We start from the raw sequence: 212452 nt of genomic DNA, 5'->3' as shown, positions 1-212452 counted from the left end.
CATCGATGAAGACCAGGCACTGTGGATCGAGACCGCTTTGCCAAGAGCGCCATCGCTGGCGCCTGCGGGCAATATCGGCACGCGCCTGCTCAAGGGCGAACAGAGTTTTTTTTGAAGCTCAGGCCTTCGCGGCGCAGGAACAGCCACACCGTATTGTGCGAGACCTTGACCCCGCGAGCATCCAACTCGTCCTTCAGCCGATGCAGCGTCAGTTCAGAGGTCTGATTAAGCCGCTCCATAATGAAGGCCCGATGCGGCTCAAGAACGCGCTTGCGATGTCCGCCCATCTTGCCCGGCGCCACCGAGCCAGTGGCACGGTAACGCTGCGACCACTTCACTACAGAGGAAACCGCAACGCCAAAGCGCGAGGCAACCGCACGGCAGGTCTCCCCGTCGCCAACCGCCGCTACTGCACGCTCACGAAGATCATTTGAAAGCGCTCGCGTCATCAGATGCTGGCCTCCAATCCAGCCAGCATCTTGAATCACAAACATCCGGCTTTGGGAATCCTACGATTCTCTCAAAATAGGAATCGCTCTAGCACTTTCCCTTGGAATTGCGGTAGAGCATCGTTTGCGGGAAAAGATGAGGGCTCTCGGCCGCTCACACGCGCTTGCAGAGGAAATAACGATCGGCGGGCTCTGAAGTCGGCGCCGGGAGGCGTTGCAGCAGCGGGTGATCGAGCGGCGTGCCACTGACCGCGAAGCCGCCGACGCGAAGCAGGCTCGCAATCAGATCGGGAAGCCAGGTAGCAGTCACTGCATCGCGATCGTCATAGCCGGTGCCGATGTCGGCATGAACAAGGGCGGCTTCGATGCCAATGAACTTGCGGGCCGTCTCGCGTATTTCGCCGAGCACGAGGTTTTCGGCTTCGGGAATTGAGCTGGCATGTGCACCGACTTCGCGGTCGAACACCACGATCCGGCGCCCGGGCAGGCGCTCGCGCAGATGGTGGAACGTCCGTCCGTTGCCGAGGCCGAGCTCGAGCACAAGCCCCTCCATCTTCGCCACCTCGACGCAGACTTGGTCGAGAATGTCGCGCTGTGCGGTCATCCTGCTGATGAAATTCTCAAGGCGACTCATATGCTTTGTGTGTCCTGAACCAGCTCAAGATCGGCAATGCCTCCGACACGAACTGTTCACGGGTGTATCCCGAAGGCGTAGTGCCAAACTCGATCACGTGTCGGAACATATAGAGGCGGACGATGAACACTGCAACAACCGTACAGGCAGCCGGCAAGGATCATACCGGGTGGAATAGGCGGCACGGCGCGCGGCAAAATAACGACCTCACTTGTAGGGATCTGCGGCGTCCCGCAAGCCGTCACCGAGGAAGTTAAACGCCATGATGACGAGAATGACGGGGAGCATCGGCAGGAGAAGCCATGGATAGAACGCGATCACGCTGACGCTGCGCGCCTCGGTGAGCAGGATTCCCCAGCTGGTTATCGGCGCCCTCAGGCCGAGCCCGAGGAAGCTCAGCGCCGTCTCGCCCAGGATCATGCCAGGAATCGAGAGCGTCGCCGTCGCGATCAGATGCGACATGAAGCCGGGAATGAGATGCCGCCTAATGATGCGGCTGCTTCCGGCGCCCATCAACTGCGCGGCGAGAACGTAATCTTCCTCGCGCAAGGCCAGAAGCTTTGAACGCACGGCCCGCGCCAGTCCGGTCCAGTCGAGCACTCCGAGGATGACGGTGATGCCGAAATAGATCAGGATTGGGCTCCAGGTTATCGGCATGATCGCCGCCAGGGCCAACCATAGCGGAATGCTGGGAATCGATTGCAGAACTTCGATTATTCGTTGAACGATCAGGTCGAAGATACCGCCGTGATAACCGGCCAGTCCGCCGATGACGATGCCCAGCAGGAAGCTGAAACTGATGCCGACGAGGCCGATTGTCAGTGAAATGCGTGCGCCATAGATCATGCGCGAGAGCACGTCGCGCCCCAGCCGGTCGGTGCCCGCCAGGAAAAGCTGACCGTTTTCGGCAGCGCAGACAAAATGCCTGTCACCTTCGATCAGGCCCCAGAACCGGTAACGATCGGCCTTGCAGAAGAAACGGAGCCGCTGAACATCGTCCTGGTTGTCGATGTAGTTCCGCTTGAGCGTGTCCATGTCCAGCGTCATCTGGCGGCCATAGACGAACGGCCCGACGAACTGGCCGTTGTGGAACAGGTGCACCTGCTGCGGCGGCGAATAGATGTAGTCCATGTTGCGCGTGTGCAGGTTGTAGGGCGCCAGGAACTCGCAGATTAATATCCCGAAATAAAGCACTACCAGGAATATGCCGGATACAAGGGCGAGCCGGTGCAAGCGGAATTTCCACCACATCAGCCGCAACTGCGACGCCTGAAAGACCTTCGACTGCTCCACCGTCATCGCCTCGACCGACTGCAGATCAAAGGGCGCGCTGGAAACATAGTGTTCTAGTGGAGCACTCGGTGCGGGGAGCGGCGAATCCGTTTTCATTTGGTGCTGCCGCCCTGCAAACGAATTCGTGGATCCAGCAGCGCCAGCGCCAGGTCGGAAATCAGGACGCCGATAACCGTCAGGAAGGCGAGGAACATCAGGAACGACCCCGCCAGATACATGTCCTGGCTTTGCAGCGCCTTGATCAGCATCGGCCCGGTCGTTTCCAAAGACAGCACGATCGCGGTGATTTCGGCGCCGGAGATGATGGCCGGCAGGATGGAGCCGATGTCGGAAATAAAGAAATTGAGCGCCATGCGCAGCGGATATTTGACCAGCGCCCTGAACGGATGAAGACCTTTGGCGCGCGCGGTCACCACATATTGCTTGTGTAGCTCATCGAGCAGATTGGCGCGCAGCCGCCGGATCATGCTTGCCGTGCCGCCGGTGCCGATGATCAAGACCGGGATCCAGAGATGGGAGAGTATCGACTTCGCCTTGGCCCAGCTCATCGGCTCGCTGAGATATTGCGGGTCCATGAGATGGCCGATGGACGTGCCGAACCAGATGTTGGCGAAATACATCAGGATCAGCGCCAGCATGAAGTTCGGAATGGCAAGGCCTAGGAGGCCAAAAAAGGTCAGGCCGTAATCGCCCCAACTGTATTGATGCGTCGCGGAGTACATGCCGATCGGAAAGGCGATGAGCCAAGTGAAGATGATCGTGACGAAGGAAACCAGCACAGTCAGCCACATTCGGTCCCCGACGACGTCGCGAACCGGCAACTCATACTCGAAGGAATAGCCGAAATCGCCGTGCAGCATCCCGCCGACCCAATAGAAGTAACGAATGATCGGCGGCTTGTCGAAACCATATTCCTTGCGCATCATCTCGATGCGATCGGAATCCACCCCTTCGCCCTGTGCCCGAAGCTCGGCGACATAGCTGTCGAAATAGTCGCCGGGGGGAAGTTCGATGATCGTGAACACCAGCGCTGATATCACCAGCAGCGTTGGAACCATCACAGTAATGCGCCAGACAATATATCGAAGCACGCTCAGGACTCTCCAAGCCAGAATGTATCCGGCATGTAGACACCGAAATAGGCGGTCGGATCGTAGCCGAAGAGCGCCTTGTCAGGCAGATTGCGCAGCCGTGAGGACACCAGAATCGGCTGATGCGTTCCGTTCACGGTCCCGATCGAAAACACCTGATCGGTGTAGATCGACAGCATCGAATTCCAGATTTCGGCGCGCTCTGTCGCTTCGGTCGATGCGTTCCAGCGCTTGAGCAAAACCATTAACTCGATCACTGCAGGAAGATCGGGCGCCTCGCCCATCTTGCCATGAGACAAGTAGTGAGCACCCCAGAGCGGCCATTGCAGCTGATCGTCGATTGTGGGGGCCAACTGACTCGGGTTCATGTCGGCGGTCGGCACGCCATTGTCGATGCCCGACCACATCGACATCATGATCTGGCCGCCAAGCGCGCGGCTGCGGAAGATGTCGCGCTGCGAAGTCCGGATGAACAGGGCGATGCCGATCTTTCGCCAGTGATCGGTGATGAGTTCGAGCGCGTCGGTTTCCAGCGTGCTTTCGCCGGCGGTTTCCACGATGATCTGGGCAGAGCGTCCATCGGGAAGTATCCGCAGGCCGTCATCGTCACGTGCCAGAAGCCCGACCTCGTCGAGCAGCGCGTTGGCCTGGTCGGGATCATGGGCAACCCAAGCTTTAGCGAATTCCGGCCGGTAGAGCGGGCTCTCGGACAAAACCGTATCGGCGCTTTCCTGCGCCAATCCGTAGAACACGGCCATATTGATCTCGCGCCTGTCCACGGCGAGCGAAAGTGCGCGGCGCACGCGCACGTCACGCAGAAGGCCACGCCACACCTGGTCGGCACAATTCAGATTCGGCAGCAGCGCCAGCCGAGAACCCTGTGTGCGTTTCCAGAGGTGCATCTTCACCGGATAGCGCTTCTCCGCGTCCTTCAGGAAGGAGTAATCGCTGAAGTCAATTCCCATGCATTGCAGGTCGCTCTCGCCCGCCCCGGTCTTCGCGGAGATGATCGCCGATGAGCTGACATTCATGATGATTCGGTCAACATAGGGCAGTTGCCGGCCGTTCTCGTCTGTCCGATGAAAGAAGGGGTTGCGCTCGAAGATGAATTGCTCGGCCGGCGGCCTGGTTCGGTTCTGCCAGGGGTCGAGCGTCGGCAGTTCCGGGTTCTCCGGGCGATATTGCCGCGACATACGGATATGCAGGAGCGTCCACTTCTGGGTCCGGTTCTCCTTCATCAGGCCGGCGAGCCGGAATGGATCCTGATATTTCTTGTGGAACTGCTTGAGATAGGCGGATGGCAGAACAAGCGATATCGGCGAAGCGGCAGCGAGCTTGGGCAGGAAGTCGGGATTGGGCGCATCCCAACTATAGCGCACCGTCAACGGATCGACGATCTCGAAGCGTGGCGGCTTGCCGTCCGCCATCAGGGTCGGGGCGAGCCCGCCTTGCGAAAGCTCATCGTTCAGCCAGACATCTTCCCAACAATAGCGAAAATCCTCCGGCGTCAGCAGGCTGCCGTCGGACCATTTGTGTCCTTCCCGTATCTTGAACGTGAAGATGCGATCATCCGCGACGTCGAAATTTTCGAGAATGTCGGCCTGCAAGCTAAGCTTTTCGTCGTAGCCGACCAGGCGAGAATATCCGTAAATCGTCATCATCCGGATATCTTTCTGGCTGCCGATGATCGTACGCAGCGTGCCGCCATATTGGCCCGGCTGCCGGCCCATCGTGGCGAGATTCAAGGCGCGCGGGCTCTTGGGCAGGCGCTCGGTGAGTGCCGGCAGCGCCCTGGCCGTCAGCTGCGGCCGAAGAAATTCCGGCTCCAGGTCGCCAGCGCGCGACGTGCCCGGCAGGAGTGCCGAAGCCATCACGCCAAGGACGGTGCGACGGCTGATCAATGGCGTAACTCGCTGACATCGGCCGAACGTCGGGCCAGCACGAGGTGGCCGCCGCCAAGATCGAGCGGCGCCAGGACATCCTCGTCGCCTTCTTCGCGGAATTGCGGTCCCCATGCGCTGGTGTCGGAAGCGCCGCCGAGCTTCAGCGTCTTGAAATCCATCGGCCGGTCGAGATCGGGGAAAGGTACCGCGGCGACCAGGGAGCGCGTGTAGGGGTGGATTGGTTTCCTGAGCAGAATTTCGCGCGGCGCAAGCTCGACGATACGCCCGCCGCACATCACCGCGATGCGGTCTGCCATGTAGTCCACCACCGCCAGATTGTGGGATATGAACAGGTAGGTCAGGCCCAGTTCTTTTTGCAGGTCCTTCAGAAGATTCAGGATCTGCGCCTGGACAGAGACATCGAGCGCCGAAACCGGCTCGTCGCAGATCAGGAGTTCAGGCCCCAGCGCCAATGCGCGCGCGATGCCGATGCGCTGACGCTGCCCGCCGGAGAAACTGTGCGGATAACGCTTGATGAAGCGCGGATCGAGCCCGATTGCCTGCATCAGGCTCTTGACCGTGGCGAGTCGGGACGCCGCATTGCCACGCTCATGGATCTCCAGCGGCTCGCTCAAGATGTTCTCCACCGTCATGCGAGGTGAAAGCGACGAAACCGGGTCCTGGAAGACCATCTGGATTTTCGCGCGCAATATGCGCAGGGCATCTCCCTCTGCGCCCAGGACGTCGGTCGGTCCATCGCGGCCGTTGAAGATCACAGAACCGCCGCTGGGGGTAATGGCCCGCATGAGGATCTTGCTGACGGTTGTTTTGCCACAGCCGCTTTCGCCGACCAGACCCAGACACTCACCCCGCCTGATGTCGAAGCTCACGCCGTCCACGGCGCGAACAGAGGATTGATGCCCCCCGCTGAACCATCCTGACTTGCGGATGGTGAAGGTCTTAGTCAGATCCCTTACCGACAGCAGGATGTCGTCTGGCCCCTTCGATGCCGGGGCAGTCTGCTTGCCGAGCAGGTTCCCGACATTCACCGGCACCTCGCGGAGCGCCTTTAGCCTTTCACCGGGCTTCAGGTCGAAATGCGGAACGGCTGCCATTAGGCCCTTCAGGTAAGGGTGGCCCGGCCGGCGGAATATCGCCTCGACAGGCCCCATTTCCATGATCTCGCCATGGTACATGACCACCACCTCGTCGGCGACATTGGCGACCACGCCGAGGTCGTGCGTGATCAGCAGCATCGCCATGTTCAGCTTGGTCTGAAGCCCGCGCAGCAATTGCAGGATTTGCGCCTGGATGGTGACGTCCAACGCCGTCGTCGGCTCGTCGGCGATCAACAAAGCAGGCCGGCAGATAAGCGCCATGGCGATCATGGCGCGTTGCCGCAATCCTCCCGAAAGTTCAAATGGATACATGTCGTAGGCGCGCTTGGGATTGGGGAAGCCGACAAGGCCGAGCATTTCCTCGGTCCGCGCCTTGCGCTCCGCCCGAGCCATAGGCGTATGAATCTGCAAGGATTCGCTGACCTGGTTGCCGATCGTGTGCAGCGGCGAGAGCGATGTCATTGGCTCCTGAAAGATTTTGCCGATGCGGCTGCCTCTCAACGCCCGGATTTCGGTTCCGTCACGCTGCATCTGCAGGATGTCTTGCGTCGTGCCAGGCTTTTCAGGATCAGAAAACAGGATACGGCCGCGAACGTGGGCCGTATTCGGCAAAATGCCCATCACTGCCTGGCTGAGAACCGATTTTCCGGAACCGGACTCGCCCACAAGCGCGGTAACCTTGCCGGGCAGGACGCGGAGATTTGCGCGTCTGACGGCATGCAACGGTCCCCCGATCATGGCAAAAGAGATGCCAAGATCCTCGATCCGCAGCAGATCAATGCCCGAATTCATCCTCACACCAGCCCCACTCTGGCAGTCTGCCGGGCGGCAGACCCAAAAAGCGAGACTAGCGTATTGCCAGCCTAGAGCAACTTGGATTCGAATCGAATTCCGCGACGGAACCGGCGACCGGGCTGCACACCAAGGCTTTCGGACCGGATCGTGTCGGTTACTGGAGTTTCCTCCGGTCGCTTGCCGACAACCGCGCGGCATCGCGATGAAGCAGCATGACCTGCTCGGCGTCCGATATCCGGTCGTGAATCGGCGCAGCGTCTTCATCGAGCGCGAGAGCACCCGACAAATCGGGTGAAAGCACCGTCAGCTTCTGCTTGATACCCGCCAGTTCCTCCGTGCCGAGCGTCAGCCAACTGTTGTCGCCGCAATAGCTGGCGAAGTCCTTGCTGGCGAGAACGCTGTGCGGATATTTCTTGGTCAGGGTCTGGAGACGCTGGACCTCGTTTACAGCCGAGCCGAAGACAGAGAATGTCAGCCGGTCGGTAAGTCCGACATTGCCGAACATCACATTGCCGACATGCAGGCCGATACCAAACTTTATGTCGCCCAACCCCTGCTCCTTTCTGCGCAGATTGAGCTCCATCATGCGCGCGCTGGCCTTGTGCGCTGCCGCAAGAGCAGCCTGGCAGGCGATCTCGGACTGCGAGCGATGCCTTTCGCAGGGGTAGACGGCGATGAAGCCATCCCCCAGGAAACTCATGATCTGCCCGCCTTTGCGATTGAAAGGTGCAGCGATGGCATCGAAAAACTGGTTCAGCGTATCGATGTAGATTTCGCGACCGGAGGTTTCGGCAAGCCTTGTCGACCCCCGCATATCGCCCATGACCAGTGCGGCCCGGATTGTGTCACCCTCGCCGCGCTTGATCTGGCCGTCCAGCACACGTCTGCCGGCGTCGCCGCCAAGATAAGTGGTCATCATGTTGTCGGCGAGCTTGGTGAGCACCGCCATCTTGGTGGCGATAGCGAGATAGTTCTGGATCCGCAATAGCGCCGAAATCATGCCGTCGCTGAAGCCAGACGCACTGTCGGTCGACCACGACCCCATCATGCCCTGGCTGGTATCGCCGTTGAAGGGATGCACGAATGCCATGTAATCGGTGACGCCCATACGCCTGAGGTCGTCGAAAACAGGAAACTCCGACCGCACCGACGGGTCAAGCCGGCGCCGCAGGTGGTCGAGCTTGTTGCTGAGCAGATGGTAGTATGGGCTGGTCAGGAATCTGTCGGAATGAACGCCGTTCTCACTGCGGAAGCCTTCCACTTCCAGGCCCTGGCCGCGAAGCCAGGTAAAACCAAGCGCGTCATAGAGCGGATGAAGCATCGAAAAGCTCAAATGCACCCGCTTCAGCGGCAGGCCGGCAGCAGCCAACCGTTCACAAAAGCCCTTTACCAATGTTTCCAGGTCGTTGCCCGCCAGCGCCGATTGGCTCAGCCAGTCGGCAACTTTATCCATGAGAATGGTGGAAACTTCTGCTTGCGCTGTGCTCATGCTATCTCAAACCCGTCGAAGACGAGCCATCTCCTTTGATCCGCCACACAAGTGAAGGCAGTGAAGCCGGCTTCGGCGACGAAAGCCGGCGAAGAATTTCCTAAATAACTCCTTGCAGGAAGGAAGCAGGCGTAAACAGCATCTATCACCTGGAACCCTATGTGGCGAGGCTTCCGGCGGAGTGCAATCTCGATCCTGACATCGGGCAAAGAATTCGCCGTCTCAGACATCGTCGGGCCTTCACCACCACTGTCGCTTGGACCAGCCCGAGGCGGCCAAAATCATTGCGTGTGTCGACGACCAGAGGAGCGTGATCAGCGATCGCCTGATAGTCGATCGCGTCGTGGTAGGTTGCCACGACGACAGCATCGGATCCTTCGGGGATCCTCTCCGGCTCCCGGTGTTTCGTCAGCGGTGTCGGAACGCAGATTATGATGGCATCGCAGACGGCTAGTTCGGCAAATCCGCAGTGGTGCGGAACCGCCCGGCCGGCACGGCTGTCGACGTCACTGCCTCAAGTAGGATTGGCCGTTGCTCAGGCATCGACCTTCCGGGCTTCGATGTCGAAGCCGGAAACCGGGAACCCGGCGCGTGCGATCGCAACCGACAGCGGCAACCCGACATAGCTCGGTCCGATCACGCCGACTTGCGCGACGCACCTCGAAATCCGGTTCAGAAGACGGTCATATGTTGATCGTTAGGCGTCCAAAAATCTGCTTTCCCGTCAATTCGGACAGGCTACCCGCTCCCATGGCGCGGCTCACCGGTGCCAAGAACCATGAGTGAGGGCATATTGCGGAAATCGATTTCCGCAAGCAGTCAGCAGACCGGCGCCTTCGCCTTCAGGCTTGCGGCAGCCATCGCGTAGCCGCCGGCGGCGCCATCGATGAAATGAACATGATCGCGCTGCAGCGGCGAGATGACGAGGCAGGTCATCAAGGCCGACTTCTGGCGGTGCAGGCCATAATTGCAGATGCCCGCCTCTTCCGCCTGCTTCAGCCGGTCTTGGATCCGATGCAGCACATCCGCGTCAACGTCGATGGTCATCTTCAAGCCGTCGTCGAACTTTCGGAAATCCGAATTGCTGGCCACCTCGCGTTTGTAGACCTTCGGATCGAAACGGCCAATCGTCCAGCCAAATCGATCGGTTACAGCCGTAAGCGTCATCAGGAACACGATCCACAGCTTCGACCGCCAACGCCATCCGGCCGTGGCCATCGCCCGCGCCTCGACATCCAGGCCGGCGGGCAGCAGACTGTAGCCCGGGCCGTCCACCGGCACCGGGTGGCCATCGCGCTCCTGCCTGCCGGCGAGGGCGATGATGTCGGAAGCCAGAAACTGAAACCCGCGCAAGTCGCGCGACGCCCCCGGTGTGGCTATGATCGAGACGATTTCGCCATGCCGTGCTTCGATCGGGTTCCAACGGCAGGAAAGGCCGGTCAGATCCGGCCGCGCGCCGACCGGCGCAGGATCGATGCGGTAGCGCCCCGCTTTCATCTCAGCTTCCGCCCAACTGCCGCCACCGCCGGCGAACATGGCATAGAAGGCCGCTTCGGAGGCCTGGAACCTCGCCACGCGAACGTCGAGGCCCTGCGCCCTTATGTCCCCTATCGGCACGATCGCGGCGCGCAAGGTCAGGCCCAGTTCGTCCGCCACCCATCTTTGGACGGCCGCCAGCGCGTTGCGGGCGATCTCCAGCGCCGAGCCGGGAAACGCCACGAGTGCGCCGTCGCCGCCGAAGACAAAGGGGAGATCTTGCCGACCCAGCGCATTGAGCAGCGCCGAAATGACGCTTGCGCCGGCCATATTGACGGTTTTATAGCGCCCCGCCTCGATCGCCTTGGTCGAGCCGACAATGTCGGCAGTGGCCAGCGCCCAGCCATCGGGGAGGGGCCGATAGTTATCGATATCGGCAACGCTTTCGAACTTTGCGAAGACCGGCAAAGAAGCGACAAAAGGGTCGGACGCGACAGCTGTTTCCATGGCCATCAGATAGCACATTCCACGACTTGAAGGTGAAGTCGATCACGCTTGGAAATTGACTTGCGCAGGCTTTCCGATGATAGGGTCGCGCGATGCGAATTGCCTTCTACGCGCCGCTGAAGTCACCCAATCATCCCGTTGTCTCCGGCGACCGCCAGATGGCACGGATGCTTGTCAAAGCGCTGGAGTACGGAGGGCATAGCGTCGAATTGGCATCTGAGTTGCGCTTCTATCTACGCCAGCCGGAGTCGAAAAGTTTCGAGGCACTCAAGATCGAGGCCGCAGAGGAAGCCGCGCGGCTGACCAAGCTTTGGGATCGTGACGGCAAGCCCGATCTCTGGTTCACCTACCATCCCTATTACAAGGCGCCCGACTTGATCGGGCCGGAGCTGGCGTCGGCCTTTGCTGTCCCCTATGTGACAGCGGAAGCCTCCTATTCCAGGCGACGCAATGCCGGCTTGTGGGCCGATAGCCAAGCATTGGTGGCGCGAGCCATCGAACAAGCGGCTCTGAACATCTGCTTCACCCAAAGGGATCGTCAGGGACTGGCGGATGCTATTCCCAAGGCCGCTTTCGGTATGCTTTCGCCCTTCATCGACATATCGGCATTCCGGGAAATCCCGGCACGGGGTTGTCCGACGCGCCTCGTTACCGTCGCCATGATGCGCCCGGGCGACAAACTGGGCAGCTATCGCATGCTGGCGCAAGCGCTCGGCTTGATCGGCCATATGCCCTGGACCATGTCGGTCGTCGGAGACGGGCCAGCTCGCGACGAGGTCGAAGCGCAATTCGCCGGCTTGCCCGCCGATCGTATCGAATGGATCGGCTCGATCGAGCCTGCCGCCGTGCCGGATGTCCTTTATACCGGGGGAATCTATGTCTGGCCGGGTTATGGCGAGGCCTACGGCGTTGCCTATCTTGAAGCACAGGCCGCCGGCCTTCCGGTGGTGGCCCAGGACATCGCCGGCGTGCCGGAGGTCGTGCGGGATGGCCAGACCGGGTTTCTCACCCCGCCGGGCGATGTCGCGGCGTTCGCTTCCGCCATTGAAAGGCTTCTGGCCCGGGACGACGAAAGAACCATCATGGCCGCGGAAGCCCGGCGTTTCGTTCTCGAAGAACGTTCCCTCGGTGGCGCAGCTGCGCGTCTGGCCGAACTTATTGCGAAGGTCCCGGTCTCATGACGTCCGATCCGATCTGGCAGCCCTTGGTGGAAGAGCTGACGCGCCTGCAACGGGCGGGCCGAAAGGCGGAGTTCTGGCTGCGCGACGACGACGCCGTGTATCCGACGCCTGCGCTTGATCGGCTGCTCGACCTCACCGGTGAATTCGCGGTTCCGGTCACTCTGGCCGTCATTCCGGCCCTGACCGACGCGAAGCTTGTCGCCCGGCTCGACGAGGCCCCGCATGCCACGGTCGCCATCCATGGCTGGGCGCACCGGACTCATGCGCCCGAGGACCAGAAAAAGCAGGAGCTCGGCGCGCATCGGCCACGCGAGGCGGTGCTCGATGATCTGGCTCGCGGACTGTCGCGAGTAACCGGCCTGCACGGCGCACGTGCCGTTCCGATGCTGGTGCCGCCCTGGAACAGGATCGACGCCGGCGTGGTATCCGACCTTGGATCGATAGGTTTTGCGGCCTTGTCAGTCTATGGGCCGCCGAAGCCGGCTTCATTGGCGGTCATCAACAGCAATGTCGACATCATGGATTGGCATGGCACGCGCGGCTGCCGCGATCATGGTGTATTGGTCCAGGCTATCATCGCACACTTGCAGCATGCATCCGACGGCGAGCCGATCGGCCTGCTCACCCACCATCTTGTACATGATGAATCGGCCTGGCTTTTCCTCGAACGATTGTTGACAGTCACCGCACAGGCTGAACCCTGTGCATGGCTTCCGATCAGGACATTGATCGGGCGCCACGCGGGTAAAGGAAAATAGCTCAGCGCTTTCTGTGCGATGAGACCGGGAACTTGAGCATCTGGCCATCCCGCGCGGCAAAAGCGCCGGCAAACCTGTCCTTGGCCAGCTTCTCCATCTCGTCCAGTTGCTCGTCGGTGCGTGTCGGATCGTGGTGAAACAGTGCAAGCGCCCGTGCACCGGCCGCCTCACAGAGCTTGACGCCCTGTTGCCATGTCGAGTGACCGTTACCGCGGCGGCGTTCCATTTCCTTCTCGGTGTAGGTGCAATCGTAAATGACGAGGTCGGCATCTTCGATCAGGTCGAGCACCGACTGATCGAGTTTGTCCGGCTCGTGCTCGGTGTCGGTGATCACCGCCACGACGCGGCCGCCCCATTCGATCCGGTAGCCTATGCAGCCTCCCGGATGGGTGAGACTGCCGGTCCGAACCACCACCCCTTCGCGCGGCCGAAGCACGTCTCCGGATACGAAATCGCGGCAGTCGAGATTTGCCTTGCAGACGTTCATTTTCACCGGAAACCACGGCGGCCGTATGAACTCATCGATAATCTGCCGGGTCGTCATGCGTCCTGCAAGATGCCCGGACCAAAGCGTAAGCTTGACGCTCGGGTCGAAGATAGGCGCAAAAGCCGGCAGCCCGATGATGTGATCGTAATGGCAATGGGTGAAAAGCAGGTCGAAATCGGTCACATCCGACGCCTGAAGCGCCCTGCCGGCAGGCCGCAGGCCAGAGCCTGCGTCGAACAGAAGCGTATGCTTGCCGCATCGCATCTCAATGCAGATTGTGTTGCCGCCATAGCGAGCGAATTCTGGCCCGGATACAGCAATGCTGCCGCGCACGCCCCAAAATCTGACCAGGAAAAAATCGTCGTCCATGCTACCTTTCGCCCATCATAGCTCTAGGCGCTTCGTGCGTCGATCAGATCCGCGGTCGTATGGCTTAGCCGATCGGCAAGAACCCGCAATATCTCGATGGTCATTTCCGGGAACTCCTTCATAAGCCTCAGGAAATGATCCTTGCGGATTCTCAAGGCCTCCAGATCACTTGCCGCGCTGACGGTGGCAGTGCGGGAGCTGTTGCACAATATGGCGATCTCGCCGACAATCGAATTTGGCAGCAGTTCGGCAACTTTCATCGGCCCGCTGTCGGAATCGACCAGAATATCCGCCCTGCCTGAAAGGATGACATAGGCAGCGTCTGCCTCGTCGCCCTGCCGGAAAAGAATCTGGCCGGCGCTGTAATTCACGCGATCGGATGTGAACGCGAGCAGCTTGAGCTTTGCCGGCTCAATGCCAGAGAACAAGGGAACGCGTTGCAGCATTCCAACTTCATCCTTGAGCAGCATTGTCGCAAACCTTCCTAAATTCGCGTCTGCCAGACTATGACAGAAGTTCCTTGAAGATACCGTTCTCTGCCAAAAGTGTCTCGTGTGTACCGTCTTCCACCAATTGACCCGAGTCAAAGACGATAACGCGATCGAACATCATCGCCATTGCCGGACTCGTCACGACCCACACAATTGCCGGCGAATGGCCGTCGCGTCTGGCTTCCTCGAGCACGTTTCGCAGCACCTTGTCCTGAATGCGCTGGTCGAGCGCCGACAGCGGCCGGTTGAGAATGAGAAAATCGGGACGCTTGAGCAGAGCCCGGGCAACATCGAGCTTCTGTCGCTGTCCGCCGGTCAGCCGCCTTCCACCGGCGCCGACGTTGAAGTCCAGGCCGACATCCAGAAGCTCGGCATAGAGCCCCAGCTCGTCAAGAATGTCATAGACGATGGAGCGTATGCGGTCCGGGGCGTCGGGATGGTTGTTTCCCACACGGCCGAATAGGACATTGTCCATGACGGTGGCCGCGGCAATGTATTTGGCAGGATCATACCGTTCGATCGCGTTGTGCAGTTCGGGCGGCAGGTTTTCATAGAACTGGTTGCGTGCGGCGACGATCTTGCTCATCAACTCGTCGGTCAGCAGGCCGAAGCGGTGCCGGGGCTCGATATAGGCAAAGCTCAAGGTGATGATCATGGCGCGGTCGGCCTCCGAAACCGCCTCGTAGGGGCGGTTCTTGAGCCGCTGCAGCAAGGTCTCGTAGGCGGGGATCTCCTCGGCGCTCATGAAGGCGAGCTGCTGGAAGAACTGGTGATCTGGCGGCAGGTCGGCAAACAGCTCGATGGCCTGTTCGGCGATCTCCATGCCCATCTCGTAGAGCGTGCTGTCGAGGCCGGCCTGCTTCAGCACGGAAGCAAAGTAGGGATTGGCCGCCAGAGCCTTGTCGGCCAGTTCGGGGCCGGCGGCGGCGCCGAAAAGCAAGTTCTGGCCGATCGTCGCTTCCGTGTTGTAAGCGCCCGGCTCGAAAGGAACCACCAGTTCGCGCAGCCCTTCCTGTTCCAGCCGGGTTCGCAGCGCTGCACGCAGTTCGACGATCCGCCCGGCGAGCTTCGTGTGACGCGTGAGGTCGGCCGAAGAGCGCAAGCCAAGATCCAGAATGTCGCGCGACAGAAGAACCGCGTCGAGCACCCGGCGCACCGCTTCAAAGAGGTCGTGCGGGCCGGTAGCACCGGCGGAAGCATAGTCGATCCAGTCGCTATGGACGTCGAAATCCGGATTGCCCGACCGGCGCGCCTCGTCCATGTTCCAGCGCTGCTGGTCTGCCGCGGCGCCGTCATAAGTCACCGATGTCAGCGGTGCATGCTTCAACCCGTAGAGCAGGTTATCGCGCAGGCTTGCTTGGAACAGGAAAACATCCGACGAGGCGTAGGACATGCGCCGGCCGGTCACGGCTTCGGGGAGTTCAAGCAGGTCATCGGCGCCCGAAGCGACCTTTCCACTCTCTGGCCAGTTCAGACGCGCGAAGGCTTCTGCTAGCGCCTCCGCTCCGCCTGTCGGGGTGCTGACCAGCGCCACCGTCTCAGCCGGCTTGACCTGCATGGAGACACGGTTGAGGAGCATTGCACCGCCATCGTCTGCCATGGAGAGACCGACCGCCGACAGCGGGTTTGTCATCGGACCGGGATCGTCGATCGTCAGTGCCGCGATTCCCGGCGCAATGATATCCTCGACGGTGAACTGTTCAACGACCTGCTGATATTTGACCTGGACATCCTGCCGATCCTGATCCCAGTCGATCAGTTCCTTCATCGGTCCGGGCAGGTCCTTGTAGGCTCCGATCACCGCCACGAGCTGGCCGACGTCCAGCCGGCCCCCGATGACCAGATACCCGCCGATCATGTAGAACAGAAAGGGCGTGAGCTGTGCGAGAAAATTGTTGAGGAACTTTACCATGAATTTCCATTGGTAAAGATCGAAGCGGATCTTGAAGATGAGCCCTAGCCTAGCAGCTATGTCGGCGCGCTCGTAGTTCGACGTATCGTGGACGTGAACCGCGCCGATGCCGTCAACGATTTCGCCAACCCGGCCAGAAAGCGCGCGCGCCGTCAACTGCCGTTGGCGCCCAAGCACGAGCAGCCGCCGCCGCATCCGCGGGATGAGTACGATCTGGATGATCACGATCACCACCGCTATCATTCCGAGCCAGACGTTCTGGACCATGATGAACAGCATGGCCGTCAGCGCCTGGCCGCCGAGCAGCACCGGCTGCAGGAAGGCATCGCCGATAAAGCCGCCCAGCGGCTCCACCTCATCCTTCACCATGGTCGCCACTTCGGCGGATTTCACCCGCTTGAAGTAAATCGGCGGAAACCGCAGCACACGATCGATCAGATCGAAGCGAATACGCCGCAGCATGCGTTCGCCGAGGCGGCCCTTGTAGGTGTTGATGTAGAGTTTGAACAGGCCGTTGATGACGACCAGCAAGAGGAACACAAGGCTCAGGGCAAGCAGCGTCTCCTTGCGGTCAAGCTGAAAACCGGAGAAGAACTGGACCTCGCCAATGAACGGCAGGTTATAGTGCAATCTCATGAAGGGCAGGGTCGTGCCGGGTTGCTCGAACCCCTTCCCCTGGATCGGGCCGTTGACGATCAGCTTCGGCAGGTCGAAGGACATGAAATATGGGATCATCGAAAGCAGGACGATCATCAATATCCAGATCTGCTGCTTCCGGGTGTGCGTCCAGATATAGCGGGCTAGGCTGGGTTCCATATGCGACTGTCAGTTTGGAGGATGCAGGCGGTGAAAGCACCTGCTGGCAAACGATGTATCGGCAATGTCTTCGCGGATGGACGCCGCTGGTCGGGACAGACGCAATCGGCCCCCTTCGCCACCGTGCAACGGCGAAACGGCTGGCGGCATCGTCTTATCCGCAAGTCGAACAGGCTCGCGTGAGGCAATATTGCGTTGTGTCGCCCGAAATCCCAACATAGAGGACGAATATGATGGATGTCACACAAGCACGCAATGCCGGCGGGCACGAACAAGCCTTGGATCTCGCCCGGGGAATTGCCGCCTATGTCGACCACCCTCTCGTCGCCGGGCTGGCGCGCGTCATCGCCAAGCATCCGACGGCCGACATCGCCAACGCCTTCAACCACAAGCAGGTCGCTTGCAAGATGTGGGCGCTCGACGAGCTGTTTGGAAGCTGCGGCGGCCGGTTCGGGCGTATATGGGTGCTGGGTGGATGGTACGGCGTATTGCCGGCAATGCTTTTCAACGACGCCCGTTTCGGCATTGCGGCGATCGACAGCATCGACATCGATCCGGAAGTCGGGCCGGTCGCCCGGACCCTCAACCGGGAAGCCGGCGACCGCTTCCGGGCGCTGACGGAAGATATGTACGCACTCGACTATGCCGCCGGGCGGCCCGACCTAGTGGTCAATACGAGCTGCGAACACATAGCCGAGCTGGGTGCCTGGCTTGCCCTGCTTCCGCGGGGCACGAATGTGCTGCTGCAATCGAACGATTACTTCAGCGAGCCGACGCACATCAACTGCGTGGCTTCGCTTGCAGCCTTCGAAGCAATGGCGGCGCTACGGGAGATCAGGTTCTCCGGCGAACTGCCGACAAAAAAATATACGCGCTTCATGCTGATTGGAACTGTTTGAAGCGCGTTTCGCGAATCCAACGAGATGCGACCTGCGTTAGGATTTCGAGGACCAGGTTCGTTGCCGCTCGCGCAGGATTTGCGCAGAGTGACGGGCGCCTTCCAGATCGAGACGATGCGCCGCTGGCGCCGGTCCCGCAAGCGCCTGTTCGATCGCTTGCGCCAGACACTCAGGCGTCAGGTCCTTTTCCATCCGCACCGTTGCAAGACCGAGCTCTTCGAGCATAAGGGCTCGAACCGTCTGTTCCGTTTCCCCGCCGGCTGCAAAGGGAACGAGCAGCGAGCGACAGCGCGCGCGCAGGACATCGCAGACAGTGTTGTAACCCGCCTGCGAGACCGACAGGCGGGCGCCGGTCAGCAAGCTGGCGAAATCCTCGCGAAACCGGAAGATGGACAGGCCCGGCGTCGCATCGCGTGTAATCGCGTCAAATTCGTCCTTCGGCAGGTTTGGGCCGGTGATCAGACACCATTTCCAGGCGTTGTCGGCATTCCGCGCTAATGCGATGGTGGATCGGACAAGGCTCTTTCCTGCGGCCCCGCCGCCAACCGACACCACAACGTCGAAACGCTCGGAGGCCGCGGGCGCTGGTGGCGCGGCAACGAGCCCCGTGTACGCAACCTCGGCCCTGATCGCTCCCGCCAGTGGAAATGTCTTGTCGATGGTTGCGAAAGCCGGATCGCCATGGACCATGACAAGGTCAAAATGCCTGTTAACGAGAGCGACCGTTTCCTCGTTTCGGCCCGGCTTGACGCGCTCCTGAAGGATATCACGGACTGACGTCACCAGCAGCGGTCTGGGCGACGCCGCGTCGATGGCCTCGATCAGCGGCAAGAGTTCGAAACGCATCTGCCGGCGCCCAAATGGAAACGCCTCGACAATGACGATATCAGGCCTGCAATCCCGGAATGCCTGCAGCAGCATCTCGGAACGCCGTTTCTTGAAATCATCGTCGATGGGCTTGCCCTGCAGGTCGACAAGACCGGAAAATCCTTCATCACCGGAGGTGACAGATGGCAGGGTTACAGATATTGCCCCCGATCCCGGAAACCCCGCGACCGGCGCTCCGCCAGTGACGATGGTTACGTCAAACCCGTCATCGACCAGAGCCGCCGCGACGCGGCTGGAGCGCGCGAGATGGCCGATGCCGAGCAGGTGCTGGACATAGAAGAACGCGCGCAGCCGCTTCATTCGGCGGCCCGCCACTCCCGTTCGAACAGCTCCTTGAGCTGTCCGATGCTTGCCATGTGATCGAAATTGCCGCGCACGCGCGCCTCTGCGGTGTCGCCGAGGCGGGCACGCAGCACGGGATCACGGATCAGCCGCTCCAGCGCCTGTGCCAGGGCAATTGGGTTTTCCGTCGGAACCAGCAGCCCGGTTTCATCCGGCGATAAAAGCTCCGGCACGCCGGAGATATCGGTCGACACGCAGGCAAGCCGCTGGCTGGCCGCCTCCACCAGAACATTCGGCAGACCATCGCGGTCACCATTTGCGGTGATCCTGCAGGCCAGGGCGAAGATATCGGCGCGGCGGTAGTGCTCAAGCACCTCTTCCTGCGCGAGCGCGCCTTTCCAAGAGATGCGACCATCCAGTCCGAGCTTTTGCGCCAACGCCTTGAGCCGTTCCAGTTCCTCGCCGCCGCCAATATGCTCGAAACGCCACGCTAAATCACCGGGCAAGAGGGCAAGGGCCTCCAGCAAGGTGTCGTAACCTTTCTTTGCAACGGCGCGCCCGACACTCAGAACGATAACCGGTTCGTCCGGCACCGAGCCGTCATGCTGTTTTCGTGCCTCGCCGAAAATGCCGAAGCGATCAAGGTCGAGCCCATGATAGCTCAAATGCACTGACGAGTTGCCGTCGGCGAGTTTTTTCAGACGGTCGAAGCCGGTTTTCGTGCAAGTTACCGTCCAGCGCGCCGAGGAAAGCTTGCTGGCCAGATCCCAATCCGCCGAAGTCCAGATGTCCTTGGCATGGGCCGAGCAGCTCCAGGGCAGACCAAGAAGCTGGCTGGCATAGCGCGTCACCGATGCCGGCGTGTGGGCGAAATGCGCATGCAGCCATACCGCGTCTTCGGGCCATTCGGCCGCTAGCACGAGCGCTTGCCCGAAACGGCGCGCGCGATTGCGCGTAAAGTCGCGCGGCATATCGACGGCCAGCGATCCCAGTGCACGCCAGAAGCCCGGCCGCAGCAAACAAGCAGAAAGCGAGCGAACCACGCGCAGCGGCTCTTCATGCAGATATTCCGGCAGATAATGGACGGGCGCTTTGATCTCGTCATGCACGGGGTGGCGTTTTGCGTCGGTCGGCCGCCTGAGCGCAACGAGTATCAGATCGAACCCCGCACGCTCCAGTCCGAGCAGTTCCTGCGCGATGAAGGTTTCCGACAGGCGCGGATAACCCTTCAGAACCACGACGATCTTGCGATGTTGCAACTCAGTTCATGCCTTCAATAACCGAAAGGTGAGGGCCAACCTGCCGGTCGAGCAATTCCGCGACGATTTCGGAAATATGAGGGAGCCCTTCCAGGGTCAGATGTGGATTACTCTGGGATGGACGAGGCCGATTCGGCAGCGCCACCAGTGCATCGGCAAATCGCTGCGAGTCCTTGGCTTCCTCCGGCAAAAGCATTTCGACGAGGCCCAGTTCGGCTGCGCGCCGCGCGCGGATCAGTTGTTCCTGGCGGGGTTCGATGCGCGGCACGATGAGCGCCGGCTTGTCGAAAGATAGTATCTCGCAATAAGTATTGTAACCGCCCATCGCCACTACCGCCTTGGCGCCGGCAATCAGGTCTTCCATGCGGTTGTCGAACTCGATAATCTTGATGTAGGGGATCGTGGCCCCCTTCTTCAGCAACTTGTTGCGCTTGCGAGCCGGCATGTAAGGCCCAAGCACGATCAGCGCCTTGTGCTGCAATTTCGGATCGTGCTGATAAGCATCGATGACGTCGTGAATCAATTCGGCGCCGTCGCCGCCGCCACCGGTGGTAACCAGGATATAGTCGCCCTCTGGCCGGTGGCCGGGCAACTGGTTCCGCTGCAGGCTCCGTTGCAGGAAACCGACGAATCTCATTTTTGCCCTGACAGCCGGCGGCACATCCAAGCCGGTCAATGGATCGTAGAAATCCGGCGGCCCATAGGCCCAGACCTTGTCGTAGAACAGGCCTATCTTGCGCATCACATCCCTGCGCGCCCACTCTGCTTCGAGCAGATGCGGTGCATCCATCACCTCGCGCAGGCCAAGCACCAGCGTGGTGCCCCGCGTCTTGAGGTAGGACAGCGTGTCCTCAATCTCACCGCGCAGGCCGAGCGGTTCCTTGTCGACGATGAAGATATCCGGCCGGAAGGTCTCGGCTGTGTGGCGAATGATCGACTGACGCATCCTTAGCGTCTCATGCAGATCGATGTCCTTTTCCAACGAGGTGTATTCGCCGTTGCGCAACTTGATGACGCTGGGGATCTTCACGAAGTCGACACGGGCGCGGTAGTCGAAGGCGCCGGCGATAGTCGCACCCGAAATGATAAGCACCTGAAGCCCACGGAAATCCTCGACCAGCGAATGCGCGATAGTCCGGCAGCGCTGCAAGTGGCCGAGCCCGAACGTGTCGTGGCTGTACATGAGAATTCGAGCGTTTTCTGCGTGCTGGGTCATTCTTGAACGTCTCTTAAATTCTCGCCTTGAGACCGTGAGTGGCCCGCCGGCTTCGAAACCATCCTGGGTTTGGCCGCAATTTTCAATTTATATTGCTTCTATGGAATGCCGTTCAGATATGCTTTCTGATCGCGAGTCCGGAACTAGATGGGTGGCGGATATCGCCGCGCGGGTGTGAGCAGAGACTTCCTGTTGTATTGTGGGATGGATCGAGGAGGAAAGCGATGTCAAAAAAATCGGCAGAAATCATCCCTTTTGATTCCGATCCGGACTGGTAAAGGTGAAATTCCCCTATCTTGCCCATATAGCCAATTGCTTGATCGCATACGAAAGGGCAAGGTCGCTGGCGTCGCACGGCGCATTGTTGTAGAATTCATTCGTGCGCCATTGCACTCGCCTCGGGACCAAAGGTGCCGCCCATTATTCTCTTGACGGGCGGTCTCATTGTGATTCACCGACCAGAAATTGAGCCATCTGTCGCCAAGCTAGCCGGAATTTCAGCAAGAATCGAGTGGATGCCAGCGCGGTCGCAACACACCACCAACTGCAGGGTGTGTGCGACACCGGTTGCTTGTCGATCGTTATGGCCCATGCCAATGCCTTATTGGAGCGGTGACGGCACTTCTTTAAACGGCTTGGGCAGGCCGTCGAACGTCGTGAGGTACAAAAATCGCCCGATTGGTCCCGATAGTTGGTGAACCCTCGAAAATTCTTTGCGGCGAATTCCCTTTAAAACCAAAAGCGTAATTTTTTTGACGGCTCTATTGTCGGTCCCTTTTGGAATTTTAGGATATTTTAGTGCAATTTCAATGAGTTATAGGCTACTTGATCATGCCTTGCGGATCGAGCCGCTTGTCGGCCAGCCATTCGACGACGCGTGGCAACAGCCGGCGATTCAGGCGCGAGCCGACGATGGTCAGTTCCTTGCGCACCACTTTCTGTTGGCTGAGGTTGGACGGGGCATTCGAAAAGCCGAGCAGGTCGATGCGGCCCGCCGGACTGGCCAAGCGGCAGGCCTCGTCAAGAAGTGCGGGAATGCCGGCGCCGTCGATGACCATTGTCGGGCCAAGACCGTCATTCTCCGTGCGCACCGCGGCCGGCACGGGATCGCGCACGGAGTGGATCACCCGGTCCGCACCGAAGCGTAGCGCCCGCTCGAGGCGAGCTTCATCGATGTCGGCCACGATGCAGCGGGCACCATGCATTTTGCCAACCTGCAGCACCGTGACGCCGACGGTTCCGGCACCCTGATCAGCAGGGTATCATCAGAGCCACAGCCGGTGCGGTCGAGGACGTTGGCGGCAATCGAAATCGGTTCGGCCAGCGCCGCCAGACTGAACGGCATGTCGGCCGGAATTGGAATGGCATTATGCGCCGGGACGGCGACGAAGTTACGGAAACCGCCGTCGCGATGGACGCCGATCACTTCGAGGTTGGCGCAGACATTGGAACGGCCGATCCGGCAGGGATAGCAGTGGCCGCACGACACCACGGGGTCGACCACCGCGCGGCCTCCTCCCACGGCAACGGCGGTCACATGGCGTCCGAGCGCGGTGACGGTGCCCGCGAACTCATGGCCGATGACGCGCGGATAGAACGGCGAACGGATTGGAGCCATGCAGGATGTGAATGTCGGAGCCACAGATGCCGGCACGGCTGACGTGAACGACCACTTCGCTGGCGCCGGGCTGTGGCATGGCGCCCGGCCGGATTTCTAGCGACTGCGGCGCGCTGACAAGAACCTCAGCATGAACACTCCAGCTAAGTATACTAGTCGACAATTGCCATGGCTAACAGATCGTCAAGTTGGTGCGCGACCAGAGGCCTCCTGATGAGGCGATCGAAGCGGAACGGGCCGGGGATAATTGGACAAGCGTTTCGGCGCTTCTCGCCTAGCGACGTCGTCGAGTCTCCGATGGGACATTCCAGACTTGTAAAACGTCCGCTAGGGCCATCCCGAAGTCGCGAAGCTGCCAGTCAGGTTCCGGCCCCATTTCCGCCGTTCTGGACCCTGCTCCCAACGTTCGTAAAACGAGGTCAGCTATGGTCGGCAGTTTGGGGTCGCGGGAGCATACGAAACGATACGGGAAGCTTTCAGATTCTGGCCCACGAAAAACTCAACAAAACGAAGGATTTAATATGCCCTCCGGGCCCACCATAACCATTGTTTATCAATAAGTTAGTGTGTTTTATTTACCTCGGTTAGCCAAATCAGGTTGGCGAACCTCCATCGATCTCGTTGACGGCGCGAAAGGAATCGAACTGCCCGCTATGCGCTCGTTCGCAATTGACGACAAAATTCAGTAGCGTTTGTTCAATCTTCGCAAATGGCAGCAATGCGCTTCAAGTCGGCCGTTCGACGCTGGGTGATCTCCCGAAAGCTGACATCGCCTCTGAAGTCAACTGCGGTCGCTCCTGCGCACGCCCCATAGCACGACCGGCCGCGGGCAATTCTCCATCCGTTCGGGCGGATGCAGTCCTTCGGCGCAATAGCGGGCTAACTCTCAGCAAATATATGCGCCGTGCTTCCGGGCTGACCGAGTCTCCAGATGCGGGCTATACACGCGCGCATCTCGTCGGCGGTGGCGCCGCCTCGAAATTCGGCAAGGCGTATGGCCTTGGCTTCCAGTTCCTGTTTCGCAAGCGTGTTGCCGGGGTCGCCCTTGGGCTCGTCGACGCGGGTATCGAGTCTGCGGCCGTCAATGGTCATGACGCTCACCTTGCCGACCCATTGCTTGGGATAAAGTCTGTCGATCTCGGCGTCGAACTCCATCCGCACCTTGGCGCGGAAACGGGCGACGCGCGTGTCGGCAAGTGCTTGGTGTTCGAACGCGTCGAGATCGGCGACGCCATGGACGGCGATGAGGCCCAACACTGTGCCCATGGAGAACTTCGCCTGGTGGACGGTTTGTGGAATGACCACCGCGCCCAGGACATCGATGGCTCCCTGATGGACATGGGTTACCACATCAGCGATGTCGTCCGGACCGAGCCCCTCGCGGCGCATGAGAAGCTGCAGCGCATCAGCGGCCGGATGGGTGTGCCGGCAGGCGGCGTGCCATTTGAAGGAGGTCTCCTCGGTTGCCCAACGGCTGCCGAGGCCGTCCGTCAGGCGGGCCGGATCGGCGTCGCTGGACATGCCTGAAGCCATGCCCTTTTTCCCTTCGAGGATCTGCGCGGCCCCCTTGAAGCCATCGCGTGCCAGATAGGCAGAAAACAGGCCGTTGGCGGCGGCTCGCGCCGTATGAAGCTGCTTGGAATCGGCGGCATCGCGCAAGAATTCCCAGAGCCCTGCCGCCTGGGTGCCGGCGGAGCCGAGAGCATGGTTGAGACCGGCTGCGTCCAGTCCGATCAATCTGCCGACCGCCGCGGCCGCGGCGACAGCGCCGGCGGTGCCGGTGGTGTGGAATATCTCGTAGTGCGAGCGTCCGAGGAATTCTCCTACGCGGATGCCCACTTCATAGCCGGCGATGCAGGCAGTCAGGACGTCGCGGCCGGTCTTCCCCTCAGCCTCGGCAACCGCCAGGACCGCCGGAAAGATCACGGCCGCCGGGTGAAAGACCGAGCCGTTGTGAACGTCGTCCTGTTCCACGATATGGGAGGCCGCCGCATTGACCATCGCCGCGAAATAGGGGCTTGTGCGCCGCCGCGTCGGGATGACGGTGCTTGGGCCGTCCGCCGGCCCCATGGCACGCGCAAAGCCGTCGATGATCTCGACCTGGTGCGCACCCTTGCCGGCCAGCGCCGAGCCGAGCCAGTCGATCATCAGTCCTTTCGCGAAATGAACGACGCGCGGCGGGATCTGTTCGAAGTCGAGTTCGGCGATGAACGAGCAGAGCCTGGCGGTCGGCCAATCGGCGGTGTCCGTGCTCATCTGTTGCTCCTCCTCTGGCATGCCCTTTAGACCAAAGCGGCCCGGCGCAGGACCTGCCTTGCACGTTCGATGACCGGCCGATCCACCATCTCGCCGTTCACCTGGCTGGCTTCGCCTGATGAGGCCGCGCCAATGATGTCGCGTGCCCATGTGATGTCATTTTCGCTCGGGCGAAAGCCATTGCGAATCGGCTCGATCTGCCTCGGATGGATGGCCATCTTGCCGCCAAAACCCATCTTCATGGCGTGGCGGGCGTCATCCTCCGTGATTTCAGGATTGCTCAGGTCGGTCGTTACGCCGTCGATCGGCGCGGCCCGGCCAGCGGCGCGCGAGCGCCAGACGATTTCGCTGCGAGCCGCAAGCAGGATCAGCCGATCATGCGCGCAACCGAGATCGAGCGAGAAGTCGACCGAGCCGAAGGCGACGGCAACGACGCCAGAGGTGGCCAATATGTCCGGCAAGTTGGCGAGACCGACGGCGCTCTCGACCAGCGCGATGACGGAAACGCTGCGTGCCATGTGCTTGGCCATATCGGCAACGTCCTCCGGACGTTCGGCCTTGGGCAGCATGATGGAGACGCCGTCGAGGCGCCGCACGGCGTCGATGTCCGCTTCGTGCCAGGGGGTTCCCGCGGCGTTGATGCGGACCACAACGGCGGATTTCAGCGTGGCCGCATTGGCGAGAATCGCATCGCGAGCGCGGTCCTTGTCGCAAGGGGCTACGGCATCCTCGAGGTCGAGAATGACCGCATCCGCGCCGCTGCTGTCGGCCTTGGCAAACCGTTCCGGCCGCGAGCCCGGCACGAAGAGCGGCACGACGGGCATGACGAAGTTCACCATTGCGCCATGGCCTTCACCGTCACATGGCCGTCGGCCGACCGTGCCTCGAGAGCCATGCCGTCCTGGCCTGGGGATGTTGCGCTCAGAAGCAGGCGCTGTGGGCCGCTCGCCGGATGGACGCCGCGGAATGAGAAGCGGCGCGGCGACGTGCCCACAATGGCGGTGGCGAAATTCATCAGCAGCGTCGCCTGCAGCGGGCCATGGATGACGAGACCGGGATAGTGCTCGACCCCCGTGGCGTAGGGCGCGTCGTAGTGGATGCGGTGCCCGTTGAACGTCAGCGCGGAATATCGAAAGAGCAGCACGGGATCGATGTCGATCGTGCGCTCGTGCGATGCGGCCAGGGGCGAATTGGCCGGCGGGGCAGGGGGCGCAGCAGCGGCTTCGGCGCCGCGATAGACGATGGTCTGGTCCTCCTCGATGACCGGACCGGAATCGTTGGCGATGTCGTGCCGGACCGCGACGAAGGTGAGCGGGCCGGTGCGGCCCTGTTTCTCCTCTATGGCGGTCAATGTCGAGTTGCGGCGGATGCGGTCGCCAGAGCGGATCGGCGCCATGAAACGCACATCGCTGGCAGCCCACATGCGGCGTGGAAGCGACACCGGCGGCAGGAAGCCGCCTTTGGCCGGGTGCCCGTCAGGTCCGAGTTCTCGCATTTCGGCAATGTCGGGTGTCAGGCACCAGTGCAGTCCGGGCGCGGCCGCGCCCTCGGCAGTCTGCGCCGCGTGGTCCCCAAGCGTGGCGCCAAAGCTGGCCAGCAGGCGCGGGGTCACAACATCCTCGACCTCGTGCGTGCGTCCAACCCATTCCTGCAGCGTGCTTGTGTCCAGGCTCATGAGGTCCTCGTCAGGGGGCGAATTCGGACCGGATCCGGTCCGTATCGGCTCCAAGCGCGGGGACGCTGGGAACCGTTGCAAATCCCTCCGGCCGCCCTGCCGGCATCGGTACTGCGATGCGCTTGCCGTCCGGCAGTGCCACCTCCGTCCGGCGGAGGGCCTTGTGGTGCGGCAGGTCGCGCATTGCACTCACCCGGCCCCAGGCGATCTGCGCCTCGTCGAGACGGTCTATGGCCTCGTCGCAGTCGATTGCCGCGAAGATCGGTTCGATCACGGCGTCGAGCGCCGTGCGGTTGGCAACCCGCCAGGTATTGGTGGCGAAGCGTTCGTCGGCGAACAGATCCTGCCTTTGCAGCACGAGCGTGCAGAAGCGCTTCCATTCATTGTTCTGCTGGATGGACACGACCACGCTGCCATCCCGACAGGCATAGGGTCGATAGGGGTAGATCGAAGCGTGCGCCAGGCCATATCTCTGGGTCTCACGGCCCGCATATTCGTAGTGCAGCAGCGGCACGGTCATCCAATCGGCCATGGCGTCGAACATGGCAATCTCGACAATGCGACCGCGCCCAGTCTTCTGGCGCGCCAACAAGGCTTCGAGTATCGCTGCATGGGCATTCATGCCGGTGGCGATGTCGGCGGCGGAAACCCCGACCTTGCTCGGCGTGTCCGGTGTGCCGGTAACGGCGCAGATGCCGCTTTCGGCCTGCACCAGCATGTCGTAGGCGCGCATGGCCGCGTAGGGCGTGTCCTGCCCGTAGCCGACGATGTTGATGGCTATCAGCCGAGGAAACTCTTTCGCAATTGTATCGGCCGAGAGGCCAAGCCTGTCGATGGCGCCCGGCACGAGATTCTGCACGAGGACGTCGGCGCGCGCGACCATCCGGCGCAGGAGAGCCAGGTCGTGCTCGGTCTTCAGGTCGAGCACCGCGCTCTCCTTGCCGCGGTTGAGCCAGACGAAGTAAGCCGACATGCCCTCCACTGCGGAATCGTAGTGACGCGCGGTTTCGCCTTCCGGGCGCTCGATCTTCACGACGCGCGCGCCGGCGTCGGCAAGGCGGACCGTGCAAAGCGGAGCGGCGACAGCCTGCTCGATCGAAACGACAAACAGGCCCTCCAGCGGGCGGGCGCTGTCAGACATTGCGCTGCACCCCGGAACGAGCGAGCACGCCGGGCTTCAGCCGCTCGTCCTTGCCGTAATCCTCGGCGGCGTGGAAGAACAGTCGCGGCGTGCCGTCGATGTCTTCGAACCTCTTGCGGTAGGCTTCCAGGTAGCCCTTGCGGCCGTCATCACCGACACGGCCCGGCATATAGGCGACGAAGGGCGGCAGCACGTCGAAGCCGGAATAGCGCAGCAGACCATTGTGGATCGGCCACAGCACCGTGAGGATGTCGCCGTCGATGCCATCGGGCGCGTAGGTGTCGGCCGACGTGCCCGTGGTGGCGGCCACCATGGCGAGCTTCCCCCTGAACATGCCGGTGTCGTATTTGCGGCCCGGCAGATAGGCGAAACCGCGCGCGAAGACACGGTCGGCCCAACCCTTGAGGATTGCGGGCATTCCGAACCACCAGACCGGGAACTGGAACAGCACGAAGTCCGCCCGCTTCAGTTTTTCGATCTCGGTATTGATGTCGGCCGAGAGTGCGCCGGTCTCGTAGGCGGCGGTCTGCTCGCGCGACAGGCTGAAGAAGTCCGGATCGTTGCGCTCGCCTGATATGTCGCCAGGCCCGGCGACAGGATTGAAGCCCATCGCATAGAGGTCGCTGACGACGACGTCGTGGCCTGCGCGGGTCAGGGTTTCCACGGCGAGATCCTTCATGGCGCCGTTGAAGGATTTTGCTTCCGGGTGGGCATAGACGATGAGGACGTTCACGGACGACTCCTAGTAGGAACGCGGCAGTCCAAGCACGTGCTCGGAAAGGTATGACAGGATGAGGTTGGTCGAGATCGGCGCGACCTGATAGAGCCGTGTCTCGCGGAACTTGCGCTCCACATCGTACTCTTCCGCGAAACCGAACCCGCCATGCGTCTGGATGCAGACATTGGCGGCCTCGTTCGAAGCGTCGGCCGCCAGCATCTTGGCCATGTTCGCTTCGGCGCCGGGGTTCTTGCCGGCCTCGTAGAGGTTCAGCGCCTCCCGCACCATCAGTTCGGCAGCCCGCATGTTGGCGTAGGCCCGGGCGATCGGAAACTGGATGCCCTGGTTCTGGCCGATCGCCCGGCCAAACACATGCCGCTCCTTTGCGTAGGTGCTTGCCTTTTCGATGAACCATTTCGCATCGCCAACGCATTCGGCGGCAATCAGGATACGCTCGGCGTTCATGCCCGAGAGGATGTAGCGGAATCCCTTTCCCTCTTCGCCGATCATGTTTTCGGCCGGCACGCGCAGATCGTCGAAGAAGACTTCGGTGGTGGCATGGTTCATCATGGTGCGGATCGGCCGGATGGTGAGGCCGTTGCCAACGGCTTCGCGCATGTCGACGATGAGGACGGAGAGGCCGTCGGTCTTCTTCATGCCGTCCTTCAGCGGTGTGGTCCGCGCCAGAAGCAGCATCAAATCCGAATGCTCGGCGCGGCTGGTCCAGATTTTCTGGCCCTTGACCACGAAATGATCGCCATCGAGGCGAGCAGTGGTCTTGAGCGCACCGGTGTCGGTGCCGCTGGTCGGTTCCGTGACGCCGAAGGCCTGCAGGCGCAATTCTCCTGTGGCGACCTTCGGCAGATATCGCTGCTTCTGGGCTTCCGAGCCGTGGCGAACAAGCGTGCCCATCGTGTACATCTGGGCATGGCAGGCGCCGCCATTGCAGCCGGCGCGCTGGATTTCCTCCAGTACGGCAGCGGCGGCCGAAAGCGGCAAGCCCGAGCCGTCATAGGCCTCCGGGATCAGGATCGAGAGCCAGCCGGCCTCCGTCAACGCTGCGACGAATTCACCGGGGTAGGTCATGTCCCTGTCGAGTGCGCGCCAGTATTCTCCGGGAAAGCGCGCGCACAGCCTGGCGACGGCATCCCGAATGTCCTGGTAGTGTTCCATGAGATTTATCCGGCTTTTCGTCTTGCTGCGGGCCCTCACTATCGCGCCTCCATGTCCTGTCGGCAATGCAGGGCGGACGTGAGCAGATATAACGGAATTCGAATGCTTATGGCGAAGGGCCGAGAAGCTGGCCGACCCAGACGGCCCGCCCGACAAGATCCTTGGCGATGTCCTCGATCGCTTGTCCGGCAAACCGCGCCAGCCGCGAGGCGGGCCGGTCCGCCGGGTAGGCAAGGATCAGCCGGCGCACGGGCACCGGATCGATCAACGGCGCGGCGGTGAGCAGCCCGGCGGTCACGTCGGCATGGATAGGAGCGAGCGGCAGGATCGTCCAGCCATGGCCGTTGCGCACTAGGTCCTTCAGCGCGGAGTATGAGTCCGCTTCGATGCCGACATCGAGCGTGATGCCGGCATCCGTGGCGCAGCGTTCGACGATGATGCGCAACCCGTGCTTGATGCTGGGCAGCAGCAGGCGCTTGCCCGCGAGCGAGGCGAACGATACGGCGCGCACGGTTGAAAAACCCGCGTCCGGCGGTCCGATCAGGAACAGGTTTTCCAGGAGCAGCGGGCGCGAGCGCAGCGAACGCGCCATGCGCGGGTCGTAGAGCACCGCAACGTCCACCTCGCCGCGGTGCATCCAGTCCAGCAGATAGCCGGTGTAGGCACTGACAAGCCTGAGCTTGGCCTTGGGATGGGCCTTGCCGAAGGCGGCCGCCAGCGGTAGCGAAATAATGTCGGCAACGGTGGGCGGCAGGCCGATGGCCACTTCGCCGGTTAGCGGCGCATCGGCGGGCGTGGCCGTGGCGCGAATCTCGTCAATCTCGGCCATCACGCGCATGGCGTGTGTCAGCACCTCCTTGCCTTGCTCGGACAGCACCATGCCGCGTCCGTGGCGCAGGAAAAGTGCAAAGCCCAATTCCTCCTCCAGCATGCGTACCTGCCGACTGAGTGCCGGCTGCGCGATGTGCAGCCGGTCGGCAGCCTTGCTGAGGCTGCCGAGTTCGGCGACGTGGATGAGCGTGCGTAGCTGCGATAACTCCATGAGCTATCGAATATCATTATATCTGATCACAATAAAGGGACGAAGATTAGATCGGACAGCCGAGGTAACCTGGTTCCAATCCAAATTCCCGGGGGTCCAAGGTGACGGCGAGCATAGAAGCAAAACATCCGCAAGCGGCAGCACTTGCAGCCGCTCCGGCGGCGTCTGAAAAGCAGTGGCCGGATCAGGTCTATGATGTGCTCAAGGCCGCCGGCATCAGCCAGATGTCCTACGTGCCCGACGCAGGCCACACCACATTGATTGAGCGCTTCAGCACGGATCCCGAGGTTGTCACCAATGTGCTGACGACGGAGGAGGAGGGCATCGCCATTGCCGCAGGCTCCTGGCTCGGCGGCAAGCGGAGCGTCGTGCTCATGCAATCCTCAGGCGTCGGCAATTGCATCAACATGCTGTCGCTTCCCGTGCAGGCGCGCTTTCCCCTGCTCGTCCTGGTGACGATGCGAGGCGAGTGGGCCGAGTTCAATCCGTGGCAGGTGCCGATGGGGCAGGCGACGGAGGCCTCGCTGAAGGCGATCGGCCTCAGGGTGCTGCGCGCCGAGACCGGTCCCGATCTCGTGGAGACGGTGGCGCAGGCAGCCTTGATGGCTTTCGACGCCGACCAGCAGATCGCCGTGCTGATCGGGCAGCGGCTGCTCGGCAAGAAGAAGTGGTGAGCGACATGAATTTGCCGACGATGGACCGCCGGGTTGCGGTGAAGAAGCTGCTCGACGCCCGCGATGGCGCCCTGGTCGTGACCGGTCTCGGCTCGCCGAGCTACGACGTGCATGCTGCCGGTGACCGCAACGACAACTATTATCTGTGGGGCGCCATGGGCGGTGCTGCGCTGATCGGCCTGGGGCTTGCCCAGGCCCAGCCCGACAAGCGGGTCATGGTGATCACCGGAGATGGCGAACAGCTCATGGCGTTCGGTTCGCTGGCGACGATCTCGGTGGCGCGGCCGAAAAATCTCGACCTGATCGTGCTCGACAATCAGCATTTCGGCGAGACCGGCATGCAGTCCAGCCATACCGGGAAGGGCATTGGTTTCGACAAGGTCGCGGCCGCTTGCGGTTTTTTGAAGACCGCCGAGCTGCGTACGCTGGAGGAGGTCGACACGCTGTGTGAAGAGCTTCGGCATCCGGCCGACGGTCCGCGCCTTTTCGTGCTGAAAATCACCGCCGAGAACCTGCCGCGCTCGCTGCCGCCGCGCGACGCGGTCGAGGTCAAGAACCGCTTTCGCGCCCATCTGGGCTTTGCCACCTGTTGAGGACCGATATGGCGCTGGTCAGTTTCCAGAACACGGTCGGCGGTCGGTTGCAATCGACAGCCGATACATTCGAGAGCCATGATCCGTTCACCGGCAGGCCCTGGGCGCTGATTCCGCGCGATGGACAGGCCGAGGTGGATGCCGCCGTAGCCTCCGCCAAGGCTGCTTTCCGGTCGAAGGAGTGGGCCGGGATCACGCCCACCGCGCGCGGCAAGCTGCTCGTGCGGCTGGCTGAGCTGATCGCGGAGAACGCGGATCGCATTGCCGCCATCGAGACGCGCGACAATGGCAAGCTGCTCACCGAAATGACGGCGCAGCTGCATTACATCCCGGAATGGTTCCGCTATTTCGGCGGTCTTGCCGACAAGATCGAAGGGTCGGTGCTGCCGATCGACAAGCCGGGCATGTTCGCCTTCACCCGCCACGAGCCGCTGGGCGTCATCGCGGCAATCGTGCCCTGGAACTCGCCGCTTTTGCTTCTGACATGGAAGCTCGCGCCGCTGCTGGCGGCAGGCAACACTGTCGTCATCAAACCGTCGGAACACGCCTCGGCCTCGACGCTGGAGTTCGTGAAACTGTTTGCGCGGGCAGGCTTCCCGCCCGGCGTGGTCAACACCGTTACCGGCATGCCGCTTGATGTCGGCGCGCCACTCGTCTCTCATCCCGACGTCGCCAAGATCGCCTTCACCGGTGGTGAGCCTGGCGGGATCGCGGTCTATCGGGCGGCTGCCGAGCAGCTAAAGGTCGTCACGCTGGAGCTCGGCGGCAAATCGGCCAACATCGTCTTCGACGACGCCGATATCGAGAGCGCGGTCAACGGCGCGATCTCAGGCATCTTCGCGGCCAGCGGCCAGACCTGCATCGCGGGTTCGCGGCTGCTGGTGCATCGCAAAATCCACGACCGGTTCGTGGAAGGCGTCATAACGCTGGCGGCCAGCGCTCGATTGGGCAATCCGGCGCTGCAAGAGACGCAGGTCGGGCCGATCACCACGCAAGCCCAGCGCGAGAAGGTGCTGTCCTATCTCGGCATCGCGCGCCGCGAGGGTGCGCTTTGCGTGCTGGGCGGCGGCAAGCCGGCCTCGGGTGAATTGGCCGAGGGCTGGTTCGTCGAGCCCACCATCTTCACCGGCGTGAACAACACCATGCGGATCGCGCGTGAGGAGGTGTTCGGGCCGATCCTGTCCGTCATCCCCTTTGACGACGAGGACGAGGCCTTCGCCATTGCCAATGACAGCCCCTATGGGCTGGCGGCGGGAATATGGACCAGCGACATGGGCAGGGCGCTGCGCGGCGCGGCCGCGATGGAAGCGGGGATGGTCTGGATCAATTCATACCGTGCCGTCTCCTACATGGCGCCCTTCGGCGGCTACAAGAGGAGCGGTATCGGGCGCGAAAGCGGGCAGGACGCCATCAATTCCTATCTGCAGACCAAGACGGTGTGGATAGACACCGCAGGCAAGACCGCCAATCCCTTCGTTATCCGCTAGGCTAGGCTTCGGTGGGAGAATCCCCTAGCCAAGCTCGGCCCATACTCCTTGAGACGGTGGCCGACTTACAAATGATCGAAGGATTGGACATGAGACAGGCAGGCAAGGTGGCTGTTGTCACAGGCGCGGCGCGCGGCATCGGACGCGCTTGCGCAGAACGCTTTTTGGCCGAAGGCGCGAAGCTCGTGCTCGGCGACATCAATGCCGTGGAGCTAGAAAAATGTGCCGCTGAAATCGGCACCACCGACAGCGTCCTGGCGGTCGTTACGGATGTCAGCAAGAAGGAACAGATCGATGGGCTGATTGCAGCGGCGGTGGCGAAGTTCGGCCGTGTCGACATCATGGTCAACAATGCCGGCATCGCTCCGGTCCAGGACTTTCTCGACATCACAGAGGCGGACTACGACAGGGTTCTCGCCGTCAATCTGAAGGGCGCGTTCATGGGCACCCAGGCCGCAGCCCGCCAGATGATCGCGCAAGGTGGAGGCGGCGTCATCATCAACATGTCGTCGATCAATTCGGGCCTCGCCAACCCGCGCGTCGCCACCTACGCGATCTCCAAGGGCGGCATGAACCAGGTCACCAGCACCGCGGCCGTCGCCTTCGCTCCCCATGGCATCCGTGTGGTCGGTGTCGGCCCGGGCACCATCGCCACGGACATGGTCATGGACGGGACATTCATCGATTCGGAAGAAATGAGACGGGCGGTTCTTTCGCGGACACCGCTCGGGCGCCTCGGAACGGCAGCCGAGATCGCCTCGGTCGTGGCGTTCCTGGCCAGCGACGACGCTTCCTACATCACCGGCGAGACGATCTACCCCGACGGGGGGCGCCGCGTGCTGAACTATACGGTCCCGATCAAGGAGTGAGAAGAATGGGGAGTGACGACATGGGTAATTTCGAAAAGCTGCATCACATCTGCATCGTCGTGCACGATATCGACAAGGCGCAGGCCTACTATGACTCCATAAGCATCGGGCCATGGGAGTCCTATCCGCCGCTGGCCGAATACGAAGAACTGCAGGTCCCAAGCCCCGAGGGTTTCAAGGCGATGCAATATCGGATTTGCAACTTGCCGAACGTTCAGCTGCAGCTGTGCCAGCCGAACGGCGATCCTTCACCGCAGCGAATTCATCTCGACAGCAAGGGTGAAGGTGTCTTCCATATCGGCTTCGAGGTTCGTGATGCGGACGCAGCCGAAACCAAGGCGAAAACCGACGGACTTGCCGTGCTGATGCGCGGGCGCCGGGAAAACCGCACCGGCTTCACCTACTACGACACAGCCGACAAGGCAGGCGTGATCCTGCTGACCCGGGCGACCAATCTGCCCGGCAAATGATCTTCGCGCGAAGGATTGGGGCTGGACAAGGAGACGGGGCGACTGATCAGCTGCCCCGCAATTCCTGAAGCCGGTCGACCAGGAATTTGCCGCTGGTGATGATATGCATTTCCAAAAGGCCGACGGCGCGCAGCGTATCCTTGGCTTCGCATAGGTCGATGAGCTGCCAGTGGTCGCGGTCGGACTGGGCCTGGATCTCGGTGAGCGTCACCATCATGCGCGTGTAGCGTTCCAGCTGCTGGTAGATGCGCCCGACCAGTTCGATCGTCGCCTTGCGGCCGGACGGCTGGTAGAGCGCGGCGTGGAAGTTCCAGTTGAGCTGGTTCGAGTATTCGCCGGTCTTGCCCTGCTCCTGGTGCTGCTTTGCGCGCTCGCGGGCCAGCGCGAGGTCTGCCTCCGTCATCCTTGGAATGGCCAGGGCCAGTAGCCATGTTTCAATCCGGGCTCGCAATTCGTAGAGCTCGAGGATCTCGTCCAGGGAAATGGAGGTGACGACGGCGCCCTTGTGGGAAACCAGCGTGACGAAGCCTTCCGAATGAAGCTGATGCAGCGCCTCTCGCACCGGAATTCGGCTGACACCGAACTCGGTGGCCAGATGTTCCTGCCGCAGTTGGAAATTGGCCTCGTATTCACCGATCAGTATCTTCTGCCTGATGGCATCGGCGACCTGGGTCGAGATGGTTTTCTTCTGTACGAGCATGAATCAGCCTGAGGCGGCCGCCTTGTTTGTTGACTGGCGCCGTTTTGATTGAAGAAGTGGACGCATAGCACCGTTGTCACTGCGATGCCATGTCGCCCGTTTCGCTTCAGTAGACATGTTCCTCGATAGGCTGATTGCCAGCGATCCGTTCGTAGCGGAAGGCCGACAGGTCGACAGAGCGGTACTCGCCATAGGCAATGAGATCACTGACGCCCGACCCGGTCGCCGCTGCATGCATCATGCCGTGGCCGCTGAAGCCGGTGGCCAGGACAAAGTTCGAGACCTCGGGATGCCGGCCGATGATGCCGCTGTGGTCGAAGGTGTTGTATTCGTAGAGCCCCGCCCAGGCGCGCAGCATCCGCAATTGCTCAAACCCGGGCACACGATGGGCGAGCGCCGGCCAGATCAACTCGTCGAACAAGTCGTAATCCACATCCAGGCCAAAATCGTCCGGCTCGTTCTCGCGCACCGGCGGAATACCGCACAGGAAGAGCTGACCTTCCGGCCGCAGCCAGAAGCCGCTCGTGTCGAAGACGAAGGGGCAGTTTTCGATCCTTGCCGGCGTTTCGAAGACGAAGACGCAGCGCTTGCTCGGGACAACCGGCAGCTCGGCGCCGGCCATCCTGGCAATGCCCGCGCTCCATGGTCCGGCCGCGTTGATCACCGTGCCGGCGGCAAGCCGGTCGCCATTGTCGAGCACCACTTCGCCGACCTTTTGGGGAGACGCCATGGTCAGTCCGGTCACCGTCGCGGCAAGATAGCTCACGCCCTGCGTGCGCGCTTTGCGGCGGAATGCCTGCATCAGGCCGGGGCCGTCGAACCAGCCTTCGCTGCCAAGGCCGAGCGAGCCAAGGGCGAGATCGTCCGTGTTGAGCCACGGGAAGCGTCGTGCCAGATCGACCTGCTCGATCAGTTCGGCGTCGACGCCCATGCCGCGCTGAACGCGGTTCTTGGCACGCTGCGCGTCTGCCCGCTCGGGTGTCGCCAGCACGAGGTAGCCGGGCTCATGCAGGCCGATGTCGGCCAACTCGTCGCCGATGGCAAGCCGCGTCTTTACCTGGCGCAGGAAGTCGATGCTGAACTTCGACATGGCGATATTCGGCGCCGTGCCGAACTGCTGGCGAATGGCGCTGGTCGACAAGGAAGACGAGGAGGCCGTGTAGTAGGGATCCCGTTCGATCACCGCGATACGGCCATCGAAATCTGGATTGGCCGACAGGAAATAGGCAATCGAGCTGCCGACAACGCCGCCGCCGACGATCACCACATCATAGTTTGTGCTCATTCCGACCGTGTTCCCTATCTCGAATGTCATCCGTGGCGACGAAGGATTGGATACTTTCCTGTATCGGCCCACCACCAGAATGAGACATAACCCGGTCTTCGACGCAGAAAAAGGGGTTTGACGCGAAAATAAGAATACATTATCCAATTTGCACCAGATATCACCTGCCCGGCAACGTCGCGGCAGCCATGCCGAGGATTTCCCGTGGGCCTCATCGCTCCCCGTCTCGACGTCATCAAGCCAAGCCCCAGCATGGCGGTCACCGCGCGGGCAATCGAAATGCGTTCGGCCGGCATCGACGTCATCAGCCTGAGCGCCGGCGAGCCGGATTTTCCAACGCCACCGCACATCGTCGAGGCGGCCTACGAGGCGATGCGCAGGGGGGAGACGCGCTATACGGCGGTCGACGGCACCGCCGCGCTGAAGAAGGCGGTGGCCGGAAAATTCAGGCGCGAGAACGGCCTCGATTACAAGCCTTCGCAAATCAGTGTCGCGGGCGGCGCCAAGCAGATCATCTACAACGCCCTGCTGGCAACGCTGGCCCCCGGCGACGAGGTGGTTGTCCCAGCGCCCTATTGGGTTTCCTACACCGACATCGTCCTGCTCGGCGAAGGCAAGCCCGTGGTCGTTCCCTGCACGGAGCCGCAGGGCTTCAAACTGACACCGCAAGCCCTGCGAGCCGCGATCACCGGGCGCACCAAATGGCTGCTGCTCAACACGCCTTCCAACCCGACAGGCGCCGTCTATAGCCGCGACGAACTTGCGGGGCTGGCGGGGGTGTTGCTCGATCACCCGCATGTGCACGTTCTGACCGACGACATCTACGAGCATATCCTGTTCGATGGACGAACCTTCCATACCATCGCCGGCGTCGAGCCGAGGCTGAAGAACCGTACGCTGACAGTGAACGGGGTGTCGAAGGCCTATGCCATGACCGGCTGGCGGATCGGCTATGCCGGCGGGCCGGAACCGCTGATCCGCGCCATGGCGACCGTGCAGAGCCAAAGCACGTCGAACCCGTCATCCATCTCGCAGGCCGCGACCATTGCCGCACTGGAAGGTCCTCAGGACTTTCTTCGCCCTCGGGCGCTCGAATTCCAGGCACGGCGCGACCGCGCTTTGGATCTGCTGCGCGCGATTCCCGGTCTCACCTGCCGGACGCCCGAGGGCGCCTTCTATCTCTATCCCAATTGCTCGGCCCTGATCGGTCGTCGCCGCCCGGACGGCACTCCTATCGGCAGCGACGATGACTTCTCGCTTTACCTGCTCGATCAGGCGCGGGTCGCGGTGGTGCAGGGCTCTGCCTACGGCCTGTCGCCGCATTTCCGCATTTCCATAGCCACGTCGATGGACCTGATCGAAAAAGCGATCGGGCGTATCGCCGAGGCTGTCGAAGCGCTGCGGTAGGGCCGGCGATGGATCTCGACTTCGTCCAGAAGCTGATCGAATTTGTCTCGCGTTCGCCCATTGCCGAGTTGGAGATCGAGCGCGATGGCGTTCGTATCCGCATGTCCAGGCAGGGGGTGCTGGCGCAATCCGCGTCGCAGCCTTCGCCGCAGTCGGGGTCAGCCGCCGGCCCTGCCGTCTTCACAAATCCGGCTTCGACAGCTCCGCCCATCGCGCGGCATTCGATCCGCGCGCCGCTGACCGGCGTGTTCTACCGTTCCGGCACCGAAGGCGAACCGCCGCTCGCTTCGGTTGGCGATGTGGTCGTGGAAGGGCAGAAGGTCGGTGTCCTCGAAGCCATGAAGACGTTCAACGTCGTGGAATCCGATCGCGCTGGGCGGATCGTCCAGATCGCGTTCGACGACCATGCCGCCGTGCGGTCCGGCGATGTGCTGTTCGTTCTCGAAGATTTGGGCTAGCGGCGATGTTCGACACCGTCCTTATCGCCAACCGCGGTGAAATCGCGCTGCGCATCCTGCGCGCCTGCCGTGATCTCGGATTGAAGACGGTGGCAGCGCACTCGGAAGCCGACGCGAGCCTTCGCCATGTCGCGCTGGCGGACAGGGCGATCTGCATCGGGCCGGCTGCCGCGACGGAGAGCTATCTCAATATCCCCGAGATCATCGCGGCCGCGCAACTCACCGGCGCGGGCGCGATCCATCCGGGCTATGGTTTCCTCTCGGAAAACGCCGCCTTCGCCGAGGCCGTCGAAAATGCCGGCCTCGCCTTCATCGGGCCGTCGGCCGCGGCGATCCGCACCATGGGCGACAAGGTCTCCGCCAAGCGCACGATGATCGCTGCCGGCGTTCCCTGCGTTGCAGGGTCGGAGGGGGCGCTGCCGCAGGACGAGCAGGCAGTGCGCGCCATTGCCGAGGCCATCGGCTATCCGGTCATCGTCAAGGCGGCGGGCGGCGGCGGCGGGCGCGGCATGCGCATCGTGCGCCAGCAGCACGCCCTGAGGGAGGCCGTTTCAATGGCGGTGAAAGAGGCGGACCGGGCCTTCGGGAACCCGCAAGTCTATCTGGAGAAATTCCTCGAGCACCCGCGCCATATCGAGATCCAGATTCTGGCGGACAAGCATGGCAAGGCGGTGTGGTTAGGCGAGCGGGATTGCTCCATGCAGCGCCGCCACCAGAAGATCATCGAGGAGGCGCCGGCGCCGGGGATCGCCCGCGAGGCGATTGCCGAAATCGGCGAGCTGTGTGCCCGCGCATGCCTGACCATCGGCTATACCGGCGCGGGCACGTTCGAGTTCCTCTACGAGGACGGGCGCTTCTCTTTCATCGAGATGAACACCCGCGTGCAGGTGGAGCATCCCGTCACCGAACTCGTCACCGGCGTCGATATCGTGCGCGAGCAGATCCGCATCGCCCGGGGCGAACCCCTGTCGTTCAGCCAGCAAGACATCCGCATCCAGGGCCACGCTGTCGAATGCCGCATCAACGCTGAAGATCCATATAGCTTTCGCCCGCATCCGGGCCGGGTCGAGCGCTGGACGCCGCCCGGCGGCCCGGGAATCCGCGTCGAATCGCATCTCTACTCCGGCTACACCGTGCCGCCGCACTACGATTCCCTGGTGGCGAAGCTGCTGGCGCATGGCGCGACGCGGGCCGAGGCGATCCGGCGCATGAGCGGCGCGCTGGGCGAGATGGAGGCTGTCGGCATCGCCACCAACTCGCCGCTCCACGCCCTCCTGATGGAGGAGCCCGGCTTCGCTGCCGGCGGCTTCGATATCCATCATCTTGAACGTCTCATTGAAGGCGGTCTGCTCCAGGGACGAGGCGGCGATGACGATTGAGGAGATCGAAAGGCTGGCCGCCTGGTGCGCAAGCGCCGGCATGGGCGAGATAGAACTGTCGGAGGCCGGCTTTTCGTTGCGCCTGCACATGCAATCCGTTGTTGCCTCGACACCCCCGGCCGAAGCCCCGAAGGCCGAAACGGTCTTCAAGGGCGTGCGCGCGCCCGGCGTCGGCGTGTTCCGTCTCGATTATCCAACGACCGGTCGGCCGGTTGCCGGACCTTGCCAGACGGTCCGCAAGGGCGAGACGGTCGGCGTCCTGCAGGTCGGCCCATGCCTGAAGGCAATCGTTGCGCCGGCGGACGGTGTGCTGGGTGTGGCACTGGCCGAGGACGGGGCAGTCGTCGGTTACGGCACGCCACTCTACGAAATGGTGTGAAGGCAAAGGCGATGGTTCGAACCACTGAGGAAAGCGCCATGGCGGCCAAAGGATTGCAGGTCGATATCAATTCCGACATGGGCGAGGGTTTTGGAGCCTACAGGCTCGGCGACGATGCGGCGATCCTCGACATCGTCAGTTCCGCCAATGTGGCCTGCGGCTTTCATGCCGGCGACCCCGAGATCATGGCGGCCACGTTCTCGATGGCGCGCGACAAGGGCGTTGCCGTTGGCGCGCATCCGAGCTTCGCCGATCTGTGGGGGTTCGGACGCCGCATCATTCCGCATTCCATGGATGAGATCGAAAGGCTGGTCGCCTACCAGATCGGCGCGGCGCAGGCGCTTTCCGCCTATGCCGGCCACCCGATCCGCTATGTGAAGGCGCATGGCGCGCTGGGCAATCTTACCCAGACCGATCGTGGCGTCGCCGAAGCGGTGACGCGCGCGGTCAAGGCCGTCGATCCCGGCCTGATCTGTCTGGCCATTGCGCTCGGCTTCCAGGACAGGATCGCGCGCGACGCGGGCCTAGCGGTCAGGTCCGAAATCTTTGCCGACCGCGCCTATACGGAGGAAGGCTTTCTTGTCTCGCGCAAGCTGGAAGGCGCTGTCATCCATGACGCCGAGAAGGCGGCGGAACGGGTCGTGCGGATGGTCAAGCAAGGCGCCATCGAGACGCTTTCCGGGCAGATGCTGCAGACGCCGATCGATTCGATCTGCGTCCACAGCGACACGCCGGCGGCCGTCGCCATCGCCGCCCGCGTCCGGCGACGGCTGGAGGCGAGCGGCGTCAGGGTCAGAGCGTTCGCGGCCTGAGCACGGTCGCGTCCGTTTCAGAACCAGACATCGCTGAGGCGATGTCCGCGCGGATAAGGGTCCGTCGGGTCGAGGCCATATTGGCCGATGCTGGTGATCCAGGCCTGTCCGGCGATGGTGACCACGACAGCGTCGCGATCGCCGAGGCGCGTATTGGCGATCACGCGGGAATCGAAATGGGTCCCGATGATCGACCTGTTGCGGAACAGTTCGCCTTTGGCGATCTGCCCCTTGGCCGACATCACCGCCAGCCGCCCGGTGGTGCCGGTGCCTGTCGGCGAGCGGTCGAGCCTGCCATGCAGACACACCGTGCCGTTGAGGCTTTCCACGCGCCCGTCGACGCGCTCGATCGGGCCTTCGAAAATCACGTTGGACACGTCTCGGATCTTCGGGTTCTCCGGATGCACGACCTCGAGCTGCTCGTTGACCGCCTTCTTGATGCGTTGGCCCATCAGCGACATCTGGTGGGCCTCGTCGGGTTTGACGGTGAAGCCGAGTGTGCGCGCATTGACATGGGCGAAAGTCATGCCGCCATAGGAGGTGTCGACGGTGATCGTGCCGAGCCCCTCGACTTCGACAGGTGTGTCGAGGTGGAACGCGAAGGCCGGTACATTGGTGAACTCCACCTGCTTCACCTTGCCGTTCTCGCAGAGACAGCGCACCTCGATCATGCCGGCCGGCGCTTCCATGCGCAGCAATGTCTCAGGCTCCTTCATCGGCACCATGCCCGTTTCCAGCGCCACTGTGGCGACGCAGATGGTGTTTGAGCCAGACATGGGCGGGTATTCCGTGCTTTCAATTATGACGTAGCCGAGATCCGCCGAGGGATCGCAAGGCGGCAGGATGATGTTGCCGTTGACGTAGGGCGCACCGCGCGGCTCGAACAAGAGCAGCCCACGAATGTCGTCCATATGCGCTTCGAGATACTCCTTCTTTTCGAACATGGTCTTGCCCGGAACGTCCTTGACGCCTCCGGTGATCACATTGCCGACTTCGCCCTCGGCATGGCAGCCGACGACCGTGAATGTTTTCGTCCAGCGCATTTTTCTCCTCCTGTGATTGGTCTTGGCCCTGGCGATACCGATTCAGACCGCGTCGAGCCCCCGTTCGAGAAAACGATCGAGTTGTTCCATTTCCTGGTGCGAGAGAACGATACCGTCGCGCTCCGAGGTCTCGCGGGCTAGGAACCGCCTTTGCGAGGGTAGGCGCGCACCTTGGCCCAAGATCGCCTCGAACAGCGCTTCAGCACGGCCCAGCGGATTGCCGGGCCGGCCGGCGGCGAAGGCTTTCGGCGAGAAAGCGATGACCAACTCTCCGTGCGACGGATAAAGCGTCGTGGTGCCAAGCAGCTCGAGCGCCCCGGGGCTGGTCAGGTCGCCGATCATGATCCCGGCGAGCAGTTCGATCATCGTCGCGATGGCGGAGCCTTTGTGCCCGCCGAAGGGAAGCATGGCGCCCGCCAGGGCAGCTTCGGGATCGGTCGTTGGCCTGCCGTCCGAATCCATGGCCCAGCCTTCCGGCAGCTTCTTGCCTGCCCGGCGGTGGAGCTCGATCTCGCCGCGCGCGGCAACCGAGGTCGCGAAGTCGAAAACGTAGGGAGGCTGCTCTTTACGCGGCCAGCCAAAGGCAAAAGGATTGGTGCCCAGCAACGGTCCGTTGCCACCGGTCGGAGCGACGGTGGCATAGCTCGGGCACATGGCCAGGCCGGCAAGGCCTGCCTGGGTCAAGGCTTCGACTTCCACCCAAAGGGCGGAAAAATGCACGGCATCGTTGATCGCTAGCGCGGCGATGCCGCAGGAGCGTGCCCGCTCGACCAGCACCGGCAGGCCCAGTTCGAAGGCCGGGTTGGCGAAGCCGTGCTTCGCATCCACTTTCACAATGGCGGGAGCGTCTTGCGGCAACAGTTCGGGCACCGCGTCTGGGTTTACCTTCCCTGCCTTGATCGTTCGCAGCGCGCCTTCGATCCGGTAGATACCATGCGATTTGCAGGCATCGCGCTCCGCCGCGACGATGACCCGTGTGATGGCGCTGGCCTGGATGGGGTTCAGTCCGGCCTTGCGGAAAATTGCATCGACGCGCTTATGCAAGGCATCGATGGTGAGGGCGGTATTGTTCATTTCTGGCCTTCGGGTTTGGCTGCGCGCAAACGCTGCCTTTAAAAATCCAGACCGCCGGCAAAGGCTCTTATATCCTGTGCAAGCAAAGCGGGCTGCTCGAGGGCTGCGAAATGACCACCGCGCGGCATCGCTGTCCACTGGCGGATGTCCTTGAAGACCCGCTCGACCCAACTCCTGGGCGGCATCGGCAGCTCTTTGGGGAACAAAGCCACTGCAAGCGGGACGTTGATCGCTGTGCCGGACGCGAATGCAAGCGGACGGGCGCGCGTTTCCCAATAGAGTCGCATCGACGAAGCGACGGTCCGGGTGAACCAGTAAAGCGAGATGTTGGCGAGCATGTCGTCGCGCGAAAATGCGGCGTTGGCCAGATCGCCATCGCAATCGCTCCAGTCGCGGAACTTCTCGATCATCCACGCTGCTAGTCCGACCGGCGAATCCGTCAGCCCATAGGCAAGCGTTTGCGGGCGCGTCGCTTGAATATGAGCATAGGCGCCATGAATATCCGCCCATTCGGCTTTCCGTTCCAGGAAGGCGCGTTCTTCCAAGCTTAGGTCGCCATCCGGGCCTGGATCGTGAGGAGGTGAGTATGAGCCGGGGATGAAGTTCAGATGCACCCCGGCGAGACTGTCTGGATGCGCGTGCGCCAGGCAGGTCGACACGCCGGCGCCCAGATCGCCACCTTGCGCGAGATATCGTTTGTAGCCGAGACGGCTCATCAACTCGGCCCAAAGGTCGGCGACGGTGAACAGGTTGAGACCAGGCCTGGTCGGTCGGCTTGAAAAGCCATAGCCGGGAATCGAGGGGACCACGACGTTGAAGGCGTCCTCCTGTCTTCCGCCATGCGAAAGCGGGTCGGTCAGAAGCGGGATCAACTCATGAAATTCGAAGACGCTGCCTGGCCAGCCATGGGTGAGTATGACCGTTCTGCCGGTTGCGACAGCGGCGCGCGCATGGATGAAATGGAGGGTTTCGCCGCCGATATCCGTCTGGTAGTGCGGATGGATGTTCCAGGCGGCTTCCTGCTTGCGCCAATCGAAGCCGGTGCGCCAGTGTTGTATTAGTCGGCGCAGTTGCTCGTGCTCCGTTCCCTGCCTCCAGCCTATTGCCTGCAACTGGTCCGGCTCGCGCCAGATCGAGATGCGCTTCTTCAAATCGTCGATTTCAGACTGGGCAATCTCGATGGTGAAGGGGCGAATTTTCATGGAGCCGTCTGCTCGCCGGCCATAAGGTTTCGGGCGGCGATAAAGTCGTGACTTTGCTGCCGGTTCGCGCGAAGCGCTTCCGTCGACGCTTCGATCGAGGCCGCTGAGAAACGCAGGCGCGCGCCGACCGGCGCTTGCGCCAGCCGCCAGAGGTCGGCGTCGATCACCGTGGCGATCTTCGGATAGCCGCCGCAGGTGTTGGCATCGGCAAGCTGGATGATCGGCTGGCCGGACGGCGGGACTTGAACAGTTCCCGGCACGATGCCGTGGGACAGCAATTCCAGCGGCGAGAGGAGGGAAAGCGTCGCCCCGGCAAGGCGATATCCCATACGGTTGGCGTCGTTGGTGATGCTCCATTCGCTGCCGGTGAAAGCCGCCTGGGCCTCCGGCCTGAAGGCGTCGAACTCGGCGGCCGGCAGAACCCGCAATTCGATTGCCGAGGCCAAGCCGTCCGCCGCGCCTCGCCGCTCCTCCAGCGCTGCGCCGATGCCGCCCGCGGGAAGGCGGCATTGCGCAGGGTTGAGCGCAAGCCGGTCACCACGCGACAGGCCGCGTCCAGCGAACCCGCCGAAACCGCCTTTCACATCCGTCGCGCGCGACCCCATGACGGACGGCAGATCGAGCCCGCCGGCAAAGGCGATGTAGGAACGAGCACCGATGCGCGGGGTCTCGAGGACTAGGGTCTCGCCGGTGCGGATCGTCATGGCCCACCAGGGTGGACAGGGCCGATCGCCGACGCTGATGGCGCAATCCGCGCCGGTGACGGCGACCGCGGTGTCGATATGCGCGCGCAGCCGGAACGGATGAAGCGCGACCTCGATCCCGGCGGCCGAGGGATCATTGCCTAGTATCAGATTGGCGATCGCCAGTGCCTGCTTGTCCATGGCGCCGCCATGGCTGACCCCCAGCGCCAGATGACCGGGTCGGCCGAGATCCTGGACCGTGTTCGGCAGGCCGGTGGTGAGGATCTCGATCATGCCTCGATCTCTGCGATTGCGAATCGGATCTTGTCTCCGGGCCTGAGCAGCACGGGCAATTCCGCTTCGGCGTTGAACAGCTTCACGTCGGTATGGCCGATTATGTGCCATCCGGACGGCGCGGTCATCGGCATGATACCCGCCTGCGCGCCACCAATGATGACGGCGCCCTCAGTGACTTTGAGGCGAGGCGTGCTGCGCCTTGCCCAGGCAAGCAGCGGGTCGAGACCGGACAGATAGGGAAAGCCCGGCATGGCGCCGATGGCGGCGACGGTGTAGGTGGCCGCCGCGTGGCGGCTGACGGTCTCGTCGACAGACATGCCGCAATGTGCGGCCCAGCCGGCGAGATCCTCGCCGCGCGCGCCGCCATAACTGACGGGAATGGTATGATGCGTGCCGGTCACCGCGTGGGCATCGGTGCAAGCCCAGAGCGACATCAGCTGACCCGTGACGCTGTGGGCGTCCGTAGCGAGTGGGTCAAACACCACCAGCAGGTTGTTCATGCCGGGAACGGCCTCGCGCACCCCCTCTAGGCGCAGCGCGGCATTCGCCACCGCCCAGACCAGTTCCTGGGTGGCATCGCTGAAAGCCCCCTGCACGCCATCGAGCAGCAGCGCGCCCGATCCCGCAAGACTGATGTGAGGCGTACCGACAACCATGGGCGGTCAGTCCTTCACCGGCACCGTATAGTTCAGGATCAGGCGACCGCCATCCGGATAGATGGTCTGGCCGACGATGTAGGAGGCATCGTCGCTGGCCAGGAAGGAAGCGACGCTGGCGATCTCCGATGGTTCGCCGCATCGGCCGCTTGGCGTGCGCGACAGGATGGTCTGGCGCTGCGCTTCGCTGGCCATGACCGAACTCTTGACCATGTCGGTCAGAATGGTGCCGGGACCGATAGCGTTGACGCGGATGTTGTGCGGGATCAATCCGACGGCCATCACCGCCGTCAATTGCTTGATGCCACCCTTGGACACGGCATAGGCAACGGAATTGGGGATGGCCAGAATGGCGTTGATCGACGACATGTTGATGATCGAGCCGCCGCGCCCCTGCGCGATCATGGCCCTTGCCGCGGCCTGCCCGAGCAGGAAGGGCGCCTTGAGATTGACGCGCTGAACCAGGTCGAAGGCCGCCTCGGGGAAGTCGACGAAATCGTCCAAATGGATGATGCCGGCATTGTTGACGAGGACGTCCACGCCGCCGAATTGCTCCGTGGCCTTGGCAACGACATCGGCTGCCATTTCCTGCGTGCATTCGGAGAGATCCGCCGATAGCCAGGCGGCGCGCTCGCCAAGACGTTCGGCATGCTCGCGCCCGCGATCGGCCTGCACGTCGACAAGCACGACCTTGGCGCCATCGGCATGAAAGCGCTCGGCGCAGGCAAGGCCCAGGCCCTGTGCCGCCCCGGTAACGATCACGACTTTTCCTGCGTGCTTCACAGTCAATTCCCTTTTCACAATCACGATATTCGTGGATATGTTATCCAATCTATCTTGAACTTCGACGCCATTGCAAGCCCGGATGGGTGGGGCTTTGGGGCCATGCTTGCCCAAGGAGCGCATTTATGAGCTGCTTTGGCTTTTTTCTGCCAACCATCGCAAGCCGGTTGACTCCACTGAATTAATTGTGATTGGATACTATATTCATAAAAGTGCCGACGACGGGGAGTGCAGACGATGGCGGATGGATCACAGGAAAGCGAACTGATCGACGCGTTCCGCGCTCTGGCTACGCCGTTGATCAGCGACAATCTCGCCCGTGTCCCGGGGGCTGTCGGGTTGCGGCCGTTTCACCGGGTGGGCGGCGTCATGGCTGGGCGGGCGCTGACGGTCAGGACTCGCCCCGGCGACAACCAGTTCATCCATCGTGCGCTCGATCTGTTGCAGCCCGGAGACGTCATCGTCGTCGATGGCGGTGGCTATGAGGGGCGTGCGCTGGTCGGCGAGATCATGACAAGTGTCGCGGCGTCGCGCGGCGCCGCAGGCATTGTCATCGACGGCGCCATTCGCGATGCCGGCGCCATCGGCCGCAGTCCGTTTCCATGCTTCGCGCGGTCGGCCATCCATCTCGGACCTTACAAGGATGGGCCGGGAGCCATCAATGTTCCCGTCTGCATAGGCGGCATGGTCGTCGGTCCAGGCGACATCGTCGTCGGCGACGAGGATGGCGTCGTGGCATTTCCAATCGAAGATGCCGCGGCTTTGCTGGCCGCCGTCAGGGCGCAAGAAGCGCGTGAGGCCGAGATCATGCAGAGCATCCGGGAGAACCGCTACCAGGGAGCCTATGCCCGAGCTGCCGGCGGCAGTCACTGATCGGCGGATCAGGAGCCTGCGGGTGACAAATCGCGTGGCCGGCTGGCGATCTTGCTCAACATAACCGCTCCGCAGCTAACCGAGGGGCGAAACAATGCATTTCGGGCACGCCGCCTGGATGCGCCAACAGGGGAAATGGAGAGAATTAATGGTTGTTTCCTTCAAGAGGCTTGCCAAGAGGCTTGCTTGTGCCACCGCCCTTGCCGGGCTGGCTATGACCACGATGGCCGCGGCTGCCGACATCAAGATCGGCATTGTGGCCCCCATGACTGGCCAACTGGCCAGTGAGGGGCAGGATATGGAGAACGCCGTGAAGATGGCGATCGATGCCGTCAACGCCAAAGGCGGCGTCAACGGCGACAAGATCATCACCACTACCGCCGACGACGCCTGCGATCCGCAACAGGCGGTGACCGCAGGCAGCAAGCTTGTCTCGGAAGGCGTGACCGCCATCGTCGGCGGCTACTGCTCGGGCGCCGTCTTGCCGACATTGAAGATCTATGGTGACGCCGGCATTCCATTCGTCATCATCGGAGCGAACTCGACCAAGCTGGTCGCCGCCAATCAGGGCAATGCCTTCCTAGCCAATTCAACCGGTGACATGCAGGCGACGACAGCCGTCGAGCTCTTCAAGAAGAACGGCTACAAGAAGATCGCGGTCGTGGACGAAGGCGATGCCTATTCGTCCGACCTGGCCAAGCTGACCGCCGAAGCCTTCAAGAGCGCAGGCGGCGAAATTGCCGCCAAGGAGACCACCACGGCCGGCGAGCAGGACTATTCGGCGGTCGTCACCAAGATCAAATCGAGCGGCGCCGACGCTGTCTTCTGGACCGCATATCATGCCGGTGGCGCCCTGCTCACCAAGCAGCTCCGGCAGGCCGGGTTCCAGGGCGGCATTGTGCTGGGCGACGGCAACAATTCACCGGAATATCTGGAGATCGCCGGGTCGGCCGGTGAGGGCGTGTACCTGTTGTCTCCCCCGACTGTCGACCTCTTGTCCGGCGCCGCCGACTTCAAGGCCAAGTACAAGGAAACCTATGGCCGCGACGCCGGCGCCTATGCGGCGCTCTCCCATGATGTGGGCGACCTGATCGTCGATGCCATCACGCGGGCCAAGTCGGCGGATCAGAAAGCGATCATCGAGGCGCTCAAGGCGAGCGACTTCAAGGGCCTTGCTGGTGAAATCAAGTTCACCGACAAGAACACGCTCCAGACCTCGAACTTCCGCCCGGTGATCGCCAAGGGCGGCAAGTGGGTAGCCGAATAAAGGCTAACCGGATTGACGCCGAGGCAGGCCTTGTGGCGGCCTCGGCGTCACCGCCGATTGTCTGGTGTGCCGACGCTGCGCCCAGACAAGACTTTTTCAATTCTGCCCTGGAGCATCAATGACGCTCGACCTGCTTATTCAGCAACTGGTGAACGGTCTTATCGTCGGCTCGTTCTATGCCCTGATCGCGCTTGGCTACAGCATGGTCTTCGGCGTCATCAAGCTCCTGAATTTCGCCCATGGCGACATCTACATGAACGGCGCCTTCGTCGGCCTCATCGTGTTCTCCTTCGTCGGCATATGGGTCGGCAATGGCTGGCTGGGCGTGGTCTGCGCCCTGCTGGTGTCGATGCTGGTCGTCGGCTTGCTCGGCGTCGTCATCGAACGTTTCGCCTATCGGCCGATGCGCAATGCGCCGCGCCTCTCCATCCTCATCACGGCGCTCGGTGCCTCGATGGTGTTGAACGGCACGGCACTCGCCCTGACAGGCGGGCGGCATTACGCCTTCAACACAGATCTCGGTTTTGCCGGTGTCGACATTTCCACCGTTCACATCACCTACACGCAGATGGTGCTGGTGGCCGCCTCCATCGCTCTTATGGCCGGGATGCAGGCCTTTGTCTCACGCACCATGTACGGCAAGGCGATGCGCGCCGTGTCCATCGACATGGGGGCGAGCCGCCTGATGGGCATCGATGTCGACCGGGTGATCGCGTTGACCTTCTTCATGGGTTCGGCGCTCGCTGCCGGCGGCGGGGTCATGGCCGGCGCCTATTATGGCAGTGTCCATTTCTTCATGGGCTTCATCATGGGGCTCAAGGCCTTCACCGCCGCGGTCATAGGTGGGATCGGCAGCGTGCCGGGCGCCATGCTCGGCGGATTGCTGCTCGGCCTGCTCGAGGCTTTCGGTTCGTCCTTGCCCTTCGTCGGCTCGGAGTGGCGTGACGTCTTCGTGTTCGGGACCCTGATCCTGTTCCTTGTGTTCAAGCCGACCGGCCTTCTTGGACGCTCTGTCGTGGAGCGGGTGTGATGACCGACGAAGTGAGAACCATGCCGACCGCCGGGCAACCGCAATTGATGCGCTGGTCCGTCGTGCTGCCCGGCCTGGCGGCGCTCACCTGCGCGCTGGTGTTGCCGCAATTCGCCAACGCCTATGTGACGGAGGTGGCAACCACGGCGCTGCTCTATGTCGTTCTGTGCCTCGGCCTCAACGTTGTCGTCGGCTATGCAGGCCTGCTCGATCTCGGCTACGCCGCCTTCTTCGCGGTCGGCGCCTACACATCAGGCATCCTGACCGCGGAATTCGGGTTCAATTTCTGGCTTACCATCCCGGTCGCCATGGTCGCCGCCTGCGTGGCCGGCATCATCATCGGGGCTCCGACATTGAGATTGCGCAGCGACTATCTGGCGATCGTGACGCTGGGCTTCGGCGAAATCGTGCGCATCATCGCCCGCAACCTCGACATCACCGGTGGCGCGAGCGGACTCATCGGCATCGAGCGCCCGGAGATATTCGGCTTCAGGCTGATGCAGGTGCAGCACTTCTACTATGCGTTCCTGGTGCTTGCGCTTCTCACCGCCTTCGTCTGTCTGAGCGTCGAGCGATCGCGAATGGGACGAGCCTGGTTCTACGTTCGCTACGATGAGGACGCCGCCGCTGGCATCGGCATCAACCGTGTCACGGCCAAGCTGCAAGCCTATATGATGGGCGCTGTGATCGCTTCCGTGGCCGGATGCCTCTACGCAGCCAAGATGACGGCCATCTCGCCGGAGAGTTTCACCTTCAACCAATCGCTGCTCATCCTTCTCGGCGTCGTCCTGGGCGGCATGGGCCGCATTCCCGGCGTCGTCCTTGGTGCTGTTCTCGTGGCCCTGCTTCCGGAGGTGCTGCGCGGCGCGGGAACTTATCGTCCCCTGGTGACCGCGGTTGCGCTGCTGGCAATCATGCTCTTCAGGCCGAACGGGCTGTGGCCGGACAAGCGAGTTTGACCATGGCGCTGCTGGAAGTCCGCGACCTGCGTCTCAGTTTCGGAGGACTGAAAGTCCTTCACGACATTTCGTTCTCGGTTGAGAAAGGCGCCATCAACAGTCTTATCGGGCCGAACGGGGCCGGCAAGACATCACTCTTCAATTGCCTGACCGGCTTCTACAAGCCGAAGGGCGGCTCGATCAGTCTGGGCGGCCGGCCAATCACCGGCTTGCCGCCGCATCGCATCACCGCGCTCGGCCTCGCCCGCACGTTCCAGAACATCCGGCTGTTCAAGGAAATGACCGTTCTGGAAAACGCCATGTCCGGCCAGCATTGCCGCAGCCGCCACGGCATCATGTCGGCGATCCTGCACTTGCCGGCACAGCGGCGCGAGGAGGAGACGATCCGCGCGGCTGGCATGCGCTGGCTCGATTTTGTCGGCATCGAGCAGCATGCGCATCGCCGTGCCGGTGGTCTTTCCTATGGCGATCAACGGCGGCTCGAACTCGCAAGAGCCCTGGCATCGGCGCCCGAGCTCATCCTGCTGGACGAGCCCGCCGCCGGCCTGAACGAGCGCGAGAAGCTGGACCTTGTTCACCTGATCCGCCGCATCCGTGACGAAACCGGTGTCACCGTCCTGCTGATCGAGCACGATATGGGCCTGGTCATGCAGGTGTCGGAGAAGATCGTGGTGTTCGACTATGGGCAGAAGATCGCCGACGGACCGCCGGAGGCCGTGCGAAAAGACCCCAGGGTCATCGAAGCCTATCTCGGTACGGAGGACTGATGGACGCCGAAATCGTTCTTTCCGCGGACCGCATCGTCGCACGCTATGACGGCATCGAAGCCCTTCATGGTGTCAGCCTTTCGGTCAAGCGCGGCCAGATCGTCGCCCTGCTTGGCGCGAATGGTGCGGGCAAGAGCACCACCCTGCGCACGCTGTCCGGCCTTGTTGCCGCATCCTCCGGATGTGTTCGCTTCCTGGGCGAGGACATAACCAAAGTCCCTGCCCATCGCCTGCCGCATCGCGGGCTCGTCCACGTCCCGGAGGGAAGGCGTATTTTCGGCGACATGACGATCAGGGAGAACCTCGACCTGGGCTCGTTCACGCTTGCCGACGACGTCGAGCGCCGGCGGCGGCTGGATCATGTTTTTGAGCTCTTCCCCATCCTGGCGCGCAGACAGAGTGGCGATGCAAGGAACCTCTCGGGAGGCGAGCAGCAGATGCTGGCGATCGGCAGAGCCCTCATGGCCGCGCCCAAGGTGCTGTTGCTCGATGAGCCTTCCATGGGTCTGGCGCCGCAACTGATCAAGGAGGTCATGAACATCGTGCAGCGCCTCAATCGTGAAGGCGTGACCATTCTGCTTGTGGAGCAGAATAGCAAAGTCGCCTTGAAATTCGCCGACTACGGCTACGTTCTCAAGGCCGGACGCGTTGTTCTTGAGGGACCAAGCAGCGATCTCGCGAGCAATGAAGCGGTTATCAGCGCCTATTTAGGTGGCGTCGCTGCTTAGCTGGCAAAACTGCCAACGCCCGGATTTTACAGAATGAGGCCGCCGCTCCAGTCCATGATTTGCCCGCCTTGCAGGAGTAGGATCAGCCACAACGAGTTGATTCTGTAGAAAACGTTGACCTTCCGGGCCTACCATCCAGTCTGTGTTCCGACCCCGGGGACATAGCTGACAAAACCTCGAGGGACGCACGGCAACCAGCGGATTGCCGCAACCGCGACGGCGATCCCATAATGGCTCAGGAGTGATTGTTCATCCGCTCGAACAAAGCTTCGCCCATCCGGCGCGTATCGGCCAAAATACCGACAAGCACCTCGTCCTTGTCCGCTTCGAATGCGCAGCGCCTCGGTGGCGAATTCGTCCGGACTGACCATCATACGGTTGGCTGTTCCTCCGCTGCGGGTGCTGCCAACGAGACCGGTATCGACAATTGGCGGAGCCATCTCCACCACCCTAATTCCGCTCGACCTCAATTGATGACGCAGACTGAGCGTAAAGGAATGGATCGCGGCCTGTGAGAGCAAGACAAGCGCCTTGCTGTCGAGTTCCAGGAACATCCGTCGTTGATTTGCGTTTGCTCTCCGAGGTTAGACGTTTTCAAACCGAAGGAGAACGGTGTCATGGACTGGAACCGCGTGGAAGGAAACTGGAAACAGGTGAAAGGCAAGGTCAAGGAGCAGTGGGGTAAACTCACGGATGATGACCTTGACCGCATCGCCGGCAAGCGCGATCAACTCGAAGGCAAGATCCAGGAGCGTTACGGCCTCGAAAAGGACCGTGTGCGGCGCGATATCGATGACTGGTACGGTCGGCAGGGCTGGTAGGCGTGTGAGCCCCGGCTGCGGCCAACTCCAAGACGCGGCCGCAACAGTTCGGCAGGTCCGGGCCATGCAGGCGCCGAGTCTTGTCAGTTGAATTTTGCAGCAAGGATTTCGCACTGTGTCAGAAGATATCTCTCGCAAGCAAGAGCAACGGGGGACAAGAAGGATTGTCATGTGGGCGATCGCAGTTATCGCTGTAATTTTCCTTGTTCTGCTTGCTACATTCGTGTTCGGCCCGTTGGTGTGATTTTCGTCGCGATGATTGAGCTGTTTCCTGCACGATCCAGGGATGATCGGGCGTTTGAGGGCGCTTGCAGCGGCCACCAGTGAGCGACGATGTGTTTGGCGAGGACATGCGGCTGGCGCTGTTTCCGCGGCCCGACGGCGCGACAAGCGGCGCGCTTATATTGACTGCCGTCGCGCGGCTAACAGTCTGCGGTAGCTGAAACCGTTTCACAGGAATTTCGCTGAACACAATTTCGCCGGGAACATATCAGCAAAGGATTGGTTTGGTGGCGGTACACAAACAGGAGATCCACCATGATTGTCAAACTTCTCTCCGCCGCTGCGCTCGCGCTCGCATTGGCCACATCGGCGATCGCGCAGTCGAACGGTTCAAGCTCCAACAGCGGTTCGGGCACGACGCCCGGAACCACGAATGATGCCAATGGTACCGCCGGCACCGGTTCCGGTACTTCGACAACCCCCGTTGACCCGAACGCAACAAATTCGACAACCACCCCGAACGGCATGAGCGACCGCTGCAAGGACGCCGCGGGCAATGATACCGACACAAACACCGCTTCCGGCACGACAACGTCGAATGTGCAGAACTGCAACAAATAGATTGGTGCCTCGGAGCGCTGCCGGACATTGCTCCTTTCCCTGGGGCTGCGATCGGGCCGCGTTTTGCGACTGCGATGGCATGCGCGGATGAGCCGACAACCCGTCAGGCTGATGCCATCCGCGCTGCCCTGGGTGGCAGGCGTATCCGCGGCAATCGTCATTATTCCGGTAGTTTGCGCCGTCAACTTGGTCCGCGGCGACAATCTCCGGGAAACCACCATTGCACAGGCCATCGGTGGCGACCCTGACCGGGCCGTCCCGGCAATGATCCGCAACGGCTGTGGCGGATGTCACGAAATCCCGGGGGTACCCGGCGCCCATGGCACCGTCGGTCCGTCCCTGCAAGGCGTCGTCGAAAGAGGATATATCGGGGCGTCGCGAGCCACCCCGGATGCGATGATGCGCCGGATCAGCAGGGCGCGGGACGTTGACCCGAAGGCGGCCATGCCCAATACAAATCTGTCGCCCCAAGAGGCGCGCGACATTACCGCCTATCTCTATGCGCGAACATGAGGCGCGCTGAAGTCGCCCCACGACGCAGGCGTCTTGCCAGCAAAAGCAGCAGGCCAAGCATCAACACGGCGGCGCCCGCTACAAGTGATTGAGCCGCCAGAATCATGATTGTCTGGCTGGTTGTCGTTCCTGCCCGCATCTGGCGTACATCGGCCGCGGTGACGCTGAGGTCGGGATTTCCGAACCGCGCGGTGACGTAATTTGCAAGAGCTGCCACCTGGCCATCGTCCAGCCAGCCGCCGAAGGCCGCCATCGATTGACGCCCGGCCACCTCACCAGCTTTGACGCCTTCAAGGATGGTCATGACGACATCCTCGGGCGTGGCCGCGCCGGGGGTGCTGTTGCGGGTCAAGGACGGATAAGGCCAAATTGGGCTGTTTCGGCCGTTTGCATCTTCTCGACGACTTCGGTCATGTCTGCTTCGTTGCCCTCTCTGCGTTAGGCGTCCATCATCGATTTCGCCGGCTCCCGGGCGATATTTTCTTCTATGCGTTCGTGTCCCGGTGTCCGCGGCAGGGCCTGGCGGAAGTTCTTGGCGTAGTCTGCCGGCATTTTGGGCGGCATCAGCGGCTCATAGGCATCTACCAGCGCTTCGATCACGACCGGGCCTTCCGTGGCAAAAGCCTGGTCGAGAACCGTCTCAATCTGATCGGCCCGCTCGATGCGAAAACCCTTTGCGCCCATTGCTTCCGCCGCCATGGCAAAATCGATCGGCTGCAATTCGCAACCGAATTGCGGATTCCCCAGAAACATCATCTGCTCCCAGGCGATCTGATTGAGCATGTTGTTCTTGATCACCAGAACCTTCAGCGGGATCTTGTAGCGCACCGCCGTCGAGAATTCGCCGAGCTGCATGGCAAAGCCGCCATCGCCGACGATGGCGGCAATCGGGCGACCGGGGAATGCTATGCCGGCAGCGATGGCGTAGGCGAGACCGCAAGCCATCGACGCCAGCGATCCGGACACCCCAAATGCCTGGCCGCTGCGAAGATCGACATGGCGGGCGGCCAGTTCCGTGTTCTGACCGGAATCCGTGGCCAGCACCGTGTCGTCAGCCAACCGTCGTCCGAACGCCCGGGCAATCGCCTGTGGCTTCAAGGGTGCGCCTGCATGTCTTCCGACTGCCGCATCATCTCGCGCCATTTTCTCATGGTCTCCTGGGAACGGTGCAGGAACTCATCGGAGGGCTTCTGCGTCAGACGTTGGTTCAGCGCGCGCAATGTCTCGGCCGCGTCGCCGACAAGGCCGGCCTCGACTGGAAAGCGCAAGCCGATCCGCTGCGCATCGCAGTCGATCTGGACGCCACGGGCCTGCCCGGGCTGCGGGTAGTATTCGATATAGGGAAAGGTCGAACCGACAATCAGCACCGCGTCACAGCTCTCCATCGCCTCTTGCGAAGCCAGGGTTCCAAGAATGCCGATCCCGCCGGTGGTGTAAGGATGGTCGTCCGGCAGCACCGCCTTGCCCAGCAAGGCCTTCGCGACAGGCGCCTGCAACAGGCGCGCCGTGTGTTCGAGTTCGGCGGCCGCGCCGATGGCGCCGCGTCCGGCCAGGATCGCAACCCGCGAAGCGTCATTGAGAATGGCGGCGGCTTTGTCGAGCTCAACGTCCAGCGGTACGCTGTGAGCGGCGAACATATCCTGCGGCGTGTGCGCCGGGCGATTGCGCTTGGAGCGCTTCGACGGATCGCGCTCCTGCTCCTGGATGTCGCTGGCAATCGAAAGATGTGCGACGCCCTTGCGCGCCAGCGCGGTTCGGCAGGCAAGGCTGGCGACGTTTTCCATATGCGCGGCATCGGCAACATGGGCGTTATAAACGGAGACATCATTGAACACGCGCGTCAGATCGACATCCTGTTGCGTGAACGTCTCGATCAGATCATGGAACTGCATGCCCGTAATCGCCAGCACCGGAGCCTGGTCGAGCTTGGCGTCATAGAGGCCGGTCAGAAGATGTGTTCCGCCGGGACCGGACGTCGCAAGGCACACGCCCAGCTTTCCTGTCCACTTGGCATACGCGCACATGCCATGAAGGCAGCCGATTCTTCATGCCGGACCTGAACGAAGGCAATCTTGTCGCGCCGCGTCCGCAACGCTTCCATGACGCCGTTTATGCCGTCTCCCGGCAAGCCGAACACCACCTCCACGTCCCAGGCGACGAGCGTATCGATGAGAATTTCTGCTGCATTTGGCATGTCAGGGTAGCTCCGGCGGATGGTGTCCGAACCGGTGAATCCCGAGTTGGTTCCTTCGTCACAATAAATCGTGACAGGTTTCTGGAAGCGATCTCCCCGGAGCGGTCTATTCGATCTGCTCGAACGTGCATTGCCGTGGCGCCTTGTCGGGGCGCCAGCGCAGCAGTTTGGTGCCGTGGCGAAACCGGTTGCCGGTAACGTGGTCGAAGCGGACCTCCACCACCAGTTCAGGTTCCAGGGGTTCCCATTGTCCGCTGCGCTCCGTGCTCCAGCGGCTCGGGCCGCCGGGCGCCTTGCCGGTGAATCCGGGCTCTGACCGCAGCCCTTCCAGCCGGCGCGTGAGCGCTCCTCTGTCGGTCCTGGCGATGGTCGACGTGAAGCCGACGTGATCGAGCTTGCCGTCCTCATTGTAGAGGCCGAGGAGCAGCGAGCCGACCTCACGACTGTCCGCGAGATAGCGGAAACCGCCGACAACGCAATCGGCGGTGCGCCTCGGCTTTACCTTCACCATCGCACGTTCGCCGCAGAGATAATGCTCATCGAGCACTTTGGCCACGATGCCGTCGGTCGATGCATGGCCAGCGCCGTTTAGCCATCGAGCCGCCGTGGCTGCATCATAAGCGCACTTCGACAGGCGAAGATCTGGACTGTTCGAGGAGGTCGCGAAGTCCTCGATCGCTCGCCGCCTTTCGACAAGTGGTTTGCCCGTGATGACCTCGCCGCCCGGCCTGGCAAGCATGTCGAAGAGGATCAGACTGGCAGGCGTCTGCGAACTCAGTTTGCGGATTCTGCTTTGTGCGGGGTGAAGGCGCATCTGCAGCGCTTCGAAGGAAAGCTCACCGTCAACCTCAATGACAATCTCGCCGTCGATGACGAAGTGCCCGCGCTTGAGGTCACGCAAAATCTCCGTGATTTCTGGAAAATAGCGGCCGAGCGGCTTGCCGGATTTGGCGCGCAGGTCAACGGCGTTGTCGCTCTTGAAAGCCAGGCAGCGAAATCCATCCCATTTGGGCTCGTACTGCCAGCGGTTCCCGTCTCTGGGGATTTCATCGGCAAGCCTGGCCTCCATCGGAGGAGTGTCCAGCGGGAGCGGGAAGGCGTTTATCGGTTCATGCACGGGTCAGGCCTCCAAAACCGGTTCAGGAACGGCTCCGGCTTTTCAACTTCCAGGACTGGCACCGCGTTCCATCTGACGGTTCTGCCTGGTTCTTCGCGATGGGACATTTTCGTTTGCCGCGGAACCCGGATGACGGCTGGCCGCTTTGATGTCATCGGCAACGCGAGCGGAGATGTCCCATCGATCCCTCATTGTGGATAGCTTTTGTCGGAACCGTCATTCTGATGCAGATGCCGCCAGGCCCCGACAGCATGCTGGTGATGGCCCGCGGCATCGGACAGGGGCGCGGCGTGGCGCTGTTCACGGTGCTCGGCATGACGCTGGGCGCCGGACTTGTGCAGCTTCCGCTGATTGCATTCGGCCTGTCCTCGCTTGTCCACGCCTCGCCCCTGGCGTTCAATCTGCTTCGATGGGCCGGGGCGGCCTACATCGTGTGGCTGGGTGTCCGGCTGCTGCTTTCATCCTCGGCAACCATTCCCACGGGTGACCTCAAGGCCCTGCGGCCGCTCGCCGCCGCCCGGGAAGGAATGATCGCCAATCTGAGCAATCCCTGGCCTTTGATGTTTATGGTTGCGTTCCTGCCGCAATTTGTCGATCCGCATAGGGGCTCCGTCACGTTGCAGCTGGTGCTGCTTGGCGCAACACAGAAGATAACCGGTGTGCTGGTGCTGGGAGCCTACGCCTTGGCATCGGGCGCGGCCGGCGCATGGGTCATGCGGCACCCTCGCGCAAGGCTTTGGCAGCAGCGGCTCGCCGGCTGTCTCATCATCGGCCTCGGCGTGCGGATGGTGATCGGCGGCGGTACGAGCCGCTGACGAAGCGGATGAACAGCCGGGCCCCACACTCGACTTTGGCGCCGCTGGACATTCCTTCAAAGAAGTCGCCTGAATGACAGGCTTCGAGACAAGCATTCTCTTCTTCAGGGGACGGAGCATTCGCTTGGATGTTCGGCTCCGCCGAAAGAACCCGCATGGGATGAAACGCCGTCGCGGGCCGGGACTGTGTCCAGGAACAAAAAGCCTGACCAGAGGTTCGAACTTGATCTCAATGCAGCTTGAAACGGCTGCTTCATCGGCATCCGATTGGAATGTTCGTCATGATTTCTTGCGTGGCCCCGGTAAAGACGCGCTTCAATGAACAAGCCACCTGAAGAGGGCCAAAGGGCAAGCGAGCAAAAAAAAGGTGGCGTCGTTCGGGCTCTCGGGCTTGGTTTGATCACCGGCGCGGCCGATGACGACTGCTCGGCCATCGGTACCTACGCGAGCGCCGGAGCCCGGTTCGGCCCCGACCTGCTGTGGACGGCACCTGTCACGCTGCCGATGATGTATCTCGTCGTCTACCTTTCATCCAAACTTGGCCAGGTTTCGGGTCGCGGGCTCTTCAAGGTCATATCGGACTTCTATCCGCGTTGGCTGCTATGGTCTGTGCTGGTGGGCGTACTGATTGGCAACACGATCGAGGCAGCCGCCGACCTTGGCGCCATGTCGGCGGCCATCGTGCTGTTCGTTCCTCTGCCTGCTCCCTTGGTCGTCATTGTCGTTGCGGTCGTCATTTTTGCCCTGCAGGTGTTCGGATCGTATAAATTGATCCGAAATGTGTTCCGGTGGCTGGCTCTGGCTCTGCTTGCCTATGTGGTCTCCGCGGTGCTTGCCAAACCGGATGCCGCCTCCGTTCTGCGTGGCACGCTATTGCCAAAAATCGAGTTCAGCCGCGAATACCTGTCCATCCTCGTCGCCATCGTCGGGACCACGCTCTCCGCATACCTTTACACGTGGCAGTCCAATCAGGAGGTGGAGGAGGAGATCGCCAAGGGTCGAACGAGCCTCGAAGAGCGCAAAGGCGCCACCGAGGGCGAGCTGCGCCGATCCCGCCGCGATATCCTAATCGGCATGACGTTTTCCAATCTGATCATGTATTTCATCATCCTTTCGACAGGGTCGACGCTCTACAAGGCCGGGCAGACGCAGATCGAGACAGCGGCACAGGCGGCCGAAGCGCTGCGGCCGCTTGCCGGAGACGCTGCCGGCATTCTCTTTGCGGCCGGTATAATTGGCGTCGGCTTTCTGGCCGTGCCGATCATGACCGCTGGCGCCGCTTTCGATTTCGCTCAGGCGATGGGATGGAAGAATAGCTTGCATGCCAAACCCCGGCAGGCTCCCAAATTCTACATCGTGATCGGGGTCATAACGCTGGTGGCGGTGGGCCTCAATTTCTTCGGCTTCAACCCGATGAAAGCTCTGGTCTGGTCCGGCATCGTGCAAGGATTTTCAACGCCCCCGCTGCTGCTTCTCCTTCTCATCATGACCAACAACCGCAAGATCATGGGTGACAAGGTCAACAGCACAAGCACGAACATCCTGGGTGGGGTGACGATCCTGGCGATTCTTGCGGCGTCGGCGGGGTTGGTAGCAAGCTGGTTCCTGTAGCTCGCCGGGTGGGAAGGATGTTCAGGCATGGTGGAACATCGGCGGTCAAATGTCGTTGAGACGTTTGTGGGAGAAATGAGGTTGTCCATGTCAAAGTTGCAGGCCGCCACTCCGGATCGTTTAAGGCAACTCAGGCTTGAAGCTTCAGCACATTTCGCTCCGTTGATGCTGAACGAGGCCTTGTTGCGCCTTTCCCATGCCTGCGGAGCCGACAGCCTCGACCGCTTCGAGAAAGCCATGGTTGATCAAATCGAGGCAGCAAAGGACGATCGGGCCGATTTCGAATCGATCAAGGAATTCGCGATCGAGCAGCTTTACGCCCTGGTCCGGAACGCCAACGATTCGCCAAAAAAGAAACAGGCACTTGAGAAGATAGACACGCGCAGAACGCCCGGCCGTTCCGAAGAACCACAGACGCTCGAGGACCAACTGCAGGCGGGGTTGGAGGATTCCTTTCCGGCGAGCGATCCACCCTCGGTGGTGTCCACGACCATTTCAGGCGGAGCAAAGAAGCTGGTCGGGACCGACGAGATCCTGGAAAAGCAGCGGCAACAAGCGTCCAGCAAGGGAGGCCGCTCGTAGATCGCGGTGCCGGCTGGTTTGGCGGCAACCAAGGCCCGCGCACACGCCAACGAAACAGCTGGCGCCATCGCATCAAAGCTTGACAGCCGCCTCCCGCGCCCAGAGCCGCAGTTTGCGGCATGACTGCACAAACGCAGTTACCGAAGCCGCCGAATCCAGCCGCGTCAACCCCTCATCGGCATCGGGAGCGACGCCTGCTTTGATCAGGAGCGGCTCGGCCCCTGTGGTGAAGCCGATGAACTTGCAGTGCGCAAACGCATCAGACACGAAATCCTTCGCAGCGGCCTCCTTGAGCAGCAGCTCGGCTCCCGCCTCGGAGAGGAGCAGCACCACCGCGTCGAACAATACGGATGGACCGCCGTCGATCATGTGCCTTGCCTCGATGTGAGTACCGTCGGCGGCTTCGACGCCGCCCACCTTGGGCGCAATCACCTCCATCACCGCGCCTTCCGCTTCGATGGCGGAACGAAGTTCCTCGAACAGCGCGACATCGGCTCCATCGCTGAGCATGACACCGACTTTGCGGCCTTCGAAACTGTCGGGCCCGTTTTGGATGATGCTGAGCGCCGGCGACGGCGGCAAGTCGTCGCGCGGCGGAACGGCGGCTTCGGCAGGTTCGGGCATGTCACGGATGCCGAGCTTGTCGGCTACGGTGGTCGCCAGCGTTTCATCGATGTTCAACAAATGCGAAACCATCCGATCGCGGATCGCCGGTGCCTGGACCTTGCTCAGTTCAAAGGTCAGCGCCATCGCGATGTGACGCTGCTCCGGTGGTGTCTGGCTGTTGAAGAATTGCCGGGCCTGGCTGTAGTGATCGGCGAAGCTCTCCGCGCGCAGACGTACTTTCTGCCCTTCTTCGGCATCGGCGAAAGAACGGAAGCCCCGCTGCGGATCCTCGCGCGGTCCCAGTCCCCATGAGTTCGGCTCATAATTGGCGCGACCGGCCGGGTTGCGCATGGCCATGTGCCCGTCCTGTTGAAAATGGGCGAACGGGCACTTCGGCGCATTGATCGGCAGATGGGTAAAGTTCGGGCTGCCCAGCCGTTTCAATTGGGTATCGAGATAAGAGAAGTTGCGGCCTTGCAGAAGCGGATCGTTGGAGAAATCGATTCCGGGCGGCACATTCTGCGTCATGAACGCCACCTGCTCGGTCTCGGCGAAGAAATTATCCGGCATCCGGTCGAGCACCAGCCGACCGACCGGAATTGGTTCGAGGACCTCTTCGGGAATGATCTTCGTTGCATCCAGGATATCGAAGTCGAAACTGTCGGCAAACGCCTGATCGAACAGTTGCACCGTCAACTCCCATTCCGGGAAATTGCCGGCCTGTATGGCCTCCCACAGATCGCGGCGATGGAAGTCGGGATCGGCGCCATTGATCTTGACCGCCTCGTTCCAGACCACCGATTGCATGCCGAGCTTGGGTTTCCAGATGAACTTGACGAAGGTGGATTCGTCCTTCGCGTTGACGAGGCGGAACGTGTGCACACCAAAGCCTTGCATGAAGCGGAAGGAACGCGGGATCGCGCGATCCGACATGATCCACATCACCATGTGCATCGATTCCGGCATCAGGCTGATAAAGTCCCAGAAATTGTCGTGCGCCGTCTGTGCCTGCGGAAAGGCACGGTCGGGCTCCTGTTTGGCAGCGTGGATCAGATCGGGAAACTTGATGGCGTCCTGGATGAAGAAGACCGGGATGTTGTTGCCGACCAGGTCCCAATTGCCTTCCTTGGTGTAGAGCTTGACCGCGAAGCCGCGCACGTCGCGGGCGAGATCGAACGAGCCCTTGTTGCCGGCAACCGTCGAGAAACGAACGAATGCCGGCGTCTTCTCACCAACTCGCTGGAAAATGTCGGCACGTGTGTATTTGGCAAGTGACTCGTAGGTCTCGAAAAAACCATGCGCACCGTAGCCGCGGGCATGAACGACCCTTTCCGGGATGCGTTCGTGGTCGAAGTGGAAAATCTTCTCGCGAAAGTGAAAGTCCTCGATCAGCGATGGTCCGCGCTCACCGATCCGCAATGTGTTTTGGTCGTCGGAGACAGGCGTTCCGAGCGCCGTCGTAAGGGCAGGCGTTTCGTCCCCCGCGATCTGGTGCAACTCGCCGCCATTTCCGCGCGCGCTATTCTGATCCAGTCCACTTGCCGATTGGCGAGCGGAGGGGCGAGCGGATTTGGCCATGACAGGTCCTCGATCGATACCGGAAGGTTGAAGTGGTCAAGCCATCAAACTGCCGGTGAGCGGCTTTGTTCCCGTAAAAAATGGACGCTGTGGAGACACCGCTGTCGGAGGAGCCGTGACTGCTGCGGCGATGGTGCGCGCCGATCGGATGACAGATATCTCCGCCTGCGCAGAATTTATGAAGAGTTGTCTCCAGCACGAGGAACGAACCAAACTTCCATGCATTTAGCTGGGGCTGCGTTCACACACTCTTTCTTCTGGGAGCTGGACCATTGTCATCCGGAGGCTGCCTTTTGGCCGACCAGGAAACCAATGAAGTTTCCATCGTTGACCTGATACCTGCCCTGCGGGCATTCGCGCGCACCTTCTGCCGCGTCCCTGACGACGCCGACGATCTCGTGCAGGAGACACTGACCAAGGGTCTCGCCAACATCGACAAGTTCGAACCCGGTACGCGCATGAAGTCGTGGCTCTTCACCATCATGCGCAACACTTATTACACCCGGGTCAAGATCGCTGCCCGGGAGGCGCCAGGACTGCTCGATTGCGCGTCTTCGAGACCGATTTCGGAAGCCACCCAGGAATGGACCGTTCAGAGCAGGGAAGTTCACGGCGCCATTCAAAGGCTGCCTGAACACCAACGCGAAGTCCTGATGCTGATCGGCGTTTTGGGAGTGAGCTACGAGGAAACCGCCGACATATGCGGTTGCGCGGTCGGGACGGTCAAAAGCCGCCTGAACCGTGCGCGCGCCAACATCCTTGAATTCCTTGGAGAGAGTTCGCTGGAGACATTGATGGAGAGAAGAAACCAGCTTTCGGATGGTCAGCTTGATGTCGAGGTCGACGGCCGCAGATAGTCAGTTCTTCACGTCGCGTCGACGTTTCTCGACGAGCGCGTTTTGCAATTCGATCGCCAGCTTGGTCAGGCGGTCTGGAATTTTTTCCTGCTCTATGGCGGCCAGCAGGGAAGCAATCTCCTGATCCACAGCCATCTCGACATGCGGATCCGCGGTATCGTCGCTCGAACGAGACATCACATTCTCTTGATAGCGGTCCCTTGATCCTAGTGTGGTGGCAAGCGCCTTGCATTACAAGGCGGTGTCCACCGCCAAGAAGCTCACCAGCGGCCCCTTGCACAGGTTTATTTCCTTGCAGCTCCTTCGTCGCCGCGGGCCATGGACGCGCTGCGGTGGCGTTCAGTCCTCAGGCAATCGGTCAGCGGCGTCACCCGGATATTGATCGGACTTGATCCGATTGCCGTCCTGCCCGCGCTCCTGGCCATGCTGCTTCTTGTCGCGATTCGACAAGACCGCGGTTTCTTCGATCTCGTCCTTCTCCGGGGAGGTCACCGCGCCGGCGCCGGCACTCTTGCCCGGCTGCTGCGGCCGAAATGTTTTTTACCGCCGGATGCCATGATATCCTCCTTCGAATCGGGGACACTCGTCGGTGCCCGTTGTTCGACGTCCGAACTGGCATCGGGCTGTAATGTTCCGCTTCACCCAGCGAGCAGAAAGGCGTCGCCATCCCACGACCGAAACGGCTTCTCGCCGTCGATGAGGACCCGCAATTGATGAGTTTGCGCCAGACGGCCGATATCATCGCGGTCTGAGAGAAGTGATCCGCGATAGGAATAGTTCAGCAAGGCGAGCCAGCCCGGCCGTTTCAGAACGCGCGCAATTTCGTCGAAATGCCGATCAGCCATGCCGGCCAGAACCAGATAGGGAAAGCTGTCCACCGCCAGCACGCAATCGAAACAGGCATCGGCGAATTCGGACAGATCGAGACCGGAGGTTTGTCGCAACTCGACATTGCCGAGTGCGGCGCATTGCTCGGAGGCGATGGAGATCATCCGCGGCGATATGTCGATGCCGACCATCCGCTTGAAGGATTTGCACAGCGCACGCTCGAAACGGCCGATGCCGCAACCGATGTCGAGGATGCTCCGTTCCCTTCCGGTGAATTCTCGCGCTTCCAGCCATGCAACGATTTCGTTGGTCGTGGCTGTGAGCCTTGCCTCATCGCCGAGGGATGCCAGTTGGACACTCGCGGCTCCCGAAATCGCTGCCGCGGCATCGAAGCTGGAGGCCAGCCGCCTGACGACAGCGACATTCGTCTCATCCTCATTGCGCTCATGCCGAACGGCGCCACCCGCTGCCTGCAACATGGCGAAGACGTCTGGCTTGCAGCGCAGCAGTCCGGCGACCTTTCGCAGCCTTGCTGCGTCGCCGGCATCCGCCGGCTGGACCTTCAGCACGACCTCCGCCAATTCCGCCGCTCCAATTGTGGGCGGCAGGTGGAGCGCCAGTCTGACGAGAACGCCTTCGGCGCAAATGCCATCGGCCACGCAGTCTTCAACCGCCAGCCTGACCGATGTCAGGCGCCGGGCGGCTTTCGGTGCGGTTACACTCATGCATCAACTCCGCGTCCAGACCCTGCGCATCGTCCACCTGTCGACGGCGCCCCAGCCATATTTATAGGCCTCCTGGCCGCGCAGGAAATCGAACTCGCGGGCATCTTCGCGGATCGCTTCCGCGATTGCGTGGCCAATCAGGATCGCGCCTGGGCTCTCCTCGGCATAAGCAGGGTCGAAGCCACCGAGGTAAGCATAGGCACGGCCGCGGTGGTGAAATCCGTAATAGGCGCCGACGGTCCCGCCATCGATCGCGAACAGCCAGCATCGCACCAGACCGTGAGCATCGAGCACGGGAAGTGAGAGCCGATGGAATTGCTCGACGGCGGCGTTGGCCAACACACCGCCTCCTTGTTCGGCCCAGCGCATATTGTGCAGGCGGATCAACTGATCGAGGAAGGTTTGCGGACTGCCGCTCGCCGACGACATCGCGATCCGGCCGCATCTTGATGCGGCTTGACGCGCCCGACGCAACTGGCGTCTGCGTCTTGCGGGGACGCAGCCTGCAAGCGTTTCGTCGCCGGCGAGGGCGAGCACGGGGCAGGCGGCGTGGGCGGTCGGCCAATCCATCTCGGGATGCGTCATCGCAAGGGCGACGCTGTCCTGCGGCAAGTCCGACAAGATCCATTGCACCCACCCGATCGAGAGGATCGACTCGGCGACAATGGCGACGACCTCGGCTTCGATCCCAGGGACAGCCAGAATGTCCAGGTAGTCGCTGAGCGAAATGCCGACCGGAAGCAGCTTCGAACCGGCGGTCCCATGCTCGAGATAGAGCGGCGCCAGCCCGACCAGATCGCCGCCGCGCCATACCGCGACCGTCGCCAGTTCACCGGGTGCGAATGCGTGCCACCACGGCACCAGCCAGGCGGGAGATTGAAACGGCGTCGCCGAGGGACTCTGCTGCCACAGTTTCCACCAGTGCGGCGTCAAGGCGTCGAATTGTGCGAGGTCACCGATGATTTCGCTGCGCAGCACAGCTTTACTCACGGCACCGCGGCGAAGCGCCGGCGACCACTGCCAAGCTGTGCCAGCGCCTGATAGGCGTCCATGTAAGACGAGATCATCCGTTCCAGCGAAAACCGCCGTCGCGCTTCGGCCCTGCATGTCTCGGCATCCAAGCTGGACGCCGCAAGAATGGCTTGGGCCATCTCATCGACCGTGTCGACGAGAAAGCCCGTCCTGCCGTGCTCTATGACATCGGGAAGCGCACCATTTGGAAAGGCGACCACCGGGGTACCGCAGGCGAGGGCCTCCATGGCCACAAGCGAGCTGGTCTCGGCTACGAGGCTCGGAATGACCAGACAGCGCGCTGCGTTGAGAATGCGTCGCTTGGCGGTGAAGCCGAGCGGGCCAAGGAAGCGGCGGCGGCCATCGAGGCGAGATTGGACCTCATCGCGAAAGTACCGCGTATGCGTTTCATAGGGATAGACCTTGCCGCCGATGACCAGCGGCACATCTGCCTGTTTGGCTGCGTCGAGCGCCAGGTGGACGCCCTTTTCCGGGCAAACCCGGCTTAGAACAAGGGCAAAGTCGCGCTTCGGCTGCAGCAGGGTCAGTGCTTCGATGTCAACGCCGTTTGGAATCGGCGCCGCCAGCCTGGCGCCTGATGGCGCGGTTTTCTGCTGGCTGGGCGAGACCGCATGGAGCCAGAGGTCACCGCGCGTCGGGCGCAATGCCGCGGCCGGATACCAATCCAATGGCAGGTGGAGGGTCACCAAGGTCGGACCATCGTCGGGCAGATAAGCGTCGAAATCAATGCCGTGCAGATGAACCACGTCGATGGGCCATCGGGCGCGGGCAGCCGCGATCGCGTCGCGATGGGCCTGTTGGGCGCGGCTCTTCGCCGCCTCGTCGAGTACGCCGTTTTCGGCCGGTATTTCCACAAGCGTGCCGCTCGTTCTGGAGCCTCGGCAGCCAATGACGATAGATCGATGACCGGCCTGAACCAGTGCCCGATCGAGCATCGACAGAACCTGTTCGGCACCGCCGACAGCGTCGGGGCCGACGGGTGCGAGAGGGTAGGCGACATTGAGGACGGTGAGCGTCGCGGCCGGTCGGGTCTCGTTGCCCTGCGCCGCATCTCCACCTGTCAACGGCGTCGCGGAGCCCGGCATCTGATGCATAGGCACCATGACATTTCACGCGGCCGAGGCCCGCTGCGTGGGGAGCGAGGCGGATGTCATGCCAGGCGCATAGCGGCGGATCATGGTTGAACAGAATTCCGCGAACTCCTCCGGCACCAGGGGGGGGCTGGTGTGGTGGGGCATCATTCCGCGGTGCTGAGGTGTGAAGCAGAAGGTGACCGTCACATCGAAATCGGCGAGTGCTTCCATCTGCCGGTCGAACCAGTCCAGCGCATTCGGCCGAAAGCTGTCCGCCCAGGAAAGCCCGGTACGCATATTGGTGACACCCAGCCGCTTCATCCAGGCGACGGCATCGTCCAGCCGCGGGTCTTCGAAATGAAACCACTGCACCAGGCCCATTGCAGGTGCATGGCGCAGGAATTCCTCCAGCGCGGGCTTTGGCGTGCCGTCCTGGCGCAGCAGCCCCATATGGAAATGCCGGTAATAAGACGAGCCCTCGGCTTCGCGGTGCCGCGTCGTTGCTTCCCATTCACGCGGAAGATCATAGAGGCTGTACCACTGGATGCGTGGCGCATTGCCGAGCAGCAATTCAGCTGTGCGCTTGAGCCCCCAGACTTGGATTTCCTCGGCGCCGAAGGTCGATACGCCGACTTCGCTGACCCAGATGGGAAGGTCGGTGACGGTCGCGATCTCGCCGATCTTCTGCGGCCATTCCTGGATCTGCCACAGATTCCAGTCGAGGGGAAAGCCGTGCACGGCGACGGCATCTACATGATCCAGCACGCCGAATTCCTTCATGCGGGTGATGAACCCCGGATCTATCGGCGAGATGCCGCCGAGCACTTTGGTCAAAGCCGGGTTTTCAGATGCGATTGCGTCCGCCGACAGGATCGCCATCCTGGCAAAGCGGCTCCAATCAGGGTCGAGTTCCGGGTCCCAATGCGATTTGTTGTTGGGCTCGTTCCAGATCATCGCGGCTTCAATCATGGCGCTGTCCTTTCGAGGGGTAGACGGGACCGCCACTGGCCGGGTCGCCGGCGGCGCGGCAGAAATAGACCTCCTGCTCCGGATGCAGGACGATTTCAAATCCGGCGCTGCGCAGCATCGCTTCGGTGCAGGCGCGGTTGGGAATCCACCAGTTGGTCGGGTCATCGGCATAGCGGTGCTCGATGAAATGGAGCTTGGGAAATTCCGGCCGGTCGAACAGGTCATGCGTCCAGAAATGATAGTTCTCTTCCATCTCGGGCAGATCTGTGCTGCCGCGCTGCATGGACTGGAAGATCATCAGGTCACCGGCGACATGCTCACGGATAAGGTCGAGCGCGAGCAAGGGGTGGCGCAAGTGATAAAGCACCCCCATGAACAGCACGATATCGAATGTTTCGCGCAGGGCGCCGACATCGTAGACCGAAAGTTTCTGGAATTCGATTTCGCAATTGGCGATCTCGGCGGCAAAGCGGGCCTGCGCCAGATAGGCCTCATCGAAATCGATGCCGAGGACACGGGCAGCACCTCGCCGTTTCATCTCGATGGAATAGAAACCGGCATTGCAGCCGATATCCAACACCGTCTTGCCTGTCAGATCCGCGGGAATGGCCTCGGCGAATTTGCGCCATTTGATCAGCGGATAATTGCCGAGAAAATGGTTGGGAGCGGTTTCGACACCCGCCAGTTCCATGTTGTGGAACCATGGGCCGAGAGCATCGATACGGCGGCGGATTTCGGCATGGGAATGCAGCATGATCAGGCTCCTTCGCCGGGAACGACAGGCACATGCGAACGGGCACCTGGCATAATCGTGGCGGTTTGGTGATGGACGGGTGCGGCGCCGTCCTCGAGCAGCCGCAGAGCCGTGCGATAGCCATTGAACGTGCCGACATCGACATAGGCGGACCCAGCCTTGACGCCGGAGGCTTGACCTCCGGCCGCAAGGTAGGCGTTGACCAACGTGCCGATATATTCGTCACGGCATTCCCGCTCGCGCCAGAGTGCCGCAAGCTGATGCAGAATCTGGCCCGGCATCTTGAACGCACCCCAAACCCAGTTCGTGCCGGCATCCTGTTGCTTGACCTGGATTTCGATCACGCGCTCGTGGTCATCGACAATGACGGCGTCGAAGAATTCCGGACGATCCACCGGGAAGAGCAGAAATGAAAGCTGATCGTCAGGCAAATGACAGAAGCCATCCTCGGGAAACCAGATCGTGTCGGGAAGGCCGACCAGGACGACCTCATTGGGCGCGACGAGAGGAGCTGCCCGAAAAATCGCATCGCAAAGCCCAACCGGATTGGGCTGCACCACGAAGAGAGCCGCGGCGTCACCATAGCCGGCGGCGTAATATTCGAGGATGTCGGATTTGCCCGATCCAATGATGAAGCAGATCTTGTCGACGCCGGCGCGCACCATCCGCCGCACCAGATACTCGCTCACGGCGCAGGGACGCTCGGTCTGCCCATCGATCCGACTGCCGACCGGCAGCAGCTCTTTGGAGAAGCCGAGCGGCTGAATGCGGCTGCCGCGCCCGGCAGCGGGCACGATGCCCAACATCAGACTGCTTCCATCATCGGTTCGCCGGGAGATCTTTGAAAGGCGTCGTTTAGAATGTGGTCCAGCTCCGCCGCGCGCCGGGCAGAGGTGTGTTCGTCGAGAACCCGTTCGCGCGCTCGGGTTTTGATGGCATCGAGTTCTCCTGCGGGTAAGGCGAGCGCCGCGACGACGTCATCGGTGTCGTGGGCCAGCAGGATCTCGCTGCCGGGTTCGAAGAAGCTGCTTAGGCCCGGCCAGGTGTCGGTTATGATCGGCACTCCACATGCCGCAGCTTCAAACAACCGACCTGAAGGGCACCAGCCCTTTTGCGCCATCGCCTCGCGGGTGACATTCAGCGTCAGACGAGAGGATGAGAAAAACGCCGGATGATCGGCCGGCGGAAGGTGCCTGACGAAGAAGATGTTGTCGCTCCACGGGAATTCCTGCGGGTATTGTGCGCCGCCGATGACGAAGCGCTGGTCCGGCAAGCGCGCAGCTGGGCGAACCAGCAGATTTTCGACTGCTGCCTGGCGATCTGGCGCATAGGTTCCGAGATAGGACAAATCGGCCCTGAAATCGGCTCGCGGCGCTGCCGGCCGGTGTTGGTCGGGATCGACATGCCCATAGAGCGGCACCACGTGGTGCGCACCCAGCACCGACTTCAGCGCGTCGATCGCCGGGCCGCCTGTGTAACTCAGGACGAGATCGAAATCCGCAAGACCCTCGGGGCCGAAATAGGGTGGACGCTCACCTTGTTCGATGCGGGCAAGCGTGACCGGAGTGTCCAGATCGTAGAAGACACGCACTCCGCGGCCTGCCTGCTGCGCCAGCCGCGAGGCGTCCACCGCGTCGGGACAATAAGAGGTGACGATCACGACATCCGATCGTTTGATCGTTTGCTCCGCGACCCGGCGGATGTCCTCCCAGTCCGGGTAGAGCACGACGTTGCCGCCGTCCAGATGATCGAGATCGCGCGTTCCGGCATAGTAGGGTGTGTCGCGTTCGAAGAAGGTAATGGACCAGCCGCGCCGGGCGAGGGCTCTGATCAGTCCCCTCCATAAAGTGGCATGGCCGTTACCCCATGAAGACGTGACGGTAAGACCGAAAATGACCATCTGCATCCGGCAAATCCTCGTCAGGCAACTTCGTTCAATCGGATCAGCTTCGCCCCCCAGTCCCCCGACACGATCGTCGTGATCGAGGCGGGATCGATGTCGAAGCGAAAGCAGTCACCGGCCGGCAAGCCAAGGACGGTGCAGACGGCGACCTTGATCACATCGGCATGGCTGACCAGGGCGACGCATTGGTTCTGATGCCGCTCGCGGACCCCGGCCATCAGCGACACAATGCGTTGCTGGACATCCTGCATGGTCTCGCCACTCGGTGTCCTTGCCTCCTGCCGCTGGTCATTCCACGCTCGCCAACTGGCGTCGCCATTCAGCTCATCGAAAGTCTTTCCCGACCAGTCGCCGAAGTCGATCTCGTCGAGTTCGGCGCAGATCGCGATGTCCCCGACACCGCAGGCTAGCGCGATTGGCAGCGCCGTCTCTCGCGTACGCTCACGCGGGCTGCACAGGATCGCGACGATAGGCTCCCGGGCCATGCGGCCGCCAAGCTGCGCTGCCTGTGCCTTGCCGGCATCGCCGAGGCAAACGCCGTCCATCCGGCCTGCAAGATAAGAGCCGACATTGTCGTGTGCCGCATGGCGGATCAGAAAGAAGGTCGTCGTCATTCTGCGGCATCGAGCAAAGGCTCGTCCTTGCCAGCGATGAACGCAAGCGTGCGCTGCCGCGCTTCGGCGTCGGTGAACTGTTCGGGAGGCGACTTCATGAAATAACTGCAGGGACCGGTCAGGGCACCGGCTATGCCGCGATCGAGCGCCAGCTTGGCGCAGCGTAACGCATCGATCACCACGCCGGCTGAATTTGGAGAATCCCAGACTTCCAGCTTGAGTTCGGCATTGAGCGGCACGCCGCCGAAAGTCGTGCCTTCCACCCTTATATAGGCCCATTTGCGATCGGTGAGCCAAGGCACATGGTCGCTCGGGCCGACATGGATATTGCCCGGCTCCAGGGGAACATCGAACTGGCTGGCCACGGACTGTGTCTTCGAGATTTTCTTCGATTCCAGCCGCTCGCGTTCCAGCATGTTGAGAAAATCGGTGTTGCCGCCGAAATTCAGCTGATAGGTGCGGTCGATGCGCACGCCGCGTTCGCGAAAGAGATTGGCCAGCAACCGGTGCACGATGGTCGCGCCGACCTGGCTCTTGATATCGTCGCCGACCAGCGGCAGTCCTCGCTGCTCAAAGCGCCGGCGCCATTCCGGACGTGAGGCGATGAAAACGGGTATGCAATTGACGAAGGCGCAGCCGGCCTCGAGTGCGCATTCGGCATAGAAGCAGGTCGCCTCCTCGGAACCCACCGGCAGGTAGGAAACCAGCACGTCAGCGTTGCTGTCGCGCAGGATCTCGCTGACATTGGCAACCGGCTCCGGAGCTTCTTCAATCTCGTCACGCAAATATTTGCCGATCCCGTCCAGCGTCGGTCCGCGCTCGACGCGAACGCCGGTTGTCAACGCGTCGGCAAAGCGGAACGTGTTGTTGGGGGCGGCGTAGATCGCTTCCGCGACGTCGAGGCCAACTTTGCTCCTGGCGACATCGAATGCGCAGACAATCTCGATGTCGTCGACATGGTAGCCGCCGAGGTCGGCATGCATCAGCCCAGGGATTGGTTCGTTGCTTTTCGCGTGACGGTAAAAGGAGAGGCCCTGCACGAGGGAGGATGCGCAGTTGCCGACACCAACGATACCAACACGAACCTTTTTCGATCCCACGAACCGCCACCCTATGTTGTTCAAAGGTAAGTTCCTGGCGCCGAACCATCAGCGTGCCGGAATGTTCCTCGCCCATCGAAAAATTGCGTGAGACAGCATGGATCGAAGCTGCATTCGATGCGTTGCCGCACGGCAAGCATTGGAAAACCGATCGATGATCGTCTACGGCGACCACAAGCAGACGCAGAACGCACAACAGCTTCGCGAAGCAGCAAGCGAAATGGCCGAAAGCCTGGATCGGATGTCTCATGGCATCCAACGCCATGCTGCATTGGTCGGACTGTTCATCAGCGTGTCGGAGCTGGTTCAGGCGCTTGCCGATGTGGATTTCGAAACTAGCGGCATCGACATCTTTTCGCCACGACAACAGCAAGGCGCCAGGTTGCTGGTCGGACTTGCGGCAGAGGTGGCGAAGTCGTGGCGAAGCGGTTTTGACGCCGGCGGTGGCATCGACCCGGGACTTTTCAAACTGCTGGCCGGGCTCGACTGCCAGGCCGAGGTTCTGACCGGCTCTGCCGAGGGTTATGCGCATTATGCGCTTTATCCCGAAAGCTATTTGGACGCGGCGCAGAAGTCGGGTCTCGATGCGAACACATGCGTGATCGGCGTCCGCAGCATTGGCCTCGGGCTGGCAGCTATGGTGGCGGCCTCGATTGGTGCGCCGGCACCATTCAGCGTTCGCCCGATCGGCCATCCCTTCCGCAGGCATATCAACGCCGATCCGCGGTCGATCGCCACTTGGATGAACAATCCATCGGCGCGTTTCGCCGTTGTCGACGAGGGTCCTGGCCTGTCCGGCAGTTCGATGCATGCCGTTATCGTGTGGCTGCGTGAACTGGGTATCGATACGGACCGCATTCACCTGTTTCCCAGCCATTCAGGCGGCCCGGGCATCGAAGCGTCGCGGGAGGCTCGGGAGACATGGTCGCGCTGTCCGAAGCATGTGGCGACGGCGTTTGAATGCACCTTCTCCGAAAGCTCGAAAATTCCCACGTTGCGCGACTGGGTGGCCGAGGCGGTCGGCAGGCCGGAATTAAGCCTGACCGAGCTATCTGGCGGCGAGTGGCGGGCCGCCCACTACGCCGATGAAGGGCGCTGGCCGCCGAGCCCACGCGGTAACGAGCGGCGCAAATTCCTGGCGTCCGCCGGGCGTGACCGCTGGCTCGTCAAATTTGCCGGCCTCGGCGAAACCGGACTGCGCAAGAAACGAGCCGCGGGGATGTTGTATGAAGCCGGGTTCGGATCGCAAGTTGTCGCGCTTTGCCATGGCTTTCTGGTTGAACGGTGGATTGACGGCACCACGATGGATCAGGCGCCGCTGCCCAGGGAAAGACGGATCGCGGAGTTCACAAATTACCTGGCCTGGCGTGCGGTCAATCTTCGAACTTGCGAACCGGGTGCATCATTGCTTGCACTCGCGGAGATGGCTGTTTCCAATGCGTCGGAAGCCGTGGGCGAAAAACGCGCGGCGACGTTGCGCGGTTGGCTCTCGAAAAAAACTCCCGCGCATGTGCTTCAGCGGGTTGAAATCGACGGCAAGCTCCAACCGTGGGAATTTCTCGTTCGTGCCGACGGCAGGGTGCTCAAGACAGATGCTGTCGACCATTGCCGGGCACACAATTTGATCGGCTGCCAGCCGATTGAGTGGGACATTGCCGGCGCCCGTGTCGAGTACGGGCTATCCGACAGCGATGTGAGGACCCTGGTCCAAGGAATGAAGCTTGCCATCGACAACGGCCACATCGGCTTTTTCGAACCGTGCTATTTGGCATTCCAGCTCGGGCTCTGGAGCACGGCTGCGCAATCCGAAAATGGCCGGGAAAAAGCAAGGCTGGCCGCGACGGCAGACCGATATAGGATGCGACTGATACGGTTCCTGGACGAATGCCGGCCATGATCGTTCCGATCAGTCCAGCTTTCGCAACATGTCCGCTTCCTGCTCGAGAATAGTGGCCACTTCCTCCCGCTGGAGATGCGTCATCATCAGGCTGACGCAGCACTCGAGATAGGTGATCGAGGCGCGCCGCAGATAGGCAGCCGTCTCACGTTCGGCCATCTGGTCGATCTCTCTCGCGGGTCGCTTGGGTCGCATGAGGATGATCCTCCGTATCGGGTCCTCCCGCCAAACCACAAGCTTGGGCGGATGTTCCGCACGATCTCGGGAAAGATTCGACCGCCGGCTCGCATCATGCCGGAAGGTTCTGCAGCCCGCCGGATGCGGGTCTCGCCCTTTTGGCAAAGCCTGTCATCTGATCGCCGATGCGACTGCCTTCGAGCGCCGCGAAATAATCGATCGTCAGCTTGAGCCCTTCGTTGAGGGGCACCTTCGGTGTCCAGCCGAGCAGCGCTTTTGCACGCGAAATATCGGGCTGCCTGCGCCGAGGATCGTCTTGCGGCAGCGGCAGAAATCTCAGATCCGATTTGGTGCCGGTCATCGCCTTTACCAACGCCGCCAGTCGCACGATGCTGAATTCTCCGGGATTGCCCAGGTTGACCGGCTTGCCCGGATTGGGATCGATATCCATCAGTCGCCTCAATCCATCAATCTGATCGGAGACGTAGCAGAAGGATCGCGTCTGCAAGCCGTCGCCGAAGATCGTCAGAGGACGTTTCTCGAGCGCCTGCATGATCAGGTTCGAGACGATGCGGCCGTCCGCCGGATCCATTCTCGGACCGTAGGTGTTGAAGATGCGCGCGACGCGCACGTCGGCTTTGCCGGCTCTAAGATAGTCGAAGCAAAGCGTTTCGGCGGTGCGCTTGCCCTCGTCGTAGCAGGCGCGTGGGCCGGTGCAGTTCACATGGCCAACATAGTCCTCCTTCTGAGGATGTTGCTCCGGATCGCCATACACTTCGCTCGTCGAGGCCTGTAGCAGCCGCGCGTTATTGTGGGCAGCGAGTTCAAGCAGGTTGAGCGTGCCGATCACACAGGTTCGCGTGGTGTGGATCGGGTCGGCCTGGTAACGCGGCGGCGAGGCAGCGCATGCCAGATTGAAGATACGCTCCACGGGCTCGCCGAGATCCAATGGCCGGCAGATGTCCTGCTCGATCAATCGGAAACCCGGCTGGTCCATGATCGAGATGATGTTCTCCATGCGCCCAGTCAGGAAATTGTCGGCGCAGATCACGCGCCAGCCGTCGCGGAGCAATGCTTCGCAAAGATGCGAACCGAGGAATCCCGCACCGCCGGCAACAAGCACTGCCTTTGCCCTTTGCGCGTTTCTTTTTTGTCGCATCGTCGTTTTCTCCTGTATGCCGGTCATGCTGCGCTTCCGATGTCGAAATCGAGGGCCGCCGCCCTTGGCTGTGTCAACGCCGCCACGAATTCGCGGGCCCTGGCCGCACCGGTGTGGAATGCGAGGACGCGTTCGCGGGCCCGGCGGGCCATGGCCCGGCGTGTGCGCTCGGACTCGCCGAAGAGGATCTCGACGACAGCGTCCGTTTCTCCGGCGGTGTGGATCGCCGATGCGGGAAAGAAGCTGTCGAGCCCTGGCCAGCGATCGCTGATGATGGGCGTGCCGCAAGCAGCCGCTTCGAACAGGCGCACACTGGGCGACCATCCGGCAGCGATCATGGAACTGCGTGTGACGTTCAGCGTGTAGCGCTGACGGCTGTAGAACGCGGCATGATCGGCGGGCGGCAAATGTTCGATGCGTTCGACATTGTCCGGCCAGGTGATGTCGGATGGGTATTGCGAGCCCGCTACGACGAAACGGCGGTCCGGCATATGCCGTGCGGGTTCGAGCAGCAGCGCGTTCAGCGTTGCCTGCCGATCCGCGCTGTAGGTGCCGAGATAGCCGAGATCCCAGCGGATCGGATCGCCGGTCCGGTGATGCCGTTCCGGGTCGGCCGAGCAGTAGAGCGGTTCGGCTCGGCGCGCGCCGAACTCCTCCACCAGATGGCCAAGCATCGGCCCGCCGGTGAACGAGAAGTAGACATCGAAATACGGAATCTGCCGCCAGCTCAGATAATCGCAATCATCGGCCGAAAGCTGCGCCACGGTCACCGGTGTGTCGATGTCGTAGAAGCAGAAGCGCCCCTTGCAAAATGAAGCGACGATGTCGATGACCACGCGCCCTTCCGGCACGAAGGAGCCGATGACGACGATGTCGGCCTGCTCCAGGCACCGGGCGTAGTCGCGTTGCAACTCCGCAGTGGTTTCGTAGTAGCGCAAGGCGCAGAAATCCGGATCTCGCAGATCGCGGTGGTTGGCGTACCACGGCACGTCGCGCTCCAGAAAGGTCACGCGGTGGCCGAGTTCGTGCAGACCTTTCAGCAGGCCTCGAAACGTCGTGGCGTGGCCGTTTCCCCAGGACGAGGACAGCGACAGGCCGAGAAAGACGATGTTCAATTGCTTGGTCATTCCGCTGCCTCCACGGTCCCCTGCTCGAAATGACGTTTGAAGACGGCATCGGCCACGTCCGCCCGCAGCGCGTAGGTATGGTCGGCCAGCACGCGGCAAAGTGCGGCCTGGCCGATTGCTTTTGCACGACTGGAGGTCAGCGAGCGCATGATCTCGGCGACATCGCCGCCGTCGCGTGCCACCAGGATCTCCTCGCCTGGTTTCAGGAACAGTTCCACGCCCAGCCATGCGTCGGTGATGAGGCAGGAACCGGCGCCAGCCGCCTCGAAGACACGCGTGGCCGGTGAAAAACCGTTTACGGCCATGCTGTCGCGGCTGATGTTCAGCACTGCCTTGGGTGTGACGTTGAAGGCATTATGATCGCGGGTGCCAACGTGACCAAGCCAGCCGACGTTGGGGGGAAGCGGCTTGTCCCCCCAGCCAGATCCGCCGAGCAGAAAACGCTGTTTCGGAAGCTGGCTTGCGGGATCGAGGAAGAACGCTTCGACGCGTGCCTCACGATCCGGCAGCCGGTTGCCCAGGAACGCCAGATCGCAAGCGAAACGCGCATTGCTGGCGACCGGGTGATGCGTTTGGGGATCGAGCGCATTGTAGATCGGCACGCATTCGTTCGCGCCCATGGCATGGTAGGCCCAGACGACGGGGTCGCCGCCGCCATAGGTCAGCACAAGGTCGATTTCTTGCAGGGCGCCATGGAGCGGATGGTCCGGTTCGTCGCGCAACTGGGCAAGGGTTGCTGGAGCGTCCACGTCCCAGAATACCACCAGCGCGTCGCTGCGGGCGTGGTCGAGGACGGCGCGCAGCAGCGCCTCGTCCTCGAAACCGACGCCACTCGCCTTGACGACGATGTCGGCGCTGGCGGCGCGTGCCGCGACCTGCATCAGCGCGTGCTGGGTCGCTTCATAAACGACCACAGTGCACCAGTCAGGCGCCTCGATGTCGCGGTTCTTCTGCCGGTCGTAGACGTCGGGCTCATAGAAGGTGATTTCGTAGCCCAATTGGGAAAGCGCCTTCAGCAACCCGCGATAGTAAGTCGCGGCACCGTTCCAGTAGGACGACAAGAGGCTCGATCCGTAGAATGCCATCTTCATGCGGCGGCTTCCTTTGCGGTGGTCTTGTTGATGGTGTGTTCGGCTGTGCATTCCGTGAGCACGCCGAACAACTCGTCGACGCGGTGCGAGCAGGTGTGCCGTGAGCGGATGGTCTCGAGACCCGAAGTCACCAGGGAAGCCGCGAAATCCGCATCGGCCAATACCGCCCGCAGGTGTTGCCGCATTTGCGAGCCATTGTGGGCAAACAGAAAGTCGACGCCGGGCCTGAACAGCTGCTCGACATCGGACCATGGTGCTGAAATCAGCGGAATGCCGCAGGCGAGCGCCTCGAACATGCGGATCGTCGGAATTCCGGGCAAACCCTCACGATAGGGGCGCCGTGGGATGTGGACGGTGACACGATGCGCGGCGAACGCCTTCGGCACGTCGGCATTGGCGATCCATCCGTCATAGCGCAGTCCGGCGGCGGCTAGGTCCGTGAGCGCCGGCTTGGGATAGCGGACGCCGTGCACCGTGGCCTCGAGGCCGAGATCGCGGACCGGCTTGATCAGAAACTCCCTGAGTTCGACGGTTCGTTCATCGTCGCCCCAGTTTCCAATCCAGACCAGATCGGACGTGACGTGGATCTCCGGGTGCGGCTTGAACAGGCGATCGTCCGCGGCTTCATGCCAGGTGAAGACGCGCTTGCCCCAGCCGGCGCGCAGATAGCTCTCGCGCAAGGCCTCGCCAAAGGCGAGAACGCCGTCATAGTGCTCCAACCGCAGCGCCGAGATTGCCTCGGTCGCCGATACGGCCCGGTGGTGGGTGTCATGAAACAGAAGGATGAAGTTGCCGCCAGCGGCCCGGGCACGGCCGATGCGTGCGACAAGCTCCGGATCCGTCCACTCATGAACGATCACGACGTCGGCCTCAGCGATCCAGGCTTCGTGATCGAACCCGGCATCATAGGTCACCGGCATCAGTTCTGGGAAATCCTTGCGGAAGCGTTCGATGGCGAAGGGTCCCTTCTCGGCCAGCAGGTTCGAACGGCTCCAACCGTCCGCCGGCTCCAGCGCCACCGCCTGGTGCCGGCGCGCGATCAGTTCCCGCATGATACCGCGCAGGAAATGGGCATTGCCGTGGTTCCAGTCGGAAACGACCGAGTGGGTGTAGAACAGAAAGCGCATGGTCAGCGCCCCGCCATGGCCAGGGCCGCCTTGTCGTAGACGCCTCGCATGGCCGCCGCTTGCCTGACCAGTGTAAACCGGCGGCTCCGTCGCATGGCTGCCTGGCCGAGCTCCCGCCTGAATTCGGCGTCGCTGGAGAGACGATTGAGGCAGGCAGCGAGGTCGTGCGGATTGCGCGCATCAAAGAACATCGCGGCCCCGTCCCATAGTTCGCGATAGGTTGCGATGTCGGAAAGCACCAGTGGCGTTGCCGACATGGCAGCTTCCAGCGCGGCCAGACCGAATGGCTCATAGATCGATGGCGACACGAAAATACCGGCGCGCGCCATCAAGGAGCGCACCTCGTGAGAGGGCAGTGCTCCCAGAGGAACAGCATAGCTGAAGCTGGTATGCCCGCCGTTCGGACCGTGCATCGAACCGGCGACAAAGACGGGCCATTGCGTCAGGGACGCGGCCTGGTCGACCACCGCCGCATTCTTGCCCTCGTCCCACCAGCGGGCCGCGGCGAAGACGAGTGGTTGACGTTTTTCGGCATTCGGGACGGGACGGGCGCCATTTGCAACAACATGCAGGCGCGCGATCGGGCCGTAGCAGGTCTCAAGCATGTCGGCGTGGCTGCGGCTCGGCGCAATGACTGCGTCGGCCCGATCCAAGCCGCGCCTGTTGCGCTCCTTCTGCCAGGCCCATGCGCCGTCTACTGTCTGTTTCCTGACGGCGTGGAACCATGTCGTCACGCAGGAATGGGAGACCACCACGGCTGGGCACGGCGCATCGAATCCCGCCGCCTGCGTCGGCGCGTTGAAATGGACAAGGTCGATGGCGTGGTCGCGCATGGGCGCAAGCAATTCCCGCGGCAGCGCGTCGAGATCGCCGCCGTCGCGGGTCATCCAATCCGGCGGCGTGTTCAACCAGATCAGCGTCGTGAAAGCCTCCGCCTCCTCGGCCTGCTGCCTCGACGGTTGCGGACCGAGGCCGGCAAGCACCACGCTGTCGCCACCGTTCACAAGTTCCCGTGCCAGATCAAGCGCATAGCGCCATACGCCACCCACGGCATCGACGGTCATCAGGATGCGCCGCGAGCGCGGCGTCAGTGTCCGCAACATGTCGCCTCCAGTTCCGCCAGCGGCCGCGGCCGCCTCTCCTGGATGTCACTGAATTTCTGGAAAGATGCGAGGTAGTGGTCATGGGCGCGTTCCCAGGCAAGGTCGTCGGGTTCGCCCCAAAGCTCGCGGTAGCTGGGCGAACTCGGATACGGGTAAAGCGGCACAGGTTCGTTGGCCCATACGCCGTGGTCGATCAGGTGGGTTCGCCAGTGCTCGACCAGGGCGGGATCATCCTCGACCACGCCGATCAGATTGGCCTGGACGAATGGAACATGACGTCTGGCATCGACGAGCAGCGCGGCGAGTTCCTCGGTCCCCAGCCGGCAGCGCTTGGCCAGCATCGCCCGGCCTTCGACGGTCAGGCTTTCGAGACCGGCCTCGATGGAGACGCAGCCCGCGGCGCCCAGCAATTCCAGCAGCTCGGGCTTCCACAGATCGATGCGGGTCTGTACGCCGAATTTCACGTCGCGATCGACCAAGGCTTCCAGCAACGCTTTTTGCGGCAGGAAGATCTCGTCGATGAAGTAGATGTAGCCGACACCTTGGGCAATCAGCCGATCGATCTCCGCTACCACCGCTTCGTGGTTTCGACGGCGATAGGCATCACGGAAATCGATCTTGGCGCAGAAGCTGCAATTGTAGGGACAGCCGCGCGATGCCTCGACTTCCGCGCCGAACCCGACCTGACTGTCGTCAAACCGGTGATGGTGATGCGAATGGGCTGCGATCCAGTCCGCTGGCCATTCGAGCGGCGGATGATCGACAAACGAGCTGGCGTGGACGCCGCCGTTCGAAACAACCCTGGCATCCCGCAGATAAGCGGTTGAGGGCACGGCGCTCCAACCGTCGCGCCGGGCAAGTTGCTCGACGACTTCTTCGCATTCGCCGCGCACGACGATGTCGACGCCGAGCTTGCGCAAGGTCGGCGCCGGCGTTGCAGAGCCGTGCGGCCCGACCGCGACCGTGCGTCCACCGCGCCCGGCGAGACGGTTGAGGAAATCGGCCGGCACACGCAATTCCGGCGGTGCGCAGCGCCAGAACAGATAGGTCGGGGCGGTACTGACGACGGTCATAGCCGGGGCGAAATCAGCCACCCGCTCGCAGAGACCGGAATTGTCGAGCTTCTGCAACTGCCCATCCAGCATCAGCACCTCATGTCCGGCGGCTTCGAGCAGGGCCTTCGAATAACCGAGTTCCAGCGGCAGATGCGGTTGGCGGCAGCCGAAATAAATGCTGTCGTCATACGTCCAGGACGGGTTTACCAGGGCGATTTTCATGCAACGTACCTCACGGCTTCAGGGCGAGGCTCGAGCCGATGGCGCTGCAGCCAGTCGGCGAGGTCGCGGATGCCTTCGCGCCATGAAACATGGGCCATCCAGCCAAGCGCGGTTTTGATCTTGCGGGTGTCGGCGACGAAGAAGGGCTGGTCGCCGGTGCGTTCCCCATCATGGCGGATTGAAAGATCATGGCCGGTCAGGCTACGGATTTCGCTCAACAACCTGCGCAGGCTGACCGCATTTTCCGGGCCGCCGCCAAGATTGAATGCCTGGCCTTCGGTGGTCTCGATGCGATCGAGCACGGCCCTGTAGGCGGCGACGGCATCGGACACATGCAGGATATCGCGCACTTGCCTGCCGTCGCCGTAAATGGTGATCGGGCGCCCCGTCAGCGCGCTGAGCAGGAAGTGCGCGACCCAGCCCTGGTCCTCGGTTCCGAACTGGCGCGGTCCATAGATGCAGCTCATCCGCAGCACCGCCGTCGGCATGCCGTAGGATTTGGCATAGTCGAGCACATACTGATCCGCCGCGCCTTTGGAGCAACCGTAGGGCGTGCAGAAGTCCAGGCCCCGAGCCTCATCGATGCCGTTCGCCTGGATGACGCTGTCGCAAGGCACATAGCAATCGCCGTCCTCGCGGACCGCGACGTCGGGCAGGCTGCCATAGACCTTGTTGGTGCTGGCAAAGATCACAGGGATGCGCTCACCGCTCAGTCGCGCCGCCTCCAGAACGTTGAACGTTCCGCGAAGGTTGATGTCGAAATCCTCGCCCGGCTGGACCAGGCTTGTGGTGACGGCGGTTTGCGCGGCCAGATGGAAGATCGCCTTCGAACTCATCAGAGCCGGCGCCAGTGTGTTGGCGTCTCGCACGTCGATCGTCTCCACCGTGAGGCGACCACCGTGTTTTTGCGCCAGCCATTCAAGGTTCTGCTGGACGCCCGGACGGCTGAGATTGTCGATCACCAGTACCGGCTCGCCATCCGACAACAGGCTGTCGGCGAGGTTCGATCCTATGAAGCCGCTGCCGCCGACGATGGCGACCGGCGCGTCGCGTCGATTGCGTGTGTTCATGAGACCAACCCACGTTCTTCGAGCTCGCGCTTCATGTCGGCGCCGCGGTCGACGGCGGACGTGTTACGCACCCAGGAAACGAACTCGCCGAGCGAATTCTCCAGTTGCCGCACCGGCTCGAAACCGAGCAGCTCACGGGCCTTGGAGATATCGGCGAAGCAGTTCCGGATATCGCCGGAGCGGGCTTTGCCGAGCAGTTCCGGCGAGCGGTTCGGTGTCCCCATGGCTTCGGCCAGCAATCGCGCGACTTCGCTGATCGCATACGCGCGGCCGCTGCCGATGTTGATGACATGACCCCTTGCCTGGCGTTGCTGCAGAGCAAGGCGAAAGGCGCGGGCGACGTCACGCACATGGACGAAATCGCGCTTCTGTTCGCCATCCTCGAAGATCATTGGCCGTTGGCCGTTGGCGAGACGCGAAGCGAAGTTGGCCAGCACGCCGGTATAGGGATTCGACAACGCCTGGCCGGCGCCGAAGACATTGAACAGGCGCAGCGCGACCGCATCGACGCCATAGGCCTCGCCGAAGATCAGCACGGCGCGCTCCTGGGCATATTTTGTCAGCGCATAGATGGAGGCGAGATCGACCGGCTTTTCTTCGTCCGTCGGCAGCGGCGAGAGGGCGTCTCCATCTGGCGACAGCGGGTTCCATTGCCCGCTCCTGATGTCGCTCGCCTTGCGCCGAGCATTGTCGACACGCCGGCCGTCGGACGTTGCATAGAGCCCTTCGCCATAGACGCTCATCGACGAGGCGACGACGATCCGTTCGACCGGGTGCTTGATCAATGCTTCAAGTAGCGTTGCGGTGCCGAGATCATTGGCGCCGACATAGCGCGCGATCTCGTACATCGATTGTCCGACGCCGACTTCCGCCGCCAGATGAATGACCGCGTCGACACCTTCCAGCGCACTGGCGACTGCCTCTCGGTCTCGGACATCGCCCTTGATCAGCTCGGTTCCAGCGGGAAGCGCGACGGCTTCGCCCGCATGCACCTGCTCCAGCAGCGCATCGAGGATGCGAACCGAATAATCCTGCTCGACGAGTTCCTGTGCGACATGCCGGCCGATGAAGCCGCAGCCTCCTGTAACCAATATGCGTTTCACGACGACTCCTCAGACAAGTAACCTCGGCGCCCCGAACTTTTCGGCAAAAGGTTTGTTCCCTTGCTTCAACAAAGTTCCTTTGGTCGGTCCCATTGGGAGCCGGCGCATCGCGATCACCGCGCGGTTCTGGAACATTGACGTGCTTGTGCTGTTAGGACGCCCGACAGCCCGCGTGTCCTATGTGGCAACGCCGATGATCAAAGGAGATTTCAATGTCTCAGTCGCAAACGACCACCAACCACGACGAAATTCGCAAATGGGCCGAGGAGCGGGACGGCCGGCCAGCAGTGGTGCGCACCAAAGGCGAGGGCGGCATCCTGCGGATCGACTTCGGCGAGCCCGAGGAAGCATTCGAGCCCGTCGAATGGGACGAGTTCTTCCGGATATTCGACGAGAATGATCTGGCCTTTCTGTATCAGGCCAAGACCGGTGAGGGGAAAGCCAGCCGTTTCAACAAGTTCGTCGAGCGCAATCAGAAGGGCTGATGACGCCGGTCAAGTGGCCTATCTGTACGGCCAAGTTTTCTTGGAAGGCAAACTAATGCATCAGTTTTGCGCCGCGGGTTTTCGCCATCTCTTGCATGATGCCGTTGAGCCAGTTTTCAGTGGATTGACCAAGCTGTCTGCGGTCGACATCCCGAATCGCTTGCTCGAGCGTCCTCTCGACGAGCCGATCCGATGCCTCGACGTCTGCCAGCAAAAGGCGCGCCGCAAGTCGCAGTTTGGGCAAAAGCGCGAAGACGTCGTCGGAGGGGTCCGGCACGGGGGCCGCTCGCTCAGATGCCTGCGGGGGAAAGAGCGCGTTGAACACCGCCTGGCTGCCCGAGGATTTCCGCAAATTGCTGGCGTAGCGGAGATGATCGGGAATGGCGATGTCGTCATCGCCACTGAAGAACACGAAGGGGACACCCCGGCGCATCAACTCATCGGCGATTGGAAACACGCGTCGGCCATTGAGATTGACGTCGAGGATTGCAGCTTCAGCCGTCCCGGTGTGTTTGGATGCCTGTTCGACGGTTGCAGCGGGACCGAGGATGATGGCACCCATATTGCTGAAAAACCGCGCAAGATCTCCCGCCATCGCCCATTCGTCTTCGACTATCAGAATATGCAGCCCCCGCAGGTCGCGCACGTCGTCATCCTTTCTTGGAACGGAGGTTAGAATGCAGCGGATTTGCCTTCCGAATTCTGTCGTCCAAGGCCGCCTGCAATTGTCTCGTAAGCGCCAGCATGCGATCAGGGACGGCCCCAGCATGGGAACTTCCAAGCGATCCAGGCTCCCCTGATACCACCGGCGTCGGGAGTTTTATGTCAGCAGATCGTTTTGCCATTGAACCACCATTGATATCGGGTTCAACGTCATCCCTGACGTCTTGTTCCATCCGTCTTGCGCGCTATATGGTTGTGTCCTGTCCGCCGGCCTTGAGGGGATTTCAGGTCGGGTCGGCGAAAGGGGGACATGACGTGACAGCCCAACCGAAAAGGTTTCCCATCGTGGGCATAGGCGCGTCCGCGGGCGGCATTCCCGCGATGGAAGGTCTGTTCAAAGGCGTGGCCGGTCAGCCTGGTATGGCTTTCGTCATCATCACGCATCTCAGCCCCAAGCGCGAAAGCCTGTTGCACGAGGTCATCAGCCGCTACACCGACATGCCTGTCATTGTGATCGAGGACGGCATGGTGGTTGAACCTGACCACGTCTATGTGATGCCGCAAAACGTGACATTGGCCATTGAATCGGGGGTGCTGCACCTCCGCCGGCCGAATGGGCTTACCCAGGAGCGCAAGCCCATCGATATCTTCTTCGCCGCATTGGGTGAAGACCAGGGCGAATATGCCGTTGGCGTCATCCTGTCGGGCGGCGACTCCGATGGAACGCTGGGCGCCAAGGCCATCAAGGAGCGGGGCGGGTTTACCGTCGCGCAAGCGCCGGACGGCTACGGGCCGCGCAATCCCGACATGCCGCAGAGCGCTATTGCCAGCGGACTCGTCGATGTCGCTGTGCCCGCCGAGGAGATCGGGGCGAAGCTGGAGGCTTTCGCCCGCGGCTTCGACCCGCTGGAAGGGCTGGCGGAAGAAGATGGCGACCACACGGCCGACATCGATAAGGTGCGAGAACAGATATACGCCATTCTGCGCAGCCACTCCGGCCACGACTTCTCGGGCTACAAGACCAAGACATTCCTGCGCCGCGTGAAGCGGCGCATGCAGATCGCCCAGGTCCATTCCATCAGCGCTTATATAGACTGGCTGAAGAAGGATGCTCGCGAGGTGATGAACCTTTTTCGCGATCTGCTGATCAATGTCACCAACTTCTTTCGCGACCCCGATGCCTTCGAGTTGCTCGAGCGAAAGATCATACCGCAGCTGTTCGAAGGCAAGACCGCCAGCGACACCGTCAGGGTCTGGGTTCCCGGATGCGCCACGGGCGAGGAGGTGTTCTCCATCGGCATCCTGCTGCGCGAACACATGGAGAAGCTTACGGTCGTTCCGCGCGTCCAGATATTCGCCACCGACATCGACGAGCCGGCGCTGGCGGTGGCGCGGGCGGCACGCTATCCGGAAGCCTTGCTGCAAGGTCTTTCTCCCGAACGCAAACAGCGGTTTTTCAACGGCGATGGCGAAAGCTATGTCATCAGCAATGCGATACGCGAACTGTGCATCTTCTCGCCGCACAGCGTCATTCGCGATCCACCCTTCTCGCGCATGGACTTGGTCTCCTGCCGCAATCTGCTGATCTATTTCGGCCCGATCATCCAAAACCGCGTCATCCCTGTCTTCCATTATGCGCTGAAGCCCGGCGGTTACCTTTTCCTTGGCACCTCCGAAAGCGTCGGGCAGCACGACGATCTGTTCGCCACCGTCGACAAGAAACATCGCATCTTCCATGCGCGGGAGCATGCCTCACCGCACATCAGACTGCCGGCCCTGATCGGGGAAAGTCATTCCAGCGTCTTCCCATCCGAAAGCGCCGGCTCGAAGAAGGGACTTGTCGGCTATCCCTTGCGGCAGGCAGTGGAGGCGCAGGTTCTGGAACGGTTCGCGCCGCCGCATGTCCTGGTCAACGCCGAGGGCGATGTCGTCTATTATTCGGCCAGGACCGGCAGATATCTCGAAGCGCCACAAGGGATTCCCAGCCGGCAGTTGCTGACGATGGCAAGGCGCGGGCTGCGGCTGGATCTCCGCGCCGCACTGCGCGAAGCGACGACCACGCGCCGCACAGTGGTGCGGGAAAACCTCACCGTGGAGGAAGACGACGAACGGGTCCAGCCGATCAGGCTGACGATCGAGCCGCTCGCGGAACGCGGCAACGGCGAGCCGCTTTACCTTGTCCTTTTCGAGCCGTCGGGCCCGACGCAGGCCCGCTCAGAGGAAGACGGCGGCAGCCGTGACAGTGACAGCACCGCCGATCTCGAGCGGGAACTGCGCGATACCAGAGAGCGCCTGCAATCGATGATCGAGGAATACGAGACCGCGCTGGAGGAGGTGAAATCGTCCAACGAGGAACTCGTCTCCGTCAATGAGGAGGCGCAATCCACCAACGAGGAACTCGAAGCCTCGAAGGAGGAGATGCAGTCGCTCAACGAGGAACTTAACACGATCAACGCCGAGTTGACGGCCAAGATAGAAGAGCTCAACCACGCTAACGGCGATCTGCGCAACCTGTTCGAAAGCACCGACATAGCGACCATTTTCCTCGACCGCAGCCTTGTGGTCCGCACCTTCACGCCGGCGGCGTCATCCTTCTTCAGCCTGCGCCCCTCCGATGTTGGCCGGCCGCTGACGGATTTGTCGAGCCAACTCGACTACCCAGAGTTGAAGCAGCACATCGACAAGGTGTTCGAGACAGGCGAGATCCTGAATCACCATCTGCCGCGCGATGCTAGGGGCTTGTTCCACATGGTCCGCATCAATCCCTATCGGGACAAGGGCAACAGGATCCAGGGCGTGGTGGTGACACTTGTCGATGTCACCACGCTGGCACAGGCAGAAGAGCATCAGCAGGTGCTCATCTCGGAACTTAACCACCGGGTCAAGAACATGCTTGCGGTGATCGCCAGCATTGCAAGCCGCACGCGGGAAAGTTCTGATACGAAGGAGGAGTTCGCGGATGCGCTGATCGGCCGCCTGCATGCCATGTCGCGGGCCTACGGCCTGCTGACCCGGGAGAGATGGAAGGAAGCCTCGGTCAGGGAATTGCTCCAGCAGGAGCTCGAACCATTCGGCATCGAGCGGGTTGAACTCGATGGCGCAGACGTGAAATTAGGCCCGCAACAGGGGCTTTCCCTCAGCATGGCCATTCATGAACTGGCCACCAATGCGGCCAAGTATGGCGCTTTGTCAAAAGTCGACGGCAAGGTCAGTGTGCAATGGTCGATCGACCATGACAGTTTTACATTTGGCTGGCGCGAAAAGAACGGTCCTCCTGTAGAGGCGCCGTTGGACAACGGCTTTGGCCTGACCCTGTTGCAGGGAGAAATCGGTTACAGGCTCGGCGGCCATGTCGAGACCGCGTTCCACAAGGACGGCCTCAGCGTCCAGATCGCGTTTCCGGCAAATCACAAGGAGGCACCGTGAGCGACGACAGGCCGCGCGTTCTGGTGGTCGAGGACGAATGGCTGATCGCCGAAGACGTCGCGTCTCGCCTGCGTGCTGCGGGTTATCCGGTGATCGGCCCGGTCTCGTCGGTCGCCGCGGCTCGTCAGCTTATCGATGCAGGCAAAGCCGACGTGGCGCTGCTGGACATTCAATTGAACGGTGAAACAAGTCTGCCCGTGGCCGAAACATTGCTGGCTCGCGGCATCCCCTTCGCCTTCATGACCGGATTTGGGCCGCGCGACGTTCCCACACCCTTCCGAAACTGCAAATTCGTGCCGAAACCGGCAGGCGACGCTGCACTTCTCAACACCCTGGCCGACCTGGCATCGCTTCGGCCCGACAAACACTCGCTGTGATTTCAAGAGGCCGGTTTCGATTAGTCCAGGGGCTTGTCGGTCGGCCTAGGCGTGGTGCTCGCCTGACGCGGCCGGCCGGCGTTTCGATTGGCAACCGGATTGTCCAGCGGCGGGGCCGATGGCCGGGATGTGCCGGCGGTTTTCGGCGTCAGCGGCTTGGCACCGGCATCCGTATCACTGGCGTCCCGTTTCGGGTGCGGGAGAGCATCGGCGTTTGGCGACCGGACGCTGGGTTTCGATGTGGGATTCTCATTGCTCATGGCGATAACTCCTTCGCAGCGGGCGGGCACGACAGTCTCGCCGCCCTGAGTTTTTTCTGCGGGTCAACCGTCGCCACGGTCGAAAGTTCCGGGTACCTCAGTAGCGTCGGAGCCATCCCTGGCGGAAAATTCGCGCAAGGTGGACCCCGCGCAAGATGCCGACGTCTCAGCCATGCGGTCGCATCACCACCTTGATGCAGCCATCCTGCTTGTCGCGGAACTTTTTGTAGAGATCCGGTCCCGCTTCGAGGTCTGCCTTGTGCGTGATCACGAAGGAGGGATCGATGTCGCCCTTTTGCACCATGGCCAGGAGCGGTTCGAGATAGCGTTGAGTGTGCGTCTGACCCATTCGGAAGGTCAGGCCCTTGTTCATGGCGGCGCCGAACGGGATATGGTCGACGAGGCCGATATAGACGCCGGGTACCGAGATGGTGCCGCCTTTGCGGCATGAGTAGATTGCTTCGCGAAGCACATGCGGCCTGTCGGTGCCGAGATAGACGGCAGCCTTGACCTTGTCGAGCATGGAGTCGGCACTGGCGCCGGGATCCGACTCGGTACCGACACAGTCTATGCAGCGATCCGGACCGCGGCCATCGGTCATCGCCATCAAGGCGTCGTAGATATCGGAGTTGCTGAAGTCGAGCGTCTCGGCCTTGCCGTGCTCGCGAGCCATCGCCAGCCGCTCCGGCACCTTGTCTATGGCAATGACGCGGCCGGCGCCGAGCATCCATGCGCTCTGAATGGCGAACTGACCAACCGGACCGCAACCCCAGATGGCGACGGTTTCGCCTGGCTCGATGCCGGCGTTTTCAGCCGCCATATAGCCGGTTGGAAAGATGTCGGAGAGGAACAGCACCTGTTCGTCGTCCATTCCCTCGGGCACCTTTATCGGACCGACATCAGCGAAAGGAACGCGCAGATATTCGGCTTGCCCTCCCCAATAGCCGCCGACCAGATGCGAATAGCCGAACAGGCCAGCCGGGGATTGTCCCATCACTTCGGCAGCCTGTTTGGCATTGGGATTGGACCTGTCGCAAAGCGAGAACAGCCCCTTCTGGCAAAACCAGCATTCGCCGCATGAGATGTTGAAAGGCACCACGATGCGGTCGCCCTTTCTGAATTTCGAATGGCCGCTGCCGACTTCCACGACCTCGCCCATCGTCTCGTGTCCGAGCACATCGCCCGACTCCATCGTCGGCATATATCCGTTCATCAGATGCAGGTCCGAGCCGCATATGGCGCAACAGGTGACTTTGATGATGACGTCACGATCATCCTCGATGGCGGGATCAGCCACCTGGTCGCATCGAATGTCGCCTTTGCCGTGCCACGTGAGCGCTTTCATGATGGTGCTCCTGCCTTGGAAGAAGGTCGGCAGAAGAGTCTGCCCGACATTTTGGTTCTGGCGTGAAGGCTGAAGGTCAGCCTTTGGAGGCAGAACCCGGCTCGGCCATCTTGCGGTGCTGTTCGGCCAGCGTGCCTGCCGGCGTCACATGTGCCGCGGCGACCTGCAGCTTGTTCTTCCAGCCGCTGATGACTTGTTCCTCACCGTCCATCATCGCCTCGTAGCCGGCCTCGGCCACATCGGCGGGATTGTCCTTCTCATCGGTGCCGACCTTGGTATCCATCATTTCGGCGCGTTCGAAGAACCGCGTCTGCGTTGCCCCGGGCATCAGCACGGTGACTGTGACTCCTGTGGCCTGCAACTCATGACGCAGTGCGATCGAGAAGGAATCGATGAAAGCCTTGGTGCCGTTGTAGACCGCCTGGAAAGTGCCCGGCATGAAACCAGCGATCGATCCTGTGAAGAGAATGCGGCCTCGGCCGCGGCGTGCCATCCTGGCTCCGAGTTGATGCGCGAGATAGACTGTCCCGGTGATGTTGGTGTCGATGATGCGGCGTACTTTTTTCCAATCCTGATCGACGAAACCACGGCCGAGCCCACGTCCGGCATTCAGGAACAACAGGTCGACATCGCGATCGCCGATCCCGGCGATCAAACGATCGACACCCTCCTCGGTCGCCAGATCGGCCTCGATGGCTTCGACAGTCACACCATGCGAACCGAGCGCCTCAGCTGCCTGCTGGATCGCGGGCTCGTCGGCGGCTAGGATCAGGTGGTAGCCGTCCTTGGCGCACAGTTTGGCGAGTTCCTTCCCAATGCCGCTCGAGGCGCCCGTCACCACGGCCAATTTTTCATTCGTCATCTCGTCCTCCGAGCTTCGCTTCGGCCGAACTACTGTCGGGACGGATTGTTCCGTACGGAGAGGTTGAATGCGTGGCCGTATGCAGGCCGTGACAAGGATTTGTTCTTGAGTTCAATGAACACGCGGCGTGGAGAGGTGGAACAACTCAGGTCCGGGCGAGTTCGATATCATGCAGCATCGTTGCTCCCCTTGTTTGATGCTGCACGATCGGGTCCCCTCAGCCTGATCCGCTCGCGCTTTCTATCGGAAAGCGCGAGCATCTAATCACCTCGACAATCATGTTTTGGAACAACAAACCCGTTCGGCAGTTCGGGGCGCAGGAGGAATAAAATGCAATACGCCGAAGAAATCGCGCTCAGGCGCGTGAAAATGCTGGTCGAACAATATGTTGTCGCCAGGAGCAGGAGATATGATTTCGTCTCGACGGAACTTGCCTGCAAGGCCATTCGCCAAGTCGTACGAAGTCCGATCGAAGACGCCGAACTGGACCATTTGCTGGCTAGAAGCGCGGTCAAACAGGGGCTTTCGGTGCGGTTCGACCGAATAGGTCATTGGCAGGCGGCTTCGCCCGAACTCAGCCAGGAGAAATCGGCATGAGAGCAGTGCTATTGATGTCAGCGGCATTACTCGCCTTGGCGGGGTGCAACGACAATGCCGATCCGGCCAAGTCCAAGACGGACACTACGAACAGCCAGCCGGTGGACAAGAATCCCACGACGGACACCAACCCGACGCCGCAGACCAGCACCGGCGGCGACCAGCAAGGTACGCAGCCAACGCAGCCCGCATCTCCAAAGCCAAGTGGCGACTAGGCCTATGGAGCGACGCAACGCAATAATCTCGCTGGTGATAGCGGCGGTCATCATTGTCGGTTTCATCGTCGGCTTTTTCTACGTTGACATGGGCTGGCAGACCTCCCCGCTGAAACGTGCGCCGGAGCAGAACCAGGGCGGCAATGCCCCGGCGGACACCGCCCCGGCTGCGGGCGTCCAGAAAAATCCCAGGGAAAACACGGAAATGCCGGGGCAACAGTGATCGACGGCCGGCAGCAACAGGAGAGGGCGACCTCGCGGTGACCCTGCCGAACTGAGTTCAATACAGCACCGATCTGGAGTGTGGATGATGGGCATCCTTTCCGACCTCGACAAGAAGCTGACGGACAATATGTACGAGCATGGCAGCGAATTCACCGATGCGGTTTCGGATCTGCCGGAAGCAGTCGTGGAAGCGGTCGAACGGCTGATGTTTTTCATCCAGCCCGACGCGCGCGATACAGTCAGAACTCAGGTTCTCGGCCTCATTCACGAATACAGAATCCAAGACGCGCCGAACGGGGATCGCCCCGCCTGACCTTCAGCTTACGCTGGTGCGGCAATTGAAACCGATCGGGACCTGGCTCGCCGCCTCGTGCTCCGGATCGGCGGACGCGGTCGTTGACGGACCCGACGAGTGCTCTAGATCAGATTTACGCCGGCCACGGTTTTGTTGGGTCGGGGGAGACTATTCGGTGGCGCACCAAACGCCTGATTTGATCGTTAGACGCCGCTATCTCAGGCACGACTGCTTGTGCTTGCTGTTGCTGATGTTGTCGGCATGCTCATCTTCCGATCAGATCGAGCAGCAATCACGAACAGCGGCCTCCGCATCGCAGACCGTGTTGATGGCGCTGGACGCCTGGGCGGCAGGGGCGGCGCCGACCGCATACACGGTGGGTACGCTGCAATCGATCGGCGAGACGCTTACCGACGCCGGGGCGCAAATCCGGTCCGCGCAAACCAGTGAACCCGCCGAGCAAGCTTCACTGACAAAGGCAGTCTACGATTTGTCGGTCGCGGTGGCGCGTGCAGAGGCCGGATTGCAGGCGGGCGACCGGCCGGAAGTCCAAGACGCGCAACAGGATCTACGGCTGGCGTCGCGTTCGCTCGCTACCGCCTACGCCAAGTATTTCGCGCCGAAGCCATGAAGAAGCTCATGGAAATATCCCTCGGCGTCGTCACCAGCGTCGGCGGCTTCCTCGAAGTTGGGTCCATGGCGACGGCGGCGCAGGCAGGCGCGATGTTTGGCTTCCAGTTGATCTGGGCGGTGGTGCTAGGCACCATCTGCATCATCTTCCTTGTCGAAATGTCCGGCCGGTTCGCGGCCGTGAGCCATCACACGATCTCCGACGGCATCCGCGAGAGATTCGGCTTCAACGTCTTTCTATGGCCGTTGCTGGCCGCCCTGCTGGTCAATTTCCTGGTGCTGTCCGCCGAGATCGGCGGCGTCGCCATTGCGCTCGAATTTGCCACCGGCATAGGCTTCCAGTGGTGGGCACTGCCGGTGGCTTTGCTGGCGTGGCTGCTGCTTTGGAAAGGCACCTTCGGCTTCATCGAGAAGGGCGTATCTATTCTCGGTCTGGTGACGCTGTGTTTCGTCGTCGGAGCGGTGATGCTGAGACCCGATTGGACGGCAGTCGCAAGGGGCGCCGTGCCTTCGCTGCCGGTCCACGATGCCGCCAATTACTGGTTCATGGCGGTGAGCATTCTCGGCGCCTCGATATCGCCCTACCTCTTCATGTTCTATTCCTCGGGGGCCATCGAGGACCGGTGGGACAAAAGCTATCTCGGAGCCAATCGGGCCATAGCGGGGTTGGGCATGACTTTCGGGGGGACCATCTCGATCGGCGTGTTGATCGTGGCCGCTCTCGTGCTCGCCACGCATGGCGTCACCCAGGTGGACGACTATCACCAATTGCCGTTGATGCTGATATCCATATTCGGCTTCTGGGGCTTCGTGCTGTTTGTTGCCTCCCTCGCCATTGCCTGCTTCGGCGCCGCACTAGAGGTCGGGTTGCAACAGGCCTATCTTGTGGCCCAGGGTTTCGGCTGGAATTGGGGCGAGGATCGCAAGCCGCGCGACGATCCGGGTTTCAGCGCCACCTACACGATATCATTGCTTTTGGCGGCTATTCCCATCGCGCTTGGTCTCGATCCGCTGAGGCTCACCATCTTTTCCATGGCGCTGACGGCAGCCAGCCTGCCGCTGACGGTCGTTCCTTTCCTGTTTCTGCTGAACGACAAACGTTATGTCGGCGAGCATCGCAATGGCTTTTTGTCGAATGCCGCCGTCATCTTCATCATCGCGCTTGGCTTCGTACTGGCGGTGGTGACCATCCCGCTGCAGATATTCGGGGGCACATGATGAAGTTGCTGCGTGATCTCCTCGACAAGCAGGTGGTCGACCGCGAGCAGATCAAGATCGGCAAGGTCGACGGGCTGGTGGCGGAGTTGCGGCCTGGCAAGCCGCCTCGGATCATTGCCATCGAGCTCGGCTCCATCACCCTGGCACGTCGCCTCGGCGCAGGGCCTGGGCGCTGGATGGCGCGGCTCGCGGTCAAGCTGGGTGGCAAGCAGCATGGCGAACCCCATCGGATCGCCTGGCACAAGGTGAAAGATATCGGCATCGATGTCGAGTTCGACATCGATGTGCGAGAAACGTCGATCTTCGCCTGGCAGGACTGGTTGCGCGACCATGTCATCGGGCGCATTCCGGGAGCTTGATAATGACCACGGTCAATCTCGAGCATCTGGCAGGGCGACGAGTACTCTCGCAGCGCGGCAAGAATGTCGGTTATATCGAGGAGATCCACGCCGAACGGGACGGTGACGATTTCCTCGTCACCGAATTCCATGTCGGGGTCTACGCTGCTTTCGAGCGTCTTTCGGCCTCGGCCATAGGCGTGGCGGTGCTGGATCTTTTCCGATTGCGCCGCCGCGACGGTCTATACCGCATCCCTTGGGACAAGCTCGACATCTCCGATCCCGCGCGACCGCGGCTGCTGTGCCCAATGACCGAACTCTCAGGCATGAAGGGCGCACCAGACCTCCATGAATAGGCCGTGGGGTGCTGCATCGCCGGGATCGTTCTCAGCGCAGCATGCTTGCCGCCAGGAAAACCACGGCTGCTATCAAAACGACAGCTGCAATCACCAAAACCGGCCAGTTGGCGCCAGGCCGCAGTTCCGGCTCGCCTTCGACCGGGCGCATGGCGTTGGCAAAGCTGGCATCGTTTTCGAATTCTGGACGATTGCGCGGCGGACTTGTCCCAGCGACCGGATTTTGTGTGTCCGCGGCCTCTGCGTCTGTCTCAAGCGGGGCAATGGCGGGATCGAACCCCGGCGTCTTGTCCTGCGTCGCTCCTGCCTGAACTTCGCCTATGGCCGCGGCAGGGGTCGGACTTGAAACCTTGGCCATGATTTCTCCCTTTCAACCACGCCCTGGCAGACTTGCACTTGTGAGCGCGGCGAGAGCAAAGCTTGCGTGCGCCGGAGCGGCCTACCACGGTCGATTTGCTCGCCATGCGGTCCCTCGTAGCGCACGCCAAACTTCTGCCGCCGCCGATTTGTTCCAAGCAGCAACACCCACGGCCTGAGTCGGTTCACACGAGGCTGTGGCGCTCAAGAATTTGGCTGTGGAGCATGGCGTCGCAAATTGGCGTTGGATCAGCCTTGGCAGATCATATGAACAGTCACTGCTCGCTGCGGGAAAATGAACCGACCCGTCGCTGCCTCGCGATTGAGGCCATGACGGCAGGTTCCCGATCAATTTCACAGCAGATCTTTCCGAAGGAAGATGCGGGCATGTCCAGGGATCCCGAATTCGACTTTGCCAAATTCCTCGAAACCATGGCGCATGTAGAATACCGGTGCCTGGAAACTGCTCGTCTCCACGACGGCCTTCTTACAGCCACGCCGGATGGCTTCTTCCTCGACAGTCCTGAGAAGTTGTGAGCCAAAGGATTGGCCACGCAACTGCTCAGGCAGGAAGAACATGTCGAGAAACAGGAGCCCGAGCTCCGTTCTGCCCCAAAGCCCGCCCCAGACTCTTCCTGAGTGGTCGCAAAGCTCCGCTCCGATGACAGCTCGGTCGTCGATCCCGGTCTGTGCGATGTTGTATTGATAGAGCGCTGCGGCGGCCCGCGCTCTATCATCCTCGCTATACGTCAAAGCGGTTGTAAATCTCTCGGATCGGAATCACATGCATTTTCCTCCTGGGTGGGCACAGGCATGAGACCCGCCGGCAACGTCGGTCACGGCCAAGATGAACTCGTTGCCAACGCCAAGAAAATAAATCCGGCAGCCATCTCAGGCGCCTTCGAACGCCGCGGGCTTTGTGGTCTTCACAAAATGTTACGTGAGGGAACGTTCGCGCCTGACTCTTCTTAGGCAATCGAGGCGGTTGTCGCCTCGTGGATTTTGAAGGAGAAGAAGAATGCCCAATCAAGGTGGTAGTCACGAACAGCATGTGAAGGCAGGCCAGCAGAGCCACAAGAACGCCGACAATAAAAACCGTCAGCAACAGCAGGCCGCTGGTGGTGGTCAACGGCAGCAGGGCGATGGATCCGGCATGCGTGGTGGAACCCACGAACAGCACGTGAAAGCTGGCGAACAAAGCCACAAGAACCGCTGATCGCGGTTGATTTCAGCAGACCCACCCCGAAGTATCGGGGTGGGTCTGATTGCATCTGAAGGGGTACCGACGAAGAGGCCGGGTCGCGAAGTCGCCCCGGCGGCTTTGGCGCCGGGCACAACCAGTCAGGCAGCTTGCTCCAGGGCGCGCTCATTGACACCGCCTTCGCCCAGCCCGGAAAGCGCTTCGTCCGTCGCGACCTCCTCTTTCAATGTCTCGTTGAGGAGCTTGACCACGTCGCTCTTGCCAAGCTGTTCAGCCCACGCGACCAACGTGCCATAGCGCGCGATTTCATAATGCTCGACGGCCTGTGCCGCGCCGACCAGCCCTGCATCCAGCGCCGGGTCACCCTTGTATTCGTCGAGAATTTCCGACCCTTCCTCAAGAATGCCGTCGATCGCCGGACAGGTCTTGCCGCGGGCCGGTTTGTCCATAAGTTCGAACACTTGCTCGAGCCGATCGACCTGGCCTTCGGTTTCCATGCGATGTTTCTCAAAGGCCGCGGCCACCTCCTCGGATTCGGCGCCCTTTGCCATCTTCGGCAAGGCTTTGAGTATCTTCTTTTCAGCGTAGTAAATGTCCTTCAGCCCATCGAGGAACAAAGCCTCCAGTCCCTTTGTCGTCGCTCTTTTTGCAGTCGCCATGATTTGTCTCCCTGGATTGTCGTGAAAGCTCACCGGCGGTGTAGCCATGGACTAACTTTCCATGGAAGCAGTTGTTCCCTGGGCGCGACTCGGAAGGGCAGCACGCCAAACACCGCTTTTGTCGAAAACCGATCGCTGTCAAAAGGCGATGGATGATGACGGTGTGAGAACCGCCGGCAGGGGACGGAGAGCACCGGGGTTCTTCGCGCGATATGGAGCAGATGGTGAAAAGAAACCCTTCCGATGGGTTCATATACGAAATCATATTTACATATAAAACAAATCATGATGATCTTGCAGTCGTGCAACGCTAAGGTGGTTGGTTCCGGCGTATATCGCTGAGCCTGAATGCCAGCAGATGATCGTGCACAAATGAAATCAACATGATGTCGCGGTCGAGCCAGCCGTGCATTGGTCGGATCCGGGGAGTACGGCATGCCGTTTGATGTCATCGTTGTCGGAGCCGGCGCAGCCGGGGCTGTTCTTGCCGCCCGGCTAACCGAGGATGCGGCCACGACCGTGCTTTTGCTGGAAGCGGGGCCGGACTACCGGAGCGGCGAGCAACCTGCCGAGATGACGAGCCCAAATCCCTTCAACCTGCTGCTTCCCGATCATTTTCAGCAGCAATACATGTATCCCGACCTGATGGCTCGCCGCACGAAGCGGCAGGAGCATCGGGTCTACTGGCGCGGCAAGGGGCTTGGCGGTTCGACGGCCGTCAATGGGCAGATTGCCATTCGCGGCGTGCTCCATGCATTCGACCGCTGGGAGGAAATCGGATGCAAGGGCTGGTCGGGAGCGGATGTGCTGCCCTTCTTCTGCCGCCTGGAGGACGACCCGATCGCGGCCAATTTTCACGGCAGCGGCGGCCCGATTCCGATCTACCGCGCGCCTGTCGAAAGCTGGGGAAGCGTCGACAAGGCCATGCGCCAAAGCGCGATGGCTCTCGGCCATCCTTGGCATGACGATCTCAATGCTCCGGATGCCGAAGGGGCTTGCACCTATCCCATCAACAGTCGAGCCGGCAAGCGCGTGTCGGTCAATGACGGCTATCTGGAAGCGGCCCGCGACCGGCCGAACCTCACCATCATCGGGCAGGCGACAGTGGACAAGGTGCTTTTCGATGGCAGGAAAGCGATCGGCGTTTTGGCCATCGTGGCCGGTCAGGTTCGCAAATTCGAGGCGCCGCTGATCGTCCTCTCGGCCGGCGCCATCCACTCTCCGGTCATCCTGCAGCGCTCGGGCATCGGTCCGGCGGCTCTCTTGAATCGAAAGGACATCGAGGTGCTTGCCGACCTGCCGGTCGGCGAAGGTTTTTTCGACCATCCTTATTGCCGCATCGAACTGAAGCTGAAGCCGGAATTCAAGGCGACCGATGTCGACGCGCGGCATACCAACTGCTGTGTGCGGATGAGTTCCGGCGTGCCGGGTGCCGAGCGCGACGACATTCTCTACGTCGGCATGAACCATGGCGGTATCGGCGTGGAGTCCGACAGCGCCCAGTTCGGCGAGGCCATGGTCAATCTGATCCTGATGGAGGCCAAGAGCCGCGGCACCGTGCAACTGCGTTCCGCCAACCCTTTCGACCAGCCGATCGTGGAAGAGAACATGCTGGACGATCCAATGGATCTCCAGCGCATGCGTATCGCCTATCGCCACCTCGGCGAGATTGCCCGGCAGGCGCCGATCCAGGCGATCGCCGAGCGCGTCCTGCTGGGGGATTCCGATCTGCCTTTGTCATGGCTCGAAACGGCAAGTGACGAGGAGGTCGACAATTTCCTGCTGGCGCAGTCTTCCGATGCGCAGCATGGGATCGGAGGCTGTTGCATGGGACGGCCCGGCGAGGCCGTGGTCGATCCGGAATGCCGGGTCTACGGTTTGGAAGGATTGCGGGTTATCGATGCGTCGATCATGCCACTCGATTGCCAGGCAAACACCAATCTCACCTCGATCATGATTGGCGAGAAAATGGCCGACAGCCTGCGCCGGTCCACCTGACAGCTCTCTGCCGAACTGCATATGGTCGCGAGGGCAGGCCCGCGCAAAAAGGCGCGGGCCTTGAATGTCAGCGAGTGACGTCCACGGTAATCGTCTTCAGGTCGCACATTTCCATCAGCGTGTGCCGACCCCCGGTGCGACCGAGGCCGCTCTGCGTCCCGGCGGCGCCGCCGGCAGGGATGTGCGGCTCCCAATAACAGCTCATCTCGTTGATGTTGACGATGCCGACCTTCAGGCTTTCAGCAAAGGCAAAGGCGTTCTTTATGGTGCTGGTGAAGACCGCGGCCGACAGGCCGTAGGGGCTGGACGCCGCAAGTTCCATCGCCTCTTCGTCGGTCTCGAAGGTCAGCACCGGTGCAATCGGCCCGAAGGATTCCTCGACATTGAGCAGGCTTTCCCGGGTCAGTCCTGTGACGATCGACGGCTCGAAATAGAGATTGGTGGCAAAGCCCGCTGCCACATTGCCGCCGGTGACGATCTCGGCGCCACGCGCGCGGGCGTCCGCGATGTGGCTGAGCACCTTGTCGACGGCCACCGCATTGTTGATCGGCCCCATCGTCGTCGCGGGATCGAAAGGGTCGCCCATTTTCACCTTCGCGGCCGCTTTCACGAGACCTTCGATGAAACGGTCATGGATGGATTTGTGCACCAGAACGCGTTCGGTGGCCGTGCAGATCTGCCCGGCATTGGCAAAGCAGCCGGCTCCCACCTGGGCGGCGGCCATGTCGATATCGGCGTCGGCCAGGACGATGGTCGGACCGTTGCCGCCCATTTCGAGCAGAAGCGGCTTGCCCGCGCCACGCCGGGCGATCGTCGCGCCGGTGGCGGAACTGCCGGTGAAGCCGATGGCATGGGTGCCCGGATGAACGACCGCCTCGTCGCCCACCTCCGCACCGTCACCCAGAACGAGATTGATGGCGCCGTCCGGCAGGCCCGCCTCGATGAAGCATTCGACAAGTGCAGTGGCAATCAGCGACGTCGTCGGCGCGGGCACCCAGACGACGGTGTTGCCCGTTGCGATGGCCGGTCCGAGATAGTAGAGGCAGGGCAGGGCAAGCGGGAAATTCCAGGGTGTGATGATGGCAAAGACGCCCTTCGGCTGCAGGAAGCTGAAGGCGCGCTTGTTGGCATCGGCAAGCGGAAACGCCGCCGTCTCCAGCCACTTCATCTGTTCTGCCGCATTGCGGAAGCCGAGAGCCGCCGCCGACGCTTCGGCCTTTGCTTCGCTGTGGAACGGCTTACCCTGTTCCAGGCAGAGCAGGCGCGCAAGCTCCTCGGCGCGCCTGTCGATCGCGTCGGCAATGCGCATGCATAGTTGAGCGCGCGCGAAGGTTCCCATCTTGCGCATGGTCTCGCGTGCGCCTTCGGCGGCTTTCACCGCGCGACCGACATCGGCGCGGGTGGAAAGGGAGAGATAGCCGAGATGCTCGCCCGTCGAAGGACTGTCGATTTTCAGGAATTTGCCCGAGCTGCCGGCAATCCACTCGCCGCCGATGCGGTTGATGCCGATGCGGGCGGCTGCTTCCGGCTCCGAGACGATCGCCATGCCGCGCAGGTTGGGGCCTTCGAGAGAAGATTTGAAATGGACTGTCATCATGCGTTCCTTTGGCCGAATTCGGATTGGATGTTCAAAATGGCGGCACGGCTGCGCTCCACGGCTGCGATGAAAAGTCTGCTGCCGGCCTCTGCGCTCGCCTCCGATGGCGTGCCGATGACGCCGTTGTCGCGGATGGCTTCGAAACGGCGCCAGACGGTGACGGCCGGCGCGGCGTAAAGGTGAGGATCCGGCCAGGATGGCGAAGTGCCGCCTGGCGGGATGAGATCGCGGCGAACGCTGTCGCCAAGCACATGCATCATCAACGAGGTTTCAAGCGCGCAAGCGTGACCGGTGCCCGTGGCGGCATCGGGCAGGGCCTCCGCCGCCACGTCGGCGATGAGATCGAAATACGAGAAACCCGCGGTGACGATGCCACGCTGGCCAAGGGTGGTGATCGCCACCTGGATCGCGGCGCGGTTTCCGCCATGGCCGTTCAGCATGACCGGCAGGAAGCCGTCTTCGGCAAGGCAGGTGCAGAGATCGACGAGCACGGCGATGAAGGTCCGCGGACTGAGGCTCATCGTGCCGGAGAAGGAGCGATGATGCTCGGACGAGCCATAGGCGAAAGGTTCGGCGACCCGCATGGAAGCCTGTCCTTCCGCCGCGGCGAGAGCGACTGCTTCCGCAAGCCAGCAATCGACGCCGAGAGGCAGATGCGGGCCATGTTGCTCGACAGCGCCGAGCGGCAGAATGACGACGGGTTTATGCACGCCGGCTGTCGCGTGTCTTTCCGTATCCGGCGAGGTCATCAGCGCAAAGCTGGACCTGGGCGGGATCGGCAAGGCCGGAACTGGCTCGCTCATCGTGCTGCCTCGACGAGCCGCGCCTTGGCGTAGGTCATGCCGGAATCGGCCAGGAGAGCGACCATGATGATTGCACCCTTGTAGAGTTCGAGGCTGGAAGGATCCGTGCCGAACACCCGAAGCGCAGTTGTCAGCAGACTGACGATCAGGGCGCCGACGACCGCCCCCCACACCGTTCCCCGTCCGCCGAAGATACTGGTGCCTCCAAGCACGGCAGCGGCGATCGCGTCCAGAAGCAGCGAGGTACCGCCGATATTGGGCGTCACGACAGGCACCCGGCTGATCATGATCACGGCCGTCAGGAAGACGAAGATGCTGGAGGCGCAATAGACGAGGATCGTGTGTTTCGTCACCGGGATGCCGGCAAGTTCCGCGGCTCCGGCATCCGACCCGAGCGCATAGGTACGCAGCCCGAAACGGCTGTGCCGCATCAGGATTGCTGCTACGGCAACGATCAGGAGCGTTGCGAAGATGACATTGGGAATGCCAAAGCTGCGCTCAATGCCGACCGCGCGAAGCGTCGGATCCTTCAGCATCAGGACGCCTTTGGAGGCAACGGCAAGCGTTGCGCCCTGCAGCGCGACCATTGTGGCCAGTGTCGTCACGAAGGGCGGTATCTTCAACAGTGCGATAACGGCGCCGTTCGCGAGGCCGATCACCACCATCACGGCAAAGCCGACGAGCAAGGCAAGCGGCAGGCCGGCGCCGCGGTCGATCAGGCTGGCGATGAAGACGGCGCAGAAGGCGACGCCGACGCCGGCGGACAGGTCGATGCCCGCCGTCAGCAGAACGATCAGAGCCCCAAGCGCCAGGATGGCGATCGGGGTCGCCTGGGCGACGATGTTGATGAGGCTGGCGGTTGAAACGATGCGGGCGTCGATGAGCGCGAAGATCGCCAGCAGGATGACCAGCAGGATCAACGGCGAGAGGTCGAGAAAGCGCCTGCACCAGATGTTCTGTTGGCGGGTCATGAGGGTTCTCTCATCGGATGTGCCAGTCTTCGACCGGTTCGCGCAGGCCTGATTTGACGCTGCGCAGGATTGCATCATTGACGGCGACGGCGCGCAGGGCGTCGCCAACCGGCATCACGAAAGGGGTATCGTCGCGAACCGCCGAAATGAAATGGTGGACCTCCTCGAAGAGATCCCCGGTGATACGGCCATTGACGGTCGGCCAGTGCAGGGCGTCGGGTTGCGACCACTGTCCATGCGACAGGATGCGTAGACCGTGGTCGCGCACGTCGAGGTCGATCATGCCTTCGGTGCCGATGATTTCCGTGCGTGCCCAGATGCCGGTCGGAACGGTCGGTGGCAGCGTCCAGCCGAAATAGAGCTGTCCGCTCATTCCGTTCGACAACTCGACGGTGGAGAAGATCGCATCTTCGGATCTAACTCCGAGCGAAGGCATGAGCTTGGCGACGGGCCGGGAGTAGACGGCGATGATGTCCGAACCCGAGATCCATTGCAGCGCATCCACGTCATGCACGCCGAGGTAGAAGCAGACGCTCGAATTTCCGTTCATGCGAAGACCGACTTCGCGACTGGTGAAACGGCCGCTGCTGCCGTGGATCGGCTCGCCGATCCGCCCGGATCTTACCGCTGCCGCGGCCTCGCAATAGCGAGGGTCGAACCGCAGGATGTGGCCGACCAACAGGCGTGCGCCGCTTCTCTCCGCTGCTTTCGCGATCGCCTTGGCAGGGGACAGATCATGAGCCATCGGCTTTTCGAGCAGCACCGGCTTGCCGGCATCGAGCAGAATGCGGCAGACGTCTTCATGCAGCGTGTCGGGTGCCGCCACGATATAGGCGTCGGCGGCATTGGCGGTCAGCGCGGTGGTGGCATCGCGGAAATACCGGGCACCGAAATCCGACGCGGCCTTGCTCCCCGTGGCAGCATTCGGATCAACGAATGCCGACAGTTCGGCGACAGGACTCGCGGCAACCACCTGCGCATGCAGGAGACCCATGTAGCCGGCACCGACGATGGCGATTTTCAGCTTGCTCAAAGGGTTTCTCCTTACAGGCATGGTGCAAGGTTGGATGCTGGCCGGGGTGCGCAAGCTTGTGGTGTGATCGTGCGATCACCGAAGGCCAGCGTCATCACGTCTTCTTCCGTCGCCCCACGAGCCAGCGTGCCGACAGAGTGGCCTTCGCGCATGACGACGATGCGGTCGGCAACGCCGAGAACCTCGGGCAACTCGCTCGACACCATGAGGATCGCCGCGCCCTCGGCCTTCAATCTTGCGATTAGGTGATGGAGTTCGGATTTTGCGCCGACGTCGACGCCGCGTGTCGGCTCGTCGAGCAGGATGATCTTCGGCTTAGTGGCAAGCCATTTGCCGATGACGACCTTCTGCTGATTGCCGCCCGAAAGCTCGATGGTCATCTTGTCGGGCTGGGCCGGCCGCACGCCGAGTGAGCCGATGAGATCGCGGGCGAGTGCCAGGATGCGGCGAGGTCTCAGCAGGCCGAAGTGACTGTTATCGCGAATCCAGGCGAGGGACAGATTGTCCCTGATCGACATCGTGCCGACGAAGCCTTCCAGATGCCGGTCTTCGGGTATGTAGACGATGCCGGCGCGATTGGCGGCCTTGGTGTCGCCGCCGGTCTGCTGCCCGCCGAAAATTCTGAGCGTGCCGCCATGCATGGTCTCGAGGCCGGCAATCAGCCTGAGCACCTCGGAGCGGCCGCTTCCCATCAGGCCGGCGAGCGCGACGATTTCGCCCCTGCACACGCTGAGCGTGGCCGACTTCAAGAGCTTGCCATCGGAGATGTTGCTGATCTCGATCGCGGTTTCGCCGACTTGCGCTTCGAGATAGGGGAAGATGTCGCCGACATCGCGCCCGACCATCATGGAGACGATCTCGGCCTCGTTGGTCTGGCGGGTCTGGCGCTCGCCGATGAACCGTCCGTCACGCAGAACGACGACGCGGTCGCACTGGCTGAAGATCTCTTCCATCTTGTGCGAGATGTAGAGGATGCCGGCGCCGCGAGCTCTCAGCCTGTCGATCAGGTCGTAGAGCTGGTCGCGCTCGCGGTTGGAGAGCGCGCTGGTCGGCTCGTCCATGATGAAGAACCAGGCATCGGACAGAACGGCACGGGCAATTTCCACCATCTGCCGGTGCCCGACGGAAAGCGTTCGCAGCTCCGCGCCAATGTCGATATCGAGCGACAGCTCGTCCATGATGGATTTCGCATCGCGCCGCATCCGGGCCCGGTCGAGAAATCCCAGGCGGGTATGCGGTTCGCGGCCGATGAAGAGATTCTCCGCCACCGTCAGGTCCGGCGAAAGGCTGAAATGCTGATGGATGACGCTGATGCCCTTGGCGTCGCTGGGGGAGTGGAACTGGACGGCGTTGCCGTCGATGACGATCTCACCCTCGTCCGGACGATGCAGACCGGAAATGCACTTCACCAGCGTCGATTTTCCGGCCCCGTTCTCGCCGGCAAGTCCTACCACCTCGCCGGCCGAGACGGCAAAGCTGACACCGTCGAGTGCCTTGACGCCCGGAAAAGACTTGCCAAGCCCGCGCAAGGCGATGCTGTGTTTGCCGACCGGTGTTGCGGCGGTGTTGCGGGGCGACGGGGTGGACTTGCGGCCACTGGTTTTGAACAGGGCGGCGACACTCTCCGGCTGGCTGGTGAGAACGGCCACCAGAATGAGGCTCGCGGTCACGAAGTAGATCAGGATCTGTGGTACCTGCAGGAAGGACAGGCCGGTGTTGATGACGCCCAGCAGCAGCGCCCCGATCGCCGTTCCCCAGATGGAGCCCTGGCCGCCGGACAGTTTCGTGCCGCCGATGATGGCGGCTGTGATGGCTGTAAATTCAAGCCCGGTGCCGGCAAGCGGCTGTGCCGAACCAAGGCGGCCGATGGTGAGGATCGCGCCGAGCCCGGCCGTTGCGCCGGCAATCAGGTAGACGGAGATGCGCACGAGGTCGACGGGAACCAGTGAGGCCCGCGCTGCTCCCGCATTGCCGCCGACCGCATAGATCCAGCGCCCGTACACCGTGCGATTGAGCACGAACCACCAGAGGCCCAGGCAGATGGCGGCGATGATGACGGAGACCGGCAGGAGGCCGATCGTCTCGCGTCCCGCGAAAAGCAGGACCGGATCGGCGACCGCGATGCTCGATGCGCCGGAGAGACTGAGCGCCAGGCCGCGCGCAAACGCCATGGTGGCGAGCGTTGCGATGAATGGGGAGATGCCGGCAAAGCCGATCAGCGCTCCATTGAGCAGACCGATTGCGGCACCGCCACCGATCGCGGCGAGAAGGCTCAAGCTCGCCGAGCCGGTTGCCGTGTAGGCAAGGCCCGCGGCGATGCCGGAACAGGCAAGATTGCTGCCGACGGAAATATCAATGCCGCGCGCTATGATCACGGCCGTCATGGCAAAAGAGATGAGGGCGATGACCGCACTCTGCTGCGCGATACTGACAAGATTGCCGGTCGACAGAAAACGCGGATCGATCCAGCCGAAGACGGCGATGGCGACCAGCAGCACCGCGATGAGAACCGGTTCGTTGCGCCGCAGTAACGGAGAGGTCCAGGACTGGAACATGGGTCGGTCCTCTTATCGAGCATCATGCGCGGTCACCACGGAAGCGGCGACGGCGATCGTCAGAAAAGGGGACGCCGGATGATATGTCATCCGGCGCTTGAGCCGCTTTAGGCTGTTACTTTGCCAGGGTCATGGCGGTCGCCGGAACCTTGGGACCGAGTTGCTCGGTATAGTTCTTGGCTTCCACCGCCTCTTTGTCGGTGTTGATGTATTCGAAGGTGAGGCCATCCGCCTTGAGCTTCGCCGCCGTCGCATCCGAGGTCACGAAATAGGTCGGCATGTAGAGATCCTGCGGCAGCTTTTCGCCGTTGGCCAGGCGAGCGGCAACGGCGATGTTCCAGTAGCCGACACGATAGGCGCCGGTCAGCACGTCCATCACCATCTTGCCATCGTCGATCAGCGGCTTCATCTCGGCGTCGCCGTCATAGCCGCCGTAGAGCAACTGGGTTCCCATCGAGCTGGCAACGGAATCGGCGGCCAGGCAAAGGCTGTCGGAGATGCAGCCGATGGCCTTCAGATCCGGATAGGTGGTGAGCCAGGTCTGGGCGGCATTGGTTGCCTTGGCTGCATCCCAGCCGGTCGGCTCGATGCCGACGACCTTGATGTCCGGAAACTCCTTTTTCAGGGTTTCGACAAAGCCCTTTTCGCGCGTGTCGGACACGAAGTTGCCACGCGAACCGACGAGCAGGGCGACTTCGCCCTTGCCACCAAGCGACTTGCCGAGCGCGCGGGCAACCATCGACATGTTGTCGTAGTCCGGATAGAGCGTCGAATAGTTCGAGCCGGCCTCGACCTTGTTGCCCATGGTGATCACCGGAATGCCGGCAGCAGTGGCTTTCTGGATGACCGGAATGACCGCATTCTTGTCGATCGGATCGATCAGGATCGCGCTGACACCCTGATTGATGAAATTCTCGATGATGCTGACCTGTTTTTCCAGGCTGCCCTCGGCGCTCTGCCAGGTGGATTTCACCCCATAGTCGGCGGCAGCCACGTCGCCCGCTTCCTTCATGCGGACGAAGAAGGAATTTTGCAGGTCGATTGCCGCAAGCCCCAGAACCTTTTCCGCGGCAAGCGAGGGCGTCGCGATGGCGAGTGCGAGCAGAGCAATGGATGCTTTCAAGGAAATGCGCATGTTTCAGTTCTCCTCTTGTTGCGACAGGGCGATTCTTCGCCTCTTTTTCATGTTCCGCACGACGACCGTCCCAGCGACAGGCATTCCGGCGGTATTCCGCGGCACTCGTGCCGTATCCATGTTGGGCCGCGTCCTGCGTGGATCGGCCTTTCTCAACCTCAGCCGTTCAGGCCTTCGACACCGGCGCCGCAGACAAGCCCGGCGATGCGGGCGCCGCGCGGTGGTTTGAAAGCTCCGCTCATCAATGCGGCCAGCGATGCCGCGCCGCTGAGGTCGGCGGCGATGCCGAATTCGAACCAGAGCAATTCAGCGGCCTTCTGCATGTCCGCATCCTCGACAAGGACGATATCGTCGACATGCTTGGCGACGATCGCATAGATGCTTTCATCCGTGCGGCCGCAGGCCATGGTCGCCACCTTCGTCGTTATCTCGGGCAAGCGAACGACACGGCCGGCAGCCAGGGAGGCGTGAAGGGTCGGTGAACCGGTCGGCTCGACACCGATGATCCTGGCTTCAGGTTTGACGTGCTTCAGGACTTCGGACATGCCACTGATAAGGCCGCCACCGCCGATCGCGACGATATAGATGTCGGCATCGGGAATCTGGTCGACCATCTCCAGCGCCACGGTTCCCTGACCGGACACGATCTGCGCATCGGCGAAGGGATGCATGTAGAAGGCGCCGCGCGCCTTTGCCTCGGCCGATGCCGCCTCATGCGCTTCATCCCAGACATTGCCTGCGAAGCGAACGTCAGCGCCCCATTTGCGCAGCTTTTCCGCCTTCAGCGGGCTTGCATTGTTCGGCAGGTAAATGGTGGCGGGAACGCCGGCCCGGGCAGCCACACAGGCGGTGGCCAGGCCATGATTGCCGCCGGATGCGGCGACCAGTCCGTTTTCGATCCGGCTCGGCTCGAGCGTCTTCACCCGGTTCGTGGCGCCCCGGATCTTGAAGGAGCCGCTCACCTGGAGGCATTCCAGTTTCAGATAGACATCATTTTGAAGGTTTGCGCCCGTGGCATGGCCGAGCTTGACGACCGGGGTGCGCCGTACGAAGGGGGCAATGCGCCGGGCAGCCGCAATGATGTCCTCATGGCTCATCGGTCAGTGCCTCCGGATATTCGTTGGCAAGCACGAAGCAGCAATTCCCCGGACGCACGCGGCCGGGCTGACGCTTGGCGAAAACGATGCCGTCGACGGGGTGAAGGAGATCGATGGGCGCGCGTGACGGCGTGTGGAGGAAGTGAATGCGTCCGGCAAGGTCGCCTTTGCTGACGGCACTGCCGAGCGGGCTCAAGGGCTCGAAGACACCGTCCTCCTCGGAAAGCAGATAGCCTTCGCTTCCGGGCACCTTGAGCACGCGCGCGTTGGCGCCAGGGGCGATGTCAGGCGCGCCCTTCAGGACGCCTGCATGTTTCAGCACATTGCGGATGCCCCTGCGGCAGATGGCCAGCGCATCCGGACTGACAAGGCCGCCGCCGGCCATCTCACTGCCGATAACGATCAGCCCTTGGTGGTTGGCGGACGCGGTCGAAGTCCGGGTTTCACCGAGATTGTCGACCATGACAACGGTCGGCGCCCCGAAGGCGAGCGTCGCCCTGATGTTCTTGCGATGCCCTTGCGCGGTCGGGGATGGCTCGATGATCGCGCTCGGCAAGATCATCAGGGACGAACCGCCGGAATGAAGATCCAGGAAGTAGTCGGCCATCGGAAACAGGATGTCATGCACGTAAGCCGCGATCTGGCTTGTCAGCGTGCCGTTGAAATCGCCCGGAAAACTGCGGTTGAAATTCAACCCGTCGACCGGGGAGGTGCGGGTGCCGGCCTCGACAGCCCGAATGTTGATGGCCGGAATCGCAATGATGCGACCGGCAATATCCCGTGGATCGATCTCGCGCAGAAGCTCGCCGAGCGCGATCGGCCCTTCATATTCATCGCCGTGGTTGCCGCCCTCGATCAGGACCGTCGGACCGTCTCCGTTCTTGATGACGGCGAGCGGAACCCGGACCGTGCCCCAGGCATCGTCGTGCGGCGATTGGGGCACATGGAAGAAGCCGATCTGCTTGCCCTCGCGATCGAAATCGACCGACGTGTAAACACTGTTGTTCCGGGGAGTGATGGTCGCGCGGACAGTGTTTGCAGGTCTCTGTACGGTCATCGGGTCGGCCTCGAAATTCATTGTCCCCGTCATCATGTCAGTTTTATATATGGTGTCAAGTTTGGATATAAAACCAATGGCAATTCCGATTTCTTGTCTCTATCGTGCGTGGACCGCCGGGGATTCTTCGAATGTCAGATGACGCAAAAGAGAGTGGCAAACCGACCTATTCGGCCCCGGCGCTGAGCAAGGGCCTGGATGTTCTGGAACTGCTGGCGGAAGCGCGGGCACCCTTGACGATGAAGGAGATCGCGGAAGGCCTCGGCCGTTCGAAGAATGAGATATTCCGGATGCTGATCGCGCTGCAGGAACGTCAATACATCGAGCGCAACGCCGAGACCGACGCCTATTCGTTGACCGACAAGCTTTTCAAGCTGGGGCTGCACACGCCGAGCGCTCAGGATCTCATGTCCGCCGCCATGCCCGAACTGACGCGGATTGCGGGGAACTCAAATCAGTCGCCGCACCTGGTCGTCTTCAATCACGGCTTGACCGTCGTAACCGCGGCCGTTCCCGGGGGCGAGGACATGGCGTTCACGCTTCGCCTTGGATACGGTCGTCTGGCCACCGACGCGACCTCCGGCCATGTGATACTTGCCTTCCAGCCGCCAAAGGTCGCGGCGCGGATGATCGATGAAAGTGAGGCGCACTCCCCGGCGCCGCTGGATCGTGACGCGCTGGAAAAGCAGCTTCGGATCATCCGCGCGGACGGCTACTGGATGCGCGAAAGCCGCGACTTCGTCGGCATCACCGATATCTGCTGTCCGGTCATCGGACCGGACGGCAGCGCCGTCGCCTCCATTATCGTCGCCTATATCAATCGCCATACGCGTGAAAGCCGCCATGCCTTTACTCTGGAGGTCCTGCGCGCGGCCTGCGATCGCATCTCCATGAAGTTGTCACCGCGGGTTCGCTGAGGGATCGTGGTGGGCCGGGGGCGCGGACGAAGCACCGTCCGCTGGCCGTTTGCACCGGATTGGTAATACCAGTATAGGTCCAGTCAGGAATGTTCCGATCCAGGGTGCTTCTCGCGCGGAGGAAAGGCAATGACAACCGTGAACCTGATCGGGCTTGTCAGTCGGGAAATGGAAGCGACAGCGTCCGATGTGCCGCTTTACAGGCGGTTGAAATCGGCGATCGAGGCAGCGATCCGCTCCAATGCATTGAAGGCCGGCGCGGTTCTGCCAGGCGAGCGGGTTCTGGCGGAAGCCCTGTCGATCTCGCGAGTCACTGTGAGAAAGGCCCTGGCGCTGCTCGAAGAGGAAGGGCAGCTCAATCGCCGGCACGGTTCCAAAACCGAGATCGGGTCGCGGGTCGAGAAATCGCTTTCGACGCTGACGAGCTTTTCGGAGGACATTCTGGCGCGCGGCCTGAAGCCTGGATGTCTATGGCTTTCCAAGCAGATAAGCCGCCCATCCCCAGCCGAAATGATGGCCTTGGGTATTGCAGGCAATACCAATGTAGTTCGCATGCGTCGTGTGAGGACGGCCGATGGCGCGCCGATCGCCGTCGAGGTCTCGGCCGTGCCGGTTCGCTTCCTTCCTTCGCCCGAGATGGTTCAGGATTCCCTTTATGAAGCGCTTGATGCACGCGGCTTCCTGCCTCAGAGGGCAGTCCAGCGCATGCGCTCGCGCGGCGCGTCGCTGGAGGATGCGAAACATCTTCATTGCGAGCCGGGCGCACCGCTGCTGATGACCGAGCGCCGCTGCTTTCTCGCCGACGGACAAATCGTCGAATACTGCGAGACACGATACAAGGGCGACGTCTACGATTTCGTCTTCGAGCTGCAAAGATAATACCAGTTATGAACTGGTTGTAATCTGGTATTTTCCATTTATCGTGACGGCGACAGGGAGTGCCGACGTGCAGCGGGAAGACATCACCAACAGTCTCATCGTGTCCTGCCAGCCGGTTCCCGGCGGCCCGATGGATAGTGCGCAATTCGTGACAGGCTTTGCCAGGGCCGCTGTTGAAGCCGGAGCCAAGGCCCTGCGCATCGAATCCGTGTTCTATGTCGCGGCCGCACGCCTGGCCGTCCGCGTGCCGATCATCGGTATCGTCAAGCGGGATCTCACCGACAGCCCGGTGCGCATCACACCCTATCTGGCCGATATCGAGGCCTTGGCAGAGGCGGGCGCCGATATCATCGCTTTCGATGCGACGGACCGTGTCCGTCCCGTTCCTGTCGAAGCGCTTGTGAAAGCCGTCAAGGCCAGGAACAAGCTGACCATGGCCGATTGCTCTTGCCTTGACGATGCGCGCCGGGCCCTTGCCGCGGGTGTCGATTTCGTCGGCACGACGCTTTCCGGCTATGTCGGTGGGCCGGAGCCGGAGGATCCGGACATCGCCCTCATTGCTCAAATGCGAACCCTGACCCCCTACGTCATTGCTGAAGGGCGTATCCGGTCGCCTGAGCAGGCGGCTGCCGCCGCGCGCGCCGGCGCCTGTGCCGTGGTTGTCGGCTCGGCGATCACCCGTACCGAGCACGTCACCTCATGGTTCCATCAGGCGCTTTCCGACGCCTATGTGGCGAGGGGCGCGCAAACCGCCCTTGGCACAAGTGTCCTGGGCCCAACCGTTCTGGGCATCGACATCGGGGGAACCAAGACCATGGCCGCGCTGGTCAGCGGCGGCAAGGTGATCGAGGACATGATCGTGCCGACCGCGCGAGAGGCTGGACCCGACGCCTGGCTTGCATCCTTGGCGCAAAGCACGTCGGCCTGGTCGAGCCGCTTCAGTCGTATCGGCATTGCGGTGACCGGATTGGTAGAGGATGGACGCTGGTCGGCGTTGAATCCGGCAACCCTCGGCATTCCCGACGGCTACCCGCTGGTCGAAAGGGCGTCCTCTGTTTTCGGCAAGCCGGTCTGTGCGGTCAACGATGCCCAGGCAGCTGCCTGGGGCGAATACAAATTCGGCGCCGGGCAAGGTCGCGACATCGTCTTTCTAACCATCTCGACCGGAATTGGCGGCGGCATCGTTTGCAACGGCCGATTGCTGTCCGGTCTTGCCGGTCACTTCGGTCTGATCCGTAGTCTGTCTGAAGACCGGGCTCCGCTCGAGGACGGCACCTCCGGCCGCTGGATCGCTTCGCAAGCCCTCAAGGCCGGCTTCAAGGCCGATGCCGTCGATGTGTTCAGGCGTGCGCTGAAGGGCGAGGCCTGGGCCGGCGCCATCGTCTCGCAGAGCGCCTCGCGGGTCGCGACGCTGTGCCGGGACATTCAGATGATGTTCGATCCCAAATTGATCGTCATCGGCGGCAGCATCGGTCTTGCAGAAGGCTATCTCGACCGGGTGCGCGCACATCTGAGCGAGGTCCCGCCGCGCCTTTCCCCCGATCTCGTAGCGGCGAAGCTCGGAGGCCACGCCGGCGTCATTGGTGTTGCCGATCTTGCCGAATGGGCAAGGTAACGGCGCGCCCAGTCATGTCATGCAAAATCATCAAAAAAGAAGGGAACGATCATGAAATTGAGCAGGACGTCTTTTGCGCTTATGGCCACCCTCCTTGCGGGGACGGCTTTGCCGACCTCTGCCAACGCAACCGTGACCGTGCTCGGCTGGCCTGGCGGCTCCGAGGAAACCGCACTGCGGGCAACCGTGGAAACCTACAACAAGCAGGCCAGTGATGCCGACAAGGTGGAGCTGCTGTTCTTCAACCGCGAAGGCTTTTACGACAAGCTGCAGGCCGACATGGCGGCCGGATCCAGTGCCTTCGACGTGAACCTCGTCGCCACCTACTCGCTCGGTCGCTACGCGCCTTATATGGAGCCGGTCGATCTTGGCGCGGACGCGGCCAAGGTTTTTGGCGAATCCGTTCTCAAGACGATGCAGTTCGACGGCAAGCAATACGGCGTACCGACCGACCTTTCGCTGCACTTCATGTACTACCGCAAGGATCTCATCGACGCCTTGATCAGGGATGACGCCGCCAGGAAGACCTATGGTGAAATCGCCCAGAAATATCTCGGCAAGCCGCTGCAGCCGAAAGACCCGGACAGCTGGACCTGGGACGACTGGGCGGCCACCGCCCTCTATTTCACCAAGCAGGTGAACCCCGACAGCCCGGTGCGTTATGGCACGGTCCTGCAGATGAAGAACCTGCTGTTCAACATGATGGTCTTCCAGTCCCTGCCGCGCTCCTACGGCGGCGACTGGATGGACAAGGACGGCAATGTCACGGTGGATTCCGATGCCTACAAGACCGGCCTTGAGCTCTACAAGAAACTCTATGATGCCGGGTCTTCGCCCAAGGATTCGCTGAGCTACGAATATGCGGAAACCAACGCCGCCTTCGCATCCGGCCAGGCCGCAACGGCGCTGCAGTGGAATGCCGCGGCGGCGGATCTGACCAGCACCGAAAAATCCCCGGCCGTCGCCGAGGTGACCGGGATCGTCGCGCCGCCGACAGGTCCCGACGGACGCGCCGATCATATTCACGGCCTTGGTTTGGGCCTCAACAAGAACGCCACGAACAAGGAAGGCGCCGTCAAGTTCCTGAAGTGGCTCGCCACCGAGGATGCGGCCTTGCTCTATGCGCGCAGCGGCGGTTCGCCGGCATTGTCTCCCGATGTCGTCGGCAAGGTTGCGAAGGAACGTCCCGACCTCGTCAAGCTCGGCGAATTCGCCAGCAAGTACGGCTATGTCATGACCGGGGCGACGTCCGCGAATGCGCTTCCGGTCTATGAGCTGCAGGCAAAGGAGTTCACTGGCTACTGGTCCGGCCAGCAGAGCCTCGAGGATGCGCTCGCCCACACCAAGGTGGGCATGCAGGACCTTCTGAAGAAGTAAATTATTGGCCGGACGCCGGGCCGAGGCCCGGTATCCGGCGTGTTTGGCGGATCGACATGGCCCTTGTGACACGTGCCGAAGGCAGGATGTATCTGACGCCGCTGGTCGGCTTCCTGCTTCTGTTTCTCGGCTTTCCGGCGATCGTCAATCTGATCTATTCCGTTTCGACCGTCACATTCGAAACGTTGCGCAGTCCGGTGTTGAGCGGTTTCGGTAACTATGTCGCGGTGTTGAACGACCGCGAATTCTGGAGCTCGGCCTGGTTCTCTCTGCGCTTCGGTCTTTTGACCGCGTTGGCCGAATGTCTGATCGGTCTTTTCCTTGCCATCTTCCTGGCGCCGCTTCTGAGCAAGCGTCCGGTCCTGATGGCACCGTTGATGCTGCCGCTGATGGTCGCGCCGGCCATGGTCGGTCTCATGTACCGGCTGGTGCTGCATGAATTCGCCGGCCCCGTTCCCTACTATCTCTTCGAGTGGTTTGGCGACAGCCCGGCCTTCCTCGACATCAACAATGCCTTCCGCACCCTTGTTGTCGTGGAAACGCTGCAATGGACGCCTTTCGCCTTCCTGCTCTTCTACATGGCCTATTCGGCCATACCGCTCGACGTGCGCGAAGCCTCCTCGCTCGACGGCGCATCACCCCTGGAGATCGTCCGCTGGATCGACCTGCCATTGATGAAGCCGACGCTGGTCATCGCGTTTTTCATCCGTTTCATCGATGGTTTCCGGGTGTTCGACAATGTCTATGCGCTGACCGGCAGTGGCGCTGGCGGCTCGACAACCTCCTTGTCGATCTACATCTACCAGGCCTTCTTCAAGGAAGGCGCCATCGGCAAGGCGGTCGCCGCTTCGGTTGTCCTGTTTCTGGCTTCGTTCATCGTTCTCCACGGCCTTAACCGGCTTGCCGGCCGCAGGAAGGGTTGACGATGATGAAGGCTCTGCGCTGGGTCGTTTTTGCCATCGCCGTGCTGGCGATGAATTTCCCCATTATCGTGACGCTGATCACATCGCTCAAAAGCCAGCGCGAGCTTTCGACGAACCCCGGCTTGTGGATCAGTCGGCCGACACTCGACAACTATCTGGAGGTCATGACGCAGACCAGCCGCTTCAACATCTACGCCTATCTGCTGAACAGCACCGTGGCGGCGCTGATCGGAACCGGCCTTGCGATCGTGCTCGCGTTCCCGGCTGCCTATGCGATCGCGCGCAGCGAGGCGGGAAAGCGCTTGGTCCTGCCGATCGTCATCAACCTTCGCGCCGTGCCGCTGATCATCTTCGCGATCCCGCTTTACATGATGTACCAGTGGCTGGGCCTGCTCGATACACGGATCGGGCTCGGGCTCATCCTGACGATCGTCAACGCGCCGCTTGCGCTCGTCATCCTGGTGAACGCGATTTCCGATGTGCCGGTCGAACTCGACGAGGCGGCGAAAGTCGATGGCGCAAGCTCCTTGCAGGTGATGATGATGATCGTCCGGCCCGTCATCCGACCGGCGCTCGTCACAACTTTCATTTTCGGCTTCATCACTGCCTGGAACGAGTTCCTCTTCGGCCTCATGCTGACAACCAGCCGTGCCGTCCCGATGACGGTCGGCGCATCGTTTTTTTTCGCCGCAAGCGGCGGCGGCGTAAAATGGGGAACCGCTTCCGCGGTCATGATGCTGGGCGCCTTGCCGCCGGCCTTGCTGGGTCTTGTGATGTATCGGCAGATATCAGGATCCATGACCGCTGGAGCGGTCAAAGGCTAAGGCAAGACGAGTTCGTCGTTCTGACTAGTTGGACAACCCTATCCGACAGGGCGAGCGCACTTGTCAGGCCAGGTGACTCGATTCCGAAAAGACTGATCAGCCGTCCGGACGAATCTGCCAGAATGTCGAAATCGCCGAACTGCAACCCGTTCGTTTTAGGCCGCAGCCCGCAATAGCTCGGCTCCAGTTCCCCGTCCCTCAGCCCCGGCCAATAGCGTCGGATGGCCGCGTAAAATGGCGTGGCCCGAGTTGGGTCGACCGCGTAGCCGACCTCATCGACGGGCTCGACGTCCGGCCCGAAACGAACCGATCCGCCCATATCCAGCGTCAGGTGAACTCCGAGGCCGCCTGGTTCCGGAACCGGATAAACAAGATGGTTGAAGGACGGGCGGCGTCCAAGCGCAAAATAATTGCCTTTGACGTAGGTGACATCTGGGATTTTGCCGCCATGCCCGCCCGCGAGGCTTCGGGCAACGAGATGGGCTGACAATCCGGCCGCATTGATGACCAGATTTGCGGCGATCCTATAGCCTTCCATATCGCCTCCAAACTGGAGCTCGCAGCCCGTTTCGTCGACGCTCCCGCCGAGAACCGGCGCGCGAAACGCAAAGGTGGCACCGGCATTCTCGGCATCGCCCTGTAGCCCCAGCATCAGCGCGCGGCTGTCGACGATCCCCGTGCTTGGGGACAAAAGCGCGCCGGCAACGTCCAGTTCAGGCTCAAGGCGTTCCACATCCGAGCGGCTGAGCATCTCCAGGTCCGCAACACCATTGTCCGCAGCCTTGGTCCGGATCCCCTCCAGAATCGGCAATTCCGCGTCGCTGGCGGCGACGATCAGCTTGCCGATGCGTTTGTGCGGAATCCCGCGCGCTTCGCAATAGCGGTAAAGCGCGTTCTTTCCTTCGACGCATAGCTGCGCTTTCAGGCTGCCCTTCGGATAGTAGATGCCGGCATGGATGACCTCGCTGTTGCGGCTCGACGTGCCCAGCCCGGGGCTGTCCTCGGCCTCCACGACAAGAACTTCGCGTCCATCGAGCGCCAGCTGCCGCGCAATCGCCAGGCCGACGACGCCGGCGCCGATGACGATGCAATCGACTTTCTCGTCGGGGACCTCCATCGTCAGTCGCCAGACCCTAGGGAACAATGCAGGACGTGCAAGCAGGCCTCACCAGAATTGCGGACCCACCGAAGGCGCCGCCAGCATGAGATGTCACCACAAGCATGACATGTCACTCCACCGCCGAGCAAATAGAACGAGATGTCCAGACCGATGCCGTTCATCGGCTGCTGGGTTCAATTCAAACTTGCGTTGTGTGGCGCACGCAGCGCAATTTGTTTGCGTCCCGTTGCATTGATGCCAACCGCGATCTCGGCGGCCCTGCCAAGGTCGTGCTTCAGAACCCAGACGCGCGGCGAAAGTTCATCGTCTTTCTGCAAGGGCAACTCGGCATCTCCGCGCAGGAGGCGGATACGATGCTGGAGCACTGCGCCAACTCCTTCGTCGGCATCTTCACGACCTTCGACCGTCGGTTTCGCCAGCGGTTCGCGAAGGCCGACATCGAAAGGCTGCTGCGCGAGATCAACGGCGAGGCGGATGAGCGGGACGATCAAGCCGCTTGAATTCGATGGCGCGTGCCCGCCGCAGCCCAGCTGCAAAAGGTAGCGGTTCAATGTTTGATTCACTGAACCGCTCCAACTTATTGTTTTTGCGCGGCTACTGAAGGAAGGCCGCTGTACGCCTTTCCTGGAGTTGCGCTACAGAAATTATCCCCGGCCCAGGATCATCTCCGCTGCCCGCTGCCCGATCATCATGCTGGGGGCATTGGTGTTGCCGCCGATCAGCTTCGGCATCACGGACGCATCCGCGACCCGCAAGCCACCGATGCCGCGCACCTTGAGCGTTGCCGGGTCGACGACGGCCATCGCGTCGGTCCCCATCTTGCACGTCCCCACCGGATGATAGACGGTGAGCGCTTCGGCACGCAAATAGGCGAGGATCTCGTCATCGCTGCGAACATCCTTGCCCGGCAGCATCTCCGTCCCCCTGATCGGGTCGAACTCGGATGCGGCAAAGATTTGACGCGCGATCTTGATGCCTTCGACCAACACCCTGGCATCCTCGTCGTTCGAGAAGAAGCGATGATCGATCAGCACATCCCGCTTCGATGCCTGGCCTGACAGTTTGAGTTCGCCGACGCTTTTGGGCCTGAGCACGCAGGTGTGGATTGCGTAGCCATGGCCGTACTCCACCAGCTTGCCGCGATGGCTGCGATAGCCGGGCACGAAGTGGAACTGGATGTCGGGAATGCCGTTCGCATATTTCGTCCGGGCAAAGCCGCCGGCTTCGACATAGTTGGTGGTGAGCATGCCCTTGCGGCCGGCAAAGTACCGGAAAGGCGCAGCCAGCACGCGGGGCAAGTTGGGCAGCGACAGGCCGAGCGTCTTCGTGCTCGAGGAGCGGACCGTGATCATGCCGTCGATATGGTCCTGAAGGTTCTTGCCCACGCCCGGCAGATCGACAACCGGCTTTATGCCGATCGCCTGCAACTCGGCGGCTGCGCCGATGCCGGACGCCAGCAGGATCTTCGGTGAATTGATGGCCCCGGCCGAAAGCACGATTTCGCGGCGGGCCGACAGCGTCTTCTGCTCGCCCTTGTGCCGCACCCGTACCCCTGTCGCGCGCCCCTGGGCTATATCGAGGTCGATCACTTCGCATTCGCTGAGGATTGTGAGATTCTTGCGATCGAGCACCGGGCGCATGAAGGCGGTGAAACTGCTGAAGCGCTGGCCGCGATCCTGGGTGACATTGTAGATGCCGAGGCCGAACTGGCTTTCGGCATTGAAGTCGCTGTTGGCCGGAAGACCGGCATTGTTGCCGGCCTTGACGAACATCGACGACAGCACATTCGGATCGCGCGGCTTGTCGACCAGCAGTTCCCCGCCTGTACCGTGGTAGTGCGGGTCCTGGCCAAGCAGGTTGCGCTCGAGCTTCTTGAAGACGGGAAGCACGTCGCTGAATGCCCAGCCTGCGCAGCCGAGTCGCGACCACTCGTCATAGTCCTGCGCGGCGCCCCTGATGTAGACCATCGAGTTGATCGAACTGGAGCCGCCCAACGCCTTGCCGCGATTGACCGGAATCCTGCGGTCGTTGAGGTTGGGCTGAGGCACGCCGACATAGCAGTAGTCATAGTTCGGATTGCCGTAGAGCGAGAGGATGCCGGCAGGCACCTTGACCCGCAGGCCGCTGTCGCTGCCGCCGGCTTCGATCAGGCACACTTTGTGGGACGGGTTGGCGCTCAGGCGATTGGCAAGGACGCAACCGGCCGAGCCTGCGCCGATGACGATGTAGTCGTAGTCAAGATTTTCGGTCTGCATGGCCAGCCCCTTTGAGAATGGAGATGCCGGGGCGGCGCGCGCCCCGGCTGAGCGGCTCATTGCAGAAGCTGCGTCCAGACCTTGGTGACGAGTTCCTGCGCCGCCGGCGAGCAGGCCTGGCCCATCTTGACGGGAACGGTCGGGAACAGCTCCGGAGCGTTCTCCTTGTTGTAGAGCGCCTTGCTCTCGTCGATCTTCACCGGCGAAGAGTGGCCGTAATAATTGTACTGCGCCGTCGCGTTGTCGATCTGGGTCATGAAATCGATGAACTTCTTGGCGTTCTCGATATTGGCCGCGCCCTTCGGCACGACATAGGAATCCAGCCAGCCGACCAGACCTTCTTTCGGCATCGCGTATTCGACATTGGCCTTGTCGTTGCGGCGAAGCCTCATGGTGTTGCCGTCCCACCAGAAATGGGCGGCAACCTCGCCGCTGCCGATGCGGTTTTCGATGTTGTCGCTGGAATAGGCCGCCACGAATGGCTTCTGCGCCAGCAAGAGGTCGAGCACGCGCTTCATCTCCTGCGGGTCTTCGCTGCAATATTTGATGCCGAGATAGTTTTCCGCTGCCGGAATGACTTCGTCGGGCTGCGCCAGGCTGGCGATCTTGCCGCGCAGCTCCGCCGGTGGCTCGAAATAGGTCTTCCAGCTGTCGACCGGGCCTTTGTAGAGGTCGCGGTTGACGGTGTAGCCGGCATTGCCGAAGGCGAGCGGGATCGAATGATTGCCTGTCGCATCCCACCACGGTTTCTGCCAGTCCGGCAGGACTTGGCTGTAGGCCGCCATCGAGCTGGCGCCGAAATCCTCGAGCAGCCCACTATCGATCATGATCTTCACGAAGTGCTGCGAAGGCGTGACGATGTCGTAGCCCGACGAGCCGGCCTGCAGCTTGGTCAGCAGGTCCTCGTTGGATGAGAAGGCGTCGACCGTGACCTTTATGCCGGTTTCCTTCTCGAATTTCGTGACCATCTCGGGCGAGATGGAATCCGCCCATGCGTAGATGGCCAGGCTGCCCTCGGCGAGAGCGGGCACGCTAAAGGCGAGGCTCATGGCACCGGCCATGGCGAGCGCTGCAATTTTAGTCGTCATGTCATTCCCCTGTTTGTTGTTCTCCCAAGGGCGACGATAACAAACCGTCGGGTTCGATAAATTCGATTTGCCCGACGCCTTGATTAGGAAAAACTACGCCGCTGCTACTGCCGTCGCTGGAGCAGGAAGGCCACGGTCGCCAGCACCACCGAAACAATCATGATCAAGGTCGAGATTGCGTTGAGCTGCGGCGACACGCCCTGCTTGATCAGCGAGAAAATGTAGACCGGCAGCGTGGTGGCGCCGCCGGAATTCAACAGGTTGCTGGTGATGAAATCATCCATCGAGATGACGAAGGCGAGCATGGCGCCGGCGAACACACCGGGCAGGATGAGCGGCAGCGTGACGCGACGAAAGGCGACCCAGCCGGTGGCATAGAGATCGCGGGCCGCTTCCTCCAGATCGAGGTCCATCCCTTGTAGGCGGGCGCGTATCGGCAGGAAGGCGAACGGGATGCAGAAAGTGGTGTGGGCGATCATCAGCTTCACCATTCCGTTGGCGAGCCCGATCTCGGAGAAGAGGATCAGGACGGCGACAGCAACGACGATTTCGGGCAGGAGCAGCGGCAGGTTCACCACCGCTTCGGAGATCCGGCGGAACCGGACATCGCGGCCGCGCACCAGTACCAATGCCGCCATCAACGCGACAAGCGTCGAGGCGACTGTAGCGACCGCGGCAACGAGCAGGGAAGTCTTCACCGCCGTCATCAGGTTCGCGTTGGACAAAGCGGTGGCGTACCAGTGCAATGAGAAGCCGCCCCAATTGGAGACGATCCGGTTCGCATTGAAAGAGTAGAACACCACGACGGCGATGGGCAAATAGAGATAGGCGAAGAAGATCGCGCTGAAGAGACCGAAGCCCGGATAGCGCCTGACATCATCGTCCGCGTTCATGCCGCACGCTCCAGGCCTTCGGTGCGCATCGAGCGCAGACCCTGGAAAATCAGGAAGACCATGACCGCGGCCATCAGCACGATGGCGATGGCGGCGCCGAGCGGCCAGTTGCGGGCGCCACCGAACTGCAGCTGGATGAGATTGCCCATCATCATGGTCTTGCCGCCGCCGAGCAGGGTCGGCTCCAGGACCGCGCCGAGGCTTGGAACGAACACCAGGATCGCGCCGGCGATCATGCCGGGCCGGGTGAGGGGTAGGATAACGCGGCGCAATGTGGTGAGGCGGTTGCCATAGAGATCATGCGACGCCTCGATGAGCGCAGGGTCGAGCTTTTCGATCGAGGCGAAGATCGGCAGGATCATCAGCGGAATGTAGCTGTAGACGAGACCGAGCAGCATGGCGGTGTTGCCGAACAGCAGCGAGTCCATGTTGTCGACGAGGCCGAGACCGCGAAGGGTCTTTTCGACGACACCATCCTTGCCAAGGATGATGATCCAGGAATAGACGCGCACGATCATTGAAACCCAGAATGGCAGCGTGACGAGATAGATCAGCAGCACTTTGATCGCCGGCCGCTGCAGCGCGATGAAATAGGCGACCGGGAAGCTCAGAAGCAGGCAGATCGATGTTGTCACGGCCGACAGGACCAGCGTCCTGGCAACGACGATGAGATATTGCGGATTGAACTCCAGCTCGCCGGTCCAGCCTTCGTTGAACAGCAGCTGCTTGTAGGGCGCGGTGGTGAACACATATTCGAACCCGCCGTAAGGTCCGCGCGTCGAGAACGACACCACGATGATGATACCGATCGGGATGATCAGCGTCAGCAGCATGATGAGATGGGCCGGCAGCAGGCCGAGGACATTCCAGTCAGGAGTTTTTGTGGGTGCCTTCATGCGCCGAGGATCCGCATGGATTCGGCGGCAAAGCCAACTTTTACCGATTGCCCGATTTCGAACATCTGGCCGCGGCTGACGCTGTTGCGCTTGGAGATGCGCAGCTTGGTGCCGCCCGCTTCAATCAGATAGTATGTGTAGCCGCCGAGGTAGTTGGTGCTCATGATCGTGCCGTCGACAGCGATCGGGTTGTCCTGGGCGGGCAGGCTGATTTTTTCCGGACGTATCGAGATAAAGGCCTTCTGGCCGGCGACCGCTTTCTTGTGCGAAGCGGTCAAGGTCATGCCGAGCTGCGTCTTGACGGTCGCCTGCTCGCCGTCCACGGTGATCACGTCGGCGTCGAGGAAATTGGTCTCGCCGATGAAGTCGGCGACGAAGCGGTTCGACGGCTCCTCGTAGATTGCCGCGGGAGTGCCGAGCTGCTGGATCTCGCCATCGCCGAGAACGCAGATGCGATCCGACATGTCGAGCGCTTCTTCCTGGTCGTGGGTGACGAAGACGAAGGTGATGCCGGTCTTGCGCTGCAGGATGCGCAGTTCGTCACGCATGGCCTGGCGCAGCTTCAGGTCGAGTGCCGAGAGGGGCTCGTCTAGCAGCAGCACTTCCGGTTCTGGCGCCAAGGCACGGGCGAGCGCCACGCGCTGGCGCTGGCCGCCCGACAATTGCTGCGGCTTGCGCCCGGCAAAGGCCTCCATATGGACGAGACGAAGCATATCGGCGACGCGCGTATCGCGGCGGTCCTTTGACCAGCCGAGGTTTTCGAGCCCGAAGCCGATGTTCTGTTCGACGCTCATATGCGGAAACAGGGCGTAGCTCTGGAAGACGGTGTTGACCCGCCGCCTATGAGGGGGGAGTCCCTGTATGTCCGAGCCGTGCAGGAAAATCTGCCCCGCCGTCGGCTGCTCGAAACCGGCGATCATGCGCAGCAGGGTGGTCTTGCCGCAGCCGCTCGGGCCGAGCAGCGTGAAGAACTCGTTGTCGTAGATGTCGAAGGAAACAGGCTTCAGCGCCTGATAGGTGCCGAACACCTTGGAGACGCCCTTGATCTCGACGGCCTTTCGAGGTGCGCCGTGGCCGGCCTCGTCATTCATGGTCAGGCGCTCCGGTCAGGACTTTTTGCGAGCTCGGTGATGAAGGTGATCGACGCCGCGCCACGGAGAACGGGCGCGGCGTCGATCAGGTAGTTACATCTTCTCCCATTCGCCGCTGCGGACGACGAACATGTCGATGTCGATGGCCATGTTGGTCTGTCCGTTGGCATCGAACGAGACGTCTCCCAGAATGCCGTCGTGGTGGATGTCACGAATGGCCTTGCTCAGCGCTTCCTTGTCGTCGAGGCCTTTTTCCTTGATGACCTGAAGCAGGATCTGCGTCGCCTCGTAGGCATATTTCGCATAGGAGCCGGCAGGATCGGGATAAGCCTTGGTTTCATAGGCCTTGTTGAATTCCTCCAGCTTGGGGTTCGACTGGACGGCCGGAGTTCCGGCGATAGTGCCCTCGGCTGCAGCTCCCGCGATCTCGATGAATTTCGGGTCGTAGATGCCTGAAATTCCGTACGTCGGCAGATTGCCCATGCCGAGGTCGGCCATCTGGCTGCGCACCAGCGCTGCTTCGGTGACGACGCCGCCGAAATAGACCGCGTCGGGCGACGCTGCCTTCGCGGTAGTCAGCATGGCGCGGAAATCGGTCGTGCCGACAGCCGCGGCATCCGAAGAAACGACCTCGCCGCCGGCCGCCTTGAAGAAATCGCCGAACCATTTGGTGTTGGCCGCACCGTAGTCGGTGGTGTCGGAGATGATGGCGATCTTCTTGATCTTGCCTTGCTTGGCGATGGCTTCGGCCAGCGGCTTGTTCTCGTTGACCAGCGTCGGCGTCACGCGGGTCACGTTCGGGAAGTTCTGTTCGGTGATCTTCGGGCTGACCGCGCCCCAGACGATGAACGGCATCTGCGAGCGGTTGAAGACCGGGATCGTCGCCAGCGCGACCGAGCTGTTCCAATGCCCCGTTGCCGCGACCACTGCGGGATCGTTGACCAGCTTCTGCGCCGCCGAAACGCCGACGGCCGGATCGGAGGCGTCATCGAGCACGACGCCTTCCACCTGGTGCGGGTAGCCGCTGGCATTGGCCTGCTCGATGGCGAGCAGGAAGCCGTTGCGGGCGCCGAGGCCCTGCTGGGCGTTGCCGCCGGAGAGCGGCCCGATGAAGCCGAGCTTGATCTGGTCGGCCTGCGCCTGGGCGGCGCCCAGGGCGATGGCAAACAGAGAGCCGGCCAGAATTGACGATACGCGGATAAGCGCACTGCGCCTGTTTTGCATGGTTCCACCTCAAACAGAATTATCTGCCGCCGTCGTAGCGACCCGGCCGATCGTGATCGTCGGCTGATCATCAGTGTACGGGCGCGTATTCAGTGACGAAATTCGGAAATTGTGACTCGTGAGTTCGGAGATTCGTTCTGTCCGCCCGGGATGGCGGTTGATACCTGTCGGCTTCAATCGAGAGACGGACCGCATGGCGGAACTGCTTGTCCAGCAACTGGTGAACTGGATAACCCTTGGCTGCATCTATGCCTTGCTGGCGATCGGATTCAGCCTGATCTTCGGTGTCTTGAACGTCATTCATTTCTCGCATGGCGATGTCGCGATGACGGCGCCGTTCATCACGCTGGCGCTTGCCCAGGCGCTGGCGACCGCTCTTGGCGCCTCGGGGCCCGCTTGGCTGGTGCTTGCGGTTCCGGTCGCCGTGCTCGCCGTCGGTTTAATCGGCGTCCTGCTCGACAAGGTGGTCATCAGGCGCTTCCGCGATGCGCCCGCCATGATGGCGCTGGTGGCGACGGTGGCGCTCGGCATCGTCATCCGCGAGCTGATCCGCCATCTCTATCCGCAGGGATCGAACCCGCATGCCTTCCCGCGCCTGGTGTCGGGCATGGCTTTCGAAATCTCCGGCGTTGCCATCAGTTGGTTCGCGCTGCTGGTGGTGGTGCTGACCGTCGCGCTGGTTGCCATGCTGTTTGTCTTCCTGCGCATGACCCCGCTCGGACTGCGCATCCGGGCGGCCTCGGAGGACCGGGTCGTAGCGCGCATGATGGGCATCCGCGATGCACGCGTCTTCCGTGCGACATTCTTCATTGCCTCGGCTATCGGCGCCATCGCCGGACTTCTGTTCGCAAGCTATGCCGGCGTGACACGGTTCGACTTCGGCGTCATGGCCGGCCTGCTCGGCTTTTCAGCCGCGGTGATCGGCGGCCTCGGCTCGATGCCGGGCGCCATATTGGGCGGACTGATCATTGCTGGCATCGAAGTGCTGGCGCAGACATTCGTGCCGGACGGCGCTTCCTACCGGCTGGTCTTCGTCTTCCTGCTGGTCATCGCCGTGCTCATCTTCCGCCCCGCCGGCCTGCTTGGGCGCACCGTCATGGAGAAAGTCTAGCATGCAGGGTCGTGCTTCACCCGACGTGCCGGGCATAGCCGCGGCCACGGTCTTCGCCATCGCCTCGCAAATCATCGGGGCAGCGTTATTGTACCTCATCCTCAGAGTCGACGGCGGCTGGCAGGTAGTCGGCCTGCTGGCCTTGCTCGGCCTCGGTTTCTATCTGCTGGAGAGGCTGCCGTGGATCGCCGACTATGCGTTGGCGAGCTTTGCCCAGGTTCCGCTCGTGGCGATGATCACTGCGGCCGTCATCGTCCTGGCCTTTCCGTTCTTCGTCGGTTCGAACACCTATATCCTTCATCTGCTGATCGTCGCCGAGCTCTATGCCGTGCTGGCGCTGGCGCTCAATTTCCAGCTCGGCAGCGCCAACATCCCGAACTTCGCCACCGGCGCTTCCTACGGCATCGGCGCCTACGTGTCGGCGCTGCTGGCGATCAATTTCGGCGTCAGCTTCTGGCTGACGCTGCCGGTCGCGGCGCTGGCCGCGACCTTGTTCGGTTTCATCATCGGCATCCCGTCGATGCGCACGCGCGACACTTATCTGGCGCTTGTCACCATCGCCTTCGGTGTCGTGGTCCAGCAATTGCTAAACAATTTCAGTTGGACCGGCGGACCGAACGGACTGGTCGGCATTCCGGCGCCCAGCCTGTTCGGCCATTCCTTTGCCGATCCGCTGGTGATCTTCGGCTGGAAGCTGCCGAGCCAGGCGAACTTCTATTATCTGTCGGCTGCATTGGTCGTCGTCGCCATCGTCACCGCGCACCGGCTGCACGGCTCGCGCATCGGGTTGGCCTGGAACGCGCTGCGCGCCGACGAGATCGCCGCCCAGGCGCAAGGCATCAACGTGGCGTGGTTCAAGGTGCTGGCCTTCGCGGTCGATGCCTTTCTCGCCGCTTTTGCCGGCACGATCTACGCCTTCTACGTGTCCTACATTTCTCCCGACAATTTCACCTTCCTGGTCTCCGTCACCATCATGACCATGGTCATCGTCGGCGGCATGGACAATATTTTCGGTGTCATCGTCGGTGCGTTCCTGCTGACCATCCTGCCGGAGAAATTGCGCGCGTTCGCCGACTACCGCCTGCTGTTCTTCGGCGTCGTCATCATCGGCTTCCTGATGATCCGGCCGCAAGGTCTGTTCCCGCAACGCATGCGGCGCTACGGAGGCGAGCCGTGAGCGCGCTTCTCAAGGTCGAGAATTTGACGATGCGCTTCGGCGGCCTGGTCGCGCTCAACGATGTCAGCCTGTCGATCGACAAGGGCGCGGTGCTCGCCGTCATCGGCCCGAACGGCGCCGGCAAGTCGACGCTGTTCAATGTCGTGACCGGCGTCTACCGGCCAACCTCCGGTCGCGTGACCTTCGACGGCGCCGAGATCACCGGCCGCCCGTCCTACGAAGTTGTCGACCGCGGCATCGCCCGCACATTCCAGTCGTCGCGTCTGTTCTCCGACCTCAGCGTCCTCGACAACGTAATCATCGGCATGCACACCCGCACCAGGACCGGCGTGCTGACCGCGCTGTTTCGGCCCGGCGCGTCGCGCCGTGAGATGGCGGCCTGCGTGGAAAAGGCCGAAACCCTGCTCAAGCTCGGCTCCGGCGACCTGTTCGAACAACGCTACCGGCCAGCGGGCACGCTGGCCCAAGCCGACAGGCGGCGGCTGGAAATTGCCCGCGCGCTCGCATCACAGCCCAAGCTCTTGCTGCTCGACGAACCTTCGGTCGGCATGGACGACATGGAAACCGACGCACTGGTGGCCGACATCACGCGGCTGCGCGTACAAAACCCTGCTCTGTCGGTGATCCTGATCGAGCACGACATGCGGGTGGTCGAAGCGTTCCCGCAGCATGTCACCTGCATCGACTATGGCAGCAAGATCGCCGAGGGCGACTTCGCGGCGGTGCGCGCTGACCCGCGCGTCCAGGAAGCCTATCTCGGGAAGGCGGTCGCCCATGCTTGAGCTCAGGGATGTCGATACTTCCTATGGCGCGGTGCCGATGCTGCGCGGCGTGGCGATGAGCGTGCGTCCCGGCGAACTGGTCTGCCTGCTGGGGCCGAACGGCGCCGGCAAGACGACAACCTTCATGACCGTCTGCGGCGTCGTGCGGGCGCAGCGCGGCAAGGTCGAGGTGATGGGCAGGGACATGGCGACGCTCGGCACGGAAAACCTCGCGTCGCTCGGCGTCGGCCTCGTTCCTGAAGGGCGCCGGCTGTTCCCCGGCCTGACCGTGATGGAGAATTTGCGGCTGGGCTATGACGCAGTGTCGGGCAAAGGGCCTAACTTCGCGGTGCAGCTGGACAAGATGTGCAAGCTGTTCCCGCGGATTCAGGAGCGGCTGCGCCAGGTGGCCGGGACTCTGTCGGGCGGCGAACAGGCGATGGTGGCGCTGGCGCGCGCGCTGATCGGCGAACCAAAGCTGGTGATCATGGACGAACCGTCGCTCGGTCTCTCGCCGAAACTCATCGGCGAGTATTTCGAGATCACCAGGGAAATCCATCGCCAAGGCACGACCATCCTGTTGATCGAACAGAATGCCGAAATGGGGCTGGGCATCGCCGATCGCGGCTATGTCCTGGTCAAGGGCAAGGTCGCCCAGGAAGGACCGGCAAAGGAGCTGCTCTCGTCCAAGGCGGCCAGAAGCCTTTATCTCTGAGCCGTCCGTTTCTTCTGTCTCGACAGTGATGATCCACGCCCCGCGCTCCACATCTTCGGCCATGCTTTCCGGCATTTAGGGACAAGCTAACCACTGCCACATGAAATCATAATTTTCGCTGCCCGGTGCCTCCAGTAAACCAACGATCAGATCTCCGCCGCATCCGCAGACACTCCCGGGGAGAGCCAGAAAGGGCCGCTGAAATGCCAGTCGAAACGGTAGACACGCTTGTTGTTGGCGGCGGCCAGGCGGGGCTGGCCATGAGCGAGCATCTGAGCAAGTGCGGGGAGCCGCATCTCGTGCTCGAGCGGAGCCGCATCGCCGAACGCTGGCGTACCGAAAGATGGGACTCGCTGGTTGCCAATGGTCCCGCCTGGCATGATCGTTTTCCCGGCATGGAATTTCCGGACGCCGGTCCCGACGCCTTTGTCGGCAAGGAGAAGGTCGCCGACTATTTTGTCGCTTACGCCGGCATGATCGCTGCCCCCATCCGCTGCGGCGTGGAGGTCAGGAGCGTGGAAAGGCTTGTCGGCCGTCCCGGCTTCCGGGTCGAAACCTCGGATGGCGTGATCGAGGCCAGGAGCGTGGTTGCCGCTACCGGGGCTTTCCAGCATCCGGTCATTCCGGCGGTTGTCCCCGGGGATGCCGGAGCGATGCAGATCCATTCCAGCGCCTATCGCAATCCGGGCCAGTTGCCCGAAGGTGCGGTGCTGGTGGTCGGCTCCGGGTCCTCGGGGGTGCAGATCGCCGACGAACTCCAGCGCGCGGGACGGCGCGTCTACCTCTCGGTCGGGCCGCATGATCGGCCGCCGCGGGCCTATCGCGAGCGTGACTTCTGCTGGTGGCTGGGGGTTTTGGGCAAATGGGACGCCCAAGCGCCGGCGCCTGGCACCGAACACGTCACCATCGCGGTGAGCGGCGCGCGGGGCGGCCAGACGATCGACTTCCGGCGTCTTGCCGCGCAAGGGATGACGCTGGTTGGCCGGACGGAGTCCTACAAGGAAGGGGTCATGACCTTCGCTCCGGATCTGGCTAAAAATATCGCGCGCGGCGATGCGAACTACATGTCGGTGCTGGACGAGGCCGACGCCTATGTCGCTCGCAACGGCCTCGACCTTCCCGAGGAGCCCGCGGCCCGCGAGATCGGACCGGACCCTCGATGCATGACTGATCCCATTCTCGAGCTGAACCTGGCGGAAGCCGGGATAGGTTCGATCATCTGGGCAACGGGATTCACCGTCGATTACAACTGGCTGAAAGTCGATGTGTTTGACGAAAAGGGCAAGCCGAAGCACCAGCGCGGCGTGTCGACCGAGCCGGGGATCTATTTCCTGGGCCTGCCGTGGCAATCGCGGCGGGGGTCGAGCTTCATCTGGGGCGTCTGGCACGACGCACAGCATGTGGCAGACCATATCTCCACGCAGCGCAAGTACCTGGCCTACCATGCGTCCGCAAAGCGCGAGACCAGGGTAGCATAGAAACGGACGTCCCGACCTCGAGCCTGACTGACGGAGACCAAGATGGCGCATACAAGAATTCGCAAGTTCAACACCAAGGACACCTATCCCGAGCAGAAACTCGACAATGATCTGTGCCAGGCGGTCGTTACGCGGGGCGGCAGGACCGTCTACCTGCGCGGCCAGTGTCCGCAGGATCTCGACACGGCCAAGAATATCGACAGCCATGATCCGGTCGAGCAGACGCACAAGGTCATGCAGAACATCCGCCAGCTGATCGAGGAGTGCGGCGGCACCATGGAGCACCTGGTCAAGGTGGTGGTCTACATCACCGATGTGCGCCATCGCGAGGCCGTCTACCGCACCATGGGCGAGTACATCAAAGGCGTGCATCCGGTTTCGACCGGCCTTGTCGTGCAGGCCTTGGCGCGGCCGGACTGGCTGGTCGAGATCGACGGCACCGCAGTTATCCCGGACTGACGGCGATGACCTTTTCCATTGTCGCGCGGTGCAGCCACACCGGCATGTTCGGAGTCGCAGTATCCTCCTCGTCGCCTGCTGTCGCCGCGCGCTGCGCCTATGCACAGGCTGGTGCCGGCGCCATTGCCAGCCAGAACGTCACCGATCCGACGCTGGGGCTGCGAGGTCTCGAATTGTTGGCGCGCGGTGCGTCGGCCGCTGAGGCGGTTGCCATCCTGAAGCGCACCGGCGCTTATCCCGAATACCGGCAGGTGCTGGCTGTCGATGCCGCCGGAAAGACCGCGATCCATTCGGGTCCCAAGGCGCTTGGCATCTGGGCGGAGGCGCGTGCGGAAAATGTCGCCTGCGGCGGCAACATGCTGGCCCATGACGGCGTTCCGCAAGCCATGGTCGAGGCCTTCCTGGCGTCCGAGGGGCATCTCGGCGACCGCCTCATCGGGACCATGCGCGCCGCGCTCAAAGCGGGCGGCGAGGCTGGTCCTGTCCATTCCGCCGGCATGAAGCTGGTGCGCGAGGTTGCGTGGCCGGTCGCCGATTTGCGCTGTGACTGGACCGATGACTGCCCGATCGAGCAGCTGGCGACGCTGTGGGAACTCTACAAGCCGCAGCTCGATGCCTATGTGACCCGCGCCATAAACCCATCCGATGCGCCGAGCTACGGCGTGCCGGGAGACGAATAGTCAAGACAGGGTCACCTGCGATGAGCGAACTCAGCCACAAGGACTGGATCGGCAAGGCGTCCGCGATCCGTTTTCGCGACAAGGCGTTCATCGACGGCAAGACGGTTGCGGCGCGTTCGGGCCGGACCTTCGCCAGCGTCAATCCGGCAACTGGCGAGGTGCTGGCCGAAGTGGCGTCCTGCGGTGAGGAAGACATCGATCTGGCGGTTGCCGCAGCGCGGCGCAGCTTCAACACCGGCGTCTGGTCGCGGACCAGCTCGGCGCACCGTAAGGAGGTTCTGCTGCGGCTGGCGCAATTGCTGCGCGAAAACCTGCATGAACTGGCTCTGCTGGAATCGCTCGACATGGGCAAACTGGTCAGGGATGCGGCCGCGGTCGACGTCCCCGGCTCGGCAGCGATCTTTCAATGGTATGGCGAGGCCATCGACAAGATCTATGGCGAAGTGGCGCCGACCGGCGAAGGTGATCTGGTGCTGGTGCGGCGCGAACCGCTTGGCGTGGTCGGCGCGGTGGTGCCTTGGAATTTCCCGCTCGATATGGCGACGTGGAAATGCGCGCCGGCACTGGCGGCAGGCAATTCGGTGGTGCTCAAACCCGCCGAGCAGTCGCCTTTGTCGGCCCTGCTTCTGGCGGAACTGGCAATGGAAGCGGGCCTGCCTGCAGGCGTGCTCAATGTCGTGCCCGGCCTTGGCGAAACCGCCGGCCAGGCGCTTGGCCGCCATATGGATGTGGATTGCCTCGCCTTCACCGGTTCGACCGCCGTGGGCAAGATGTTCCTGCAGTATTCCGGCCAGTCGAACATGAAGCAGGTCTGGCTGGAGACCGGTGGCAAGAGCCCGAACCTCATCTTTGCCGATTGCGGCGATCTCGACGCGGCAGCCGACATGGCGGCCTTCGGCATCTTCTTCAACCAGGGCGAGGTCTGTTCCGCCAATTCACGCCTGCTCGTCCAGCGCGGCATCAAGGATGCTCTGGTGGAGAAACTGGTGCAACGTGCGGCGGTCACGCAGCCCGGCGATCCGCTCGATCCGGCTTCGAAAATGGGCGCGATGGTCGATAGTCGCCACGCCGCCAACGTCATGCGCTTCGTCGAGGCCGGCAAGAAAACCGCGCGCCTGGTCGCGGGCGGCGACCTGGTCACGGTCAACGGGCGCGGCAGCTTTGTCCAGCCGACCATCTTCGACGATGTCGCGCCTGCCGATCCGATTGCCCGTGACGAGATCTTCGGGCCGGTGCTTTCGGTCATCGCCTTCGACGACGAGGCCGACGCGATCCGCATCGCCAATGACAGCCCTTATGGGCTGGCCGCATCGCTGTGGACCGACAGCCTGTCGCGCGCGCATCGTATCGCGGGCCGGCTGCATGCCGGCACGGTTTCCGTCAACACGGTCGACGCGCTGAGCCCGATGACGCCGTTCGGCGGTTTCAAGCAATCCGGCTTCGGCCGCGACCTGTCGCTGCATGCGCTCGACAAATACACCGCGCTCAAAACGACATGGATCAAGTACTGATGGGCGCCTAAAGCGCATCGCGATTGAACGGATTCACGCGATGCGCTTTAGGCCTTTGCTCTATGCATGTCGTTTGCGCAAAACCGGGGCCACTTTTGCGCGACATGCATTAGGCTTGATCGAAGCCCTCAAACCGGCAACATAGCCAGCCATGCCGCTACGCTTCACGCTCAGACAGCTGGAATATTTCGTCGCCGTGGGCGAAGCCGGCTCCATCGCCAAGGCGGCCGAACAGGTCAATGTCTCGCCGCCGTCGATTTCGGCTTCCATCGCCCAACTGGAAACCGAGTTCGGCGTCCAGCTTTTTGTCCGCAAGCATTCGCACGGTCTCTCGCTCACGGCCGGCGGCCGCATCTTCCTCAAGGAAGCCGCAAGGCTGCTCAACGACGCCGATGCCTTGCATGACGTCGCCGGCGATTTTGCCGAAAAGGTGCGCGGCCCGCTGGCCGTGGGATGCCTGCTGACCTTCGCGCAGATCGTCCTGCCGGCGCTGCGCATGCGGTTCGAGCGTGCCTATCCCGATGTGCGCGTGCGCCAGTTCGAGCGCAATCAGGGACAATTGCTTGAGATGCTGCAGCGCGGCGAAATCGACCTTGCCCTGACCTACGATCTCGAACTGTCGCAGGACATGACCTTCGAGCCGCTGATGCTGGTGCCGGCCTATGTGATGCTGCCTGCGGGGCATCGCTTCGCGGCAAAGGCGTCGATCACGACGGAAGAACTGGCCGACGAGCCGATGGTGCTGCTCGACCTGCCGTTCAGCCGCGAATATTTCCTGTCGGCATTCCATCAGCGGGGAATCCGGCCCAACATTGCCGAGCGCACCGGCGACATCGCCGTCATGCGTTCCATGGTGGCCAACGGCTTCGGCTACGGCATCGCCAATATGCGGCCGCTCAACACGCTGGCGCCGGACGGCAAGCCGCTGGTCTTCGTGCCGTTGGACGGCGATCTGCGGCCGCTGACCATGGGCGTCGCCTTGCCCAGTTCCGAACACCGCACGCAAACCGTCCAGGCGTTCATCGACCACTGCCGGCATTTCGTCGTCGAGCAAGGCGTGTTCGGCGCCGAGCGGGCTGTCGGCCAGGCAGCACTTCCACAGAAGTAGCCCCGGTTAAGCCAACTGCTGGTCGGCAAGCCGCTGCAGCAATTTTTCCAGCATGCCGTCGCAGCGGCGCATCTGCTCGACGCTGACGAACTCATCCGGCTTGTGTCCCTGCGCCATCGATCCCGGTCCGCACACGACCGTCGGCGTGCCGAGATCGCGGCTGAACAGGCCGCCCTCCGTACCGTAGGCAACCTTGATGGTGTTGTTGGCGCCGGTCAGCGATTTGATGAAAGCGACGGCTCGCGAACTGGCCGGCGTGTCCAGGCCGGGATAGGTGTTGGTGATGTCAATGTCGATCGCCGCCTCGGGGGCGGTGGCCGAGGCTTCGGATGCAATATGAGCAGCCTCCTTGCGCAGACGGTCGAGAATCTCGTGCGGATCGTCGGCCGCGACATTGCGGATCTCGAAGTCGACCTGGCAGAGGTTCGGCACGATGTTCAGCGCCACGCCGGCGTTGATCTTGCCGACATGGACGGTCGTGTAGGCAATGTCGTAGTCGCCGTCGCGGGCGCCATCGCGCACCAGCCGATCCTGCTCGCGGCGCAAGGCGGCGACGAAATCGCAGCCGAGATGGATGGCATTGAGCGCCAACGGGGCCAGCGCCGAATGGCCTTCGCGGCCTTTGCAGAGCGCGCGTGCGGCAAGCTTGCCCTTGTGGCCCGTCGCCACCTGCATGTCGGTGGGCTCGCCGACGATGCACAGCAAGGGCCGCTGCGGGGCTGCTTGCAGCATGTCGATCAGGCTGCGCACACCAATGCAGCCGATCTCCTCGTCGTAGGAGAGTGCCAAATGCAGCGGCGTCCGCAGTGTCATTTTCGAGGCCTTGAGACATGCGGCCAGCGCGCAGGCGACGAAGCCCTTCATGTCGGCGGCACCGCGTCCGTAGAGCTTGCCGTCTCGCTCGGTCATCTCGAAGGGCGGCAGCGTCCAGTTCTGGCCTTCAACGGGAACGACGTCGGTGTGGCCCGACAGCATGATGCCGGAAGCGTCGGCCGGCCCGATGGTGGCAAACAGATTGGCCTTGTGGCCATCCTCGCTTCGGATGATCTGGCAAGCAATACCATGCGCGTCCAGCAGGTCCGCCACGTAGCCGATGAGGGCGAGGTTCGAGTCGCGGCTCACCGTCGGGAATGCGATCAGTTTTTCAAGGATCTGGATGCTGTCCATGCGTCTTGTGTCTCATTGGGCGTGCGCGCTATCTAACATCGCGCGGCGGCGGCCTTGAAGTCGCATTTGGCTCAGCCGGGATTCAGCGGATGCTAATCCAGGCAGTGCTGATCGGTTAGGCGCGTCCTAACCGGCACAGAAGAAATCTGTTGTTTCCCGGCGCTTGTCGCAATTTATGAATGGTCTCACGGCATCAACCCACTGGGCTGGCCGGCTTGCACCTTGGCTCGAAACCATAATCGGGCATGTGCAAGGCGACGCTGGCAGGAAGGCACGTTCCATGCGCGATTCGCGCTACGACATTTTGTTCGAGCCCGTGAAGATCGGTCCGGTGACCGCCAAGAACCGCTTCTACCAGGTTCCGCATTGCAATGGCGGCGGCTACCGCGACCCTTCGGCCGCAGCCGAGATGCGCCGCATCAAGTCGGAAGGCGGCTGGGGCGTCATCTTCACCGAGCAGACCGAGATGCACCATACTTCGGAGATCACGCCCTTCATCGAGCTCAGGCTGTGGGACGATGCCGATATCCCGGCACTGGCGAAGATGGCCAAGGCCATGCACCAGCATGGCGCGCTGGCCGGTATCCAGCTGGCCTATTCAGGCATCAACGGGCCGAACCTCTACACCAAGGAAGTGCCGCGCGGGCCATCGGCCTTGCCAATCCGGACCTTCACCAACGATCCGGTTCAGGCGCGCGCCATGGACAAGCAGGATATACGCGACCTGCGCCGCTGGCACCGCAATGCATTCAAGCGTGCCAGGCTTGCGGGCTTCGACCTGGTCTGCCTCTACGGCGCGCATGGCTTCGGCATCATCCAGCACTTCCTGTCCACCGCCACCAACCAGCGTAGCGACGAATATGGCGGCTCGCTGGAAAACCGCTCGCGGTTGATGCGTGAGCTGATCGAAGAGGGCAGGGATGCTATCGGCGACACGTGCGGCCTGACGCTGCGGCTGTCGCTGGACGAGATGATCGGCGAGCTTGGCTTCGCCAACTCCGAAGTGCGCGACATGATCGAGATGCACGCCGACCTGCCAGACCTCTGGGACCTGGCGCATGGCGCGTGGGAGGATTGTTCGGGGCCGTCGCGGTTCAAGGAGGAGGGCGCGCAGGAGAGCCTGGTGTCCGGCATCAAGACGCTGACCTCCAAGCCGGTCGTCGGTGTCGGCCGCTTCACCTCGCCGGATGTGATGGTGAAGATGATCAAGTCCGGTACACTCGATTTCATCGGCTGCGCGCGCCCGTCGATCGCCGATCCCTTCCTGCCGAAGAAGGTGGAAGAGGGCAGGATCGAGGACATTCGCGAATGCATCGGCTGCAACATCTGCATCACCGGCGACATGACCATGTCGATCTCGCGCTGCACGCAGAACCCGACCTTCATGGAAGAGTGGCGCAAGGGCTGGCATCCCGAACGCATGCAGGCCAAGGGCGACAGCGACAGCGTGCTGATCGTCGGCGCCGGCCCGACCGGGCTGGAGGCGGCGCGTGCGCTCGGCCTGCGCGGCTATCAGGTGGCCATCGCCGAAGCCGGCACCGAACTCGGCGGCCGCGTGGCGCGCGAATGCCGCTTGCCCGGTCTCTCGGCATGGGGACGCGTGCGCGACTACCGCCAGTACCAGATCAGCCAGATGTCCAATGTCGACGTCTATTTCGAAAGCCGATTGTCGGCGCAGGAGATACTGGACTTCGGCTTTCAGAACATTGCGCTTGCCACCGGATCGACATGGCGCCGTGACGGCGTGGCGCGCGCGCATGTCGTGCCGATGCCGGCGGACCCGGCCATGCCGGTCTATACGCCGGACGATCTGATGGGCGGCAATGTGCCGACCGGCACTGTCGTGCTGTTCGATGACGATCACTATTACATGGGCGGCGTTCTGGCCGAGCTGATGGCGCGCCAGGGCGCGAAGGTGACGCTGGTGACACCGTCGGCCTATGTGTCCGACTGGACCCGCAACACGCTGGAGCAGGGCGCCATCCACCGCCGGCTGGCCGAACTCGGCGTCGATATCGTGCTGAATCGGACTGTGACCCGCATCGTGGCGGGTGGGGTTGCCACTGCGTGTGCCTATACGGGAGGCCAACGCGACATCGCCGCGGACGCCGTCGTGCTCGTGACGTCGCGCCAACAGGACGATGGCGTCTGGTGCGAGCTGAAGGCGCGGCGGAATGAATGGGCCGATAGCGGCATCCGTTCGATCAAAATCATCGGCGATGCCGAGGCGCCGGGTCCGATCGCCTGGGCAACCTACGCCGGCCACCGCTTCGCGCGCGAGCTGGACGAAGCCGATATCGGCGACGCACTGCCCTTCCGCCGCGAGGTCACGGCGCTGACGGCGGATTAGGCGCCTGCGGCGCGGTTAGCGAATCTCGGGTTGTTCAACCATACCGCATTGCACAATTCCTTCGCTTGGTCACAATGCAGGCATGGTTCGAACCGCACTCGCCGTCCTGGTGATCGACGAAAACCGCATCCGCGCCGCGATCATCGAGGCGGGGTTGCGCGAGGCCGGCCATGAGCGGGTCACCGTCATCCATGATGTGACCGGCATTGCGCGGCGGATCGCCGAGATCGAGCCCGATGTCATCGTCATCGATCTCGAAAACCCGAATCGCGACATGCTGGAAAACATGTTCCAGCTTTCGCGTGCCGTAAAACGGCCGATCGCCATGTTCGTCGACCGCTCGGACCAGGCCTCGATCGAGGCGGCGGTCGATGCCGGCGTTTCGGCCTATGTCGTCGACGGTCTGCGGCAAGAGCGCGTCAAACCGATTCTCGACATGGCGGTCAGCCGCTTCAACGCTTTTTCGCGCATGGCGCGCGAACTGGAAGAGGTTCGCGGCGAGCTCGAGAGCCGTAAGGTGATCGATCGTGCCAAGGGCATATTGATGAAGTCGCGCGGCCTCTCCGAAGAGGCCGCCTACACGCTGCTGCGCAAGACGGCGATGAACCAGAACCGCAAGATCGGCGACATCGCCCAGAGCCTGGTGACTGCCGCCGGGTTGCTGGGACCGGCGGAGGACGAATGAGCATGGACGCCGCGCACCAGATCACCGCTGGCTTCATGCCGCTTTTCGACAGCGCCGTGCTGGTCGCGGCCGGTGAGCTTGGCTTTGCCGCACGAGAAGGCATCGACCTGACCCTGCACCGCGAGACGTCCTGGGCTAACATCCGCGACCGCATCGCCATCGGTCACTTCCATCTGGCGCATATGCTGGGGCCGATGCCGCTCGCCTGCAATCTCGGGCTGACGCCGCTCGCTTCGGAAACCATCGTGCCGTTCTCGCTCGGACTCGGAGGCAATTGCGTCACCGTCTCCAACACTGTGTGGGCCGGAATGGTGGCGCACAGCGCCGAAGCCGATCTCGACCCCGCGCGCGCCGGTGCGGCGCTGCGCGCGCTCATTCGCGAGCGCGCTGCGGCCGGTGGCGACCCGCTGCGCTTCGCCGTGGTGCATCCGCATTCCGGGCACAATTACGAATTGCGCTATTGGCTCGCCGCCTGCGGCATCGATCCGACGCGCGAAATCGAGATCGTCATCGTGCCGCCGCCCTTCATGGCCGATGCACTGGCCGCCGGCCGCATCGACGGCTACTGCGTAGGCGAACCCTGGAACAGTGCTGCGGTTGCCGCCGGCACCGGGCATATCGTCACCGTCAAGGCGCGGATATGGCGTAACAGCCCGGAGAAGGTGATCGGCGTGCGCAAGGCCTGGGCAGACGAAAACCCCGAGGCCTTGGCGGCGCTGCTGCGCGCGCTGCATCACTCGGCACGCTGGTGCCAGGATCCGGCCAACCATGGCGAATTGGCTGCCGTCATGGCGCAGGCCGGCTTTCTCGGCCTGCCGCCGGCCGTGCAGATGCCGATCCTGACCGGCCATCTCCGACTGGGCGGCGGCGCGGAGCGGAGCATAGACGACTTCTTCCTCCCCTTCGACAAGGCGGCGAACTTTCCGTGGAAGAGCCATGCGCTGTGGTTCTACACGCAGATGGTGCGCTGGGGGCACGTGGCGCACACGCCGGAAAACCTTGCCATCGCCCGCAACTGCTACCGGCCCGACCTCTACCGTTCGGCTCTGAAGCCGCTTGGCGTGGCGCTTCCCGGCGCCAATTCGAAAGTCGAGGGTGCGCTCCAAGTTGCCACCGCGGTCGGCGCGACAGGCGCCGGCCTTGTGCTCGGTCCGGACGGTTTCTTCGACGGCCAGATCTTCGATCCGGACGAGGTCGACGCGTACATTGCCGGCCAGAAATCGGCTCGCGCGGAAGCCTGATCATTTCCGCGTCATTCTTGTGCATTGCACAAAAATTGTGCGCGCGATTGCCCGAATGAGCAATCTTTGACCTTCCGGCCATAGGACCCGGCGCGTCCGCGATCGGCGCGGGTTACTGATTTAATTGATCTTTTTCGCCTCTCTCGAAACTGGCACGGTTCCTGCTTTGAAATAGGCAGGCCCTTCGCGGGTCACGGAACAGGCGTCCAATGGCGGGCGCCACAGGCAAAGCTGCCGCTCAGGTTAATGCGCGCTCCCGGTCACCGGGACGCGATGACTTGGCTGGCGGCTTTTTTGTTTTGATCAACACGCAATCGACGACGCGGATCCCAAGCCGCGCCCAACCGGAGACGACGATGACGAAACGGATCAGGACTGGAACGACCCTCAAGGACATGACGCGCCGCGATTTTCTGGTCAGCAGCGCGATGACGGCGGGCCTGTTCATGGCGGCCCGCAAGCTCTTCCCTTCCGGTGCCTATGCCGCCACCGCCACTCCGGAGGTCACCGGCGCCAAGCTCGGCTTCATTGCCCTCACCGATGCGGCACCGCTGATGATCGCCAAGGAGAAGGGGCTGTTCGCCAAGTTCGGCATGCCCGATGTCGAGGTGCTCAAGCAGGCCTCCTGGGGTGCGACACGCGACAATCTGATGCTCGGCGGCGCGGCCAACGGCATCGACGGCGCCCATATCCTGACGCCGCTGCCTTACCTTATGCACACCGGCAAGGTGACGCAGAACAACCAGCCGATGCCGATGGCGATCGTGGCGCGGCTCAACTACGACTGCCAGGGCATTTCGGTCGCCCAGGAATATGCCGGCACCGGCGTCGGCCTCGATGCCTCGAAGCTGAAAGACGCCTTTGCCGCCAAGAAGGCGGCCGGCAAGGAAATCAAGGCCGCCATGACCTTCCCGGGCGGCACGCATGACCTCTGGCTGCGCTACTGGCTGGCCGCCGGCGGCATCGACCCCGACAAGGACGTTTCGACCATCGTCGTGCCGCCGCCGCAGATGGTGGCCAACATGAAGGTCGGCAACATGGACGTGTTCTGTGTCGGCGAACCGTGGAACGAGCAGCTCGTCCATCAGGGCGTCGGCTTCACCGCCGCCACGACGGGCGAATTGTGGAAGGGCCATCCGGAAAAGGCGCTCGGCCTGCGTGCCGAATTCATCGAGAAATACCCGAACGCCACCAAGGCGATCCTGATGGCCGTCATGGAAGCCCAGCAATGGTGCGAGGCCAGCGACAACAAGGACGAGATGGCCGCCATCATCGGCAAGCGGCAATGGATGAACGTGCCAGTCGCCGACATCATCGGCCGGCTCAAGGGCGACATTAACTACGGCAATGGCCGCGTCGCCAACGGCAGCGATCTCTACATGAAGTTCTGGAAGGGCGGCGTCTCCTATCCGTTCAAGAGCCACGATGCGTGGTTCCTTGCCGAGAACATCCGCTGGGGCAAGTTCGCGCCGACCACCGACATCAAGGCGCTGGTCGATCAGGTCAACCGCGAGGATCTGTGGCGCGAGGCGGCCAAAGATCTCGGCGTCGCGGCGGCCGACGTTCCGGCGTCGTCGTCGCGCGGCGTCGAGACCTTCTTCGACGGCAAGATCTTCGACCCGGCCAACCCGTCCGCCTATCTCGACAGCCTGAAGATCAAGGCCTCGGCGTAGCCTAATCGCAAGCGGCGTCCTGCGCCGCTTGCGATCACTACCTGCCCCCAAGGAGTTTTTCCCAGACATGTCGATCCAGACTATCGAGGACACAAAGGTGAAGGCGTTCCCCGCGAAGCCGGCGGAGGTCATCGCCTTCACCGCAAAGGCACGACGCCGCTTCGATCCGCTGGCGATTGCCGGCAAACTGGCGAGCGCGCTGGTGCCGCCCATCATCGTCATCGCGCTGATGCTGGTCGTCTGGCAGATCGCCTGTTCGTCGCCGACATCAAGCCTGCCGCCGCCGACCCAGGTGTGGAACGAGGCCTACGATTTGATCGCGCATCCGTTCTTCGACAATGGCCCGCAGGATATCGGTCTGGCATGGCGCGTGCTGATCTCGCTGCAGCGTGTTGCCATCGGCTTCGGCCTGGCTGCGATCGTCGGCGTCGCGCTCGGCGCGCTGGTCGGCCAGTCGATCTGGGCGATGCGCGGCCTCGACCCGGTGTTCCAGATCCTGCGCACGGTGCCGCCGCTGGCCTGGCTGCCACTGTCGCTGGCGGCGTTCCGTGATTCCAGCCCGTCGGCGATCTTCGTCATCTTCATCACCTCGATCTGGCCAATCATCATCAACACCGCCGTCGGCGTGCGCAATATCCCCGAGGATTACCGCAACGTCTCGCGCATCCTGCGGCTCAACCAGTTCGAGTTCTTCGTGAAGATCATGGTGCCGGCCGCCGCGCCCTACATCTTCACCGGCCTGAGGATCGGCATCGGCCTGTCCTGGCTCGCCATCGTCGCCGCCGAAATGCTGACCGGCGGCGTCGGCATCGGCTTCTTCATCTGGGACGCGTGGAACTCGTCGCGGCTGCCCGACATCATCGTGGCGCTCGCCTATATCGGCGTCACCGGCTTCTGCCTCGATCGTCTGGTCGCGGCGGTCGGCGCCTTCGTCACCCGCGGCACAACGGCAAAGTGAGGAGAGGGCGATGACGGCCTATCTGAAGCTCGACCATATCGACAAATCCTTCACGCGTGGTGCCCAGGTCAGCGAGGTGTTGAAGGACATCAGGCTGACCATCGACAAGGGCGAATTCGTCTCCATCATCGGCCATTCCGGCTGTGGCAAGTCGACCTTGCTCAATCTGATCGCCGGGCTGACCAAGGTGTCCGCCGGCGCCGTGCTGCTCGAGGACAAGGAGGTCGACAGCCCCGGACCGGAACGCGCCGTGGTGTTCCAGAACCACAGCCTTTTGCCGTGGCTGACCGTCTACGAAAACATCAATCTGGCGGTGTCGAAGGTCTTTGGTCGTTCGAAGAGCAAGGCCGAGCGGCATGATTGGATCATGCGCAATCTCGACCTCGTGCAGATGGCGCATGCCAAGGACAAGCGTCCGGCCGAGATATCTGGCGGCATGAAGCAGCGTGTCGGCATCGCCCGGGCGCTGGCCATGGAGCCGAAGATCCTGCTGCTCGACGAGCCGTTCGGCGCGCTCGATGCGCTGACGCGGGCCCATCTGCAGGACGCGGTGATGGACATCCATTCCAGGCTCGGCTCGACGACGATCATGATCACCCATGATGTCGACGAGGCGGTGCTGCTGTCCGACCGCATCGTCATGATGACCAATGGCCCGGCGGCAACCATCGGCGAAGTGCTTGCCGTGCCGCTGGCGCGGCCACGCCGGCGCGTCGAACTCTCTTCCGACCGGACCTTCCTGCGCTGCCGCGAGGCGGTGCTGAAGTTCCTCTACGAACGCCACCGCTTCGTCGAAGCCGCGGAGTAGCACCATGAGCGAAAGACTTGTCATCATCGGCAATGGCATGGCCCCGGGGCGCATGCTGGAGCACCTGCTGGAACAGGCTCCGGGCCGCTACACCGTCACCATCTTCAACGCCGAGCCGCGCGTTAATTACGACCGCATCATGCTGTCGCCGGTGCTGTCGGGCGAGAAAGCCTATGAGGAGATCATCATCCACGGCGACGGCTGGTACATCGCCAACAACATCACCCTCTACAAGGGCCACAAGATCGTCACCATCGACCGAGCGGCGAAGACCGTCACCTCCGATCATGGCGTCACCGAACCCTATGACAAGCTCGTCATCGCCACCGGCTCGGTGCCGTTCATCATTCCGGTGCCCGGCCATGACCTGCCGGGCGTGCTGACCTATCGCGATCTCGACGACGTGCAGGCGATGATGCTTGCCGCCCAGTCGCGGGCCAAGGCGGTGGTCATCGGCGGCGGCCTGCTCGGGCTGGAGGCGGCAGCAGGGCTGAACGCGCAAGGCATGGACGTCACCGTGCTGCATGTCATGCCGACGCTGATGGAGCGCCAGCTCGATCCCGCGGCCGGCTATCTCTTGCAGCGTGCGGTGGAACAGCGCGGCATCAAGGTCATCACCAAGGCCAACACACAGGCGATCACAGGCAACGGCAAGGTCGGGCAGGTGGAGCTCGCTGACGGCACCATTATCCCAGCAACGCTTGTGGTGATGGCCGTCGGCATCAGGCCGAATTCGGCGCTGGCGAAACAGGCCGGCATCGCCGTCAACAGGGGCATCGTCGTCGACGCCGGCATGCGCAGCAACGATCCCGACATCTACGCGCTCGGCGAATGTGCCGAGGTCAACGGCCAAGTCTATGGCCTCGTCGCACCGCTCTACGAGATGGCGCGCGTGACCGCCAGCCAGCTTGCCGGCGACGCGGCGGCGGCCTTCGTCCATATGGACACGCCGACCAAGCTCAAGGTCACCGGCATCGAGCTGTTCTCGCTCGGCGACTTCGCCGAGGGCGAGGATCGCCAGGAGATCGTGCTGCGCGACGCCGCCGCAGGCGTCTACAAGCGCCTGGTGCTGAAGGATGACCGCATCATCGGCACCGTGCTCTATGGCGAGACGGCTGACGGCGCCTGGTTCAACGACCTCAAGAAGAAGCAGACCGACATTTCCGAAATGCGCGACACGCTCATCTTCGGCCAGTCCTACCAGGGGGGTGCCCCGCTGGACCCTATGGCGGCCGTTGCAGCCTTGCCGGATGATGCGGAAATCTGCGGCTGCAACGGCGTTTGCAAGGGAAAGATCACCGGCGCGATCACGGCCAAGGGCCTGACCTCGCTTGACGACGTGCGCGCCCACACCAAGGCGTCGGCCTCCTGCGGCTCCTGCACCGGGCTGGTTGAAAAGCTGATGGTGCTGACCCTCGGCGACACGTACAACCCCGCCGCCGTGCAGCCGATGTGCTCCTGCACCACCCTCGGCCATGACGAGGTGCGCCGGCTGATCAAGGCCAAGAGCCTGAAGACCATTCCCGCCGTCATGCAGGAACTGGAATGGACGACCTCCTGCGGCTGCGCCAAATGCCGGCCGGCGCTCAACTACTACCTCGTCTGCGACTGGCCGGATGACTACGCCGACGATTACCAGTCGCGCTTCATCAACGAGCGCGTCCACGCCAACATCCAGAAGGATGGGACCTATTCGGTGGTGCCGCGCATGTGGGGTGGGGTGACCAATGCCGCCGAACTGCGCGCCATCGCCGACGTCGTCGACAAGTTCGAAATTCCGATGGTCAAGGTCACCGGCGGCCAGCGCATCGACATGCTCGGCATCCGCAAGGAGGACCTGCCGGCAGTGTGGGCCGATCTCGGTCAGGCCGGCTTCGTCTCCGGCCACGCCTATGCCAAGGGGTTGCGCACGGTGAAGACCTGCGTCGGCTCAGACTGGTGCCGGTTCGGCACGCAGGATTCTACGGGCTTCGGCGTCCGCATCGAAAAATTCATGTGGGGCTCGTGGACGCCGGCCAAGGTCAAGATGGCGGTGTCGGGCTGTCCAAGGAACTGCGCCGAGGCGACCTGCAAGGATGTTGGCGTGATCTGCGTCGACTCCGGCTACGAAATCCATTTCGCCGGGGCGGCCGGCCTCGACATCAAGGGCACCGAGGTGCTGGGCCTGGTCAAGACCGAGGACGAGGCGCTGGAGCATATCGTGGCGCTGACGCAGATGTATCGCGAGCAGGGCCGCTATCTCGAGCGCATCTACAAATGGGCCAAGCGCATCGGCATCCCCGAGATCAAGCGTCAGATCATGGACGATGGCGAGAAGCGCAAGGCTTATTACGACCGCTTCGTCTTCAGCCAGAAATTCGCCCAGGTCGATCCGTGGTCGGAACGCGTTTCCGGCAAGGACAAGCATGAATTCCGGCCGATGGCCTCTGTCGGGTTTGCGCAGGCGGCGGAGTGACAATCATGAACTGGGTATCAATCGGCTCTATCTCGGACATCCCCCGCCGCGGCGCGCGCTGCGTCGCCACCCCGGAAGGCAAGATCGCCGTCTTCCGCACCGCCGACGATCAGGTCTATGCCATCGACGACCATTGCCCGCACAGAGGCGGACCGCTCAGCCAGGGCATCGTGCACGGTGCGGCGGTGACCTGTCCCTTGCACAATTGGGTGATTTCGTTGGAGACGGGCAAGGCGCTCGGCGCCGACGAGGGCGCGGTGCGCACCATTCCGGTGCGGGTCGAAGGCGAGCATCTGTTCATTGCGCTGGAAGCGCTGGCCAGCCGCGCGGCCTGAACCCATGGAGATCGACGAAGCGCGCGAGGTGAGGACCACCTGCCCCTATTGCGGGGTGGGCTGCGGCGTGCTGGCGAAGGCCACCGCGGACGGGCAGGTGTCCGTCCGCGGCGACCCCGACCACCCGGCCAATTTCGGCCGGCTCTGCTCCAAGGGCTCGGCACTCGCCGAGACCATCGACCTCGACGGCAGGCTGCTGCATCCGGAGGTCCACGGCCGCCGCGCCGGCTGGGACGAGGCGCTCGACCTTGTCGCCTCGACCTTCTCGCAAACCATCGCCGAGCATGGCCCGGATGCGGTCGCCTTCTATGTTTCGGGCCAGTTGCTGACCGAGGACTATTACGTCGCCAACAAGCTGATGAAGGGTTTTGTCGGCTCGGCCAACATCGACACCAATTCGCGCCTGTGCATGGCCTCCTCGGTCGCCGGCCACCGCCGCGCTTTCGGCTCCGACACCGTGCCGGGAACCTATGAGGATCTGGAATTGGCCGACCTGATCGTGCTGGTCGGCTCCAATCTCGCCTGGTGCCATCCGGTGCTCTACCAGCGCATCGCGGCTGCCCGGGAAAAGCGGCCGGAGATGAAGATCGTCCTGGTCGATCCGCGGCGCACCATGACCGCTGACATCGCCGACATGCATCTGGCGATCGCGCCGGATGGCGACGTCGCTTTGTTCACCGGGCTGCTCGCTTATCTCGGCCAGCACAATGCGCTCGACCGCGCCTACATCACGACGCACATGACCGGCTTCGGGCAAGCGCTTTTCGCGGCCTCCGCGCTCGACCTGGCCGGCGTCGCTGCCGCCACGGGCCTGAGCGAGGACGAGCTTGGCCGTTTCTACAGCCTGTTTGCGGCAACGGCGAAAACGGTGACGGTTTACAGCCAGGGTGTGAACCAGTCGTCATCCGGCACCGACAAGGTCAACGCCATCATCAACTGCCATCTCGCCACCGGCCGCATCGGCAAACCCGGAGCAGGGCCGTTTTCGGTGACCGGCCAGCCCAACGCCATGGGCGGCCGCGAGGTCGGCGGCATGGCCAACATGCTCGCCGCGCATATGGAAATCGAAAACCCCGACCATCGCGACCGCGTGCAGCGCTTCTGGAACGCGCCGGCCATTGCCGGAAAGCCCGGCCTGAAGGCAGTCGAGATGTTCCAGGCGCTGGCCGACGGGCGGATCAAGGCGCTGTGGATCATGGCCACCAACCCGGTCGATTCGATGCCGGACGCCGATGCCGTCGAGGCGGCGATCAAGGCGTGCCCGTTCGTGGTGGTGTCGGACGTGCTGGCCCAGACCGACACCGTCCGCCACGCCCATGTCCGGCTGCCCGCCGCCGCCTGGGGCGAGAAGGATGGCACCGTCACCAATTCAGAGCGCCGTGTGTCGCGCCAGCGCGCGTTTTTGCCCGTGCCCGGCGAGGCAAGGCCCGACTGGCGGATTGTCGCTGAGGTCGGCAAGCGGATGGGGTTTGGCGAGGCGTTTTCCTATGCGACGCCAGGGGAGGTGTTTGCCGAGCATGCCGCGCTGTCAGGATTCGAGAATGATGGCGCGCGGGATTTCGATATTGGTGCTTATGCCGGGGTTGATGCGGAGGAGTATGAGGCGCTGGAGCCGTTCCAATGGCCGGCGCCGAGCCCAGCCACCCCCCTCTGGCCTGCCGGCCATCTCCCCCGCAAGGGGGGAGATCGGCTGCCACCACGGCCTTCGCCAATTACAAACAATGCAGGAGATATGCGAGCATCAAAGCTGCCAATCTCCCTCCTTGCGGGGGAGATGTCCGGCAGGACAGAGGGGGGTGCTCAAGCTCGACATCAGTCGGACGAGCATCTTCGGGCCGGGCAGAGGCTGGAAGGTAACACCACCCGCTTCTTCGCCGACGGCAATTTCTACACGCCCGACCGCAAAGCGCGCTTCATCGCCATCCGCCCCACCACGGAAGTCCGCACCAGCCCGGACTATCCGCTGATCCTCAATACCGGCCGTATCCGCGACCATTGGCACACCATGACGCGAACCGGCAAAAGCCCGCGTTTGTCGCAGCACATCGCCGAGCCCTTCGTAGAAATCCACCCGGCGGATGCGCAGCGCTTCGGCATCGGCGACGCCGACATCGCGCGGGTTTCCAGCCCGCGCGGCGACGTGCTGGTGCGCGCGCTGGTGACGGCGCGCCAGCGCCAGGGCAGCCTGTTTGCGCCGATGCACTGGACCGATCAGTTTGCGGCAAGGGGCCGGCTCGACACGCTGACCGCGCCGCTGACCGATCCCATTTCCGGCCAGCCGGCGCTGAAACATGTCGCCGCCCGCATCGAGAAATTCGCCGCAAAGGCCTTTGGCTTTGCGGTGACGCGGCGCAGGCCTGAGCCTGATACCGCGGCCTACTGGGCCGTGGCCAAATGCAAGGGCGGCTGGCGGGTCGAGCTTGCCTTTGCCGAAGACGACATCGATTGGGCTGGCTTTGCCGGGTCACTGTTCGGCGTGTCACCGGGTGCGGAAATGCTCGCCTATCATGACCGCGACGCCGGCCAGCATCGCATCGCCGCCTTCGACGGCGATCAACTGTCAGCCGCCTTGTTCGTCGCACCCGGCCCGGTCGCCGTGTCGCGCGGCTGGGCGGCGGAACAGTTGAGTGCCGATCATGTCGACCGGCGCGGCAGGTTGGCGATCGTAGCCGGACGACCGGGCGGGATCGACGTCGACCGCGGCGCCATCGTCTGCTCCTGTTTCGGCGTCGGCGCCAACCAGATCGCGGAAGCGGTGCGCGGCGGCTGCGGCAGCGTTGCGGCGATCGGCACGGCCCTGCATGCCGGCACGAATTGCGGCTCCTGCCGCGCCGAGATCAGGGTCATCATCGACGCGCAGAGTCTTCAAGCAGCCGAGTGATTGTCCCGACCAAAGGGGCCTGCGCGACGGCGCTGGTTGGGCTATGGTGGCGCAAGCGTGCCACGTCGTGCACGAATCGTCTTCAGTCAGGGTCATCCGATGGCAAATCCCCCGCGTCGACCGACAAATCCGATGACGGCCGCCGAGGCGGCTTTCAAGCCGGTGAAGAAGCCGGCCGCGCCGGTTCGTGAGCCCTCCGCCGCTCCAGGCGTCAGGGAGCTTGTTTCGATCCGGATCGATCGCGCCGTGCTGGACCACTTCCAGGAGGATGGGCCGGGCTGGCAGGACCGCATCAACGACGCCTTGCGGCAGGCGATAGAAGGCAAGCCTGTTGTTGCCGAGGATGATCGTTCAGACGACGAGTAGCGGCTGTTCCAGTCAGCTCACGCCTCGAAGTGCAGGATATAGAGCTTGCGCGTCTTCTCGTGGATCGTCCATTCGCCTTTCCAGCCTTTCGGCAGCACCAGCATTTCGCCCGGACCGACGTCCTCGCTGCGGCCATCGGGACCATGCAGCGAGACCCGACCTGACACGATGTGGCAGGTTTCGGAATTGCTCTCGCGCGATGCGGTGAAGCGGCCCGGCGTGCACTCCCAGACGCCGACTTCCAGTGTGCCGTCAGGCGAGGTCCACAGCGTCTTCGCTGCTTCGAGCTGATCGCCGCTGATCGAGGTCGGCTTGGGCTCAGGCTCGCCGAGGTCGATGGAAGCGAGATGGGCGAAGGTCTGGAAGTCGGTCATGGCGGTCTCTCAATGTCCTGTGATGCGGTCGGCGATTGCGGCCAGTTTCGACGTATGCTGGAGGCCGGCTTCCTCGCGCTCGTCGGCGACGCGATAGAGCTGATACATCGAGTGGACGCCGAGCCAGCGCATCGGCTCGGGCTCCCATTTGCTCACCTGGCGGTTGACCCAGGGCAGGCGGGTCAGTTCGGTGTCGCGGCGCAGGATAAGGTCGCGCAGCGTGCGGCCCGAAAGGTTGGAACTTGAGACGCCGAGCCCGACATAGCCGCCGGCCCAGCCGATGCCGGTTTCAGGGTCGAGGCCTGATGTCGTGCACCAGTCGCGCGGCACGCCCAGAACGCCGCACCAGGCGTGGTCGATGCGAAGCCCGGCTGTCTGCGGCAGAAGCCGGGTGAGGATCGCGTGCAGGCTTTCGATCGTGGCCTGCTGCGTCTGGCCGCGCACATCCGTTTGCGAGCCGTAACGATAGGGCACGCCGCGCCCGCCCATGGTGATGCGGCCTTCCCGGGTGCGCTGCGCATAGCAATAGGCGTGCGCGGCGTCACCGAGAAGCTCATGGCCCTCCCAGCCGATCTCGTCCCATAGCGATTGCGGCAGCGGCTCGGTGATGATCTGCGCGCTGTTGAGCGGCAGCCAGAGCCGCTCATTGCCTGATATGCCGGCCGTGAACCCTTCCGTGGCGCGGATGATGATCGGCGCGCGCACGGTGCCGCGGTTCGTCGTGACCTTGCCCTTCTCGATGCCGGTCACGGTGGTCTGCTCGTAGATCGGCACGCCAAGCCGCTCGACGGCTTCGGAGAGCCCACGCACCAGCTTGGCCGGCTGCACGCGCGCGGTGCCGTGGTGGACATAGCCGCCAAGCACATTTTTGATGTTGATGCGGGCCTTGGCCTCTGCCTGGCCAATCAGGCTGACGCGGTCCTGCGGCACGCTCCAGCCGATCGCATCGGCATAGGCGGCCTTGATCCGTTCGAGCTGCGGCGGGTTGGTGGCGACCGTCAGATTGTCGACGCGGCGGATGTCGGCATCGATGCCTTCGGCCTCGGTCACCGCGATCACTTCGTCGACCGTGCCATGCATGGCGGTTTCCATGTCGATGACGGCGCCGCGCGTCGAGGTCCGCAGATATTTCTCGCGCGACCAGCTGAAGCCGCCGGACAGCCAGCCGCCATTGCGGCCCGACGCGCCGAAGCCGGCGAACTCCCTTTCGACGATGGCGATGCGGATCGAAGGATCGGCCTTCTTCAGATAGTAAGCTGTCCACAAGCCGGTGTAGCCGGCGCCGACGATGCAGACATCGGCTTCGAGGTCACCCGGGAGCGGCGCGCGATAGGCCGGCAGCCCGATGTCGGCATACCAGAACGAGACGTTGCCGTTGACTTTGGCGTCCATGTCTAAAAATCCTGCGGGGAAAAGAGCGATCAGGTCATCGTCATGTCGGCGCGATCGTCGTCGGCAAGAAGTTTTGCATCGACTACCGACCAGCGCAGATCGACCGTGTCACCAATCGAGAACGGTGTGGCTTCCAGCGACGAGCGCACGATGGCGACCGAGCCATCGCGAAGCGTCACCTGGTATTTCGAACCCGACCCCAGATAGATCGCCTCGCTGACCTCACCGGTGAGGCTGTTCTGCCCGGCGGCGAGAGGCGTGTTGGTGCCGGCAAGCGAGAGCTTTTCCGGCCGCAGCAGGACCACCGGTTTGCCTCCGCCGGCAAGCTTGCCGTTGGCCACGATCTTCTGGCCGGCGATCGTCAGGCTGGTCTCGTTTCCTGACGTCTGGGCGGTGCCACGCAAACTGGTCGATTCGCCGATGAACTTGGCCACGAACAAGGTCGTCGGCTCGTCATAGAGCTGGCGGCCGGTTCCGACCTGTTCGATGCGCCCCTGGTTGAACACTGCGATGCGGTCGGACAGAACCAGCGCTTCTTCCTGGTCGTGCGTCACATAGACGAAGGTGGTGCCGAGTTCGCGGTGGATGCGCTTGATCTCCAGCTGCAGCCATTCGCGCAGTTTCTTGTCGAGCGCGCCGAGCGGTTCGTCCATCAACAGCAGCGGCGGATCGAAGACGATGGCGCGCGCCAGCGCCACGCGCTGCTGCTGGCCGCCGGAAAGCTCTGAGGGATAGCGATGCGCGAAATCGGCCATCTTGACCATGTCCAGCGCTCGCACGACGAGACGGTCGCGCGCCTGCTTGTCCATGCCGCGCAAGGTGAGGGGATAGGCGACGTTCTTGCCGACGGTCATGTGCGGAAACAGCGCGTAGTGCTGGAACACGACGCCGATGTTGCGCTTGTGCGCCGGCAGGGCGACGATGCTGTTGCCGCCGACGGCAAGATCGCCTGCGGTGAGGTCGGTGAAGCCCGCAACGACGTTGAGCGTGGTCGTCTTGCCCGAGCCGCTGGGCCCCAGCAGCGTCATGAACTCGCCGGGCTCGATATGCAGGCTGACATCGTCGAGCGCGGTGAAATTGCCGTAGCGCTTGGTTGCGCCCTTGATGTCGATGGCCGCGCCACGTTCCCTCGCAGTCATCTCAACTCCTCGTCGATTTCGAGCTGATGATCAGCCCGGCGCTGATGATCAGCGTCGTGGCAATGAAGATGATGGTTCCGACGGCCGTCACCGTCGGGTCGGCGTCGCGGGTGATGCTGGTGAAGATCTGCACCGGCAAGGTCTTGAGGTAGGGACTGGTGATGAACAGCGCGACGATGATTTCATCGAAGGAGGTGACGAAGGCAAACAAAAGCCCGGACAGGATACCGGGCGCGATCAGCGGCAAGGTCACGGTGCGGAATGTGGTGAAGCGGTTGGCGCCGAGGCTGGCCGCCGCCGTTTCCAGCCGCACGTCGAAGACTTCGAGGCTTGCCGATACGGCGATGATGACGAAGGGGATCGCCAGCATCGTGTGCGCGATGACGAAGCCGGTGGTGGTGCCGACAAGCTGGTAGTCGAGGTAAACGGCATAGATGCCGATCGCCAGCACCACGCCGGGCACGATCATCGGCGTGATCAGGATGGCGCGCAGCAGGCCGGCGCCGGAATGTTTCATGCGGCTGAGGCCAAGCGACGCCAGCGTGCCGATCAGCGTGGCGGCAACGGCGACGAGGCCCGCGACCCTAAGCGAATTGAAGAAGCTCGACAGCCAATCGGGATTGGTGAAGAAATTCGCGTACCACTGCCAGGAGAAGCCGGACGGCGGGAAAGCGAGCGACTTCTTCTCGTTGAACGACATCGGGATGATGACCAGCGTCGGCATCACCAGCCAGACGGCGACCAGCAGGCAGAACAGGCCGAGCAGAATGCGGAACGGCGTTTGTCTCATGATCTGGACGCCTGCTTGTGGCGCTGGCGCATCAGCGGTGCGGCGAGCGCCAGCAGCACGAAGGTCGCGACCAGCAGGACGACGCCCATGGCGCCGCCTCGGCCCCAGTTGAGCAGGCTGAGCACCTGGCTCTGCACCAGCGTCGACAGCATGGTGCTGCGCGGGCCGCCGAGCAGGGCCGGCGTGATGTAGAAGCCGAGCGACAGGATGAAGACGATGATGGCGCCGGCGAAGACGCCGGGCAGCGACAACGGCAGATAGATTTCCAGGAAGGCGCGTGCCGGGCGCGCACCAAGGCTGCGCGCCGCCTGCACGAGGCGCAAATCGATGCCGCGCATGACCGAATAGAGCGGCAGGATCATGAACGGCAGCAACACCTGCGCCATGCCGATGACGACTCCGGTCTGCGTGCGGATCAGCTTCACGCCGTCAAAGCCGAGCAGCCTGATCACCGAATTGATGATGCCGGAATCTTGCAGCAGGATGACCCAGGCCAAGGTGCGCACCACGCCGCTGACCCAGAACGGCACCAAAACGCACAAGATGAGGACGAGTCGCAGGCGCGGCTCGACGGCCGTCATGAGATAGGCGTAGGGGTAGGCCGCGATGACGCAGACGATGGTGACCCAGGCGGCGATGGAAAAGGTGCGCCACAGGACGGTGACGTTCACCGGCGTGGAGAAGAACCAGACGTAGTTCTGCAGGCCCCAGGCCGGGTCCGAAAAACTGCGCAGCGTGACGGTCAGCAAGGGATAGCCCATAGCCGCGATAAGCAGGAGCAGGGCCGGCATCGCCAGCAGGGACGGATAGGCGGCAAGGCGCAGGCGCCGCTGCGGCCCCTGCACGGCACCTGACGGCCGGGAATGATCACCCCCGGCCGTCGGCGTATGCGATGTCTGGCTCACGCCGTCACCTCAGTGATAGCCGGCTCAGTTGCCGGCCATCAGCGCCGTCCACTTGTCGGACGCGGCGGCGAAATTGGCGACCCAGAACTTGATGTTCTGCTGGTAGCCGAGCTTCGCGTGGTCCGGCGTGTTGGTCAGGAAGGCGGCGACGGATGCGTCGACCTTGGGCTGCGCCTCGTTGTTGATCGGCGAGTAGGACGTCTGCTCGGTCAGGATCTCCTGCGACTTCTTGCCGAGATAGGCGTTGATCAGCGCGTAGGAGGCATCGGTGTCCTTGGCGCCGACCGGGATGGTCAGCTGATCCATGACGACCAGCCAGTCCTTCCACACCGGCGTATAGGCAGCGCCATTCTTGACCGCCGTCATGGCGCGGCCAGTCCACATGATGATCATGTCGGCCTCGCCGGATTCGGCAAGCTGCTGGGATTCTGCGCCGGTCTTCCAGAAGATGGTGTCGGGGCCGATCGCCTTGATCTTGGCGATGCCCTTGTCGATATCGGCAGGCGTCATGGCGTCGACCTTGCCGCCGTCGGCCAGGATGGCCTGTTCGATCAGGCCGCCGAGCGGGCTGCCACTGCCGTCGATGGCACGGGTGCCGGGGAATTTCGCGGTGTCGAAGAAATCCTTCCAGTCCTTTGGCGGATTGTCCTTGTACGTGTCGTTCTTGTACATCAGGACCATGCCGTAGTTCATCGCCGGCACGCTGCATTCGCCGACCTGTCCGGGCGGGATGTGCGAGATGTCGAGCTTGGTCAGATCGAGTTTCTGGAACAGTTTTCCGCAATGCACGAAGGGCGGAAAATCGTCTGTGTCGACGACATCCCAGGTCACATTGCCTGATTCGACCTGCGCCTGAAGCTTGGCGATTTCGGTCGGTCCGTCGTTCAAAAGCTTGACGCCGCTCTTGTCGACGAATTCCTTGAGCGCGGCAACCTGGCCGTCCTGGTAGATGCCGCCATAGGAGACGAAGGTCAGCGTCTTGCCCTTCAACGAGCCGTCGACCACGGTTCCGGCCGGCGGCGCGTTCTGCGCGTGAGCGGCGGCTGCGAGCAAGGCCAGTGCGGCGGCGCCGACAAATCCGGCCAATCTTGATCTGCTTCCCATTTTCTAACCCTCCGATGGCTCGCTGTTTGATTTTGGCAGGCCGGGCGCGAGCGTTTTCCGGGCTACATATTGATCGAGGTCGACAGCGCCGCTTGTCGGCGGCGCGATGATCCACAGCACCTCGGCCACCGCATCGCCGACATTGATCGTCCGGTGCGGCGTCGAGGTCGAATATTCGATGCTGTCGCCCTCTTCGAGGGTGAAGCTCTCGTCGCCGAGCGTCAGTTGCACGCGTCCGCGCAGCACGAGGAACATCTCGCTCGCGTTGCCATGCGTATAGGGCACGTCGCCGGTGGAGCCGCCGACGGCGAACTCGCCGCAATAGACTTCCATCTCGCGGATCGGCCGGCGCGACAGCAGCGTCTTGCGGTAGCCTTCGCTGGTCGGCAGCGCCGGCCGCTCGGCGCGTGTCAGCACCGCGTGCGGCGACACTTCGCAGTCGTCGAAAAGATCGGCGAGGCTGATGCCGAGCGCATTGGCGATCAGCATCAATGTGCTGGTGTTGGCGCCGGAAAGGCCGCGCTCGAGCTGGCTCAGGAAGCTGGCGGTGGTGCCGATCATGCCGCCGAGCTGGCGCAGCGTCAGGCGCCGCGTGGTGCGATAGGCCTTGATGCGATCGCCCAATACCGTCGAGCGGCGCGCTTCGGCGCTGGTTGCGGCATTGTCATTGAGTGCGTGATCCGCAGCGATTTTCATGGCGATCTCAGGGTTCACTTAACATGCTATTAAGTGAGGCGTCCTGGCAAGTAGATTCGCTTGGTCACCTGAAAATCATCGATGGACCTGCAGAGGGTGCATGATCGGCAGACCGGCAACGCCGGTTCGGCTCGATCACTGGATCATGAAGCGCGAACTGAACGGCAGGCTTGCCGCGCCGACGGCCTTCGGGCTGATGCTGACCCGCGCGGGCAGCGCTTCGATGCCGGGGAATTCCCGGCCGATGTCGTCGCACAAGGCCTCGGCGATCTTTTGCGGCGCATAGCTGGACAGGACGACCGAATTGAACTCGACAAACTGGGTCAGCGCGGAGATCGACGCTTTCAGGCGGTCGGAACACTCGCCCAGCCATGCGCTGTAGGCCTCGCCCAGGTCAGGCCACTCAGGGCTGCTGCTCCAGATGATTTCGGACGGGCGCCCGCGCATGGCCAGTTCGCTCTCCAGGCGCATCAGGCCATGATCGAAGCTGGCGCTGGAGTTTCCCTTGTAGATCTGGTGGTTGAGGATGAGCCTGCTCTGCAGCCGTGCTCCCAGATAGAAGAACAGATAGTCGTTGAGCGGCTTTGCGACGCCGAACATGCTCTCGCCGCCGGCTGCCGCGGTGATGTCGTTCTGCACGAAAACCGGCAGCTTGATCTGTTCCTCGATCTCCCCCTGCAAGGCTTTCAGCGAGGTGCTCGATCCGCTGCGGGTTGCAGCCATGGTGTCGACATCGTCGGGAACGGCCAGGCCGATGCCGGCAACCCGGCTGCGCACCTCGACCGGCAGGCTGGTCATGGCTTGCCTGATCGCGCCGAACAGCTCGCTACTTTGCGGAAAGGGATTGGCTTCATCCGCCGGCAATTGCGTGTGGAAGCGCACCGTGCCGATGAAGTCGATGAGCGCGATGTCGATCCTGCGCCGGCTGAAGCCGACGCCAACCGCATAGGCGCCCTCCGGGTTGAGCGAAAGCGGGATGGTGGGCGGCCCGACGCGGCCGCGCTGCGCCTCGCCTTGCGAGACCAGGCCTTCTTGCTCGAGCGAACGGACGATGACCGAGGCCGTCTGCGCCGACAGGCCGGTCTTTTCGCCGATTTCCATCCGCGAGATGCCTTCGTTCTGAAGCAGCAGCGACAGCACCAGCCGCTCATTGTAGCTGCGCACGCTCAACGCATTCAGCCCGCTCGCACGATCGGCGATGCGCAAGGGGTTGGGTGGTGCGAATCTCATGTCAGGCAAGGGTCGCCCCGTCGGTAAGAGCGCGTTGCCTGGCGGCGCTATGGTTGCTCATGTCGAGCGGCTCCAGCCGATGGCATCGACCGCGCGGGCGAGTGCGGTGCCCAGCAATCTGTGCGCCTCGGCATCGATGTGAAAGCCGTCCGCTTCGCTGCACGACACCACCGAGCCGGCATCGAAAAAGTGTAATTCGAGCGAGTCCGCCAGAACCTCGAACTCGAGCGCGAGCAGGCGCGATTTCTCCGGCGCACCGGCGAAGATGGACTTCCATTCCTTGACGTCGTCCTGCATCGGCGGTGGCGCCACGATCATGATTTCGGGCGTGGTGCCGCCCGGACCGGGCGCCAGCTCCTTGATGTCGTAGACCAGGCAGCCGATCCCCATCGCCACTTCCGACGGCGGCTTGTTGAAGCGGATCTTCAAATCGTTGGTGCCGAGCATGATGATGACGAGGTCGAGCGTCGCATGGCTCTGCAGGCAAGGACGAAGATAGGTTCGGCCGTTCTTGTGGGCGCCCTCGATCGGGTCGTCGTGGACGGTGGTGCGGCCGCTCAACCCCTCCTCGATGACATACCAGTCGGGGCCTAGCTGAGAACGCAATATTCCCGGCCAGCGTTCACCCGGCCCATAGCGCTCGAGCGGCCCCCTGCCGGGGATCTGGCCGTGCGTGTTGGAGTCGCCGTAGCACAAGACTGATCGCATGTTTTTCCCGCCGGGACTGACAGCGCGCCGAAGCCGGCGAGCGCCATTCATGATGGATAGCGGAGCGGTGAAAGGCAAGCAAGGGAATAGTCATTCAACATGACTAACTATTGACAGGGCGAATCCGCTGTGCTTCTAAAGTGCCGGAGGAGTTCTCAACCGTCACCATCGTCCAGCCCGGGTTGGGCCTCGACACTCATGTGTTCGGGGACGGGAGAATTGCGTGCATCGGTCGGTTTGCGACGACGAGCATGCATCGGGAGAGCGTCTCGCGGCAGTACACATTCGTACGGCCGGCCATACGAATTCGTAGGCCGGGACAACCACAAGGAGGAGAGTTCAATGTTAGGATTGCTGAAAACCGTCGGCCTGGGGATGCTCGTTGCGTCCACGCTTGCCGTGACGTCCCTGGCGCATGCGGAAGACATCAAGCTGATGGACGGCGTCGCGCCGCGCCCCGACGACACGCGCATGACCGCAGCCGGTGCGTTCAAGAAGGACCCGCCCTGGGTCATCGGCATGAGCGACTTCGGCGTCAACGCCAACACCTGGACAGTACAGGTGGCGCATGAGGCGGAGAACGCCGCGGCCAAGGACAAGCGCATCTCGAAATTCATCCTGCTCGATGCCGGCTTCGACCAGAAAAAGCAGGTGGCCGACATCGAGGACCTGATCGCGCAGCATGTCGACGCGATCATCGTTCAGCCGGTGACCAGCACATCGGCCAATGCCAGCATCGCCAAGGCGGTCGCCGCCGGCATCCCCGTCATCCTTCACACCGGCCGTATCGATTCCGATGCCTACACCACCGAAATCCAGGGCGGTGCCGAGCACTTCGGCAAGGTCATGGGCGACTGGCTGGTCAAGACCGTCGGCGACAATGGCAAGATCTGGGTCCTGCGTGGCCTGGCCGGACATCCGGAAGACACCAACCGCTACAACGGACTCCTGGAGTCGCTCAAGGGCACGCATGTGCAGATCATCGCCGAGGAGCATGGTGACTGGCAGTACGACAAGGCCAAGAAGCTGTGCGAGACGCTTTATCTGAACAACCCACAGGTTGACGGCATCTGGTCGTCCGGCGCTGACATGACGCGCGCCTGCGTCGATGTCTTCAAGCAGTTCGGCACGCCCGTTCCGCCGATTTCGGGCGAGGGCAACAATGGCTATTTCGGCCAGTGGATCACGGACGGGTTCAAGTCGATCTCGCCGGAATACAGCCCCGCCCAAGGTGCGGCCGGCGTGCGCGCCGCTGTTGCCCTTCTGGAAGGCAAGCAGCTCTACAAACGCTATGTCTATAATCCCGACGGATGGGACCAGGACAAGGCCAAAAAATACTATCGCGACGACCTGACCGCCAATGTCTGGTGGCCGAGCGAACTGCCCGAGGACAAGCTCAAGGAATATTACGGCAAGAAATGACGGCGCCGTGGCTGGTGGGGAGTGGACAAGCATTCCCCGCAGGCCGTTCCATGTGTTGAATTTGGTTCGTTCGAGGGTTTCGTGACCAATCTTATCGAGATGTCCCACATTTCGAAGGCGTTCGGAGGGAGCAAGGCGCTCCACTCCGTTTCCCTCGATCTCAAGGCGGGCAGCGTTCACGCCCTGATGGGCGAGAACGGCGCCGGCAAATCGACGTTGATGAAGATCCTGGCGGGCGTGCATCAGCCCGATTCCGGCGAGATCTTCATGAACGGGGAAAAGCTCGATCTGAAGTCGCCGCGCACCGCGCTCGATGCAGGCATCTCGACCGTTTTCCAGGAGCACTCGCTGCTGCCCAATCTGTCGATCGCCGAGAACATGTTTCTCGGCCGGGAGCCGACGACCCGGTTCGGCTCGATCGACTATCCCGCGATGAAGAGCCAGACCGCCAGGGCGCTTGGCGAACTCGGCCTCACGCTCGACCCGTCGCAACTCGTTTCCAACCTGACGATCGCCGAGCGGCAATTCGTCGAGATCGCGCATTGCATCCAGGCGGACGCCAGCGTGCTCATCCTCGACGAGCCGACGGCTGCTCTCAATGCGGCCGATGTCGATGTGCTCAACCGCAACATCCGCCGGCTGCGCGATAAGGGGAAGGCGATCGTCTACATCTCGCATCGCATGGAGGAAATATTCGAGCTGTGCGACACGGTGACGGTGCTGAAGGACGGCGCACTGGTCGGCACCCGGATGGTGTCCGAGATCACCACCGACGACCTCATCGCCATGATGGTCGGACGCGAACTCCAGGACCTTTTTCCTGATCGCACGGGCGACAAGGGTGATGAGATCCTGCGTGTCGAAAACCTCAGCATCACCGAGACATCGCGGCCGCTGTCGCTGACATTGCACAAGGGCGAGATCGTCGCCCTGGCCGGACTGGAGGGGCAGGGCCAGCAGCGCTTCCTGAGATCGCTGATCGGCCGCTATCATCCCTCCGCCGGGACGATTTCCGTCAACGGCAAAGCGCTGAAAATGCCGCTCCCGGCATCATCAGGCGTTCGCCATTTGCAGCAGCTGAGGGTCGGCTTCGTTCCCGAGGACCGCAAGGAGGAGGGGCTCTTCCTCGCTTTGCCGATCGCCCACAACATCGCCATCGGATTGCATTCGAGGCGATTCGAACTCGCGCCGGCGCGGCCGTATCGAAACGTCATCGCCCGCATGATGGAGGTCATGAACATAAAGGCGGCAGGGCCGTCCGCGCCGGTCGGCTCCCTGTCGGGCGGCAACCAGCAAAAGGTTCTCCTCGGCCGCTACCTGGCCGCCGATCTCGATCTTCTGCTGGTCGAGGAGCCGACCCGGGGCGTCGACATCGGCGCCAAGTCCGAGATCTACCACCTGCTGCGCGACTTTACCGCCAAGGGCGGCGCCGTGCTGGTGCTGTCGCGCGAGACGATCGAGTTGATCGGGCTCTGCGATCGCATCTACGTCGTCCACGACGACACCATCGTTGCCGAAATGCCGGCGGCGCAGGCGACGGAACACAAGATCCTCGACGCGGCCCTGACGGGCGGCTCCGCGCGCCAGCACTAGGGGGGCTGCCATGGTTCGCTCGCTGTTCAACATCCTGAGTGGCCGGAACACGCGGCAAGGCCTGTGGGGCCTGCCACTGCTGGTCGCCTTGTTCATTTCGCTGTGGCTGACCGTCGAGACGACACAATTTGCCACGGCCGAAAACCTCTTCAACCTGGTGGCCCAGGCAATGCCGCTGATCATCGCGGCCATCGGACAGTTGGTGGTCGTGCTCATCGGCGGGCTCGATCTGTCGGTCGGCTCCGTCATCAGCTTCACCACGGCGGTGCTGGCGCTCGATCAGCCGGCTGTCGTGCTGATCCCGGCGGTCTTCGTGCTGGCGGCACTCATCGGGCTGATCAACGGCCTGGCGATCACCCGTTTCAACGTCCATCCGATCATCGCGACGCTGTCGACGCAGTACATCGTGCTCGGCATCACGCGCATCCTGCGTCCTGTGTCCGGCGGTACGGTGCCGGAGATCGTCATCGATGCCGTCTCAGGCAGTTTCCTCGGCGTTCCCTATCCGGTTTTCTGGGGCATCGTCGTGATCCTGGCAGCGTGGAAACTGCTCTACGGATCGCGATACGGGCTGCATCTGTTTGCGATTGGCGGCGGCATTGCTTCGGGCGCTGAAAGTGCTGCCCGCAATTTCGGCGTCTCCGACCGTCGCAACATCATCCTCGCCTATGTGGTCTGTTCCTGTTTCGCGGCCGTTGCCGGTGTCTTCCTGGCCGGGCGCATCGTGTCGGGCGATCCGAATGTCGGGCTGCTTTTCGAACTCGACACCGTCACCGCCGTCGCCCTTGGAGGCACCCAGCTCTCCGGCGGCATAGGCAGCCTGCACGGCACGGTGATCGGCGCGCTGGTCATGGCGCTGCTGGCCAATGGCATGAACCTCGCCAACGTCTCCCCCTTTGTCCAGACCGCGATCAAGGGCGGCATCCTGCTGGCGGTGGTCGGGCTGCAATCCCGCAAGAAGATGGGGCTCTAAAAGATGGCTGCCGTTCTCGCAAATCCGATCGCCCGGCGCCTGCTGCGCATATCGCCGTCCTATTTTGTCTTTCTCGTGCTGCTGGCGACGCTGTGGATCGCGCGACCGAACATGCTCAACCTCAACATCATGGGTATCTTCGTCAGGCAGATCGTCCCGCTCGGCATCCTGGTGCTGGGGCAGCTCGTCGTCATGCGGGTGAAGTCGATCGACCTCTCCGGCGGCGGCATCATCCTGCTCATCAACTATTTCATCTCGTCGGGCACTTTCCCCGGCGCGTCGATGCCTTTCTTCGTCGTGCTGGCGCTCGCCACCGGCCTCGTCATCGGCCTGTTCAACGGCTTCATGATAGGGAGCCGGCGGGTGTCGGCTGTCATCGTCACGCTGGCGGTCAGCATCATCCTGGTAGGGCTGGTGCAGTTCCTGTCGAGCGGCAATCCGCCCGGCGATGTGCCGAAGCTGTTCAACGACCTCTACAACACGAAATTCCTGTCGGTTCCGACGCCGGTGCTGTTCTGGGTCCTGCTGACCGCTTCGGTGTGGCTGCTTCTGTCGCTGACCGTCTTTGGCCGCTACGTCGCCTCGGTCGGGGAGAATGCCGAAGCCGCGCATTTTTCCGGCGTGCCGGTCCAGCGCACGGTCATCCTGGCGCATACGCTCGCCGGCCTGATCGCGGCGATCGCGGCCCTGGTGCAGACCGGTTCGATCGCCGTCGGCAGCGTCCGTGTCGGCCTCGACCTGCCGATCCTGGCGGTCGCGGCAACGATCCTCGGCGGCGTCGTCTTCGGTCGTGGCGACGGCGGCGTCTGGGGGCCCTTCTTCGGGGCGCTGTGCTTTGCGCTGCTGTTCGTGGTGATGACGGTGCTCGGCATCGACGAGCCCGGCAAGCTCATCGCGCAGGGCGTCATCATCCTCGGCGCGGCGATCTTCTACGGAGTGCGCGTGCGAAACCCCTGACTTAAGACGGCGAAAAGCAAGTGCGCCGGCGTTCAGACAATTGCAAACAGATGGAGAAACATGGATGTCACCGCCAAAAAACATCATGTGCTACGGCGACTCGCTGACCTGGGGCTGGGTTCCGGTCAAGGAGGGGTCGCCGACCTACCGCTACCCTTATGATCAGCGCTGGACCGGTGTGATGGCGGCGGCGCTAGGGGCGGGCTACCACATCATCGAAGAAGGCCTGAGCGCGCGCACCACCTGTCTCGACGACCCCAACGATCCGCGCCTGAACGGGGCCAATTATCTGCCCGCGGCCATCGCCAGCCATCTGCCGCTCGACCTGGTCATCATCATGCTCGGCACCAACGACACCAAGTCTTATTTCCGCCGGACGCCCTATGAGATCGCCAATGGAATGGCGAAATTGGTCGGGCAGATCCTGACCAGCGCCGGGGGCATCGGCACCCCGTATCCGGCGCCGAAGGCGCTGGTCATTGCGCCGCCGCCGCTGACCCCGATGCCCGATCCGTGGTTCGAGGGCATGTTCGGCGGCGGGCACGAAAAATCCAGAGACCTGGCCAGGCAATACAAGGCGATGGCGGATTTTATGAAGATCGATTTCCTCAATGCCGGCGATTACCTCACCACGGACGGTGTCGACGGAATTCATTTCACCGCCGCAAACAACGCCGATCTGGGGCGCGCCGTCGCCGACAAGGTCAAGTCGATCCTCGAGCCGGGCAAGGTCAGCACTGCCGCCTGAAGCTGCCAGGCCGTCGGCCTGCGGCACACAGGCCCATGGCGCAGGTGTATCGCTCGTTCCTCCGGCGATACACATCGATACGGGGCCGTTTGGCCCCGTATCGATGTGGCGCTCGACGCCTGCAGACCTGCGTTGATCTAGGGCCTTGCGCTCCGAGGGACATGATCGGCGGACGCTTTGGTTTGGCGGTCGAAAACGACCGCCAGGCCGTTCTTCACGGCAAGCGCGGCGACCATGTCGTCGAGTTCGCGATCGGGAATGGCGGGTTTGAGGACCTGCCGGATGGCCCGATAGGCCTGCTCGGTCGACACATAGTCGTAGTGCTTTTTGCGCGCTTCCACATATTGCTCGATGAGAATGCCCAATCGGCGGGCGGCGATGTCATCTGGTTGCTGCAAGGGAGCCTCCTCAAGCGTCGATCGTTTGCAGACCCCAGAGATGTAAAAACCCACGCCGCGAAAGTTAAGGCCTGCTGTCGGCCTGAAGCTCAAAAAAATCTGCTGCCTCATTCGACGAATTGCGCCGCAGCGTGACATCGTGCCCGAACTGGTACCTCGCTGCCGCAAGCAGCAGGTCAATTTGGCTGGTCCGTTCCGAATCCCGATCAAAGCGTGTATTCACAACAGCTCCGACAGAACGGCCATGAAGTGGTCGTTCTCCGCAGCCGAGCCGATGCTGACGCGCACATAGGTGTCAAAACCCTGCTGCTTCCACGGCTTGACGATGACGCCTTGCCGCAACAGGCTTTCGACGAACACGGAAGCATCTCGCCGGCAGTTGAAGAACAGGAAGTTGCCCCTGGAGGCGGCGACGTCGAGGCCCTTGCTCGCCAGAAAAGTCTCGACGCGTTTTCTCTCCGCCCTGGCCAGCGCGACGACCCTGGCGAGGTGTTCGTCGTCGGCCAGCGCCGCGAGTGCGGCGGCTTGGGCCATGCCGTTGGCGTTGAAAGGCGTGCGGACGCGGTCGAGCAGCGCGCGCAGCTCCGGGTCACCGACGATGCCGAAGCCGATCCGCAATCCGGCCAGGCCGAAAGCCTTGGAAAAAGTTCGCAGCACGATCCAGGGCTGGTCCAGCTTTCCGAGATAGGGCAGGGATGACGTATAGTCGTCGCCCTCGGCATATTCGGCATAGGCTTCGTCGATGACGATCAGCGTCTCGTCGCCGACCACGTCCAGAACCCTCGACAGATCGCCGCCGGAGAGCCAGCTGCCGACCGGGTTCATCGGGTTCGAGAACAGCAGCATGCGCGGCCGTTCGCGCACCGCCTCGACCAGCGCATCGACATTGATGGTGAGATCGTCGTTGACGACAACGCGCTTGACGGTCGCCCCCATCAGCGTCGCGTAGTCCTCATGCAGCGGGAACGACGGATAGAGGGTGACGACGGCGTCGCCCGGCCGCAACACGGCACGGCTGATCACGGAGAGAAGATCTTCGGAACCGTTGCCCAGGATAATCTGGTCCTCGGTGACGGCATATTTGTCGCCGACCGCCTGGCGCAGCTTGCGCCCGGCGGGGTCGGGATAGAGGCGGAACATCTCGGAGCCGGCATGCATCGTCGTGACGAGGGTCGGGCTGGGCCCGAGCGGATTTTCGTTCGAGCCTAGTTTGGCGATCCTGGCCGGTGCGTATCGCTCCATAACCTCGTCAATGGTGAGCCCGGAATTGTAGGGCGACAAACGGTTGACTTCGGTGCGGACCATATCCGAGGCTTTCGACACGGTGGGCTCCTTTGCGGCGGATTTCGTCATCCGTACCGCAGCTGAAATTGTTTGTATATGCTTGTATATGTAACCTGCGGTCTGATAGCATTGATACCGGCGCCGAGGCCGACACCGATCAGGAGGATCACATGCGCAACGCTTCTCTCTTCGATCTCTCCGGCAGGAAGGCGCTTGTCACCGGCGCAAGCCGAGGCATCGGGCGCAGCATCGCCGAAGCGCTGAGTGCTGCCGGCGCCGACGTCGCGGTCTCGGCGCGCAGCCTAGCCTCATTGCAGGACACAACGACAGCCATCCGCGCCGCCGGCGGGGTGGCGCATGCCATTGCCCTCGACGTCACTGATGTTGGCCGCTGCGGGGCAGCCACCAACGAGGCTGCCAGCCTGCTTGGCGGTCTCGACATTCTCGTCAACAATGCCGGGATGGAGGAGGTGCGGCCCTCGCTCGATGTCGACGAGGCACTGTGGGACAGGATCGTCGACACGAATCTCAAGGGAGCGTTCTTCTGCGCCCAGGCCGCCGCGCGGCAGATGCGCGACACCGGCCGTCCTGGTGCCATCATCAATCTGTGCTCGCTGACATCCGAAGTCGGAGTTCCGACCGCGGTGCCGTATGGCTCGTCGAAGTCGGGCCTGCTCGGCATGACGCGGGCGCTTGCGGCGGAGTGGGCGGAGCTTGGCATAAGGGTCAACGCCATCGCGCCGGGCTACTTCAGGACGGCGATGACTGACGTTTTCTACAGCAACGAGGCATGGCAGCACTCCATGCTGGCCAAGATCCCGCAGCGGCGCTTCGGTGATCTCTCCGATCTGCACGGCATCGCGGTGTTCCTTGCCTCGGATGCGGCGGCCTACATCACCGGCCAGTCCATTCCGGTCGATGGCGGCTTTCTCGCCTCGATCTGATGCGGCAGGTTTGTCTCCGCAGTTTCGACGGGAAGGACGATGGAAAAATTGCTGGCGACCGTCATACATACATGTATATACTTTTAGCCGAGTGAAGCCTCTCGACAGCTTTGATCCTTGTCCCGGGTCGGCCTGTCGGCCCGCAGGATACGGCCGACCTGCGCCAACCGTCATTGCGTTCCAAGAGTTCAGGAGAACGAGCAGTTATGTCCGACATCAGCTTCCACGATTTGTCATCCGTCGATGCCGACCAGCGCGCCAGTCTGCTGAAGCGCGCCGAGGCCGATCTGACGGTCTTCGTCGAGAAGGTCCGGCCGATCATCCAGGCCGTCAAGGACGAAGGCGACGCCGCCTTGATCCGCTTCGCCGGGGAACTCGACAAGGCCAATGTCGCTGAGGGCGAACTACAGGTGTCGGAAGCCGAGTTCGACGCGGCGTTCGACAAGGTGGAAAAGGATGTCGTCGAGAGCATCCAGTTCGGCATCGACAACATCAGGCATTTCCATGAGGAGCAGAAGCCGGAAACGATGTGGCTCAAGGAAATCCGGCCGGGCGCCTATGCCGGCGACAGGTACACGCCGATCGCGTCCGTTGCGCTCTACGTTCCGCGCGGCAAGGGCGCCTTTCCGTCGGTGACGATGATGACGTCGGTGCCGGCGGTGATTGCTGGCGTGCCGCAGATCGCCATCGTGACGCCACCGACAGCGGATGGGTCGGTGGATGCAGCAACGTTGGTCGCCGCACGCCTCGCCGGCGTCGGGACCGTTTACAAATGCGGCGGCGCCCAGGCCGTCGCGGCCGTCGCCTACGGCACGGAAACGGTGAAGCCCGCGCTCAAGATCGTCGGCCCCGGCAGCCCGTGGGTGGTGGCGGCCAAGAGCGTGTTGTCTTCTGTCATCAACACAGGCCTTCCGGCTGGGCCGTCCGAAGCGATCATCTTTGCCGATGACAGCGTCGACGGCGGCCTTGCCGCGCTCGACCTGTTGATCGAAGCCGAGCACGGGCCGGATTCCTCGGCCTATCTGGTGACGCACAGCCGCAAGGTTGCAGAAGCAGCACTCGCCGCACTTCCCGAGCATTGGTCGCGGATGACCGAGCAGCGTGTCGAGTTTTCGCGCGCGGTGTTGACCGGCAAGCGCGGCGGCATCGTGCTGACCGCATCGCTGGAAGACAGCTACCGCTTCATCAACGACTATGCGCCCGAACATCTCGAGATCCTGTCGACGGAGCCGTTCGCCCATCTCGGACGCATCACCGAGGCGGCCGAAATCCTCATGGGACCGCACACGCCGGTGACCCTTGCCAACTTCGTCCTTGGACCCAATGCAGTGCTGCCGACCAGCCGGTGGGCGCGGACCTACGGCCCGCTTTCGGTGACGGATTTCGTCAAGCGCTCGTCGGTCGGCTATGTCACGTCGGCGGCCTATCCGGAACTCGCTCTGCACGCCCGCAGGCTCGCCCGCTACGAGGGCTTCAGCTCGCATGAGAACGCGGTCTCGGAAATCCGCGACCGCTATCTCGCCGGTTGAGCGGAAACGATCGCGATGAAGGCTGCTCGACTCTATGGACCCGGCGATCTGCGCGTCGAGGATGTCGCCGCGCCGGGCGTGCCGGATGCGGGCTGGGTGAAGCTCAGGGTCGATGCCGCCGGCATCTGCGGTTCGGACCTGCATAATTTCCGCACGGGACAGTGGATAAGCCGGTCGCCGTCGACGGCCGGCCATGAACTGACCGGCACGGTGACCGCCATCGGCGCAGGCGTTGATAGCGTCGCCGTCGGTGACAGGGTGGTTGCCGATTCCCGGTTCTGGTGCGGAGACTGCGCGCAATGTCATGCGGGAAGGCGGCATCTCTGTGCGTCGCTGGGCTTTGTGGGGGAGATCTGCGACGGTGGGTTTGCCGAACAGGCGGTGCTGCCCGCACGGCTCTTGCATATCATCGATGCCGGGCTCGACGAGCGGGTCGCGGCGATGGCCGAGCCGCTGGCGGTGGCGTTGCATGCGGTGCGGCGGCTGCCGAAAACGGCAGGCTCGGTGCTGGTCGTCGGCTGCGGGCCCATCGGCGGTCTTGCCGCTCTGCTGCTCTCTCGAACCTTTGCCGGCACCGTGCTCGTCGCCGACCGCAACCAGGCTCGCAGCGCCCGCGTGGCGCGGGTGACGGGTGCCACGACTGTCGATCTGAACCGGGATGCCATTGCCGCCGCAACCGCCAATGCCCCGCTGCTCGCGGCCATTGAGGCGACGGGCAGCGTCGCGGCCCTCAATCAGCTGCTCGGCGTTCTCGATCCCGGCGGCACGGTCGCCATGGTCGGCATCTTCCATGACCGTCTCGACATTGATCCCAATAGTCTGGTCGAACGCGAGATCGGGTTGCTGGGATGCCACGCCTTTGCCGACGAACTGCCTGAGGCCGTGCGGATGCTGGGTGAACTCAGCGAACCGCTGCTGGCCCTGATCGACCAGGAGATCGGCCTGGATGAGGTTCCCGCCGCCTATGAGCGGCTGTTGGCGGGGCAAAGCGATGGCTTGAAAACAATCATCCGCATGCGGCAACCTGTCGAGCAGTCGTGATTTTCGATAAATCGCCGGAGAGGACTTTTGAAATGATCACTTTGCCCGATACGGCCAGCCCTCTTTACGAGAAGGTGAAGGACTACATCCTGGCGAACATCGGAACGGGCCGGTGGGGCAAGGATCGCAAGCTGCCGTCCGAAAATGAGTTGGTGGCGTCGCTGGGCGTGTCGCGGATGACGGTTCACCGGGCCCTTAGAGAGTTGACCTCGGCGGGGTTCCTGATCCGTCTGCAAGGTGTGGGAACCTTCATCGCGCCACCACGGCCGCAATCGACGCTGATCGAGATCAACAACATCGCAGCCGAGATCGTCGAGCGCGGCAACAGGCATCGCTCCGAAGTCCTCGTTCTCGAAACGATCATGCCGACAAAGGAACTGGCGCTGTCGTTCGAGTTCGCAAAGCGTGTCTCGATCTATCATTCCGTCGTCGTCAATTTCGAGAATGATTTGCCGGTGCAGCTGGAAGAGCGTTTCGTCAATCCGAGCCTCATCCCCGACTATGACAAGCAGGATTTTTCGAAGACGGCGACTTATGACTACCTCATGCAGAAAACCCCGGTCACCGAGGTCGAGCACATCATCTCCGCGATCCCGGCGGATGCCGAGACGGCGCGGCATCTGGGCATTGATGTCGGCGCCTGCTGCCTTTTCCTGCATCGCCGGACATGGACGGGCGCTGTGGTGGCGACGATCAGCAAGCTGACTTATGCCGGCAGCCGCTACTCGCTCGGCAGCCGCTATTCCCCCTCCAAAAACAGCTGACGGCAATGGAGCGAATGCAAGCCGGAGAGGTTTTGCCGTCAATGTATATACATGTATCGATTAGAACGGTTTCGCCCTCGGCGGACGAACTGGATGGAAGGAGCGACGGATGACGCTGATACCCAGCCGCACGGCGCGGATTCGGGCACTCGCGCAGCATGATGTTGCCGAGGCACAAAGCGCGCTGTCGGCATTGCTGGGCGATCTGTTCGAGATGAGCCCCCGCGATGTCCGCATCAACTTCGACAAATACAGCCTCAATTCCCTGAACGGCTTCTTCGAGAACGACGGCAAGGCCTACTTCTTCAAGTTCCATCAGGAGGAGCGGGAAGAGGCGATGACGGGCGAGTATTACCGCGCCGAGATTCTGTCGCGCGCAGGCCTGCCGGTCGACCAGCCGGTGCATATGTCGGCCCAGCCCGGCGAGCAGATCCTTGTCTATCGCCGCCGCACGGATCCGAGGTTTTCGGATGTGCTGTTCGCGCTCGATGCGCAGGACGATGCCGGCAAACGGCAAGAAGCCGTTCTTGCCGAGCGCGACCTGTCGGCCAGGCTGCTCAAGGTCTATCTCGAGACGCTGCATCCGGTAACCGTCGAGGAGGTGACGGCGGAGCCGATCCACAGGCTGTTTCATGAGCGGCTGATCGATGCCGAGACACGCTTGTCGCCAGGCGGCCGGCTGGCCGATTTCTATATCGGCAAACTGTTTGCCTTTCCCGGTTTGGAGCTGGATTGGGATCGGTTTTCCCGGCTGAAATTCGTCATCAATGACCGGCGCTACACCGACAGCGTCGGTGAGCTATTCGACGCCGCCGCAATGCGCTTGCGGCCGGACCGGCTTGCCGACGCAGGCGGCGTGGTCGCGCATGGCGACGCCCACAACGCCAATGTCTGGTACACGGCGAAGCCGGGGAGCGCGGAACTGTCCTTCTTCGATCCCGCCTTTGCCGGCTCGCACATCCCGACGCTGCTGGCGGAGGTGAAGGCGACGTTCCACAACATCTTCGCCCACCCGTTCTGGCTCTATGATCCGGCGACCGCGACAGAGGCTTTTCGCGCCCAGGCGCGGCTGGACGGAAATCTGCTCCATGTCGACACGGACTGGGACCTGAGCCTCGTCCGCCGCGACCTGCTGGAGGTCAAGGCGACAGCGCTGTGGCGGCCATTGCTGCTGGAGCTCAAACGGCGCGGCATGCTGCCGGCGGATTGGCGCGCGGTGCTGCGGGCCGGTCTTTTCCTGTCGCCGACGCTGGTCATGAACCTGCGCGCCGGCGCGCGCAGCCACACGCCGGTCTCTTCCCTCATTGCCTTTTCAGTCGCGGTCATGGTCGGCAGCGAACCCGTTGCCGGAGCCGATCGGGTGACAGGTTTCCTCGACCGGATCGATCCGGCCAAGGTGGAAAATTGAGTCTTTCCAACTTGTATATGCATGTATGTATTTTAGCCTTGACATCCGCTCCCGCTGACGCTGAAATATCCTCGCACTTCACCATGAAGTGGCAGGTAAGACGCCGAGGCACAGTGCCGCAAGAGCAGAAACCCGCAGTCTCACCAGACCGGCTACCTCAGTTAGAAAAAGCGGTCTGATCATCAAGGGGAACAAAGATGATGCGTAACCTAACAGGACAGTTTGGCGCGCTCGTGATGGCCGCCGCCATCGGACTCGCCGCCGCCCCGGCAGCCTACGCGGCCGATGCGGCCATTCCCACCACGCCCGAGGCAGGAGCGTTCAAGATCGGCATCGAGCCCTGGCTCGGCTATGGCCAGTGGCATGTCGCCGAGGCCAAGGGTCTGTTCAAGACAAACGGGCTGAGCGACGTCCAGATCGTCAACTTCGCCGAGGACAAGGACATCAATGCAGCACTTGCAAGCGGCCAGCTCGACGCCGCCAACATCGCCACCCACACGGCGATGGGCATGGTCGCGGCCGGCCTGCCGGTGAAGATCGTGCTGCTGCTCGACGTCTCCATGACCGCCGACGCCATCATCGCCGGCAAGGACGTCACCTCCATCGCGGACCTCAAGGGGAAGCAGGTCGCCTTCGAGGAAGGCACGACGAGCGACATCCTGCTCAAATACGCGCTCGCCAGGAACGGCATGTCGATCGACGATGTGAAGCCGGTCCCGATGCCGGCGTCCGATGCCGGCAGCGCCTTGATCGCCGGCCAGGTGCCGGTCGCGGTGACTTATGAACCGTACCTCACCGTCGCCATGGCGCAGAACAAGGACCTCAAGCTTCTGTTCACCGCCGGCGAGGATCCCGGCCTGATCAGCGACGTTCTGGTGGTGCGTGACGAGGTGATCAAGTCGCGGCCCGGCCAGGTGCTGGCCATGATCAAGAGCTGGGACGCAGCGCTCAAGGACTACAATGCCGATACGCCCGGTGGGCGCGCCATCATCGCCAAGGCTGTCGGTTCGGACGTCAAGGACCTCAACACTGCCTTTGACGGCGTGCGCTACTACTCACTCGCCGAAAACAAGACGGCGCTGACAGGCGACTTCACCACCAAGACCTTCGCCGATGTCGAAGCCGCCGCCAAGAACGCCAAGCTGCTGCAGGCCGATGTGACGCCGGAGCAGATGATCGACCCGTCCTTCGTCAAGGCAGCGGAATGATCAAGGCCGGATCGCGGCGGTGACGCAGATGTCCGGGGAGCGTCCCGCTCAAACCGATCCGGCTCGTCCCACGAAACCGGCGAGGCGTCGCCGATCCTCCGGGATCGGCGTGCCCATCGCCAGGTCGCGCTTCCTGGTGATCGCGGTGGCCGTGTTCGTCGGGCTCGGCCTTGCCTGGTGGGCCGCGACCGGCCTGGGGTTGGTAAAGCCGATCTTCCTGCCATCGCCGGGCAGCGTCGCTATGCAGATCGCCAAGCTTGCGGCCGACGGCACGTTGTGGCTGGACCTCAAAGCCTCGATGTACCGTATCTCCATCGGCTTCCTCATCGCCTCGGCACTGTCGATACCGATCGGCGTGCTGATCGGCAGTTTCCGTTCCTGGGAGGCGGCCATCGAGCCGCTGGTTGACTTCATCCGCTACATGCCGGTCGTCGCCTTCGTGCCGCTCTCCATCCTGTGGGCGGGCACCGGAGATTCGCAGAAATTCCTGATCATCTTCATCGGCACCTTCTTCCAGCAGGTCCTGATGATCATGGACAATGTGAAACGGGTTCCAGCCGATTTCATTGGCCTTGGGCGCACGCTAGGCCTGCCGGATCGCAAGATCCTGACGCGCATTGTCGTGCCCAGCGCCTTGCCGGGCATCTGGGATACGTTGCGCATCAGCCTGGGTTGGGCATGGACGTGGCTGGTGCTGGCCGAACTCGTCGCCGCGACATCGGGGCTCGGCTATCGCATCACCGTGTCGCAGCGCTATTTCCAGACAAACACGATCATCGGCTACATCCTGCTCTTAGGCCTGCTCGGCCTCATCACCGACCAGGTGATGAAGGCGCTGGAAAAGGTGCTGTTCAAGCAAGAGGGCCGCTCGCAATGAGGTCCAGCCGATGAGCCCCCCCAAATTGCGGATCGCCGGTCTGCACAAGAGCTTCGGCACCGGCGAGCGGCGCACGGAAGTGCTGCGCGATATCAACCTCGATCTTGCCGACAACGAGTTTGTCTCCCTGGTCGGCACGTCGGGCTGCGGCAAGAGCACGCTGCTGTCGATCGTGGCCGGACTGCAGGACTTCGACGCCGGCGATCTCAGCATCGATGGCGCGCCGATCCTGCAGCCTGGTCTCGACCGTGGCGTCGTCTTCCAATCCTACACGCTGCTTCCCTGGCTGACGGCGCGGCAGAACATCGAATTTGCCCTCAAGGCCGCCGGCTACGATCGCGCGACCTGCCGCAGGATCGCGCTGGAGCACCTCGAACTCGTCAAGCTGTGCGACAGCGCCGACCGCTATCCGGCCGAACTCTCGGGCGGCATGAAACAGCGCGTCGCCATTGCGCGCGCGCTTTCCTACCGGCCCAAGATGCTGTTGATGGACGAGCCCTTCGGCGCGCTCGATGCCTTGACCCGGCACCAGATGCAGGAACTGCTCACCCAGATCTGGGAGGAACACAGGTTGACCGTCCTGTTTGTCACCCATGATGTGGAGGAGGCCGTCTATCTGTCGGACCGCATCGTCGTCATGGGCATCGGCCCGGGCCGCATCACCCAGACCTTCAACGTCGATATCGAGCGCCCGCGCCGCGAAGAGGTGATGGAAAGCCCTGCATTCATGGATCTGCAGCGCGGCGTGCACAAGGCCATCCGCGAGGGTTCAAAACGCCCCGAAATGGCGTAGGCGCTTGTGGTAGGCCCAATCATGCCGGACGAGGCTAGCACCCGGCGATACGCAAACGACGGCCGGACAGCATGCAAGCCGCCTGTCCGGCCGGAACTCCAACTGCTACGCAGGTATCAGGACGGCGATACGATGCACGCCGACCTCTTTGCTTGTATTCGTCGCCTCGTCGGTCTTGCCTTTGGCGCAGGTGTACATGTCACCCGTCTTGAGCTTGAATTCCTTGTCTGCCTTCTTGATGGTGAACGCGCCTGAAGTGATCGTGCAGACCATGTCATTGTCCATCATCATCGCGGGAGCGTGCGCTCCGGGCTGAAACACGACATCGACGATCGCGATGCTCTTGTAAGCGGCAATGTCGGAGTCGCCGGTGCCGACCTCCACCACCCTGACACCGGGCGCAATCTCCTTGCCATCCTTCGGGCCGTATTTCTTGGCCTTCGCCGACGCCGTCAGGGCAAAAAAAGGCGTCACCGCGGCGGCCGTCATACCGAGGGCAATTGCAGACCTGCGATTCATGGTGTTCATCGCGTCCTCCCATTGGTCGGTCACGCACGAAGGTGCATGGCCAAGGTATATTAGCACAAACGCATTTGTATGCGAAATGGCGCAAAAGCAGGAACGTCATGGCGAGCCAGGTTCGGGCAGGGCAGTCCGACGTATCGGCAGACATGGCGATTACCTCTCAATCCGTCGCGTAGACAGTGGGCGCCTTGCCGTCCTTGGTAAAGGCGTAGACGATGAAAGGGCCAGCCTTCTCGCCACCCATGCCGGGGGCACCGGTCGGCATGCCGGCCAGCGTGATGCCGGTGAGGGCGGGCCGCTCCGTCAGCAGTTTCTTGACGATATCGACCGGCACCAGGCCATCGACGACATAGCCGTCGACCGTCAGCGTATGGCAGCCTTCGAGGTCCGCCGGCACACCGGCATCACTGCTGATCTGGGACAGGTTGTTGACGGGCTTGATGTCGACCTTGAAACCGTTGTGTTCCAGATAGTTGGCATAGGATTCGCAGCAGCTGCATTGCGGGTTCTTGTACATGACCGCGTTGATCGTCGCCGCGACAGCCGGCAGCGGCATTGCAATCGCGACTGCGAAAGCGGCGAGAGTGTAAGTCGGTTTCATTGCAGTTCTCCTTATTGTCTTGACGTTGTTGACGAGAAAATCAGGTCACTCGAAACACCGTCATGAGGCCGGCCATCTGGTGGTCGGCGACATGGCAGTGCAGCATCCAATCGCCGGGATTGTCGGCGACGAAGGCGCATTCGATCGTGTCCCTGGGAGCCAGCAGCACCGTGTCCTGCCATTGCCGGTGCGGTACCGGCGAACCGTTGCGCGCAAGCACCAGCATGCTGAAGCCATGGACATGCATCGGATGCCACCAGGCGGTTTCATTTCGCATGGTGAGATGACAGGTTGCACCGCGCGATAAGGTGAATTGCGGCGCCATGCCGGCATGGCCGTCACCGGTCATCGACATGCCGTTGATCGCCCAGGCAGCGCCACCCTTCATGCCGGGTGTCGCCATGCCCATCATGCCGCCGACGCCGGCGAGCTTGCCGCCACCCATCATGCCGCCTTGCAGGACGATCTCCTGGCGCTCGGCGCTTGCGAGATCGGGTTGCTGCAACGGGTTGCGCGGCAGGCCAAGCGGCGTGTCGAGAGGATGGATCCGAATCGGCGATGCGCTGTCATAGGCAAGCGTGGTCAGCGTATAGGCGAGACCGTCGTAGAAATCATCGATCACCGCGTAACGCTTGCCTGGATCGCCCTGCATGTCGATCACGACGTCGATGCGCATGGCGGGTGCCAGAAAAAGGCGGCCGTCCTCCGGTTCATGCGGATCACAGGGCTGGCCGTCGATCGCCACGACGACCGGGTGGTGGCCTTCGAAGCGCAGCGCCATGATGCGGGCGAGCGAGGCATTGGCCAGCCGCAGCCTGACGCGTTCACCCGCCTTTACGCTCTGATCGGCCGGCGCCGTGCCGTTGATGGTGACGACGTTGCCGACGCGGCCGGACATCGCCGCATCCATCGCGCTGCCGAAGCCGGGCGCCATCTGCCCGTCATCGGCAAGCCGCCAGTCCTGCAGCAACCACAACAGGTCGCGGTCGACGGCAACGGGTTCGGTCTCCTCGACAATGAGGGCGCCGGCGAGCCCGCGGCCGAGTTGCACAAGGCTGTTGGCATGCGGATGATACCAGAAGGTGCCGGCGTCGCGCGGCGTGAATTCATAGACGAAATCTGTCCCCGCCTTGATCGGCGGCTGCGTCAGACCGGGCACTCCGTCCATGGTGTTTTGCAGGCGGATGCCATGCCAATGGACCGTGGTTTCCTCGTCCAATGCGTTCTCGACCGTGATGCGAGCGGGTCGGCCCTGGCGCAGGCGCAGCATCGGGCCGGGGATCGTCCCGTCATACGCCCAGACAGGAGTGAGCGGACCGCCAGGGCCGGTGAAGCTGGCGTGGCCTGGCGCGATCCTGATGCGGCGCTCATCGACGGTGGATGCTCTTGGCGTTGCGGCGCGCACCAGGGTGGCCGCAGCAACGCCCGCCGCCGTAAGGACGAACCTGCGGCGTGAAATGGAATGACTGGAATTGATACTCACTCTCAAGCCCTTTGCGATCTCGATCGACGGCGAGCCTCTCGACGTAAATTGCCGTGTGCCTGCCGGCGCGAAGCGCCAGCGGCAATCAAACGCCGGAAATCAGCCACGGGATGGCTGAAACGGCGTCAGACGAGATCGGTGGATTTGGGAGGGAATGGGTCGGGCACGGAACTTCGCCCGTGAAGGAACGGCATCGGTAGCGCCGATGGTTGTTGCACCGCTGGAACCATGGTGATGGCGAGGCTTTGAGGGAGTACCGCGAGCACTGGTGCGATGCAGGTCGGCGGACAATGCATCGGCTTATCGCTGTCGGCGGCGCCCTTGAGGCACGCGCTGCAATCGCCATTCATGGCTGTGTCGGCCATCCTGGCCATGCCGGTGCCGGCAGGCATGCCGCTGCCAGTCGTCATCATCATCTTCGCCGACATGACGCTCGCCTGAGCGGCAGACAGGCTGAACCCGGCGGTCAGGAATACCGCGAGCAGCATGACAAGGACATGTTTTGGCGACCGGCGTGCCATCATGCATCTAGGCTGGCCTCAAAAGGAGGCATTTGCAAGCTGGATTCCGATGCTGCGACAATCCCGGCATCGCATCGCGCCTGCCGCCAAAACCTGCTGCTGCGGACCTTCGGACTGCTGTTGAGCCGCTCAAAAACCCTGGCCGTGCCGCCAGCACGCGATCCGGTGGCCGGCTGCGACCTCTGTGGCTGATGGTTCCGCCTTTCGGCAATCGGGCAGGACCAGGGGGCAGCGGTCGGCGAAGGAGCATCCCGTGTTTGGGATGCCAACGGCCTCGATCTCGATGGGAGCGGATGTCTTTGGCTCGGCCTCATTGGAGGATGCGGCCAGAAGCAGCTCGGTATAGGGGTGGTTGGGGCCGCGAAAAATCTGGTCGGATGAGCCGGTCTCGACCAGGCGGCCGCGATAGAGCACGCCGATCCTGTCGGCCATGTAGCGCACCACCCTGAGGTCGTGGCTGATGAACAGATAGGTCGTGTCCTTGTCGCGCTGCAGGTCGTTGAGCAGGTTGAGAACGGTCGCCTGGACCGAGACGTCGAGCGCGGAGGTGGGTTCGTCGAGCACGACGACCTTCGGCACGCCGGCGAAGGCGCGTGCGATGGCAGCCCGCTGCCGCTGGCCGCCGGACAGCGAGCGCGACTTCTGCTCGGCCGTGGCGCCGGCGAGGCGAACCGAGGCCAGCAGGTCGCTGACGCGGGCTCTCACCTCGCTGCGGCGCAGGCCGGCGAGGCGGCGCAGCGGGCGGCCGAGGATGCGGCCTATCCGCTGGCGCGGGTTGAGCGTGCGATCCGGCGACTGGAAGACCATCTGCACGTCGCGGCGTTCGGCAAGGTTTCTCTTCTCGACGCGCGGCGCGACCGTCCTGCCGAACAGCTCGATCGATCCGGCATCGGGCGTTTGCAGGCCGGTGACGATCCTGGCCAGGGTCGACTTGCCGGAACCGGACTCGCCGATCAGCCCGAAAGTTTCGCCTTGGCCGATGTCGAGATCGACATGGTGCAGCACCTGCTGGCTGCCGAAGGCGTGGCTGATGCCTTTGCAGGCGATCGCGATCCGGCGTTCTTTTGGCAGGCCGGCGTCTTCGCCTTGGGCTGTCGGGTGCGCTGGCACGCCGTCCGTCTCCGCCAGTCTTCCGTCCGGCTTGGTGTAGTTGAGCGCCGGGATCGAGGCGATGAGCGCCTTTGTGTAGGCATGAGAGGGGTTGTCGAAGACATCGCCGGCGACGCCGCTTTCGACCACCGTGCCCGACTGCATCACCGCCACCCGGTCGCAGGAGCGGCGGATCATATGGATGTCGTGGCTGATCAGCAGGATGCTGGTTTTGTGATCCCTGCGCAGGTCGTGGAGGATGGCGATGATCTCGGACTGAACGCTGGCGTCGAGCGCGGTCGTGGGCTCGTCCAGCACCAGCAGCGACGGATCCAGCGCAATGGCGATGGCGATGTTGGCGCGCTGCTGCATGCCGCCAGACAGTTCGTGCGGATAGAGCCCCAGCACACGCTCCGGATGGCTGACACGGACACGGCCCAGCAGTTCGGCGGCGCGGTCGCGCGCCTCGTCGAGGCGCACCGGACGGTGCCGCATGATCGTCTCGGTGATCTGGCGGCCAACCGTCATGCTTGGATTGAGCGCCGCGCCGGGATGCTGGTAGACGGCGGCGATGTGATTTCCCCTGAGCTGACGCAGCTGCTCGGCGGAGAGGTCGCGGATTTCCCGACCCTGGAATTCAAGCGCTGACGCGGCAAGGCGGGCGTTCTTCGGCAGATATCGCAATATGGCGAGCGCCACCGAGCTTTTGCCCGATCCGGACTCGCCGACCAGGCCGAGCGCTTCGCCTTCGCCGATGTGCAGCGACACGCCGCTGACAGCGGGATGCGATCCCTTGCGCCCGTCATAGGCGACGGACAGCTGGTCTACGTTCAGAACCGAGGAGGACATGGGGACTTGAAACCACTTTCTTCCAGCGCCGCCATCAAGGGCAATCGCTTCCGCTTTCGCAATGCATTATCTCTATAAAATTACTCGGATTAAGCCGGAGCGCAATCTACCTTTCTCGCATCAGCAGAGATTGTCGCCGTCTGCCGAGGCAGCGCGACGGTCTCCGGAGCAGATCTGGAAGGAGGCCCGGCATGGCTCGAGACCACATGATCCTCAGCGCATTCTTCTTCAACCCGCAGGGCGATCATCGAATGTCGTGGCGCCATCCGCGGGCGCCGGGCCGCGAGGTGCTGGACTTCGAGTTCTACCGTGATCTCGTGCAGGCGGCCGAACGCGCCAGGATCGACACCATCTTTGTCGCCGACCACGTGTCGATCTGGGATTCGGTCAAGAGCGGCGTCGCCCACTATGCCAATGCCCGCCTCGAACCGCTGACGCTGCTGTCGGCGCTGGCTGGCGTGACCAAGCATATTGGCCTGATCACCACGGCGTCGAGCTCCTACAGCGAGCCCTACAATGTGGCGCGCATGTTTGCCTCGCTCGACCATATCAGCAAGGGCAGGGCGTCGTGGAACGTCGTCACCTCGGCAATGGACGAGGAGGCGCGCAATTTTGGCCGCGACGGCAACATCGAACATGCGTTCCGCTATGAGCGCGCGGCCGAATTCCTCGATATCGTCAAGGCGCTGTGGGACAGCTGGGAAGACGAGGCGCTGCTCATCGACAAGGCGTTGGGCTATTTCGCCGACCCCGACAAGGTCCACGCAATCGATCACAAGGGCAAGCATTTCAAGGTGCGCGGGCCGCTCAACGTCTCACGGCCACCGCAGGGCCATCCGCTGATCGTCCAGGCCGGATCGTCCGAGGACGGCAAGAACTTCGCCACCGCCCAGGCCGATGCGCATTTCGCCATCTACAGCACCAAGGAAGACGGCATAAAATACCGGCAGGATATCAACGAGCGCCTCGCCCGCCACGGCAGGCGGCCGGAGAGCTTTAAGATCCTGCCCGGCATCTTGCCGATCGTCGCCGCCTCCGAAGCGGAAGGGCGGGAGAAGCAGGAGTATCTGCAGACCTTGCTGCCCGACCAGGTCGGCATCGACCTTCTGTCGAGCTGGAGCGGGCTGGACCTGTCGCTGTTCCCGCCGGACGGGCCGCTGCCGCCGCTGCCGGACGAAAGCACGTTCAATGGCGGGCGCACATCGCTCAACCGGGTCAAGCAGTGGGCGAAGCAGAATCTCAGCCTGCGCGAGATCGCGCGCAAGCTCGCCAACAGCGGTTCGGTGCCGACCGTCGCCGGCACGCCGGTACAGATCGCCGACCAGTTGCAGGACTGGTTCGTTTCGGGTGCCGCCGATGGCTTCAACCTGATGTTCCCGCTGCTGCCCGAGGACTGGGTGAATTTCGCCGAACAGGTGGTTCCGGAGCTGCAGCGGCGCGGCGTATTCCCCCTCGAATACGCGCCGGGAACGTTGCGCGACCGCTTCGGCCTGGCGCGACCAGCCAATCGCTTCGCCGAACAGCGCGACAATGCGCGCGCGGTGTCCTGACGGCAGGCCGGGAGAACGATCATGACCGTTGCACCAAGATTGCAGCCCCGCGAAGCCACCGCGCCGCAGCTCGTCAATGTCCTGCACAGCCCCAAGCGCGTGCGCGTCAAATTCGGCGGCCGCACCATCGCCGACAGCCGCAACGTGCAGGTGTTGCGCTCCAACCATTTCCTGCCGATCTATTTCTTCCCGCCGTCAGCGGTCGACCCGTCGGTGCTGAGACCCTCATTGCATCGCGAACCGCACCCGGTCGGTGGCGAAACCGCCTATTGGGATATCGACAGCGGTGACAGGCGCAGCGCCAACGCGGCCTGGGCGTTCGTGTCGCCACCGGATGAAAACCTGGCGCCTCTGGCCGGCCGCATCGCCTTCACCTGGAAAGCCGTCGACCAATGGTTCGAGGAGGAAGAGGAAGTCTTCGTCCACGCCCGCGATCCCTATGCACGCATTGATGTGCTGCAGAGCTCCAGCCATGTGCAAATCTGGTTCGACGGCGAGCCAATCGCCGACAGCCACCGTCCGGTTCTGCTGTTCGAGACGCATCTGCCGACGCGTTTCTATCTGCCGGCGGAAGACATCCGGCTGGAGCGGCTGACGGCGTCCGTCACAACGACGCGATGTCCTTACAAGGGCATCGCCTCCTACTGGTCCGGCCTGCTGAGCGACGGAACGGTGCGCCCGGACATCGCCTGGAGCTACCGGGATCCGATAGAGGAAATGCCGAAGATCAAAGGGCTCATCGACTTCTATCCGCAGGCCGTAGACCGCATCCATCTCGACGGCGAACCCGTCGCATAGCATTTCAATCTTCATTTCAGAGCAGGGGTTTAACATGACCAAACGCAGAGATATCGACGCAGTTCGCAACCTGTCGGGGGACATCTGGAATGTCGCCGTCGACGAATATCAGGGCGGCTTTCTCAAGCGCCGCGATCTCCTGAAATACGCCGCACTGCTCGGCCTGACCGGCTTTGCCGCCTCGCAGGGGCTTGGAGGCGCACGCGCCGCGACTGCTGCCGGCGGCACGGTTCGCGTCGGGCTCGGCCAGCCGACCAAGGCGATCGATCCGGTTTCGGTGACCGATCCGGCCAGCATCGGGGTGATCAGCCAGGTCGGCGAGTATCTGATCCTCGACGATCCGAAGGATGGTCTGCAGCCGAAGCTCGCTCTGTCCTGGGAGGCAAACGAGACGGCCAGTCGCTGGACCTTCAAATTGCGGCCAGGGGTGAAATTCCACGATCGTCGCGCGGTCACCGCTAGGGATGTTGTGGCGAGCTTCGAGCGGCTGGTCGATCCGGCCAGCGGCTCGTCGGCCCTGTCGGCCTACAAGGGCATCCTGTCTAAGGGCGGCGCCAAGCTGGTCGACGACGAAACCGTCGCCTTCGATCTCGACGGCCCAAACAGCAACTTCCCCTTCTATGTCTCCTCAGACGTCTACAATGCCGTGATCCTGCCGGCCGACTATGCCGGCGATTTCGAGAAGAATTTCAACGGCACGGGTCCGTTCAAGCTGGAATCCTTCCGTCCCAAGCAAGGCGCCAGCTTCGTGCGCAATGAGGACTACTGGGGCGACAAGGCGCTGCCCGACCGGGTCGAGATCAAGTTTTTCGACGACGAGCAGGCGCAGGTGCTGGCGCTGCAGGCCGGCCAGCTCGACGTCATCCCGAGCACGACCCGCCTGGAACTGGCGATCGAGGGCAATCCCAATTTCAAGCTGCTGAGCGTGCAGGCAAGCTCGCATGACCAGGTGCATCTGCGCACCGACCAGGCGCCGTTCACCGACAAGCGTGTCCGCCGCGCGCTGGCGCTCACGCTCGATCGCGAGGCGATCGTCAAGGGCCTGCTGAAGGGCCGCGCCATCGTCGGCAACGACACCCCGTTCGCGCCGATCTTCCCATCGGCCGATCCATCGGTGCCGCAGCGCAAGCAAGACATTGCCGAGGCCAAGCGCCTGCTTGGCGAGGCGGGCGTGCCCAACGGCGTCGAGGTGACGCTGACCACCGAACGCGCCTATGACATTCCCGACTATGCGGTGATCATCCAGAACTTCGCCAGGAAGGCCGGCATCGACATCAAGCTCAATGTCCTGCCGCAGGACGCCTATTACGGCTCGGCGACCTTCGGCAGCTCGCCATGGCTGGATTCGGTGCTCGGCATCACCGACTACGGCCATCGCGGCACTCCCGACATCTTCCTCAACGCCACGCTGAAGAGTTCGGGAGCCTGGAACGCGGCGCATTTCAACAACCCGGCCTATGATGCGCTGCTGCTCGATTACTCGAAGGCGCGTGATCTGCAGGCACAGCGCCTCGTTGCCGGCAAGATCCAGACCTTGCTGCTCGACGAAACGCCGGCGATCATCAGCTACTTCTCGCAATACAGCCAAGTCGTCAGCTCCAAGGTCGAGGGCGTGCGCTTCACGGCGATCTCGCATCTGCTGCTCGACCGCGTTTCCTTCGTCCAGGCATGATCGAGACATGCTGACGGGCCGCACTTTGTCAACGCGTGTGGGCACACTTGTCCTCACGCTGTGGCTGGTCAGCATCCTGGTGTTCTTCGCCGGGCAGGTCCTGCCCGGCGATGTCGGCCGCGTGATGCTCGGTCCGTTTGCCGACGCGCAGGCGGTGGCGGAACTGAACAAGCGGCTCGGCGCCGACCAGCCGATTCTCGTCCAGTACTGGCTATGGTTCAGCAAGGCCGTGACCGGTGACTTCGGCACCTCGTTGTCTATGCGCGGGCCGGTGGCGCCGTTCGTGCTCGAAAGCCTCAAGCGCTCTGCTGCCCTTGCCGGCATTATTCTGATTTTTCTCGTGCCGCTTGGTGTAGGGGCCGGCGTCATCGCGGGTCTCAATGCCGGCCGCCTGATCGACCGGCTGATCGTGATGGCGGGCGTTTCCTTCGGCATCGTGCCTGATTTCGTTTCCGGGCTGATGCTCCTTATCCTCTTCGGCCTGTGGCTGAACTGGTTCCCGATCTCCGGCGTTGCGCCCGATGGCGCGGGCTTCTGGACGCATGGCTATTATCTGATCCTGCCGGCGCTGCCGCTGGTGCTGAACCTTGCCGGCTACATCGCCCGGATGACGCGGGCAGGGGTGATCGAGGCAATGGCCGCCGACTATACGCGCACCGCCGTCCTGAAAGGGCTGGAGCGGCGCGAGATCATCTTTCGGCACGTGCTGCGCAACGCGCTGACGCCGACCATCGCGGTGCTGGCGACGCAGACCGGCTACATGCTTGGCGGGCTGGTGGTGATCGAGGCGCTGTTCGGCATCCAGGGGCTTGGCAATCTGGTTCTGAATGCGGCCAAGGCACGCGATTTCCCGATGCTCGAGGCCGGCGTGCTGGTGATGGCGGCAATCTTCGTGCTGTCGGCGGCGGCCGGCGACCTCGTGCTGGCGCTGCTCGATCCGCGGCAACGCCGCCGGACCTCGCCATGACGGATCTGGCGGAGTTTCCCGCACCACGGCGCGCGGTGGCCGGCTTTCCGGCAGTGCGCAGGATCCGCAGTGTTTTCTCCGGACTGGCCCCGTCGGTCGTGGTCGGATCGCTGCTGCTTCTGTTCTGGGTCGTTTGCGCACTGTTCGGCAACCTCTTCGTTCCCTACGATCCCTATGCCGAGGATTTTCTGGCGATGCTGACGCCGCCCGATGCGCTGCACTGGTTCGGCACCGATCATCTCGGCCGCGACGTGCTGTCCCGCATAGTCGTCGGATCGCGCGATATCCTGCTGGTTGCGCCGCTGGCGACGCTGGCCGGCGTTGCCGCCGGCAGCATCATCGGTCTGGTGCTCGGCTATTTCGACGGCCTGGTCGATGCCATCGGCGCGCGGCTGCTCGATACGCTGATGGCGTTTCCGTTCATTGTTCTCGTCACCATGACGCTGGTGGCGATCGGCCCGTCGAACCTGACCGTCATCCTGGTGATCGGCATCGCCTACGCGCCGCTGGTGGCTCGCACCGTCCGCGCCGCCGTGCGCGAGCAGAAGGAGCGCGACTATGTCAGCGCTGCGCGGCTTGGCGGCGAGGGCCCGCTCGCCATCATGTTTCTGGAGATACTGCCCAACATCAGGGAAACGATCTTGATCGAGCTGGTCACAAGGCTGGGCTACGCGTTCTTTTCGATCGCGACGCTGAGCTTTCTCGGCCTCGGCATCCAGCCGCCATCGGCCGACTGGGGACTGGCCGTCGCCGACGGCTACGGCTTCCTGACCGGCGGCAAATGGTGGGTCGTCGTCTTCAATTCCGCGGCAATCGTCTCATTGGTCATGGCGACCAACCTTATCGCACAAGGCATCGGCGCCTTCGAAAACAGCGATGCATGAGCCTTGATCGGGTGCGTCGAAAAATCTCTTTGGCATTGAAGCCTGACGCGCATCCTTATATCGCATGGCTATGAAGAAAATCGGTTTCCTGTCGTTCGGGCACTGGACGCCCTCGTCGCAATCGCAAGTGCGCTCGCCATCGGACGCGCTTTTGCAATCCATCGAGCTGGCCGTCGCCGCCGAACAGCTTGGCGCGGATGGGGCGTATTTCCGCGTGCATCATTTCGCCCGCCAGCTCGCGTCGCCATTCCCGCTGCTGGCCGCCGTTGGCGCCAAGACCAGCCGCATCGAGATTGGCACCGCAGTCATCGACATGCGCTATGAGAATCCGCTCTACATGGCGGAAGATGCCGGTGCCGCCGACATCATCGCCGGCGGCCGCCTGCAGCTCGGCATCAGCCGTGGCTCGCCCGAGCAGGTGATCGACGGCTGGCGCCATTTTGGCTACGCGCCACCGGAAGGCAAAAGCGACGCCGACATGGCGCGGCATCATGCCGAGGTCTTCCTCGAGACGCTGCGGGGCGAGGGGTTCGCCCAGCCCAATCCGCGGCCGATGTTCCCCAATCCGCCCGGCCTCTTGCGCCTCGAGCCGCATTCGGAGGGTTTGCGCGAGCGGATCTGGTGGGGTGCGGCTACCAACGCCACGTCGGAATGGGCGGCCAAGCTCGGCATGAACCTGCAGAGCTCGACGCTCAAATTCGACGAGAGCGGCAAGCCGTTCCACATCCAGCAGGCCGAGCAGATCCGCATCTATCGCGAGGCCTGGAAGGCGGCCGGCCACAAGCGCGAGCCGCGCGTCTCGGTCAGCCGCAGCATCTTCGCGCTGGTCGACGATCACGACCGTGCCTATTTCGGCCGCGGCAACGAAAGCCGCGACCAGATCGGCTTCATCGAGGAGAACACCAAGGCGATCTTCGGGCGCAGCTATGCGGCTGAGCCGGATGTGCTGATCAAGGAATTGGCGCAGGACGAGGCGATCGCCGAGGCCGACACGCTGCTGCTCACCGTTCCGAACCAGCTCGGCGTCGACTATAATGCGCATGTCATCGAGGCGATCCTGACCCATGTCGCGCCGGCTCTGGGCTGGCGCTGACGCCGGATCGATCGAAGCGGAGTGCTCCAAGGGAGGTACACCATGCCAAAGAAGGCCTTGATCGCCTGGGGCGGCTGGGAGGGCCATACGCCGGAGCAGAGCGCGAAGATCGTTCGCACCTTGCTTGAGCGAAACGGCTTCGACGTCACGTTGGGCGAGGGCACGGCGATGTTCGCCGATCCGGAGCTGTCGTCATTCGATCTCATCGTGCCCGTCATCACCATGTCGACGATCGAGAAGACCGAACTGCAGAACCTGACGCATGCGGTTCTCGGGGGGAGCGGACTCGGCGGTTTCCACGGGACGATGGGCGACAGTTTCCGCAACGAGCCCGACTATCAGTTCATGACCGGCGGTCAATGGGTCGCGCATCCCGGCAACATCATCGACTATCACGTCGCCATCACCCGGCCGGACGATCCGATCACAAAAGGTATCAGCGATTTCGCCTACCGGTCGGAGCAATATTACATGCATGTCGACCCAAGCAACGAGGTGCTGGCGACCACCACCTTCACCGACGCGCATTTTCCGGGGATAGGCGGCGTCGTCATGCCGGTCGTCTGGAAACGGCGCTATGGGGCGGGGAAGGTTTTCTACAGTTCCCTTGGTCACACGGCGGATGAGTTCGCGGTGCCGGAAATGGCGCTGATGGTGGAGCGGGGTTTGCTTTGGGCGGCGCGGGGGTAGCAGCAGGCACGTTTTCGTGAAAACCTGGGTTGAATTCACAGGGCATCCATGGAGATATCAAATGAGTGATTTCGAGTGGTCCGGATCCGAAAAGAAGCTCGCGCGCCATGCCTTCGATACCGCTCTTGAGGCGGCGCTCGCAAAGACGATGGCCGACTTCAAAAGCAAGGCGAGTGCGGTGACGCAGCCCTCCGAGATGTGGGAGCTCGAAGGCTATTTGCGTGAACAGCGACGGGAAATCGATCGCACGTTCGACTATCGCTATTCGCAGCTTCTCTTCGTGTTCGCGCAGCTTATTCGAGCAGGATATCTCGATGAAAAGCTGCTTGGCGGTCTGTCGCAAGACAAGCGGGATGTCATTCAGCGGGACCTGGCCTATGTCGAGAGTCGCTTTGCAAGTGGATGACGAGGGGAACGGCGCTGCCAGAACTGCGAGAGGTTGGCGATCGTTGATTGACGACACTTTTGCGAACCCCACGCTTCGTCATCCTAGGGCGTAGCAGTCGCGAAGCGACGTGGCGAAGACCCTAGGATCCATGCCGCGACTTCCGTGCGGTGCGACGGTGGAGAACTTTCAGTCGCAATCGCTGCATCTGGAAAGAAAAGTTGACCTCAATTGCTCTGGACCGATGCATTCTTCGGTCACAGTCCTGGCATGGATCCTAGGGTCTGCGCCGCGTCGCTTCGCTCCTTGCTCCGCCCTAGGATGACGAATTCGGGGAGGCTTAAGGCACGAATTGCGCAACCTCACCCAATCCCGCCCGTAACCAGATAGGCGCCGGCGCTGCGCCCATCCTCCAGCCACACCACCGCTGTGACGATCGAACCGTAGGAGCCACGCCAGACGCTGTGGAAGCGCTGATGCTCGGCGGCCGGAATGAGCGCGTGCCCGCTGAAGCGCGCACCGCTTCGCTGCAGCGCGACGGCCTCTCCGTTGACATGTACCTTGAGGCAGGCCGTCCCAGACACCTCATTTGGCAGGTCGAGCGTGATGACGATCTCGTCCTGATCGCCGAAAGGCCGCGTCTCGGCGGCAAGCGTGATGGCGAACGCTGACGCCTTGCTGTCGTCGGCTCGGGCGGGGCGGCCTGAAAACACATCGGCGGCAAGTTCTGGCGTGCGCGGCGGGCGGGTGCGGCGCTGCGTGGAGCGTTCGAAATCGCCGGCCATGCGCAGCAGCCTTTCGTCGTCATAGGCCTTGCCGGCGAAAGTCAGGCCGACCGGCATACCGATATCGGCCATCGTACCCATCGGCACGGTGACGGTGGGGATGCCGAAATGGCGCCAGACCAGATTGCCGTTGGCGACCCAGGTGCCATTGCGCCAGGCAAAGGCGGCGGACGCCTCGTCGATGTCTGCATCGGCCGGCCCGACATCGGCAGCGGCGGGCAGCACCACGGCGTCGATGCCTTGCGCGTCCAGCCAGTCCTCGAAATCGATCCGCCTTGTCGCTTCCAGTCCCTTCAGTCCCTCTTCCAGCGTTGGAATGTCCACGAGGGGCGTGACGCCGGACCGTGCCCGCTCGACATATACCCTCAGGTCGAAGCCGCCTTCGTATCGGTCGGACAGCGTGCCGGGCGGTTGCGGGAAGATCTTTGGGCCATCGACCGAGACGAGATCGGGAAGCGCCGGATCGGCATTGGCGCGCAAAAAATCGTCCCAGCCCCAGATGCAGAGGTCCCAGAGCTCGCGCTCGGCGAACTCTGGGGGCACCAGCCCGCGCTCGACCATGCTGCGCGCGCCGGGACGGTCGCGTTCATAGTTGGAGACGACGGGAAAATCGACCTCGATCACCTCGGCGCCAAGCCGCCTCAGATCGGCCGCCGCCTGCTCCCACAGGGCAAGTACCGAGGCGCGGGTTTCGATCGGCTTGTCGGCCTCGGTGTCGCGGCCGATATACATTCTGGGCACGCCAAGCCGCATGCCTTTCAACGACCCCGCCAGTGTGAGGTCGGTATAGCGCGGCGGCCGCACGTCGGAGCTTTTCGGCAGCTTGACCCAGGGCTGCGCGCGCCAGAAATCGCCGTGCGTCTCGGGGTCGTCGGCGACAATCACGTCGAGCAGTTCGAGCATGTCGGGGATGCTGCGCGTGTGCGGCGCGACGACATCCATGGTCGGGACCAGCGGCCAGTTGCCGCGCACCGAAATGACACCGCGCGACGGCGTATAGGCGACCAGCGCATTGTTGGTGGCCGGCGCGCGGCCGGACGACCAGGTTTCCTCGCCAAGCCCGAAGGCGCAGAAGCTGGCCGCTGTCGCTGTGCCGGAGCCATTGGATGAGCCCGATGCGAAGGCGGCGGTGAGATAGTCGCCATTGTACGGACTTTCGGCGCGGCCATAGACGCCGCGCTGCATGCCGCCATTGGCCATCGGCGGCATGTTGGTCAGCCCGATCAGCACCGCGCCGCTGGCCCGCAGCCGGGCGATGGTGAAGGCGTCCTCATTGGCAATGAGATGCTCGAAGGCCGGCGAGCCGGCGGCGACCGTCAGGCCTGATACCTTGTAGCTGTCCTTGGCGGTGTAGGGGATGCCGTCGAGTGGCCCGAGCACGGTGCCGTTGCGGCGGCGCTGGTCGGAGGCGGCAGCCTCCTCGAACATGCCAGGGTTGAGCAACGGGACGGCATTGAGGCTGATGCCGTGCCGGTCGAAATGCGCGATGCGCCTGAGATACGCCCCGACCAGTTCGACGCTGGTGACGGTGCCGTCATCGAGCGCGCGGCGCAATTGGTCGATCGTCGCTTCGACGAGATGAAAGCCGGCATCGGTCATCACGGGTCCCACATTTCCACGCACCATGGATGAGCGAGGCAGCTGGCTTCGGCAAGAGCCTATCGCGGTCATCTCCGGAACTTTTGTCCGGCTGGCGGTTTTGGATGTATGGTGTGATTCCGGAAATGGCCAGGAGGGTATTGGCGATGACCACGAAATGCGTTGCGATCCTAGCTCTCGCTGTCGCCATGGGCTCAAGCGTTTGCGCCCCGGCTTTCGCTGGCGACCGGTATCACGACCGCCGGGTCCACTCCGAACGCTACGTTCCCGCCGAAGGCGATCTCATCGACATCCTGTTCGGCGGCCCGCGCTACTACGATCAGCAGTTGGTCACGACAGCAGCCGGCGCGTGCTCCTATCATCGCGTCGGACCCGACGCGAATGCGTTGAACAAGATCAACGATCATCACTGTGGGAAGTAGGCGGCAGGCAGCGCCTCAGCGCCCGCCACTCTCCTTCATCCGCTCGATGATCTCGGCCATCAGCGCCAGGTCGCGGCGGGAATCGGCGAGGTCGGTCAGCGGCTTTGTGCCTTCGGTGATGTGGCGGTGGAAAGTCTCGAGTTCTTTCGAGAAAGCATCGCCGTAGAGAGGCCCGAGGGTTTTCGTCACCGGGCCGAACGGGCCGGCATCGGTGACCTCCAGCCGCGTCGGCAGGCTGCGGATGTAGGGCGTGTCGTAGATGATGCGCACCCGCCTGTTGTTCGAGCGCACCTCGATCATGGCGTCGAATAAGCCGAGATCGTCGACCACCGCGTCGTAGAGACAGGCGAAATGGCCGTAGTCGAAGGTGACTGATGTGTTGGCGCCGCCGTTGGTGCGGTGCGCGGCCAGCACGCGCGTCGGCTCGCCGATCAGCCCACGCATCGCCGAAATGTGGTGCGAGGAAAGTGCCGTCAGCCCGCGATAGGCGCGCACCAGATCGGCCGGCGCGTCGGCGCCCACCACCTCGCGGATCAGCGCGTCGCGTTCGCTTGCGCCACGCGCCAGCAGGGCAGGGTCGATGTCCTGGGGGTAAAGGACGTTCTGGCTCTTCTTGAGGAAATGCCGGCCCTCCGAGATCAGGTCGAAGATGCGGACATGGGTGATGTCGGCGAAGGCGGGCAGCTCGTCCCTGGCGGCCAGATAGGCGGGCGCATAGCGGCGCATATAGCCGACGAACAGGGTCTTGTCGTAGCCCGGCATCAGCGCCAGCAGATCGTCGATTTCGCGCACCGTGAGGCAAGCGGGCTTTTCCAGCAGGATATGTTTGTTGGCAGCAATCGCCGCCCGCACGAAGCGGCTGTGGGTATCGTCGGATGACAGCACGAACACAGCGTCGATGTCGGGCGAATTAATCAGCGCCTCGGCCGTGTCGAAGGCCTTTGCCGTCGCAAATTCGGAGGTGACGAGTGACACCAGGCTGGGCGACACGTCGTACACGCCCGCGATCACCCAGCGGTCGCGCTGATCGCCCAGCACAGGCAGATGGATCGACTGCGCGACCTCTCCAAGACCTATCAGTCCGACACGAATTGGTGCCACAGGCGAACTCCCTTTGATTTCAAGTCTGATGCTGCAGGACTATGCCGCGCCGGTTACCAGCGCGACGAGCTCATTTCCGGACGTTTCGGAAGCGCGCACGGTCGCCGCCATCTTTCCCGCCCGCATCACCCAGATCTGGTCGGACAGGCGGCGGACCTGATCGAAATTGTGGCTGACCAGGATGACGCTGACGGATTGCTCGCGCAGGCGCCGGATCAGCGCCTCGACATTGGCCGTCTCCTGCACGCCGAGCGCCGCCGTCGGTTCGTCCATCACCACCAGCTTGGCGCCGGAGCCGACAGCGCGGCAGATCGAGATCGCCTGCCGCTGGCCGCCCGACAGACGCCGCACACGCTGGTTGATCGACGGCACGTTGATGGACAGCCGCGACAGCATTAAGCGGGCCTCGCGCTTCATCGCCTTGCGGTCGAGGAAAGCGAACGGGCCGATGCGGCGCACGATCTCGCGGTTGAGGAACAGGTTCTGCGCGACCGTCAGTTCGTCGATCAGCGCCAGGTTCTGGTGCACGGTCTCGATGCCGGCCTTGCGTGCCTCGTCGGGATTGGCGAAGGGCCGCGCCCGTCCGTCGAAGAACAAATTGCCGGTGTCCGGCTGATGCACGCCGACCAGGCTGCGGATCAGCGTCGACTTGCCGGCGCCATTGTCGCCGATGACGGCGGTGACCTCGCCGCGACGGGCCTGGAAGGCGACGTCGGTGAAGGCGCGGATGCCGCCGAAATGCTTGCTCAGCCCTTCGCAGGCGATGATCGCCTCAGTGGCGGGGATATGATGGGGAGCGCTCATTTCTGATACCGCATGATCAGCGCCGCCAGCACCACGATGGCCCCCACGGCAAGCGGTTGGTAGAAAGCCGAGACGTTGAGCAAGGTCAGGCCGTTGACGAGTGCTGTGAGCATCAGCGCGCCGATCGCCGGTCCCAGAATGCTGGCGCGGCCGCCGAACAGGCTGACGCCGCCCAGCACCACCGCCGCCACCGAATTCAAGAGCAGGCTGGTGTTGATCTGCGGTTCGGCCGAGCCGATGCGGGCGACCAGGAGAATGGCCGCGATGCCGGCGCAGAGACCGGAAATCGTATAGGCGGCGATCTTGACCCGGTTGGTGCGGATGCCCAGCGCGCCGGCACTTTCAGCCTGGCCGCCGGTCGCCAGCAGATGCACGCCGAAGCGCGTGTGGTAGAGCGCGATATGGGCGACGATGACGGCTGCGATCGCTACCCAGACCGGATAGCCGAACGGTCCGAACGAGCCCGAGGCGAGCCTGAGCAGGAAGGTCGAGCCGACCATGGTCGGTTCGCCGCCCGACAGGATGAGCCCAAGCCCGGTGATGCCCGACAGCGTGCCGAGCGTCACCACGAAGTCGGGGATCTTGCCTGCCGTAATGATCAGCCCGTTGAGGAAGCCGACGGCGCTGGTGGCGAGAACCGCGAGCATGCAGGCGATGAAGATGCCGTAGTCGGCGGCATTGACGAGGCCGAGGATGATGGCGCCGAGCATGACGGCGGCCGCCAGCGACAGGTCGATGCCCGAGGTGGCGATGACGAAAATCTGGCCGATCGACAGCACGACCAGGATCGCAGCCGCCAGCAACAGCGCCTGCAGATTGGCGACGCTGAGAAAGACCGGCTGGGCGATGCCGAAGACGATGACGAGGCCGACCAGGCCGACGACGGATGCCCAGTCGGCCCAGAAGGAGGGATCGAGGAGGAGAGCCGCCAGGGAGGGACGGCTCTCCTCCGCACCCGCCGAATGGGCGGCGGGCGCGTTGTCTGCAGGTGTGCTCACTTCAGCATCTCGCGGAAGGGATCGGGATAGTCGCCGCCCGGACGCGGAAAATTCTTCAGCGAGGCTTCGGCATTGTCCTTGTTGATCAACAGCACCGGTGCTGGCACGTTGGCCGGCAGTTCCTTGCCCTTGGCGGCCACTGCACAGGCCTCGAGGCCCATGGCGCCGACGACATAGGGATATTGGGCGACGGTGGCGGTGAGTTCGCCTGATGCGATCGACTTCAGCGCGTCGACGATGCCGTCGAGGCCGATCACCTTGACGTCCTTGCCCGAGGTCCGCACGGCGCGCTCGACGCCGAGTGCCATGATGTCGTTGGCGGCGAAGAAGCCGGCGAGGTCCGGATGGGCAGCGAGGATATCGGTTGCGGCGGTCAGCGCCTTTTCGCGATCCCAGTCGGCGCTGACCATCACCACGATGTCGAGTTTACCTTCCACCGCCTGCTTGAAGCCCTTGATGCGGGCGTTGGAGCCGACATCGCCGACGATGCCGGCGACCAGCGCGACCTTGGAGCCCTTCGGCACCAGCTTCAGCATCTCTTCGCCGGCCAACGCGCCGGCGGCGACATTGTCGGTGCCGATATAGGTCGAGACGGCAAAGCCGGCGGCCTTGGCCTGCTCGGGGTCGATGGTCGAGTCGATGTTGACGATCGGCTTCTTCTTCTGGGCGACCGGCACCAGCGCCTGGACGAGATTGGAGACGCTGATCGGGTTGACCAGGTAGCAATCGAAATCCTGCATGGCCATGGCGGTCAGGCGGTCGGCCTGGCCGGTGGCGTCACCCATGTTGGCGGCGGCCTGGACGCTGACATTCACGCCGTTTGCCTTGGCCTGCTCCTCGATGCCCTTCTGCATGGTCTGGAAGAACGGATTGTCGAGGCCTTTGACGATGGCCGCGACTTTCGCCGCATCCTCGGCATGGGCGGGCGCTGCGATGATGGCTGCAAGCATGCCTGCGCCAAGCAGGTTCGTGCCAAGCTTCAGGCAATTGAACATACGCATGGTTTTTCCTCCTCCTGATTGTTTTATGGGCTGCATCAATGTCGCTGGCCGGCGACTGCAATGTCCGACGGGGCGCGAGCCCGGCGCCCGGCGCGATGGTCTCGCAACAGAATGCTGCCCGCTTGGGATGTGCGGACTGCAGCCCAGGTTCGGGCACTTTCGACGTCAGGCATTGCTCCTCCCAGAGCGCCGGTCGATGCCATGCCGGCGTTTGCGCATGTTTTATAAAAAATTGACACGCGTCAAGATTTAAAATGTGCGTAGCGATTTTGACTGTGCGCCCTTGGGGCATGACTGTCCTGCTGGCATGCGCTACAACCAAGGCGCGAAAAAAGTGCCGGCCTCAGGGAACCGGTTGGGGGATGTCCGCGTTGGTCGCTACTTTTGTGCAGAGGGAGGTTTCGGGTGGGGCGTTTCGAAATCGTGGAAGAGCCAACGGGTACGTTTTCGACTTTCGACACAATCACGGAATTGCCGGCAGCGGTCGAAGGGGGCGCGTGCATTGGGCTTTATCGGCACAAAGTGCCGCTGGCGCTGCTTGCAGCGGTTGAAACGGTCCAGCCCGGCCATTTTTCGCTGCTGCCCTCATTGTCGGTGTTGAATGACTGGCGGGCCCATCGAGACGATCTGCTGGCATGAGCAAAGCTGCCCGATGTCGCATCGAAAATCATACCGTATGGGAAATCACGCCCTGTTGTCGAAAGCGGCGGTGAGGCATGGAAAGCAAGGGGAGGTTGCAGTGCGTCGGGAGGTGAAGCGATGTCTGATCAGGACGACCTGATCCGAGCTGCCATCGGTCGGCTGCTCGCCGAGAAGACAGGGGCCGCCGTCATATCGATGAGAGAGAGCATCACCGAGCTTCTGGCGCTGACCGGTGCCGCGCTGGACGAAAGACTGCAAGACCTGCTGCTGGAAATGGCCGAAGTCCGCGGCATGATGGTCGCTCTCGACTTCTGAGCAATATCGGCTGGGGTCGATGGGCATCAGTCCGCTACGCCGGCAACGCCTTCACCGGCAGTTCAACACTACTGCGCCGGCTTCAATGCTGAACCAAGCACCCGGGGTTAAAGATCGAGCAAAACCGTTCCTTGCGGGCGGCTGCAACATGCCAGGACATAGCCGGCCGACTTCTCTTCAGGGGCCAGACCGCCGAGATCCTCCATGGCGACTTCGCCGGACAACTTGGCGATGCGGCATGTGCCGCAAACTCCCTGCTGGCAGGCGGTTGGGACGTAGACGCCACATTGGCGTGCCGCCTCCAGCAGCGTCTCTCCGGGCAAGCAGTTATGCACGATCCCGGAGCGGACGAAACGGACCGAAGATGGTATTGTCGAGGCCGGTTCCAACTGAGGGCTGCTGACGCCGCCGAAGCTCTCCTGGTGGTACCGCGACGGAGCCACGCCAATCGCATCCAGGCAGGCACGTGCGGCTTTCATGTACGCTTCAGGGCCACAGGCAAAGATAGTGCGGTTGTGGAGATCGGGAACGAGGGTCAGCAGCATCTGGCTGTCTATTCTGCCAGTCGGCCCCCTCCAGGTGGGATCTTCCTGGCTACAAACGCACGTTACTTTTACGTTGGGAAAGCGAGAGGCAAGTGCGTCCAATTCCCCTCGAAAGATTATGTCACCAGGCGTTCTGGCACTATGAACGAATGAGATATCCTGGTCGGCCGCGCGGTCGGTAAGCGCACGCAGCATGGACATCACCGGCGTTATCCCGCTGCCGCCCGAAAGGAAGAGCGGCTTTTCATATGGCAGGTCATCGAGATTGAATGAGCCGAGCGGCCCTTCGATCTCGATCTCGTCGCCCGCCCCCAAATTGTCGTGGAGCCAATTCGAAACCAGGCCGCCCGGTGTTCGCTTCACCGTGATCTGCAGGTCGAGCGGTCGCGTCGGTGGTGACGAAACAGAGTAGGAGCGCGTCACCGCGGCACCCTCGATCTTGAGGTGCACGAGCACATACTGGCCCGCGCTGAAGGAGAACATCCGATCCGTCGGGGATGTGAAAACGAAGGTTTTCACATCGGGCGTTTCCTCGATTACACGACGGCAGAGTACAAGCTGCGATGTGGTTTGTGCCCATTGCCGATGGCGCCTCATCGGGAGGAGGTCGGGGGCCCCAAAGGAAACGTGTGCGTTCATCATTCATCTCGGTTTGAAGTCGAGCCAAGATGTCAGTTCCAGGCCCCCCGCAACAGAAGCATCCCTGCCGAGTTATGATCGAGTATTTCGATTACATATCCAGTGACATCACGGCAACGTGAAGGGCGCGGATTCCCTTGCGGATGATCGGTTCGTGTTTGCGGCGCGCCAGGATGGCCGTGTGTACCGGCTGATGCAGCGTCGGAGCGCCTTCGACGATGAACGATGGGCGTTCGAGGGCGAACCTGCGCGCATCGTCACTTCTCATATAGCAGGTGCCGCCCGTGCGCCGTAGCATCATCTCCGCCAAGGTTTCCGATCCCATGGAAAGGCGACAGATCGCCAACTCGCCGAGCAATTCGGCATGGGCCTTCTCCAGCAGGACCGTATAGCCCGGACGAATGTAGGTTTCGGGATCGACCTCGGAGAGGGTTCTGGCCACCGTGGAAACCATCACATATTCCTCAACCATCAAATGCTCATAGGAGATTTCGGGTAGGTATCGCGGAGCGTAAAGCACTGCGATGTCGAGATTTCCCATGCTTAGGTCGCTGACCATCTGGTTTGAATAATCCGACTCGACATGGATCGACGATTTGGGAAGAGCCTGACACAGCGTCTCCACCCAACCCGGCAAAACCGAGCGGGTCATCCCGACCTGCGCGGCGACGCGCAAGGTGCCTTCGAAACGATTGAACGCCCGGACATCGTGGCGAGCCTGCGACCATGTGGACAGCAAGGATCTTGCATAAGCTTCGAACCGGCGCCCTGCGGCGGTCGGCTCCGCCCCGGCGCGTCCGCGCTGGAACAGTTCGGACCCGATTGCGCTCTCGAGGTTCTTAATGCGGGTGCTGATCGTCGACTGGGTCAACCCTAGCCGATCCGCGGTGCGATTGAAGTTTCTCGATTCGATAATGTCGAGAAAGGTCTCGATGTGATCAAGTTGCATGAAATATCCAATCGAAAAACTCGATCATATTCCACGTATCATAAGCTTGATCAAACAATACTCAAGGCGGAAGCTGCAGCAGATCAGCGGCCGGCAGCGCCGCCGGGACGAGACACGGATACGGAGCGGAAGAAGTGTTCATAGTCGACTGCGACTGTCATAATTACTGGTCAAGCGCCACCGTGTTGGAGCCCTATCTCTCCGGCTTGTGGAAAGACATGTTCATCGAGGGCGAGAAAACAGGTCCCGTTGGCGCCTTTCCGCATGGTCATCGGCCTTGGTTCCACCCGCAGGACTTTTCCCGCAAGGACATCCGTCCGAAAACGGAAGCCGACAACTATCTCATCATGAAAGAGAAGCACCTCGACAAATACAAAGTCGACGTGGCGATCCTGACCGGCGATGAGCCTATCGAGGCGTCGACCCTGGCTAACCCTTACTATGCCAGCGCTCTGGTCAGCGCCTACAACGATTATCAGATCGATCAGTGGTTGCCGAAAGACGATCGTTTCATGGGCTCGATCATCATCGCGCCACAGGATCCGAAGCTCGCTGCCGCCGAGATACGCCGTCTTGGCAGTCATCCGCGCATGGTCCAGGTTCTCGCCTCCCAGGGGTCCGTCAAGCCGTATGGCGACCCGTTTTACCACCCGATCTACGAAGCCTGCGCGGAAGTGGGGTTGCCATTCGCCATTCATCTGGGCGGGCATGGGGGCGTGAATTCAACTGCCATTGCTCCTGCCCCGACGACATTCTTCTGGGAAACGCATGCCATTCTGCACATGTCGGCGATGTCGCACGTGGCAAGCATGATCGCCCATGGCGTCTTCGAGAAATGGCCGGACCTCTACTTCGTGATCATCGAGTGCGGCGTCGCCTGGGTTCCGTCGGTCCTTTGGCGCTTGGACGCCGACTACAAAGCGCTGCGCAAGGAGACGCCATGGCTGAAGATGCTGCCGTCTGAATATTGCCGGCGCAACATCCGCTTTTCCACGCAGCCGCTGGAGCAGCCTGCAAACATCCAACATCTCTGGTCCACGCTCGAAGCGATGGACGGCGAAAACACGCTGATGTTTGCATCGGACTATCCGCACTGGGATTACGACGATGCCAACACGCTGCAAATCCCTCCTGCCTGGAAGAGCAAGATCATGGGACTGAACGCGCTGGAAGTCTACAAACGCATCCCCCGCGCGCAAGCCGCGAATGCCGCCTGAGGAAGCATACGATGCCCGAGAAGACCTATATCTGCCGCGTCGACGAGATCGAAACAGGGTCTCCGTTCATCGCCAAGATCCGCAGCCTTTCGGTCGGGATTTTCCGCATCGGAGATTCATTCCACGCGCTGCTCAATGTCTGTCCGCACCGCGGCGCTCCGCTTTGCGAGGGGCCGCAATGCGGCACAACCGCGCCCGTTGAACAGGCGCAATTCATCTATCATCGCGAAAACGAGATCGTTCGATGCGCCTGGCACGGCTGGGAGTTCGACATCAAGTCAGGCGCGGCCTTGGTCGATCCCTCCGTTCGCGCGCGCACATTTCCAGTCACCGTCGAAGCCGGCGGCATCTACGTGACGGCCTGATTGGCGCAAGCCGATTGGGATTGGAAAAATTCGAAGGAAAGGTGGCGGGAGCCAATAAGCAGATTTGTTCGCCGGTGCTTGACGAGAAATAACGCGGAGAACTCCGCAATGGGAGAGTCAAATGTCAGAATCTGAATACAAGCTTGGTATCGCGCAAAGCCTGATCGGAGGCGGCAAGGTTTCCCGCCGCGACTTCATTCATCTTGGGCTGGCCGCGGGCCTGACCGTTGCCGCCGCCGACCGGCTGTTCGTGAGCACGGCGCGGGCCGAACCGATGCAGGGCGGCTTCGCCAAGCTCGGCATGGCTCATGGCGCGACGACGGATTCGATCGATCCGGCCGGCTACCCCGACACGTTCACACAAACCGCATTTTCGGGCTCGCTGTCCAACAGCCTCACTGAGGTCGACGCCAAAGGCAATGTCCAACCGGACCTCGCCGAGAGCTTTGAAACTTCGGATGGGGCCAAAACCTGGGCCTTCAAGCTGCGCAAAGGCGCAACCTTTCATAACGGCAAAACCGTGACGGCGGATGACGTCGTGACCTCCTTGCAATATCACATGGGCAAGGACACCAAATCGGCGGCGAAATCGCTGTTGGACTCCGTCGCCGACGTCAAGGCGGACGGCCCGGAAACGGTGGTCTTCACGCTCAAAAACGGCAACGCCGATTTCCCTTACATCATGAGTGACTACCATCTGGTCATCATGCCGGCCAAGGACGGCAAGGCGGATTGGGCTTCAGGCGTTCGCACCGGTGCTTTCGCCCTCGAGAATTTCCAGCCCGGCGTTTCGGCCAAGCTCAAGCGCAATCCAAACTACTTCAAGAACGGCAAGCCCTATCTCGACGAGGTGGAGTTCATCGCAATCACGGATCTTGCCGCCCGCATGGCGGCGCTGTCCACGGGGGAGGTGGACTATATCGGCCGCGCCGACCTGAAGACCCTCGGCATGTTGAAACGCAATCCCAAGGTGGAAATCGTCGAAGTCACTGGCTACGGGCACTATACCTTGCCGATGAATGTCACGATGGCGCCGTTTGATAATCCGGACGTGCGCATGGCATTGAAATGGGCGATCAATCGCCAAGAAATCGTCGACAAGATTTTTCTTGGCCACGCTACTGTGGCCAACGACAACCCCATCGCGCCGGCCATCAAATTCGCCAAAGATCCGCAACCGCAACACAGCTTCGATCCGGAAAAAGCAAAGCACTACCTGAAAAAGGCCGGAATGGAGAACCTGAAAGTGGATCTCTCGGTCGCCGATGCGGCTTTTGCCGGCGCCGTGGACGCGGCTTCGCTCATTCGCGAAACGGCAGCCCAATGCGGCATCGACGTCAATGTCGTGCGTGAGGCCGAGGACGCTTATTGGGACAATGTCTGGCTGAAGAAACCCTGGTGCGCTTCCTATTGGAGCGGTCGGGCCACGGCCGACTGGATGTTCACGCAAGCCTTCGCCGCCGACTCCAGTTGGAATGAGTCTTTCTGGAAAAATCCCCACTTCAACGAATTGCTTGTCCAGGCGCGCGCCGAGACGGACGAGGCCAAGCGAGCGGCGATGTATGCCGAGATGCAGCAGTTAACCCACGATGACGGCGGCAGCATCGTGCTGGTCTTCAACAATTTCGTAAGCGCGCAATCCAAAAAGCTCGCACACGGTGATGTGGCGCCCAACTGGGAGAACGATGGACTGAAAATGGCCGAACGCTGGTGGATCGCCACGGCATGAGATGGCGGGCCGGAGCCGCGATGGTTTTGAGGGTCCGGCCGGCTTACTCCGAGTGCAGGGCTGCCGCCCAAAGGGAAACGCCACGCACATGAACCCCGTCGCAAGAACGGTCCTGCAGCGCCTTGGCCTCGGCCTGGTCACTTTGTTCATCGTGTCCATCATCATCTTCTCTGCGATCGCGATGCTTCCAGGCGACTTCGCCAAGGCCACGCTAGGGCAATCGGCGACGCCCGAAACGGTCGCCGCGTTCCAGCGGGAAATCGGCATCGATCGTCCGCCTGTCGAGCGCTACTTCGTTTGGGTCGCCCAGATGCTCCATGGCGATTTCGGCTCTTCGTTTGCGAGCCGCACCGGATATCGGCGTACCGTGGCCGAGATCATCGCACCACGCCTCTACAACACGATGTTCCTTGCAGCGGTGACTGCGCTGATAGCTGTTCCTCTGGCCTTGGGGCTTGGCATTCTGGCTGCGCTGTACCGCAACGGCTGGTTCGACCGGCTGGTGAATGTCGCGACACTGACAACCATTTCATTCCCGGAATTTTTCGTCGCCTATATGCTCGCCTACCTGGTGATCTCGCGCGACACGTTCATCGGATCCGATTTCGCTCAAACGCTGCCTCATTGGCTCACTGTCTCGCTGAACTGGGCGCTCAATGCGGTTCCCAAATTTCCGACATTGTCGAATGTGAACGATCAGACGCCATTTTGGGAGCATCTCTGGAAAGTGGCCCTGCCGGCAATCACCCTTACGCTCGTAATCGTGGCCCACATGATGCGCATGACCCGAGCGGCCATCATCAACATGCTGGCAAGCCCCTACATCGATATGGCGCGCCTCAAGGGAATGTCCCCAATGGTGATCGTGCTGAGGCATGCCCTGCCCAATGCCTGGGCTCCGATCGTCACTGTGGTGGCGTTCAATCTGGCGTATCTCATCGTCGGAGTGGTCGTGGTCGAGGTCGTGTTCGTCTACCCCGGCATCGGCCAGCTGATGGTTGACGCGGTAAAATCCAGGGATGTTCCGGTTGTCCAGGCCTGCGCCCTGATTTTCGCCGCGACTTACATCCTTCTCAACCTGCTAGCCGACGTTATTTCCATCGCCACCAATCCCAGGCTCTTGCACCCACGATGACCAGATCCGAATCTGTCGCGGCGGTTCAAAGGCTGAGGCGCTCGCGTTCTACCCGGGCGAAAACTGCGCTGAAGAAGGCACCGTTCAGCGCGTGGTTCGGCATCGTCGTGATCCTCGGCTACGTCTTTGTTGCGGTCTTCGCACACTGGATAGCCCCATATGGCGAGACGCAGGTTTTCAGCGAAGCCTTCGCGCCGTGGAGCCAGGAGTTCAAACTGGGAACCGATCAGCTCGGCCGCGACATGCTTACCCGCTTGATCTACGGTGCGCGCAACACCATCGCTATCGCGGCCGCGACCACGTTGCTGTCCTTCGCGGTCGGCGTCTCGCTCGGCCTTCTTGCCGCATTGTACAGGGGGTGGCTCGACCAGATCTTGTCGCGTGCGGTGGACGTGCTGATGTCGATCCCGAGTCTGATCTTCGCGCTGGTGCTGCTGACGATCTTCGGCTCGTCGATCACCAGCCTGATTGTCATCATTGCGCTTCTGGATTCCACCCGGGTCTTTCGGCTTTCTCGCGCCGTCGGGCTTAACGTGGCGGTGATGGAATATGTCGAGGTGGCACGATTACGCGGCGAGGGACCGAAATGGATCATCGCCAAGGAAATCCTTCCCAATGTCATGCCGCCACTGGTCGCCGAGTTCGGCTTGCGATTCTGCTTCGTGTTCCTGACAGTTGCGGCGCTGTCGTTTCTCGGCGTCGGTATTCAGCCGCCGACGGCCGATTGGGGATCAATGGTGCGCGAGAACGCGACCCTGATCACCTACGGCGATGTCACCCCGCTACTTCCGGCCGGCGCGATTGCTCTCCTTACCGTGTCCGTGAATTTCGTGGTGGACTGGTTCCTGCAAGCAACAAGCGGGTTGCGGGATGAAAAGTAGCGGCCCAGGCCCACGCGAAAAAGGAAAGGATCTGCTTCAAATCCGCAATCTGCATGTGGAGGGGTTCTCGGATGAGCGGTGGCATCCCATTGTCCACGGGGTCGATCTGACGCTGAAGCGGGGCCAGGTTCTTGGGCTGATCGGCGAGTCAGGCGCCGGCAAGTCCACCATTGGCCTTGCCGCAATGGGTTATGCCAAGCCGGGCTGCCGGATCACGCAAGGCTCGGTCCTGTTCGACGGGATTGATCTTCTGGCGGTCAATGAAAAAGGGCGCCGTCGCCTCAGGGGCTCCCGCATTGCCTATGTCGCGCAAAGCGCGGCTGCCTCTTTCAATCCGGCACATCGGCTCTTGGAACAAACCGTCGAAACCGCGGTGGCGCATGGAATTGCTGGCCGGGAAGAGGCGAACCGGAGCGCCGTCGATCTTTATCGACGCCTTCAACTCCCAGAACCGGAGACCATAGGCTTTCGTTATCCTCATCAGGTCTCCGGCGGGCAGTTGCAACGGGCAATGACAGCGATGGCAATGGCTTGTCGTCCGGACCTCATAATATTCGACGAGCCAACAACGGCGCTCGATGTGACCACGCAGGTTGAAGTTCTAGCTTCCATTCGCAACATCGTGGAGGAATTCAGCACCGCTGCAATCTATGTGACGCATGACCTGGCGGTGGTGGCGCAAATGGCGGATCGTATCATGGTTCTGCGCCACGGACGTACCGTGGAGGAGGCTGACACACGCCAGATGCTGGCCTCGCCCAGCCAGGAATATACAAAGACGCTCTGGGCCGTACGCAAGCTCGCCAAGCCCGAAGTTCCAGCCGGTGACTATCTGCTGACGATAGACAACGTTACCGCGGCCTATGCAGGAAAGGTCAAGGTGCTCCAGGATGTCTCCATCAAGGTTCCGCGCGGAAGAACCGTGGCTGTGGTCGGCGAATCCGGTTCGGGAAAATCGACGCTCGCTCGAGTCGTCACCGGCCTTTTGCCGCCAATTTCAGGTTCGATTTCTTTTGCCGGCCGGCTTCTTTCCACGGGCCTGAAGACGCGGCCGAAGGAGGTCCTGCGCCGCATACAGATGATTTATCAAATGCCCGACAACGCCCTGAATCCGCGCCAAACGGTCGAAGAAGTCATAGCTCGGCCGCTCGAATTCTACCTCGGCCTCAAAGGCGCGCGGAGGGATCGCCGGATCGGCGAACTTATGCACATGGTCGAGATGAGCGAAGATTTTCTGGAACGCCTGCCTGGCGAGCTGTCGGGTGGCCAAAAACAGCGCGTCTGCATTGCCCGAGCGTTGGCTGCCGATCCGGAGCTTATCATCTGCGACGAGATCACGTCCGCGCTCGACCAGATCGTCCAAGAGGAAATTCTCAAGCTTCTCATACGTCTCCAACGTGAACTCGGAATGAGCTACATCTTCATTACCCATGACATTGCTACCGTGCGCGCGATAGCCGACGAAATCGTCGTCATGCACCGCGGCAAAGTCGTCGAGCAAGGATTGAAGAGCGAAGTTCTCACGCCACCGCACGCGGCCTATACCGAACGGCTATTGTCCTCTGTTCCGGAAATGAATCCGGACTGGCTGACAAGGCTGCTGGCCAGCCGGAAGATCTGACGGATCGGCTATCCGTCAACGCCCGGCATATTCCTCACGATCAGCTTCCTTCGCGATCACCCGATGTCAGCCATATGGCCGGCAACGCCGCTACGATCTTTCCTGGAGCGCTAACGCTGCTCGATCAGCGTCTTCGCCGCATTTTTCCCCACCGCGAGGATGCGATCGGACAATTCCGTTCCGCCCACGGCGCGGGCCATTTGCAGCGTGCCGAGGAGCGTTGCAAAGACAGCCAGCGCCACGCCTTCCGGATCCTTGGCCTGCGGTAGCGCTTGCGCCAACTGGCGCACCAAGGCCAGCAGGTGGTCTGTATAGGCTTCACGCGTTTCAGGCGGCTGACGGGCGAGTTCCGGCAGCAGCGCAGCTGACGCGCAGCCCTTTCCGGGGTTGTCCCGGTGCTCGGCCGACAGATACGTGTCGATGGCCATCTCCACGCCCGAAGCCAATGCTTCCGCCAGTTGCTGCGCCTGAAGCTCCATCGCCGCCGCCACGCTTTCGCGGACAAGCTGCGCCTTGGATTGAAAGTGTGGATAGAAGGCGCCGTTCGTCAGCCCGGCGTCGCTCATGATGGTCGCCAGTCCGGACGCAGCTATGCCGTCGCCGCGAAAGCGTTCCGCTGCGACCTCCATGATCCGTCCGCGCGAGGTGTCCTTCCGGCCCTTTTCGTAGCGCATGGCTGCTATTCCTTTCTGCTATTGCATTATGAGCGTAATCTGATATTACGACTGTAATTCAACGGGCGCAAAAAAGCTAGCCCTCATGATTTTGGAGCACGAAATGAATGCGAATTCCGGAAAAACCGCTGTTGTGACGGGAGCCTCTTCGGGCATTGGCCGCGCCAGTGCCGAGGCTCTGGCAAGGGCGGGGTTCACGGTTTTCGGAACCAGCCGGCGCAAGGCCGACGACGGCCCGGACGGGGTGACCATGCTGGTTTGCGACGTGACCGACGGTGAAGCCGTTGCCGCACTCGTTTCGACGGTGCTGTCGCAAACCGGCCGGATCGACCTCTTGGTCAACAATGCCGGCGTCGGCCAGCTTGGAGGCGCCGAGGAATTCTCGATTGCACAGGTGCAGGCCTTGTTCGACGTCAATCTGTTCGGCGTCATCCGCGTGACCAATGCGGTGCTGCCGTCGATGCGGCGGCGTGGCGAAGGGCGCATTGTCAATATCGGCTCTGTGCTGGGACTGGTGCCGGCGCCGTATTCAGCGCATTATTCGGCAGTCAAGCACGCGCTCGAGGGCTATTCTGAATCGCTCGACCATGAGGTTCGTGCCTTCAATATCCGTGTCTCGGTCCTCGAGCCGGCATTCGTTCGTACTGTCTTCGACCAGAACGGGCTCCAGCCGGATTCGCCTTTGCAGGAATACGATCAGGCTCGAGCTACGCTGGAAGCGCTGCTTCGCGATGTGATGCCTGTCGCCGATCGGCCCGAAGTGGTGGCGCAGGTGGTCGTCAAAGCAGCGACCGATGCCCGTCCGCAACGGCGCTACACCGCCGGCAAGGCAGCGCGCCAAGTCAGCCTGCTGCGTCGCTTTGCTCCCGCAGGGATATTCGACAAGAGCCTGCGCAAACAGTTCCGCCTGCCGGTTTGAACAACAACGAGCAGAGGATTTCACGCACATGCGTCTAGGAACGACAACACGATTGGCCAGCCCCCACAAGGCGGAGGTGCCAAGCATGACACATGGGTTCAAGCGGTCGCCCCACTTACGGGCATCGTTCCAGGACACGCCAACGCATTCCGTCGATGTCGGCGGCACGGCATTCGTCTATCGGCAGCTCGGACCAAGGACGGGCGTGCCGGTAATCCTGCTGAACCATCTCGGCGCTCAACTGGACAATTTCGATCCACGCATCGTCGATGGCCTCGCCGCGGCCCGGTGGGTGATCGCCTTCGACAACAGGGGCGTTGGTGCTTCAGGCGGCAAAACGCCGTCACGCGTCGCCGAGATGGCACGGGATGCGGTCGCCTTTGTCCGGGCGCTGGGGTTCGATCAAGTCGATCTCTTCGGTTTCTCACTCGGCGGCTTCGTGGCGCAGGAGATCGTGCTGACCGAACCCAGGCTTGTGCGCAAGCTCATCCTGGCTGGCACCGGACCGGCCGGCGGCCAAGGCATCGACAAGATGACACCACTTACGATCGTGGACATGATCAAGGGTGCGCTGACTTTTCGGGATCCGAAATACTATCTGTTCTTCACCAGAACGGTGAATGGGCGTCGCGCCGCGAAGGCGTTCCTGCAGCGGCTGACAGAGCGCAAGGCCGACCGCGACAGGCCGATATCGCTTAGCGCATTCGGCGCGCAACTCCGGGCGGTGAAGGCTTATGGACTACAGGCGCCGCAAGATTTGAGCGCCATCCGCATCCCCGCGCTGATCGCAAATGGCGATCACGACAGGATGGTGCCGAGCGTCAATACCCACGATCTCGCCCGCCGCATTCCGGGGGCGCAATTGGTGATCTATGCGGATGCCGGCCATGGCGGGGTGTTCCAGAACCACGCGGATTTCGTTCCGAAAGCATTGGCCTTTCTCGAGGCCTGACACCTCTCACCGGGCGGCTTTCGTCCCGAACATCAACAATCTCTCAGAAAGTCACTGCCATGAAGGCATTCGTCGTCGACAAGTATAGTAAGAACGGCACGCTGCGGCTGGCCGAAATGCCGGAGCCGAAACTCGGGGACAGCGATGTCCTTGTCGAGGTCCACGCCGCGGCGGTGAACCTGCTGGATTCCAAGGTCAAAACCGGAGAGTTCAAGCTGATCCTGCCCTATCGCCGACCATTCATCCTGGGTCACGACGTGGCCGGGAGGGTTGTCCGCGTGGGATCGAAAGTCCGCAAGTTCAAACTCGGCGACGACGTCTATGCGCGGCCGCGCGATGGCCGGATCGGGACATTTGCCGAGTTCATAGCCATGGATGAGGCGGATGTGGCGCTGAAGCCCGGGAACCTCAGCATGGAAGAGGCGGCCTCGATCCCGCTGGTCGGCCTGACCGCCTGGCAGGCGCTCATCGAAAGGGCCAACCTGAAGAGAGGACAGAAGGTCTTCATTCAAGCCGGATCCGGCGGCGTGGGGACATTCGCCATCCAACTGGCAAAGCATCTCGGCGCGACCGTTGCGACCACCGCCAGCGCGGCGAGTGCCGGTCTGGTCAAGGGGCTCGGCGCCGATGTCGTCGTCGACTACAAGAAAGACGATTTCGAAAAAGTGCTGTCGGGCTACGACGTCGTCTTGAACAGCCAGGACACAAAGACACTTGAAAAGTCACTGAATGTGCTGAAACCGGGAGGCAAGCTCATCTCCATCTCCGGCCCACCGGATCCCGACTTCGCCAGGGAAAAGGGACTGAACATGGTGCTGAAGCTGGTGCTTCGCCTGCTGAGCCGCGGTATTCGAGCGAGAGCCAAGCGCCGTGGCGTGACGTTCTCGTTTCTCTTCATGTGGGCGCAGGGCGAGCAATTGAGCAAGATCGCATCGCTCATCGAAGCTGGTGCGATCCGCCCGGTTGTCGACCGGGTCTTTCCCTTCGAAGCCGCCAACGAGGCGCTGGCCTATGTCGAAACAGGACGCGCCAAGGGCAAGGTCGTCATCAAGGTCAGATAGCAACTCAGCTGCGATCGAGGTCAGCCGCGCCGGGCTGCATCGATCGCCGCGACGTCGATCTTCGTCATCTCCATCATCGCATCAAAGGCGCGTTTGGCTTCCTCGCCGCCGGCCGCCATGGCCTCGGTCAACGTGCGCGGCGTGATTTGCCAGGACACGCCCCATTTGTCCTTGCACCAGCCGCACGCGCTCTCCTGGCCGCCATTGCCGACGATGGCATTCCAGTAGCGGTCGGTTTCCTGCTGATCGTCGGTGGCGATCTGGAACGAGAAGGCCTCGCTCTGCTTGAATGTGGAGCCGCCGTTCAATCCGATGCAGGGAATGCCGGCAACGGTAAATTCGACCGTCAACACGTCGCCTTTCTTGCCGGACGGAAAGTCGCTCGGCGCACGGTGAACGGCGCCCACCCTGGTGTCGGGAAAGGTCTCCGCGTAGAAGCGAGCCGCAGCCTCGGCGTCCTTGTCGAACCAGAGGCAAATCGTGTTCTTTGGCATCGTTGGCATTGCGTGTTCCTTTCGGTGTTAGAGTTGGCGGAGGTCAGCCCAGCAAATTACGTGCCGTGCGCATGAAGATCCTTGACCCGATCGGGATCAGGTCGTCGGGAAAGTCATAGTCGGGATTGTGCAAGGCAGGGTGCCGCTCGCCTGCACCGAGGAAGAACATCGCCGACTTGGCACTATGGCCGAACAGGCCGAAATCTTCAGAGGCGCGCATCGGCAGGGCTTCTTCGCCGTGCGCGACGCCCTCTTCATCGAGCGCGCGCCGCAGATGCTCCACCGCGTCCGGCGCGTTGACGCTGGCGACGAAGATCTCGTGATAGTCCCAGCGGACGGAAAGGCGATGCTCGCCCGCGATCCTGGCGACCAGTGCTTCGGCAGCAGCGCACAGGTTTGACATGCGCTCGTCACGCCGGGTGCGCAGCGTTGCCCACACCTCGGCGTGAGCCGGCGCGATGCCGAACACGGCTTCGCCCATCGCGGCATGGGTGACCGTCAGCATGGAGAAGTCGTTATCGGCGAAGGTCCCGCGCCCGAGCGCCGGCAGCGCCGGCATCAGCTCACTGATCGCCAGCATCGGCGAGATGCCGGTCTCCGGCATGGACGAATGGGCGGTCTTGCCTTCCAGCACGATGCGCATGCCGCGTGATGCACAGTTGACCACGCCGGCTTTGAGCCGCACCTCGCCGAACGGCACGCCGGGCAGGTTGTGCAATGAGAAAGCGAAATCCGGCACGATCTCGCCGAAGCGCGGATCGGCGACGACGCCGGCCGCGCCATTGCCGGTTTCCTCCGCCGGCTGGAACATCAGCACGACGCGGCCGCTTGCAGGCCTCTCGCGCCCCAACTGACGGCCAAGGGATGCCAGGATCGCGGTGTGTCCGTCATGGCCGCACATATGCGACTTGCCCGGTACGCGCGACGAATGCGGCACGCCTGAAAGTTCTTCGATAGGCAAGGCATCGAGTTCCGAACGGAACAGCACCGTCGGCCCCGCTTTGCCGCTGTCATATATGGCCGCGACGCCGTGCCCGCCGAGCTGTGTCAGCACCTTGTCCGGCCCCGTATCGGCGAGGAAGGCGACGACCTCTTTTGCGGTCTTCTCCTCTTCATTCGAGATTTCCGGTTGCTGATGCAGCTTGCGCCGCCATTCGGTTAGTTCGACAATGTCTCGATTGGTCAAAGTCATGCTTTTTCAGCCTCCGCTGCACTCTTCATTTCATTGACACGTCCAGTCACAGGGGGTGTCAAACGCAATGATGAATTGCTAGCGATAAAGGGCAGTTCCCGCCACAGTCCAAGTTTCGGGCTTCGGCAGGCCAGAAACGACCGTTCTCCCAGCCACTCTCAGCCTATTGATTGATCTCGGGCTCGACGAGCTTTGCCAGATTTCTGAGCGACTCCTGCCAGCCGAGATAGCAGGCCTCGACCGGAATGACGTCCGGAATGCCCGCCTGGGTGATGTCGATTTCAGTGCCGACCGACACTTTTTTCAAGACCACGGTCACTCGTATCTCGCCGGGCAGGTTGGGATCGTCGAACCTGTCGGTGTAAAGCAGGCGCTCGCCCGGAACGAGTTCGAGATACTCGCCGCCGAAGGAGTGGCTGTCGCCGGTGGTGAAATTGCGGAACGACATCTTGAACGTGCCTCCGACCTTTGCCTCGAAATTATGGACCGTGCAGGTGAAGCCGTTTGGCGGAAGCCACTTGGCCAGCGCGTCCGCTTCAACGAAGGCGCGATAGACCTTTTCCGGGCTGGTCGTCAGAACGCGGTGCAAACGTACGGTGCCGGGCATTGCTGGATCCTTTCATGAATGCCTGTTCGATACCCCAAGGACGGACGAAGGCTAGCCAGTCCGACATTGGTTTGCGAATTTTTTGGGTTTGCGAATTTTTTGAGGGCGCACGGCCTGCGTCACCCACAGGCATGCCGTTCGACCCCGCGCCTGTCGGGCGAGGCGGCGGACGAACTGCACCGGCTCTGGAGCTGGCGTTCACCTGCTAAATCGGGTTCCTGAGCCATCTTGTTGTTCAGGCGCGGTTTTACCGATTGGCGCGAACGGCCGCGCGTCCCGGCCAATGCTTCGAACGCGCTAAATAGGGCAGCGCGTCTTTGCCGTCCATGTGCCGATCATTAGAATTTGCATCTGATCAGAGTTGATTTCCTATCAGGCCGTTAATGCGGCCATGCTTTTAATAAGCATTTGCTAATAAATCCTCCGAACCTGAGGCAAGCAATGACCAAGAATCTCGGCAATGCACGTCATACGCCAGCGAAGGACCAGCAGGTCTCCCTTCTAGGCAAAGCCGCGCCGGCACTTTTTCCGCTGGTCGTGGCGGCACTGGGCTACATGATTGGCAAGCAGTTCTTCGGCATCTAGCCGCGAAGACAGGGTCTTCCGTTCCCCAAACGTCCCGGCGGACCAACCATGTCAACACCGCGGGGCGCCGTTGACATTGCAGCGGCGTGTCGCCGGACATCAACGTCAAACATGGACGTCGCCGAAGGAAAGTTCGCCGTCGTCGCCGGCCGCGAAGAAGGCGAAGGCGAGCAGCCCGACATAGAAAGCCGCCACAAAGACCACGATCGCCACACCGGGAATCGGGCCAAGGGCGGCGCTGTCTACGGCCTCGCGAAGCGAGCCGACAAAGCCGGTCCTGACACCTGCGGACTGAAGGCTGGGGGTCGATATCTTCAGCACCCAGGCCAGCAGCAGGATCAGGAAGAGATAGAGATAATTTCGCCGCAGGCGGCGCGCCAGCGCGACACGTTGCGACAGCAGGAATTTCGGCGCGCGCAGGCCTTCGCCGACGATGAGCAGCCAGTCCGAGGCGAAGTCGGGCTGTGGGGAAAAGATCTGGGCGAAATAGTGGCGTTCGAACTGGCGTACGCGCGCCCGATAGAAATCGAAGAACCGATAGCGGCGCGCCTCGATCCACAGCAGCAGCAGGATCAGCAGCATGGCGAACAGCAGCACGCCGTGATGCGCACTGGCCGTCGACAGCGATACCGAAAGCAGCGCCGCCACCACCGTGATTGCCCAGTTGGTTGTCCTGTCCAGCCGGTCGCGCCATCCCGCCATGCGAGCGATCTCGGCGCGGTGGAAATGGGACAGCGTGTTGACGCGCTCCGCCGATGAAAGGACGGGGCCAGCGGGCTTTGCCGACGCGTCGTTCATGGCATCCTCCGGCAAGGAACAGAACAGTTTGCCGGCAACATCGTTCCAGGACGGCTGCACGGCCCTTGAGAATCCTTCAGCCTTCGGCAACATGGCGGTAGGGCTGGGAGCGCGAAGATGAGCAAGGCTATTTCCACCGCATCATCGAGGGTCCCGCGCAACACGCCGATGGCGCTGACCGAGGATCTCATCGCGCGCACCATGCGTGCTGTCGAGGATGCCGGGCCGACGCCGGGCATGGTTCACATGACCGATGCCGACTATGCGCGCATCCGCGACGAGGTGCTGGCCGGCGCTCCGGCCGGGCCGCTGAAACTATTTGCCTATGGCTCGCTGTTGTGGAAGCCCGCCGGTGAGGTGAGGGGCGGAGAACGCGCGGTGGCCAGCGGCTGGCATCGTTCGTTCTGCTTCACGGTGCAGCGTTTTCGCGGCACGGTCGAGCAGCCCGGCCTGATGATGGCGCTCGATCGCGGCGGCCAGTGCCAGGGCATGGTGTTCGAGATCGCGGAGCCGCTGGCGGCTAACCTCGAAGCGCTGCTGCGCCGCGAAATGACCATCCTGCCCGCCGTCAACGTGCCGCGCTGGCTGCAGGTCAGGACCGAAGGCGGCCCATGTCGCGCGCTTGGCTTCGTCGTCGATCCCGCCAATCCGCGTTATGCCGGCAAGCTCGACAAGCAGGCGATCGCGGCGACGCTGGTGACAGCCGCCGGTCATTGGGGCTCGGGCGCGCAATATCTTTTCGAGACGATCCGCCACCTCGAAGCCTGCGGCATCCGCGACCGCAATCTGTGGCGGTTGCAGGAATTGGTGGCCGTGGAGATCGGGCTGACCATCGCCCAGAAGTGATCCGCCCAGAAGTGATCCGCTCAGACGCGGCACGCTTCAGTCGTGTTTGGCCCCGGATGTTTGCAGGCCACAGCACTTTTTGAAGCAAATCTCTGATTTCGAAAGTCTCCGCAGTGAGGGTTTAATGAATTGAAAACAGTTCTGGCCCAACGATGACCTGAACACCGGCGCAGGACACGGTGCGCGTGGGCAAATCATGAAATCCTCGACCGGAGAGCATTACCCAGCGCTGGATCATGTTCGTGGCCTGGCGGCCTTTCTTGTCTTTTCCTGGCATTTCCTTCATGCGTCTCCTGAAGGCCCGGTGCCTTATGACTTCGTGCCGGCTCTTCCCCTCTTCAGCGTTCTGGATGAAGGGCATACTGGCGTTTCCCTGTTCATGGCGCTTTCCGGGTACCTGTTCGCCAAGCTGCTCGATGGAAAGCAGATCAACTATCTGCCCTTCTTTGCCAACAGGGCCCTCAGGCTGCTTCCGCTTCTCCTAGTCGTGATATGTATCGAGGCTTGCCGCAGGTACCTGGCCGGACAGTCCCTCGACGGGTATTTCACGGGCGTCGGATTGGGGTTTCTTTTTCCCACCCTCCCGAATGGCGGCTGGTCGGTAACGATCGAAGCGCACTTCTACCTGTTGCTGCCGTTCTTGCTGATGGCATCCAGGCGGTTTGTGTTCGCGCCCTTGCTGTTCATCGCGGCAGCCATTGTGCTGAGGTCCGTCCTGTATGTGCAGATCGGCGAAGTGCAGTCGGCGGCGTCCGTAACCATCATAGGCCATGCGGATCAGTTCCTGGCCGGCATTCTTGCCTTCCACCTGCGTGCCCACGCGAAGAACCAACACTGGCTGGCGCTGGCCGTTCTCATGGCTTTTTCGGGGTTCTTCTGGTGGTTCGATGCAGCCGGCGGATTTTACCAACTGGGCCGCTATCCGTCGCCTCATTGGATATGGATCATCCTGCCGACCC

Annotated in this window: 206 protein-coding genes and 2 pseudogenes (1 of these 208 cut by a window edge); 101 read left to right on the top strand and 107 right to left on the bottom strand. The window is 62.3% G+C overall.

Annotated elements, in window-relative coordinates; genetic code table 11:
- The 9 genes and pseudogenes from NKK51_RS05580 to NKK51_RS05540 all read right to left on the bottom strand — a co-directional run.
- Positions 1-449: pseudogene (locus NKK51_RS05580) on the bottom strand (helix-turn-helix domain-containing protein); the annotation flags it as partial.
- Between the two features lie 154 nt (positions 450-603).
- Positions 604-1083 (bottom strand): class I SAM-dependent methyltransferase, encoded by a 480-nt coding sequence (locus tag NKK51_RS05575; RefSeq protein WP_023809557.1) that lies wholly within the window; start codon positions 1081-1083, stop codon positions 604-606.
- Positions 1084-1290: 207 nt separating this feature from the next.
- The gene (locus tag NKK51_RS05570) at positions 1291-2472 is read right to left on the bottom strand and encodes an ABC transporter permease (RefSeq protein WP_031212616.1); all 1182 of its coding nucleotides are present in this window, start codon (positions 2470-2472) and stop codon (positions 1291-1293) included.
- A complete protein-coding gene (locus tag NKK51_RS05565; RefSeq protein WP_023809555.1) occupies positions 2469-3467 on the bottom strand; it encodes an ABC transporter permease in 999 nt (332 codons plus the stop codon). Before NKK51_RS05565 ends, NKK51_RS05570 begins: the two co-directional genes overlap by 4 nt.
- Positions 3468-3469: 2 nt before the next feature.
- Positions 3470-5368 carry an ABC transporter substrate-binding protein gene (locus NKK51_RS05560; protein WP_352551655.1) on the bottom strand — a complete coding sequence of 633 codons (1899 nt, stop codon included), beginning with the start codon at positions 5366-5368 and terminating at the stop codon, positions 3470-3472.
- The gene (locus tag NKK51_RS05555; protein ID WP_023809553.1) at positions 5365-7260 is read right to left on the bottom strand and encodes an ABC transporter ATP-binding protein; all 1896 of its coding nucleotides are present in this window, start codon (positions 7258-7260) and stop codon (positions 5365-5367) included. The genes NKK51_RS05560 and NKK51_RS05555 overlap by 4 nt, the downstream gene beginning before the upstream one ends.
- A 157-nt stretch (positions 7261-7417) precedes the next feature.
- Positions 7418-8752 (bottom strand): adenylate/guanylate cyclase domain-containing protein, encoded by a 1335-nt coding sequence (locus tag NKK51_RS05550; protein WP_023809552.1) that lies wholly within the window; start codon positions 8750-8752, stop codon positions 7418-7420.
- Between the two features lie 535 nt (positions 8753-9287).
- Positions 9288-9392, bottom strand: coding sequence for a hypothetical protein (locus NKK51_RS05545; protein ID WP_023809549.1), 105 nt, complete (start codon positions 9390-9392; stop codon positions 9288-9290).
- Positions 9393-9571: 179 nt separating this feature from the next.
- Positions 9572-10753: a DUF3095 domain-containing protein gene (locus NKK51_RS05540; protein WP_081734769.1), complete on the bottom strand. Its 1182-nt coding sequence runs from the start codon at positions 10751-10753 to the stop codon at positions 9572-9574.
- A 74-nt stretch (positions 10754-10827) separates the two neighbouring features.
- Here NKK51_RS05540 and NKK51_RS05535 point away from each other — a divergent pair, with 74 nt between their 5' ends.
- Complete coding sequence (locus tag NKK51_RS05535; protein WP_023809547.1) at positions 10828-11916, top strand: glycosyltransferase family 4 protein; 1089 nt, start codon at positions 10828-10830, stop codon at positions 11914-11916.
- Complete coding sequence (locus NKK51_RS05530) at positions 11913-12674, top strand: polysaccharide deacetylase family protein (protein ID WP_352551653.1); 762 nt, start codon at positions 11913-11915, stop codon at positions 12672-12674. The genes NKK51_RS05535 and NKK51_RS05530 overlap by 4 nt, the downstream gene beginning before the upstream one ends.
- A 1-nt stretch (position 12675) precedes the next feature.
- Here NKK51_RS05530 and NKK51_RS05525 read toward each other — a convergent pair whose 3' ends face one another.
- The 3 genes from NKK51_RS05525 to NKK51_RS05515 are packed head-to-tail and all read right to left on the bottom strand — an operon-like array spanning position 12676 to position 16749.
- On the bottom strand, positions 12676-13530 hold the full coding sequence (locus NKK51_RS05525; protein WP_127320283.1) for an MBL fold metallo-hydrolase: 855 nt from the start codon (positions 13528-13530) through the stop codon (positions 12676-12678).
- 23 nt (positions 13531-13553) lie between these two features.
- Positions 13554-14000: a cyclic nucleotide-binding domain-containing protein gene (locus NKK51_RS05520; RefSeq protein ID WP_031212612.1), complete on the bottom strand. Its 447-nt coding sequence runs from the start codon at positions 13998-14000 to the stop codon at positions 13554-13556.
- A 34-nt stretch (positions 14001-14034) separates the two neighbouring features.
- Positions 14035-16749 (bottom strand): ABC transporter transmembrane domain-containing protein, encoded by a 2715-nt coding sequence (locus NKK51_RS05515; RefSeq protein WP_352551651.1) that lies wholly within the window; start codon positions 16747-16749, stop codon positions 14035-14037.
- A 233-nt stretch (positions 16750-16982) separates the two neighbouring features.
- Here NKK51_RS05515 and NKK51_RS05510 point away from each other — a divergent pair, with 233 nt between their 5' ends.
- Positions 16983-17648, top strand: coding sequence for a class I SAM-dependent methyltransferase (locus tag NKK51_RS05510; protein WP_352551650.1), 666 nt, complete (start codon positions 16983-16985; stop codon positions 17646-17648).
- Positions 17649-17684: 36 nt separating this feature from the next.
- Here the strand turns inward: NKK51_RS05510 and NKK51_RS05505 are convergent, their stop codons facing one another.
- From NKK51_RS05505 to NKK51_RS05445, 12 genes are all read right to left on the bottom strand, one after another.
- Positions 17685-18836 (bottom strand): glycosyltransferase family protein, encoded by a 1152-nt coding sequence (locus NKK51_RS05505; protein WP_352551648.1) that lies wholly within the window; start codon positions 18834-18836, stop codon positions 17685-17687.
- The gene (locus tag NKK51_RS05500; RefSeq protein WP_128303850.1) at positions 18833-20077 is read right to left on the bottom strand and encodes a glycosyltransferase; all 1245 of its coding nucleotides are present in this window, start codon (positions 20075-20077) and stop codon (positions 18833-18835) included. The genes NKK51_RS05505 and NKK51_RS05500 overlap by 4 nt, the downstream gene beginning before the upstream one ends.
- Before the next feature lies 1 nt (position 20078).
- Positions 20079-21293: a glycosyltransferase family protein gene (locus NKK51_RS05495; RefSeq protein WP_352551647.1), complete on the bottom strand. Its 1215-nt coding sequence runs from the start codon at positions 21291-21293 to the stop codon at positions 20079-20081.
- Positions 21294-22114: 821 nt separating this feature from the next.
- On the bottom strand, positions 22115-22498 hold the full coding sequence (locus tag NKK51_RS05490) for a zinc-binding dehydrogenase (protein ID WP_352551645.1): 384 nt from the start codon (positions 22496-22498) through the stop codon (positions 22115-22117).
- A complete protein-coding gene (locus tag NKK51_RS05485; protein WP_352551643.1) occupies positions 22417-22911 on the bottom strand; it encodes an alcohol dehydrogenase catalytic domain-containing protein in 495 nt (164 codons plus the stop codon). The genes NKK51_RS05490 and NKK51_RS05485 overlap by 82 nt, the downstream gene beginning before the upstream one ends.
- 879 nt (positions 22912-23790) lie before the next feature.
- Positions 23791-25167 carry an MmgE/PrpD family protein gene (locus NKK51_RS05475; RefSeq protein ID WP_352551641.1) on the bottom strand — a complete coding sequence of 459 codons (1377 nt, stop codon included), beginning with the start codon at positions 25165-25167 and terminating at the stop codon, positions 23791-23793.
- 26 nt (positions 25168-25193) lie between these two features.
- Positions 25194-26006 carry an HpcH/HpaI aldolase/citrate lyase family protein gene (locus NKK51_RS05470; protein WP_352551639.1) on the bottom strand — a complete coding sequence of 271 codons (813 nt, stop codon included), beginning with the start codon at positions 26004-26006 and terminating at the stop codon, positions 25194-25196.
- A complete protein-coding gene (locus NKK51_RS05465) occupies positions 26000-26842 on the bottom strand; it encodes an HTD2 family dehydratase (protein ID WP_352551637.1) in 843 nt (280 codons plus the stop codon). The genes NKK51_RS05470 and NKK51_RS05465 overlap by 7 nt, the downstream gene beginning before the upstream one ends.
- Before the next feature lie 10 nt (positions 26843-26852).
- Positions 26853-27983, bottom strand: coding sequence for a CaiB/BaiF CoA transferase family protein (locus NKK51_RS05460; RefSeq protein ID WP_128303855.1), 1131 nt, complete (start codon positions 27981-27983; stop codon positions 26853-26855).
- Positions 27976-28716 carry an NAD(P)H-dependent oxidoreductase gene (locus tag NKK51_RS05455; protein ID WP_128303856.1) on the bottom strand — a complete coding sequence of 247 codons (741 nt, stop codon included), beginning with the start codon at positions 28714-28716 and terminating at the stop codon, positions 27976-27978. The genes NKK51_RS05460 and NKK51_RS05455 overlap by 8 nt, the downstream gene beginning before the upstream one ends.
- A 9-nt stretch (positions 28717-28725) precedes the next feature.
- Entirely contained in the window at positions 28726-29874 is a 1149-nt protein-coding gene (locus NKK51_RS05450) for an acyl-CoA dehydrogenase family protein (protein WP_352551635.1), read from the bottom strand.
- Between the two features lie 106 nt (positions 29875-29980).
- The gene (locus NKK51_RS05445) at positions 29981-30916 is read right to left on the bottom strand and encodes a LysR family transcriptional regulator (RefSeq protein WP_352551633.1); all 936 of its coding nucleotides are present in this window, start codon (positions 30914-30916) and stop codon (positions 29981-29983) included.
- 101 nt (positions 30917-31017) lie between these two features.
- Between NKK51_RS05445 and NKK51_RS05440 the strand changes: the two genes are divergently transcribed.
- From NKK51_RS05440 to NKK51_RS05420, 5 genes are all read left to right on the top strand, one after another.
- Positions 31018-31590, top strand: coding sequence for a thiamine pyrophosphate-binding protein (locus NKK51_RS05440; protein ID WP_352551631.1), 573 nt, complete (start codon positions 31018-31020; stop codon positions 31588-31590).
- A gap of 5 nt (positions 31591-31595) precedes the next feature.
- The gene (locus tag NKK51_RS05435; RefSeq protein ID WP_352551669.1) at positions 31596-32183 is read left to right on the top strand and encodes a thiamine pyrophosphate-dependent enzyme; all 588 of its coding nucleotides are present in this window, start codon (positions 31596-31598) and stop codon (positions 32181-32183) included.
- Between the two features lie 8 nt (positions 32184-32191).
- Positions 32192-33670, top strand: a complete 1479-nt coding sequence (locus tag NKK51_RS05430; RefSeq protein ID WP_128303861.1) for an aldehyde dehydrogenase — start codon at positions 32192-32194, stop codon at positions 33668-33670.
- A gap of 89 nt (positions 33671-33759) precedes the next feature.
- On the top strand, positions 33760-34539 hold the full coding sequence (locus tag NKK51_RS05425; protein ID WP_023809528.1) for an SDR family NAD(P)-dependent oxidoreductase: 780 nt from the start codon (positions 33760-33762) through the stop codon (positions 34537-34539).
- A 20-nt stretch (positions 34540-34559) separates the two neighbouring features.
- The gene (locus NKK51_RS05420) at positions 34560-35009 is read left to right on the top strand and encodes a VOC family protein (protein ID WP_352551630.1); all 450 of its coding nucleotides are present in this window, start codon (positions 34560-34562) and stop codon (positions 35007-35009) included.
- Between the two features lie 46 nt (positions 35010-35055).
- Here NKK51_RS05420 and NKK51_RS05415 read toward each other — a convergent pair whose 3' ends face one another.
- Together NKK51_RS05415 and NKK51_RS05410 are read right to left on the bottom strand one after the other, a co-directional pair.
- Complete coding sequence (locus NKK51_RS05415) at positions 35056-35709, bottom strand: GntR family transcriptional regulator (protein WP_013525162.1); 654 nt, start codon at positions 35707-35709, stop codon at positions 35056-35058.
- A 106-nt stretch (positions 35710-35815) separates the two neighbouring features.
- Positions 35816-36994, bottom strand: a complete 1179-nt coding sequence (locus tag NKK51_RS05410; protein ID WP_352551628.1) for an NAD(P)/FAD-dependent oxidoreductase — start codon at positions 36992-36994, stop codon at positions 35816-35818.
- Positions 36995-37198: 204 nt separating this feature from the next.
- Here NKK51_RS05410 and NKK51_RS05405 point away from each other — a divergent pair, with 204 nt between their 5' ends.
- The 5 genes from NKK51_RS05405 to NKK51_RS05385 are packed head-to-tail and all read left to right on the top strand — an operon-like array spanning position 37199 to position 41429.
- Positions 37199-38401, top strand: coding sequence for a pyridoxal phosphate-dependent aminotransferase (locus NKK51_RS05405; protein WP_352551626.1), 1203 nt, complete (start codon positions 37199-37201; stop codon positions 38399-38401).
- Between the two features lie 8 nt (positions 38402-38409).
- Positions 38410-38859, top strand: coding sequence for an acetyl-CoA carboxylase biotin carboxyl carrier protein (locus NKK51_RS05400; RefSeq protein WP_352551624.1), 450 nt, complete (start codon positions 38410-38412; stop codon positions 38857-38859).
- Between the two features lie 5 nt (positions 38860-38864).
- A complete protein-coding gene (gene accC / locus NKK51_RS05395; RefSeq protein ID WP_352551622.1) occupies positions 38865-40238 on the top strand; it encodes an acetyl-CoA carboxylase biotin carboxylase subunit in 1374 nt (457 codons plus the stop codon).
- Positions 40228-40617 (top strand): biotin attachment protein, encoded by a 390-nt coding sequence (locus NKK51_RS05390; protein ID WP_352551620.1) that lies wholly within the window; start codon positions 40228-40230, stop codon positions 40615-40617. Before accC ends, NKK51_RS05390 begins: the two co-directional genes overlap by 11 nt.
- 38 nt (positions 40618-40655) lie before the next feature.
- The gene (locus NKK51_RS05385) at positions 40656-41429 is read left to right on the top strand and encodes a LamB/YcsF family protein (protein ID WP_352551618.1); all 774 of its coding nucleotides are present in this window, start codon (positions 40656-40658) and stop codon (positions 41427-41429) included.
- Positions 41430-41446: 17 nt separating this feature from the next.
- On the opposite strand, the gene NKK51_RS05380 is transcribed toward NKK51_RS05385, so the two are convergent.
- The 6 genes from NKK51_RS05380 to NKK51_RS05355 are packed head-to-tail and all read right to left on the bottom strand — an operon-like array spanning position 41447 to position 47167.
- The gene (locus NKK51_RS05380; RefSeq protein ID WP_352551617.1) at positions 41447-42472 is read right to left on the bottom strand and encodes a proline racemase family protein; all 1026 of its coding nucleotides are present in this window, start codon (positions 42470-42472) and stop codon (positions 41447-41449) included.
- Positions 42473-42514: 42 nt separating this feature from the next.
- Positions 42515-43546: an Ldh family oxidoreductase gene (locus tag NKK51_RS05375; protein ID WP_352551667.1), complete on the bottom strand. Its 1032-nt coding sequence runs from the start codon at positions 43544-43546 to the stop codon at positions 42515-42517.
- 38 nt (positions 43547-43584) lie between these two features.
- Positions 43585-44748 carry an epoxide hydrolase family protein gene (locus NKK51_RS05370; RefSeq protein ID WP_352551615.1) on the bottom strand — a complete coding sequence of 388 codons (1164 nt, stop codon included), beginning with the start codon at positions 44746-44748 and terminating at the stop codon, positions 43585-43587.
- Positions 44745-45725 (bottom strand): 5-oxoprolinase subunit C family protein, encoded by a 981-nt coding sequence (locus NKK51_RS05365; protein ID WP_352551613.1) that lies wholly within the window; start codon positions 45723-45725, stop codon positions 44745-44747. Before NKK51_RS05365 ends, NKK51_RS05370 begins: the two co-directional genes overlap by 4 nt.
- Entirely contained in the window at positions 45722-46384 is a 663-nt protein-coding gene (gene pxpB, locus NKK51_RS05360; RefSeq protein ID WP_352551611.1) for a 5-oxoprolinase subunit PxpB, read from the bottom strand. Before pxpB ends, NKK51_RS05365 begins: the two co-directional genes overlap by 4 nt.
- 6 nt (positions 46385-46390) lie before the next feature.
- Positions 46391-47167, bottom strand: a complete 777-nt coding sequence (locus NKK51_RS05355; RefSeq protein WP_352551609.1) for an SDR family NAD(P)-dependent oxidoreductase — start codon at positions 47165-47167, stop codon at positions 46391-46393.
- A gap of 237 nt (positions 47168-47404) precedes the next feature.
- On the opposite strand from NKK51_RS05355, the gene NKK51_RS05350 reads away from it, so the two are divergent.
- The 9 genes from NKK51_RS05350 (at position 47405) to NKK51_RS05310 (ending at position 54968) form a co-directional block, all read left to right on the top strand.
- The gene (locus tag NKK51_RS05350) at positions 47405-48040 is read left to right on the top strand and encodes an RraA family protein (protein WP_352551608.1); all 636 of its coding nucleotides are present in this window, start codon (positions 47405-47407) and stop codon (positions 48038-48040) included.
- A gap of 148 nt (positions 48041-48188) precedes the next feature.
- Positions 48189-49307 carry a branched-chain amino acid ABC transporter substrate-binding protein gene (locus tag NKK51_RS05345; protein WP_245273099.1) on the top strand — a complete coding sequence of 373 codons (1119 nt, stop codon included), beginning with the start codon at positions 48189-48191 and terminating at the stop codon, positions 49305-49307.
- Between the two features lie 118 nt (positions 49308-49425).
- Entirely contained in the window at positions 49426-50337 is a 912-nt protein-coding gene (locus tag NKK51_RS05340; protein ID WP_109660147.1) for a branched-chain amino acid ABC transporter permease, read from the top strand.
- Entirely contained in the window at positions 50337-51296 is a 960-nt protein-coding gene (locus NKK51_RS05335; RefSeq protein ID WP_245273097.1) for a branched-chain amino acid ABC transporter permease, read from the top strand. The genes NKK51_RS05340 and NKK51_RS05335 overlap by 1 nt, the downstream gene beginning before the upstream one ends.
- Before the next feature lie 2 nt (positions 51297-51298).
- Complete coding sequence (locus tag NKK51_RS05330; RefSeq protein WP_023809508.1) at positions 51299-52063, top strand: ABC transporter ATP-binding protein; 765 nt, start codon at positions 51299-51301, stop codon at positions 52061-52063.
- Positions 52063-52791, top strand: coding sequence for an ABC transporter ATP-binding protein (locus tag NKK51_RS05325; RefSeq protein ID WP_352551605.1), 729 nt, complete (start codon positions 52063-52065; stop codon positions 52789-52791). Before NKK51_RS05330 ends, NKK51_RS05325 begins: the two co-directional genes overlap by 1 nt.
- Before the next feature lie 617 nt (positions 52792-53408).
- Positions 53409-53612 carry a CsbD family protein gene (locus NKK51_RS05320; RefSeq protein ID WP_023809505.1) on the top strand — a complete coding sequence of 68 codons (204 nt, stop codon included), beginning with the start codon at positions 53409-53411 and terminating at the stop codon, positions 53610-53612.
- 537 nt (positions 53613-54149) lie between these two features.
- On the top strand, positions 54150-54455 hold the full coding sequence (locus NKK51_RS05315) for a hypothetical protein (RefSeq protein ID WP_352551604.1): 306 nt from the start codon (positions 54150-54152) through the stop codon (positions 54453-54455).
- Positions 54456-54542: 87 nt separating this feature from the next.
- Positions 54543-54968, top strand: coding sequence for a c-type cytochrome (locus tag NKK51_RS05310; protein ID WP_352551602.1), 426 nt, complete (start codon positions 54543-54545; stop codon positions 54966-54968).
- Here NKK51_RS05310 and NKK51_RS05305 read toward each other — a convergent pair.
- From NKK51_RS05305 to NKK51_RS05295, 3 genes and pseudogenes are all read right to left on the bottom strand, one after another.
- On the bottom strand, positions 54940-55272 hold the full coding sequence (locus NKK51_RS05305) for a cytochrome c (RefSeq protein WP_352551600.1): 333 nt from the start codon (positions 55270-55272) through the stop codon (positions 54940-54942). The two genes, NKK51_RS05310 and NKK51_RS05305, sit on opposite strands and share 29 nt — an antisense overlap.
- 134 nt (positions 55273-55406) lie before the next feature.
- A pseudogene (locus tag NKK51_RS05300) lies at positions 55407-57162 on the bottom strand (thiamine pyrophosphate-dependent enzyme).
- Positions 57163-57268: 106 nt separating this feature from the next.
- Entirely contained in the window at positions 57269-58279 is a 1011-nt protein-coding gene (locus NKK51_RS05295) for an ATP-dependent DNA ligase (RefSeq protein WP_352551599.1), read from the bottom strand.
- A 224-nt stretch (positions 58280-58503) separates the two neighbouring features.
- Here NKK51_RS05295 and NKK51_RS05290 point away from each other — a divergent pair, with 224 nt between their 5' ends.
- The 3 genes from NKK51_RS05290 to NKK51_RS05280 all read left to right on the top strand — a co-directional run bounded on the left by NKK51_RS05290 (position 58504) and on the right by NKK51_RS05280 (position 61287).
- Positions 58504-59094, top strand: a complete 591-nt coding sequence (locus tag NKK51_RS05290; RefSeq protein WP_352551597.1) for a LysE family translocator — start codon at positions 58504-58506, stop codon at positions 59092-59094.
- Positions 59095-59412: 318 nt separating this feature from the next.
- Positions 59413-60705: an Nramp family divalent metal transporter gene (locus tag NKK51_RS05285; protein ID WP_128303878.1), complete on the top strand. Its 1293-nt coding sequence runs from the start codon at positions 59413-59415 to the stop codon at positions 60703-60705.
- 87 nt (positions 60706-60792) lie between these two features.
- Complete coding sequence (locus NKK51_RS05280; protein WP_352551595.1) at positions 60793-61287, top strand: hypothetical protein; 495 nt, start codon at positions 60793-60795, stop codon at positions 61285-61287.
- A 72-nt stretch (positions 61288-61359) separates the two neighbouring features.
- On the opposite strand, the gene katE is transcribed toward NKK51_RS05280, so the two are convergent.
- Positions 61360-63471 (bottom strand): catalase, encoded by a 2112-nt coding sequence (gene katE, locus NKK51_RS05275; protein ID WP_352551593.1) that lies wholly within the window; start codon positions 63469-63471, stop codon positions 61360-61362.
- A 293-nt stretch (positions 63472-63764) separates the two neighbouring features.
- Here katE and NKK51_RS05270 point away from each other — a divergent pair, with 293 nt between their 5' ends.
- Positions 63765-64328, top strand: coding sequence for a sigma-70 family RNA polymerase sigma factor (locus tag NKK51_RS05270; RefSeq protein WP_127292180.1), 564 nt, complete (start codon positions 63765-63767; stop codon positions 64326-64328).
- Here NKK51_RS05270 and NKK51_RS05265 read toward each other — a convergent pair whose 3' ends face one another.
- From NKK51_RS05265 to NKK51_RS05215, 11 genes are all read right to left on the bottom strand, one after another.
- A complete protein-coding gene (locus NKK51_RS05265; RefSeq protein ID WP_127292183.1) occupies positions 64329-64505 on the bottom strand; it encodes a hypothetical protein in 177 nt (58 codons plus the stop codon).
- A 162-nt stretch (positions 64506-64667) separates the two neighbouring features.
- Entirely contained in the window at positions 64668-64820 is a 153-nt protein-coding gene (locus NKK51_RS05260) for a hypothetical protein (protein ID WP_352551592.1), read from the bottom strand.
- A 146-nt stretch (positions 64821-64966) separates the two neighbouring features.
- Complete coding sequence (locus NKK51_RS05255; protein WP_352551590.1) at positions 64967-65881, bottom strand: class I SAM-dependent methyltransferase; 915 nt, start codon at positions 65879-65881, stop codon at positions 64967-64969.
- 3 nt (positions 65882-65884) lie between these two features.
- Positions 65885-66859: a GNAT family N-acetyltransferase gene (locus NKK51_RS05250; protein ID WP_352551588.1), complete on the bottom strand. Its 975-nt coding sequence runs from the start codon at positions 66857-66859 to the stop codon at positions 65885-65887.
- Positions 66860-66867: 8 nt separating this feature from the next.
- The gene (locus NKK51_RS05245; protein ID WP_352551586.1) at positions 66868-67998 is read right to left on the bottom strand and encodes a glycosyltransferase; all 1131 of its coding nucleotides are present in this window, start codon (positions 67996-67998) and stop codon (positions 66868-66870) included.
- Positions 67999-68022: 24 nt separating this feature from the next.
- A complete protein-coding gene (locus NKK51_RS05240) occupies positions 68023-68955 on the bottom strand; it encodes a glycoside hydrolase 5 family protein (RefSeq protein ID WP_023809485.1) in 933 nt (310 codons plus the stop codon).
- Positions 68948-69709 carry a TIGR04290 family methyltransferase gene (locus NKK51_RS05235; protein ID WP_013533206.1) on the bottom strand — a complete coding sequence of 254 codons (762 nt, stop codon included), beginning with the start codon at positions 69707-69709 and terminating at the stop codon, positions 68948-68950. The genes NKK51_RS05240 and NKK51_RS05235 overlap by 8 nt, the downstream gene beginning before the upstream one ends.
- Positions 69710-69711: 2 nt before the next feature.
- Entirely contained in the window at positions 69712-70515 is an 804-nt protein-coding gene (locus NKK51_RS05230; protein ID WP_023809483.1) for a sugar phosphate nucleotidyltransferase, read from the bottom strand.
- On the bottom strand, positions 70515-71615 hold the full coding sequence (locus NKK51_RS05225; RefSeq protein WP_352551585.1) for a CgeB family protein: 1101 nt from the start codon (positions 71613-71615) through the stop codon (positions 70515-70517). The genes NKK51_RS05230 and NKK51_RS05225 overlap by 1 nt, the downstream gene beginning before the upstream one ends.
- 14 nt (positions 71616-71629) lie before the next feature.
- Positions 71630-72226: a histidine phosphatase family protein gene (locus NKK51_RS05220; RefSeq protein ID WP_352551583.1), complete on the bottom strand. Its 597-nt coding sequence runs from the start codon at positions 72224-72226 to the stop codon at positions 71630-71632.
- On the bottom strand, positions 72223-73326 hold the full coding sequence (locus NKK51_RS05215; RefSeq protein WP_128303885.1) for an inositol-3-phosphate synthase: 1104 nt from the start codon (positions 73324-73326) through the stop codon (positions 72223-72225). Before NKK51_RS05215 ends, NKK51_RS05220 begins: the two co-directional genes overlap by 4 nt.
- Positions 73327-73480: 154 nt before the next feature.
- Here NKK51_RS05215 and NKK51_RS05210 point away from each other — a divergent pair, with 154 nt between their 5' ends.
- Positions 73481-75223: a hypothetical protein gene (locus tag NKK51_RS05210; RefSeq protein ID WP_352441955.1), complete on the top strand. Its 1743-nt coding sequence runs from the start codon at positions 73481-73483 to the stop codon at positions 75221-75223.
- 9 nt (positions 75224-75232) lie between these two features.
- Here NKK51_RS05210 and NKK51_RS05205 read toward each other — a convergent pair whose 3' ends face one another.
- The 9 genes from NKK51_RS05205 to NKK51_RS05165 form a co-directional block, all read right to left on the bottom strand.
- Positions 75233-75418, bottom strand: a complete 186-nt coding sequence (locus tag NKK51_RS05205; protein ID WP_352441956.1) for a hypothetical protein — start codon at positions 75416-75418, stop codon at positions 75233-75235.
- Between the two features lie 94 nt (positions 75419-75512).
- On the bottom strand, positions 75513-76559 hold the full coding sequence (locus tag NKK51_RS05200; protein ID WP_023809477.1) for a UDP-glucuronic acid decarboxylase family protein: 1047 nt from the start codon (positions 76557-76559) through the stop codon (positions 75513-75515).
- Positions 76560-76582: 23 nt separating this feature from the next.
- A complete protein-coding gene (locus NKK51_RS05195; RefSeq protein WP_352441957.1) occupies positions 76583-77686 on the bottom strand; it encodes a CgeB family protein in 1104 nt (367 codons plus the stop codon).
- A complete protein-coding gene (locus NKK51_RS05190) occupies positions 77683-78777 on the bottom strand; it encodes a CgeB family protein (protein WP_352551581.1) in 1095 nt (364 codons plus the stop codon). The genes NKK51_RS05195 and NKK51_RS05190 overlap by 4 nt, the downstream gene beginning before the upstream one ends.
- The gene (locus NKK51_RS05185) at positions 78774-79904 is read right to left on the bottom strand and encodes a CgeB family protein (RefSeq protein WP_128303888.1); all 1131 of its coding nucleotides are present in this window, start codon (positions 79902-79904) and stop codon (positions 78774-78776) included. Before NKK51_RS05185 ends, NKK51_RS05190 begins: the two co-directional genes overlap by 4 nt.
- 2 nt (positions 79905-79906) lie before the next feature.
- A complete protein-coding gene (locus NKK51_RS05180) occupies positions 79907-81007 on the bottom strand; it encodes a glycosyltransferase family 4 protein (RefSeq protein ID WP_352551579.1) in 1101 nt (366 codons plus the stop codon).
- Complete coding sequence (locus tag NKK51_RS05175; protein WP_352551578.1) at positions 80992-82284, bottom strand: TIGR04295 family B12-binding domain-containing radical SAM protein; 1293 nt, start codon at positions 82282-82284, stop codon at positions 80992-80994. Before NKK51_RS05175 ends, NKK51_RS05180 begins: the two co-directional genes overlap by 16 nt.
- Positions 82281-83354: an NAD-dependent epimerase/dehydratase family protein gene (locus NKK51_RS05170; protein WP_352551576.1), complete on the bottom strand. Its 1074-nt coding sequence runs from the start codon at positions 83352-83354 to the stop codon at positions 82281-82283. The genes NKK51_RS05175 and NKK51_RS05170 overlap by 4 nt, the downstream gene beginning before the upstream one ends.
- Positions 83351-84457, bottom strand: a complete 1107-nt coding sequence (locus NKK51_RS05165; RefSeq protein ID WP_128303892.1) for an NAD-dependent epimerase/dehydratase family protein — start codon at positions 84455-84457, stop codon at positions 83351-83353. The genes NKK51_RS05170 and NKK51_RS05165 overlap by 4 nt, the downstream gene beginning before the upstream one ends.
- A gap of 212 nt (positions 84458-84669) precedes the next feature.
- On the opposite strand from NKK51_RS05165, the gene NKK51_RS05160 reads away from it, so the two are divergent.
- Complete coding sequence (locus tag NKK51_RS05160) at positions 84670-84942, top strand: hypothetical protein (protein WP_127255003.1); 273 nt, start codon at positions 84670-84672, stop codon at positions 84940-84942.
- 52 nt (positions 84943-84994) lie between these two features.
- Here NKK51_RS05160 and NKK51_RS05155 read toward each other — a convergent pair whose 3' ends face one another.
- Entirely contained in the window at positions 84995-85588 is a 594-nt protein-coding gene (locus NKK51_RS05155) for a response regulator (RefSeq protein WP_352551574.1), read from the bottom strand.
- A gap of 332 nt (positions 85589-85920) precedes the next feature.
- Here NKK51_RS05155 and NKK51_RS05150 point away from each other — a divergent pair, with 332 nt between their 5' ends.
- Together NKK51_RS05150 and NKK51_RS05145 are read left to right on the top strand one after the other, a co-directional pair.
- Positions 85921-89031: a CheR family methyltransferase gene (locus NKK51_RS05150; RefSeq protein ID WP_023809468.1), complete on the top strand. Its 3111-nt coding sequence runs from the start codon at positions 85921-85923 to the stop codon at positions 89029-89031.
- On the top strand, positions 89028-89408 hold the full coding sequence (locus NKK51_RS05145; protein ID WP_023809467.1) for a response regulator: 381 nt from the start codon (positions 89028-89030) through the stop codon (positions 89406-89408). Before NKK51_RS05150 ends, NKK51_RS05145 begins: the two co-directional genes overlap by 4 nt.
- A gap of 426 nt (positions 89409-89834) precedes the next feature.
- Here NKK51_RS05145 and NKK51_RS05140 read toward each other — a convergent pair whose 3' ends face one another.
- Complete coding sequence (locus NKK51_RS05140; protein WP_352551572.1) at positions 89835-91013, bottom strand: zinc-dependent alcohol dehydrogenase; 1179 nt, start codon at positions 91011-91013, stop codon at positions 89835-89837.
- A gap of 76 nt (positions 91014-91089) precedes the next feature.
- Positions 91090-91875, bottom strand: coding sequence for an SDR family NAD(P)-dependent oxidoreductase (locus tag NKK51_RS05135; RefSeq protein WP_127292248.1), 786 nt, complete (start codon positions 91873-91875; stop codon positions 91090-91092).
- Positions 91876-92205: 330 nt separating this feature from the next.
- On the opposite strand from NKK51_RS05135, the gene NKK51_RS05130 reads away from it, so the two are divergent.
- The 8 genes from NKK51_RS05130 to NKK51_RS05095 all read left to right on the top strand — a co-directional run bounded on the left by NKK51_RS05130 (position 92206) and on the right by NKK51_RS05095 (position 95749).
- Positions 92206-92472 carry a hypothetical protein gene (locus tag NKK51_RS05130; RefSeq protein ID WP_023809464.1) on the top strand — a complete coding sequence of 89 codons (267 nt, stop codon included), beginning with the start codon at positions 92206-92208 and terminating at the stop codon, positions 92470-92472.
- On the top strand, positions 92469-92687 hold the full coding sequence (locus NKK51_RS05125; RefSeq protein ID WP_023809463.1) for a hypothetical protein: 219 nt from the start codon (positions 92469-92471) through the stop codon (positions 92685-92687). The genes NKK51_RS05130 and NKK51_RS05125 overlap by 4 nt, the downstream gene beginning before the upstream one ends.
- A 4-nt stretch (positions 92688-92691) precedes the next feature.
- Positions 92692-92910, top strand: coding sequence for a hypothetical protein (locus tag NKK51_RS05120; RefSeq protein ID WP_352441966.1), 219 nt, complete (start codon positions 92692-92694; stop codon positions 92908-92910).
- A gap of 84 nt (positions 92911-92994) precedes the next feature.
- Entirely contained in the window at positions 92995-93225 is a 231-nt protein-coding gene (locus NKK51_RS05115) for a hypothetical protein (RefSeq protein ID WP_031212583.1), read from the top strand.
- A 157-nt stretch (positions 93226-93382) separates the two neighbouring features.
- Positions 93383-93838: a hypothetical protein gene (locus tag NKK51_RS05110; protein ID WP_352551570.1), complete on the top strand. Its 456-nt coding sequence runs from the start codon at positions 93383-93385 to the stop codon at positions 93836-93838.
- Entirely contained in the window at positions 93835-95055 is a 1221-nt protein-coding gene (locus tag NKK51_RS05105; protein ID WP_023809459.1) for an NRAMP family divalent metal transporter, read from the top strand. Before NKK51_RS05110 ends, NKK51_RS05105 begins: the two co-directional genes overlap by 4 nt.
- Complete coding sequence (locus tag NKK51_RS05100; RefSeq protein WP_352551665.1) at positions 95055-95414, top strand: hypothetical protein; 360 nt, start codon at positions 95055-95057, stop codon at positions 95412-95414. The genes NKK51_RS05105 and NKK51_RS05100 overlap by 1 nt, the downstream gene beginning before the upstream one ends.
- 2 nt (positions 95415-95416) lie before the next feature.
- Positions 95417-95749 (top strand): hypothetical protein, encoded by a 333-nt coding sequence (locus NKK51_RS05095; protein ID WP_352551568.1) that lies wholly within the window; start codon positions 95417-95419, stop codon positions 95747-95749.
- 31 nt (positions 95750-95780) lie between these two features.
- Here NKK51_RS05095 and NKK51_RS05090 read toward each other — a convergent pair whose 3' ends face one another.
- Together NKK51_RS05090 and NKK51_RS05085 are read right to left on the bottom strand one after the other, a co-directional pair.
- Positions 95781-96107, bottom strand: a complete 327-nt coding sequence (locus tag NKK51_RS05090; RefSeq protein WP_352441969.1) for a hypothetical protein — start codon at positions 96105-96107, stop codon at positions 95781-95783.
- 353 nt (positions 96108-96460) lie between these two features.
- Positions 96461-96859 carry a GNAT family N-acetyltransferase gene (locus NKK51_RS05085; RefSeq protein ID WP_352551566.1) on the bottom strand — a complete coding sequence of 133 codons (399 nt, stop codon included), beginning with the start codon at positions 96857-96859 and terminating at the stop codon, positions 96461-96463.
- Positions 96860-97124: 265 nt separating this feature from the next.
- Here NKK51_RS05085 and NKK51_RS05080 point away from each other — a divergent pair, with 265 nt between their 5' ends.
- Complete coding sequence (locus NKK51_RS05080) at positions 97125-97322, top strand: hypothetical protein (protein WP_013530427.1); 198 nt, start codon at positions 97125-97127, stop codon at positions 97320-97322.
- Between the two features lie 125 nt (positions 97323-97447).
- Here the strand turns inward: NKK51_RS05080 and NKK51_RS05075 are convergent, their stop codons facing one another.
- On the bottom strand, positions 97448-97966 hold the full coding sequence (locus NKK51_RS05075; RefSeq protein WP_013530428.1) for a YciE/YciF ferroxidase family protein: 519 nt from the start codon (positions 97964-97966) through the stop codon (positions 97448-97450).
- A gap of 435 nt (positions 97967-98401) precedes the next feature.
- Between NKK51_RS05075 and NKK51_RS05070 the strand changes: the two genes are divergently transcribed.
- Positions 98402-99964, top strand: a complete 1563-nt coding sequence (locus NKK51_RS05070; protein WP_128303899.1) for a GMC family oxidoreductase — start codon at positions 98402-98404, stop codon at positions 99962-99964.
- A gap of 67 nt (positions 99965-100031) precedes the next feature.
- Here NKK51_RS05070 and NKK51_RS05065 read toward each other — a convergent pair whose 3' ends face one another.
- The 8 genes from NKK51_RS05065 to NKK51_RS05030 form a co-directional block, all read right to left on the bottom strand.
- On the bottom strand, positions 100032-101558 hold the full coding sequence (locus tag NKK51_RS05065; protein ID WP_352551564.1) for an aldehyde dehydrogenase family protein: 1527 nt from the start codon (positions 101556-101558) through the stop codon (positions 100032-100034).
- The gene (locus NKK51_RS05060; RefSeq protein ID WP_352551562.1) at positions 101558-102364 is read right to left on the bottom strand and encodes a creatininase family protein; all 807 of its coding nucleotides are present in this window, start codon (positions 102362-102364) and stop codon (positions 101558-101560) included. Before NKK51_RS05060 ends, NKK51_RS05065 begins: the two co-directional genes overlap by 1 nt.
- Positions 102361-103335 (bottom strand): ABC transporter permease, encoded by a 975-nt coding sequence (locus tag NKK51_RS05055; protein WP_352551560.1) that lies wholly within the window; start codon positions 103333-103335, stop codon positions 102361-102363. Before NKK51_RS05055 ends, NKK51_RS05060 begins: the two co-directional genes overlap by 4 nt.
- 10 nt (positions 103336-103345) lie before the next feature.
- Positions 103346-104368 (bottom strand): Gfo/Idh/MocA family protein, encoded by a 1023-nt coding sequence (locus NKK51_RS05050; protein ID WP_352551558.1) that lies wholly within the window; start codon positions 104366-104368, stop codon positions 103346-103348.
- Between the two features lie 11 nt (positions 104369-104379).
- The gene (locus tag NKK51_RS05045; protein WP_352551557.1) at positions 104380-106923 is read right to left on the bottom strand and encodes an ATP-binding cassette domain-containing protein; all 2544 of its coding nucleotides are present in this window, start codon (positions 106921-106923) and stop codon (positions 104380-104382) included.
- Between the two features lie 115 nt (positions 106924-107038).
- Complete coding sequence (locus tag NKK51_RS05040) at positions 107039-108058, bottom strand: sugar ABC transporter substrate-binding protein (RefSeq protein WP_013530435.1); 1020 nt, start codon at positions 108056-108058, stop codon at positions 107039-107041.
- A 158-nt stretch (positions 108059-108216) separates the two neighbouring features.
- The gene (locus NKK51_RS05035; protein WP_352551555.1) at positions 108217-109155 is read right to left on the bottom strand and encodes a threonine ammonia-lyase; all 939 of its coding nucleotides are present in this window, start codon (positions 109153-109155) and stop codon (positions 108217-108219) included.
- Positions 109145-110248: a succinylglutamate desuccinylase/aspartoacylase family protein gene (locus NKK51_RS05030; RefSeq protein WP_352551553.1), complete on the bottom strand. Its 1104-nt coding sequence runs from the start codon at positions 110246-110248 to the stop codon at positions 109145-109147. The genes NKK51_RS05035 and NKK51_RS05030 overlap by 11 nt, the downstream gene beginning before the upstream one ends.
- 95 nt (positions 110249-110343) lie before the next feature.
- Here NKK51_RS05030 and NKK51_RS05025 point away from each other — a divergent pair, with 95 nt between their 5' ends.
- The 6 genes from NKK51_RS05025 to NKK51_RS05000 all read left to right on the top strand — a co-directional run bounded on the left by NKK51_RS05025 (position 110344) and on the right by NKK51_RS05000 (position 116747).
- Complete coding sequence (locus tag NKK51_RS05025; RefSeq protein ID WP_352441979.1) at positions 110344-111129, top strand: IclR family transcriptional regulator; 786 nt, start codon at positions 110344-110346, stop codon at positions 111127-111129.
- A 129-nt stretch (positions 111130-111258) separates the two neighbouring features.
- On the top strand, positions 111259-112008 hold the full coding sequence (locus NKK51_RS05020) for a GntR family transcriptional regulator (protein ID WP_023809444.1): 750 nt from the start codon (positions 111259-111261) through the stop codon (positions 112006-112008).
- Between the two features lie 67 nt (positions 112009-112075).
- The gene (locus tag NKK51_RS05015; RefSeq protein ID WP_023809443.1) at positions 112076-113623 is read left to right on the top strand and encodes a putative N-acetylmannosamine-6-phosphate 2-epimerase; all 1548 of its coding nucleotides are present in this window, start codon (positions 112076-112078) and stop codon (positions 113621-113623) included.
- An 81-nt stretch (positions 113624-113704) separates the two neighbouring features.
- Positions 113705-115000 carry an ABC transporter substrate-binding protein gene (locus NKK51_RS05010; protein WP_352551551.1) on the top strand — a complete coding sequence of 432 codons (1296 nt, stop codon included), beginning with the start codon at positions 113705-113707 and terminating at the stop codon, positions 114998-115000.
- Positions 115001-115056: 56 nt separating this feature from the next.
- Positions 115057-115923, top strand: a complete 867-nt coding sequence (locus NKK51_RS05005) for a carbohydrate ABC transporter permease (RefSeq protein WP_352551550.1) — start codon at positions 115057-115059, stop codon at positions 115921-115923.
- A 2-nt stretch (positions 115924-115925) separates the two neighbouring features.
- Positions 115926-116747: a carbohydrate ABC transporter permease gene (locus tag NKK51_RS05000; RefSeq protein ID WP_352551548.1), complete on the top strand. Its 822-nt coding sequence runs from the start codon at positions 115926-115928 to the stop codon at positions 116745-116747.
- Here NKK51_RS05000 and NKK51_RS04995 read toward each other — a convergent pair.
- The 8 genes from NKK51_RS04995 to NKK51_RS04960 form a co-directional block, all read right to left on the bottom strand.
- Positions 116737-117864 (bottom strand): NAD(P)/FAD-dependent oxidoreductase, encoded by a 1128-nt coding sequence (locus NKK51_RS04995; RefSeq protein WP_128303908.1) that lies wholly within the window; start codon positions 117862-117864, stop codon positions 116737-116739. The genes NKK51_RS05000 and NKK51_RS04995 overlap by 11 nt on opposite strands.
- Positions 117865-118040: 176 nt before the next feature.
- Positions 118041-118430: a hypothetical protein gene (locus tag NKK51_RS04990; protein WP_155930552.1), complete on the bottom strand. Its 390-nt coding sequence runs from the start codon at positions 118428-118430 to the stop codon at positions 118041-118043.
- A gap of 81 nt (positions 118431-118511) precedes the next feature.
- Positions 118512-120122: a GMC family oxidoreductase gene (locus NKK51_RS04985; RefSeq protein WP_352551546.1), complete on the bottom strand. Its 1611-nt coding sequence runs from the start codon at positions 120120-120122 to the stop codon at positions 118512-118514.
- A 56-nt stretch (positions 120123-120178) separates the two neighbouring features.
- Positions 120179-121210 (bottom strand): extracellular solute-binding protein, encoded by a 1032-nt coding sequence (locus tag NKK51_RS04980; protein ID WP_023809436.1) that lies wholly within the window; start codon positions 121208-121210, stop codon positions 120179-120181.
- A gap of 104 nt (positions 121211-121314) precedes the next feature.
- Positions 121315-122103 (bottom strand): ABC transporter permease, encoded by a 789-nt coding sequence (locus tag NKK51_RS04975; protein ID WP_128303911.1) that lies wholly within the window; start codon positions 122101-122103, stop codon positions 121315-121317.
- Positions 122100-122999, bottom strand: a complete 900-nt coding sequence (locus NKK51_RS04970) for an ABC transporter permease (RefSeq protein ID WP_031212568.1) — start codon at positions 122997-122999, stop codon at positions 122100-122102. The genes NKK51_RS04975 and NKK51_RS04970 overlap by 4 nt, the downstream gene beginning before the upstream one ends.
- The gene (locus tag NKK51_RS04965) at positions 122996-124090 is read right to left on the bottom strand and encodes an ABC transporter ATP-binding protein (protein ID WP_352551544.1); all 1095 of its coding nucleotides are present in this window, start codon (positions 124088-124090) and stop codon (positions 122996-122998) included. The genes NKK51_RS04970 and NKK51_RS04965 overlap by 4 nt, the downstream gene beginning before the upstream one ends.
- Before the next feature lie 93 nt (positions 124091-124183).
- Positions 124184-125314 (bottom strand): branched-chain amino acid ABC transporter substrate-binding protein, encoded by a 1131-nt coding sequence (locus NKK51_RS04960; protein ID WP_352551542.1) that lies wholly within the window; start codon positions 125312-125314, stop codon positions 124184-124186.
- A 193-nt stretch (positions 125315-125507) separates the two neighbouring features.
- Here NKK51_RS04960 and NKK51_RS04955 point away from each other — a divergent pair, with 193 nt between their 5' ends.
- The 9 genes from NKK51_RS04955 (at position 125508) to NKK51_RS04915 (ending at position 134314) form a co-directional block, all read left to right on the top strand.
- Entirely contained in the window at positions 125508-126425 is a 918-nt protein-coding gene (locus NKK51_RS04955) for a branched-chain amino acid ABC transporter permease (RefSeq protein WP_023809431.1), read from the top strand.
- A 1-nt stretch (position 126426) separates the two neighbouring features.
- A complete protein-coding gene (locus tag NKK51_RS04950; RefSeq protein ID WP_352551540.1) occupies positions 126427-127602 on the top strand; it encodes a branched-chain amino acid ABC transporter permease in 1176 nt (391 codons plus the stop codon).
- On the top strand, positions 127599-128384 hold the full coding sequence (locus NKK51_RS04945) for an ABC transporter ATP-binding protein (RefSeq protein WP_352551538.1): 786 nt from the start codon (positions 127599-127601) through the stop codon (positions 128382-128384). The genes NKK51_RS04950 and NKK51_RS04945 overlap by 4 nt, the downstream gene beginning before the upstream one ends.
- A complete protein-coding gene (locus tag NKK51_RS04940; RefSeq protein ID WP_352551536.1) occupies positions 128377-129078 on the top strand; it encodes an ABC transporter ATP-binding protein in 702 nt (233 codons plus the stop codon). Before NKK51_RS04945 ends, NKK51_RS04940 begins: the two co-directional genes overlap by 8 nt.
- A 203-nt stretch (positions 129079-129281) precedes the next feature.
- Complete coding sequence (locus NKK51_RS04935) at positions 129282-130556, top strand: flavin-containing monooxygenase (protein ID WP_352551534.1); 1275 nt, start codon at positions 129282-129284, stop codon at positions 130554-130556.
- A 42-nt stretch (positions 130557-130598) separates the two neighbouring features.
- Entirely contained in the window at positions 130599-131015 is a 417-nt protein-coding gene (locus tag NKK51_RS04930) for a RidA family protein (protein ID WP_023809426.1), read from the top strand.
- Between the two features lie 5 nt (positions 131016-131020).
- Positions 131021-131695 carry a DUF1028 domain-containing protein gene (locus NKK51_RS04925; protein ID WP_352551532.1) on the top strand — a complete coding sequence of 225 codons (675 nt, stop codon included), beginning with the start codon at positions 131021-131023 and terminating at the stop codon, positions 131693-131695.
- Positions 131696-131715: 20 nt separating this feature from the next.
- Positions 131716-133206, top strand: a complete 1491-nt coding sequence (locus NKK51_RS04920; protein ID WP_352441988.1) for an aldehyde dehydrogenase — start codon at positions 131716-131718, stop codon at positions 133204-133206.
- 151 nt (positions 133207-133357) lie between these two features.
- Entirely contained in the window at positions 133358-134314 is a 957-nt protein-coding gene (locus NKK51_RS04915) for a LysR family transcriptional regulator (protein ID WP_127267113.1), read from the top strand.
- A gap of 6 nt (positions 134315-134320) precedes the next feature.
- Here the strand turns inward: NKK51_RS04915 and argE are convergent, their stop codons facing one another.
- Entirely contained in the window at positions 134321-135481 is a 1161-nt protein-coding gene (gene argE, locus NKK51_RS04910; RefSeq protein ID WP_352551530.1) for an acetylornithine deacetylase, read from the bottom strand.
- A gap of 280 nt (positions 135482-135761) precedes the next feature.
- On the opposite strand from argE, the gene NKK51_RS04905 reads away from it, so the two are divergent.
- The 10 genes from NKK51_RS04905 to NKK51_RS04860 all read left to right on the top strand — a co-directional run bounded on the left by NKK51_RS04905 (position 135762) and on the right by NKK51_RS04860 (position 149233).
- Positions 135762-137831 (top strand): oxidoreductase, encoded by a 2070-nt coding sequence (locus tag NKK51_RS04905; RefSeq protein ID WP_352551528.1) that lies wholly within the window; start codon positions 135762-135764, stop codon positions 137829-137831.
- 82 nt (positions 137832-137913) lie between these two features.
- On the top strand, positions 137914-138516 hold the full coding sequence (locus tag NKK51_RS04900) for an ANTAR domain-containing response regulator (protein ID WP_013530455.1): 603 nt from the start codon (positions 137914-137916) through the stop codon (positions 138514-138516).
- Positions 138517-138518: 2 nt separating this feature from the next.
- Positions 138519-139757: a CmpA/NrtA family ABC transporter substrate-binding protein gene (locus NKK51_RS04895; protein ID WP_352551663.1), complete on the top strand. Its 1239-nt coding sequence runs from the start codon at positions 138519-138521 to the stop codon at positions 139755-139757.
- A 356-nt stretch (positions 139758-140113) separates the two neighbouring features.
- Positions 140114-141430, top strand: a complete 1317-nt coding sequence (locus NKK51_RS04890; RefSeq protein WP_352551526.1) for a CmpA/NrtA family ABC transporter substrate-binding protein — start codon at positions 140114-140116, stop codon at positions 141428-141430.
- A gap of 67 nt (positions 141431-141497) precedes the next feature.
- Positions 141498-142388, top strand: a complete 891-nt coding sequence (gene ntrB, locus NKK51_RS04885; RefSeq protein WP_127294758.1) for a nitrate ABC transporter permease — start codon at positions 141498-141500, stop codon at positions 142386-142388.
- Positions 142389-142398: 10 nt separating this feature from the next.
- Positions 142399-143196 carry an ABC transporter ATP-binding protein gene (locus NKK51_RS04880; protein ID WP_352551524.1) on the top strand — a complete coding sequence of 266 codons (798 nt, stop codon included), beginning with the start codon at positions 142399-142401 and terminating at the stop codon, positions 143194-143196.
- Positions 143197-143200: 4 nt separating this feature from the next.
- Positions 143201-145651 (top strand): nitrite reductase large subunit NirB, encoded by a 2451-nt coding sequence (nirB, locus tag NKK51_RS04875; protein ID WP_352551522.1) that lies wholly within the window; start codon positions 143201-143203, stop codon positions 145649-145651.
- A 5-nt stretch (positions 145652-145656) separates the two neighbouring features.
- Positions 145657-145986 carry a nitrite reductase small subunit NirD gene (nirD, locus tag NKK51_RS04870; protein WP_352551520.1) on the top strand — a complete coding sequence of 110 codons (330 nt, stop codon included), beginning with the start codon at positions 145657-145659 and terminating at the stop codon, positions 145984-145986.
- 4 nt (positions 145987-145990) lie between these two features.
- Complete coding sequence (locus tag NKK51_RS04865; protein WP_352551518.1) at positions 145991-148867, top strand: nitrate reductase; 2877 nt, start codon at positions 145991-145993, stop codon at positions 148865-148867.
- A 99-nt stretch (positions 148868-148966) separates the two neighbouring features.
- Entirely contained in the window at positions 148967-149233 is a 267-nt protein-coding gene (locus tag NKK51_RS04860; protein WP_023809413.1) for a BrnA antitoxin family protein, read from the top strand.
- Positions 149234-149250: 17 nt separating this feature from the next.
- Here the strand turns inward: NKK51_RS04860 and NKK51_RS04855 are convergent, their stop codons facing one another.
- From NKK51_RS04855 to NKK51_RS04815, 9 genes are all read right to left on the bottom strand, one after another.
- Positions 149251-149607: a cupin domain-containing protein gene (locus NKK51_RS04855; protein ID WP_023809412.1), complete on the bottom strand. Its 357-nt coding sequence runs from the start codon at positions 149605-149607 to the stop codon at positions 149251-149253.
- A gap of 9 nt (positions 149608-149616) precedes the next feature.
- Positions 149617-150999: an NAD(P)/FAD-dependent oxidoreductase gene (locus tag NKK51_RS04850; RefSeq protein ID WP_023809411.1), complete on the bottom strand. Its 1383-nt coding sequence runs from the start codon at positions 150997-150999 to the stop codon at positions 149617-149619.
- Between the two features lie 29 nt (positions 151000-151028).
- Positions 151029-152138 carry an ABC transporter ATP-binding protein gene (locus NKK51_RS04845; RefSeq protein WP_352551516.1) on the bottom strand — a complete coding sequence of 370 codons (1110 nt, stop codon included), beginning with the start codon at positions 152136-152138 and terminating at the stop codon, positions 151029-151031.
- A 1-nt stretch (position 152139) separates the two neighbouring features.
- Positions 152140-152928, bottom strand: coding sequence for an ABC transporter permease (locus tag NKK51_RS04840; RefSeq protein ID WP_023809409.1), 789 nt, complete (start codon positions 152926-152928; stop codon positions 152140-152142).
- Positions 152925-153833, bottom strand: a complete 909-nt coding sequence (locus NKK51_RS04835) for an ABC transporter permease (protein ID WP_023809408.1) — start codon at positions 153831-153833, stop codon at positions 152925-152927. Before NKK51_RS04835 ends, NKK51_RS04840 begins: the two co-directional genes overlap by 4 nt.
- 24 nt (positions 153834-153857) lie before the next feature.
- Positions 153858-154937 (bottom strand): extracellular solute-binding protein, encoded by a 1080-nt coding sequence (locus NKK51_RS04830; RefSeq protein WP_023809407.1) that lies wholly within the window; start codon positions 154935-154937, stop codon positions 153858-153860.
- Between the two features lie 3 nt (positions 154938-154940).
- Positions 154941-155633, bottom strand: a complete 693-nt coding sequence (locus NKK51_RS04825) for a helix-turn-helix domain-containing protein (RefSeq protein WP_023809406.1) — start codon at positions 155631-155633, stop codon at positions 154941-154943.
- A gap of 135 nt (positions 155634-155768) precedes the next feature.
- On the bottom strand, positions 155769-156863 hold the full coding sequence (locus NKK51_RS04820) for an ROK family transcriptional regulator (RefSeq protein WP_352551514.1): 1095 nt from the start codon (positions 156861-156863) through the stop codon (positions 155769-155771).
- Between the two features lie 57 nt (positions 156864-156920).
- Positions 156921-157571: an SGNH/GDSL hydrolase family protein gene (locus NKK51_RS04815; RefSeq protein WP_063173756.1), complete on the bottom strand. Its 651-nt coding sequence runs from the start codon at positions 157569-157571 to the stop codon at positions 156921-156923.
- A 342-nt stretch (positions 157572-157913) separates the two neighbouring features.
- On the opposite strand from NKK51_RS04815, the gene NKK51_RS04810 reads away from it, so the two are divergent.
- The 5 genes from NKK51_RS04810 (at position 157914) to NKK51_RS04790 (ending at position 163264) form a co-directional block, all read left to right on the top strand.
- Positions 157914-158993 (top strand): substrate-binding domain-containing protein, encoded by a 1080-nt coding sequence (locus tag NKK51_RS04810; RefSeq protein ID WP_023809403.1) that lies wholly within the window; start codon positions 157914-157916, stop codon positions 158991-158993.
- Between the two features lie 81 nt (positions 158994-159074).
- Complete coding sequence (locus tag NKK51_RS04805; protein WP_352551511.1) at positions 159075-160586, top strand: sugar ABC transporter ATP-binding protein; 1512 nt, start codon at positions 159075-159077, stop codon at positions 160584-160586.
- A 10-nt stretch (positions 160587-160596) separates the two neighbouring features.
- Complete coding sequence (locus tag NKK51_RS04800; protein ID WP_128303928.1) at positions 160597-161559, top strand: ABC transporter permease; 963 nt, start codon at positions 160597-160599, stop codon at positions 161557-161559.
- A gap of 3 nt (positions 161560-161562) precedes the next feature.
- A complete protein-coding gene (locus NKK51_RS04795) occupies positions 161563-162516 on the top strand; it encodes an ABC transporter permease (protein ID WP_352551509.1) in 954 nt (317 codons plus the stop codon).
- A 64-nt stretch (positions 162517-162580) separates the two neighbouring features.
- On the top strand, positions 162581-163264 hold the full coding sequence (locus NKK51_RS04790; protein ID WP_352551508.1) for an SGNH/GDSL hydrolase family protein: 684 nt from the start codon (positions 162581-162583) through the stop codon (positions 163262-163264).
- A gap of 137 nt (positions 163265-163401) precedes the next feature.
- On the opposite strand, the gene NKK51_RS04785 is transcribed toward NKK51_RS04790, so the two are convergent.
- Positions 163402-163773 carry a hypothetical protein gene (locus tag NKK51_RS04785; protein ID WP_352551506.1) on the bottom strand — a complete coding sequence of 124 codons (372 nt, stop codon included), beginning with the start codon at positions 163771-163773 and terminating at the stop codon, positions 163402-163404.
- A 108-nt stretch (positions 163774-163881) separates the two neighbouring features.
- Positions 163882-164985, bottom strand: a complete 1104-nt coding sequence (locus tag NKK51_RS04780; RefSeq protein ID WP_502902444.1) for a histidinol-phosphate transaminase — start codon at positions 164983-164985, stop codon at positions 163882-163884.
- Positions 164986-165116: 131 nt separating this feature from the next.
- On the opposite strand from NKK51_RS04780, the gene NKK51_RS04775 reads away from it, so the two are divergent.
- The 8 genes from NKK51_RS04775 (at position 165117) to NKK51_RS04740 (ending at position 173510) form a co-directional block, all read left to right on the top strand.
- On the top strand, positions 165117-165890 hold the full coding sequence (locus tag NKK51_RS04775) for an SDR family NAD(P)-dependent oxidoreductase (RefSeq protein ID WP_352551502.1): 774 nt from the start codon (positions 165117-165119) through the stop codon (positions 165888-165890).
- 206 nt (positions 165891-166096) lie between these two features.
- Positions 166097-167419, top strand: a complete 1323-nt coding sequence (gene hisD / locus NKK51_RS04770; RefSeq protein WP_352551500.1) for a histidinol dehydrogenase — start codon at positions 166097-166099, stop codon at positions 167417-167419.
- Between the two features lie 15 nt (positions 167420-167434).
- Positions 167435-168460, top strand: a complete 1026-nt coding sequence (locus NKK51_RS04765; RefSeq protein ID WP_352551498.1) for a zinc-dependent alcohol dehydrogenase — start codon at positions 167435-167437, stop codon at positions 168458-168460.
- Positions 168461-168492: 32 nt separating this feature from the next.
- Positions 168493-169224, top strand: coding sequence for a histidine utilization transcriptional repressor HutC (gene hutC, locus NKK51_RS04760; protein ID WP_126069965.1), 732 nt, complete (start codon positions 168493-168495; stop codon positions 169222-169224).
- A gap of 109 nt (positions 169225-169333) precedes the next feature.
- On the top strand, positions 169334-170632 hold the full coding sequence (locus tag NKK51_RS04755; protein ID WP_352551496.1) for a hypothetical protein: 1299 nt from the start codon (positions 169334-169336) through the stop codon (positions 170630-170632).
- Between the two features lie 200 nt (positions 170633-170832).
- Complete coding sequence (locus NKK51_RS04750) at positions 170833-171840, top strand: ABC transporter substrate-binding protein (RefSeq protein ID WP_352551662.1); 1008 nt, start codon at positions 170833-170835, stop codon at positions 171838-171840.
- A 28-nt stretch (positions 171841-171868) separates the two neighbouring features.
- On the top strand, positions 171869-172717 hold the full coding sequence (locus NKK51_RS04745) for an ABC transporter permease (RefSeq protein WP_502902445.1): 849 nt from the start codon (positions 171869-171871) through the stop codon (positions 172715-172717).
- 10 nt (positions 172718-172727) lie between these two features.
- Positions 172728-173510 carry an ABC transporter ATP-binding protein gene (locus NKK51_RS04740; protein ID WP_352551494.1) on the top strand — a complete coding sequence of 261 codons (783 nt, stop codon included), beginning with the start codon at positions 172728-172730 and terminating at the stop codon, positions 173508-173510.
- Positions 173511-173615: 105 nt separating this feature from the next.
- Here the strand turns inward: NKK51_RS04740 and NKK51_RS04735 are convergent, their stop codons facing one another.
- From NKK51_RS04735 to NKK51_RS04715, 5 genes are all read right to left on the bottom strand, one after another.
- On the bottom strand, positions 173616-174062 hold the full coding sequence (locus tag NKK51_RS04735; RefSeq protein ID WP_352551491.1) for a hypothetical protein: 447 nt from the start codon (positions 174060-174062) through the stop codon (positions 173616-173618).
- Between the two features lie 133 nt (positions 174063-174195).
- Complete coding sequence (locus NKK51_RS04730; protein ID WP_352551489.1) at positions 174196-174636, bottom strand: DUF411 domain-containing protein; 441 nt, start codon at positions 174634-174636, stop codon at positions 174196-174198.
- A 40-nt stretch (positions 174637-174676) separates the two neighbouring features.
- A complete protein-coding gene (locus tag NKK51_RS04725; protein WP_352551487.1) occupies positions 174677-176119 on the bottom strand; it encodes a multicopper oxidase family protein in 1443 nt (480 codons plus the stop codon).
- A gap of 125 nt (positions 176120-176244) precedes the next feature.
- Positions 176245-176607, bottom strand: coding sequence for a hypothetical protein (locus NKK51_RS04720; RefSeq protein WP_352551486.1), 363 nt, complete (start codon positions 176605-176607; stop codon positions 176245-176247).
- Positions 176608-176769: 162 nt separating this feature from the next.
- Positions 176770-178578: a dipeptide ABC transporter ATP-binding protein gene (locus tag NKK51_RS04715; protein ID WP_352551484.1), complete on the bottom strand. Its 1809-nt coding sequence runs from the start codon at positions 178576-178578 to the stop codon at positions 176770-176772.
- 191 nt (positions 178579-178769) lie between these two features.
- Between NKK51_RS04715 and NKK51_RS04710 the strand changes: the two genes are divergently transcribed.
- The 8 genes from NKK51_RS04710 to frp all read left to right on the top strand — a co-directional run bounded on the left by NKK51_RS04710 (position 178770) and on the right by frp (position 186638).
- On the top strand, positions 178770-180128 hold the full coding sequence (locus tag NKK51_RS04710; protein WP_352551482.1) for an LLM class flavin-dependent oxidoreductase: 1359 nt from the start codon (positions 178770-178772) through the stop codon (positions 180126-180128).
- 21 nt (positions 180129-180149) lie between these two features.
- Entirely contained in the window at positions 180150-180926 is a 777-nt protein-coding gene (locus tag NKK51_RS04705; protein WP_352551480.1) for a DUF427 domain-containing protein, read from the top strand.
- Between the two features lie 34 nt (positions 180927-180960).
- Positions 180961-182598: an ABC transporter substrate-binding protein gene (locus NKK51_RS04700; protein ID WP_352551478.1), complete on the top strand. Its 1638-nt coding sequence runs from the start codon at positions 180961-180963 to the stop codon at positions 182596-182598.
- 7 nt (positions 182599-182605) lie between these two features.
- Complete coding sequence (locus NKK51_RS04695) at positions 182606-183565, top strand: ABC transporter permease (protein WP_023809380.1); 960 nt, start codon at positions 182606-182608, stop codon at positions 183563-183565.
- Positions 183562-184449 carry an ABC transporter permease gene (locus NKK51_RS04690; protein ID WP_023809379.1) on the top strand — a complete coding sequence of 296 codons (888 nt, stop codon included), beginning with the start codon at positions 183562-183564 and terminating at the stop codon, positions 184447-184449. The genes NKK51_RS04695 and NKK51_RS04690 overlap by 4 nt, the downstream gene beginning before the upstream one ends.
- Positions 184450-184519: 70 nt before the next feature.
- On the top strand, positions 184520-185542 hold the full coding sequence (locus NKK51_RS04685) for an LLM class flavin-dependent oxidoreductase (protein ID WP_352551660.1): 1023 nt from the start codon (positions 184520-184522) through the stop codon (positions 185540-185542).
- Positions 185543-185584: 42 nt separating this feature from the next.
- Positions 185585-186232 (top strand): ThuA domain-containing protein, encoded by a 648-nt coding sequence (locus tag NKK51_RS04680; protein WP_023809377.1) that lies wholly within the window; start codon positions 185585-185587, stop codon positions 186230-186232.
- Between the two features lie 61 nt (positions 186233-186293).
- Positions 186294-186638 carry a fluorescence recovery protein gene (gene frp / locus NKK51_RS04675; RefSeq protein WP_023809376.1) on the top strand — a complete coding sequence of 115 codons (345 nt, stop codon included), beginning with the start codon at positions 186294-186296 and terminating at the stop codon, positions 186636-186638.
- A gap of 341 nt (positions 186639-186979) precedes the next feature.
- Here frp and NKK51_RS04670 read toward each other — a convergent pair whose 3' ends face one another.
- Positions 186980-189001: an amidase gene (locus NKK51_RS04670; protein WP_352551475.1), complete on the bottom strand. Its 2022-nt coding sequence runs from the start codon at positions 188999-189001 to the stop codon at positions 186980-186982.
- 146 nt (positions 189002-189147) lie between these two features.
- Here NKK51_RS04670 and NKK51_RS04665 point away from each other — a divergent pair, with 146 nt between their 5' ends.
- On the top strand, positions 189148-189423 hold the full coding sequence (locus NKK51_RS04665; protein WP_023809374.1) for a hypothetical protein: 276 nt from the start codon (positions 189148-189150) through the stop codon (positions 189421-189423).
- Between the two features lie 15 nt (positions 189424-189438).
- Here NKK51_RS04665 and NKK51_RS04660 read toward each other — a convergent pair whose 3' ends face one another.
- The 4 genes from NKK51_RS04660 to NKK51_RS04645 are packed head-to-tail and all read right to left on the bottom strand — an operon-like array spanning position 189439 to position 193327.
- Positions 189439-190524, bottom strand: coding sequence for a Gfo/Idh/MocA family protein (locus NKK51_RS04660; RefSeq protein ID WP_352441781.1), 1086 nt, complete (start codon positions 190522-190524; stop codon positions 189439-189441).
- 39 nt (positions 190525-190563) lie between these two features.
- Positions 190564-191328 (bottom strand): ATP-binding cassette domain-containing protein, encoded by a 765-nt coding sequence (locus NKK51_RS04655; protein ID WP_023809372.1) that lies wholly within the window; start codon positions 191326-191328, stop codon positions 190564-190566.
- Positions 191325-192326: an ABC transporter permease gene (locus tag NKK51_RS04650; protein WP_352551473.1), complete on the bottom strand. Its 1002-nt coding sequence runs from the start codon at positions 192324-192326 to the stop codon at positions 191325-191327. Before NKK51_RS04650 ends, NKK51_RS04655 begins: the two co-directional genes overlap by 4 nt.
- Positions 192323-193327: a sugar ABC transporter substrate-binding protein gene (locus NKK51_RS04645; RefSeq protein ID WP_352551472.1), complete on the bottom strand. Its 1005-nt coding sequence runs from the start codon at positions 193325-193327 to the stop codon at positions 192323-192325. Before NKK51_RS04645 ends, NKK51_RS04650 begins: the two co-directional genes overlap by 4 nt.
- Before the next feature lie 405 nt (positions 193328-193732).
- Between NKK51_RS04645 and NKK51_RS04640 the strand changes: the two genes are divergently transcribed.
- Positions 193733-193966 carry a hypothetical protein gene (locus NKK51_RS04640; RefSeq protein WP_352551470.1) on the top strand — a complete coding sequence of 78 codons (234 nt, stop codon included), beginning with the start codon at positions 193733-193735 and terminating at the stop codon, positions 193964-193966.
- A 120-nt stretch (positions 193967-194086) separates the two neighbouring features.
- Positions 194087-194284 (top strand): hypothetical protein, encoded by a 198-nt coding sequence (locus tag NKK51_RS04635; RefSeq protein ID WP_023809368.1) that lies wholly within the window; start codon positions 194087-194089, stop codon positions 194282-194284.
- Positions 194285-194391: 107 nt separating this feature from the next.
- On the opposite strand, the gene NKK51_RS04630 is transcribed toward NKK51_RS04635, so the two are convergent.
- Both NKK51_RS04630 and NKK51_RS04625 read right to left on the bottom strand, forming a co-directional pair.
- Entirely contained in the window at positions 194392-195348 is a 957-nt protein-coding gene (locus NKK51_RS04630; protein WP_352551469.1) for an FAD-binding oxidoreductase, read from the bottom strand.
- 211 nt (positions 195349-195559) lie between these two features.
- A complete protein-coding gene (locus NKK51_RS04625) occupies positions 195560-196417 on the bottom strand; it encodes a LysR family transcriptional regulator (RefSeq protein WP_023809366.1) in 858 nt (285 codons plus the stop codon).
- Between the two features lie 134 nt (positions 196418-196551).
- Here NKK51_RS04625 and NKK51_RS04620 point away from each other — a divergent pair, with 134 nt between their 5' ends.
- The 6 genes from NKK51_RS04620 (at position 196552) to NKK51_RS04595 (ending at position 203365) form a co-directional block, all read left to right on the top strand.
- A complete protein-coding gene (locus tag NKK51_RS04620; RefSeq protein ID WP_023809365.1) occupies positions 196552-197634 on the top strand; it encodes an amidohydrolase family protein in 1083 nt (360 codons plus the stop codon).
- Positions 197635-197645: 11 nt separating this feature from the next.
- Complete coding sequence (locus NKK51_RS04615) at positions 197646-197999, top strand: Rieske (2Fe-2S) protein (protein ID WP_023809364.1); 354 nt, start codon at positions 197646-197648, stop codon at positions 197997-197999.
- A gap of 121 nt (positions 198000-198120) precedes the next feature.
- Positions 198121-199728: an ABC transporter substrate-binding protein gene (locus tag NKK51_RS04610; RefSeq protein WP_352441777.1), complete on the top strand. Its 1608-nt coding sequence runs from the start codon at positions 198121-198123 to the stop codon at positions 199726-199728.
- Between the two features lie 88 nt (positions 199729-199816).
- Positions 199817-200863, top strand: coding sequence for an ABC transporter permease (locus tag NKK51_RS04605; protein ID WP_128306095.1), 1047 nt, complete (start codon positions 199817-199819; stop codon positions 200861-200863).
- Between the two features lie 101 nt (positions 200864-200964).
- Positions 200965-201744: an ABC transporter permease gene (locus NKK51_RS04600; protein WP_502900168.1), complete on the top strand. Its 780-nt coding sequence runs from the start codon at positions 200965-200967 to the stop codon at positions 201742-201744.
- Positions 201734-203365 carry an ABC transporter ATP-binding protein gene (locus tag NKK51_RS04595; protein ID WP_352551467.1) on the top strand — a complete coding sequence of 544 codons (1632 nt, stop codon included), beginning with the start codon at positions 201734-201736 and terminating at the stop codon, positions 203363-203365. Before NKK51_RS04600 ends, NKK51_RS04595 begins: the two co-directional genes overlap by 11 nt.
- Positions 203366-203475: 110 nt before the next feature.
- On the opposite strand, the gene NKK51_RS04590 is transcribed toward NKK51_RS04595, so the two are convergent.
- Entirely contained in the window at positions 203476-204039 is a 564-nt protein-coding gene (locus tag NKK51_RS04590) for a TetR/AcrR family transcriptional regulator (RefSeq protein WP_352551465.1), read from the bottom strand.
- Between the two features lie 103 nt (positions 204040-204142).
- On the opposite strand from NKK51_RS04590, the gene NKK51_RS04585 reads away from it, so the two are divergent.
- The 3 genes from NKK51_RS04585 (at position 204143) to NKK51_RS04575 (ending at position 206971) form a co-directional block, all read left to right on the top strand.
- A complete protein-coding gene (locus tag NKK51_RS04585; RefSeq protein WP_352551463.1) occupies positions 204143-204958 on the top strand; it encodes an oxidoreductase in 816 nt (271 codons plus the stop codon).
- An 85-nt stretch (positions 204959-205043) separates the two neighbouring features.
- Complete coding sequence (locus tag NKK51_RS04580) at positions 205044-205910, top strand: alpha/beta fold hydrolase (RefSeq protein WP_128305576.1); 867 nt, start codon at positions 205044-205046, stop codon at positions 205908-205910.
- A 59-nt stretch (positions 205911-205969) separates the two neighbouring features.
- Entirely contained in the window at positions 205970-206971 is a 1002-nt protein-coding gene (locus NKK51_RS04575; protein WP_023809356.1) for an NADP-dependent oxidoreductase, read from the top strand.
- Between the two features lie 20 nt (positions 206972-206991).
- Here NKK51_RS04575 and NKK51_RS04570 read toward each other — a convergent pair whose 3' ends face one another.
- The 3 genes from NKK51_RS04570 to NKK51_RS04560 all read right to left on the bottom strand — a co-directional run bounded on the left by NKK51_RS04570 (position 206992) and on the right by NKK51_RS04560 (position 209264).
- Positions 206992-207465: a VOC family protein gene (locus NKK51_RS04570; RefSeq protein ID WP_174800353.1), complete on the bottom strand. Its 474-nt coding sequence runs from the start codon at positions 207463-207465 to the stop codon at positions 206992-206994.
- Between the two features lie 43 nt (positions 207466-207508).
- Entirely contained in the window at positions 207509-208657 is a 1149-nt protein-coding gene (locus tag NKK51_RS04565) for an amidohydrolase (RefSeq protein ID WP_352551461.1), read from the bottom strand.
- A 163-nt stretch (positions 208658-208820) separates the two neighbouring features.
- On the bottom strand, positions 208821-209264 hold the full coding sequence (locus tag NKK51_RS04560) for an SRPBCC family protein (protein ID WP_023809353.1): 444 nt from the start codon (positions 209262-209264) through the stop codon (positions 208821-208823).
- A 441-nt stretch (positions 209265-209705) separates the two neighbouring features.
- Here NKK51_RS04560 and NKK51_RS04555 point away from each other — a divergent pair, with 441 nt between their 5' ends.
- Positions 209706-209849: a hypothetical protein gene (locus NKK51_RS04555; protein ID WP_023809352.1), complete on the top strand. Its 144-nt coding sequence runs from the start codon at positions 209706-209708 to the stop codon at positions 209847-209849.
- A 105-nt stretch (positions 209850-209954) separates the two neighbouring features.
- On the opposite strand, the gene NKK51_RS04550 is transcribed toward NKK51_RS04555, so the two are convergent.
- Positions 209955-210647, bottom strand: coding sequence for a DUF2270 domain-containing protein (locus tag NKK51_RS04550; RefSeq protein ID WP_023809351.1), 693 nt, complete (start codon positions 210645-210647; stop codon positions 209955-209957).
- 117 nt (positions 210648-210764) lie between these two features.
- Between NKK51_RS04550 and NKK51_RS04545 the strand changes: the two genes are divergently transcribed.
- Both NKK51_RS04545 and NKK51_RS04540 read left to right on the top strand, forming a co-directional pair.
- Positions 210765-211493, top strand: a complete 729-nt coding sequence (locus NKK51_RS04545) for a gamma-glutamylcyclotransferase (RefSeq protein WP_128305580.1) — start codon at positions 210765-210767, stop codon at positions 211491-211493.
- Between the two features lie 196 nt (positions 211494-211689).
- On the top strand, positions 211690-212452 hold the 5' portion of the coding sequence (locus NKK51_RS04540) for an acyltransferase family protein (protein ID WP_352551459.1). The gene runs 389 nt beyond the window's last position; the window shows 763 of its 1152 coding nt (coding positions 1-763); it begins with the start codon at positions 211690-211692; its stop codon lies off the right edge, out of view.

The sequence above is a fragment of the Mesorhizobium sp. M0011 genome, assembly GCF_040324155.1.
GTDB lineage: Bacteria > Pseudomonadota > Alphaproteobacteria > Rhizobiales > Rhizobiaceae > Mesorhizobium.
This window is presented reverse-complemented; position numbering and strand designations above follow the sequence as displayed.

What these genes read in the sequence shown, in the direction of transcription:
- NKK51_RS05575 (WP_023809557.1), bottom strand. Translation starts at nt 1,083, where the DNA reads ATGAGTCGCCTTGAGAATTTCATCAGCAGGATGACCGCACAGCGCGAC.
- NKK51_RS05570 (WP_031212616.1), bottom strand. Translation starts at nt 2,472, where the DNA reads ATGAAAACGGATTCGCCGCTCCCCGCACCGAGTGCTCCACTAGAACAC.
- NKK51_RS05555 (WP_023809553.1), bottom strand. Translation starts at nt 7,260, where the DNA reads ATGAATTCGGGCATTGATCTGCTGCGGATCGAGGATCTTGGCATCTCT.
- NKK51_RS05550 (WP_023809552.1), bottom strand. Translation starts at nt 8,752, where the DNA reads ATGAGCACAGCGCAAGCAGAAGTTTCCACCATTCTCATGGATAAAGTT.
- NKK51_RS05540 (WP_081734769.1), bottom strand. Translation starts at nt 10,753, where the DNA reads ATGTGCTATCTGATGGCCATGGAAACAGCTGTCGCGTCCGACCCTTTT.
- NKK51_RS05535 (WP_023809547.1), top strand. Translation starts at nt 10,828, where the DNA reads ATGCGAATTGCCTTCTACGCGCCGCTGAAGTCACCCAATCATCCCGTT.
- NKK51_RS05530 (WP_352551653.1), top strand. Translation starts at nt 11,913, where the DNA reads ATGACGTCCGATCCGATCTGGCAGCCCTTGGTGGAAGAGCTGACGCGC.
- NKK51_RS05525 (WP_127320283.1), bottom strand. Translation starts at nt 13,530, where the DNA reads ATGGACGACGATTTTTTCCTGGTCAGATTTTGGGGCGTGCGCGGCAGC.
- NKK51_RS05520 (WP_031212612.1), bottom strand. Translation starts at nt 14,000, where the DNA reads ATGCTGCTCAAGGATGAAGTTGGAATGCTGCAACGCGTTCCCTTGTTC.
- NKK51_RS05515 (WP_352551651.1), bottom strand. Translation starts at nt 16,749, where the DNA reads ATGGAACCCAGCCTAGCCCGCTATATCTGGACGCACACCCGGAAGCAG.
- NKK51_RS05510 (WP_352551650.1), top strand. Translation starts at nt 16,983, where the DNA reads ATGGATGTCACACAAGCACGCAATGCCGGCGGGCACGAACAAGCCTTG.
- NKK51_RS05505 (WP_352551648.1), bottom strand. Translation starts at nt 18,836, where the DNA reads ATGAAGCGGCTGCGCGCGTTCTTCTATGTCCAGCACCTGCTCGGCATC.
- NKK51_RS05495 (WP_352551647.1), bottom strand. Translation starts at nt 21,293, where the DNA reads ATGACCCAGCACGCAGAAAACGCTCGAATTCTCATGTACAGCCACGAC.
- NKK51_RS05490 (WP_352551645.1), bottom strand. Translation starts at nt 22,498, where the DNA reads ATGCATGGTGCCCGCTGCATCGTGGCCGACATCGATGAAGCTCGCCTC.
- NKK51_RS05485 (WP_352551643.1), bottom strand. Translation starts at nt 22,911, where the DNA reads ATGGCTCCAATCCGTTCGCCGTTCTATCCGCGCGTCATCGGCCATGAG.
- NKK51_RS05475 (WP_352551641.1), bottom strand. Translation starts at nt 25,167, where the DNA reads ATGAGCACGGACACCGCCGATTGGCCGACCGCCAGGCTCTGCTCGTTC.
- NKK51_RS05470 (WP_352551639.1), bottom strand. Translation starts at nt 26,006, where the DNA reads ATGGTGAACTTCGTCATGCCCGTCGTGCCGCTCTTCGTGCCGGGCTCG.
- NKK51_RS05465 (WP_352551637.1), bottom strand. Translation starts at nt 26,842, where the DNA reads ATGAGCCTGGACACAAGCACGCTGCAGGAATGGGTTGGACGCACGCAC.
- NKK51_RS05460 (WP_128303855.1), bottom strand. Translation starts at nt 27,983, where the DNA reads ATGTCTGACAGCGCCCGCCCGCTGGAGGGCCTGTTTGTCGTTTCGATC.
- NKK51_RS05450 (WP_352551635.1), bottom strand. Translation starts at nt 29,874, where the DNA reads ATGGAACACTACCAGGACATTCGGGATGCCGTCGCCAGGCTGTGCGCG.
- NKK51_RS05445 (WP_352551633.1), bottom strand. Translation starts at nt 30,916, where the DNA reads ATGGAGTTATCGCAGCTACGCACGCTCATCCACGTCGCCGAACTCGGC.
- NKK51_RS05435 (WP_352551669.1), top strand. Translation starts at nt 31,596, where the DNA reads ATGAATTTGCCGACGATGGACCGCCGGGTTGCGGTGAAGAAGCTGCTC.
- NKK51_RS05430 (WP_128303861.1), top strand. Translation starts at nt 32,192, where the DNA reads ATGGCGCTGGTCAGTTTCCAGAACACGGTCGGCGGTCGGTTGCAATCG.
- NKK51_RS05425 (WP_023809528.1), top strand. Translation starts at nt 33,760, where the DNA reads ATGAGACAGGCAGGCAAGGTGGCTGTTGTCACAGGCGCGGCGCGCGGC.
- NKK51_RS05420 (WP_352551630.1), top strand. Translation starts at nt 34,560, where the DNA reads ATGGGTAATTTCGAAAAGCTGCATCACATCTGCATCGTCGTGCACGAT.
- NKK51_RS05415 (WP_013525162.1), bottom strand. Translation starts at nt 35,709, where the DNA reads ATGCTCGTACAGAAGAAAACCATCTCGACCCAGGTCGCCGATGCCATC.
- NKK51_RS05410 (WP_352551628.1), bottom strand. Translation starts at nt 36,994, where the DNA reads ATGAGCACAAACTATGATGTGGTGATCGTCGGCGGCGGCGTTGTCGGC.
- NKK51_RS05400 (WP_352551624.1), top strand. Translation starts at nt 38,410, where the DNA reads ATGGATCTCGACTTCGTCCAGAAGCTGATCGAATTTGTCTCGCGTTCG.
- accC (WP_352551622.1), top strand. Translation starts at nt 38,865, where the DNA reads ATGTTCGACACCGTCCTTATCGCCAACCGCGGTGAAATCGCGCTGCGC.
- NKK51_RS05390 (WP_352551620.1), top strand. Translation starts at nt 40,228, where the DNA reads ATGACGATTGAGGAGATCGAAAGGCTGGCCGCCTGGTGCGCAAGCGCC.
- NKK51_RS05385 (WP_352551618.1), top strand. Translation starts at nt 40,656, where the DNA reads ATGGCGGCCAAAGGATTGCAGGTCGATATCAATTCCGACATGGGCGAG.
- NKK51_RS05380 (WP_352551617.1), bottom strand. Translation starts at nt 42,472, where the DNA reads ATGCGCTGGACGAAAACATTCACGGTCGTCGGCTGCCATGCCGAGGGC.
- NKK51_RS05375 (WP_352551667.1), bottom strand. Translation starts at nt 43,546, where the DNA reads ATGAACAATACCGCCCTCACCATCGATGCCTTGCATAAGCGCGTCGAT.
- NKK51_RS05370 (WP_352551615.1), bottom strand. Translation starts at nt 44,748, where the DNA reads ATGAAAATTCGCCCCTTCACCATCGAGATTGCCCAGTCTGAAATCGAC.
- NKK51_RS05365 (WP_352551613.1), bottom strand. Translation starts at nt 45,725, where the DNA reads ATGATCGAGATCCTCACCACCGGCCTGCCGAACACGGTCCAGGATCTC.
- pxpB (WP_352551611.1), bottom strand. Translation starts at nt 46,384, where the DNA reads ATGGTTGTCGGTACGCCTCACATCAGTCTTGCGGGATCGGGCGCGCTG.
- NKK51_RS05350 (WP_352551608.1), top strand. Translation starts at nt 47,405, where the DNA reads ATGGCGGATGGATCACAGGAAAGCGAACTGATCGACGCGTTCCGCGCT.
- NKK51_RS05345 (WP_245273099.1), top strand. Translation starts at nt 48,189, where the DNA reads ATGGTTGTTTCCTTCAAGAGGCTTGCCAAGAGGCTTGCTTGTGCCACC.
- NKK51_RS05340 (WP_109660147.1), top strand. Translation starts at nt 49,426, where the DNA reads ATGACGCTCGACCTGCTTATTCAGCAACTGGTGAACGGTCTTATCGTC.
- NKK51_RS05335 (WP_245273097.1), top strand. Translation starts at nt 50,337, where the DNA reads ATGACCGACGAAGTGAGAACCATGCCGACCGCCGGGCAACCGCAATTG.
- NKK51_RS05330 (WP_023809508.1), top strand. Translation starts at nt 51,299, where the DNA reads ATGGCGCTGCTGGAAGTCCGCGACCTGCGTCTCAGTTTCGGAGGACTG.
- NKK51_RS05325 (WP_352551605.1), top strand. Translation starts at nt 52,063, where the DNA reads ATGGACGCCGAAATCGTTCTTTCCGCGGACCGCATCGTCGCACGCTAT.
- NKK51_RS05320 (WP_023809505.1), top strand. Translation starts at nt 53,409, where the DNA reads ATGGACTGGAACCGCGTGGAAGGAAACTGGAAACAGGTGAAAGGCAAG.
- NKK51_RS05315 (WP_352551604.1), top strand. Translation starts at nt 54,150, where the DNA reads ATGATTGTCAAACTTCTCTCCGCCGCTGCGCTCGCGCTCGCATTGGCC.
- NKK51_RS05310 (WP_352551602.1), top strand. Translation starts at nt 54,543, where the DNA reads ATGAGCCGACAACCCGTCAGGCTGATGCCATCCGCGCTGCCCTGGGTG.
- NKK51_RS05305 (WP_352551600.1), bottom strand. Translation starts at nt 55,272, where the DNA reads ATGACCATCCTTGAAGGCGTCAAAGCTGGTGAGGTGGCCGGGCGTCAA.
- NKK51_RS05290 (WP_352551597.1), top strand. Translation starts at nt 58,504, where the DNA reads ATGCAGATGCCGCCAGGCCCCGACAGCATGCTGGTGATGGCCCGCGGC.
- NKK51_RS05285 (WP_128303878.1), top strand. Translation starts at nt 59,413, where the DNA reads ATGAACAAGCCACCTGAAGAGGGCCAAAGGGCAAGCGAGCAAAAAAAA.
- NKK51_RS05280 (WP_352551595.1), top strand. Translation starts at nt 60,793, where the DNA reads ATGTCAAAGTTGCAGGCCGCCACTCCGGATCGTTTAAGGCAACTCAGG.
- katE (WP_352551593.1), bottom strand. Translation starts at nt 63,471, where the DNA reads ATGGCCAAATCCGCTCGCCCCTCCGCTCGCCAATCGGCAAGTGGACTG.
- NKK51_RS05265 (WP_127292183.1), bottom strand. Translation starts at nt 64,505, where the DNA reads ATGTCTCGTTCGAGCGACGATACCGCGGATCCGCATGTCGAGATGGCT.
- NKK51_RS05255 (WP_352551590.1), bottom strand. Translation starts at nt 65,881, where the DNA reads ATGAGTGTAACCGCACCGAAAGCCGCCCGGCGCCTGACATCGGTCAGG.
- NKK51_RS05245 (WP_352551586.1), bottom strand. Translation starts at nt 67,998, where the DNA reads ATGCCGGGCTCCGCGACGCCGTTGACAGGTGGAGATGCGGCGCAGGGC.
- NKK51_RS05240 (WP_023809485.1), bottom strand. Translation starts at nt 68,955, where the DNA reads ATGATTGAAGCCGCGATGATCTGGAACGAGCCCAACAACAAATCGCAT.
- NKK51_RS05235 (WP_013533206.1), bottom strand. Translation starts at nt 69,709, where the DNA reads ATGCTGCATTCCCATGCCGAAATCCGCCGCCGTATCGATGCTCTCGGC.
- NKK51_RS05230 (WP_023809483.1), bottom strand. Translation starts at nt 70,515, where the DNA reads ATGTTGGGCATCGTGCCCGCTGCCGGGCGCGGCAGCCGCATTCAGCCG.
- NKK51_RS05225 (WP_352551585.1), bottom strand. Translation starts at nt 71,615, where the DNA reads ATGCAGATGGTCATTTTCGGTCTTACCGTCACGTCTTCATGGGGTAAC.
- NKK51_RS05220 (WP_352551583.1), bottom strand. Translation starts at nt 72,226, where the DNA reads ATGACGACGACCTTCTTTCTGATCCGCCATGCGGCACACGACAATGTC.
- NKK51_RS05210 (WP_352441955.1), top strand. Translation starts at nt 73,481, where the DNA reads ATGATCGTCTACGGCGACCACAAGCAGACGCAGAACGCACAACAGCTT.
- NKK51_RS05205 (WP_352441956.1), bottom strand. Translation starts at nt 75,418, where the DNA reads ATGCGACCCAAGCGACCCGCGAGAGAGATCGACCAGATGGCCGAACGT.
- NKK51_RS05200 (WP_023809477.1), bottom strand. Translation starts at nt 76,559, where the DNA reads ATGCGACAAAAAAGAAACGCGCAAAGGGCAAAGGCAGTGCTTGTTGCC.
- NKK51_RS05195 (WP_352441957.1), bottom strand. Translation starts at nt 77,686, where the DNA reads ATGACCAAGCAATTGAACATCGTCTTTCTCGGCCTGTCGCTGTCCTCG.
- NKK51_RS05190 (WP_352551581.1), bottom strand. Translation starts at nt 78,777, where the DNA reads ATGAAGATGGCATTCTACGGATCGAGCCTCTTGTCGTCCTACTGGAAC.
- NKK51_RS05185 (WP_128303888.1), bottom strand. Translation starts at nt 79,904, where the DNA reads ATGCGCTTTCTGTTCTACACCCACTCGGTCGTTTCCGACTGGAACCAC.
- NKK51_RS05180 (WP_352551579.1), bottom strand. Translation starts at nt 81,007, where the DNA reads ATGTTGCGGACACTGACGCCGCGCTCGCGGCGCATCCTGATGACCGTC.
- NKK51_RS05175 (WP_352551578.1), bottom strand. Translation starts at nt 82,284, where the DNA reads ATGAAAATCGCCCTGGTAAACCCGTCCTGGACGTATGACGACAGCATT.
- NKK51_RS05170 (WP_352551576.1), bottom strand. Translation starts at nt 83,354, where the DNA reads ATGAACACACGCAATCGACGCGACGCGCCGGTCGCCATCGTCGGCGGC.
- NKK51_RS05160 (WP_127255003.1), top strand. Translation starts at nt 84,670, where the DNA reads ATGTCTCAGTCGCAAACGACCACCAACCACGACGAAATTCGCAAATGG.
- NKK51_RS05140 (WP_352551572.1), bottom strand. Translation starts at nt 91,013, where the DNA reads ATGAAAGCGCTCACGTGGCACGGCAAAGGCGACATTCGATGCGACCAG.
- NKK51_RS05135 (WP_127292248.1), bottom strand. Translation starts at nt 91,875, where the DNA reads ATGACGAATGAAAAATTGGCCGTGGTGACGGGCGCCTCGAGCGGCATT.
- NKK51_RS05130 (WP_023809464.1), top strand. Translation starts at nt 92,206, where the DNA reads ATGCAATACGCCGAAGAAATCGCGCTCAGGCGCGTGAAAATGCTGGTC.
- NKK51_RS05125 (WP_023809463.1), top strand. Translation starts at nt 92,469, where the DNA reads ATGAGAGCAGTGCTATTGATGTCAGCGGCATTACTCGCCTTGGCGGGG.
- NKK51_RS05120 (WP_352441966.1), top strand. Translation starts at nt 92,692, where the DNA reads ATGGAGCGACGCAACGCAATAATCTCGCTGGTGATAGCGGCGGTCATC.
- NKK51_RS05115 (WP_031212583.1), top strand. Translation starts at nt 92,995, where the DNA reads ATGATGGGCATCCTTTCCGACCTCGACAAGAAGCTGACGGACAATATG.
- NKK51_RS05105 (WP_023809459.1), top strand. Translation starts at nt 93,835, where the DNA reads ATGAAGAAGCTCATGGAAATATCCCTCGGCGTCGTCACCAGCGTCGGC.
- NKK51_RS05100 (WP_352551665.1), top strand. Translation starts at nt 95,055, where the DNA reads ATGAAGTTGCTGCGTGATCTCCTCGACAAGCAGGTGGTCGACCGCGAG.
- NKK51_RS05095 (WP_352551568.1), top strand. Translation starts at nt 95,417, where the DNA reads ATGACCACGGTCAATCTCGAGCATCTGGCAGGGCGACGAGTACTCTCG.
- NKK51_RS05090 (WP_352441969.1), bottom strand. Translation starts at nt 96,107, where the DNA reads ATGGCCAAGGTTTCAAGTCCGACCCCTGCCGCGGCCATAGGCGAAGTT.
- NKK51_RS05080 (WP_013530427.1), top strand. Translation starts at nt 97,125, where the DNA reads ATGCCCAATCAAGGTGGTAGTCACGAACAGCATGTGAAGGCAGGCCAG.
- NKK51_RS05075 (WP_013530428.1), bottom strand. Translation starts at nt 97,966, where the DNA reads ATGGCGACTGCAAAAAGAGCGACGACAAAGGGACTGGAGGCTTTGTTC.
- NKK51_RS05070 (WP_128303899.1), top strand. Translation starts at nt 98,402, where the DNA reads ATGCCGTTTGATGTCATCGTTGTCGGAGCCGGCGCAGCCGGGGCTGTT.
- NKK51_RS05065 (WP_352551564.1), bottom strand. Translation starts at nt 101,558, where the DNA reads ATGACAGTCCATTTCAAATCTTCTCTCGAAGGCCCCAACCTGCGCGGC.
- NKK51_RS05060 (WP_352551562.1), bottom strand. Translation starts at nt 102,364, where the DNA reads ATGAGCGAGCCAGTTCCGGCCTTGCCGATCCCGCCCAGGTCCAGCTTT.
- NKK51_RS05055 (WP_352551560.1), bottom strand. Translation starts at nt 103,335, where the DNA reads ATGACCCGCCAACAGAACATCTGGTGCAGGCGCTTTCTCGACCTCTCG.
- NKK51_RS05045 (WP_352551557.1), bottom strand. Translation starts at nt 106,923, where the DNA reads ATGTTCCAGTCCTGGACCTCTCCGTTACTGCGGCGCAACGAACCGGTT.
- NKK51_RS05040 (WP_013530435.1), bottom strand. Translation starts at nt 108,058, where the DNA reads ATGCGCATTTCCTTGAAAGCATCCATTGCTCTGCTCGCACTCGCCATC.
- NKK51_RS05035 (WP_352551555.1), bottom strand. Translation starts at nt 109,155, where the DNA reads ATGAGCCATGAGGACATCATTGCGGCTGCCCGGCGCATTGCCCCCTTC.
- NKK51_RS05030 (WP_352551553.1), bottom strand. Translation starts at nt 110,248, where the DNA reads ATGATGACGGGGACAATGAATTTCGAGGCCGACCCGATGACCGTACAG.
- NKK51_RS05025 (WP_352441979.1), top strand. Translation starts at nt 110,344, where the DNA reads ATGTCAGATGACGCAAAAGAGAGTGGCAAACCGACCTATTCGGCCCCG.
- NKK51_RS05020 (WP_023809444.1), top strand. Translation starts at nt 111,259, where the DNA reads ATGACAACCGTGAACCTGATCGGGCTTGTCAGTCGGGAAATGGAAGCG.
- NKK51_RS05010 (WP_352551551.1), top strand. Translation starts at nt 113,705, where the DNA reads ATGGCCACCCTCCTTGCGGGGACGGCTTTGCCGACCTCTGCCAACGCA.
- NKK51_RS05005 (WP_352551550.1), top strand. Translation starts at nt 115,057, where the DNA reads ATGGCCCTTGTGACACGTGCCGAAGGCAGGATGTATCTGACGCCGCTG.
- NKK51_RS05000 (WP_352551548.1), top strand. Translation starts at nt 115,926, where the DNA reads ATGATGAAGGCTCTGCGCTGGGTCGTTTTTGCCATCGCCGTGCTGGCG.
- NKK51_RS04995 (WP_128303908.1), bottom strand. Translation starts at nt 117,864, where the DNA reads ATGGAGGTCCCCGACGAGAAAGTCGATTGCATCGTCATCGGCGCCGGC.
- NKK51_RS04985 (WP_352551546.1), bottom strand. Translation starts at nt 120,122, where the DNA reads ATGCAGACCGAAAATCTTGACTACGACTACATCGTCATCGGCGCAGGC.
- NKK51_RS04980 (WP_023809436.1), bottom strand. Translation starts at nt 121,210, where the DNA reads ATGACGACTAAAATTGCAGCGCTCGCCATGGCCGGTGCCATGAGCCTC.
- NKK51_RS04975 (WP_128303911.1), bottom strand. Translation starts at nt 122,103, where the DNA reads ATGAACGCGGACGATGATGTCAGGCGCTATCCGGGCTTCGGTCTCTTC.
- NKK51_RS04970 (WP_031212568.1), bottom strand. Translation starts at nt 122,999, where the DNA reads ATGAAGGCACCCACAAAAACTCCTGACTGGAATGTCCTCGGCCTGCTG.
- NKK51_RS04965 (WP_352551544.1), bottom strand. Translation starts at nt 124,090, where the DNA reads ATGAATGACGAGGCCGGCCACGGCGCACCTCGAAAGGCCGTCGAGATC.
- NKK51_RS04960 (WP_352551542.1), bottom strand. Translation starts at nt 125,314, where the DNA reads ATGCAAAACAGGCGCAGTGCGCTTATCCGCGTATCGTCAATTCTGGCC.
- NKK51_RS04955 (WP_023809431.1), top strand. Translation starts at nt 125,508, where the DNA reads ATGGCGGAACTGCTTGTCCAGCAACTGGTGAACTGGATAACCCTTGGC.
- NKK51_RS04950 (WP_352551540.1), top strand. Translation starts at nt 126,427, where the DNA reads ATGCAGGGTCGTGCTTCACCCGACGTGCCGGGCATAGCCGCGGCCACG.
- NKK51_RS04940 (WP_352551536.1), top strand. Translation starts at nt 128,377, where the DNA reads ATGCTTGAGCTCAGGGATGTCGATACTTCCTATGGCGCGGTGCCGATG.
- NKK51_RS04935 (WP_352551534.1), top strand. Translation starts at nt 129,282, where the DNA reads ATGCCAGTCGAAACGGTAGACACGCTTGTTGTTGGCGGCGGCCAGGCG.
- NKK51_RS04930 (WP_023809426.1), top strand. Translation starts at nt 130,599, where the DNA reads ATGGCGCATACAAGAATTCGCAAGTTCAACACCAAGGACACCTATCCC.
- NKK51_RS04925 (WP_352551532.1), top strand. Translation starts at nt 131,021, where the DNA reads ATGACCTTTTCCATTGTCGCGCGGTGCAGCCACACCGGCATGTTCGGA.
- NKK51_RS04920 (WP_352441988.1), top strand. Translation starts at nt 131,716, where the DNA reads ATGAGCGAACTCAGCCACAAGGACTGGATCGGCAAGGCGTCCGCGATC.
- NKK51_RS04915 (WP_127267113.1), top strand. Translation starts at nt 133,358, where the DNA reads ATGCCGCTACGCTTCACGCTCAGACAGCTGGAATATTTCGTCGCCGTG.
- argE (WP_352551530.1), bottom strand. Translation starts at nt 135,481, where the DNA reads ATGGACAGCATCCAGATCCTTGAAAAACTGATCGCATTCCCGACGGTG.
- NKK51_RS04905 (WP_352551528.1), top strand. Translation starts at nt 135,762, where the DNA reads ATGCGCGATTCGCGCTACGACATTTTGTTCGAGCCCGTGAAGATCGGT.
- NKK51_RS04900 (WP_013530455.1), top strand. Translation starts at nt 137,914, where the DNA reads ATGGTTCGAACCGCACTCGCCGTCCTGGTGATCGACGAAAACCGCATC.
- NKK51_RS04895 (WP_352551663.1), top strand. Translation starts at nt 138,519, where the DNA reads ATGGACGCCGCGCACCAGATCACCGCTGGCTTCATGCCGCTTTTCGAC.
- NKK51_RS04890 (WP_352551526.1), top strand. Translation starts at nt 140,114, where the DNA reads ATGACGAAACGGATCAGGACTGGAACGACCCTCAAGGACATGACGCGC.
- ntrB (WP_127294758.1), top strand. Translation starts at nt 141,498, where the DNA reads ATGTCGATCCAGACTATCGAGGACACAAAGGTGAAGGCGTTCCCCGCG.
- NKK51_RS04880 (WP_352551524.1), top strand. Translation starts at nt 142,399, where the DNA reads ATGACGGCCTATCTGAAGCTCGACCATATCGACAAATCCTTCACGCGT.
- nirB (WP_352551522.1), top strand. Translation starts at nt 143,201, where the DNA reads ATGAGCGAAAGACTTGTCATCATCGGCAATGGCATGGCCCCGGGGCGC.
- nirD (WP_352551520.1), top strand. Translation starts at nt 145,657, where the DNA reads ATGAACTGGGTATCAATCGGCTCTATCTCGGACATCCCCCGCCGCGGC.
- NKK51_RS04865 (WP_352551518.1), top strand. Translation starts at nt 145,991, where the DNA reads ATGGAGATCGACGAAGCGCGCGAGGTGAGGACCACCTGCCCCTATTGC.
- NKK51_RS04860 (WP_023809413.1), top strand. Translation starts at nt 148,967, where the DNA reads ATGGCAAATCCCCCGCGTCGACCGACAAATCCGATGACGGCCGCCGAG.
- NKK51_RS04855 (WP_023809412.1), bottom strand. Translation starts at nt 149,607, where the DNA reads ATGACCGACTTCCAGACCTTCGCCCATCTCGCTTCCATCGACCTCGGC.
- NKK51_RS04850 (WP_023809411.1), bottom strand. Translation starts at nt 150,999, where the DNA reads ATGGACGCCAAAGTCAACGGCAACGTCTCGTTCTGGTATGCCGACATC.
- NKK51_RS04845 (WP_352551516.1), bottom strand. Translation starts at nt 152,138, where the DNA reads ATGACTGCGAGGGAACGTGGCGCGGCCATCGACATCAAGGGCGCAACC.
- NKK51_RS04840 (WP_023809409.1), bottom strand. Translation starts at nt 152,928, where the DNA reads ATGAGACAAACGCCGTTCCGCATTCTGCTCGGCCTGTTCTGCCTGCTG.
- NKK51_RS04830 (WP_023809407.1), bottom strand. Translation starts at nt 154,937, where the DNA reads ATGGGAAGCAGATCAAGATTGGCCGGATTTGTCGGCGCCGCCGCACTG.
- NKK51_RS04825 (WP_023809406.1), bottom strand. Translation starts at nt 155,633, where the DNA reads ATGAAAATCGCTGCGGATCACGCACTCAATGACAATGCCGCAACCAGC.
- NKK51_RS04820 (WP_352551514.1), bottom strand. Translation starts at nt 156,863, where the DNA reads ATGAGATTCGCACCACCCAACCCCTTGCGCATCGCCGATCGTGCGAGC.
- NKK51_RS04815 (WP_063173756.1), bottom strand. Translation starts at nt 157,571, where the DNA reads ATGCGATCAGTCTTGTGCTACGGCGACTCCAACACGCACGGCCAGATC.
- NKK51_RS04810 (WP_023809403.1), top strand. Translation starts at nt 157,914, where the DNA reads ATGTTAGGATTGCTGAAAACCGTCGGCCTGGGGATGCTCGTTGCGTCC.
- NKK51_RS04800 (WP_128303928.1), top strand. Translation starts at nt 160,597, where the DNA reads ATGGTTCGCTCGCTGTTCAACATCCTGAGTGGCCGGAACACGCGGCAA.
- NKK51_RS04795 (WP_352551509.1), top strand. Translation starts at nt 161,563, where the DNA reads ATGGCTGCCGTTCTCGCAAATCCGATCGCCCGGCGCCTGCTGCGCATA.
- NKK51_RS04790 (WP_352551508.1), top strand. Translation starts at nt 162,581, where the DNA reads ATGTCACCGCCAAAAAACATCATGTGCTACGGCGACTCGCTGACCTGG.
- NKK51_RS04785 (WP_352551506.1), bottom strand. Translation starts at nt 163,773, where the DNA reads ATGAGGCAGCAGATTTTTTTGAGCTTCAGGCCGACAGCAGGCCTTAAC.
- NKK51_RS04775 (WP_352551502.1), top strand. Translation starts at nt 165,117, where the DNA reads ATGCGCAACGCTTCTCTCTTCGATCTCTCCGGCAGGAAGGCGCTTGTC.
- hisD (WP_352551500.1), top strand. Translation starts at nt 166,097, where the DNA reads ATGTCCGACATCAGCTTCCACGATTTGTCATCCGTCGATGCCGACCAG.
- NKK51_RS04765 (WP_352551498.1), top strand. Translation starts at nt 167,435, where the DNA reads ATGAAGGCTGCTCGACTCTATGGACCCGGCGATCTGCGCGTCGAGGAT.
- hutC (WP_126069965.1), top strand. Translation starts at nt 168,493, where the DNA reads ATGATCACTTTGCCCGATACGGCCAGCCCTCTTTACGAGAAGGTGAAG.
- NKK51_RS04755 (WP_352551496.1), top strand. Translation starts at nt 169,334, where the DNA reads ATGACGCTGATACCCAGCCGCACGGCGCGGATTCGGGCACTCGCGCAG.
- NKK51_RS04750 (WP_352551662.1), top strand. Translation starts at nt 170,833, where the DNA reads ATGCGTAACCTAACAGGACAGTTTGGCGCGCTCGTGATGGCCGCCGCC.
- NKK51_RS04745 (WP_502902445.1), top strand. Translation starts at nt 171,869, where the DNA reads ATGTCCGGGGAGCGTCCCGCTCAAACCGATCCGGCTCGTCCCACGAAA.
- NKK51_RS04740 (WP_352551494.1), top strand. Translation starts at nt 172,728, where the DNA reads ATGAGCCCCCCCAAATTGCGGATCGCCGGTCTGCACAAGAGCTTCGGC.
- NKK51_RS04730 (WP_352551489.1), bottom strand. Translation starts at nt 174,636, where the DNA reads ATGAAACCGACTTACACTCTCGCCGCTTTCGCAGTCGCGATTGCAATG.
- NKK51_RS04720 (WP_352551486.1), bottom strand. Translation starts at nt 176,607, where the DNA reads ATGCTGCTCGCGGTATTCCTGACCGCCGGGTTCAGCCTGTCTGCCGCT.
- NKK51_RS04715 (WP_352551484.1), bottom strand. Translation starts at nt 178,578, where the DNA reads ATGTCCTCCTCGGTTCTGAACGTAGACCAGCTGTCCGTCGCCTATGAC.
- NKK51_RS04710 (WP_352551482.1), top strand. Translation starts at nt 178,770, where the DNA reads ATGGCTCGAGACCACATGATCCTCAGCGCATTCTTCTTCAACCCGCAG.
- NKK51_RS04705 (WP_352551480.1), top strand. Translation starts at nt 180,150, where the DNA reads ATGACCGTTGCACCAAGATTGCAGCCCCGCGAAGCCACCGCGCCGCAG.
- NKK51_RS04700 (WP_352551478.1), top strand. Translation starts at nt 180,961, where the DNA reads ATGACCAAACGCAGAGATATCGACGCAGTTCGCAACCTGTCGGGGGAC.
- NKK51_RS04695 (WP_023809380.1), top strand. Translation starts at nt 182,606, where the DNA reads ATGCTGACGGGCCGCACTTTGTCAACGCGTGTGGGCACACTTGTCCTC.
- NKK51_RS04690 (WP_023809379.1), top strand. Translation starts at nt 183,562, where the DNA reads ATGACGGATCTGGCGGAGTTTCCCGCACCACGGCGCGCGGTGGCCGGC.
- NKK51_RS04685 (WP_352551660.1), top strand. Translation starts at nt 184,520, where the DNA reads ATGAAGAAAATCGGTTTCCTGTCGTTCGGGCACTGGACGCCCTCGTCG.
- NKK51_RS04680 (WP_023809377.1), top strand. Translation starts at nt 185,585, where the DNA reads ATGCCAAAGAAGGCCTTGATCGCCTGGGGCGGCTGGGAGGGCCATACG.
- frp (WP_023809376.1), top strand. Translation starts at nt 186,294, where the DNA reads ATGAGTGATTTCGAGTGGTCCGGATCCGAAAAGAAGCTCGCGCGCCAT.
- NKK51_RS04670 (WP_352551475.1), bottom strand. Translation starts at nt 189,001, where the DNA reads ATGACCGATGCCGGCTTTCATCTCGTCGAAGCGACGATCGACCAATTG.
- NKK51_RS04665 (WP_023809374.1), top strand. Translation starts at nt 189,148, where the DNA reads ATGACCACGAAATGCGTTGCGATCCTAGCTCTCGCTGTCGCCATGGGC.
- NKK51_RS04655 (WP_023809372.1), bottom strand. Translation starts at nt 191,328, where the DNA reads ATGAGCGCTCCCCATCATATCCCCGCCACTGAGGCGATCATCGCCTGC.
- NKK51_RS04645 (WP_352551472.1), bottom strand. Translation starts at nt 193,327, where the DNA reads ATGCGTATGTTCAATTGCCTGAAGCTTGGCACGAACCTGCTTGGCGCA.
- NKK51_RS04635 (WP_023809368.1), top strand. Translation starts at nt 194,087, where the DNA reads ATGTCTGATCAGGACGACCTGATCCGAGCTGCCATCGGTCGGCTGCTC.
- NKK51_RS04625 (WP_023809366.1), bottom strand. Translation starts at nt 196,417, where the DNA reads ATGCAACTTGATCACATCGAGACCTTTCTCGACATTATCGAATCGAGA.
- NKK51_RS04615 (WP_023809364.1), top strand. Translation starts at nt 197,646, where the DNA reads ATGCCCGAGAAGACCTATATCTGCCGCGTCGACGAGATCGAAACAGGG.
- NKK51_RS04610 (WP_352441777.1), top strand. Translation starts at nt 198,121, where the DNA reads ATGTCAGAATCTGAATACAAGCTTGGTATCGCGCAAAGCCTGATCGGA.
- NKK51_RS04605 (WP_128306095.1), top strand. Translation starts at nt 199,817, where the DNA reads ATGAACCCCGTCGCAAGAACGGTCCTGCAGCGCCTTGGCCTCGGCCTG.
- NKK51_RS04595 (WP_352551467.1), top strand. Translation starts at nt 201,734, where the DNA reads ATGAAAAGTAGCGGCCCAGGCCCACGCGAAAAAGGAAAGGATCTGCTT.
- NKK51_RS04590 (WP_352551465.1), bottom strand. Translation starts at nt 204,039, where the DNA reads ATGCGCTACGAAAAGGGCCGGAAGGACACCTCGCGCGGACGGATCATG.
- NKK51_RS04585 (WP_352551463.1), top strand. Translation starts at nt 204,143, where the DNA reads ATGAATGCGAATTCCGGAAAAACCGCTGTTGTGACGGGAGCCTCTTCG.
- NKK51_RS04580 (WP_128305576.1), top strand. Translation starts at nt 205,044, where the DNA reads ATGACACATGGGTTCAAGCGGTCGCCCCACTTACGGGCATCGTTCCAG.
- NKK51_RS04575 (WP_023809356.1), top strand. Translation starts at nt 205,970, where the DNA reads ATGAAGGCATTCGTCGTCGACAAGTATAGTAAGAACGGCACGCTGCGG.
- NKK51_RS04570 (WP_174800353.1), bottom strand. Translation starts at nt 207,465, where the DNA reads ATGCCAAAGAACACGATTTGCCTCTGGTTCGACAAGGACGCCGAGGCT.
- NKK51_RS04565 (WP_352551461.1), bottom strand. Translation starts at nt 208,657, where the DNA reads ATGACTTTGACCAATCGAGACATTGTCGAACTAACCGAATGGCGGCGC.
- NKK51_RS04560 (WP_023809353.1), bottom strand. Translation starts at nt 209,264, where the DNA reads ATGCCCGGCACCGTACGTTTGCACCGCGTTCTGACGACCAGCCCGGAA.
- NKK51_RS04555 (WP_023809352.1), top strand. Translation starts at nt 209,706, where the DNA reads ATGACCAAGAATCTCGGCAATGCACGTCATACGCCAGCGAAGGACCAG.
- NKK51_RS04550 (WP_023809351.1), bottom strand. Translation starts at nt 210,647, where the DNA reads ATGAACGACGCGTCGGCAAAGCCCGCTGGCCCCGTCCTTTCATCGGCG.
- NKK51_RS04545 (WP_128305580.1), top strand. Translation starts at nt 210,765, where the DNA reads ATGAGCAAGGCTATTTCCACCGCATCATCGAGGGTCCCGCGCAACACG.